This is a genomic window from Sorangium sp. So ce321, from assembly GCF_051530195.1.
Classification (GTDB): Bacteria; Myxococcota_A; Polyangia; order Polyangiales; family Polyangiaceae; genus Sorangium.
In genome coordinates this window covers 1324969-1555654 of record NZ_CP150329.1, presented here as the reverse complement: position 1 = coordinate 1555654, position 230686 = coordinate 1324969, and the positions used below count along the sequence as shown (strand labels likewise).

The 230686-nt window shown below is 69.5% G+C and carries 184 protein-coding genes and 6 pseudogenes (2 of these 190 running past the window's edge); 101 read left to right on the top strand and 89 right to left on the bottom strand.

Features of this window, described 5'->3' with window-relative positions; all coding sequences use genetic code 11:
• Positions 1–1053 carry the 3' portion of a RecQ family ATP-dependent DNA helicase gene (locus WME89_RS06075; protein WP_438008290.1) on the top strand. It extends 915 nt beyond the left edge of the window, so only the last 1053 of its 1968 coding nucleotides appear in the window; the start codon falls outside the window, past its left edge; its stop codon occupies positions 1051–1053.
• 118 nt (positions 1054–1171) lie between these two features.
• On the opposite strand, the gene WME89_RS06070 is transcribed toward WME89_RS06075, so the two are convergent.
• The 4 genes and pseudogenes from WME89_RS06070 to WME89_RS06055 all read right to left on the bottom strand — a co-directional run.
• Positions 1172–2389, bottom strand: coding sequence for a formylglycine-generating enzyme family protein (locus WME89_RS06070; RefSeq protein ID WP_438008289.1), 1218 nt, complete (start codon positions 2387–2389; stop codon positions 1172–1174).
• A gap of 287 nt (positions 2390–2676) precedes the next feature.
• Complete coding sequence (locus WME89_RS06065; RefSeq protein WP_438008288.1) at positions 2677–4305, bottom strand: glycoside hydrolase family 43 protein; 1629 nt, start codon at positions 4303–4305, stop codon at positions 2677–2679.
• Between the two features lie 823 nt (positions 4306–5128).
• Positions 5129–5479, bottom strand: coding sequence for a DUF705 domain-containing protein (locus tag WME89_RS06060; protein ID WP_438008287.1), 351 nt, complete (start codon positions 5477–5479; stop codon positions 5129–5131).
• A gap of 243 nt (positions 5480–5722) precedes the next feature.
• Positions 5723–6685 (bottom strand): annotated as a pseudogene (locus WME89_RS06055) (arabinofuranosidase catalytic domain-containing protein); the annotation flags it as partial.
• 784 nt (positions 6686–7469) lie between these two features.
• Between WME89_RS06055 and WME89_RS06050 the strand changes: the two are divergent.
• A complete protein-coding gene (locus tag WME89_RS06050) occupies positions 7470–8561 on the top strand; it encodes an alpha/beta hydrolase family esterase (protein ID WP_438008286.1) in 1092 nt (363 codons plus the stop codon).
• 318 nt (positions 8562–8879) lie between these two features.
• Here WME89_RS06050 and WME89_RS06045 read toward each other — a convergent pair whose 3' ends face one another.
• Together WME89_RS06045 and WME89_RS06040 are read right to left on the bottom strand one after the other, a co-directional pair.
• On the bottom strand, positions 8880–9689 hold the full coding sequence (locus tag WME89_RS06045) for an aminoglycoside phosphotransferase family protein (RefSeq protein WP_438011904.1): 810 nt from the start codon (positions 9687–9689) through the stop codon (positions 8880–8882).
• Between the two features lie 73 nt (positions 9690–9762).
• Complete coding sequence (locus WME89_RS06040; protein WP_438008285.1) at positions 9763–10479, bottom strand: alpha/beta hydrolase family protein; 717 nt, start codon at positions 10477–10479, stop codon at positions 9763–9765.
• Between the two features lie 390 nt (positions 10480–10869).
• On the opposite strand from WME89_RS06040, the gene WME89_RS06035 reads away from it, so the two are divergent.
• From WME89_RS06035 to WME89_RS06025, 3 genes are read left to right on the top strand one after another with little or no spacing between them, the layout of a single operon-like run.
• The gene (locus tag WME89_RS06035; protein WP_438008284.1) at positions 10870–11883 is read left to right on the top strand and encodes an ABC transporter substrate-binding protein; all 1014 of its coding nucleotides are present in this window, start codon (positions 10870–10872) and stop codon (positions 11881–11883) included.
• Positions 11884–11890: 7 nt separating this feature from the next.
• Complete coding sequence (locus WME89_RS06030) at positions 11891–13393, top strand: sugar ABC transporter ATP-binding protein (RefSeq protein WP_438008283.1); 1503 nt, start codon at positions 11891–11893, stop codon at positions 13391–13393.
• Complete coding sequence (locus WME89_RS06025) at positions 13390–14331, top strand: ABC transporter permease (protein WP_438008282.1); 942 nt, start codon at positions 13390–13392, stop codon at positions 14329–14331. The genes WME89_RS06030 and WME89_RS06025 overlap by 4 nt, the downstream gene beginning before the upstream one ends.
• A gap of 41 nt (positions 14332–14372) precedes the next feature.
• On the opposite strand, the gene WME89_RS06020 is transcribed toward WME89_RS06025, so the two are convergent.
• Positions 14373–15791 (bottom strand): ADP-ribosylglycohydrolase family protein, encoded by a 1419-nt coding sequence (locus tag WME89_RS06020; protein ID WP_438008281.1) that lies wholly within the window; start codon positions 15789–15791, stop codon positions 14373–14375.
• Positions 15792–15910: 119 nt separating this feature from the next.
• Between WME89_RS06020 and WME89_RS06015 the strand changes: the two genes are divergently transcribed.
• On the top strand, positions 15911–18673 hold the full coding sequence (locus WME89_RS06015) for a DUF2961 domain-containing protein (RefSeq protein ID WP_438008280.1): 2763 nt from the start codon (positions 15911–15913) through the stop codon (positions 18671–18673).
• A gap of 60 nt (positions 18674–18733) precedes the next feature.
• On the opposite strand, the gene WME89_RS06010 is transcribed toward WME89_RS06015, so the two are convergent.
• A complete protein-coding gene (locus WME89_RS06010; protein WP_438008279.1) occupies positions 18734–19192 on the bottom strand; it encodes a MarR family winged helix-turn-helix transcriptional regulator in 459 nt (152 codons plus the stop codon).
• 315 nt (positions 19193–19507) lie between these two features.
• Here WME89_RS06010 and WME89_RS06005 point away from each other — a divergent pair, with 315 nt between their 5' ends.
• The 3 genes from WME89_RS06005 (at position 19508) to WME89_RS05995 (ending at position 26232) form a co-directional block, all read left to right on the top strand.
• Entirely contained in the window at positions 19508–20458 is a 951-nt protein-coding gene (locus tag WME89_RS06005; protein WP_438008278.1) for a methyltransferase, read from the top strand.
• A 3-nt stretch (positions 20459–20461) separates the two neighbouring features.
• The gene (locus WME89_RS06000) at positions 20462–22954 is read left to right on the top strand and encodes a PEP/pyruvate-binding domain-containing protein (protein WP_438008277.1); all 2493 of its coding nucleotides are present in this window, start codon (positions 20462–20464) and stop codon (positions 22952–22954) included.
• A gap of 197 nt (positions 22955–23151) precedes the next feature.
• Entirely contained in the window at positions 23152–26232 is a 3081-nt protein-coding gene (locus tag WME89_RS05995) for a PEP/pyruvate-binding domain-containing protein (protein ID WP_438008276.1), read from the top strand.
• Here the strand turns inward: WME89_RS05995 and WME89_RS05990 are convergent.
• The 4 genes from WME89_RS05990 to WME89_RS05975 form a co-directional block, all read right to left on the bottom strand.
• On the bottom strand, positions 26168–26635 hold the full coding sequence (locus WME89_RS05990) for an aldo/keto reductase (protein ID WP_438011903.1): 468 nt from the start codon (positions 26633–26635) through the stop codon (positions 26168–26170). The two genes, WME89_RS05995 and WME89_RS05990, sit on opposite strands and share 65 nt — an antisense overlap.
• A 166-nt stretch (positions 26636–26801) precedes the next feature.
• Positions 26802–27026: a DUF2845 domain-containing protein gene (locus WME89_RS05985; protein WP_438008275.1), complete on the bottom strand. Its 225-nt coding sequence runs from the start codon at positions 27024–27026 to the stop codon at positions 26802–26804.
• Positions 27027–28385: 1359 nt separating this feature from the next.
• Positions 28386–29066, bottom strand: a complete 681-nt coding sequence (locus WME89_RS05980; RefSeq protein WP_437537058.1) for a dienelactone hydrolase family protein — start codon at positions 29064–29066, stop codon at positions 28386–28388.
• A gap of 32 nt (positions 29067–29098) precedes the next feature.
• Positions 29099–29827 carry an SDR family oxidoreductase gene (locus tag WME89_RS05975; RefSeq protein ID WP_437981147.1) on the bottom strand — a complete coding sequence of 243 codons (729 nt, stop codon included), beginning with the start codon at positions 29825–29827 and terminating at the stop codon, positions 29099–29101.
• A gap of 121 nt (positions 29828–29948) precedes the next feature.
• Between WME89_RS05975 and WME89_RS05970 the strand changes: the two genes are divergently transcribed.
• On the top strand, positions 29949–30782 hold the full coding sequence (locus tag WME89_RS05970; protein WP_438008274.1) for a helix-turn-helix transcriptional regulator: 834 nt from the start codon (positions 29949–29951) through the stop codon (positions 30780–30782).
• A 1394-nt stretch (positions 30783–32176) separates the two neighbouring features.
• Here the strand turns inward: WME89_RS05970 and WME89_RS05965 are convergent.
• A complete protein-coding gene (locus WME89_RS05965; protein ID WP_438011902.1) occupies positions 32177–32842 on the bottom strand; it encodes a transposase in 666 nt (221 codons plus the stop codon).
• Between the two features lie 182 nt (positions 32843–33024).
• A complete protein-coding gene (locus WME89_RS05960; protein ID WP_437624003.1) occupies positions 33025–33798 on the bottom strand; it encodes an SDR family oxidoreductase in 774 nt (257 codons plus the stop codon).
• Between the two features lie 173 nt (positions 33799–33971).
• On the opposite strand from WME89_RS05960, the gene WME89_RS05955 reads away from it, so the two are divergent.
• On the top strand, positions 33972–34862 hold the full coding sequence (locus tag WME89_RS05955) for an AraC family transcriptional regulator N-terminal domain-containing protein (protein ID WP_438008273.1): 891 nt from the start codon (positions 33972–33974) through the stop codon (positions 34860–34862).
• 396 nt (positions 34863–35258) lie between these two features.
• Here the strand turns inward: WME89_RS05955 and WME89_RS05950 are convergent, their stop codons facing one another.
• A complete protein-coding gene (locus WME89_RS05950; RefSeq protein ID WP_437822062.1) occupies positions 35259–35414 on the bottom strand; it encodes a hypothetical protein in 156 nt (51 codons plus the stop codon).
• Positions 35415–35764: 350 nt separating this feature from the next.
• A complete protein-coding gene (locus tag WME89_RS05945) occupies positions 35765–36355 on the bottom strand; it encodes a helix-turn-helix domain-containing protein (RefSeq protein WP_438008272.1) in 591 nt (196 codons plus the stop codon).
• Positions 36356–36431: 76 nt separating this feature from the next.
• Here WME89_RS05945 and bdcA point away from each other — a divergent pair, with 76 nt between their 5' ends.
• Together bdcA and WME89_RS05935 are read left to right on the top strand one after the other, a co-directional pair.
• Positions 36432–37145, top strand: coding sequence for an SDR family oxidoreductase (gene bdcA / locus WME89_RS05940; protein WP_438008271.1), 714 nt, complete (start codon positions 36432–36434; stop codon positions 37143–37145).
• 72 nt (positions 37146–37217) lie between these two features.
• The gene (locus tag WME89_RS05935) at positions 37218–37361 is read left to right on the top strand and encodes a hypothetical protein (protein ID WP_438008270.1); all 144 of its coding nucleotides are present in this window, start codon (positions 37218–37220) and stop codon (positions 37359–37361) included.
• A 430-nt stretch (positions 37362–37791) separates the two neighbouring features.
• Here WME89_RS05935 and WME89_RS05930 read toward each other — a convergent pair whose 3' ends face one another.
• A complete protein-coding gene (locus WME89_RS05930) occupies positions 37792–38052 on the bottom strand; it encodes a tetratricopeptide repeat protein (RefSeq protein ID WP_438008269.1) in 261 nt (86 codons plus the stop codon).
• Between the two features lie 409 nt (positions 38053–38461).
• Here WME89_RS05930 and WME89_RS05925 point away from each other — a divergent pair, with 409 nt between their 5' ends.
• From WME89_RS05925 to WME89_RS05915, 3 genes are all read left to right on the top strand, one after another.
• A complete protein-coding gene (locus WME89_RS05925; RefSeq protein ID WP_438003644.1) occupies positions 38462–39070 on the top strand; it encodes a hypothetical protein in 609 nt (202 codons plus the stop codon).
• Positions 39071–39196: 126 nt separating this feature from the next.
• Complete coding sequence (locus tag WME89_RS05920; RefSeq protein WP_438003645.1) at positions 39197–40546, top strand: helix-turn-helix domain-containing protein; 1350 nt, start codon at positions 39197–39199, stop codon at positions 40544–40546.
• Complete coding sequence (locus WME89_RS05915; RefSeq protein ID WP_438003646.1) at positions 40543–41358, top strand: ExeA family protein; 816 nt, start codon at positions 40543–40545, stop codon at positions 41356–41358. Before WME89_RS05920 ends, WME89_RS05915 begins: the two co-directional genes overlap by 4 nt.
• A gap of 2102 nt (positions 41359–43460) precedes the next feature.
• Here the strand turns inward: WME89_RS05915 and WME89_RS05910 are convergent.
• A pseudogene (locus tag WME89_RS05910) lies at positions 43461–44345 on the bottom strand (serine/threonine-protein kinase); the annotation flags it as partial.
• Positions 44346–44541: 196 nt separating this feature from the next.
• Positions 44542–45207, bottom strand: a complete 666-nt coding sequence (locus tag WME89_RS05905; protein ID WP_438008268.1) for a hypothetical protein — start codon at positions 45205–45207, stop codon at positions 44542–44544.
• 271 nt (positions 45208–45478) lie between these two features.
• Between WME89_RS05905 and WME89_RS05900 the strand changes: the two are divergent.
• The 7 genes and pseudogenes from WME89_RS05900 to WME89_RS05870 form a co-directional block, all read left to right on the top strand.
• Positions 45479–45742: pseudogene (locus WME89_RS05900) on the top strand (SDR family NAD(P)-dependent oxidoreductase); the annotation flags it as partial.
• A 287-nt stretch (positions 45743–46029) separates the two neighbouring features.
• The gene (locus tag WME89_RS05895; protein WP_438008267.1) at positions 46030–46308 is read left to right on the top strand and encodes a hypothetical protein; all 279 of its coding nucleotides are present in this window, start codon (positions 46030–46032) and stop codon (positions 46306–46308) included.
• Positions 46309–47248: 940 nt separating this feature from the next.
• On the top strand, positions 47249–47473 hold the full coding sequence (locus WME89_RS05890; protein ID WP_438008266.1) for a hypothetical protein: 225 nt from the start codon (positions 47249–47251) through the stop codon (positions 47471–47473).
• Between the two features lie 8 nt (positions 47474–47481).
• The gene (locus tag WME89_RS05885) at positions 47482–48669 is read left to right on the top strand and encodes a hypothetical protein (protein ID WP_438008265.1); all 1188 of its coding nucleotides are present in this window, start codon (positions 47482–47484) and stop codon (positions 48667–48669) included.
• Positions 48666–50366 (top strand): DUF1592 domain-containing protein, encoded by a 1701-nt coding sequence (locus tag WME89_RS05880; RefSeq protein ID WP_438008264.1) that lies wholly within the window; start codon positions 48666–48668, stop codon positions 50364–50366. Before WME89_RS05885 ends, WME89_RS05880 begins: the two co-directional genes overlap by 4 nt.
• A gap of 16 nt (positions 50367–50382) precedes the next feature.
• A complete protein-coding gene (locus tag WME89_RS05875) occupies positions 50383–51804 on the top strand; it encodes a DUF1552 domain-containing protein (RefSeq protein ID WP_438008263.1) in 1422 nt (473 codons plus the stop codon).
• Between the two features lie 37 nt (positions 51805–51841).
• Positions 51842–52387 (top strand): pectate lyase, encoded by a 546-nt coding sequence (locus tag WME89_RS05870; RefSeq protein WP_438011901.1) that lies wholly within the window; start codon positions 51842–51844, stop codon positions 52385–52387.
• 541 nt (positions 52388–52928) lie between these two features.
• Here the strand turns inward: WME89_RS05870 and WME89_RS05865 are convergent.
• On the bottom strand, positions 52929–53147 hold the full coding sequence (locus tag WME89_RS05865) for a hypothetical protein (RefSeq protein ID WP_438008262.1): 219 nt from the start codon (positions 53145–53147) through the stop codon (positions 52929–52931).
• Between the two features lie 186 nt (positions 53148–53333).
• Between WME89_RS05865 and WME89_RS05860 the strand changes: the two genes are divergently transcribed.
• Entirely contained in the window at positions 53334–53546 is a 213-nt protein-coding gene (locus tag WME89_RS05860) for a hypothetical protein (RefSeq protein WP_438008261.1), read from the top strand.
• Between the two features lie 22 nt (positions 53547–53568).
• Entirely contained in the window at positions 53569–53724 is a 156-nt protein-coding gene (locus tag WME89_RS05855; protein WP_438008260.1) for a hypothetical protein, read from the top strand.
• Positions 53725–54109: 385 nt separating this feature from the next.
• Here WME89_RS05855 and WME89_RS05850 read toward each other — a convergent pair whose 3' ends face one another.
• Positions 54110–55462 carry a hypothetical protein gene (locus WME89_RS05850; RefSeq protein ID WP_438008259.1) on the bottom strand — a complete coding sequence of 451 codons (1353 nt, stop codon included), beginning with the start codon at positions 55460–55462 and terminating at the stop codon, positions 54110–54112.
• Positions 55463–56005: 543 nt separating this feature from the next.
• On the opposite strand from WME89_RS05850, the gene WME89_RS05845 reads away from it, so the two are divergent.
• Positions 56006–58294, top strand: coding sequence for a serine hydrolase domain-containing protein (locus tag WME89_RS05845; RefSeq protein WP_438008258.1), 2289 nt, complete (start codon positions 56006–56008; stop codon positions 58292–58294).
• Positions 58295–58439: 145 nt separating this feature from the next.
• On the opposite strand, the gene WME89_RS05840 is transcribed toward WME89_RS05845, so the two are convergent.
• On the bottom strand, positions 58440–58796 hold the full coding sequence (locus WME89_RS05840; protein WP_438008257.1) for a winged helix-turn-helix transcriptional regulator: 357 nt from the start codon (positions 58794–58796) through the stop codon (positions 58440–58442).
• 163 nt (positions 58797–58959) lie between these two features.
• Between WME89_RS05840 and WME89_RS05835 the strand changes: the two genes are divergently transcribed.
• The 7 genes from WME89_RS05835 to WME89_RS05805 all read left to right on the top strand — a co-directional run bounded on the left by WME89_RS05835 (position 58960) and on the right by WME89_RS05805 (position 68585).
• Positions 58960–59838, top strand: coding sequence for an NAD(P)H-dependent oxidoreductase (locus tag WME89_RS05835; RefSeq protein WP_438008256.1), 879 nt, complete (start codon positions 58960–58962; stop codon positions 59836–59838).
• Between the two features lie 350 nt (positions 59839–60188).
• Complete coding sequence (locus WME89_RS05830) at positions 60189–61724, top strand: cellulose binding domain-containing protein (protein ID WP_438008255.1); 1536 nt, start codon at positions 60189–60191, stop codon at positions 61722–61724.
• Positions 61725–62408: 684 nt separating this feature from the next.
• A complete protein-coding gene (locus WME89_RS05825) occupies positions 62409–62957 on the top strand; it encodes a hypothetical protein (protein WP_438008254.1) in 549 nt (182 codons plus the stop codon).
• On the top strand, positions 62954–63304 hold the full coding sequence (locus WME89_RS05820; RefSeq protein WP_438008253.1) for a glycoside hydrolase family 30 beta sandwich domain-containing protein: 351 nt from the start codon (positions 62954–62956) through the stop codon (positions 63302–63304). The genes WME89_RS05825 and WME89_RS05820 overlap by 4 nt, the downstream gene beginning before the upstream one ends.
• 266 nt (positions 63305–63570) lie before the next feature.
• Positions 63571–64380, top strand: coding sequence for a YbhB/YbcL family Raf kinase inhibitor-like protein (locus WME89_RS05815; protein WP_438008252.1), 810 nt, complete (start codon positions 63571–63573; stop codon positions 64378–64380).
• An 867-nt stretch (positions 64381–65247) separates the two neighbouring features.
• Positions 65248–67911 (top strand): DNRLRE domain-containing protein, encoded by a 2664-nt coding sequence (locus WME89_RS05810; protein WP_438008251.1) that lies wholly within the window; start codon positions 65248–65250, stop codon positions 67909–67911.
• Between the two features lie 47 nt (positions 67912–67958).
• The gene (locus WME89_RS05805) at positions 67959–68585 is read left to right on the top strand and encodes a hypothetical protein (protein WP_438008250.1); all 627 of its coding nucleotides are present in this window, start codon (positions 67959–67961) and stop codon (positions 68583–68585) included.
• A 132-nt stretch (positions 68586–68717) separates the two neighbouring features.
• Here the strand turns inward: WME89_RS05805 and WME89_RS05800 are convergent, their stop codons facing one another.
• On the bottom strand, positions 68718–70346 hold the full coding sequence (locus tag WME89_RS05800; RefSeq protein ID WP_438011900.1) for a cell wall anchor protein: 1629 nt from the start codon (positions 70344–70346) through the stop codon (positions 68718–68720).
• A gap of 450 nt (positions 70347–70796) precedes the next feature.
• On the opposite strand from WME89_RS05800, the pseudogene WME89_RS05795 reads away from it, so the two are divergent.
• From WME89_RS05795 to WME89_RS05785, 3 genes and pseudogenes are all read left to right on the top strand, one after another.
• Positions 70797–71153: pseudogene (locus WME89_RS05795) on the top strand (YcaO-like family protein); the annotation flags it as partial.
• Between the two features lie 2 nt (positions 71154–71155).
• Positions 71156–71506 carry a YcaO-like family protein gene (locus WME89_RS05790; protein WP_438008249.1) on the top strand — a complete coding sequence of 117 codons (351 nt, stop codon included), beginning with the start codon at positions 71156–71158 and terminating at the stop codon, positions 71504–71506.
• Positions 71503–71913, top strand: coding sequence for a TfuA-like protein (locus WME89_RS05785; RefSeq protein ID WP_438008248.1), 411 nt, complete (start codon positions 71503–71505; stop codon positions 71911–71913). The genes WME89_RS05790 and WME89_RS05785 overlap by 4 nt, the downstream gene beginning before the upstream one ends.
• Before the next feature lie 196 nt (positions 71914–72109).
• Here the strand turns inward: WME89_RS05785 and WME89_RS05780 are convergent, their stop codons facing one another.
• Both WME89_RS05780 and WME89_RS05775 read right to left on the bottom strand, forming a co-directional pair.
• On the bottom strand, positions 72110–74341 hold the full coding sequence (locus WME89_RS05780; protein ID WP_438008247.1) for a DUF3160 domain-containing protein: 2232 nt from the start codon (positions 74339–74341) through the stop codon (positions 72110–72112).
• Positions 74342–74671: 330 nt separating this feature from the next.
• A complete protein-coding gene (locus WME89_RS05775; protein ID WP_438008246.1) occupies positions 74672–75847 on the bottom strand; it encodes an MFS transporter in 1176 nt (391 codons plus the stop codon).
• Between the two features lie 179 nt (positions 75848–76026).
• Here WME89_RS05775 and WME89_RS05770 point away from each other — a divergent pair, with 179 nt between their 5' ends.
• Positions 76027–77028, top strand: a complete 1002-nt coding sequence (locus WME89_RS05770; RefSeq protein ID WP_438011899.1) for a GlxA family transcriptional regulator — start codon at positions 76027–76029, stop codon at positions 77026–77028.
• Positions 77029–77079: 51 nt separating this feature from the next.
• Here WME89_RS05770 and WME89_RS05765 read toward each other — a convergent pair whose 3' ends face one another.
• The 7 genes from WME89_RS05765 to WME89_RS05735 all read right to left on the bottom strand — a co-directional run bounded on the left by WME89_RS05765 (position 77080) and on the right by WME89_RS05735 (position 84510).
• Positions 77080–78543, bottom strand: coding sequence for a glucose/sorbosone family PQQ-dependent dehydrogenase (locus WME89_RS05765; protein WP_438008245.1), 1464 nt, complete (start codon positions 78541–78543; stop codon positions 77080–77082).
• A gap of 669 nt (positions 78544–79212) precedes the next feature.
• Positions 79213–79608, bottom strand: coding sequence for a VOC family protein (locus WME89_RS05760; RefSeq protein ID WP_438008244.1), 396 nt, complete (start codon positions 79606–79608; stop codon positions 79213–79215).
• Between the two features lie 215 nt (positions 79609–79823).
• Entirely contained in the window at positions 79824–80618 is a 795-nt protein-coding gene (locus tag WME89_RS05755) for a hypothetical protein (RefSeq protein WP_438008243.1), read from the bottom strand.
• A 146-nt stretch (positions 80619–80764) separates the two neighbouring features.
• Positions 80765–81550, bottom strand: a complete 786-nt coding sequence (locus WME89_RS05750; RefSeq protein WP_438008242.1) for a DoxX family protein — start codon at positions 81548–81550, stop codon at positions 80765–80767.
• A 357-nt stretch (positions 81551–81907) separates the two neighbouring features.
• Positions 81908–82780 (bottom strand): SDR family oxidoreductase, encoded by an 873-nt coding sequence (locus WME89_RS05745; protein ID WP_438008241.1) that lies wholly within the window; start codon positions 82778–82780, stop codon positions 81908–81910.
• Between the two features lie 67 nt (positions 82781–82847).
• Positions 82848–83426: a superoxide dismutase gene (locus tag WME89_RS05740; RefSeq protein WP_438008240.1), complete on the bottom strand. Its 579-nt coding sequence runs from the start codon at positions 83424–83426 to the stop codon at positions 82848–82850.
• A gap of 451 nt (positions 83427–83877) precedes the next feature.
• Positions 83878–84510: a TetR/AcrR family transcriptional regulator gene (locus tag WME89_RS05735; RefSeq protein ID WP_438008239.1), complete on the bottom strand. Its 633-nt coding sequence runs from the start codon at positions 84508–84510 to the stop codon at positions 83878–83880.
• Between the two features lie 68 nt (positions 84511–84578).
• On the opposite strand from WME89_RS05735, the gene WME89_RS05730 reads away from it, so the two are divergent.
• A complete protein-coding gene (locus WME89_RS05730; RefSeq protein ID WP_438008238.1) occupies positions 84579–86024 on the top strand; it encodes an FAD-dependent monooxygenase in 1446 nt (481 codons plus the stop codon).
• A gap of 47 nt (positions 86025–86071) precedes the next feature.
• Here the strand turns inward: WME89_RS05730 and WME89_RS05725 are convergent, their stop codons facing one another.
• The 3 genes from WME89_RS05725 to WME89_RS05715 all read right to left on the bottom strand — a co-directional run bounded on the left by WME89_RS05725 (position 86072) and on the right by WME89_RS05715 (position 89168).
• Positions 86072–87052: an SDR family NAD(P)-dependent oxidoreductase gene (locus tag WME89_RS05725; RefSeq protein ID WP_438008237.1), complete on the bottom strand. Its 981-nt coding sequence runs from the start codon at positions 87050–87052 to the stop codon at positions 86072–86074.
• A gap of 146 nt (positions 87053–87198) precedes the next feature.
• A complete protein-coding gene (locus tag WME89_RS05720) occupies positions 87199–88626 on the bottom strand; it encodes an MFS transporter (RefSeq protein WP_438008236.1) in 1428 nt (475 codons plus the stop codon).
• Positions 88623–89168, bottom strand: coding sequence for a hypothetical protein (locus WME89_RS05715; protein ID WP_438008235.1), 546 nt, complete (start codon positions 89166–89168; stop codon positions 88623–88625). The genes WME89_RS05720 and WME89_RS05715 overlap by 4 nt, the downstream gene beginning before the upstream one ends.
• Before the next feature lie 420 nt (positions 89169–89588).
• Here WME89_RS05715 and WME89_RS05710 point away from each other — a divergent pair, with 420 nt between their 5' ends.
• A complete protein-coding gene (locus WME89_RS05710; RefSeq protein WP_438008234.1) occupies positions 89589–90491 on the top strand; it encodes a LysR family transcriptional regulator in 903 nt (300 codons plus the stop codon).
• A 40-nt stretch (positions 90492–90531) separates the two neighbouring features.
• Here WME89_RS05710 and WME89_RS05705 read toward each other — a convergent pair whose 3' ends face one another.
• Together WME89_RS05705 and WME89_RS05700 are read right to left on the bottom strand one after the other, a co-directional pair.
• On the bottom strand, positions 90532–91584 hold the full coding sequence (locus WME89_RS05705; protein ID WP_438008233.1) for a DUF2252 domain-containing protein: 1053 nt from the start codon (positions 91582–91584) through the stop codon (positions 90532–90534).
• 128 nt (positions 91585–91712) lie between these two features.
• Complete coding sequence (locus WME89_RS05700) at positions 91713–92159, bottom strand: hypothetical protein (RefSeq protein ID WP_438008232.1); 447 nt, start codon at positions 92157–92159, stop codon at positions 91713–91715.
• 1021 nt (positions 92160–93180) lie between these two features.
• On the opposite strand from WME89_RS05700, the gene WME89_RS05695 reads away from it, so the two are divergent.
• Complete coding sequence (locus WME89_RS05695; RefSeq protein WP_438008231.1) at positions 93181–93954, top strand: hypothetical protein; 774 nt, start codon at positions 93181–93183, stop codon at positions 93952–93954.
• A 135-nt stretch (positions 93955–94089) separates the two neighbouring features.
• Here WME89_RS05695 and WME89_RS05690 read toward each other — a convergent pair whose 3' ends face one another.
• Together WME89_RS05690 and WME89_RS05685 are read right to left on the bottom strand one after the other, a co-directional pair.
• Positions 94090–94605, bottom strand: a complete 516-nt coding sequence (locus WME89_RS05690) for a putative immunity protein (protein WP_438008230.1) — start codon at positions 94603–94605, stop codon at positions 94090–94092.
• 242 nt (positions 94606–94847) lie between these two features.
• Positions 94848–96017, bottom strand: coding sequence for a hypothetical protein (locus WME89_RS05685; protein WP_438008229.1), 1170 nt, complete (start codon positions 96015–96017; stop codon positions 94848–94850).
• A gap of 283 nt (positions 96018–96300) precedes the next feature.
• Here WME89_RS05685 and WME89_RS05680 point away from each other — a divergent pair, with 283 nt between their 5' ends.
• A complete protein-coding gene (locus tag WME89_RS05680; protein ID WP_438008228.1) occupies positions 96301–97089 on the top strand; it encodes a hypothetical protein in 789 nt (262 codons plus the stop codon).
• Positions 97090–97141: 52 nt separating this feature from the next.
• Here the strand turns inward: WME89_RS05680 and WME89_RS05675 are convergent, their stop codons facing one another.
• On the bottom strand, positions 97142–97588 hold the full coding sequence (locus tag WME89_RS05675; protein WP_438008227.1) for a DUF2147 domain-containing protein: 447 nt from the start codon (positions 97586–97588) through the stop codon (positions 97142–97144).
• A 792-nt stretch (positions 97589–98380) separates the two neighbouring features.
• On the opposite strand from WME89_RS05675, the gene WME89_RS05670 reads away from it, so the two are divergent.
• A complete protein-coding gene (locus WME89_RS05670) occupies positions 98381–98698 on the top strand; it encodes a hypothetical protein (RefSeq protein WP_438008226.1) in 318 nt (105 codons plus the stop codon).
• Between the two features lie 13 nt (positions 98699–98711).
• Here WME89_RS05670 and WME89_RS05665 read toward each other — a convergent pair whose 3' ends face one another.
• Positions 98712–98945, bottom strand: a complete 234-nt coding sequence (locus WME89_RS05665; protein WP_438008225.1) for a LysR substrate-binding domain-containing protein — start codon at positions 98943–98945, stop codon at positions 98712–98714.
• A 632-nt stretch (positions 98946–99577) separates the two neighbouring features.
• Here WME89_RS05665 and WME89_RS05660 point away from each other — a divergent pair.
• On the top strand, positions 99578–100909 hold the full coding sequence (locus WME89_RS05660; RefSeq protein WP_438008224.1) for a hypothetical protein: 1332 nt from the start codon (positions 99578–99580) through the stop codon (positions 100907–100909).
• A 300-nt stretch (positions 100910–101209) separates the two neighbouring features.
• On the opposite strand, the gene WME89_RS05655 is transcribed toward WME89_RS05660, so the two are convergent.
• The gene (locus WME89_RS05655) at positions 101210–102145 is read right to left on the bottom strand and encodes a LysR family transcriptional regulator (protein ID WP_438008223.1); all 936 of its coding nucleotides are present in this window, start codon (positions 102143–102145) and stop codon (positions 101210–101212) included.
• A 194-nt stretch (positions 102146–102339) separates the two neighbouring features.
• On the opposite strand from WME89_RS05655, the gene WME89_RS05650 reads away from it, so the two are divergent.
• Positions 102340–103104, top strand: a complete 765-nt coding sequence (locus tag WME89_RS05650) for an SDR family oxidoreductase (RefSeq protein WP_438008222.1) — start codon at positions 102340–102342, stop codon at positions 103102–103104.
• Between the two features lie 229 nt (positions 103105–103333).
• Entirely contained in the window at positions 103334–103837 is a 504-nt protein-coding gene (locus WME89_RS05645) for an SRPBCC family protein (protein ID WP_437573539.1), read from the top strand.
• Between the two features lie 134 nt (positions 103838–103971).
• On the opposite strand, the pseudogene WME89_RS05640 reads toward WME89_RS05645, so the two are convergent.
• Positions 103972–104100: pseudogene (locus WME89_RS05640) on the bottom strand (helix-turn-helix domain-containing protein); the annotation flags it as partial.
• A 137-nt stretch (positions 104101–104237) separates the two neighbouring features.
• Between WME89_RS05640 and WME89_RS05635 the strand changes: the two are divergent.
• The gene (locus tag WME89_RS05635) at positions 104238–105119 is read left to right on the top strand and encodes an alpha/beta hydrolase (RefSeq protein ID WP_438008221.1); all 882 of its coding nucleotides are present in this window, start codon (positions 104238–104240) and stop codon (positions 105117–105119) included.
• A gap of 270 nt (positions 105120–105389) precedes the next feature.
• Here WME89_RS05635 and WME89_RS05630 read toward each other — a convergent pair whose 3' ends face one another.
• From WME89_RS05630 to WME89_RS05615, 4 genes and pseudogenes are all read right to left on the bottom strand, one after another.
• Positions 105390–106574 (bottom strand): serine hydrolase domain-containing protein, encoded by a 1185-nt coding sequence (locus WME89_RS05630; protein WP_438008220.1) that lies wholly within the window; start codon positions 106572–106574, stop codon positions 105390–105392.
• A gap of 658 nt (positions 106575–107232) precedes the next feature.
• A complete protein-coding gene (locus WME89_RS05625; RefSeq protein WP_438008219.1) occupies positions 107233–108306 on the bottom strand; it encodes a cyclase family protein in 1074 nt (357 codons plus the stop codon).
• 202 nt (positions 108307–108508) lie between these two features.
• Positions 108509–108685: pseudogene (locus WME89_RS05620) on the bottom strand (PAS domain-containing protein); the annotation flags it as partial.
• Positions 108686–108869: 184 nt separating this feature from the next.
• On the bottom strand, positions 108870–109970 hold the full coding sequence (locus WME89_RS05615; protein ID WP_438008218.1) for an alpha/beta hydrolase family esterase: 1101 nt from the start codon (positions 109968–109970) through the stop codon (positions 108870–108872).
• A 1757-nt stretch (positions 109971–111727) separates the two neighbouring features.
• On the opposite strand from WME89_RS05615, the gene WME89_RS05610 reads away from it, so the two are divergent.
• The 7 genes from WME89_RS05610 (at position 111728) to WME89_RS05580 (ending at position 118651) form a co-directional block, all read left to right on the top strand.
• Positions 111728–112360 (top strand): glycoside hydrolase family 11 protein, encoded by a 633-nt coding sequence (locus WME89_RS05610; protein ID WP_438011898.1) that lies wholly within the window; start codon positions 111728–111730, stop codon positions 112358–112360.
• Positions 112361–112578: 218 nt separating this feature from the next.
• Positions 112579–112905, top strand: a complete 327-nt coding sequence (locus WME89_RS05605; RefSeq protein WP_438008217.1) for an FAD-dependent monooxygenase — start codon at positions 112579–112581, stop codon at positions 112903–112905.
• A 440-nt stretch (positions 112906–113345) separates the two neighbouring features.
• Entirely contained in the window at positions 113346–114344 is a 999-nt protein-coding gene (locus tag WME89_RS05600) for a fatty acid desaturase family protein (RefSeq protein WP_438008216.1), read from the top strand.
• Positions 114317–114976 (top strand): LysE/ArgO family amino acid transporter, encoded by a 660-nt coding sequence (locus tag WME89_RS05595; RefSeq protein WP_438008215.1) that lies wholly within the window; start codon positions 114317–114319, stop codon positions 114974–114976. Before WME89_RS05600 ends, WME89_RS05595 begins: the two co-directional genes overlap by 28 nt.
• Positions 114977–115065: 89 nt before the next feature.
• Positions 115066–115332, top strand: a complete 267-nt coding sequence (locus WME89_RS05590) for a hypothetical protein (RefSeq protein WP_438008214.1) — start codon at positions 115066–115068, stop codon at positions 115330–115332.
• Positions 115333–115379: 47 nt separating this feature from the next.
• Positions 115380–116576, top strand: coding sequence for an aromatic amino acid transaminase (locus tag WME89_RS05585; RefSeq protein ID WP_438011897.1), 1197 nt, complete (start codon positions 115380–115382; stop codon positions 116574–116576).
• Between the two features lie 608 nt (positions 116577–117184).
• The gene (locus tag WME89_RS05580; RefSeq protein WP_438008213.1) at positions 117185–118651 is read left to right on the top strand and encodes a basic secretory protein-like protein; all 1467 of its coding nucleotides are present in this window, start codon (positions 117185–117187) and stop codon (positions 118649–118651) included.
• 280 nt (positions 118652–118931) lie between these two features.
• Here the strand turns inward: WME89_RS05580 and WME89_RS05575 are convergent, their stop codons facing one another.
• From WME89_RS05575 to WME89_RS05565, 3 genes are all read right to left on the bottom strand, one after another.
• On the bottom strand, positions 118932–120059 hold the full coding sequence (locus WME89_RS05575; protein ID WP_438008212.1) for a hypothetical protein: 1128 nt from the start codon (positions 120057–120059) through the stop codon (positions 118932–118934).
• Between the two features lie 243 nt (positions 120060–120302).
• A complete protein-coding gene (locus WME89_RS05570) occupies positions 120303–120734 on the bottom strand; it encodes a nuclear transport factor 2 family protein (RefSeq protein WP_438008211.1) in 432 nt (143 codons plus the stop codon).
• 634 nt (positions 120735–121368) lie between these two features.
• Complete coding sequence (locus tag WME89_RS05565) at positions 121369–122169, bottom strand: hypothetical protein (RefSeq protein ID WP_438008210.1); 801 nt, start codon at positions 122167–122169, stop codon at positions 121369–121371.
• Positions 122170–122945: 776 nt separating this feature from the next.
• Between WME89_RS05565 and WME89_RS05560 the strand changes: the two genes are divergently transcribed.
• From WME89_RS05560 to WME89_RS05550, 3 genes are all read left to right on the top strand, one after another.
• On the top strand, positions 122946–123503 hold the full coding sequence (locus WME89_RS05560) for a dihydrofolate reductase family protein (RefSeq protein WP_438008209.1): 558 nt from the start codon (positions 122946–122948) through the stop codon (positions 123501–123503).
• Positions 123504–123934: 431 nt separating this feature from the next.
• The gene (locus WME89_RS05555; RefSeq protein WP_438008208.1) at positions 123935–124570 is read left to right on the top strand and encodes a hypothetical protein; all 636 of its coding nucleotides are present in this window, start codon (positions 123935–123937) and stop codon (positions 124568–124570) included.
• Positions 124567–125142, top strand: coding sequence for a hypothetical protein (locus tag WME89_RS05550; protein WP_436619887.1), 576 nt, complete (start codon positions 124567–124569; stop codon positions 125140–125142). The genes WME89_RS05555 and WME89_RS05550 overlap by 4 nt, the downstream gene beginning before the upstream one ends.
• A 137-nt stretch (positions 125143–125279) precedes the next feature.
• On the opposite strand, the gene WME89_RS05545 is transcribed toward WME89_RS05550, so the two are convergent.
• Both WME89_RS05545 and WME89_RS05540 read right to left on the bottom strand, forming a co-directional pair.
• A complete protein-coding gene (locus tag WME89_RS05545) occupies positions 125280–125912 on the bottom strand; it encodes a glutathione S-transferase family protein (protein ID WP_438008207.1) in 633 nt (210 codons plus the stop codon).
• A 209-nt stretch (positions 125913–126121) separates the two neighbouring features.
• Entirely contained in the window at positions 126122–126625 is a 504-nt protein-coding gene (locus WME89_RS05540; RefSeq protein ID WP_438011896.1) for a TetR-like C-terminal domain-containing protein, read from the bottom strand.
• 10 nt (positions 126626–126635) lie between these two features.
• On the opposite strand from WME89_RS05540, the gene WME89_RS05535 reads away from it, so the two are divergent.
• Both WME89_RS05535 and WME89_RS05530 read left to right on the top strand, forming a co-directional pair.
• Positions 126636–127562 carry a hypothetical protein gene (locus WME89_RS05535; protein ID WP_438008206.1) on the top strand — a complete coding sequence of 309 codons (927 nt, stop codon included), beginning with the start codon at positions 126636–126638 and terminating at the stop codon, positions 127560–127562.
• A 39-nt stretch (positions 127563–127601) separates the two neighbouring features.
• Positions 127602–129128, top strand: coding sequence for a GMC family oxidoreductase (locus tag WME89_RS05530; RefSeq protein ID WP_438008205.1), 1527 nt, complete (start codon positions 127602–127604; stop codon positions 129126–129128).
• Between the two features lie 40 nt (positions 129129–129168).
• Here WME89_RS05530 and WME89_RS05525 read toward each other — a convergent pair whose 3' ends face one another.
• Both WME89_RS05525 and WME89_RS05520 read right to left on the bottom strand, forming a co-directional pair.
• Positions 129169–132642, bottom strand: coding sequence for an AgmX/PglI C-terminal domain-containing protein (locus tag WME89_RS05525; protein WP_438008204.1), 3474 nt, complete (start codon positions 132640–132642; stop codon positions 129169–129171).
• Between the two features lie 179 nt (positions 132643–132821).
• Entirely contained in the window at positions 132822–134033 is a 1212-nt protein-coding gene (locus WME89_RS05520) for an alpha/beta fold hydrolase (protein WP_438008203.1), read from the bottom strand.
• Between the two features lie 67 nt (positions 134034–134100).
• Here WME89_RS05520 and WME89_RS05515 point away from each other — a divergent pair, with 67 nt between their 5' ends.
• Positions 134101–134709, top strand: coding sequence for a CGNR zinc finger domain-containing protein (locus WME89_RS05515; protein ID WP_438008202.1), 609 nt, complete (start codon positions 134101–134103; stop codon positions 134707–134709).
• A gap of 46 nt (positions 134710–134755) precedes the next feature.
• Here WME89_RS05515 and WME89_RS05510 read toward each other — a convergent pair whose 3' ends face one another.
• Positions 134756–135661 (bottom strand): LysR family transcriptional regulator, encoded by a 906-nt coding sequence (locus WME89_RS05510; RefSeq protein WP_438008201.1) that lies wholly within the window; start codon positions 135659–135661, stop codon positions 134756–134758.
• Positions 135662–135807: 146 nt separating this feature from the next.
• Here WME89_RS05510 and WME89_RS05505 point away from each other — a divergent pair, with 146 nt between their 5' ends.
• The 7 genes from WME89_RS05505 (at position 135808) to WME89_RS05475 (ending at position 142496) form a co-directional block, all read left to right on the top strand.
• A complete protein-coding gene (locus tag WME89_RS05505; RefSeq protein ID WP_438008200.1) occupies positions 135808–136797 on the top strand; it encodes an aldo/keto reductase in 990 nt (329 codons plus the stop codon).
• A 200-nt stretch (positions 136798–136997) separates the two neighbouring features.
• A complete protein-coding gene (locus tag WME89_RS05500; protein ID WP_438008199.1) occupies positions 136998–137558 on the top strand; it encodes a cupin domain-containing protein in 561 nt (186 codons plus the stop codon).
• A 160-nt stretch (positions 137559–137718) separates the two neighbouring features.
• Positions 137719–138408, top strand: a complete 690-nt coding sequence (locus tag WME89_RS05495) for a DUF4336 domain-containing protein (RefSeq protein WP_438008198.1) — start codon at positions 137719–137721, stop codon at positions 138406–138408.
• An 85-nt stretch (positions 138409–138493) separates the two neighbouring features.
• Positions 138494–139534 carry a methyltransferase gene (locus WME89_RS05490; protein WP_438008197.1) on the top strand — a complete coding sequence of 347 codons (1041 nt, stop codon included), beginning with the start codon at positions 138494–138496 and terminating at the stop codon, positions 139532–139534.
• Between the two features lie 103 nt (positions 139535–139637).
• A complete protein-coding gene (locus WME89_RS05485; protein WP_438008196.1) occupies positions 139638–140402 on the top strand; it encodes a zinc-dependent peptidase in 765 nt (254 codons plus the stop codon).
• Positions 140403–140488: 86 nt separating this feature from the next.
• Positions 140489–141220: a hypothetical protein gene (locus WME89_RS05480; RefSeq protein WP_438008195.1), complete on the top strand. Its 732-nt coding sequence runs from the start codon at positions 140489–140491 to the stop codon at positions 141218–141220.
• A 244-nt stretch (positions 141221–141464) separates the two neighbouring features.
• Positions 141465–142496 carry an SGNH/GDSL hydrolase family protein gene (locus tag WME89_RS05475; RefSeq protein WP_438008194.1) on the top strand — a complete coding sequence of 344 codons (1032 nt, stop codon included), beginning with the start codon at positions 141465–141467 and terminating at the stop codon, positions 142494–142496.
• 89 nt (positions 142497–142585) lie between these two features.
• Here WME89_RS05475 and WME89_RS05470 read toward each other — a convergent pair whose 3' ends face one another.
• From WME89_RS05470 to WME89_RS05455, 4 genes are all read right to left on the bottom strand, one after another.
• Positions 142586–145528 carry an SBBP repeat-containing protein gene (locus WME89_RS05470; protein ID WP_438008193.1) on the bottom strand — a complete coding sequence of 981 codons (2943 nt, stop codon included), beginning with the start codon at positions 145526–145528 and terminating at the stop codon, positions 142586–142588.
• A gap of 624 nt (positions 145529–146152) precedes the next feature.
• Complete coding sequence (locus tag WME89_RS05465; protein WP_438008192.1) at positions 146153–146995, bottom strand: carbohydrate ABC transporter permease; 843 nt, start codon at positions 146993–146995, stop codon at positions 146153–146155.
• The gene (locus WME89_RS05460) at positions 146988–148001 is read right to left on the bottom strand and encodes a carbohydrate ABC transporter permease (RefSeq protein WP_438008191.1); all 1014 of its coding nucleotides are present in this window, start codon (positions 147999–148001) and stop codon (positions 146988–146990) included. Before WME89_RS05460 ends, WME89_RS05465 begins: the two co-directional genes overlap by 8 nt.
• A complete protein-coding gene (locus WME89_RS05455; RefSeq protein WP_438008190.1) occupies positions 148001–149365 on the bottom strand; it encodes an ABC transporter substrate-binding protein in 1365 nt (454 codons plus the stop codon). Before WME89_RS05455 ends, WME89_RS05460 begins: the two co-directional genes overlap by 1 nt.
• 552 nt (positions 149366–149917) lie before the next feature.
• Here WME89_RS05455 and WME89_RS05450 point away from each other — a divergent pair.
• Positions 149918–152506 carry an RTX toxin gene (locus WME89_RS05450; RefSeq protein WP_438008189.1) on the top strand — a complete coding sequence of 863 codons (2589 nt, stop codon included), beginning with the start codon at positions 149918–149920 and terminating at the stop codon, positions 152504–152506.
• A gap of 427 nt (positions 152507–152933) precedes the next feature.
• On the top strand, positions 152934–154271 hold the full coding sequence (locus WME89_RS05445; RefSeq protein ID WP_438008188.1) for a trypsin-like serine protease: 1338 nt from the start codon (positions 152934–152936) through the stop codon (positions 154269–154271).
• Positions 154272–154371: 100 nt separating this feature from the next.
• Here the strand turns inward: WME89_RS05445 and WME89_RS05440 are convergent, their stop codons facing one another.
• Positions 154372–156729 carry a prolyl oligopeptidase family serine peptidase gene (locus tag WME89_RS05440; RefSeq protein WP_438008187.1) on the bottom strand — a complete coding sequence of 786 codons (2358 nt, stop codon included), beginning with the start codon at positions 156727–156729 and terminating at the stop codon, positions 154372–154374.
• 459 nt (positions 156730–157188) lie between these two features.
• Between WME89_RS05440 and WME89_RS05435 the strand changes: the two genes are divergently transcribed.
• Positions 157189–157452, top strand: a complete 264-nt coding sequence (locus WME89_RS05435; RefSeq protein ID WP_437623958.1) for a hypothetical protein — start codon at positions 157189–157191, stop codon at positions 157450–157452.
• A gap of 152 nt (positions 157453–157604) precedes the next feature.
• On the opposite strand, the gene WME89_RS05430 is transcribed toward WME89_RS05435, so the two are convergent.
• The gene (locus WME89_RS05430) at positions 157605–158807 is read right to left on the bottom strand and encodes a cytochrome P450 (protein WP_438011895.1); all 1203 of its coding nucleotides are present in this window, start codon (positions 158805–158807) and stop codon (positions 157605–157607) included.
• Between the two features lie 250 nt (positions 158808–159057).
• Between WME89_RS05430 and WME89_RS05425 the strand changes: the two genes are divergently transcribed.
• The 3 genes from WME89_RS05425 to WME89_RS05415 all read left to right on the top strand — a co-directional run bounded on the left by WME89_RS05425 (position 159058) and on the right by WME89_RS05415 (position 164965).
• A complete protein-coding gene (locus tag WME89_RS05425) occupies positions 159058–159798 on the top strand; it encodes a helix-turn-helix domain-containing protein (RefSeq protein ID WP_438008186.1) in 741 nt (246 codons plus the stop codon).
• A 236-nt stretch (positions 159799–160034) separates the two neighbouring features.
• Positions 160035–162206, top strand: coding sequence for a hypothetical protein (locus WME89_RS05420; protein ID WP_438008185.1), 2172 nt, complete (start codon positions 160035–160037; stop codon positions 162204–162206).
• Positions 162203–164965, top strand: coding sequence for a M23 family metallopeptidase (locus WME89_RS05415; RefSeq protein WP_438008184.1), 2763 nt, complete (start codon positions 162203–162205; stop codon positions 164963–164965). The genes WME89_RS05420 and WME89_RS05415 overlap by 4 nt, the downstream gene beginning before the upstream one ends.
• Before the next feature lie 34 nt (positions 164966–164999).
• Here the strand turns inward: WME89_RS05415 and WME89_RS05410 are convergent, their stop codons facing one another.
• The gene (locus WME89_RS05410; RefSeq protein ID WP_438008183.1) at positions 165000–165506 is read right to left on the bottom strand and encodes a DUF1993 domain-containing protein; all 507 of its coding nucleotides are present in this window, start codon (positions 165504–165506) and stop codon (positions 165000–165002) included.
• Positions 165507–165891: 385 nt separating this feature from the next.
• On the opposite strand from WME89_RS05410, the gene WME89_RS05405 reads away from it, so the two are divergent.
• Together WME89_RS05405 and WME89_RS05400 are read left to right on the top strand one after the other, a co-directional pair.
• On the top strand, positions 165892–167397 hold the full coding sequence (locus WME89_RS05405; RefSeq protein ID WP_438008182.1) for a carboxypeptidase regulatory-like domain-containing protein: 1506 nt from the start codon (positions 165892–165894) through the stop codon (positions 167395–167397).
• Positions 167398–167672: 275 nt separating this feature from the next.
• Positions 167673–168200 carry a hypothetical protein gene (locus WME89_RS05400; RefSeq protein WP_438008181.1) on the top strand — a complete coding sequence of 176 codons (528 nt, stop codon included), beginning with the start codon at positions 167673–167675 and terminating at the stop codon, positions 168198–168200.
• Positions 168201–168354: 154 nt separating this feature from the next.
• Here WME89_RS05400 and WME89_RS05395 read toward each other — a convergent pair whose 3' ends face one another.
• From WME89_RS05395 to WME89_RS05385, 3 genes are all read right to left on the bottom strand, one after another.
• On the bottom strand, positions 168355–169356 hold the full coding sequence (locus WME89_RS05395) for a hypothetical protein (protein WP_438008180.1): 1002 nt from the start codon (positions 169354–169356) through the stop codon (positions 168355–168357).
• Between the two features lie 308 nt (positions 169357–169664).
• Positions 169665–170120, bottom strand: a complete 456-nt coding sequence (locus WME89_RS05390; RefSeq protein ID WP_438008179.1) for a glycosyltransferase — start codon at positions 170118–170120, stop codon at positions 169665–169667.
• A 34-nt stretch (positions 170121–170154) separates the two neighbouring features.
• Positions 170155–170412: a hypothetical protein gene (locus WME89_RS05385; protein WP_437623946.1), complete on the bottom strand. Its 258-nt coding sequence runs from the start codon at positions 170410–170412 to the stop codon at positions 170155–170157.
• Between the two features lie 259 nt (positions 170413–170671).
• Between WME89_RS05385 and WME89_RS05380 the strand changes: the two genes are divergently transcribed.
• The gene (locus WME89_RS05380; protein ID WP_438008178.1) at positions 170672–174727 is read left to right on the top strand and encodes a chemotaxis protein CheB; all 4056 of its coding nucleotides are present in this window, start codon (positions 170672–170674) and stop codon (positions 174725–174727) included.
• A 197-nt stretch (positions 174728–174924) separates the two neighbouring features.
• Complete coding sequence (locus tag WME89_RS05375; protein ID WP_437653486.1) at positions 174925–175167, top strand: hypothetical protein; 243 nt, start codon at positions 174925–174927, stop codon at positions 175165–175167.
• 332 nt (positions 175168–175499) lie between these two features.
• On the opposite strand, the gene WME89_RS05370 is transcribed toward WME89_RS05375, so the two are convergent.
• Positions 175500–177404, bottom strand: coding sequence for a response regulator (locus tag WME89_RS05370; protein ID WP_438008177.1), 1905 nt, complete (start codon positions 177402–177404; stop codon positions 175500–175502).
• A 128-nt stretch (positions 177405–177532) separates the two neighbouring features.
• Positions 177533–177832, bottom strand: a complete 300-nt coding sequence (locus tag WME89_RS05365) for a hypothetical protein (protein WP_438008176.1) — start codon at positions 177830–177832, stop codon at positions 177533–177535.
• 161 nt (positions 177833–177993) lie between these two features.
• Here WME89_RS05365 and WME89_RS05360 point away from each other — a divergent pair, with 161 nt between their 5' ends.
• From WME89_RS05360 to WME89_RS05340, 5 genes are all read left to right on the top strand, one after another.
• On the top strand, positions 177994–178176 hold the full coding sequence (locus WME89_RS05360; RefSeq protein WP_438008175.1) for a hypothetical protein: 183 nt from the start codon (positions 177994–177996) through the stop codon (positions 178174–178176).
• 329 nt (positions 178177–178505) lie between these two features.
• On the top strand, positions 178506–179582 hold the full coding sequence (locus tag WME89_RS05355) for a hypothetical protein (protein WP_438008174.1): 1077 nt from the start codon (positions 178506–178508) through the stop codon (positions 179580–179582).
• Positions 179583–179619: 37 nt separating this feature from the next.
• The gene (locus tag WME89_RS05350; RefSeq protein ID WP_438008173.1) at positions 179620–180276 is read left to right on the top strand and encodes an RNA polymerase sigma factor; all 657 of its coding nucleotides are present in this window, start codon (positions 179620–179622) and stop codon (positions 180274–180276) included.
• Positions 180273–181112, top strand: a complete 840-nt coding sequence (locus tag WME89_RS05345) for a hypothetical protein (protein ID WP_438008172.1) — start codon at positions 180273–180275, stop codon at positions 181110–181112. The genes WME89_RS05350 and WME89_RS05345 overlap by 4 nt, the downstream gene beginning before the upstream one ends.
• Positions 181113–181326: 214 nt before the next feature.
• On the top strand, positions 181327–182256 hold the full coding sequence (locus WME89_RS05340; RefSeq protein ID WP_438008171.1) for a hypothetical protein: 930 nt from the start codon (positions 181327–181329) through the stop codon (positions 182254–182256).
• 37 nt (positions 182257–182293) lie between these two features.
• Here WME89_RS05340 and WME89_RS05335 read toward each other — a convergent pair whose 3' ends face one another.
• From WME89_RS05335 to WME89_RS05315, 5 genes are all read right to left on the bottom strand, one after another.
• Positions 182294–182680 (bottom strand): nuclear transport factor 2 family protein, encoded by a 387-nt coding sequence (locus WME89_RS05335; RefSeq protein WP_438008170.1) that lies wholly within the window; start codon positions 182678–182680, stop codon positions 182294–182296.
• A 36-nt stretch (positions 182681–182716) separates the two neighbouring features.
• Positions 182717–183106: a hypothetical protein gene (locus tag WME89_RS05330; protein ID WP_438008169.1), complete on the bottom strand. Its 390-nt coding sequence runs from the start codon at positions 183104–183106 to the stop codon at positions 182717–182719.
• 173 nt (positions 183107–183279) lie between these two features.
• The gene (locus tag WME89_RS05325) at positions 183280–186684 is read right to left on the bottom strand and encodes an alpha/beta fold hydrolase (protein ID WP_438008168.1); all 3405 of its coding nucleotides are present in this window, start codon (positions 186682–186684) and stop codon (positions 183280–183282) included.
• Positions 186685–186792: 108 nt separating this feature from the next.
• Positions 186793–188859 (bottom strand): alkaline phosphatase family protein, encoded by a 2067-nt coding sequence (locus WME89_RS05320; RefSeq protein WP_438011894.1) that lies wholly within the window; start codon positions 188857–188859, stop codon positions 186793–186795.
• A 349-nt stretch (positions 188860–189208) separates the two neighbouring features.
• Positions 189209–190117: a LysR family transcriptional regulator gene (locus WME89_RS05315; protein WP_438008167.1), complete on the bottom strand. Its 909-nt coding sequence runs from the start codon at positions 190115–190117 to the stop codon at positions 189209–189211.
• Positions 190118–190230: 113 nt separating this feature from the next.
• On the opposite strand from WME89_RS05315, the gene WME89_RS05310 reads away from it, so the two are divergent.
• Positions 190231–191085, top strand: a complete 855-nt coding sequence (locus WME89_RS05310; RefSeq protein ID WP_438008166.1) for an inositol monophosphatase family protein — start codon at positions 190231–190233, stop codon at positions 191083–191085.
• Positions 191086–191123: 38 nt separating this feature from the next.
• Positions 191124–191762: an NADPH-dependent F420 reductase gene (locus WME89_RS05305; RefSeq protein ID WP_438008165.1), complete on the top strand. Its 639-nt coding sequence runs from the start codon at positions 191124–191126 to the stop codon at positions 191760–191762.
• A gap of 96 nt (positions 191763–191858) precedes the next feature.
• Here WME89_RS05305 and WME89_RS05300 read toward each other — a convergent pair whose 3' ends face one another.
• Positions 191859–192602, bottom strand: a complete 744-nt coding sequence (locus WME89_RS05300) for an SDR family oxidoreductase (RefSeq protein WP_438008164.1) — start codon at positions 192600–192602, stop codon at positions 191859–191861.
• Between the two features lie 219 nt (positions 192603–192821).
• Between WME89_RS05300 and WME89_RS05295 the strand changes: the two genes are divergently transcribed.
• Entirely contained in the window at positions 192822–193718 is an 897-nt protein-coding gene (locus tag WME89_RS05295; protein WP_438008163.1) for an AraC family transcriptional regulator, read from the top strand.
• A 66-nt stretch (positions 193719–193784) separates the two neighbouring features.
• Here the strand turns inward: WME89_RS05295 and WME89_RS05290 are convergent, their stop codons facing one another.
• From WME89_RS05290 to WME89_RS05280, 3 genes are all read right to left on the bottom strand, one after another.
• On the bottom strand, positions 193785–194426 hold the full coding sequence (locus WME89_RS05290; protein WP_438011893.1) for a hypothetical protein: 642 nt from the start codon (positions 194424–194426) through the stop codon (positions 193785–193787).
• A gap of 167 nt (positions 194427–194593) precedes the next feature.
• Positions 194594–195817 carry an aldose epimerase family protein gene (locus WME89_RS05285; RefSeq protein WP_438008162.1) on the bottom strand — a complete coding sequence of 408 codons (1224 nt, stop codon included), beginning with the start codon at positions 195815–195817 and terminating at the stop codon, positions 194594–194596.
• Positions 195818–195994: 177 nt separating this feature from the next.
• Positions 195995–197671, bottom strand: a complete 1677-nt coding sequence (locus WME89_RS05280) for a pectate lyase family protein (RefSeq protein ID WP_438008161.1) — start codon at positions 197669–197671, stop codon at positions 195995–195997.
• A gap of 353 nt (positions 197672–198024) precedes the next feature.
• Here WME89_RS05280 and WME89_RS05275 point away from each other — a divergent pair, with 353 nt between their 5' ends.
• Positions 198025–198996: a hypothetical protein gene (locus WME89_RS05275; RefSeq protein WP_438008160.1), complete on the top strand. Its 972-nt coding sequence runs from the start codon at positions 198025–198027 to the stop codon at positions 198994–198996.
• A 112-nt stretch (positions 198997–199108) separates the two neighbouring features.
• On the opposite strand, the gene WME89_RS05270 is transcribed toward WME89_RS05275, so the two are convergent.
• A complete protein-coding gene (locus tag WME89_RS05270; protein ID WP_438008159.1) occupies positions 199109–199876 on the bottom strand; it encodes a thaumatin family protein in 768 nt (255 codons plus the stop codon).
• A gap of 444 nt (positions 199877–200320) precedes the next feature.
• Between WME89_RS05270 and WME89_RS05265 the strand changes: the two genes are divergently transcribed.
• The gene (locus WME89_RS05265; RefSeq protein ID WP_438008158.1) at positions 200321–201226 is read left to right on the top strand and encodes a LysR substrate-binding domain-containing protein; all 906 of its coding nucleotides are present in this window, start codon (positions 200321–200323) and stop codon (positions 201224–201226) included.
• 115 nt (positions 201227–201341) lie between these two features.
• On the opposite strand, the gene WME89_RS05260 is transcribed toward WME89_RS05265, so the two are convergent.
• Positions 201342–201743: a RidA family protein gene (locus WME89_RS05260; protein WP_437757007.1), complete on the bottom strand. Its 402-nt coding sequence runs from the start codon at positions 201741–201743 to the stop codon at positions 201342–201344.
• A gap of 215 nt (positions 201744–201958) precedes the next feature.
• A complete protein-coding gene (locus WME89_RS05255; protein ID WP_438011892.1) occupies positions 201959–202315 on the bottom strand; it encodes a methyltransferase in 357 nt (118 codons plus the stop codon).
• A gap of 117 nt (positions 202316–202432) precedes the next feature.
• Here WME89_RS05255 and WME89_RS05250 point away from each other — a divergent pair, with 117 nt between their 5' ends.
• The 3 genes from WME89_RS05250 (at position 202433) to WME89_RS05240 (ending at position 208019) form a co-directional block, all read left to right on the top strand.
• Entirely contained in the window at positions 202433–205621 is a 3189-nt protein-coding gene (locus tag WME89_RS05250; protein ID WP_438008157.1) for a glycoside hydrolase family 3 protein, read from the top strand.
• A 53-nt stretch (positions 205622–205674) separates the two neighbouring features.
• A complete protein-coding gene (locus tag WME89_RS05245) occupies positions 205675–205989 on the top strand; it encodes an aldo/keto reductase (protein WP_438008156.1) in 315 nt (104 codons plus the stop codon).
• Positions 205990–206423: 434 nt separating this feature from the next.
• Positions 206424–208019: a hypothetical protein gene (locus WME89_RS05240; protein WP_438008155.1), complete on the top strand. Its 1596-nt coding sequence runs from the start codon at positions 206424–206426 to the stop codon at positions 208017–208019.
• A 157-nt stretch (positions 208020–208176) separates the two neighbouring features.
• On the opposite strand, the gene WME89_RS05235 is transcribed toward WME89_RS05240, so the two are convergent.
• Positions 208177–208506, bottom strand: coding sequence for a hypothetical protein (locus WME89_RS05235; RefSeq protein WP_438008154.1), 330 nt, complete (start codon positions 208504–208506; stop codon positions 208177–208179).
• A 304-nt stretch (positions 208507–208810) separates the two neighbouring features.
• On the opposite strand from WME89_RS05235, the gene WME89_RS05230 reads away from it, so the two are divergent.
• The 5 genes from WME89_RS05230 (at position 208811) to WME89_RS05210 (ending at position 216418) form a co-directional block, all read left to right on the top strand.
• Positions 208811–209836, top strand: coding sequence for an aldo/keto reductase (locus tag WME89_RS05230; protein ID WP_438008153.1), 1026 nt, complete (start codon positions 208811–208813; stop codon positions 209834–209836).
• A gap of 1128 nt (positions 209837–210964) precedes the next feature.
• Entirely contained in the window at positions 210965–211567 is a 603-nt protein-coding gene (locus WME89_RS05225) for a hypothetical protein (RefSeq protein ID WP_438008152.1), read from the top strand.
• 128 nt (positions 211568–211695) lie between these two features.
• On the top strand, positions 211696–213852 hold the full coding sequence (locus WME89_RS05220) for a TonB-dependent receptor plug domain-containing protein (RefSeq protein WP_438008151.1): 2157 nt from the start codon (positions 211696–211698) through the stop codon (positions 213850–213852).
• 8 nt (positions 213853–213860) lie between these two features.
• Positions 213861–214874, top strand: a complete 1014-nt coding sequence (locus WME89_RS05215; protein ID WP_438008150.1) for a hypothetical protein — start codon at positions 213861–213863, stop codon at positions 214872–214874.
• Positions 214875–215008: 134 nt separating this feature from the next.
• Positions 215009–216418 (top strand): ABC transporter substrate-binding protein, encoded by a 1410-nt coding sequence (locus WME89_RS05210; RefSeq protein ID WP_438008149.1) that lies wholly within the window; start codon positions 215009–215011, stop codon positions 216416–216418.
• A 47-nt stretch (positions 216419–216465) separates the two neighbouring features.
• Here the strand turns inward: WME89_RS05210 and WME89_RS05205 are convergent, their stop codons facing one another.
• Together WME89_RS05205 and WME89_RS05200 are read right to left on the bottom strand one after the other, a co-directional pair.
• Complete coding sequence (locus WME89_RS05205) at positions 216466–217386, bottom strand: helix-turn-helix domain-containing protein (protein WP_438008148.1); 921 nt, start codon at positions 217384–217386, stop codon at positions 216466–216468.
• A gap of 209 nt (positions 217387–217595) precedes the next feature.
• Positions 217596–218201, bottom strand: coding sequence for a MarR family winged helix-turn-helix transcriptional regulator (locus WME89_RS05200; RefSeq protein WP_438008147.1), 606 nt, complete (start codon positions 218199–218201; stop codon positions 217596–217598).
• Positions 218202–218311: 110 nt separating this feature from the next.
• Between WME89_RS05200 and WME89_RS05195 the strand changes: the two genes are divergently transcribed.
• Both WME89_RS05195 and WME89_RS05190 read left to right on the top strand, forming a co-directional pair.
• Positions 218312–218812, top strand: a complete 501-nt coding sequence (locus WME89_RS05195) for an SgcJ/EcaC family oxidoreductase (protein ID WP_438008146.1) — start codon at positions 218312–218314, stop codon at positions 218810–218812.
• Between the two features lie 147 nt (positions 218813–218959).
• Positions 218960–219847 (top strand): LysR family transcriptional regulator, encoded by an 888-nt coding sequence (locus tag WME89_RS05190; protein WP_438008145.1) that lies wholly within the window; start codon positions 218960–218962, stop codon positions 219845–219847.
• 145 nt (positions 219848–219992) lie between these two features.
• Here WME89_RS05190 and WME89_RS05185 read toward each other — a convergent pair whose 3' ends face one another.
• Positions 219993–220445: a hypothetical protein gene (locus tag WME89_RS05185; protein ID WP_438008144.1), complete on the bottom strand. Its 453-nt coding sequence runs from the start codon at positions 220443–220445 to the stop codon at positions 219993–219995.
• Between the two features lie 265 nt (positions 220446–220710).
• Positions 220711–221043, bottom strand: coding sequence for a cupin domain-containing protein (locus WME89_RS05180; RefSeq protein WP_438008143.1), 333 nt, complete (start codon positions 221041–221043; stop codon positions 220711–220713).
• 69 nt (positions 221044–221112) lie between these two features.
• Here WME89_RS05180 and WME89_RS05175 point away from each other — a divergent pair, with 69 nt between their 5' ends.
• A complete protein-coding gene (locus WME89_RS05175) occupies positions 221113–222051 on the top strand; it encodes a LysR family transcriptional regulator (protein ID WP_438008142.1) in 939 nt (312 codons plus the stop codon).
• A gap of 27 nt (positions 222052–222078) precedes the next feature.
• Here WME89_RS05175 and WME89_RS05170 read toward each other — a convergent pair whose 3' ends face one another.
• Positions 222079–222921: a DUF6597 domain-containing transcriptional factor gene (locus WME89_RS05170; RefSeq protein WP_438008141.1), complete on the bottom strand. Its 843-nt coding sequence runs from the start codon at positions 222919–222921 to the stop codon at positions 222079–222081.
• Between the two features lie 72 nt (positions 222922–222993).
• Here WME89_RS05170 and WME89_RS05165 point away from each other — a divergent pair, with 72 nt between their 5' ends.
• Positions 222994–223668: a glutathione S-transferase family protein gene (locus WME89_RS05165; protein WP_438008140.1), complete on the top strand. Its 675-nt coding sequence runs from the start codon at positions 222994–222996 to the stop codon at positions 223666–223668.
• 303 nt (positions 223669–223971) lie between these two features.
• Positions 223972–224967 carry an alpha/beta hydrolase family esterase gene (locus WME89_RS05160; protein ID WP_438008139.1) on the top strand — a complete coding sequence of 332 codons (996 nt, stop codon included), beginning with the start codon at positions 223972–223974 and terminating at the stop codon, positions 224965–224967.
• Between the two features lie 160 nt (positions 224968–225127).
• Here WME89_RS05160 and WME89_RS05155 read toward each other — a convergent pair whose 3' ends face one another.
• The 3 genes from WME89_RS05155 to WME89_RS05145 form a co-directional block, all read right to left on the bottom strand.
• Entirely contained in the window at positions 225128–226330 is a 1203-nt protein-coding gene (locus WME89_RS05155; protein ID WP_438008138.1) for a non-reducing end alpha-L-arabinofuranosidase family hydrolase, read from the bottom strand.
• 647 nt (positions 226331–226977) lie between these two features.
• Positions 226978–227586: a nuclear transport factor 2 family protein gene (locus WME89_RS05150; RefSeq protein ID WP_438008137.1), complete on the bottom strand. Its 609-nt coding sequence runs from the start codon at positions 227584–227586 to the stop codon at positions 226978–226980.
• Between the two features lie 208 nt (positions 227587–227794).
• Positions 227795–228940: a PAS domain-containing protein gene (locus tag WME89_RS05145; RefSeq protein WP_438008136.1), complete on the bottom strand. Its 1146-nt coding sequence runs from the start codon at positions 228938–228940 to the stop codon at positions 227795–227797.
• A gap of 187 nt (positions 228941–229127) precedes the next feature.
• On the opposite strand from WME89_RS05145, the gene WME89_RS05140 reads away from it, so the two are divergent.
• Entirely contained in the window at positions 229128–229286 is a 159-nt protein-coding gene (locus WME89_RS05140; RefSeq protein ID WP_438008135.1) for a hypothetical protein, read from the top strand.
• A gap of 91 nt (positions 229287–229377) precedes the next feature.
• A complete protein-coding gene (locus WME89_RS05135) occupies positions 229378–230037 on the top strand; it encodes an aspartate/glutamate racemase family protein (RefSeq protein WP_438008134.1) in 660 nt (219 codons plus the stop codon).
• Between the two features lie 236 nt (positions 230038–230273).
• On the opposite strand, the gene WME89_RS05130 is transcribed toward WME89_RS05135, so the two are convergent.
• A protein-coding gene (locus tag WME89_RS05130; RefSeq protein WP_438008133.1) for a DoxX family protein crosses the window boundary here: on the bottom strand, positions 230274–230686 show its 3' portion. Its footprint extends 169 nt past the window's final position; 413 of the gene's 582 nt are visible here — the last part of the coding sequence; its start codon lies off the right edge, out of view; the stop codon is at positions 230274–230276.

Genomic DNA, 230686 nt, shown 5'->3' with positions numbered 1-230686 from the left:
CGTTATGTCGATCATTACAATCTCCCGAAGAGCCTCGAGAGTTACAGCCAGGAGATCGGCCGCGCCGGCAGGGATCAGGCGCACTCGGTGGTCGAGGTCTTCGTGTGCGGCGACGATCTGCCGGTCCTCGAGAACTTCGCCTACGGCGACACGCCGACCGAGGACGCGCTCCACGGGGTGGTCGGCGCCGTGCTGGCCGCGCCCCAGGTGGAGCTCGCCCTGCACGCGCTGGGGACGCGCCACGACGTCCGGCCGCTCGTGCTCCGCACCGCGCTGACCTACCTCGAGCTGATGGGCGCGGTCCGGCAGCTCACGCCGTACTACGCCGGCTACGAGGTGCGGCTCCACCGCAAGCTCGAGGAGGTCATCGCGTCGGTGAAGGGCGAGCCGGCGCAGTTCCTCGAGGCGCTCTTCGGCCATGCGAAGAAGGGGCGAGTCCTGTACGCGGTCGACCCGGCCGCCGCCGCCGCCGCGCTGGAGCAGCCGCGCGAGCGGGTGGTGCGCGCGCTCGAGTACCTCGAGCGGCAGGGGCTCGCGGAGCTCAAGGCGTCGGACATCCGGCACCGCTTCGTGCGCGTCGCCTCGACGGACGACGCGGGCGCCCTCGTCGGCGAGCTCCTGACGCGCTTCGCGAAGCGCGAGGACGCCGAGATCGCGCGCGTGCGGCAGGTGATCGAGCTGCTCACCTCGGAGCGCTGTCACGCCGCCGCGCTCGCCGCGTACTTCGGCGAACGCCTCGACGCCGCGTGCGGGCGCTGCACCTTCTGCCGCACCGGCGTCTCCGTGACGCTGCCGGAGCCGGCGCACGCGCCGCCGATGCCGGTGGGGCTCGACGTCGCCGCGTTCACGGCCCTGCGCGCGGCGCACGCGCGCGCCCTGGGCCATCCTCGCCAGGCGGCGCGTTTCCTCTGCGGCCTCTCGAGCCCGGCGACCACCCAGGCCAAGCTCGCGCGCGATCCGCTCTTCGGCGTCCTCATCACGCGCCGGTTCGCCGAGGTGCTCGACTGGTGCGCCGGACTTCCCCGCCTCGTCGGCGCCGCAGCGGCGACCTGATCAAGGCCGGCGCCGCCCCGCAGCGCCGCCCGGTCGGCTGCTCGAGCTCCGCGTGCCACCGGGGGGATGATCGACCTCGGGGCGCCACGTTCCCATGCTGCCTCCTCCCCGAGGTGGACTACGGCGTCCTCGCGCACCTCGCCCCGCCGTCAGCGTAGCGGCTCGAAGGGTCAAGGCCGCCGCGGCGGGACGAGAGCAGGGATGACGCACCATCGTGATAGCTCCCGCCCCGCGTGACCCTGAGCGAGGCAGCGGCTGTACCGGCACAATCATTACAGTCTGCCGGGTAGGCTGTGTGCCAGTCCAGGACCCACTCCCACACGTTCCCGGCCAGGTCCGCCTGCTCCCACCGCCCATCCCCCTTCGTCGACCGCGACCCGACCGGCTGGAGATCACTGAGCGCACACGAGCCGGATGCAGACCCGTCCCCGGCGCAGTCGTACACCGCGTAGCTTGTATCGATCCTGTCATCGCTCGCCAGGTCAGACCAAGGATACGGCCGCTGCTCGTCGCCACCTGCCGCCGCGTAATGCCACTCCGCTTCCGTGGGCAGCCGGCCTCCATCCCATGAGCAGAATGCGAACGCCACGTACCAGCTGAGGCAGTTCATCGGCAGGCGCTCATGGTCCCCGGCCTCATCCGTCCATGCCTGTCTGTCCGCGTTACAAATCACCGCAGCCTTCAGCGCCGCCGCGTCCACAGGCAATCTGTCGTTCCAGCCCGCATCCCACCCGCTTCCATCGATCTTTGGATGCGCCCCCGCCGTCGGCGCCGGCATGCTCCCGGGGTACGCCTCCACGAACCTACGGAATCGCCCCACCGTCACCTCGAACCGATCCAGCAAGAACCCGCTCACCGTCGCAGAATGTTCTGTTGCCTGGTCCCACCGGGTGAAGTTCCCTCCGGGCACCGCCGCGCTCGCGCAGCAGCTTTCCTTGCCAGCTGGCCCGCAGGTCGCCTGCAACCCGGCGCAGCTCCGGAACGTGCACGCCCCTCCGCTGCACGCTGGCGTCTCCGCGCGACACGGCGCCTCATCCTCCCATTGGCCGGCGTCATTGCAGCGCTGCGGCGTATTCCCGGAGCACTGCCTGTCGCGGCCTGGAACACAGACGATCGCCGGGCGGCCACCTTCACCTGCCGCGCTCTCGCCAGCCCCGCCGCCGGTCCTCGCAGCGCCTCCGCTTCCGAGGCTGCCGCCCGTGCCGCCCCCTCCCCCGGCGTCCGTGTAGCTGCCCCAGTCCACGTCGAGGATTTGCGCGCAGCCGCCGCATGCGGAAGCCGCAAGCCCGACCACGGCCGCCGTCGACCACCCGCCCGCGAACCTCTCGCCTGCCATGGCGCTCGAGGGTCGTTCGCCGGCACTGACGATGTCAACAAAACGCTTGCGTGTCCGCCATAGCCGCGCGCACTCCGCGACCGCCTTCGTGGTGGACGGGGCAGCTCCCGCAGCTGGGGCTCGACGTCTCCGAAACGTTAGCGCTTCCTTCGCCCCGGATGCGCACCTGCCAGCTCTCGAGGTCGGGCGTCAGGACGGCGGACGAGAAGAACAAGCGCCTTCTCGTCCGATCACGTTGCCTTACGATGCCGGCCGTTCGCAGCGATCAGCGACCGGATCGCGAGCGCCTACCGGCGCCGACGCCGAAGAACGAGCGCAGAAGCGACCAGCCAGAGAGCGGCGGCGCGTCCGCCGTTCCCAGTGCTCGCGCCCGCCCGGCAATCGCACGAGCCGTCTGCGTCGGCGCCGGCCGCGTCGTTCCCGCCGGAGGAAGCGGCGCTGCCGCCGCTGCCCGAGCCAGCGGTGCCGGTCGTTCCGCCGGTGCCTCCGGTGGCCGAGCCGCCGCTGCCCGAGGTCGTGGCCCCGGCGTCGGCGCTGCCACCGCTGCCGCCCGTTCCCTGGCCCGAGCCGCCGACCTCGCCGCCGCCGCCTCCGCCGTCCCCGCCATCCGGCATGGTGGGTCCGGTGAACCGCCACCAGTTGAACTTGAAGAGGTCGCCGTTGCCACCGACGAACTTCAGGAACAGGTCGTGTTTCCCGCTGCCCCCGCTGACCGCACAGGTCTTGGTGGTCCAGGACGACGCGCCCGAGACGTCACACGTCCCGAGCAGCGTGCCGGTCTCGCTGTCGAGGTGGAGCTCGATCTTCGCGTTGCTGGCTGCGGACGACACCCGAGCCTCGAAGGAGGTCACGCCGTCCAGGAAATCGACCTCCTTCACCTTGATGTAGTCGCCATTGCCGATGGACGTGACGTTCAGGCCGGCGCCGGTGTCGGTGCACACCTCGGTCTTGAGCCCGGACGAGAAGGCGATGGTCTCGGCCTCGACTTGCTTGAACGGATCCAGCGTGGCGACCGCGGACGGTCCCGTCGTGGTCATCGTGAGCCCGGGAATGCTGCCGTCGGCGCCGTAGGTGAACTCCTCCACGCACACCGAGCGCTTGAAGTCACCGCCGCCCGGCAATGCGCTGTTGTGATAGAAGAAATACGAGTGCCCCTTGTAGTCGACGATGCCGGCGTGATTGGTGAAGGTGCGGCCAGCGCCCATGATGTCGCCGCGGATGTTCCAGGGCCCGGTCGGACTGTTGCTGGTCGCGTAGCTGATCTTCTCGCTCCCGCCGCCCATGCCGGCGTAGACGAGGTAGTACAGCGACCCTCGCTTGTAGAACCACGGCCCCTCGGTGAAGCCACTCAACGGCGCGTTGGTGATGCTTCCCGAGGTGCTGGTCATGTCCGAGTTCAGCTTCACGTACCGGAGGGTGCCGTTCCCCCAGTACATGTAGGCCTGTCCATCGTCATCGACGAACACCGTCGGGTCGATGTTGCCGGATCCGGTCGCGGCCAGCTCCTTCCCCAGCGGGTCCATGAACGGGCCTGCCACATTGTCCGATACGCCCACGCCGATCCTCGCGCCGGTGGCGTTGTTCAGCGGCACGTAGAGATAGTACTTGCCGTTCCTGGCGACACCCTGCGGCGCCCACGCATCGCCGGTTCCCCAGCTGAAGGTCCTGTAGCTCGCGACCGAGCCGTGATCCGTCCAGTTGACCATGTCCGTGGTGGAGTACAGCCTCCAGTCGTTCATGGTGTAGAAGTTGTTTACCGAGACGTCCTCGTCGTGGGACGTGTAAAGGTACAACCTGCCTTCGTGCACCATGGGAGCGGGGTCGGCCGTGTAGGAGGTCTGCACGATCGGGTTGTCCGCCCGAGCGGCAGAGGGAATCGCGGCGACGATGGCCAGCGCCATCGCCGGCAGGGTCATTCTTCTTGCTCGGTACCACGTTGTGTTCAGGCGCACGTTGAAACCTCTCGCGAGCGGAATTGCTGGCGCCCCGCACCCTTGGTGCCGACTCGACGGAGGCGCCATCAGAGGAGAGGGTAGCCCGCGCAAAGACACGCAGGACGACCCACCCAGGGCAAAGCACAGGTATACCCCTTTCGAAATGTGAACGATCACATTCCTGGTGTCAAACGCAATCGACCGGCCCGAGCGGGATCCTCGAGGCCCGAAGGGAGGCCAACGCCGGCGGGCTCCTCCGGGGCGCCGCGTCACCGGGGGGGGCGCCAGACCGCGGTGATCGCCGGCACGATGCGCTCGATGCCTACCTGCGCACGGACGGCTGGCGCTCGATGCCGCAGGCGTCCGGCGCCCTGGGTATCGCCTCTCGTGCGCGGCGACCCGAGCGCGCCCTCCGGCCAGGAGCTCGCCCCACGATCGGACGATCTGGAGTGGCGTCGCCGATGTGAGCGGTCACATCTTCAGGCTGTGATGGCGTGGTTGAGCTTGCCCTTCACCGGATCAGGAGACGCCGGATGTCGCCAACGACCAGCAGTTGACATGACGAACAGGCGTTTGCGGGACTGCGCCGGCGCCTCGCCGCCGCTGCTGCTAAGGCGACTCGCTGCCGGAGCCTTGCGGCTCGCCAGTGCCCGCAGTCTCTACTGGGATCGCCCGCGCGCGGCGGTTGCGTGCCGAGGCGCCCCGGAGGCATCCGGAAAGTGATGCCGGCAAGCACGAGGCTGTGCCGGGAGGCGAGCGCCAGGCGCCAAGCGTCCGGCGAAGCCAGTCCGCCGTCATCGCCGTGTCAGACGCCTCTCCCCGCGGCAACCATGCCGGCGTAGTCGTGCGCGCTCTTCGATACTGCTTCGTTCGGATGCACGCACACGAGCCCGCGCCAGTCGGCGGGCGTCTGATCATCGATGAGGATGTCGGGCTTGGGCAGGAAGCCCGTGAAGCAACGCTCGATGCCAAGCTCGCGCGCGGCGTTTTCGGCGTAGTCGGCTCCACCCGTGCTCCGGCAATACAGCACGAACCCCTGTTCATGGAGCTGGCGGACGTGCTCGACGACCGCGGACATCGGGATCCGTTTCGAACCGAAGGAGCGGACGAGCGTATCGTCGACGTCGACGTAGACCACGAGGTGCTTCGCATCCATGACAACCTTCCGTCTAACCCGTGACGCAGGCGATTGTCAAGGTATTCCCTGGAATGGTCAGAGAGTGTGTGAGCTCTTCTGGCGGACTTGGCCTCTTGATCACCTTCAAGGTGGCCCTCCTCCGTACGGGCGTCAGGCGTGTAGCTCACTCCCTGTGAACTTGGCGTTCTTGGCGTTCTTGGCGGCCCCTCTCTTTCCGCGATGAACCTCCCGCAGCAGCGCTAGACACTCCATCGGTGCCCCTCACTCATAGCCAGCCGCAATGATGTTGTTTTGGAGCGCGTCCTCCGTAGCGTCGCTCGGGTAGCCGGCGGCGATCGCGCCCTCGTAAAACGTACCCGCGCTGTCGTTCGCGCCGCCGTCGGGCTTGCAGCAATCGCCACCACTGCCGAGCACGATGGCGCCTTGCTTCTTCATCGGGCTATAGTTGGGCGGCAGCGAGCCCTCGTAAAGCTTGGTCAGACCGCCCGACTGGGCGTCGCCGCCCTTCAGCGCGAAGCGCGTAGTCCCGTCGTTCTTCAGGATCGCAGTGACGAACTTGTGCGGAAACGCCTTTTGATTCGGGTTCCAGTTGCTGCTGCCGCCCGGAAACAGACCCCACTCCAGGTCGGCCTGCACCCACGGACCGGTGCCGGAGCAGCCTCCAAACCAACACTGCTTGCTGAAGTTGATGGCGTCCATGGCGCCAGCTCTGTCGGCCTTGCGGGTGGTCTCGCTGTTGCCATAGTCAAAGCAGCACCCGCCGTTGACGTGGATGCCGCTCGTCACCATATACAGGCCTTCCGGCGCGCTGCCCGTCGGAACGCCGGTGGTATGGCCGTCGCGCCAGTAGCTGTTGCCGGGGTTGATGTAAAGCGAGTAGACCTTGCTCCCGCTGACCTGCAGCGACTCCGTGGTGGCCTTCGCTGGGCTGCTCCTCGGTGAGCCGGGCACCACGTCCGAGCCCTGGTACCAGAGGTCATTCCCGTGCCCGGATTGGTCGTAGAGCACCGTGATCACGCACGAGGTCTCGGCGCAGAACGCGTCCTGTGGCGCGGAATCGGCGGGGCCCCCGGCTTTCAGCACGGAGATGTCCTTGGTCGCGTTGTCCGAGGCACGCCGGACTTGGTAGAGCTTTCCGGCGTAGGCTCCGAACAGGGCGCGCACTGTGCTATGGGCGGCAACACACGGCGTGCCGCCGCTCGCGTAAAGATCGCACGGCCCGGTCGATGCGTTCGCGTCACCGGAACCGCCAGTGCCCCCCACTCCGCCGCTCGCTGCGCCGCCGCCGCCCCCCGCTCCGCCGCTTGCTGCACCGCCGCCGCCCCCCGCTCCGCCGCTCCCCGCTCCGCCGCTTGCTGCGCTGCCGCCACCGCCTCCTCCAGTTGCCCCGCCAGCGTCTCCGGTCTCTGTGGGCTTCTCGGCTCCGGGGTTGTCAGCGGTGCAGCTCAAGCCTTGTGCGGCCAATACGAATGTGAGCAGTAGCGTCTTTTTCATCGCTTCTCCTGATCGGGCGCTATCGGCGAGTGAATGGAGCTCGCAGAGCCAAGTGGCCACCTGACTTGGCCACCGTGCTACGGGCCAGTGGCGCCCGTAGCGACGCCGGTTTGCCCCGAGCGAACGACGACAGTCGTCCCCATCGCGTCTCTCCGCGATTCGGGTCGCTGATCGAGCCGAGCGGGACCTGAGGTCGCTGAAGCAGAAGGAGGCCCCTCCAGAGCAATGTGAGCGCTCACATCCCGGATGTCAATTCCAATCGACCGGCCTGCCGCTGTCCTCGATCCGATGAAGGCGAACAACTCCGTTCCGGTCTCGGTCCGGATGTCGCGCTCAACGTTCCTCCTGCTGCGTGCATGGGGCAACGATACCGTCGCGGCCGGTATGGTGACGCACCAATTTTGAGCTGTTGCTTCACAACTGAACCGGAGCGCCTCAATCCATTGCTGGTCGGGAGGCCATGAGCTAGGGTCGAGTCCCAGTCGCGCCCTTCGCGCGCGCGGAGTTGTTACCGATGACAAGCGCCCGTTGCTCCTCCCTGGTCCTCGCCCTGCTCTCACTCTCGGGTGTTGCTTGTTCGTCGAGCAGCACCCCTCCATCGGAAGAACCGGGGGTCGCAGGCGCGGGCGGCCATGCGCAGGCGGGCGCCGGTGGTAACGCCGCGAGCACGGGCAGCACCCCGGGCGGTGGCCAGCCCGGCTCCGCGGGCGCGGGCGGAGCGGCCGCAGGCGGCGCCGACGCCGCGTCGGGTGGCTCCGATTCCGGCGGTGCTGGTGGCGGCGCGGACGGCAGCGGCGGCAGCGCAGGCGGCGCGACCGGGACGGACGCGGTCAAGAGCGCTGGCTGCGGCAAAGCGAAGACTCTGCAAAACGGCACGATCGACATCTCGTTCGGCGGCGCCTCTCGCAAGTACATCCTTCGCGTGCCGAGCGATTACGACAAGGACAAGCCGTATCGGCTCGTGTTCGCCTTCGCGGAGTCCGGCTCCTCCGCCATGTCGGTGGCGGACCGGAACTACTTCACGATGGCGACGCTCGACACTGGAGCTACCACCATCTTCGTCGCGCCGGACGCCGCGAACGGCGCCGGTTCCTGGAGCAAGTCGGACGTAGAGCTGACGGACGCGATCCTGGAGGAGCTCGAGGGAGATCTCTGCATCGACAAAACTCGGATCTTCGCCACCGGCTTCAGCTTCGGGGGAGCGATGTCGTTGGCTCTCGCCTGCACCCGCGCGGACGTGTTCCGAGGCGTCGCCTTCTTTTCGGGGGCAGATCTCACGGGCTCCTGCACGGCGACGTTGACCAAGCCGATCGCCTACTACGCGTCGCAAGCCAGCGGTGACAGCAGCGGCCCCCCCCTGCCGACCAGCGGTCGCGTCAAGCAAGCCGAATTCGCGAAGGTCAACGGCTGCATGGAGGAGCCGTCGGCGACCACCTTCCCGGCAGCTGGCCAGCCCCACACGTGTACCGAGTACAAGGGCTGCTCCGCAGGTCACCCCACCAAGTACTGCGTGTTCGACGGCCCGCACGGCTGGGAGCCGAAGGACCCGGGGCAATCGACGAGCTGGAACGCCCCCGAGGCGTGGAAATTCATCACGCAATTCTGATTTCGAGTCGAGGACTGCGTCGGGCGCAACGACGATGGGGAGGCGGTCGCCGGGCGACGCCGTCAAAGCTCGCAGTTGGCGGCGGAGTCGGCGGCCTCTACGAGGCACACGTCGCCGTCGGCGCCGTTGGTGAGTCGGTCGCCATCGAGGCGTGCCGCCGTTCAGCGTGTCGCCTCCCGCCCCGCGCTGGATGCTCCCGGAGTCGTAGGTATCGCCCACCCCGCTCTCAAATTGCGACTTTTTCCGGCGACCGCTCGTCATCAATCGGTTTTTCTGGCGGGATTTCTGACGCGCGAGACAAGCCCCTCCGACCCGCCCTCATCGGTCCAGCTCCGCGGCCGCCAGCGCCGCCACGCGCAGAGCGACGGCGGGCGAGCCGCCGTCCTTCAGGAACCAGGCCGCCGACAGGCCGGTCCACGCGAGCACCCAGCGCAGCAGGCGTGTCCGCTCGAGGCCGGCCGCCTCGGCCACGATCTCCAGCCGTCGTGAGAACCGCCCGGGCTCCGTCGCGACCGGGCGGCTTGGATCGGCCAGGTCCGGGTTGGTGAAGAGGTTGGCGAAGTCGAAGCTGCGCTCGCCCACGAGCCGCTTGGGGTCGATCGCCAGCCAGCCGCGACCGCCGAAGTCCAGCACATTGCCGTGGTGGAGATCGCCATGAAGCACGACGACCTCGCGAGGCGCCGCGAGCAGGGCGCAGGCGGCCTCGAGGCAGCGCACGAGGATGCCGCCGTGGGCCGCCGCCGCGGGCTCGAGGTCCCGGAACCAGCGCGTGAGCGGGATCAGCTCCGGAAGCGACCGCGCCCTCGGCGCATGGAGCCGAGCCGCCACGGCGCACAGGATGCGGCACGCCTCGTCGTCCTCTCCGTTGCGGGACATCTCGGCCAGGGATCTCGTCCCCTGCGCGCGCTCCAGCAGGAGGGCGTCACCCTCGCAGGCCAGCACGCGCGCAGCGCCGTCGCCGTCCCACCACTCCATCAGCAGGCCCCCGAAGCGCTCCTCCTCTTGCAAGGCCAGCTTGAGCATGGCGGGCTCGCCCGCGCGCCGGACCGGCAGCAGGCGTCCGCTCCAGGTGACGATGGGGTCGCCATCAGGGACGAGGTCCCATCGACGCAGGTACGTGTCGAACATCGGCCTCGGTGCGCGCAAGGAAGGTCCACTACCCCGGCGAGGGAGCCCGCCAGCGCGCGGCGGGCCGGCGCCGTCACTTCTTCTTCGGGCCGGGGGCGCAGACCCGGGCCTTCAGCCAGCCGTCGATCGCGAGGTCGACCTCCTCGAGCACGCTCTCCCTGGTCCGCCCCGCGGACTTGAGGAGATCGAGCGAGTGATCGCCGCCCTCGATCACGTGCAGGGTGGCCCGCTTCTTCAGACGCTTCAGGACGGGCCGGAGGAGCGCGAGATCGCAGAGAGCGTCGCGCGTGCCCTGGAGGAACAGGAGCGGCGCGGGGATCGCGGGGAGGTGCGCGTCCCGGAGCGGGGCGCGCTTGCCCGCGGGGTGGAGCGGATAGCCGAGGAACAGGAGCCCGTCCGCGCGGACGCCGCGCGCCGCGAGCAACGACGCGATCCGCCCGCCCATCGACTTGCCGCCGATCACCAGGCGCTCCGGCCTCTCCTCGAGCATCCGCTCGATCGCCGCCTCGTAGGCCTTCTCGAGCAGCGGCGGCCGGTCGGGCGCCTTCCGGCCGAGCTCCTTGTAGACGAAGTTGAAGCGCAGCACCGTGTGCCCGCGCGCCAGGAGCCGCCCGGCGACGTCGACCAGGAGGGGCGCGTGCATGTCGTTGCCGGCCCCGTGGCCGAGCACCACGGCCACACCGGAGCGCTTCGCCCGCGTCCTCGGGGCGTGGAGCACCCCCGAGACAGGGCTGCTGCCGGGGATCGGGATGGAGACGGAGCGCTCGGCCATGGGGACGGTCCATGCCATGGATCGCGGCCGCTCGTCGAGGCGCACCTCGGTCCGGTCGAGCGCTGGCCGCCAGCTGTCGGGAGACACAGCGAGCCTGCCAGAGAGCCTATCCGCTGGTGACGAACCGCTTGCAGCGCATCGAGCAGGGTGTCGCTGCCTGCAGAAGCAGGCCAGCTCCTCGCCCGACGGGCTCTCGCACGGGTGCTTCTTGCGCGGGCACACCGTCGAATGGATCGCCTCATCAACCACTCCGGCGCTTCCCTCACCAGAACATCGGATCCTCGAACCGCCGTCGCGCATCATCGGATCGTCGCGCAGCTCCTGACAATCGTCTCCGGCGGATCCGAACCGACGAACTGCTCGCCTGCGCGAGCGCGGCCGCGATCCATCGATTATCCTCTCGCGCCGATGAACATTCCTGTCCTCGCGTGCGCTCTCGCGGCCGCCCTCCTCGCCGCGTGCTCGAAGGCGCCCTCGGACGCGATGTCGACCGACGCCGGCGCGCAGCGCGGCGCTCGACTCCGCATCGCCGTCGTGCCGAAGGGGACAACCCATGAGTTCTGGAAGAGCGTTCACGCGGGCGCGGTGAAGGCGTCGCGCGAGCTCGATGTCGACATCGTGTGGAAAGGGCCGCTCAGGGAGGACGACCTCAAGGGGCAGATCGACGTCGTCTCGAGCTTCGTCGCGCAGGGCGTGTCCGGCATCGTCCTCGCGCCGCTCAACGACGCGGCGCTCAAGGCGCCGGTGCACGCCGCGGCGCAGGCGAAGATACCTGTCGTCGCGTTCGACTCCGACCTCGCCGGCGACGAGCACGTGAGCTTCGTCGCGACCGACAACCAGGCGGCCGGGAGGCTCGCGGGAGAGCACCTCGGGAGGGCGATCGGCGGGAAGGGCAATGTCGTCGTGCTCCGCTATCAGGAGGGCTCGGCGAGCACGCAGAACCGCGAGAAGGGCTTCCTCGACGCGGTGCGCGCGATGCCCGGGATCACGATCGCGAGCGACAACCAGTACGGCGGCGCGACGACGGAGACGGCGTTCAACAAGAGCGAGAGCCTGCTCCTCGCGCAGCGGGCGGCGGAGGGGACCATCGCCGGGGTGTTCACGCCGAACGAGTCGACGACCTTCGGCATGCTCCAGGCGCTCCGCAAGACGAACGTCGCGAGGAAGGTGAAATTCGTCGGCTTCGACGCGTCGGACAAGCTCCTCGGCGCGCTGCGCGACGGCGACATCGAGGCGCTCGTCGTGCAGGACCCGTTCACCATGGGATACCAGGCGGTGAAGACGATGGCGGCGCACCTCCGCGGCGAGCGGGTCGAGCGGCGCATCGACACGGGCGCGCGCGTCGTCACGCGGCAGGACCTCGACGATCCGGCGGTGAAGGAGATCGTGAAGCCCGACCTCGCCCGGTGGCTCGGGGAGTGAGCGGCCCGTGGCCGGAGCGCGCGCGCCCCTCCTGGAAGTGACGGGCCTCGCGAAGGCGTTCGGCCCGAACGCGGTGCTGCGCGACGTCTCGCTGCGGGTTCTGCCCGCGAGCATCCACGCGCTCCTCGGAGAGAACGGCGCGGGCAAGAGCACGCTGACGCGCATCCTGCTCGGCATGGAGCGCGCGGACGCAGGCACGGTCCTGCTCGGGGGGGCGCCGTATGCGCCGGCGTCGGCCGAACGCGCGCGCCGCGCGGGCGTCGTCCTCGTCCCGCAGGAGCGGACGCTCTGCGCCCACCTCACGGTCGCCGACAACGTGGTGCTCGGGATCGAGCCGGCCGCGCGCGTACGGCTCGGTATCCGGGACCGCGCCCGCGCACGCGCCGTCGCGCGGGAGGCGATCGCGCTCGTCGCCGCCGACCCGGCCCGCGTGCCGCTCGACGCGCCGGCCGGGGAGCTCGGCGTCGCCGATCAGCAGCTCGTCGAGATCGCGCGGGCGCTCGCGCAAGGCGGCGTCCGCGAGGGCGGACGGCCCGCGGCGCGGCTCCTCGTCCTCGACGAGCCGACCTCGAGCCTGGGCCACGAGGACGCCGCGCGCCTGTTCGAGCGCGTCCGCGCCCTGCGAGACGCCGGGCTCGCGGTGCTGCTCGTGACGCACTTCCTCTCGGACGTGGCCGCGCACGCGGACCGCTACACGGTGCTCCGCGACGGCCGCGTCTCGGGCGAAGGGGACCCGCGCGAGACGGCGCCGGCGCAGATCGTCCGCGAGATGCTGGGCCGCGCGTTCGAGGAGGCGCGCGAGGGCGCGGCGCCCGAGGCCGCGCCCGCGGGCAGCGGCGAGGTGGTGCTCGACGCGAAGGACGTCGCCGGCGTGAAGCGGCCGGAGCGCGCCTCGCTGACGCTGCGCCGGGGCGAGATCCTCGGCATCGCCGGCCTCGTCGGCTCGGGGCGCACGGAGCTCCTCCGCGTCCTCGCGGGGCTCGACCCGAAGCGCAGCGGCACGGTCACGCTGCGCGCGCCCCGCGGCGTCGGCCTCCTCAGCGAGGATCGCGGCGGCGAGGGCCTGATGCTCGGCCGCTCGATCGCCGAGAACATCTGGCTCTCGCCGCGCGCGCCGCGCTTCGCCGCGCCGGGGTCGCTCCTCGCGGAGGCGTCGCGCTGGATCGAGGAGCTCGCGATCCGCGCCGGAGGGCCGGAGCAGCGCGCCGGCGAGCTCTCGGGCGGCAACCAGCAGAAGGTCCAGCTCGCGCGCCTGCTCCGCGAGGACGTCGACGTGCTCCTCGTCGACGAGCCGACGCGCGGCATCGACGTCGCGAGCAAGGCGCAGGTGCTCTCGCTGCTCCGCGATCTCGCGGCCGCCGGCAAGGCCATCGTGCTCGTGTCGAGCCGGCTCGACGAGCTCGTGACGACGTGCGATCGCATCGCGGTCCTCCGTCGAGGGACGCTGGAGCCGCCGCGGCCAGCGTCGTCGTGGACCGAAGCGTCGCTGCTCCTGGAGGCCTCCTCATGAAGAAGCGCCCGCCGTGGGTCGGTCCGCTCGTCGCCCTGCTGCTCGTCTACGCGCTGTTCGCGGCGCTCACGCCCGACACGTTCCTGCGCAGCCAGAACCTGCTCACGATGGCGCGGCAGACCGTGGTGGTCGGCATCTGCTCCGTCGGCATGACCCTCGTCATCGCGACAGGCGGGATCGACCTCTCCACGGGCTCGCTCGTCGCGTTCACGACGGTCGTCCTCGCGCAGCTCCTGCGCGCGGGGGCGCCGCCGCTCCCGGCCGCGCTCGCCGCCGTGGCGGCGGCGGGCCTCGCGGGCGTCCTCACCGGGACGCTCGTGGGGCGGGCGCGGATGACGCCCTTCGTCGTGACGCTGGGCACGATGAGCGCGCTCCGCGGCGCCGCGAAGGGGCTCGCGTCCGAGCAGAAGATCGACGCCGATCCGCGCGGGCTCGACGCGCTGCTCTCGGCCGACCTCGCCGCGCCCGGGCTGTGGCTGACGGTGGCCCTCGCGCTCCTCGTCTTCGCCGTGCTCGCGTTCACGCGCTTCGGGCGCCACGTGTTCGCGGTCGGCAGCAACGAGGCCGCGGCGCGGCTGTGCGGCATCGACACGGGTCGCGTGAAGATCGCTGTGTACACGCTGTCGAGCCTCCTCGCCGGCGTCGCGGGCGTGATGGAGTTCTCGACGCTGACGGTGGGCGACCCGACGGACTCGATCGGCCTCGAGCTCGAGGTCATCGCGGCGGTCGTCATCGGCGGCGCCCCGCTCTCGGGCGGCGAGGGGAGCATCGCCGGGAGCGTGATCGGAGCGCTGCTCATCACGGTCATCCGGACCGGCGGCGTCCACCTCGGGCTGCCGAGCTGGGTGCAGGAGATCGCGACGGGCGCGATCATCGTGGTCGCCGTCGCCGTCGACAAGGTGCGGCGCGCGCGCCGCGCCCGCGCGGCGGCGCGCTGAGGCCCTGCGCCCACGCGCGCGGCCCGCGGCGCTGTCGCCGGTCACGGGCCCGGCGGCGGCCCTCGCCGCGGGGCGGCGGTGCCGGGCGAGGAGCGGCGGCGCGCGATCATCCACCCGGTCGGCTCGACCTGGCCGCCCTCCTCCCGCACGGCGAGATCGACCAGCGCGACCATGCGCCTCGAGACCTCCGCGAACGTATCCTCGGCCTCGCGGTCCTCCGGCAGCCGATCCGGCAGCGTGGGGCGCGTGCGGTGGATACGGTAGCGCTCGGACAGGCGCGCCCCCGGGAAGGCCCGGCGCAGCTCGTCCATCCCGCCGAGCAGCGCCACGAGCGAGCCCATGGTCGCGGTGCCGTTGTCCGAGTCCCACCCGGCGAGCGTGCCGATCTGCACGGTGCGCCGGAAGCTGCCGCCGCCGAGCAGGAGGGCCATCGTCCCGGTCGCCAGGTTGATCGCGGACTCCGTGAACCCTCGATAGACGAAGCCGTGCGCCGGGGCCCGCTCCTGGTAGCGGCGCGCGATCGCGTCGCGGACGCTCTCCCAACAGTCGTCGGGATCGTCGACCGACAGCGCCGCGGAGAGCACGAAGTCGATGACGTCGGCGGCCTTCGACGCGTCCGGCAGGTAGCTCCTGGCCTCGCGGACGATGCGCACGATCTCCTCGCGCCGCGGCTTCTCCGGGTCGACGGTGGCCGCGAGCGAGAAGAGGAGCACGTAGAACTGCGCGGCGTGCGCGGCGTGATCGCGGGCCGTGGTCCGGATGGGGAGGTCGGCCATCCGCAGCGCGAGCTCCGGCATGCCGGGCGCGAGGGCGCCGAAGATCTCGGTGGTGAGCTGCGCGTCGATCTGCAGCGACTCGGGGTTGAGCGCCGGATCGCTGGTGGCGGGGGGCAGCATGCCTCGCTCCATGAGGTCGCGCGCCCGCCGGTTCGATACCCAGATGAAATCGTTGATGTGCGCGCGCCACCCGTCCCGGATCTGCTCTGGAGAGAGGAAGAGCGTCCCCGCCTCGGTCATGAGGTGCAAGTAGACGTATTCGATGTCGGTGTCGTCGTCGGCCAGGCAGGGGTCGAGGAGCACGAAGTCGATCCGCGCCCCGTCGCGGCCAAGGGCCTTTCCCCAGTCTGCGTCGGTGAAGAAAGGGCGCTCGGTGCGGACGCCCTCGGTCCGCAGCCCCGTCCAGTTGGCAATGCAGGCGCCGATCCACATCGCGCGGAGCCGCTCGGCGTACGCCGCGCGATCGAGCTGCGTCCGCGTCCTTCTGGACATTCCCGGGGCGCCCCGTTGCTCTACAGGCGCGGCGAGCGCGCGGAGCGGCGCGGCGAGCGCGCGGCGCGGCGCGTCGCCTGCGCCCGCGAGCGGCGTCATCGCGAGGAACGCGAGCAGCAGGCCGCACGCGCGCGCAGGAGGCCCGACGCGGGGCGTTGCTTGAACAGGGCGCCTTTCGCCACGAGTGCGCATGAATTACCCCTCGGACGCGCGCCCGCAGGGTCGCGCCTTGCCTCGCTGCGCGGTAGTGCAAGCGAGATGCCGAGTCGGGCCCGCTCCCTCGGCGCCGCCCGCGACCTTAGATCAAGATCATGAATGCCACCGATCACGGCCGGCGCGCCGCGGGCGCGCGCCTGGACCTCCTCGTCTCCCGCGCGGTCCGCCATTGCCTCGGCGCGTCATTCGCCCTCATGCCGGGCGCCGCGTCGATCTCTCCGGTGCTGGAGCATCTCCTCTCCTTTCACCCTGGGTGGGTCACCCGCAACGTGACAACGCACGATCCCGCGGGCGGCAACAACGATGGATATCGCCCGGGGATCGCGGTCGAGGGGGAGCACCGGGTGCTGTTCCATGCCCGCGGCGAGGGGAGAATCACGCGGATCTGGATGACCGCGCCGCGCGCGGAGCTCGAGAAGCCGGGCCAGGAGATCTGGATCGAGATCGACGGGCGCACGGCCTTCCGGGGCTCGACGCGCGATTTCTTCGAGGGCCGGGGCCCCTGGAAGGCGCCCCTCACCCTCGGCGTCGACGCGAGCTCGGGCGCATTCACCAGCTACGTCCCTTTCGCCTGGTCCAGCGAGGCCAAGGTCCGTTTCCGGGGCGTTCCCATCTATTACCAGGTCACCTACCGCGAGGGCCCTGGCGCCGCGGCGGGCCCGACGTCCGAGGAGCTCGCGCGGTTCATGACCGAGGACTGGACCGCCGCCCTGCCCTCCCCGTCGCCCCTGCAGGCCCCGACCCCTGGCGCCCCGCTCGTCCTGGCGACGGGCCCCGCGACCGTATCGGGTCTCGACGTCCGGATCCCCGCCGCGAGCTTGAAGGACCTGGAGGTGAAGATCGGGAATCAGCCGCCCGTGCCCGCGTCCTTCTTCTTCGGCCTGGCCAGCGCGAGCGCCGAGGCCGACGGCGGGTGGACCACCTTCCGGAGCGCGCTGCACGCCGCCTGGGCGCCCGACGCCGCGGGGGCCGCCAGGCTCGCGACGCGCCTGCCCATCCCGCTGGCCGAGGGAGAGGCGCTCTCGCTCGAGGCCAGTCCCGGGGGGTCGATCGAGCGGGTCGAGGCGGCCGTCGATCTCGCGCCAGCCCGCCCCGGCGTGCGGCTCCTCGCGCAGTACCGCGATCAGGCGGCGCCCGGGCGCGAGACGACGATGCCCCTCTTCGAGAGCGACGAGCCGCTCCAGTTCGTCGCCCTCCTCGAGCACCTCAGCGGCGGCCGCCCGGGCAACCGCTTGTACCTCGAGGGCGACGAGATGATCCGGACCGACGGGATGTCCTATCCCCTGCAGATCGGGACCGGCACCGAGGACTATTTCAACGGCGGCTACTATTTCCTGGGCGCGCACAGCAACCCGTTCAGCGGCCTGCTGCGCTTCCTCATCATCGATCCCGAGAATGGGTGGAAGAAAGCCCGATTCATCCATTCCTTGTACCGTTTGCACGTGGCCGACCCGATCGTGAGCCGGTCCGGCATGCGCTTCGGCTTCGAGGCCGGGCCGACCGGCGCCTATACGCCGCTGCGGGTGCGCTCGCTGGGCCTCTCCTACGCCTTCTCGGATCACCCGGTGATCGGCGCGCAGGCGGTCCCCATCCGCGGGGCTCTGCCCCTCCCGCCCTCGGCCTTCGACGCCGAGCGCACCGAGCTCCAGCGGCCCTTCCAGCCCCGCGAGGGCCGCGGGATCACCCGGATCGAGGTCGATTGCCCGCCCGAGGCGCGCGGGATCTTGCTCCTCCGCGCGTACTCCGCGGCGAAGGCCCCGCAGACGGCGCGCGTGCGGCTCGACGGGCGGGACGTCGGCGCGCTCCACGAGATGCAGGCGAACCCTGTCCGGCCGCTCGCGGAGGACGCGCTCTGGCTCGACGTGCTCCCCGGCCAGTGCGGCGGCGGCGCAGGCAAGCGCCCGGTCCTCGAGATCGACGCGACGAGCTCCCCCGCGCCGTGGAGCGAGGGCGGTTACACGCTGCGGTTCTTCTCCGGACCTCCCGAGCCGCGGCTCACGCAGGGCCCCGCGGTGAAGATCTTCGACGCTGGTCGCCTCCCCGGGGGCCCGTTCTACGTGAACGACCATTCGGTGATGAAGCTCCCCGACGGCCGCTGGATCCTCACGGGCATCTTCCACACCGAGTCGTATCGGCCGGAGGACGAGCGGGCGTTCGTCCTGGCGACCGCGCCCGGGCCCGGGCCGGCGCGCTGGGTCGAGGCCACCTCGCCGAGCTTCGCGCTGGCGCCCGAGCGCTTCTCGACCCGCGCCCTCGCCGACGAGCGCTGGATCTGGGCCCCGCACGTGGTCCGCGACCGCGACGGCAGACTGAACATGATCTTTCATGTGGGCACGCCCGACCCCGATCGCTCCGGCTTCCGGCTGGCGCAGTCGAGCGACGGTCTCACCTGGACCCGCAAGGCAGGCACGCTCTTCGAGGATATCTGCGTCGCCCGCGATCCGATGCTGGTCCGGCTCGGCGACCTGTGGGTGGTCTATTACACGCGCTGCGCGTCGCTGGAGAGCCGCCGGAGCGGCGTCGCTTACCGCACGTCGCTGGATCTCGTCGACTGGAGCCCGCCGACGATGGCGCTCACGCTCGGGCCGGAGACCGCGATGCCGAACAGCGGCCACACCGAGTCTCCGTTCGTGTTCGAGCGGGACGGGTGGTTCTACCTGACCGTCACGAGCTACCCTGTCCACGACGAGGCCACGTTCGTCTACCGCTCGCGCTCGCCGTTCACGTTCCCGCCGCGCCCCGTCGCCCGGCTGCGCGCGCACGCGGCGGAGTGGGTCGAGGAGGCGGGGCGCCTGTTCTTCACGCACGCGGGGCCCGGGAAGGGCGGCGTGTTTCTCCAGGAGCTCTTCGGGCTCTGAGCCGCGGCGCCGGCCGCGCTCCACTGGCGGAGGATAGCCCCGCCCTGGCAGCCTCCAGCGTCACGGTTCGAGGCTGCCGAGGTTCTTCACCACGCGCTGCAAGAGCGTCAGCAGCAGCTCCTTCTCCGCCGCGCTGAATCCGGCCGTCGCCGCGCGCTCCACCTCGATGAGCTCTTCCTTCAGCTTCGGCAGCCGGAGGAGCGCCTTCCGTGTGAGCGACGTCAGGCTCGCGCGCCCGTCCTTCGGGTCGGGCCCGCGCTCGACCACGCCGTCGCGCTCCATCCGCGCGAGCATCTCCGCCATCGTCGGCTGCTCCACCCCGGCGAACCTGGCGAGCTCCTTCTGCGACATCGATCCGCCGTCCGAGAGCGCGTGCAAGACGGGCATCTGCCTCATCCCGAAGCCGAGCGGGCGAAGGCGCCCGTCCTGGAGCCGCATGAGCACCTTCGAGGCGTGGTTGATCCAGAACGAGGTCGACGCCGTCGGATCCCACGACTCCGACCGCTTTTCTCCTTGCATAGGTCCCTAATCTAATTTATATCGTACCCTATGTAAACAGAAAAAGCGCGGCCTTCGTCGGCCGAGGCCCGGGCGGACGTGCGCTCGCGCCCGGGGGCCGACGGCAGGGCCTCGCACGCGCGGGCGCGTGAGCTCGCGCCGGGGCGGCCTCTGGCCCGCCGTGAAGCGCGCGGTGAATCGACGTCGAGAGTCGATGAAGGGGCGATCTGCCCCTGACGTGATGTGTGCATCGCGCCGTCTTGCTTTGCCGGGCGAGAGCTTGCTTTACCGACATCAACTGCTCAACGAGCAGGGAGAACACCGATGGATGCCGAGATGATGGAACTGTTCACGACGGCCGGCGTGATCTGGACAGCCCAGGAGACAGGGCTGGTGGGCGCGCTCCGGTCGGGGCCGCGGCCGGCGGCGGCGTACGCCGAGGAGCTGGGCCTCGACCGCCGCGCCACGCAGCTGGTGCTCGAGACGCTCGTGGCGCTCGGCGTCGCCTGCCGCGAGGGGGACGCGTTCGAGGCGAGCCCGCGGGTGAAGTCGATGCGACGCCCTGAATGGCAGGGCAGCGTCCCCCTCGAGAACGTCTGGAGCCACGTGCCGGCCTTCGTCCGGACCGGCCAGCCCATCGCGCGCATGGACGGCGCGCCCGCCGAGCGCGAGGCGAGCTACCGCGGCGCCGTCTCCGGGCTGGCCGCGCTCGTCGCGCCGGTCGCGCGCGCTCTCGCCGCGAAGCTCCCGGCGGCGCCCCCGCGCGTGCTCGACGTGGGGTGCGGCGCGGGCGTCTGGGGCCTTTCGATCGCCGAGCGCTTCCCGGGCGCTCACGTGACCGGCCTTGATTTCCCTGCCGTCCTCGAGGCCTTCACGGCGCGGGCCGCGTCGCTGAACCTCACCGATCGCGTGGCGACGCTCCCTGGCGACATGCACGCTGTCCCGCTGCCCGCGTGCGGCTTCGATCTGGTGGTGATCGGCAACGTGCTCCGCCTGGAGCAGCCGGAGCGCGCCAGGGCGCTGCTCGCCCGGCTCGCGGCGGCGGTCGCCCCCGGCGGCGCGCTCCTGGTCGTGGACGCGCTCGCGGCCGGCACGCCCGAGCGCGAGCGCGCGCGGGCCCTCTATGCCCTCGGCCTCGCCTTGCGCACCGAGAGCGCGCGCGTGCACAGCCCCGCCGCGATCACGGCGTGGCTCGAGGAAGCGGGCCTCCGCGCGGTGACTCCCATCGATCCGGGCGATGGCGACGTGTCTCCGGGCCCCATCGGCGCCCTCCTGGCGAGGAGATGACCGATGTCGCCGGCGACGATCGTCCACCGCCTGAGCGAGCTGTCCCGGGCCGACCTGCCCACGGCCGGCGGCAAGGGCGCAAACCTCGGGGAAATGATCCGCCTCGGGCTCCCCGTCCCTCCCGGGTTCGTGGTGAGCACCCAGGCCTACGCGGAGCAAGCGCGCGCGTGGGGGCTCGCGGAGCGCCTGGGCGCGCAGCTCGCCGCCAGCGACGACAAGGCCGCGGCCTCGGCGGCGGAAGAGCTCTTCCGGAGCGGCGCCATGCTGGCCAGCGTCGAGGGCGCGATCCGCGCGGCCCACCGCGAGCTCGGCGCGGCCCGGGTGGCGGTCCGCTCCTCGGCGACCGCCGAAGATCTCGCCGACGCGTCGTTCGCCGGCCAGCAGGAGACGTTCCTCGACGTCGCCAGCGAGGACGAGGCGCTCGCCTCGGTCCGGAGGTGCTGGGCGTCGCTCTACAGCCCGAGAGCCCTGCACTACCGGCGCACGAGGGGCATCTCGCACCTCTCGGTCGAGATCGCCGTCGTCGTGCAGCAGATGGTGCCCGCGGAAGCCGCGGGGGTGCTCTTCACCGTCGATCCGGTGAAGCAGCGCTGGGACTGGATGCTCCTCTCCGCGGCGCCGGGCCTGGGAGAAGCCATCGTGTCGGGGCATCGTCGGGGCGACACGTACCGCATCCGCCGCGAGCCGCGCGGCGGGGGCGGCCCACAGGCAGGCTCGCCGGCGCAGCGAGGCGCCCTCGCGATCGTCGACAGGGACCTGGAGAGCCCCGGGCGTCCGGCGCTCGGGGACGCCGAGCTGCTCGAGCTGAGCCGCCTCGGCCTCTCGCTGGAAGCCCATTTCGGCTGCCCGCAAGACGTGGAGTTCGCCGTGGCCTCCGGGCGGGTCTTCCTCCTCCAGTCGCGGCCGATCACGACGCTGGGCGCCGCGGAGCTCGAGCCGATCGAGCCCGCCCCCACGGGCACGATGGACGAAGCCCTGGAGCGCTTCCCCATCGCCCCGAGGCCGCTCGATCGCTGGGCCATCAAGCACAACCTCAGGGCGTTCATCCATGCGCTCCGCCACATGGGCTTCGCCGTCTCCGACGCCGACGCGCAGGAGCCGCCGGCGCACGTGTGGCGAGAGACGCTCCTCCTGCCGAAGCTCCGGCCCACGGTCCGGCTCCTCGGCGCGCCGGCGAAGCTCGCGGCGTGCTTCAACCACGACCTGAGCGCCTGGTGGAACGGCGAGCCCCTGAGCCGGCTGCTCGCCGCGAGCCAGCCGGTCGACTGCACCCACCTGGGAGACGCCGAGCTCATCGAGCGCGCGGACCATGTCGCGGAGGTCTACGGCGACGTCATGGGCCAGCGGTTCGAGCGCGGCCCCAGCTTCATGCTGGGCACCGCCGCGCTCGGCCTCGCCGTGCGCCTCGCGGTGGGCAAAGCGCGCGCGCCCGCGTTGCTCGCGGATCTGCTCGGCGGGATCCACACCAGGACCTCGGCGGCGAATCGCGCGCTCTTCCGCGTGGCAAAGCAGGCGGAGAGCGCCGGACCCGACGTGGCCGACGCCATCCGGAGCGGGCGCACCGGGGATCTGCGGGCCACCGAGGCGGGGCGAGCTTGCCTCGCCGCGGTCGACGCCTTCCTCGACGAGTACGGACACCGCGAGGGCGTGGGCCCGTACCTCTCGACGCCGACCTGGAAGAACGATCCAGAGCCGGTCTGGTGCCTCCTCCGGAGCTTCATGGCCCTCTCCGAGCTTCCGGACGACGGCGGCGGCGCGCGTCGCGGGGCCGCCCTCCTGGAGATCGAGCGCCGGCTCCGCTGGGTGCCGGGCCTCGCCCGCGCCTTCCGCGCCCTGACCGAGCACGTCCGGGCCGCCACCGTCTTCCGGGAGGACAGCCATTTCGATTTGACCCGCCCGCTCTCTGCCATGCAAACCCTCGTCGCGGAGCTCGGCCGTCGCCTCCACGATCGCGGGCTCCTGCCGACCGCGACCGATGTCTTCCAGCTGAGCGAGCAGGAGGCCAAGGCATGGCTGCTGGGCCGAGCCCCCCCGAAGGAGGAGATCGAGGCGCTGCTCAAGCGGAGGCGGGCCACGTACCAGGTGGTCAACACCCGCTGGCAGAAGCAGCGCATGCAGGGGGGCGGCACGGGCGACGAGCTCCGGGGGACCGGCGCGTCGTCGGGCGTCGTCCGGGCCAGGGCGAGGCTCGTGCGTGGCGAGCACCAGTTCGATCGCCTGCGGCCGGGGGAGATCCTCGTCTGCTCCTACACCAACCCCTCGTGGACACCGCTCTTCGCGCTCGCGGCGGGCGTCGTGACCGACACCGGAGGCGCCGGCTCCCATGCGGCCATCGTCGCGCGCGAGTACGGGATCCCCGCGGTCATGGGCGCTTCCGGCGCGACGGAGCGCATCGCCGATGGCCAGCAGCTCCTGGTCGACGGCACAGAGGGCCTGGTGAGGCTCCTGCCAGGGAGCGATACGAGCGCGGCGACTGGCGTCCTGGCGCAGGCTTGAGCAGGCTTGAGCTGCATGTGAGCCGAGCCGGCGCCCGCGCCTCGCCGCGCGCGTCCCCCTGGCGGTGACGGCGCGGGCGCTGGCACAGCTCGGCGCACGCCACGTTGCGCCAGGAGTCGAGGCGACTGGGCTCCATGAGCTTTCTGCGCTGTCCAGGCGCCGGTCCGCGTGGCACGTCGCATGCTGACCGAGCCTGCATGACCGCTAGATCATCGTTCGACCGCCGCTCGCTTCGATCGCGCCGGGCGCGCGTGGGCGCAGGCCTGTTGTCGGTCGCCATGGGCGCCGGCTGCTCGGGCGAGCCGCCCGCCCCTCCGCCGGAGCCTTCGAGTTGCGACTTCGCGTCTTCGACGGCCGGCGCGGCCGGCGCGCCCGGCGCGAGCGACGCCAGCGGTGACCTGCGCATCAACGAGGTGATGACAGGCAACGACGGCGCCTGGGTCGATGAGAGCGGCGAGACGGACGATTTCGTCGAGCTGATCAACATGGGCCAGCGCCCGATCGATCTCGGGCAGTACTACCTGGGCGACAAGCTCGGCAAGGCGACGCGGCTGCCGACGCTGGCGCTCGGGCCGGGCCGCACGGTGCTGCTCTGGGCCGACGACACCCCGGACCAGGGCCCGCTGCACCTGCCGTTCAAGCTCTCGAACTCGGGCGCGCGCGTGCTGCTTTGGTCGGCGTCGTGCGAGCTCGCCGACGCGGTGGAGGTGCCGGAGCTGCCCCGCTCCGAGAGCTACGCGCGCCTGCCCGACGGCACGGGCGAGCTGTCGATCTGCCGCTACGCCACGCCCGAGCGCACGAACGGCGACAGCTGCGAGCCGCCGGAGCCGCCGAACCTCGACGACAGCATCCGCTTCGCGCCGTTCGCGTGGCCCGAGCCGTTCCCGGCCATCACCGGGCCGCTGGTCATCTCCGAGCTCGCCCTGCGGCCCGCGGGGTTCGTCGAGGTGGTGAACGCGAGCGGGGCGGCCGTGGCGCTCGACGACTTCGCGCTGCGCCTCTCGGCGCTGTCGCCCGGGCAAGGGCTGCCCGGCGCCGGCGCGGGCGTGCTGCTCGCGTGGCCGCAGCCCGGCATGACGCTCGCGCCCGGGGCGCGCGTGAGCGTCCCGGTGAGCGCGAGCGACACGGCCGCGATCGAGGCCTCGCCGGAGTTCGACGGCGTGGCCACGCTGTGGCGCGCGGGCCTGCCTGTGCCGAGCGATCGCATCGACTTCATGGCGTGGCCGGAGGGCGCGTCGCTGGCCCGCGTGCCCGACGCCACCGGGACGCCGCGCTTCTGCGACGCACCGAGCCCCGGCGCCCCGAACGCGGGCTGCGCCGCGCTGCCGGGGCGCCCGCTCGCGAGCGGGCGCGCGCACCGGCTGGACACGCCCGGCGACTTCGCCGAGCTGGCCAGGGGCGGCACCGAGGTCGGCGAGGCCGGCGTCAAGTTCGTTGTCGACATGGCGACGAACGACACGGTGCACCTGCTGAGCACGCGCGCGTGGGCGCTTCACTACACCTTCATCCGCGAGCAGATCGAGCGGCTGCCGCACCTCGATCGCTGCGACCCCGAGCAGGCCGCGGAGTTCAACGTCGGCTGGGGGCTGTTCAGCCAGAAGGAGTACTACCGCGCCGAGGGCCGCCGCTATCTCCTCGGCACGCTGGTGGAGCACACCAACGGCGCCAGGACGGTCGAGTTCGCGCCGGGCGACAAGATCGTCGGCGAGCAGATGCGGCGCGCTTTCTTCGCCGTGATGAAGGCGGTGCCCGACCCGCAGGCGTGGGCGATCCGAGCCACCGAGGGGCGCCAGATCGCCGAGCTGCGCGCGATCGAGGGGACCGCGCCCATGGTCGGGCCGAACGCGCCGTACAAGGGGCTCACCTACCAGCCGCTCAACCCGGCCGAGGGCTTCGGCACGCTGACGTTCGTCCCGGCGCGCGACCTGGAGACGGCCGAGCTCGGCCCGAACGTGATCGTCGTGACGGACGACGTGCCGAACGAGACGGCGTTCATGGGCGGCCTCATCACCGAGGCATTCCAGACGCCGCTGGCGCACGTGAACGTGCTGGCCCGCGGTCGGGGCACGCCGAACATGGCCCTGCGCGGCGCGCGCGGCGACGCGCGCCTCGAGGGCCTCTTCGGCAAGCTGGTGCGGCTCGAGGTGCGCGCCTCCGATTTCGACATCCGCGAGGCGACCGCGCAGGAGGCGGACGCTTACTGGGAGGCGCGCAAGCCCGAGGGCGAGCGGCTCGCGCCGGCGCTCGACCTCTCCGTGCGCGGGGTCGTCTCGCTCGACGCCGCGGACTACGCGTGGAGCGGCAGCATCGGCTCCAAGGCGGCGGGCATGGCCGAGCTGTACCGCGTGAGCGGCGTGGGGCCGTATTGCCCGCCCGACCTGCTGCCGCTGTACGTGCCGCCGGCGGCGTTCGCCGTCCCCTTCTCGCACTACATGGATCACTTCCAGGCGAGCGGCGCGGCGGAGCTCCTGGCCAAGCTCGAGCAGGACCCCGAGTTCCGCGCCGATCCGCGCGCGCACGCCGAGGGGCTCTCGCGGGTGCGCGAGCGGATGCTGAAGCACCCGGTGGACCGCGAGATCCTGCGCGAGATCACGGGCGCCATCGAGGAGCGCTTCGGCAAGGAGCGCGTGCGCCTGCGCAGCAGCAGCAACACCGAGGATCTGGCCACCTTCAACGGCGCGGGGCTGCACACGTCGACCAGCGGCGACCTGGAGGCCTCGTCGAGCTCGATCGAGGACGCGCTGCGCACGGTCTGGTCGAGCCTCTGGAACACGCGCGCTTACGACGAGCGCGAGTTCGGCCACGTGGAGCAGGCGCGCGCGGCCATGGCCGTGCTGGTGCACCAGGCGTGGCAATCGGAGCGCGCGCAGGGCGTGGCGATCAGCCGCAACGCGCTCGACGCGACCCGCGACAGCCAGTACTACATCAACGCGCAGATCGGGGAGGCGTCGGTCACCAACCCGGCGCCCGGCGTGACCAGCGACGAGCTCGTGTACACACCGCCGCCCCGCACGATCAAGGCGGACTACCATGCACGCTCGAGCCTGTCGCGCGGGCTCGACGTGCTGTCGTTCCCGGAGATCCAGCGGCTCGGCTGCGCGCTCGAGTCCATCCACGCGCACTACCGGCCGCTGGTGGACCCGGAGGGAGAGAACCGGCTCTATGCGATGCAGATCGAGTGGAAGCTGATCGGCCCGGAGCGCCGGCTGCTGGTCAAGCAGGCGCGCCCCTACAGCTTCGGCGCGCTCCAGGCGCCCGGCGACTGCCGCGAATACTAGCGTCTGCGGGTCTGTGCCGGCGCCGGCGCGGGCCGCCGACGGGGCGAGGGCTGCCGCCCCCGCGAGCCGATCGGAGCTCATCCGCCGGGGCGTCGGCCGCGTCCACTGAGACCTCGTCGCGGTCGTTCGCGATGAACTCACCGAGCAACCTCTCCGACTCGCCTGACTGGTAGTTGTTGGCGGTATCGATGAAGTTGCCGCCTGCAGCGCGATAGCCGTCGGCTGCTCGTCCATGATGACGCGGCGCACGTACGCGCTCCCGGCCGAACGCGAGCCGCCCGGCCGTTGGGTAGTCGGCCTTCGCAGAGGCTCCACCGCACGCCCGGCATCCACGGCGCGGACGGCTGACGACCCCAAGAAGGGGCCGATCGGCATCAGCCTGAGCGTGGCGACGCGCTACCACCACGTGCCCGTCGAGGTCCCGCACCTCGGCGTCCCGCCACCCACCCGGCAGCTTCCTCAATGCTTCCGCGGGAATAGCCCGCTCCCCGCCCACCTACCGGCGCAAGGCCCAGGGGCTCGTCTCGCTCGATCAACGTGATCGGTATTCTAGACGCTCAAAGACCACCTCACCCGGCCCGGAGCGACACGAGGCGGTTGTTGCGGAACTCGAGCAGGCGCGGAAACGTGCCGGGGCCGAGCAGATACGTCCACTCGTCGACGGTGACGAGCTCGCGACGGCCGTCCACGACGCGCTCTTCGTAGCGCATGGTCTGGTGCGAGGGCGCCCCGCACCGCGCCGCCACCTCGGATTTCGTCATGCCGAGCTCGACCAGACGGCCGCCGCAGCGCATGCCGTCGTGAGGCTGAGCTACCTCGTGGACCCGACCCGGCGCACGCGCGAGCGCACTCGTCGCTGCAGCAGCGACGAGCGGCGCGGCGAAGGCCGCGACCGCGAGGAGACCTACGAGAGGGGCACGACGACGCGGGGCTTCCATCGATGCGGTGTGTACGGCGCGAGGTCCCCGATCGCAATCCCGCTCGGGTGCGGGGCGAGCTGAGCCAGGGCCGCCGGAGCGCGAACGCGAGAGGGCGATCAGGAACTGAGCAGGCCGAGGGGCTCCAGCTCTCTTCGCATCAAGAACCACATGGCCTCCGCAGGGGCCGGCACCTTCGGCGTCACGATCCCCCGGCGCCTCACGGCGTCTCCTCGCGCCGCTTCTCGAGGACGACCTTGAGCGCGCGGGGGCCGTCGTCGCCCACGCGAGCACGTGGACGCAGCCGCCCGCTCCGCGGTCGCACTCGGCGCGGAGAGCCCCGGGCGCGAGGGTCAGCCGCGCCTCCGGCCTGACGAAGCCGGCGCCCGCGCGGTGCGACTCGAAGGGCCGCGGGTCGTCGAGGCGAAAAGCCGGGGAGCGCGGCGTCGAAGCGCAGCGCGGCGGCCCAGAGCGCCCGCTCGGGGCGCGGGGCCGCCGCGTCCGGCACACCCGCGCGCAGCTCGCAGAGCGGGTCTCGAAGGGCGCCGCCGGGGCTACGGGGGGACCGGCCTGGGTGTCACCGGGCATGACGGGCGGCGTGACGTCGTCGGTGCGAGGGCCCGGTTCAAGGGGTTCTGGAGGCACCAGCTCCATCAGGCGACGGACTTGGGTGGGACCGCGAGCGTCGTGATGGCTCGGTCCTGGTCGAAAGAGCGTGGTCCGGGCGGCGCCGCGCGCGCCAAGGGGCGCAGCGGCGTGCCGTGGGCACACGTGTCCGTCCGGGCGTTGGTCTGGCCCGGGAGGCGCGTCGCGAGACGCTCTACGGCGTCACCGAGCACCTTGCGGCGCACAACGGTGCTTTTCCAGTACGGTGGGCGCCGCGTTGACGCTGGGAGAGCGTGCTGGAACATCGGTCGGCTCGCCGAGCGCGCAGAGGAAGCGGACGATGTTCCGGGGCTCTGTGACCATGGCGACGAGCTTCATCCGCCCCTTGCAAGCTAGTCCCGTCAGCGAAGGCGCGCTTGAGCGACAGCCGCACCAGGCCGTCCTGCTGCGGCTCGACGCGCTCCTTTGCGATCGGGGATCGCAGCACGTAACGCAGCAGCGCCTCCCTCGCCGCGGCATGGTGCGCACCGGCGCGCGTCGCTGCGTGCAAGGTGAAGCCATCGAGCGCAGCGCACAGCGGCTTGTCGTACGCGAGCGCGGCGCAGCCCTGGCCCGGCACCGCCTGACGCGTCAGCCAATGTGCGTGTGGAGGAACTCGACCGTGCGCTGCCACGCGAGCGCGGCGCTCTTCGGCTCGAACTTGGACGAATCGGTCGAGCGCATGAACGCGTGGCCGGCGTCGTAGACGTAGAGATCCATCGCGCCTCCACCGGAGCGCGCCGCCTTCTGGATCTCTTCGGCTACGGAAGGGTTCGCCCAGTCGTCCACCTTGGCGTAGTGCCCGCAGATGGGCGTCTTCACCTCGGCGAACTCCTCCGGTGCGATCCGCGGAAGACCGTAGAACGGGACCGCCGCCTCCAGGGCCGGCCGCACGTAACGTGCCGCAGCGAGGGTGAGCGCGCCACCCAAGCAGAAGCCCGCGACCGCGACCCTCCCGTTGCACCGGGGATGCGAGCGCAGGTAGCCGACCGCGTGGCCGAGCTCACCTACGGCCTTCTGGAAGTCGAAGGCGCCGATCAGCTTCGCCGCCTCCTCGTCGTTCTCGGCGAGCTTGCCGTGATAGAGGTCGGGGGCGAGCGCGAGGAAGCCCGCCTGCGCGAACTGCTGGCAGTGCGCTCGCATCACCTCGTTGAGGCCGTGCCACTCGTGGACCACGACGAGCCCCCCGACCTTGCCCGAGCCAGGCGGCTCGGAGAGGGCGCCCTTCATCTGCCCCGCGTTCCCCAACGAAAACGTCACCATCGTCGTCATGTTGTCCTGCTCCTTTCGTCACTCACGTCTCTTCACCAGGGCACGGGGCCGCGCGCGTCGAAGAACCCGCCGGTCGGGCCGGCGTCGTCGAGGAGCGCGAGCCTCACGGACGCGCGGGCGCCTTCCTCGACGGTCTGCGTGCCGCGGTGGCCATTCAGGTCGGTCGCGGTGTAACCGGGGTCCGCGGCGTTGACCTTGATGCCCGTCGGGGCGAGCTCCTTCGCATACTGCACCGTCACCATGTTGAGCGCCGCCTTGGAGGCGGGGTACGCGATGGCGTTGAACGACGCGTACTCCCACGCTGGGTCGCCGTGGTTCGCGAGCCCGCCGAGCCCGCTCGACACCATGACGATGCGCGCCGCGGGCGACGCTCGTCGGAGCAGCGGGAGCATCGCATTCGTCACGGCGATGGCAGCGAAGACGTTGACCTCGAACACGTGGCGCACCTCGTCGAGTCGCGTCGCGCTCGGCGTGGAGCGGCCGAGGAGGATGCCCGCGTTGTTCACGAGGACATCCAGCCGCCCGAGGTCGCGCTCGATCGTGCGAGGCGCTTCGGCGACGCTCGCGGCGTCCGTCACGTCGAGCGCGATGAAGCGCGCGTCGATGCCTTCTCGGCGCAGCGCCGCAGCGGCTCGCGCGCCGCGCTCCTCGTCGCGTGCTCCGACGAGCACCGTCATGCCCGCGCGGCCGAGCTGGCGGGCGGTCTCGAGGCCGATCCCCTTGTTCGCGCCCGTGACGAGCGCTGTTCGCTGGACGTTCATGCCCTCCAGCTACGACCGAGCGTCCAGAGGAGATTGGGCGATCTTGGCTCGACGCGCGTCCTTGGGGAGCAGCCCGAGAGCGCCCTGGCGCCGAGAAGGGCCGCGCGGTATCGTCCTCGGCGTGGACCTCTCGGCGGCGCAGCGCGGGCGGAGCCGGATCGCATTCTCACGCCCGGCTGCGCTCCCCGGCCTCACCGTCGGGCAGTTCCGGAGCGACGGGCCCCTGTTCACCTGCGTGACGGACCGCTACGCCACCGCGCTCCACTTCAGTGGCCGCTCCGAGTGGTCGCTTCGAGGCGCGCGCTGGTCGAGCGGCCCGGGCACGATCGACGTGAAGGTCCCCGGAGAGGTCTTCGCAGAGCACGCCCGCCAAGGCCAGCGGCGGTTTCAAGTCGTGATCTTCGACGCGCGCATGGTCGACGAGGCGCGCGCGACGCTGGACTCTCCCGCGTCGCCCCCGACGGAGAACGCGCTCTGCGCGCACGACCCGCGCGCTGCACCGTTGGCGGCGTTGCATCGCTCGCTGCTTCGCGGCGACGCGACGCCTCTCGAGCTCGCGGGTGTGTCGTCCGAGGCGCTCGCCGCCCTGTGCGAGCTCACCACCATGCGCCGAGATCCGCCCCGTCCGCGCAGCGCGTGGACTCGCGCGGTGACGCGCGCGCGCGAGCTCCTCGATGCGCGGTTCACCGAATCGATCGCGCTCGACGAGCTCGCCGCCCACGCGCGACTCGACAAGTTCCGCCTCTGTCGTGCCTTCCGCGAGGAGGTCGGGCTTCCCCCGCACGCGTACGTGACCTACCGGCGCGTCGGCCTCGCAGGGGCGCTGCTCGCCCGGGGAGTCCCTCAGGCGGAGGTCGCTGCGCGCGTGGGGCTCTACGACCAGAGCCAGCTCCACCGGCATTTCAAGCGCATCGCCGGGGTGACGCCGGGGGCGTACGCCCGAGCCGCCCGCTGACTCTTTCTCCTCGACGCGCCTCGCCTACGCCTGCCGGATCAGCTTGTCGATCTCCGGCGGGATGCAGCCGTAGCCTTCGGCGGCGGCGAGCAAGGCGGCGTTGTGAGGCAGCCCGACGGCATCAAGGGGCGGCGACGTCGGCATCGAAGGGCGCCGCGAGGAGAGTGAAGAGGGCCTTCACGGAAAGCCGCGAGGCGGCCACTCACGGGAAAGGCTCGCACCGCGTGGCTTCGCTGCTCTCCTCGTCCTCGGCTGTCTCACCGTCGCCTGCGAAGACGCTGGCTCGAACGGCAACGGGCAACTGCGCGTTGCAGCACCTCATCCTCGAAAGTTGGAATACCGACCGGCCTCGTTTCCGAGCCAGACCCTTTCGGGATATGGACTCTGCGCACCGGCGGCGCACGGTACGTACCGGACTTCGTGCGTTCGAGAAGCGACCGGAGGTTGTCCTCCAGGTGTGCCGCATAGTCGTCCGCACTCCGTCCGTCCACGCCCATCGCGCCATCTTTGCGCGTCCTTCGGTGTGCCTCACGTAGCCATTCCAGGTCGATGTGATGAGCGAGCGTCGTGAGCGGCTGTTCGCGGAGTTGCCGCGCCAGCCCTGCTATCCGTTTGAGTCGCGTTGAGATGGGTACCAAGCCCGATGTCTCTTCCATCTTTCCCTCTTACGGTTCCGTGTCCCGGCGCGCCCTTCGCTCCACGGGGTCCCACGGCTCGGTTCCCCCGATTCGTCGCTACTATGGCGCGCTCCGACGTCCCGCTGCCCCGCTTCGGCTTCGCTCGCGCTCGCCTTCACGGTTCCGTCTCACGACGGAGCCACTGGGACCTCCCAAGTTCCTCGGCGACCCTCGCCACGCATGCCCCGGCTCTTCGACTCCGGCGGAATCTCAGGAGCAGGCCTCCGGGAACATGTCCCTACGCATCGCTCCCTCGATGTTGCCTTCCGGGCTTACGGTCCCGCCGGCTTCCACGACTTCTTTCTTTCGGAGCCCGATTCCGCGGCCCGCGTGCTCGCTGTCCACGCTTCGTAGTCCGGGTTGCCCTCGGTCACCACGCAAGACTCGCTTCCGACTGGCGGCCCTACCTTGGTCGGGCAGGAATTCAACCCGCTGGGTCGCTACATCAGGTTTCAGTTGGTGTGGACTTCACATGGCATCCTCCTGATCGAAGCTGTGCTTGGCGCACCGTAGGTTAAAGAAGCCGGAGCGCAGCGCGAGGAAGTGTAGCGCAGCAAACCGAAAGGGTGGGACCGCGAGCGTCGTGATGGCTCGGTCCTGGGTCGAAAGAGCGTGGTCCGGGCGGCGCCACGCGCGCCAAGGGGCGCATCGGCGCGCCGTGGGCACACGTGTCCGTCCGGGCGTTGGTCTGGCCCGGGAGGCGCGTCGCGAGACGCTCTACGGCGTCACCGGGCGCCTTGCGGCGCACAACGGTGCTTTTCCAGTACGGTGGCCGCCGCGTGGACGCTGGGAGAGCGTGCTGGAACATCGGTCGGCTCGCCGAGGCGATCGGGGGTCGCAGCACGTCACGCAGCAGCGCCTCCCTCGCCGCGGCATGGTGCGCACCGGCGCGCGTCGCTGCGTGCAAGGTGAAGCCATCGAGCCCAGCGCACAGCGGCTTGTCGTACGCGAGCGCGCTCGGAGAAGACGACGAGAGCCCGCGGAGCCATTGCGGGGCGACGACGTGTGGCGCGGCTCTCGTCCCGAGACGGCGGAGGCACAGAGCGCTGCCTCGGGCTCGCCGTCCTCCTCGACGTCGTGCTCGATCTCGAGATGCCCGGGCCGCCGGAGGTAACGGAGCATCCGCCCGACGGCGTGCTCTAGGACCTGACCGACCTCGCGCGTTCGCAGGTGACCGAGCTCGTTCCACACGAGCTCGGTGCCGTCTTCGTGATAAGCCCCGTCGAGGAAGACCACGTGCAGATGCGGATTGAGCCGCATGTCGCCGGACGCGCGTTGCACGGCGGTCACCGCGCCGCTCTTGACCGCGCCGAACGCGCCTCGGCGCGCGGCGCGCTCTTCGTAGAACCGCTCCACGCTCTCGACGAAGATGCGGGTCAGCACGCCGAACAACGCCCCGTCCTGGGCGAGCCTGCGCCGCCACGGGAGCTGGGTGACCGTCGGCCCGCACGTGGTGCGCGTCGCCTTCAAGACCGGCGACATCAACCTGACTGGCTCCGGTTCGTGGAGTAGCGCGGCGACGGGGCGTGCCCAGGGGCTCGTTGTGGGCGGGAGGGGCTAGCCAGCTAGGAGGGCTGGCCGGTCGGCATGATCGTGACCTGCTGGAGGTTGACCCGCTTCGGCAGGCTCACGGTGAACGCGATGGCCTCGGCCACGTCCTCGGGGGCGAGCCACTCCATCTGCGACTTCGACCCCTCGAGCCAGTCGCGCGCGCCCTTGAAGTCGACGTGACTCTGCAGCTCCGTGCCGACGATGCCTGGCTCGATGGATGCCACGCGCACACCCTTGGAGCCCAGCTCTGCACGGAGGTGGATCGACAGATGGGTCACGAACGCCTTCGTCCCGCTGTACACCGCGAAGGCCGGGAAGATGTTCTTGCCGGCGATCGACGAGATGTTCACGAGATCCGCCGGCCCCGGGCCGGAGCCAGCCTGCACGAGCGCCGACGTGAACGCGCCGATGACGTTCATGAGGCCAGTGACGTTGAGATCGATCTGCTGCTGCCACTGGTCGACGCGCCTGGCCTCGATCGGGTTCGGCAGCATGACGCCGGCGTTGTTCACGACGATGTCCACGCGCCCGAGCTTCTCGATGACCTCGGAGGCGACCCGCTCGACGGCCTCTCGATCGGTCACGTCGACCTGCCATACCGCGGACTGGCCACCGGCCTTCCGGATGGCGTCGCTGAGCGCATCGAGCCTCTCCTTCCGGCGAGCGAGCAACGCCACGCGCGCGCCGCGGGCGGCGAGCGCCTTCGCCGTCGCCTCGCCGATGCCGCTGGATGCGCCCGAGATGACGGCGACCCGCTCCGCGAGGGCGCCCTGGGCCTGCTGAACCATGTTTCACTCCTCCTGATGGGGCCGCGCTCACCTGCGCGGCTCGTTGACGCGACAATAAGTAGCCGCGGCGGCCGGAAACGGAAGGCACGGAACTATCGAAGGCATGCACGATCCTATGAGCGAGGCGACGAACCTCCTGGCGCCCTCTCGACCAGGGGGGTAGGATGACGCGCATGTCGAGAGCGGCTCGTTCGAGCAGTTCCTTGGCCGCTGGGATTGCCGCGCTGGCGCGCCATGAGGGTTGCAACAGCACGCGTTACCCGGGCGTCGTCGTCTACCGCGTGACCGTCGCGGAGCCGCCCACGCCCACCCTCTATCCTGCCAGCTTGATTCTCGTCGGCGCTGGCGAGAAGCACGCAATTCTGAGTGACGAGACGTTCGTGTACAACGCCGGCTACTACCTCGTGGTCACCTCACCGCTGCCGATGCTCTGCAGGACCATTGCGTCGGTCGATGAGCCCGTGCTCACCGTGGTGGTCGAGATCGAGCTCGCCCTCCTGCGCGAGCTGCTCATCGAGGAGGATGAGCCGCCCGCGCCCCAGCTGGCGCGTTCCTCTCGCAGCGTTCTTCGCGCGCCGCTTCCGCGCGACCTCGAGGACGCTGGAGCCCGTTTGCTCGCTTGCCTGACCGATGAACGGCGCACGAGGGCGCTCGCGCGGCAGACCATCCGCGAGATGCTCTTTCTCGTGCTCGACGGGCCCTATGGCGATTCGCTTCGGGCGCTCGCGGAAGGCCCGACGAGCCAGCTCGCGCACGTTCTCCGCCATATGAACGCGAGATTCGCGGAGCGAATGAGCATCGGCGACCTCGCGCAGATGGCGCACATGAGCGTCCCGACGTTCCATCAACACTTCAAGTCGATGACCGGAACCTCGCCGCTGCAGTACATGAAGGCGCTCCGCTTGACACGTGCACGCCAGATGCTCCATGCGGGAGGCACGGTGAAGACCGCCGCGCACGACGTCGGTTACGAGAGCGAGTCGCAGTTCAGCCGGGAGTACCGTCGGTTCTTCGGCTCGCCGCCGTCGGCGGACGCGCACGCGGCGCCGCGTGGACGTTCGTGACCAGTCGACCCAACGCCTGACCGATGTCCCGGGGTTCGAGGATCCGGTCGCCCACCGGCTGCTGTCGCGCGGGTGGTGGGCCAGCGACGCATCCCTGACGCCGGACGCGTCACTCAGCGGTCGCGGAGGTCGCGCCCCGTCTTGTCAGTTCTTGGCACGGCGCGACGGCGGTGTCAGCGCGGAGGTAAAAGAAGCCGGATCGCAGCGCGAAGAAGTGTAGCGCGGCAGAGCGAAAGGGTGGGACCGCGAGCGTCGTGATGGCTCGGTCCTGGGTCGAAAGCGCGTGGTCCGGGCGGCGCCGCGCGCGCTAAGAGGCGCATCGGCGTGCCGTGGGCACACGTGTCCGTCCGGGCGTTGGTCTGGCCCGGCAGGCGCGTCGCGAGACGCTCTACGGCGTCACCGGGCGCCTTGCGGCGCACAACGGTGCTTTTCCAGTACGGTGGCCGCCGCGTGGACGCTGGGAGAGCGTGCTGGAACATCGGTCGGCTCGCCGAGCGCGCAGAGGAAGCGGACGATGTTCCGGGGCTCGGTGACCATGGCGACGAGCTTCATCCGCCCCTTGCAAGTCGGGCACTCGAGGACATCGATCGCACATGTGCGGCGCAAGAGCTCGGCGCGGCTTGTCGACCGCCCGATAGCCGCCACGCTTGCGTTTCGGAGCGGCGTCATCGTCCGCCTTCGTGGGCTCTTCTGGCTTCGCAGGGCGCGGTCCGATGCGCTTGCGCGCCAACGTGGGCGACTCGCCGAGGCGAGCACGCCAGCGTCCTTGACGGTCTGAAAGCGCGGCGGCGGGACGCTGGCCGCGAGGCGGCACAGGCGCGAGAGCGGATCCATGTCCACCGCGACAGTCCCGTCAGCGAAGGCGCGCTCGAGCGACAGCCTTCGCGAGCCGGACCCGGCGGTCAGGCGGAGATAGACGCGGCGATGGCCCGGCCGGCGAGGCGGGCAGTGGCGAGGAGACGGTCCAGGCCGTCCCCTTCCCGCGCCCTGGCGGAGAGGCCCGCCATCACCGTGGCGACGTAATCCGTAAGGAGCCGGGCCTCCTCCGGGTGGCGGGCCGCGACGAAGCGGTGGATGAAATCCTCCGCGGCGACGCGGGCGGCGAGGGCGGCCTCCCGCGCCTCTGGATCGTTGCAGCGCGCGCCCTCCAGGACGAGGCAGCCGGCGGCGGCGGGATCGGCGGCATAGGCGCGGGCGGCGGCTTCCAGCAGGGCCGCGAGGGATTCGGCCACGGGGCGGTCCGGGCGCAGCGACTCGGACAGGGGGATTGCCCCGGCCTTGGCGTAGCGGCCGAGGGCGCGGAGGTAGAGGCCGGCCTTGCTGCCGAATGCGGCGTAGAAGCTGGGCGGGTTGATGCCGAGGGCCCGGGTGAGGTCCGCGACGCTCACCGCATCGTAGCCGCGGGCATGGAACAGGCGCTGGGCGGTGGCGACGGCCTCTTCCGGGTCGAAGCGGCGGGGGCGGCCGCGGGGCCGTGCTATTTTTGTAGTCATCTGTACAAAATTCCTTGACGGCTCCCTTCCGGAACTTAATGTAGCGGTCACTAAGTTAACTCTCAAGGAGGACCGCATGGCCGGTTTTCAGAATAAGTCCGTTCTCGTGCTCGGCGGCAGTCGTGGAATCGGGGCAGCGATCGTGCGGCGCCTGGCCGCGGAGGGCGCGGCGGTGACCTTCACCTATGCCGGCTCGCGCGAGGCCGCGGTGCAGCTCGCGGCGGAGACGGGCAGCACGGCGGTGGCGACCGACAGCGCGGACCGGGATGCGGTGATCGCCCGGGTGCGGGAGAGCGGGCCGCTGGACGTGCTGGTGGTGAATGCCGGGATCGCCCTCTTCGGCGACGCGCTGGAGCTGGACCCGGACGCGGTGGACCGGCTCATCCGGATCAACGTACAGGCCCCCTATCATGCCGCGGTGGAGGCGGCGCGACGCATGCCCGAGGGCGGGCGGATCATCGTGATCGGCTCGGTCAACGGGGACCGGATGCCCTTCGCCGGCCTGGCGGCCTACGCGCTGAGCAAGTCGGCCCTGCAGGGAATGGCGCGGGGGCTGGCGCGGGACTTCGGGCCGCGCGGGATCACGGTGAACATCGTGCAGCCCGGGCCGATCGACACCGACGCGAACCCGGCGGACGGGCCGATGAAGGACCTGATGCACAGCTTCCTGGCCATCAAGCGCCACGGGCGGCCGGAGGAGGTGGCGGGGATGGTCGCCTGGCTGGCGGGCCCGGAGGCGGGCTTCGTCACCGGTGCGATGCACACGATCGACGGCGCGTTCGGCGCCTGACCCGATGGGGCGCGGGGTCGGCATGCAGAACCTACGGATCTCGAGTCCATCCACGCGCACTACCGGCCGCTGGTGGCCCCGGAGGGAGAGAACCGGCTCTATGCGATGCAGTTCGAGTGGAAGCTGATCGGCCCGGAGCGCCGGCTGCTGGTCAAGCAGGCGCGCCCCTACAGCTTCGGCGCGCTCCAGGCGCCCGGCGACTGCGGCGAGTACTAGTCTCGGGTGTCAGAAATCCCGCCAGGGACTCCCGGGTGATGGCGAGCGGTCGTCGTAAACAGCAGCGATTTTCGTAGCTTTCGCCTGTTGCACCACCGAGGGCGGCTCCGGTGTGGCCCAACGGGGCGCCCTCCGCCGCCGCGTCGCCCGCGGTGAAGGGCCCGCGGCATCACCGATCCCACCTTACGGCCACGCTGCGCGCACTGGTTGACATAACGAACCTTGCACGATCCGCATCTCTCCTGGCAAAGTTACGCTGTATCAACAACTTGTCCTTGCATCAAAGAGGCCGCGTTAACTCCACAGCCTGCGGGGCACTTACGCCGACCTCGTCGGCGCTCCTTGTCAACCCGGCTGAGCCTCGCCCACGGCGCCCGTCAGTAGATGTGAGCGACGTGTCTTCCGTCGGACTGACATCTCGGCGTCGACCTCAATGCGATGGCGAAGACCGCTTGAGCAGCGCGCAGCCGATCGCCTTCATCCGCGCTCGCGCGCTGTCAGCGGTGACCGATTGCGGCTTGGCATCCCCCCAGCGATCGATCACGCTCTGGTACGCAGCGCATGCGCCAGGCGTGTCACCGGTCTGCTCGAGCGCCTGCCCGAGGAACCAGCCGATCCGGACATATTTTCTAGGCCAATAGAAGCCATCGCACGCACTCGTTGCCCGGCGCAGAGCGGTGTTACTGAGCACCGTTCTTGATGCCGATGGTTCGCTTGTCGATCTAGCTCTTTGATGGCGGGGTGGCCGGCCGACCGCAGCGGGCCATCGGCGAGGCGGATCATGCTCGATGGCGGCGTCGTCCGGGGGGCGGCAAGGTGCCAGGGCGTTCTCGGTCATGCGTTACGCCGGGTCCGAGAAAATTCTCAACGTAGCTCCTGCTGAAACGACAGCGGCGGCGAGCGGCGGCTCCCACGCCAGAGAGGGCGTGGTGCATTCCGTTCACGCATCGAAAATTACCAACACGACTCCTCACCCGTCCGCATAAGGACCGGGGTAGGTCAGCGGCTGGAGCGGAGCATCGGCGCGGCGCCGGCCACAAAATAGGCGACGGGAGGAGCTCGTTTGGCCGCGTGCCCCCTCCCGTCGTGCTCCGAATCGCTTGAAAGAGCGGAGCCCCCAACAAATCGTTCATCTGGACCTCGATGTCAAAGGCTGGCTCGCTTCACCGCCCACCGTAAACCGCGCGCGGCCAGCCCGCTGCCCGCGTTGCGGCGCGGCGGGCTGCCCGCTGGGGGGCGCGTTGGGGCTGTGGGGTCACGGAACGCGGTCGCGGCAGGTGCGCGGGCCGCTGGCTGCCGGCGAGCGCGGCGGGCTCGTCACGATCGAGGCGCGCCGCTATCGATGCCAGCGCTGCGGCGCCGCGATCACGGTCGTGCCGCGGGGCGTCGCACCGCGACGGCACTTCGCCGCGACGGCCATCGGTCTGGCTCTGCTGCTCGTCGGCACCACCGGTGCAGCGCTTATCGAGGTGCGGCGGCGTGTCAGCCCCTGGTCTGCCAGCTTCGATGCCGACAGCTGGGCGACCGTGCGGCGCTGGTTGCTCGCCATCGACCAAAAGCGCCTCTTTCCGTCGGTCCGCCCCAGTCCTCCCGCTTCTTCCCTGCGGCAGCGGGCCGAGCGGGCCGCGATGACGCTCGTCGCGATGGCGCCTTGTGCGGCCGAGGTCCCCGAGGCCGCCGTCATGGCCGGCGCCGCGCGGGCTGCGTGATGGCGAGCGGCGCGCTGGCCGGGCTCATGTCGGGCCCCACCCAGTTGGATCCTCGGTCGGCGGAGCGCCTTGCGCTTGGATGGGTGTGCGGCCGGTGCGGTGTCATCGGCGCGGAAAGGACACGACGTGCAAGACCCCCTCCAGCCGAAGGACCACGCCGAAGCGGTGGCGCTCTACCGCAGTGAGATCATCGGCTCGCTCATGCACCGCGAGCTCGACCGCGGAGAGCTCGCCGAAGCGCTCGCCGACCTGAGCCAGCAGCGGTTTCGCCCCCCGCGCGCCCATTCTCCGCGCTCCTACTCGGTCCCCACGCTCGAGCGCTGGTACTACGCGTACAAGACCGAAGGTCTCGAAGGCCTTCGCCCCAAGCCCCGCAAGGACAAGGGGCGGGCGCGAGAGCTGACGGCCGAGCAACGGCAGATGCTGCTCGACATTCGAGAAGAGCACCCGAGCGCCTCGGTCTCGCTCATCCTCGACACCTTGATCGCGGCAGGCCGGATCGACAAGGAGGCCATCTCCGCCACCACGGTGCGACGCCTGTACGCCGAGCACCACCTCGATCGCGTCGCGCTGCGCGATCGCACGGGCGGCAAGGTGCGGCTGCGCTGGCAGGCCGAGCACCCCGGCGCTCTGTGGCACGGCGACGTGTGTCACGCGTCACCGATCTTCGTTGGCGGCAGCCCGGCGCCGGTGCGGATCCACGCGCTGCTCGACGACGCCTCCCGTTACATCCTCGCGATCGAGGCGATGAGCGCCGAGCGGGAGGTCGACATGCTGGCGCTCTTCATCCGGGCGCTGCGCAAGCACGGCGCTCCCGACGCCCTCTACCTGGACAACGGCTCGACCTACCGCGGGCACACCTTGCACCTTGCGTGCGAGCGACTCGGCACCACCCTGATCCACGCTCGTCCGTACGACGCCCCCGCACGCGGCAAGATGGAGCGCTTCTGGAGGACATTGCGAGAGAGGTGTGTGGACTTCACCGGCGCGCTCGGCTCGCTGCACGACCTCAACGTCCGGCTCTACGCGTGGGTCGACGAGCACTACCACCGCACGCCGCACGCGGCGCTCTTCGGCAAATCCCCCGCGCAGGTCTACGAGGAATATCCCCACGTCACCGACGACCTCGACGAGCGAAAGCTGCGCGACGCGCTCACGACCCAGGCCCGCCGGCGCGTCCGGCGTGACAGCACGCTCTCGATGGATGGAGAGGACTGGGAGACCGACCTCGGCTTCCTCGCCGGCCAGCTCGTCACGGTGTCGCGGTGCCTCGTCGCGCCGAACGAGCCGCCCTGGATCGAACACGAGGGCAAACGCTTCGCCCTGCACCGGGTCGATCCGGTGAAGAACGCCCGTCGCCCGCGGTCCGCCTGCAACCTCGATGTCGCTCACGAGGCGCGCGTGCCCTTCGACCCGCCGAAGACGCTCCTGGACAAGGCGCTCGGCCGAACGCCCCGCGATGACGAGGAAGGATGACCATGGACTTCTGTAGCTATTTCAGCTTCACCGCAGAGCCGTTTTCCAAGGAGGTCGAAGACGGCGAGCTCTGGCTACCCCCGTCCAAGCAGATGGTACTCGAGACACTCATCGAGGCGGTGCACGCCAGAAAGAGCGTGCTCCTCGCCGGTGACCCAGGCGTCGGCAAGACGTGCCTCCTCCGCGCGCTCCGTCATGCCCTTTCGCCGCAGACGTTTCGCTTGACCTACTGCGCCAACGTGACGCTTGGACGTCGGGACTTCTATCGCCAGCTCTGTCTGGCGCTCGGCCTCGCTCGCTGCAGCACCGCTGGAGACGTCTTCTACGCGGTCAGCACGCACGTCGAGGAACTCGCGAAGGAGCGCGTATTCCCGGTCTTCGTCCTTGATGAGGCCCATCTACTTCATCAGGACACGCTCGATCATCTTCACATACTCCTTAATTACGCGTGGGATAGCCGCGCACTGCTTTCGCTCGTGTTGCTTGGCTTGCCCGAGCTCGGCGAGCGGCTCCGCGTGCGCCGCAATCGCTCCCTGTATTCGCGCCTCCACTACCGATTGACCATCGACCCGCTCACGCCGGACGATACGGCCGACTATCTGCGTGTACGTCTCAACCGAGTCGGCTGCACGAAAGAGCTCTTCACCTCGGACGCGATCGCGATGTTGCACGAGGCGGCCGCCGGCAGCCTGCGCGACACCGACCGACTCGCCACGGCCGCGCTCCGCGCCGCTGCGCGTAAAAAACGCAAGCTCGTCGAGCGCGATGTCCTGAGCCGCATCCTGCAACTGGACGCAGAGGAAGCCGGATGAACCCCATCCCCCTGGCCGAGGAGGACACGCGGCGGGCTGACGACGAGGGCAGCGCAGCCGCCGCCCTCGTCGTTGCCCTCGCGCTCGCCCGCGACGCGCTCACCGCGAACTACCCGGACGACCCCGACCCGCTGTGCCCTCGCCTCTACGCCGTCGACGTCGTGCTCCACCACATCGACGGGCTGAGCGACGCCCTCGCTCGCCACCGCGCCGCCCTCGACGGCGACGATCGCCTGCCCACTCACATCGACTGAGAACGTCGGCGCCCCGCGACCGCTGAAGTGCCCCGGCGCCTCGCCTCGCTGCCATCGCGGCAAGCGGAGATCCAGGTCGACGATGGCCATCACGGAGCCGGATCTTCCGGCCATCAAGCAGCCCGCTCGGTAACAAGCGGTCACCGCATTGCTCGGCTTGCCCGCGAGTTGATAGGCCATACCAAGCGTCGCCTGATAGAAAAAAGAATTGAAGCTATCATCCGGCTCTGGCGGCAGTGCAGCGAGAGCTGCATTTCCTTCCTCGAACGTCTCAATCCACGCTCCGTGTGCGCCTGTCCAATCTCCGAGTGTATCCGTATTTGACTCCGAGCCATCGAGATCTAAAGGGCGCGCGGAGTCTCTCGCGCTGGAGCCGTTCTGTGGTCCCGTTCCGGCGTGAAGAATTACTCTCCGCAGCGCTGGTGCATACTGCCTGATACCGGGATCATCGCGCTTTAACGCGTCGGCAGCGACGCGCGCCGCGTCCTGTTCGCGCCCGCTCTCTTCATAAACGTCGATAAGCACATCGTTGAACCCTATGTAATGGATAATCGCGATGTTGTCTGACGCGTTCGTGGTCAATAGTATTCCTTCCCGAGCACGCTCTTCAGCGCGCGCGAAATGGCCGAGTGCGACGTCGAGCGTTGCTAGATCAAGTAGCTCGGTCATGCGACGGGCAGGCTGGCGTATCAGCGCCCACCTCTGGCGAAAGATCTCGAGGATCGCATCTTCAGAGCGACCGAGCGCAAAGAGTCCCGCTGCTTGCATTGCGTACGTGCCAGGAGCCTGGTTCGCTGCACTCGACAGCGCCATCCGCAAACGCTCCACGCCCTCCTCACAATGACCGGCATCGAAGTTCAATGATGCCAGAAGCCAGTGGCAATCTGCAGCGTGCGGCGATATTGTGAGACATTTATCAATCGCCTTGCGCGACTCGCTGCGCCTATTCAATCTGTCGAGAGTCCAGGCCAACATCATCCATCCAGCAGCGTATTGTGGATCGAGATCGACCGAGCGCTGCGCGGCACGAAGGCTTTCCTCTTCGTCTCTTCCTTGAAGCATCGTGGCGAGGTGAAGGAAAAGCTCAGCGTCGTATGGATATTGTGACGTCGTTTCCCGTAGCCGCTCGGCACTCGTACGGAAATCGGGACGGTCGTTCTTCTGTGTAAGTACGGGTTCGTACGCCATTAACAACGCTTGATCACGGGCGCTGAGCATGGAACGACCTTCTACAGCGCGCGCGTAGTGCGCCCTCGCCTTGGTTTGGTCATTGTCTGCGCGGAGAGGGTTGTCTCCATAGGACATGGCTATAGCTAGGTGCATGTGCGCTGCGGCAAATGATGGATCAATGGATATGGACGTTCCCAGGTTTTCCTTTGCTTGTGAGTAGTTACCATCGCGAAAGGCATGAATCGCGGCGGTGTACATCGCCTGCGCTTGCGGGCTCACCGACACTGGTAGTGGTAAGTCCGTAATGGCGGTGGCACGAGGTGCAGGCGAGGCGGACTGCGCCGATGGCGGGGGAGCCCGCCACAATCGCAGTTTAATTATTGCGACGGTAAATATCGCTAATGCCAAGACGACGGCTATCGTCAAGGCCGCGGCGACTCTGCCGGTCCGCTTCCGAGGTCCACTCGGCGCCGGCCATCGCGTAGCGCCTTCCAGCCTTGCCGTCTCTGCGAAGGGATCTGGCTTATCGCCGTCACGGGTGAGGTGTCGCTCGATCGTCGCCCTGGCCGGTCGAGCCGCCGTTGTGACTGGCACTGTAGCCTGGCCGAAGCTCGGCGTTCCGGCGCCCGCGTATTGGGCGAGGAGCACCGCGACCTCCATCAAATCGCCGGGACGCTCCTCACGCGCTCGCGAGAGCATGCGGTTGACCAGGCTGGTTATGTCCTGTGGCACGCCGGGCGCCAGCTCCTGCAGCGGCGGGATCGCGCCCGTTAGCACGATCTTGAGGACCTGTCCGACATTCTCGGCCCGGGTAGGGAGCACTCCCGAGAGACACTCATAGAGGATGATGCCGAGCGCCCAGATGTCCGCGCGATGATCGACATCACGCTCGCCGAACGCCTGTTCAGGCGCCATGTAGCAGGGCGTGCCCAGGATGGCTCGGCTCTCGGTCACCCCTGTCGTCCGTGCTGCGTCGCCGTCCACAGCGGTCAGCTTTGCGATGCCGAAGTCCAGCACCTTGATGCAGTCTTTCGACCTGTCGACAAGGAAGATGTTTTCCGGCTTGAGGTCGCGATGAACAATGCCGAGCGCGTGCGCTGCGCCCACGGCGGAGGCGACCGGCAAGAGAAGTTGCGCCACCTCGCTGACTGGCATCGCGAGCTCGCGCCTCAGCCGGTTCGCCAGCGATTCACCAGCGAGTAACTCCATGACTATGACGGGCGCGCCATCCTCGAGATCGAGAATATCGTAGACCTCGATGACGTTGGGGTGGCGCACGGCGCTCGCCGCTCGCGCCTCGCGCAGCATGCGACGCCGAACCTCGGCCGACGCCGCTCCGCCCTTCACGAACTTCAAGGCGACAGGCTTTCGCGTCACCGTGTGCAGCGCAGCCCACACAACCCCCATTCCCCCCTCGCCGAGCACTCGATCGAGCCGGTAGCGACCCGCAATGACGTCCCCCGCTGTCCACCGGCTGTCTGCATCACTCGCCTGTTCTTCACGCGCCTGAGTTTCCGCCAGCTCGCTCGCGGCCGCCGCGGTGACCTCGTAGCCGTGCGCCATCGCCGCGCCGCAAGCGGCGCATCGCAGAGCGGTCTGGTGGTTTTTCTTCCCACATGTCGGACAAGCTAGCGCGATCATTGCGAGGCCTCCTCCAGCAGCACGCTGAGAATACATACGAGAGATTCCACGGGGAAGCCGCAGGGTGACGCCGTGCCGGCGCAGCCGGCGACCGAGTGGTGGTGAAACGCGCTCTATTCTACGGCCCATCGCCGGCGGACCATTGAGCGCGCGCTGCTCGAGCGGCGCGGCGAGAGCCCCCTCGCCCGGGGTGAAGCGCCACCCAGCGTGCGGCCTCTACATAGATTATGTCCGAGATGAAATTTAGCATCTCGAGGCACATTGGAATCATCTGTCTGGCGTTCTCGGCGGATGTCATCGCCTCGAAGGAATCCCTTCGGCAAGGGCTCAGCGACCGACCCCGGTCAGCTGCTCCGTTCGGAAGAGCTTCTGAATATCGGTGATCCTCGTGTCCCGCGTCGGGGCGCGCCGTCGACGCCGTGTCGGAGATGATCTCGTACGGATCGACCTTCCGGATCTTGGCCGCCATGCGCTCGCCGTCGCCGAGGACGTCGCGGTACCAGCGGAGCGCGCCGACGGCGGTGAGCGTCATCCCCATCAGGTAAAAAAGGCCCGGGACCGCGTGGCAGAAGCTGTGGAGCCGCATCTCGGGCTCCACGATCCAAGAATCGGTGTGCGCGAGGATCACGCCGCTCGTGCCGACCGAGGCCATCGCCCGGCCGCTGCGCACGGTGCCGAGTCCCACCGCGCCCGCCGCGTTGTCCGCCGCGTCCCGGACGACCGGCGTGCCCGCCGGCAGCCCCGTCGCGGACGCGGCCTCCGACGTGTCCGGTTGCGCGGCCACGGTCGGCAGGTGTGGGAACCAGCAGGATCGACGTTGCGGACGCCACGTTCCTATGATGCCTCATCCCATCTAAGGGGCCGCCTGCAGGATCAGGCAATCACCGAGCAGGGGCGTGCATTGCCCGGCGGGCGTGGGCGCAGCACGAATCTGGTGGAGCTGGAAGGGCGCTCTCGAGGAGCGTCGGGACCCCTGGCTTCGGGGGCTTGCGATCTCACTGGACGTCACCAGGAGAGACCGGGGAGCACACGCACAACGCTCCCGGGAGAAGAACCTGAGCAAGACTGAAGACCTGCAGCGTGGTCTCGAAGGCAGGGTCGCGATTGTCACCGGCGCAGCGAGCGGCATCGGTCTGGCCACGGCGCTCTTGCTGGAGGCGCGCGGCGCCGCGGTCGTGGCCAAGGACATCAACCCGGCAGTCAACGAGCTGGCCCGCGGTGACGGCCGCATCGTGCCGTTCGTCGGGGATGTCGCCCAGGAAGCGACGGCCACGCGCGTGGTCGCGCTTGCGGTCGAGCGCTTCGGAAAGCTTGAGCTGCCAGCCGGAGGACCGGAAGGGCGCGGCCGTGAACGCTCGCCGCACGAGGTGAGCGACGAGGTGGGGCGCTACGGGTAGCGACTGCTCAGGTCGCTGCCGGATCGCGCGCCGATTCACACGCTCGACACCTCCGCATGACGCCGCGATCGCGGCGTGCGGGCGCCTCGACTTCCTCCGGTGGGTGCTTCAGCCTACCCGCACGACGGCGGGCGCTCGGAGCGCCGGGCGCCCGTCGGGAAGCCGGAATGAACAGAGTGTCCCATCGGGACAGCCAAGGAGAAGCGCTCATGAGAGGCATTCGTGCGATCGTCGCGTGCTCGCTCTTCGGCTTCGCCGTCGTCGCCTGCGGCGTCACCACGGACGACGTGGACGAGGGACAGGCGCAGGAACTGGAGCAGGAAGAGCCGACGCTGGAGGCCGAGCAGGAGATCGGCAGTCAGCCGTGCGGCAGCAACACCTGTACAGGAGGGACGGTCTGCTGTAACGCGAGCTGCGGCTGGTGCGTGCCCAAGGGAATGATGTGCATCCAGATCGCGTGCAGCCAGAGCGACGGCGACGCCACCTGAGCTGCGCGACGCGGCCGCCGGTGAGCGGCGGAGAGGCGCCGGCCAGCTCCGCGCGCCAGAGATCCCGACAGGGAATTCCCGGTCGGAGCGGGGCGGTCGCCAGAAAGCTTAGTGCTTCCGGGAGCTTCCGGCCGTTTCGCCGCGGAGGGCGGCTCCGACGTGGCCCAACGCGGGCCCAACGGGCCGCCCTCCGCTGCCGCGTCGGCCGCTGTCGAGCGGCCCGCGGCATCATCGGTCGGGGTCGGCGCCTGACTCGACGGCGCGGCGCCGAAGAAGCCGCCTTCGCTCGTCGCCCCGGCATCCGGTCCCACCAACACGAGAGCTCCTCCGACCGATCCGCCCATACCTCGGAGTTCGGGGATCGCCTCATCCAGGGGGGCGAAGTCGCCCAAGCCGAGCTCAGCGACCTTGCGCGGCAATACCGAGGAGCGCGAGGGCATGCGAGCCGACTAGGGAGACGACAGATGAGCGGTGGCTCCCCGCGACCGCGCTGCCCAGCACGGACGCCAGCGCGAGCGCTGCGCCGAACCAGCGCGGGGCGGAGCGTCGCCCCGGGGGTGCGGTGTGAACGCGGAGGGGTCGACGGCACCGGCGGTGCCGGCAGCACCGGAGAACGCGGAGGCGTCCAGGACACCGGCGGGACCGGCAGCATCGGCTGAGCGCCGGCTGGGCAGCCCTGGAACAGCCCGGTCCGAAGAATCTGCCGTTCTGCTCGTGATACAGAAGTATATCCTGACGCGATCTTCGCCGCCCCTCGAGATTTCGTGATCGAATCGTGATTGGCCGCCGGCGGCCCGACACACCTTGTGATCGGACGTGACGCTCACGCGGCGGTTGGCGGTCGCCTCGCGTCCATTTCCTCCGCGCAGCTTCTTCTGTTCGAAATATTCCATGCGGCGCGCCCCGCGCTCCGCGCGCCACGAGAGGGCAGTATGACCAGTTGACGTCTTTCGCGTCGACGGTTCCTCGCCTCGGGGGGGGCAAACCACTCTTCCGGCGGAACGATTGGTTCAACAACACTTCTTTCAACAACGGCACCCAGTCCAACATGCTGGCGAGCCGCTGGGACGCGAACGACAATCGCACAAACGGCGTGACGTTGACCGGCGACAAGGTTCATCGAATGCACAACAACATCAGCTTTCCACTCAAGAACACCGACTAGGTATAGTTATGCAACGAATCATTGGTGCAAGGACAAGCGCCCACGCTCTCGCGTTCGGGGTGGCTTCCATGGTCCTGGTGATGGGGGTTACGCGGCGCGCCGCCGCTGGCTATGAGCCACACAAGTATACCGAGCCAGGGACGGGGCTGGTCTTGGAATACAACCTGTATGTTCCAAACGACTATGATCGGGGGCGAAAGTACCCGCTTCTCGTGTTTCTACACGCGGCCGGGCAAGACAGCGATCTTCCGCGGGACCTGCGCTCCAGCGGAAAGGGCTGGACAGGGTCGTTTCTTGATAATGGAGACGACAAGAAGTATCCCTCATTCTTCCTCATTCCGATCTCGCAAACCAATCGGTCCGGGTGGGGTGACGGTCGTTCCGACGCGGAGAAGTTCGAAGGGCGCTTGACGATCGTCGTCCTGAAGCAGTTGGTCGCGTCTGGCGAGTATAACATTGATCCCGACCGGCTCTACTTGACGGGCCCCTCGATGGGCGGACGTGGGACCTGGGACATGATCGAGAAGAACCCGGGGCTGTTCGCCGCAGCCGTACCGGCTGCGGCCCCCGGCCTCGACGAACCCGAGAAGGTCGTGGGCGAGAACATCTGGTCGATCAACGGGGAGCGAGATTCAACGGTCGGTGACAATCGCAAGACGATCGCTGCTATACGCGCCCTCGGCGGTAACCCAATCTACACTGAGCTCGCGGGGCACGGTCATGATACGTGGCGCGACATCTATCCCTCCGACGCGTTCATGGAATGGGTGTATGCGCAGCGTCGCGGTGTCCCTTGGTGGTACGTGAGCGAAGTACCCAAGGTTCCGCACCCACTGACGCCTGGCCAGCCTGCCGTCACGGGTCCAACTGGCCCGGCTGATGTACCCGACGGAACGGGTGGTGCCGCGGGAAGCGGGCAGGACGAAGGTGCTGGCGGCATGGCAGGTGCCACACAGGGCAGCGGCGGCTTCGCAGGTCACACGGACGCCGGCGCAGGACCTGTTAACGCGGTCGGCGGCGGCAACAGCATGGGAGGAGGCTTGCCCACGAACGCTCCCGAAGGCGACGATACTGGCACGCCACCCAAAAGTGAGGCGAGTTGCCGCTATGCGTCGCGTCCTAGTCCCGGTTCCGCATCGGCTGCGTGGCTTGCTGCGCTGGCGCTGGTCGTAACGTTACGGAGGAGAGGACGATGAAGGTACTACGTATATCACAGTGGCTACCGCCACTGCTTCTTGCCTGTGTGGGTTGCACCGGGCTGATTGGCTCATCCGAGGAAGAGACGCCACGCAACGGCGGCGCTGACTCGGAGCTCCCCAGCATACCACCAGGGGGCGAGCCAGGCGGCAGCTACGTCGTGCCCACGACTGTGCTGGACTCTGGCCGTGTCGTGCTGCGCCGCCTGAACCGGACGGAGTACGACAACACCATGCGCGACCTGCTCGGGAGCACGTTGAACCTGGCCAGAAAGACTCCCTTTGCAGCGGACGACGTGGTCGACTATTTCGACACCAACGGGGAGGCGCTCGTGATGTCGCTGCTGCTGACGGAGCAAATGGACCAGGCTGCCAGCACCTTGATTGAGGAGCTAATGGGGCGCACAGCTAGCGATCCATGGCGAAATCGGATCCTCACCTGCGAGCCCAGCGCGTCGACGTTCGACAGGTGCGCCACCGAAGTACTGAACGGCTTCATGAAGAACGCCTACCGGCGTCCTGTGACCGCGGACGAGGTGCAGGCCCGCGTCGACCTGGGTCGGAGCGTCCTACAGTCTAGCGGCGATCCGACCGCCGCCTTGAGCGCTGCTCTGAAAAGCGTGCTGCTCTCTCCGCACTTCTTGTATCGCGTGGAGCTCGGCGATCCTGAGTCACCCGTCGCTACCCCGCTCTCCGACTACGAGCTCGCCAGTCGGCTCTCGTACTTCCTGTGGGCGTCAATGCCTGACCAGGAGCTGTTCGACGCAGCGGCCGCCGGGCAGCTGAGCGCAGCGGGACCAGAGCTGACTGCGCAGGTCGAGCGCATGCTCGCCGACGACAAGGCGGAGGGGCTCATCGAGAGCTTTGCCGTCCAGTGGCTCTCGACTCGCGACGCCCCGTCGTTCGTAGCGGAGGCGGCTCTGTTTCCGGACTACGACGACGAGCTCCGACTGTCGCTGGCTCAAGAAACGAACCTGTTCTTCAAGGCGCTCATCGATGAGAGACAGCCGCTCACGACGCTCCTTCGCAGTGATTTTACGTTTGTCAACGACCGCTTGGCTCGCCACTATGGCCTCCCACCCGTGGGCGACGGCTTCCAGCGCGTAAGTCTAAGGGGGTCGCCACGCATTGGGATCCTGTCACACGCATCAGTGCTGGCCGTGACTTCCCACCCGAACCGAACCTCTGTGGTGAAGCGGGCCGAGTGGGTGCTCGAACGCTTGCTGTGCGATCCCCCGCCGCCGCCGCCAGCGATGATTCCTCCGATCAAGGAGGAGTTGCCGCCCGGCTTGACCTTGCGCCAGACGCTCGAAGCGCACCGCGCGAATCCCGCCTGCGCCGGCTGTCACAAGATCATGGACCCGATCGGTTTCGCTCTCGAGAATTTCGACGCGACAGGAGCGTTCCGGACGATGGACAACGGCGCTCCGGTCGACGCGAGTGGACAGCTAGCTGACGGCACACCTCTGGCCGGACATGAGGACCTCGCGGCGGCCATCGCGAATGACGCAGATTATGCGATTTGCGTTGCGAAGCATTTGCTCACGTTCGCCGTAGGGCGCTCCTTCAGCGCCGAGGAGGCCAAATCGTATGCGGCCGGCATCGGCGTCACCATGAAGGACGCCGCGTGGCCCGAATTCATTCACGCCATCGTCCAGAGTGAAGCGTTTCGAACCCGGCGCGGCGAAGCGCAGTAACAACTTGGAGTCCCCAATGAAGGTCAGCAAATCGCGCAGATTGTTCCTCACCGGCGCCGCGACATTCCTCGCGCTGCCATTCCTGCCTTCGGCTGTGTGGACGCGCCGCGCCGCGGCCGCGAACTGCACCGCGCCGCGGCGCTTCATGGCCTGGATGGTTCCGAACGGCATGGTCATGAATAACTGGACGCCAACGACGACCGGCAAGGACTGGAAGATGACGCCGATCCTGGCGCCGCTGGAGCCCGTACGAAAGAAGATCATGGTGCTTACCGGGCTGGACAACCAGAAAACGGCCGTTCCTGGCCGCCCTCCGGGGGACCACGGCGCGGGTACCGGCATGCTGCTCAATATGATCCCGGTGAATGGGCACACCAACGACCGCAACCGTACAAGCATCGATCAGGTGCTGCTGCCGGCCTTGAACAGCAGTGAATGCGGCACACCGCGCCTACCCAGCCTGAACATCGGCCTGCAAGGTGACAATGGGCTCTGCGACAGCGTCTCATGCGATTTCTCTCGCGCGATATCGTGGATCCAGGGGCGGCCGCAGCCGAATATTTACGATCCCCGTGCGCTATTCGATCGCATGTTCACGGGCATTGGGGCTGACGACGGGATGAGCCGCGACGAATCAGCACGGCGTAGTGAGGAACACAAGAGCGTGCTGGACGCGGTGCTCAGTGACATCAACTCGCTGAACGTCAAGCTCAGCGCTGGGGATCGCCTCAAGCTCGATGAGTACGCCACGAGTTTGCGTGAACTCGAGCAGCGCATCGACAACACAGGCACGGGTGTCGAGTGCACGGTGCCGGCGAGACCCGCAGCATCACCGCCGCTCAATCAGGAGCGCGGCATTACGCCTTCCACCATCGTCGAACGTCATACCGCGATCTTCGTTGATCTCATGGCCCTGGCGTTCACGTGCGACATAACGCGATCCATCACCTTCATGCTCGGCAATGGCACGAGCAACAATGACTATGAGTTCTTGATCGGCAGATCCACGCCTCATCACGGCACATCGCACCACCAGAACAATAGGGGGAAGCTCGAGGCGCTCACGAAGATCGACACATGGGAAATCGAGCAGGTGGCCAAGCTTCTTGGCAAGCTCGATGCTGCCAGGGAAGCTGACGGGAGGACGGTGCTCGACAACACTACGTTCTACATGAGCAGCGACATTGCTGATGGCGACAGTCACAACCACTGGGACATGCCCATTCTGGTTGCCGGCGGCGCCGGCGGCGCGCTAAAGATCGATGGCCGTCACGTCAACTACACTCCGGATCTGACGTTTCCTCGCGGGCTGATCGGTAAGCGCAGTGACGTGCATACTGGCCGAGTCTTGATATCGATCCTGCAAGCACACGGCATCATGGTGGATAAGTTCGGCGAGGCTAAGGGCGGCCCGTTGCCTGAACTTATGCAGGGGTAGTGCGTAGGGATATCGCGGCCAACAACCGGGACCTCTCATTCATCCCGGACGTGGCGAAGCGTGGCGGCGACGGGGGAGGTCACTCGGTCTCGCACCACAGCGGCCGGGACGACCTGGAAAACAAGTTCCGGGCCATGGTGCGCCGTTTTTTCTGATCGCGCCGGGCGCCAGCGTCAAGAACGTGACCATCACCTACCCCGGCTGTGAGGGGATCCACATGATGGGCGACAACGCGCTCGAGAACATCACCTCGGATCACCTCGGAGAGGACGCGGCCTCGGTCCGTAGCTACTTCCCCGGCGGGGCGATCTTGATCAAGGACAGCAAGGGGTTCAAGGCCGCCGACAAGATGACCAAATTCCGTTCTGCGGAACCGCCGGGGGCGTCACCAAAAAAAGACGAGCGGACGCCTCAGAGTCGTGCCGAAAGCCAGCGCCTCAGGACACATACCAGTCGATTCTTGGAAATGGTGATCTCGGACGTTCCGTGCGGCGGCTCAGTGGTCGCTCGGTCCTGGAATGATTCGACCAGCTCACGCACGCAAGGCTCCGGCGACCTCGAGGTCAGCTTTCAGGTTTTCTAACCTCGCTTGAAAGGAGAGTGTCATCGTGAGGTGCATTGCGTACGGGACGATGGCCTTGGTCATGGTGGGAGCGCCGAGTGCGCACCGCAGCCGCCTCTTGGCCCGTGCGTTGCATCGCGTCTCTGGCGAACGCGCGGTGGAGCGCTTTCCCATAGCTCCCGATGATGGCCGCACGCCTGACTCCCTATCAACCATCGCGGAAATCGTTGGACTGGGCCGGCCTGAGCCGCTGCGCGCAGCAGAGCGCGGCCTGAGCCACGGTGCCAGGCGAAGCACGTCTGAGCTTCGCGAGCTGCCGGCCGACCGGGATCCAAGGTTTGGACTCTGGTATCGGCGGCACCGCTTCAACCCGTCACGACCGAACTCGCGCTGGAGCTCGCTAGGACGCCTTGCAGCAGGTGGAACTCCTCAGAATCTGCGTATGCCCACAACGAAATGTTGCAGGAGCCGCTCATCGGGAAAAGGGTCGCAGGGGGCCCACAGTCCTCCCTGCCGGAGGCAGCGGCACCGGAGGCACGACCGCGCTGGTAGGACTTGCGTGCTACCGGCGCGAGCTGGCTCGCCCCGCCGCTGCTGGATCAACGCCGAGCAGCTGACCGATCGCCTCGTGGACGACCCGGGCTGCCACCTCATCCCTGAGGGCGACGGCGCGGCTCAGCGTGCTGCCGAGCGAGGCGATCACCGCAGCCCGACGCGACGGGTCGGTCACGGCGAGCTCCACGGGCCCAGGGCTCGGCGGCTGGGCCCGGGTTGGGTCCATGCCCTCCGAAGGGCTGCGATCCGTCGTTATGCCCTCCCAGAATCCCGAAGGATCCGACGGATCGCAACGGTTCGCCCCCGCGGAAGAGTCCCGCCAGGATTCCGCCGCGGTGTCGAACCGTCGCGATCCGTCGTTTTCCCCGGAGATTCAGGGGGCGTGACGACGGATCGCACCCGTTCGGAAGGCATGGACCCAACCCCGGCCCGACCGGCGAGCCTCGATCTCGGCGAGCTCACGGTGGTCGATCCCTCGCCTCGGGCCGCCGTGGTCGCCTCGCTCGCCGGGACCCTGAGCCGCGCCGTCGCGCTCGGGGATGGAGAGGCAGCCCGGGTGGTTCACGAGGCCATCGGCCGGCTGCTCGGCCTGGAACCGGAGGGGCGAGCAAGCTCGCGCCGATAGCAGGACTCACGGCCGCCGCGAGGTGGCCTTCGCGGACCCGCACCGCGTCGCCCACGAGCCGGCGCCGTCCCCCCATGGGCCCGTCGAAGCGCGCGAGCTCCTGGCCCAGCTCCGGCTGCTCAGGCCCCACAAGCGCATCGTCCTCCTCCTGGTCGGCTCGGGCGAGCAGGTCTCCTAGGTCGCCAGGGCCCTGAAGCTGCCCGTCGAGACCGCGTTCTCGCGGCTCCGCCTCGGGCGCAAGCACCTCGCGCACGTGCTCAAGCGCTGGCGCCGCCTGCGGCAGACCCTACCTTCCCAGCCAAATCGGGACGGGAAGCAGGCCACCCAGAGTGCGTCGCGCTGCTGTGGAGCGCGTCAAGCGAGCGCATGCGGAGCGCGGCAGATGGAGGGAGCGCTAGCAACTGGTCGGGCACCTGGACGCGAGTTGGCGTACGGAGGAACGTAGCGCCGTGCGGTCCGCTACCTGCAGCGGCACCATGGGTTCACTTGTGTTGACGCTCAGGCTGGCTGATCGCTCTCCGAGCAGGCTCTTTGATGGCCTTCGCGGGCGTGCTCGGTTGGGGTCATGGAGGGCGATGGCCATTCCTGAGGCGTGCGCCGCTGGCGGCCTCGTGATGGCCATCATCGCTTGACCGTCGGCGTCGGCGCCGGCGCCGGCGAGGAGCTGCTGTGCCGGCGCCGAGGACGCACGGGAAGACGACCTCGCCCGTGTCGCTGACGAGATCGTGGCCGGCAATCCAGTGCGCCTCGTCCATCAGCGAGGAGCCCGCCATGCTGACCTGATGCTCCTCTCCGGCAGGCGTCCGCACCCAGACCTGATAATCGTCGAGCACCTTTCGAGTGAACGCCGTGTACCCCGCGCGGAGCTGGTAAGGCTCCGGCGAGCGTAAAGTATACTCCGGGGCCGAGACGCCGAGCGGCACGTCGCCGTCCGGCGTGATCAGCCGGGTCGCGCATTGGCCGATCGAGCATGACGCATAGGCGAGGTTGACCCCATCCGTCACCGGGCGGGCGTGAGGCAGGTCCGCGAGCAAGGTGGTCGTCCCGGACTGGTACCGGTAAAAACCGCCTGCTGCCGCGTAGACGACGGCGCCGTCCTCCGTGAACCCAGGATCCCGGATGTCCAGCAGCTCGACCAGCTCCCCCGTCGCGAGGTCCATCACGCGGTGGCTCAGTTGATAGCCGCCGGGGGAGCCCTCGCGGTATACCCGGCCGCCGAACCAGAGCACGTGATCATCAACCACCCCGACAGGAGGCCCGCCGGGTACGGGCGCCTGGATCGTTCTGATAACCTCGTCGTGCGACTCGTACAATACCATCCCCCCCGACCAGGGATCGTTCGTGGAGAGTGTGTGGACGACCGCCCCGAAGCTGGTGAGGTACCCGCGCGGCAGGCCCCATTGATCGGGATCCGGGGCCCCCGCGATGATCCTGCTCGCGTTCGTGGACCGATCGACGATGCTTATCGCGCCACGGAGGTCAATACACAGGAGCCGTGTCTCGTCGAAATCGAGGATCTGCCCGGAACATTTCGCGAGCGGGGTGAGACGAGGGCTGTCCTCGGCGAAGACAGGGTAGATTTCTCCTCCGGCGCTGCCCGACCGGATGAAGACGAACATCGGCTGCCCCGCTCGGCTCAGCGGGCTGACGTCGACGTCCATGTCGATACGATTCGGGCCACCAGCAATGACGATCTCCTCGCCGGTCACGGCGCTGTGGATGACGACCCACATGTCGGCGCAGCTTGCAGGTGCGACCTCGGTGCACGTGGCGTCGATGTGCAGGAGCGGGTGGGCGACGTCACCCCACTGAGGGGATGCGATCTCGACGCGGGCCGCGGACGCGAGGCGGGCCGGCAGCAGGGCGAGCGCGGCGCTCAGAACGCGCAGCGGCAGACGAACGTGTGACATGGTCACCTTCCCTCCTCCGACCTCAGGTGCGCACCGCGCCGCGATCATTCACCCGGACCGAGCACGATTGCGGCAGGGTCGTGCGCTGGCGGGGCTCGAAAGATTGGATGGCTGCCACCCCGGCCCCGGCCTCGCGGCGCAATGCCCTACGATCTCGGATCGAGCGCAAATGCACAACAAGTAGGTCACCTCGTCGAGGTAACGTGTCATTTCAGTGGCACACAGCAATCCTCTGTGCCTGCTGTGCCAGCATCTCGTGCCACATGGGTGCCGCTGCGCCACGTTCGCTGGCCGCCTCGATGGGCCGTCGCCCGATGAAAACGCCGAGCTGCGCGCCCTCGGACCGGCCACGTGGACGTCGAGCGGCCCAGGAGACAGTGTTCCGCCGACCGTGACATGTCGGGCATGAGAGGTGCAAAAGCGCTCCGAGACCGCGCACCCTGGCGCGCAGGTCAGTCGCCCCCGCATCGAGGGACATCGCCCAGCGAGCTCCGCGCTGGCCGGCCGCCCGCGGCAGCGACCATCCATCCGGCCAGCAAGAGAATCACCATGAGACAACTCAGCTATCTGTCTTCCGCGCTCATCTTGGCTGCCCTCTCCGCCGAGGCCCGGGCCGTGGAGGTCGAACCGACGACGAAGTTCTCCCGCATCGAAGCGGGCAGCGCGCACGCTTTCTTCGCACAGACGCCGGCGGCCCTCAGCACGCTCCTCACGAACAACAATGAAAAGATCGTCGACGTGCACGTCGCCCAGGCGAGCCCGCTGCTCCTGACGGGCTCGACGGTCAAGGCAACCCACCCGTACTCGGCGGCCTCGTGGTGGTACTCCGGCCAGACCGCCGCCAACGTGGGTACCGAGCTGACGAACCACAACGCGCGGCTCACGAACCTGCAGGGCTACGTGGTCGACGGTCAGACGCGCTATGTCGCTGCCATGGTCGACAACACGGGGAGCAACAACCGCGTGTGGGGGTGGTTTCCGGACACGACGCTCGCGAGCCTCACCACGCACGTGAACAACACCGGCGACCGCGTGATCGACATGTCGACCTGGGTCGACGGGAGCAGCACCCGCCACTTCTCGGCGGTCACCATCGCCAACGTCGGCTCCGACGAGATCGAGATCCCGGCCGGCGCTCCCCAGTGGCAGAGCAACGTCACGGCGGCGGAAATCCAGGACTTCCTCAGCACCTGGCCGGGCTCGCGCGTCATCGATCTCGAGAGCCGGGGGAGCGGCCGGTTCCTCGTGGTCTACGCGTTCGACGCCAACGAGCCGAACCTCGCGACCAACAACACGGCCATCGCGCCCGACAGCTGGTTCTACAAGGGGCTGACCTCGGGGACGACGCCGATGTACGAGCGCTCGATCTCCCATGTAACGAGGACCGATGGGTCCCGCATCATCGCCATCCAGCCCGACACGCTCAACAACCAGGGCACGCAGACCGGGTACGGCGTCTCCCTCCTCAGGTCGCAGGCGTTGCCGATGATGAGCGCCCTGCCGGCGAACAACAACAACGGCTTGGGCCAGTTCAGCTACCTCGACAGCCGCATCCGGACGTTCATGCGGCAGTACGGGGTCGCGGGGGCCGCCATCGCCATCGCCAAGGGCGACCGGCTCGTGCACGCGCGCGCGTACGGCTACTCCGACACGGAGCTCGGCGCCGACGGGACGTTCGCCAAGCCGACCACGCTCTTCCGCGTAGGCAGCATCTCGAAGCTCATCACGACGACCGCCATCCTCCAGCTCATCGAGAATAACGAGCTCACGCCCGTCAACACGCCGCTGACGCTGAACACACGCGTGTTCCGCGACATCATCCGGCCCTACCTCAGCTTGACCGTCGCCGACGAAGGCACCGCGGCGTTCACGCCCGGCGGCGGCCTCGAGGCGATCACGGTCGAGCAGGTGCTGAACCACTCGGCCGGATGGAGCGACGGTTCGATCGGCAGCGGAACTCCCTGCGTGGGGAACCCTCTCGTCGAGACGGTCTGCATCGCCAGCGAGACCGGCATGCTCACCACGCCGAGCTGCGAGGACCTCATCGCGAACTGGGCGATCAGCGACCAGCTCGCCCGCTCTCCCGGCTCGCTCGGGGAGTACTCGAACTTCGGGTTCTGCGTCGCGCAGACCATCGTCGACGCCATCGCGCCGCAGGGATACCGGGAGTACATCGAGGACAACATCATCGATGACGTGACCGGAGCGGACCTCATCGACAACTCCAACCGGCCGCAGCTCAAGCCGTCTTCGGACACCTATGTCGCGGCGTCATGGGAGGCGCACGACTACGTGTTCCCTCAGGAGGCGCTGGTGCCGAGCAAGCTCGTCCCTCAGGGCGCGACGCTCGTGGAGCCGCCCTACGGAGGGGTCCCGATGTTCCCGGGCCTGGGCACGGGCGGATGGAAGGCGTCCGCCGTCGGGTTGCTGAAGCTCGCCACCTCGATCAACCAGTCGTCGGCGAGCGGACAGATCCTGAGCGCGGCGAGCTTCAGCTCGATCTTCGACCCCGGGAACAGGAGCGTGACCGCGAGCGGCGGCACGTTCGGGCTCGGCACCGAGATGAACGTCGGCAGCGGGGATGTCTACAAGACAGGCGGCGTCGCCGGCGGCGGCGGCATCGTGGTGTTCAAGAATCTGCTGAACACCTACGCGGCAGCGAGCTGCTCGAACTGCATCACCTGGGTGGCGCTCGTCAATACGGCGGCCGGATCCGGCGGGCTGCCCGATCCGCCGGGTGGCATCAACCAGGCCATGATCGACGCGCTGAACAACCCGACCGTCCTGGCCGGCATCAACAACGCGACTGTGGACATGTTCCCTGGCTACGGCCTGTGAGCCACCTTCGCTGCCCACGAGGGCCGCGAACGGTTGCCCGCCGTTCCCCCGGCCTGTGCCCACCGCCGGGAGCCTGAAGTAGCCAGAGCCGATGGCCTTCGCCCCCGGCGGGGCGATGCAGAGCCCTCAGCCGCGCGGCGCGCCGCTAGGGTGGCAGGCGGCGGCGATAGCGTTCGCCCCAGTCGCGCAGGCCGATGAGGATGGGCTCGAGGCTCTTGCCGAAGGGCGTGAGCTCGTACTCGACGCGCGGCGGGACCTCGGCGAACACCGTGCGCTTGACGAGGCCGTCCTCCTCCAGCTCGCGCAGCTGCAGCGTCAGCATGCGCTGCGTGCAGTTGGGCAAGAGCCGGCGCAGCTCGCCGAAGCGAAGCGGCCGCGCCCGCGCCGACAGCCAGTACAGCACGACGCCCTTCCAGCGCCCGCCGATCACCGCCAGCGCCGACTCCACGGCGCACCCGCTCTTCCCTTCGACCCGCTGCCTCGCCGACGACGTCGTACCCATGACTCCCGGCTCCCCTTTCCTCTCGCGCTTCCGCGTCGGGCCGCGCGTCCATTGGTTCTCTTTTTGATACTACGTACCAATCCTGTGCGTACTTGCGACGTTAGCATGAAGGGCGCACGTTCGCCTCGGGCCTGGCTCCACGACGGCCAGGGAATGGAGAACCATGAACGTCCTCATCGTCTACGCGCACCCCGAGCCGCGATCCCTCAACGGCTCGCTCAAGTCCTTCACCGTCGACCGGCTCACCCGGCGCGGGCACGAGATCCGCGTCTCCGATCTCTACGCGATGGGCTGGAAGCCCGCCCTCGATGCGGGCGATTTCCCGGCGCGCGATGGCGGCCGTCCGCTCGACCTCGAGGCCGACTCGAAGCAGGCCTATACCACCGGCACGCAGCCGCCGGAAGTCGCCGCGCAGCAGGCCGACCTCCGCTGGGCCGACGCCGTGATCTTCCAGTTCCCCCTGTGGTGGTACTCGATGCCCGCGATCCTCAAGGGATGGGTGGAGCGTGTCTATGCGTACGGCTTCGCGTACGGCGTCGGCGAGCACTCCGATCGCCACTGGGGCGATCGCTTCGGCGAAGGCGTCTTCCAGGGCAAGCGCGCCCTGCTCATCGTGACCACCGGAGGCTGGGAGTCGCACTACAGCGAGCGCGGCGTCAACGGGCCGATAGACGACCTGCTCTTCCCCATCACGCGCGGCATCCTGCACTACCCGGGGTTCGACGTGCTGCCGCCGTTCGTCGTCTACAGGGCCAAGAAGATGGATGACGCGCGGTTCGCGCGCATACGGCAGGAGCTGGGCAGGCGGCTCGACGACCTGTGGACCGACGAGCCGATCGCCTATCGCAAGCAGAACGGCGGGGACTACGACATCCCCGCGCTCACGCTGAAGCCGGGCCTCGAATGGGCCGGCGCGAGCGATGGCGACGCGACCGGCCCGCGGGCGGACGGCGGCGATCGCAGCGCCAGCGCGGCGCGCGCGGACGACGCTGGCGCCGCCCGCGCGAGCGGGTTCAAGCTCCACATCCGGCCCCGCGTCTGAGCCCGCGGCGCCCGGCACGCGACGCGCGCGGACGAGCTCCTCCGTGCCGTTCGAGGTGCCGGCGCCCTGACGCGACGAGCCCCGGAGGGGTCAGCGCTGCCTGTTTCGTTTCGTAACATCGAGCTGCCTGTGTCGTTTCGTAACATCAAGAGACCACAGCAGCTGCGGTGCGCACCTTGGATACATGGTGGCTTGAATCATCGCAGCTCTTGATCAAAGATCCGTTTCCCGGGCATACCCCCTGGACGCGCCGGGCTACACGCTCCGCGCGTGAAGCGCTGACGTAAGATTCTTACTTGATCATCTTCCCAATTACCTTGCGGCTCACCTGCCGCTCCAAGGAGAAATTTATGCGTTTCACCAGCTTGCTGAGCTACGGCTCGGTCGCGATCGCATGCTCCCTCGCCGCCTGCATCGGCGGCCCCTACGGCGAGGACGACGAGATCGAAGCGCTGGAGGGCGAGCTCAGCAGCGCGGACTCCACGATGTCGGCGGAGCTCACGTTACAGTCGCAGTGGGGAAGTGGCTACTGCGCGAACGTGACCGTGAAGAACGCGAGCACCGCCCAGACCACCGCCTGGGGCATGACCGTCGCGCTCAACGGTTCCACGACGAGCAACGCGTGGGGCGCGCGCATCACGTCGTCGGGCGGGAACCTCGTCGCCACGAACGAGGGCTACAACGGCACGCTGAACGCCGGAGCGTCGACGAGCTGGGGCTTCTGCGCGAACGGCACCGGGAGGCCGGCGCTCGTGTCCGTCAACGGCAGCGGCGGCTCGGGCTCGGCGAGCTCCAGCAGCAGCGCCAGCAGCAGCAGCAGCGCTTCGAGCAGCAGCTCCTCGGCCAGCTCCGGCGCGGGCGGCGCCGGGGGTGGCGGCGGCGCCGGGGGTGGCGGCGGCGCTGGCGGCAGCGGCGGCGCTGGCGGCAGCGGCGGCGCAGGTGGCGGCGGTGGCGGTACCCCGGCCGGAAACTCGGGGCTCCCGGTCCCGCCTGGCGGCGGCGTGGCCAGGCCGTCCGGCACGCCCGGGAACCTTGTCGTGCTCAACTGGGCGGGGTTCCGGGGCGCCGTCTCGTACACCTTCGACGACTCGAACTCGAGCCAGATCCAGAACTACGACGCGCTGAACGCGCTCGACGTGCCGTTCACCTTCTATCTCCAGACCGGCAAGAGCGACTCGACCAACGCGGTGTGGCAGAGGGCGGTGGCGGACGGGCACGAGCTCGGCAACCACACGAAGAGCCACTCGAGCAACGACAGCGGCTCCGATACGGACGCCGCGACGCAGTTCATCGAGAGCAGGTTCGGCGTCAAGGTGTGGACGATGGCGGCCCCGAACGGCTCGTCGGTGTACACGAACATCGCCCGGACGCGCTTCCTCATCAACCGCGGCGTGTCCAACGCCCTGATCGGCCCGAACGACTCGACCGACCCGTTCACGCTGCCCTGCTTCATCCCCCCGACCGGCGCCTCCACGGCGGCGTTCGACGACCAGATCACGAGCGCGCGGTCCCAGGGGAAGTGGCGCACCGTCCTGGTGCACGGCTTCACCGGCGGCAGCGACGGCGCCTATCAGCCCGTACAGCTCCGGGCCTTCCTCGATCACGTCCAGCACACCAAGAACCTCGGCGACATGTGGATCGACAGCGTGGTCAACGTCGGCGCCTACTGGCGCGCCCAGAAGGCGCTCTCGACGGTCTCGCCCACGACGTCCGGCAGCGACAAGACGTGGCGGTGGACGCTGCCGGCCCACTTCCCGCCGGGCAAGTACCTGCGCGTCAAGGTGGACGGCGGGACGCTCAAGCAGGGGGGCCGCACGCTCCAGTGGAACGACCACGGCTACTACGAGATCGCGCTCGACGAGGGCTCGGTCACCCTGTCGCCGTAACGCTCGCTCCCTCTCGGCACCTCTGACGGACCGCGCGCGGTCCTGTCCAGGCCCGGCCGGGCAGCAGACCCGGCCGGAAGCCTCCCCCCTCCTCGCAACCGCTGACCAGCCCTCCGCCCCGGACTCCGCGGCGACGGAAGGCCCCCTGCGCGATCCGCCGTTCCTGAAAAGCAACGCGACACCGACAGCTCATCCATGCAGCGAGGCAGGCCGCCGTCACCCCGCAGCCCGCCTGCGGGTGCAGCGGCTCGAGGGACCGCGATAAAATTGCAGCGTCAGTGACGCCGCACGGGTCGCGAACGGCTGGCTCGCTGCGCCTGGCGATGATCAGAACCGACCGCTTCGGGAATGTTGACGGCGCGTGAAGAGCGCGCCGATTGCTCGCGGACCGGACAGTGAAGAATTGTGGCGATGAATGCTGCACGGGGATCCACCCTCACCCTCGGGCTCGGGCTCTTCGTCGCGGCTTGCGGTTCGGAGTCCGGCTCGCCCTCACAAGCTGGCTCCGGGGGCAGCGGTGATCCAGGTACAGGCGGGAGCACGACGACGGGTGGGAGTACCACGGGCACGGGCACGGGCACGGGCGGGGCGGGCGCGGGCGGCTCGGCGAACACAGGCGGCGCTCCGACGGAAGGGGCAGGCGGCTCGCAGTCCACGGGCGGAGCGCCACCAGAGGACGAACCTGTGTTGATCACCTCGAGCAAGGACGCCTACTGGCAAGAGGGGGCCGTGACCGAAGTGACGAGCGGGACGGCCGACGTGACCGTCGACGACGGCGCCACGGCGCAGACCTGGGCCGGCTTCGGTGGGACCTTCAATGAGAAGGGCTGGGAGGCCCTCTCCGCCCTCAGCCCGGACGACAGAGACAGAGCGATCAAGCTCCTGTTCGACGCGACCGACGGCGCCAGGTTCACCTATGGCAGGATCCCGATCGGGGCGAGCGACTACGCCACGAGCCGCTACACGCTCGACGACACGGCCGGCGACACAGCGATGGCGAGCTTCTCCATCGCGCGGGACAGGGAGAAGCTGATCCCCTACATCAAGGCGGCGATGGCCGTCAATCCTGAACTCCACTTCTGGGGCAGCCCCTGGACACCTCCCCCGTGGATGAAGGACAACAACGCTTACGACCGCGGGAACATGAAGGACGACGCCGCGATGCACCGAATGACCACGCGTATGCGGTGGAGAGCTGGGGCCTCCTCAGGGACTGGATCAAGAAAGGCGTGAACGCGTACTCCGCCTGGAACATGGTGCTCGACACGGCGGGCAGGAGCATGGACACGGTGCGGCCGTGGGCGCAGAACGCGCTCCTCGCGGTGGACACCGCGGAGAAGAAGCTGAACATCACGCCGGCCTATTACGTCTTCCGCCACCTCTCCCAGTACGTCGACGCAGGGGCCAAGGTCGTCGCGACGAGCGGCGGTGACGCGCTCGCCTTCAAGAACCCTGACGGCACCCTCGTCGCGGTCATGTACAACGCCGGGCCAGCGAAGCAGGCGGTCGTCGCGCTAGGCGGCAAGATGCTGCAGTTCGACATGCCTGCCAGCGGATGGGCCACGATCGACTGGAAGTGAAGCCCGCCTGGATCAGGGGGATCCACCCTCCCGGACAGGCTTGTCATGTAACGCTCGTCCGCGCATGACGGGCCGTCCTCACTCCGCAGCCTGCATTTCCAGCGCTGCTGCAGAGGGGGCGTGTGCCCATTGAAGAACGTCTCCAAAATATCATCGACACAGGTCGCGCGCTGCTCCAGTAAATGTACCGCAGAGGTGCGGATATTTATCGTTGAATTGCAGCGACTGCCATCTCGACAGGAGCGCGGACGTGGCATAATCACGCAATGCATACCATCACGTACAGGCTCATCCGTAGCATTCGAGTTCTCGCCCTCCTCGGCGTGCCGCTCGCCGTGCTGAACTGCTCCGGCGACGACTCCGACTCGTCGGGGACCGGCGGCGGCGCCGCGACGAGCAGCGGAACCCAGAGCACCACCACCGGCAGCGGCGCCGGCAGCACGAGCTCGACCGGCGACGCTGCGAGCACCTCGACGGCGACGACAGGGAGCGGCGGCGCGGGCGGCTCGACGGGCGACGCCGGCAGCGGCGGCGCGGGCGGCTCGACGGGCGACGCCGGCAGCGGCGGCGCGCCCTCCGGTGAGTTCACCCTCACGAGCCCCAACCACGCCGAGGGCGCCGAGTTCGCCGACAAGTACACCTGCGCGCTCGCGGGCTTCAGCGGCAGCGTCCTGCCGGAGCTGCACTGGACCGCAGGGCCTCCGGGCACGACCAGCTACGCCATCACCTTCATCGACACCACCCTGACGACCAAGACGCCGCCCAACATGAACGGCTATCACTGGGTCCTCTACAACATCCCCGCCGACGTCACCTCGCTGCCCGAGGCGTTCAAGGACGCGGCGTCGATCGGCGCCCAGCAGAACAGCAACTTCCTCGGGCCTTGCCCCAACTTCGGCGGCGGGAACGCCAACACCGACAACTACGAGTTCACGATCTACGCGCTCTCCGCGGAGTCGCTCACGATCACACCGACCACCGGCACGGCCGCGGTGAAGGACGCGGAGACCAAGCTCGAGGCGGACAACCTCGCGAAGGCGAAGCTCAGCGGCACGTCGGATGCCGCCCCGCCCTGATGAGCGGCAGCGACCAAGGACCCGCGTAGAGCGCGCGCTCGAGCGCCTCATCGCGCAGCTCGCCGCCCGGGCCCCTCCGCCCGGGTGCTGCGGGAGCGCGTCTTTCGGCTCCGCGCGGGAGGCTCGAGATCACTGTCGCTTGAAGCCCGTCAGGAGGAGAAGCGTGACGCCGACCGAACAGGCGATCGCGACGCCGGGAGCTCCCCACAAGATCCGCACGTAATCGACCGGTGCGCATCGAGCGCGCCGGACCTCCATCGTGACCAGCCAGCCGACGGCGACGGGGAGCGCGAGCGCGATGAACCCCCGGGCCGCGTCACGCAGCCGCTCACGCCATCGGAACGGTCTCGGTACACGAGGAGGCTGGGCGGGGGCACGGTACGGGTGCATGCGGCGATGATGGCACCAGCGGTTCTGCTCGCCAACGGCCAACGCGCGCGATGTCCGCTGCGCCGAGCGCTTCTCCGTCCAGCGGGCGCCGCGCGACGGTGGAGCGGACACGCACCCGGCACCCCCGCCGGCCCAGGCGACGCGCGTGGACGAGGGCCCGCCGGAGCCGGGAGCGCGCACCCCTCGCATCTTGCACAAACCGCAACACAAACGTTGTGAAGATGTTTCCTCCTGGCGAGGGCGCCTGCTCCTATAGTGCCCGGCTTGAGGCTCATGAAGTGAGCTGCTCAGCCACGAGCCCCGTCGCATAGAGAAGCCGTTCCGAGGAGCTCTCGCGCACCCCGTCGCTGGTTCGCCCGAGGTCGTCCGCGCGCCGAGCAGCCCCCGGCCGTGGCGATCCCGCGTCGGTTCCGGTCCTTTGGCGTTCGCAGCGCGCCCCGAGCGGCCCTGCCAGATCGACCAACAAGGAGCGCGTTCATGCAAATGCCCGACACGCACGCCGCCGCGAGCACCGAAGACCGAGACGCCAGGCCGAAAGCCCGGCACGAGACCCGGAGTCCCGTCGGCACTCTCGGGCTCACCATCGCAGCGCTCGTCTTCGTGGGGGCCTGCACCTTCGAGTCGGAGACGGACGAGGACATCGACGCGTCGTCTCTGGAGCTCGACACCGTCACAGTGTCTTTCCAGAACGGGGCGCTCCCCTCAGGAGCCTACGCGGGCACCACCGACGCGACGATCAACCAGGCAAACCCTGCCACGAACTACGGTGCTGCCGCGACGTGCGAGATCGACGGTGATGAGAGCGGGGGGCTCGACGAGTCCTGCCTGCTCCAGTGGGCTGTGACGGGCATCCCCGCAGGCAGCATCGTCAGGTCGGCGAGCATGACCTTCCAGGTGGTCAACGGCAGCCCGCAGACCTTCAACGTCTACGAGGCCAAACGGACCTGGAACGAGGCCCAGGCCACCTGGAACAACGCGACCTCCACCGCGGCCTGGGGCACTCCGGGAGCGATGGCCTCGACCGATCGCGGACGCCTCGTGGGCACGATCACGGGCGGCACGGGCTTCCGCACGGTCACGCTGAACGCGGCCGGCATCGCGCTCGTCCAGTCCTGGGTCAACGGGGCAACGAACCGCGGCGTCATCGTCGCGCATCCGACGAACGGCGACGCGATCCATTTCGCCTCGTCGGAGCACGCGACCGTCGCGAACCGGCCAAAGCTCACGATCAACTATCTTCCGCCGTCCAGCCCGACCTGCCCCCTCGTGAGCGGCACGGCGCTCGACCTCGACGGCGTCGACGACCACGTGACGATGGGGGTCGCGCCAGGCCTCGGCCTCCAGCAGTTCACGCTGGAAGCCTGGGTCAAGCGCACCGGAGCGGGCCAGTCGGCCGGCTCGGGCTCCGGGGGCGTCAGCGGGATCCCTCTCATCGCCAAGGGACGGGGAGAGTCGGACGGGAGCACCGTCGACTGCAATTACTTCTTCGCGATCCGGAGCGAAGACAGCGTGCTCACCGCCGATTTCGAGGACCTCGCCACCGGCGCGAACCACCCGGTGGCCGGCGTGACGCCCATCCCGAACAACGTCTGGGTGCACGCCGCCGTCACCTACAACGGCACGAGCTGGGCGATCTACCGGAACGGGGTGCTCGAGGCGACCGCCGCCGCCGGGCAGACCCCCCGTCACGACAGCATCCAGCATTTCGCGATCGGGACGGCGATGAACTCCACCGGCACGCCGGCAGGCTCCTTCGATGGCGTGATGGACGAGGTGCGCGTGTGGAACCATGCCCGGACACAGGCGCAGATCCAGAGCGGAATGGGGGTCGAGATCGCTTCGGCCACAGGGCTCGTGGGCCGATGGGCTCTGGATGAAGGCGTGGGCACCACCGCGGCCGACAGCGCTGGCACGAACGAGGCCGGCACGCTCGTCGGCGGAACGTGGGTGAGCCCCGGTACGCCCTTCGCCCCCGCCGCGCCCCCGCAGCCGAGCCTCACGAGCCCAGCGGACGACGCGACGAACGTCTCCACGACGGCCACCCTGAGCGCCAAGGTCACCGATCCCGACTCGACGTCGCACGACGTCACGTTCTACGGCCGACAGTCCTCTGCGTCCCCCGACTTCACGGTGGTGCTCCTGCCAGACACCCAGTATTACTCCGCCAGCTACCCGGCCACGTTCCTGGAGCAAACGCAGTGGATCGTGGACAACCGGGACGCGCTCAACATCCGCTATGTCGTCCACCTCGGCGATATGGTCGACTCGTCGACCGTCGCCCAGTGGACGAACGCCGACGCGGCGATGAGCACGCTGGAGGACGTGTTCCCCGGATACCCCGACGGCATCCCGTACTGCCCGGCGGTCGGCAACCACGACCAGTCCCCTAACGGCAGCACGAGCGGAACGTCGCTGTACAACACCTACTTCGGCGTCTCGCGCTTCCAGGGCAGGGAGTATTATGGAGGGCACTACGGGTCGGACAACGACAACAACTACGGGTTCTTCACGGGCGGCGGCATGGACTTCATCGTGATCTCGCTCGAGTACGACACGACCCCCGACACGGCCGTGCTCGACTGGGCCGACAGCCTGCTGAAGGCGTACCCGGATCACCGGGCCATCGTGGAGAGCCACTACATCGTGGGCACCGGCAACCCCGCCGCGTTCGGCGCCCAGGGGCAGGCCATCTACGACGCGCTGAAGGACAACCCCAACCTGTTCATGCTGGTATGCGGGCATATCGCCGGCGAGGGCCGGAGGGTGGACACGTTCGGCGGCAACACCATCCATACCATGCTGTCGGACTACCAGGGACGCGCGAACGGCGGTGACGGCTGGCTGCGCTACATGGTGTTCTCGCCGGCGAACGACACCATCAGCGTGTACACGTATTCGACCAAGTTCGGCACCTTCGAGACCGATGCGGACAGCCAGTTCACGCTCTCCTACGACATGGCGGGCACGCCCGCCGGGCCCTGGGTCAACCTCGGCACCGCCAACGACGTCGCCACCGGCAGCACGGCGTCCATCCAGTGGCCGGGGCTCCTGAGCAGCACGACGTACGAGTGGTACGCGGCCGCGCAGGACTGCCAGGCCGTGAGCGCGACGAGCCCGCGGGCGTTCACCACGGCGCCTTGAGCGCCCCTGGCCCTCGCTCGACTCACCGACAGCCCCCTCTGCGAATCATGACTCGCCACATCCTGCTCTTCCTGTCCGCGTGCGCCGTCATCCTCCTTTCTCCGCGCGCGCACGGCCATTTCGCGACCATGACCCGTTCGCGCGTGACGATCGAGCCGTCCGGCGACGTCGCGTACACGCTCCAGGTGTCCGCCTCGGATCTCTCCGAGGCGCTGGCGCTCCCGGGCCACCGGGCCGCGACGGTCGAGGAGATCAGAGCCGGCGAGGATCGCCTGTTCGAGTACTTCCTGGCTCGCTTGCGCATCGAAGCGGACGGGGCCCCCTGTCCGCTCGAGCGGCGCGGCGCCGGCAACGTCGAGGACATCGAGATCAAGGCGGAGCTCCGCTTCGTCGGGCGCTGCCCGGCGAAGGCGCGCGCCGTCGACATCGTTTACGACCTGCTCTTCGACCACGATCCGCAGCACCTGGGGCTCCTGGAGCTCACCCATGCGGGCGGGACGGCGCGTTTCGAGTTCACGCGCACCGCCCGGCGCTACCGGGTCGACCTCCTCGCGGCCGCGCCCCGGCGGCCGCTGGCGGTCGCCGGGCTCGCGGCCTTGCTCCTCGCGACGGCGGCCATCACGACGAAGGGCTGGCTCGCGCGGCGCCGCGGCGGACCGCGAGGAAGCGGCTGATCTGCTTCGCAGCGCCGTGCCTCGACAGGCCGGCTGCGCTCCCGCCTGTCGTCTGCCGCGCGGCCGCCATCTCGACCTGTCGCTCGTGCGACGTCGCAGGCCCGCCTTCGTCGTGTGTCGCGCCAGCTCGCGCTACTGGCGAGCGACGCGCTTGAGCGGGTACGGCGCAGCCTCTTTCTCGGTCATCGTGAAGTACCCGGAGCCGTCGGCGTCGTACTCGATGGACTCGCCCTGCCCCTCGTTCGTGTCCGTGAGCGCGACGGGCGACGCCGCGAAGGCCGTCTCGAAGCTCCCTCCAGCCGGCGCTCGGTATTCGTAGACGGCCCCGTACGTGCGCAGCAGGAACCGGTTGGCGCACGGGTGGATGGTCCCGGCCGTGACCGACCGGAATTCCGCGTCCGGCCCCAGGGGCATCTGGAGGTTCGCCACGTGAATCAGCGTGGACATCGTGTTGGGCGCAGGGAGCGGCTTCGGGAACCTGTACACCTTGCTGAGCCCCGCGGCGCCGTCCTTCGTGACGACGTAGATGTCCCCGGTCGTCGGGTGCACCATCAGCGCCTCGGCGTTCTGCGGCGTATCGGGGTACTGGAAAGGGAACCTCTCGCCGGGCACCGTGCCGCTCGTCTCCCCCGCGGCGATGTTCGGCTCCCTCATGCGGTAAACGGCGAAGGTCGTCGGGGCGGGCTCCGGGTGTCCGCTGGCGCGGCCGATGTCCCCCATGAAGATGCAGCTGCCCGCGGGGCACGGGCCGGTCGCGACGTCCTCCCAGTCCCAGGGGAACACCCCGGCGACGTAGCTCCCGACGACCGCCGCGCTGGTCTTGTTGATCGCGACGAAGTTCGCGTTGTTCTCGCTGTGCGCGTACAGGATGCCCGGGTTGACGCGGCTCGCGGCGAGCCCGGAGATCTCCACGATGTCGGTCGAGGTCAGGTTCCCCAGCGTCGAGTAGGTGCTGGCGAACGTGTCGCCCGCGGAGCAGCTCGGACCGCCGGCGGGCCTCAGGGTGACGACCTGCGCAGTGTTCGTGTTGGCGAAGGGAGAGGTGCCGCTCCACGCCGGCTGCGAGCCCGCGGCCCCGAGCTGCGCGTACGCCGCGTCGAACAGGAGACCCGTCGACGACGAGAGGAGGCACGTGTCGAAGGGCTCGGTGAAGCCAGAGGGCGGCACGATCGGGCTCGCGGGGCAGGCCGAGCCGGTCCAGACCTGCGTGCCGAACCAGACCGCGACTCCATTGGCCGCCGTGGTGGTGACCGGCGGCGCGGCCAGGCTCGCGGAGTTCCCGTTCTTCTGGCCGCTCACCGCGTCGATCGGGTTCGCCGTATCGACGCCGCTGAACGCCACGATGCTCCCCGCCAGGTAGGCAGAGACGTCGAAGCCAAAGGAGTAGCTCGCGGGCTCCGCGCCGGAAGCCACCTTCCAGAGGACCCATGACCTGATGGCGGAGGAGCTCTGATCCGAGCGGAGCAGCGTCCATCCCGCCGGCGGAGCGATCACCGCCTCCACGTGGTCTCGATTCGCGATGCGCGCGAGCAGGACATCGCCTTGCGCGACGCCCGCGGGCCTCGCGACGGCCAGCGAGGTCACGTTCTTCCCGGTCGCCGTCGAGCTGGAACGGAAGGTTACAGTCGAGAGAGGCTGAACGGCCGCGCCCACCTCATCGGCGCCGTCGCCCTCGTCGTCCATGCCTTGGTAATCGAGGGAGACGCAGCCAGCCCATCCGAGCAGCGCAATCGTGCCAACCGCGCGGGCCTTGAAGTTCATCGATCTCAAGTTCGTCGTCCTTTCGGGTAAGCATCTGATTCCGGAGGGGAACTAAACCACAGGGGCCGCATGGTGCAACCCAGGTGACGACGATCGCGCTCGCCCGAGGCTCAGTATCGCAAGAGAACATCGATCACCCTGGATCCCTGTGAAGTAGTGTAAATCCTCTCGACTGAGACGAGCCCGCGCCCGGCCACCGTCGGACACGGTGACGGGAATCTCGCACCTCCGATCGCGAGCGCGATCGGAGGTGCGAACCGGGTTGCGCGAGGGGGCGAGCGCCAGGATCAACCTGGCTCGCCCGCGCCGCCAGCCGAGCACGACGGCGGCCTGATGTCGAGAACCTACCTACATCCGATCGTGCGGCGGAGATAGCGCGCCACGGGACTCGCGCCTCGGGTACCGTGGTGCCCCGAGGCGCCCGCCGCCGGACAGGGGGTCAGAGACAACATGCATCTCCGGTTCGACCCGATCGCGATCGACACCCAGGTCCCCAAAGGCTTTCGTGCCGGCACCCACCGCCAGGTGGAGCCCGAGGAGACGCTGCGCCGGGTGCGTCGCTTGATGCCCGTCATGGGCATCACCCGCATCGCCAACGTCACCGGTCTCGACAACATCGGTATTCCGGTCGTGATGGTCTGCCGGCCGAACTCCCGCTCGCTGTCCGTGTCGCAGGGCAAGGGGCTGGATCTCCAGACGGCCCAGGCGTCCGGCCTCATGGAGTCGGTCGAGTCCTACCATGCGGAGCGGATCGACCTGCCGCTCAAGATGGCCTCCTACGAGGAGCTCCGCTACACCCACCGCGTCGATTGACCCAGATCGCCGGCTCGCGCGACGACCGCTACCCCGGCCGGTACGTGCGGCAGCGCGACCCGAACATCACGGCTGCGGCGCGCGAAGAGCTGGAGCGGCCCGGCCCGCGGCGCGCCTTCGCCGAGGCACCGACCTTCCACGCCGACACCTTCAACGCCGATGTCGCCTGGGAGCTCGAGCAGCTGCGCGCCGCGGGCGTGACGCGGGCGATCGCGATCGAGCTGACGAGACCCGAGCTGGGGATCCCGGTGGTGCGCGTGGTGGTGCCCGGCCTGGAGCCGCTGTCCGGCGACCGCAGCTATGTGCCCGGCGCACGCGCCCGGAAGCAGCAGCGACAGGCACGATGACGGTCCACCTCTTCCTGGGACCGACCCTGGCCGCCGCGGTGCTGGACGCGGTGATCCTGCCGCCGGCGGCGCACGGCGACGTGTACCGCGCGGCGCAGCGGGGCGCGACGGTGATCGGCATCGTCGACGGTTACTTCGAGGTCGTGCCGGCGGTCTGGCACAAGGAGATCCTGTGGGCGATGCGCGAGGGTGTCCACGTGCTCGGCAGCGCCAGCATGGGCGCGCTGCGCGCGGTGGAGCTGGCGCCGTTCGGGATGGAGGGCGTCGGCGCCGTGTTCGAGGCGTACCAGCGGGCCGAGCTCGAGGACGACGACGAGGTCGCCGTCGCGCACGCGCCGGCCGCCTATGGATACCGCCCGCTCTGCGAGTACCACTATACCCGGCTGTGCGAGCCCAGCGAGCGCTAGAGCGACAAACGGGTTGAAACCCCGAGAAAAAGCAGGAATATCACAGGGAGGCGCGGAGGCGGGGAGCGAGAGACGGCGAGAGGGAGAGATTCTTTTTTTCTTCCTCCCCGCCTCCCCGCCTCCCTGTGAAAATTCTCCGGGTTTCAACATGATTGGTGTTCTAGCTCCGCCCGGCCAGTCGAGCGGGTCCCCGCGCTTACTCGCTCAGCAACGGAGCGAGCCAGGGCACAGCCGGCAGGTCGCCGTAGATCCGGGTCTTCCATTCCTCGTCGGTGAGGCGCACCAGGCCGTCCTGGAGGACTTCGTGGTAGGCGGAGACGACGCCTGCGTACGCGCGGGGCCCCTGGCAGGAGTCGACGGTCATCACCATCAGGCGCGGCGCGCCGGTGCCCACGTGAAGCACGCTGGGCTGGCGAGGAACCGGCAAATCGCCGCCGATGTCGGTGTGCACGTCGGTGATGGTGGGATCCATCTCCACGGCCTGCAGCGGGTCGAAGTGGAGCTCGCTGTACCAGCCCGTGTGGCCGAGCACGGTGCCGTCGCAACCCACGTCGGTCGTGACGGCCTGGTTGATGAACGCCAGGTGCTCCTTGCTGTGCGGCTGGCCGCTGCGCTGGGCGCGAGCCATCTCGCCCAACGTGAGGTTGACGCGCGCGACGCGCGCAAAGTAGTCCTCGACCTGGCTGCGGAAGCTCGGCTCGAGGTAGAGCGTGGCGATGAGCTCCTGCGCGCGCTCGGCGAAGCCGACCACGGCGTCGAAGAACTCGGGGTAGGGATCGACGTAGGCGTCGGGATACTCGCACGAAGCGTTCGACGTGTACGACTGCTTCACGTAAAGCACGTTGTTGTGGCGGAGCTGCGCCCACGAGCTGAGCTGGGTATTGAGCAGACGGCGGCCCCAGGCGTCGCTGCGGGCCACCGCGGGCAGGTCCGCCGGCGGGGTGCCTGCTCCGGGCGACAGCGCGCGGAGCGCGCCGAGCCAGCTGGTGTACAGGCTGCCCTCCCAGTACTGCTCGGGGTGTTCGTCGACCAGCACGCGCAGCGCGGAGAGCTCACCGGGATAGCCGACCTCGACGTCGAGCTCGTCGCCGAGCAGGCCGAGCGCCTGGTCGTTGCCCAGCGCGGCGAAGGCCACGTCGAGCGGGTCGGGCACGACGCGGGTGGGCAGGCGGTCGTAGACCAGGTTCGAGAAGACGTGGCTGTCGACCGTGTAGCGCTGACCGAACAACGCGAAGCTCAGGTTCAAGGGGAAGGTGCTCTCGCCGCCGGCCTGCCGCCTCATCACGTGGCTGGCGATCCGCTGCTGGCCGAACTGACCTTTGACGATCGCGCCGGCGAGGGTCGCGTCGTCGACGGCGCCGATCCCGCTCGGGGCGTTCAACGCGGTGAGCAGCTCGTCCACCTCCTGCAGCGTCATGTAGTCGTGCTCGCCCACGAACGCGCTGATGATCGCGTCGATCGCCAGGTATTCCTCGAGCGCGCTGGAGTCGAGGAGCCGGCGCAGCGCGATGGCGCTCTCGACCTGCCTGCGCCGCAAGATCTGGCTGCCGTCGTCTTGCGTCTCGATCAGGCGAAGGTCGATGCGGCCGAGCCACATCATGCTGCGGAAGTAGCTCTCCAGCTCCGGATCGCCGGCGTAGTGCCCGCGCGGCTTGAACTGGGAGAAGTCGATGTTCCGGGGGACGCCGAACAGCACGCGCTCCTGTATTCCCTTGGCCTGCATGGCGGCGCTGACGAAGCCCTGCACCTCGGAAGGCTCGCGGGGGTCGACCTTGCCGCCGTTCATGAGCGACACGGCCACGCCGAGGTAGAAGTTCAGATCGGACGCCACCTCCGGCTCCAGCGTGTCGGCCGTCTCGATCAGCGAGCTGCGAATCGCCGTCAGCAGGTGCGCGAGTCGAGGTCGCAGCGCCTGCTGCTCCAGCTGCTGGAGGATCTTGTCGTGCGAGCGGTAGATGGCCTCCAGCACCATGTCGCTGCTGATGAACACCGGCAGATCCGCCATGTAAATCGAGGAATAGCCGGCGGCGAAAGACGGGAATCGGTTTGCCGCGCCGATGGTGAAGCCCGTTTGCGACAGGTGCTCTTTCTGAGCGTCGGGAGCAGGGAAGAACGCGGTCAGGATCTGGTCGAGGCTCGCCGCGGCGAGCGGGTCGTAACCGAGGTCCGGCTCGAACTCGACGGCGTGGCTCGCTCGCAGCTCGTCCGCCGTCGCCAGCCGTGCCTCGTCGAGCTTCTGTAGCAGGGTTTCGACACCGGCCGGCGCCGAGACCGTGACTTCCGTGCCAGGGTCGATCTCGCCTGGCACACTGGGGATGGCACCGGGATCGGGGCCGCCGGGTCCACTTGAACAAGCGCAGAGCAGCGCCAGCAGCGGCAGGGTCGCTCTCGTCCCGCGCCCGAGCCAGGTCATCGTCGTTCTCATCATGTCATGCCTCCCGCTCCCCCCGGGTCGACGTGCGCCGCTGGAACGGGGAGAGCCGAGCCCCGCGATGAGCAACGGACATGCCAGGCGGAGCGAAGCCCCCTCGGAACGAACGGCCCGCGGCCGGACGGCGAGCGCGTGAGTGAAACAAGCCTGATTGCGGCGCGGCGAGGTGTGGTGTTGCGGATGGCTCCGGCGGCCTCTTCGATGCGTGGATGAGCTGTTGATACAGCGCCGCGTTTCCAGGAGAGCGGCGCATCGCGCGAGGAACCTCGTGTATCCCCTCCGGACCGCGGGGTCCTCTGGCCGCGGCCTGTGGCGCTCGCGCAGCGCCTACGCGCCGTCGCTCGTGCCCTGAGGGCGCGTCGACCGGACCAGCAGCTCGTGCAGCAGCCACAGGCCCGCGGCCGTGACCACCGCGAGCGTCCCGATCGACGGGAGCCCCACACGCGCGGCGAGCACGCCGCCGATGCTCGGCAGGACCGCGCCGCCGACCATGGCCGCGCTCGCCTGGAGCCCGATCGCGTGCGCGGTGTAGGGGCCGAGCCGAGCCGGGGTGCGGGACATCAGCGTCGGGTAGATCGGCGCGAGGCCGAGCCCCGCCAGCATGAGCCCCGCGGCCCCTGGCCAGGCCGGGCCGACCGCGAACAGCACGCTCCCGAGCAGCGCCGTCAGCGTGGCCATGCGGAGGAGCCGGTCCGCGCCCACCCGATCGACCGCCAGGCCGAGCACGACGCGCCCGACGCCGATGCTGCCCCAGTAGGCGCCCGCCCACACCCCGGCCGTCTCCGCCGCGACGCCGCGCGCCTCGGTGTTGAGCGTGAAGCTCCACTGCCCGAGCAGCAGCTCGAGGCCCGTGTAGAGGAAGAACACCGCGATCTGCAGCCACACGCGGCGCTGCCGCAGCGCCTCGGCGAGCGGGACGGGGACGCCCGGCGCCTCCTGCGGGCCGTCGGCGGCCGCCGCCCGCGCGCGGAACGATCCCTTGACCACGGCAAAGGCCGTGCTCAGGAGCAACATGATCGCGCCGATGATCGCGTAGCCCGAGCGCCATGAGCCGGTGGTCGCGAGCGCCGCCGTCGCGATGAGCGGCCCCAGCGCCGCGCCGGCGCAGTAGCAGGCATGCAGCCAGTTCACGTGGCGCGCGGAGAAGTTGCTCGCCGCGTAGGCGTTGAGCCCTGCGTCGATCGCGCCCGAGCCGAGCCCCGCGATCAGCCCGCAGAGGAGCAGCAGCGGCCAGACCGGCGTCATCGCGTAACCGAGCAAGGCGACCGTGATGAGCCCGCTGCTCAGCGTGAGCAGCTTGCCGACGCCGAGCCGATCCACGAGCTTCCCCGCCGCGATGCTGGACGAGAAGTACCCCACGCCCGTCGCGACGAGGAGCGCGCCGAGCGCGCTCTGCGGGAGCGCGAACGCGGCGCGCAGCGAGGGCCACGCGACGCCGAGCACCGCGTCGGGCAGGCCGAGGCTCACGAAGCCCACGTAGGTGAGGATCAGGAGCGGCGGCACGCGGGCGTCCTCTCCGCAGGCGCCGCGCAGGCCCTGGATCGCTGTGTCTTCCTCGATGGATGCATGCGCCGGCGAGATTACATCATGGGTCCGCGAGGCGGACGACGGCCGTGCAGAACGATGTTCGCAGGCGGCGCTGGCGGGCCCCGGGCGGCGCTGCGAGGGTGCTCGTCATGGCCATGACCTTCGCGGAGACCCGCCTCGTCGTCCTGCTCGCCTTCGATGGCGTCTCGCTGCTCGATCTGGCCGGGCCTCTCGAGGCCCTCACCGTCGCGGCCACCTTGGGCGCGCCGGGCGCGACCGCGCCCTACCGCATGGTCGTCGCCTCGATGGCCGGCGGGCACGTGCGCACCACGACCGGGCTCGGCGTCGCTGCCGAGCCGCTCGCGACGCTCGACGACGCCGCCATCGATACGCTGATCGTGCCGGGCAGCGGTCCGCCGGAGGACCCGGCCACGCCGCCGGATCTCGTGGCCTGGCTGGCCCGCCGCGCGCCGCGCGCGCGCCGCACCTGCGCCGTGTGCACGGGCGCCTTCCTCCTCGCCGCCGCGGGCCTGCTCGACGGCCGCCGCGCGGCGACCCACTGGCGCACCGCGCCGCTCCTCGCGGAGCGCCACCCGGGCGTGCGCGTCGACGCGGACTCGATCTACCTGCGCGACGGGCCGATCTGGAGCTCGGCCGGCATCTCTGCGGGCATCGATCTCACCCTCGCGCTCGTCGAGGAGGACCTCGGGCACCGCGCGGCCATGGCCGTCGCCCAGCAGCTCGTCGTGTTCCTCAAGCGGCCCGGCGGGCAGTCGCAGTTCAGCGCGCCGCTCGCGGCGCAGGCGGCCGAGGGCGGCTCGTTCGCCGACCTGCATGCCTGGATGGCCGACCGCCTCGCAGGCGATCTGCGCGTCGAGCGCCTGGCCGCGCAGGTGGGGATGAGCCCGCGCACCTTCGCGCGCGCCTACACGGCCGCGGTGGGGCAGACCCCGGCGAAGACGGTCGCAGCCATGCGCCTCGAAGCCGCCTGCCAGGCCGTCGCGGGCACGGATCTCCCGCTCAAGCGGATCGCCCACCGGTGCGGCTTCGGCGACGAGCAGAACCTGCGCCGCGCCTTCCAGCGACGGCTCGGCGTGGGACCCCTCGAGTACCGGGAGCGCTTCGCCGCGAGCGCCCGCGCGCCTGCCAGGAAGTGACGGGGGCACCTTGCGCCGGTACGGCGCAGGCCCGGCGCCTCGGGCGCTGGCTCAGTGCGATCCCGTGTACTTGAACTCGAGGATCGCTCCCGGGTTGTCCAGGACCGTCGTACCCAGACCGGTCGGCCCGCTCGTGCTCCCCGACGGGTCCGTGATCACGTAAAATGTCCGGCGGTCCGGGCCGATCGCGAGATCGCGGTAGCGGTTGCTGGTGGCGAGCAGGCGGACAGGCTCGCCGACCACGGACTTCCCGTTCGCGCTCAGCTTCACCCGGAACACCGCGCCCCGCTTGAGGCTGGTGATCAGGAGCGAGTTCCCCCACCCCGGGACGCCGCGCCCGGCGGGGTAGTAGTGGAGCGAGGAGGGCGCGATCGTGGGCCAGCAGATCCAGTTGAACTCCTCTCCGCACACCGAAGTGCGGAAGTCGTGGTCGTCGTCGACGGTGTAGAAGGTGAGGAGCGGCTCCCGGAAGTCGGGGTGGCTGAAGGCGCTCTCCTCCTGCTGCGGGACGGAGGGAGGCGCCTCGTAGTCGTTCCACTCGAGCGCCTCGCAGGGCGTCGGGCTCGAGGCCGACCAGTTGTCGTACGTGTACGCCTGGTCGTCCTGATAGCCGGCGACGTGCGGCCAGCCGTAGTTCTCGCCGGGCAGGATGCGGTTCAGCTCGTCATCGCTCTTCGGCCCATGCTCGTTCGCGTAGAGCTTGTCACCCCGGCCGAACGTGAGGCCCTGCGGGTTGCGGTGCCCGTACGAATAGATATGGCTGCGGGTGCCGTCGATCCGCGGGTTGTCGTGCGGGATCGAGCCGTCGAGGTTCAAGCGCAGGACCTTGCCCTGGTACTTCGACCAGTCCTGCGCCGCGACCTCGGCCGCCGTGGGCAGCTCCTGCGCGCGGATCGAGAGGCACTTCCTGCCGAACTGGTTGTTCCCCTGATCCCCGATGGTGTAATAGAGCTTCCGATCCGGGCCGAAGAGGATCCGGGCGGAGTTGTGATCGTCGCTCCCTGGCAGGCCCGTGATGATATCGAGAGGGCTCCCCAGGGTCTCGGTCGCCGGGTCGTACGTGTAGCGGCGGATCTTCGTCCTGCGGTCCACCGCCGGTCCTGGGTCGACGTCGTAGGTGAAGGAGACATACACGTAGTCTCTGCCCTTGCCCTGGAGCAGATCCGGGTGCAGGGCCAGGCCCAGCACCCCGTCCTGTCCCCCCGACTGGAACGCTTCCCCGATGGTGACCGCGGTCGTCAGCTGGCCGTCGTCCGGCCGCACGCGCACGACCCGCTTCGCCACGCGCTCGGTCAACCACAGGAAGCCGTCCGGACCCAGGACGAGCCGCGCCGGAGACTGCAGGCCTCGGGTGATCTCGCGCGAAGCGAAGGAGGCTTCCCCGCCGGCGCTGCGCTCATCGCCGTCGTCGCCGGCCTCGCCGTCGACGACGGCGTCCCCGTGAGCTCCGACCGGACCGTCCAGGCGCTCCGCCGGGCCGCACCCGGCGAAGCCCCAGGAAGCGGTGGCGAGCAAACCAACCTGAGCCAGGAAAACAGCTGGGCTGCGTGAGATGGAGAGGGACATAGAACTACCTCGCTGCTTCTTTCGATTGAGGAAGAGTATCGGGGTCCACCGCTCCAGGGCGCGGCGGATGTGCTGAGAGAGCTTCCAGCGTCGCGGACGCGTACGGCGTCCGACGAGCTGTGTACCGATCAAAGTGATCGGTCCTTACAATAAAGAGACACAAAGGCCCCTCCCACTGTCAAGTTGATTCTGTGTCGCAGCATGGTTGACACGTCGCATGAACGCGGCGCCGAACACAGTGGCACGGACGTTGCGGCAACCGCGGTGATGGACACGGCGACAGACGCGGCGCACCTCGCCGCCGGCCGTCGGCGCGAGCGCCGGGTCACGCGCGGTTCACTCCGGTGCTCGTCGAGCCGGACGACCGCGCTGTCGCCGCCCGCTTTTACGCGCGAGCCTCTTCTTCACCGGAGGGCAGCTCGGGTCGCGCACCAGCGGTCACGAGCTCCACCGGGACGCCGGCGAGGGTGTCCCACCGGGTTCTGCCCCTCGTTCTTGCCGCCAAGCTCGGGCGGCTCGTCGACGATCAACCGGTGGTTGCGCAGACGTCCGCGCTCAGTGACACCGGGATGCGTAGGCTCGGCAGGCGGTCCAACTGGCCGTTGGATCCGACGAGCCCTATCCCGCTCCTACGTCGGAGCGCACCGCGGGGAGCGGGCGGCGCCGGCAGCTCACCTCGATGAGGATGTCGCCGGGCGCCTTGAAATAGAACATCACGCCGCGGCCGTTCTCGCTCACGGGGCCGCTGTCGACGCCCGCCGCGACGATCGCGGCGTGCTTGTCGTACACCGTGGCCACGTCGCCGACGAGAAAGCCGATGTGGAAGCCCTCGGGATAAGGACCGTCCGCCTCGCGCCGGCGCTGGAGGACGAGCGTGAAGTCGCCGGGCCCCGTGAGGATGGCGATCGCCGGCGAGTGCCGGTTGCCGTGGACCTCGAACTGGAAGTGCCGCTCGAAGAACGCGGCCGTTTCGATGACGTCGGGGACCTGGAGATCGATGTGATTGAGCTGCATGAGAGCCTCCACGGAGGACGCACGTGCGTCCAGGTGCCGTGGGACCTCACTCCGTGGTGGAGGGGACATGGGCTCCCGTCATGGGAGTGGCCGGGGCTCGCCTGAACCGACCTACCTCTTTCGGCGAGCGAGAGCATAACGAAGCGATGGCGACCTGGCAACCTCCCGAGAGACATCGACGCGCCAGCGTATCGGTCGAGGAGAGCGCCGCGCGCTCAGCCCTCGCGCGCCACGCGGATCGCCTCCTCGAGCTTCTCTGGCGTGACCTCCGGGTCCTGCAGCACCGCCGCCACCCAGGCCGCGGCCTCGGCCGTCGTCCGAAAGATGTTCGGCGCGAGCCCCTGCGTCCCGCGGGCCTGCAGCCGCATCATCAGGGCGCGGACCGAGGCGGCGATGAACCCCTCGGCCTCGATGAGCGTGGCCATGCCCTTCAAGTACCCCCCGGGAGCGCTCGCCGCCCGCTGCATCGCCGCCCGGGTCGCCTCGTCGGGCGGCCCGGTGCGCTGGGGGGGGACCACGACCAGGAACGCTGCCCCTCCCAGCTGGCGCGCCGCCCAGGGCTGGAAGAGCGCCCGGGAGCGCTCGACGCCGGCGACGCTGGCCTGCCGGCGCCAGACGAGCAGCATGAGCCGCCGCCAGGTCGCCACCACATACACGTCCGTCTGCTCCAGCAGCTCGACCTTCACCGACGCGGAGGAGGTCACCATCGTCCCCGATTGTCGTCCCTGCGGGGTGGCCACCGCAAGGCCCCGGCGTGTCAGGTCAGCAGCCCGGCGTCGCGGCCGCGGCGACGCAGCTCCTCCCAGAGCGCCTGCGCCGCCAGGCCGCGCGGGGCCATGGCGCATCGCGACAGCCTGCACCCCCGGGAAGATGCCCACGATCGGCCCGAGCGGCGTCACCGCGCCGATGGCAAGCCGCACGATCGGCTCCACCTTGCCCGAAAGGCGCATCCCGAAGCTCCACAGCGCCTCGGTGCTCTCGATGACGGCCGCGGCGCGCTCGTGGAACAAGCCGAGCTGGGCGCGTGAGGCACGGACCGGGGCGTGCGCTTCCCTCCCCGGGTTTGCCGGCGTATCTCCAACCGGCACGTCATCCGCCAGCGGTCCCACGCTCGGAAGGCGCAAGGCGCGTAAGGCGCCAGGGTGGATGAAAATCCTCAGGCGGACACGGGGCGTCCGAGCAGGCGCTGCCGAAGTTCGGGGTTGCGGACCCAGCCGGTGATCGCGAGCAAACCGAGCACGATGATGAGCGGCAGATATTCCGGAAGCGTGAAGCCGCGGGTCATGTTCGTGGCCAAAGCGCCGGAGAAGTAGCCGACCATGAGCACGAGGCCGATCGCGGAACAGCGCGGGATGAGGAAGAGGATCGCGAGGCAGATCTTCGTGATGCCGAGCGGCACGGTGATGTCCGTGATCCCCAGCCGTGCCATGAACGCCGCGCCTTCCTCATTCGTGGGAGGCATGAGCTGGAGGATGCCGCTCGCCAAGGTGGCGAGGGACAGGAGGCCGGTCAAAATCCACGAGACGATCTTTCCGGCCTTGCCCGGGTTCGGGACGGACTTCGGATTCCTCGCGCGGGCGAGAAGCTCCGGCGTGCGGAAGTACGCGCCGATCATCATCACGAGGATGAGGACGAACGGGAACCACGGCCAGTTGCCTTCGACGTCATGCGTGAGACCGGTGGCCGTCGCGCCGCCGAGCACGGCGACCATCATCACGAAGCCGAGCGTAGCGGTGCGGGGAATGAGAAGGAGAACGGCGGCGATGATCTCGAGCGCGCCGACCAGGTAGCGATGGTCCCAGACGCCGAGCGCTTTCATGAAGTTGGCGGTGGGGGTGCCATCCTGGATGAGGAATTTCGCCAAACCGGAGGCGAAGATCATGAAAAGGGCCAGCAGGACGGTGGGCGTCCAGCCGAGGATTTTTTCGGATCGGGCAGTCATATGGCCCCGATGATATCAAATGGAGCGTTCAACAGAAGAACTAGTTCCACCGCCTCCGAATGGGTGTGGTCCATGATGGGGGACTGAATCCCCTGCGCTCCATCGATTGGCAACCGCTCGCGGTGATACAGGTCAGGTCCCAATCATCGTCGCCGTGGCGGGCGCGCGCGGAACGCTCTTGGGCTACTGGATCAGCCATCGGTTTCCCTGAAGAACGTCCAATCCGGGAACCTGAAGTCGCAAGAATGTCCCTGTATCCGCAGCTGCCCGCAATGATTGGAAGCGCGTCGGAGCGATCGGATTGCCGGCGTCATGCGGTCCGACTCACCGGACCAGCTGCGCCGCCGCCGCTGCGATCTACTGGAACGCCCGCCCGTGGCGCTCCAGCCACTCATCGAACGTCCGCGCCTTGCGCCCGAGCAGCTGCTCGACCGTCGGGGCGGGCCGCTCGCCGTGCCCGGCCTTGACCAGCGCCTGGATCTCGGTGATGGCCCGGATGAACACCTCGGGGAGGCCCGCCTTCTCCAGTCCATCGCGCAAGGCCTCCTCGGTCACGTCGACGAACCTGAGCGGCGTCCCGATCGCGGCGCTGATCTTCGCCACCTGCTCTGCCGCGCTCAGCGCCTCCGGCCCGGTGAGCACGTACGACTTGCCCTCGTGCCCCGGCGACGTCAGCGCCTTCACGGCTACCGCCGCGATGTCGCGCTGGTCGATCGGCGCCGTCTTGCCGTCGCCCGTGGCCTGGTACACGGCGCCCTGCGCCTTGATCGAGCCGACCCACATGAGCGCGTTCGTCGCGAAGGCCCCCGGCTGCAGCATCGTCCAGGCGAGCCCCGACGCCTTGACCTCCGCCTCGGCCTCGCGGTGCCAGCGGGCGATCGTGTAGTCGTGCTCGTCCACGGCGCTCGCCGACGACAGCAGCACGAGGTGCCGGACGCCCGCCCTCTTCGCCGCGGCGGCCGCGTTGCCGGCGAGCGCCGGGAGGTCGCCGCCCGCGCAGACGACGAACGCCCTGTCCACGCCCGCGAACGCGGCGTCGAGCGTCTCGGGCTTCGCGAGATCGCCCTTCACGACCTCGACCAGGCTGCCGCGCTCGCCAAGCCTCGCCGGGTCGCGCACGAGGGCGCGGACCCTCTGTCCCGCCTCGACGAGCTGCTCGAGCACGGCGCCGCCAACATTCCCTGTCGCTCCGGTCACGAGGATCATCTGCCGCTCCCTTTCGTCGCTCATGGTGACCCGCCTTCGCCGCGCCGTCGAAGGCGTGGGGAGAGCCGCCGCCTTCGCGCGCTCGCGCGGGTCACAGCTTCGAGGCGGCGTGGTCCCAGTTCACCAGGTTCCACCATGCCTCGACGTACTTCACCCGGGCATTTCGGTAGTCGATGTAATATGCGTGCTCCCACACGTCGCACGTGAGCAGCGGCGTCTTGCCCTCCGTGAGCGGGGACCCGGCGTTGCCCGTCTGCACGATCTCCAGCTTGCCGGAGCTATCCTTCACCAGCCAGGCCCAGCCCGAGCCGAACTGACCGACGGCCGCGGCGCTGAACTTCTCCTTGAACGACGACACGCTTCCGAACGCCCCCTCGATCGCCGCACGGAGCGCGGCGGTGGGCTCACCGCCGCCCTGCGGCTTCATGCTGTGCCAGTAGAACGTGTGATTCCACACCTGAGCTGCCTGGTTGAAGACAGCGCCGGACGTCGTGCGGACGAGATCCTCGAGGCTCTTGCCCGCGAGCGCCGCGTCCGCTGCCACGAGCTCGTTCAGCTTCGTGACGTAGGCGTTGTGATGCTTGCCGTGGTGGAAATCGAGCGTCTCGGCCGAGATGTGGGGAGCCAGCGCGTCTCTGGAGTAGGGGAGCTCGGGAAGAGTGAAGGTCATGGTTCTGTTCCTCGTGTTGCGTGTCGACGGCCACGCGCTCGTCGCAGCCCTCGTGAGTAGCTCGGCGAAGAGCTCCGGGTGGCGCTCCAGCCTGGGATCGAACGCCCGCGCTTCGCGGCCAGACAGCCGCTCCACGTCGCCGGGTCCGGCGGCAACGTAGCAACCCCGGTGGGTGCGCGTGGCGCCTTGCCAACGAGTTGGCAGCTTTCCATCCATTTGGAGAGACGGCCTCCCGGCCAGCGGCTCAGTGGCTCCGCCAACCTGCCGCGTCGCGCTGAGCGCACGGAGATTTGCCGCCGATTCCTTTCGCCAGCGCGCCCGTCGGGCCGCCCTCGCCGCGCTGCAGGTCCCGGAGATGAGCGAGCCGAACATCCTCCGCGTGCTCCTCCGCTCGACGAGCCTCTCGCGGGCGGGCGCTCATCGCTGTCGCGAGCCCGCGCGCGGCGAGCCCTCAGCCGCGCACGGAAGGCTGCTGGCTCGAGCTCGCCGCCATTCCGTGAACGGCCGCGAAGCCGCGATCGATCAACGCGAGGAACGCGGCGTTCGCCTTCTTCGCCGAGCCCCCGCGCTCGAACACGCGGAGCGCTTCGGCGTAAGCCGTGCGCCACGTCAGCACGATCATGCCGGCGACGAGCCGCGCGAGGCCATCGGGCTCCGGACCGGCGAGCTCGACCGCGAGCCCGTCGACCGCCTCGTCCCCGATCTCGCGGAGGCGCGCCTTGAGCGACGGGCTCGCCGCAACGACGCGCCAGAAGCCGGCCGTCTGGCTGTCGATGCGAGCGAACGGATGCTTCTGCTCGCACAGCCTGTCGACGAGGCGGCGGAGCGCGTCGACCGGCGACTGCCCCTTCGGCCTCTCGCCGAGCGCCTCGCGCAAGAGCAGCTTCACCTCGTCCTCGCGATCCAGGAGGAGGTCCTCCTTGCGCGCGAAGTAGTTGAACACCGTCATCCTGGAGACATTTGCGGCGGCGGCGATCTCCTCGACCGTCACCGCGTCGAAGCCGCGCGCGTGGAACAGCCCCGTCGCGATGTCGGAGATCCGCTGCCTGGTCTCGCGCTTCTTGCTTTCGCGGAGCTCGCCCATGGACCAGATCTTATACCAAGATTAAAATTTTACTAGCACAAAGTTTTATCGAGTCTACGATTCACGTCATGACTCACGATGTCGTCATCGTCGGCGCGGGCCCGGTCGGGCTCTTCCTTGCGATCGAGCTCGCGACAGCGGGCGTGAAGCCGCTCGTGCTGGAGCGGCTCGTGGAGCCCGACCGCACGATCAAGGCCGCCTCGGTCGGCGCGGTGGCAGCCGAGGCGCTGGAGCGACGCGGGCTCGCGGGTGCGCTCGACGACGAACGCCGCGCCACCATGGCCCTGATGCTGCCGGCGCTGAAGGCGCGCTTCGGATCCGGACCGATGAAGAAGCCGGGAGGCCACTTTTCTGGAATGTTCTTGATCGACCAGCGCCTCCAGCGCGACCCGGAGCGCCACATGCGTCCCGTGCCGCAAGAGGCGCTCGAGAAGATCCTGACCGCGCGCGCGAGCGAGCTCGGGATCGAGATCCGCCGCGGCATCACGGTGGAAGGTCTCGAGCGGGACAACGACGCCGTGACCGTGCAGACGAGCGCGGGCCCGCTGAGCGCGAAGTACCTCGTCGGCTGCGACGGCGGCCGGAGCCGCGTCCGCAAGCTCGCCGGCTTCGAGTTCCCCGGCACGGATCCGACCATCACCGGCTATCAGGCTGTCGCCGAGCTCGATACGCCCGAGAAGCTCGCGACGGGCTGGCACCGAACGCCGCGCGGCCTCGTCGTGTCCGGACCGATGCCGGGGCGCGTCTTCACGGCGGAGTTCAACGGACCGCCGCCCCACCGGGATGCGCCGATCACGCAAGCCGAGGTCGAAGCGGCGATCCAGCGCGTGAGCGGCACCGACGTCAAGATCCTGTCGATGACGATGGCGACGCGCTGGACCGATAACGCGCGACAAGCGACGACCTACCGGATGGGCCGCGTCTTGCTCGCCGGTGACGCCGCGCACGTCCACTCGCCCTTCGGCGGCCAGGGCTTGAACCTCGGCCTCGTCGACGCCGCGAACCTTGGTTGGAAGCTCGCCGCGGCGGTGAAGGGGCGCGATCATCTCCTCGACTCGTACACCGCCGAGCGCCACCCCGTCGCTGCGCGCGTCCTCGAGAATACCCGCGCGCAAATCGCGCTGATGCGCCCTGACCCGCTCACGAGCGCGCTCCGCACCATCGTGGGCGACCTGATGAAGCTGCCCGAAGGCAATCGCTACTTCGGCGAGATGCTCACGGGCGTCGGCATTCGTTACGACCTCGGCGACGACGACCCGCTCGTCGGCACGCTCGCGAAGGACCAGCTCCTCACGCTCACCGACGGCAGCGAAGAGCGGATCTACGTGCTGATGGAGAAGGGCGGCGGCCTCTTCATCTCGCCTTCGGAACGGTCACTCCCGCAAGCTGTGCAACATGCACGCACCAAGGACGGCAAAGACGGCCCGTCGATGCTCGTCCGTCCCGACGGCTGCATCGCGTGGACCGACGCGTCGTCGACGTCGCTCGACGACGCGCTCGCGCGCTGGTTCTGAATCGGAGCGACGTGCCCGCCGCCGCGCCGCCGCCGCGCGGGAGATGATCACCCTCGCAAGAGCCGCTCGCTCAGCTCCCAGAGCCGCTTCGCGGCCTCCGGATCGACCGAGCTCGACGTCGCGTCCGACGGGACGCTATCCGCAGTGAGCGGCCTCGCCTCGTCGTCCAGCGGCGCGACGTCGTTGTCCTTCAGGTAGACGCCGCCGATCTCGGCGAGGAGCGGGCTCGTGGCCGCGAACGCGATGGTGCTCGCGCCTTGCGCCGGCGTCTTCTTCCCGCGGACCGGATCGATGATCGGCTTGCCGGCCTCGTCGATGAGGCCCATCGCCCGCAGCGCCTCCGGCCCGGCCGCGCTGTTCAGCGTCGTCCCGACGACGACGCCCGGGTGGACGGCGTAGCCGCGGATCTTCTCGCTCGCCCACCGCCGATCGAGCTCCACGGCGAAGAGCACGTTGGCCTTCTTCGACTGCGCGTAGGCCGCCGTCGACCGGTATCCCGTCGCGAAGTTCGGATCGTCCCACCGGATCTCGCCGAATCGGTGCGCGCCCGACGACACGTTGACGACGCGCGCTCCGCCCGCCGCCCGCAGCGCGGGCAAGAGCCGCAGCGTGAGCTGGAAGTGTCCAAGGTGACTGGTCGCGAACTGGAGCTCGTAGCCGCGCGCGTCGCGCGCGACCTCCTTGGACGCCGGCGGCGCGGCGGAGTTGACGAGGACGTGGAGCGGCCGACCCGACGCGCGCCAGCGCTCCGCGAACCCGTCGATCGACGTCGGATCGATCAGATCGAGCTGGCTCACCTCGACGCGCTCGATCCCGGCGACCGCGCTGGCAGCGCGGCCCGGATCGCGCGCGCCCACGGTCACGGACGCGCCGGCCTTCGCGAGCGCGCGCGTCGTCTCGAGGCCGAGGCCGGCGTGACCGCCGGTGACGATGACGTTCTTGCCGCTGAGGTCGATGCCCCGGAGGACATCGTCGGCGGTGGATGCTGCGCTGAAGCCGCTGCCGATCGGGTGTTGCTTGTTCGTCATGCGGCTGATCTACCGCCTGTCGCGAGAGATCGATTGGAAGGACCGGACATTTCGCGCACGGCTGCGGTTCGGCTTGCCTGGGGGGACGAACGGCCAGGATGCGAAGGTGCTCGAGACGACGGTGGCTTGGAACGGCGGGCGTCAGGTCAGGCACGAACGGACGCTCCCCGTGCCGGACCTCGCGTGGCGCTCACGATGCCGGCGGTCAGGGCCAATACGGCTCCGATCCCAAGTCCGACCCGAGGCGCCAGGTCGAGGGAGGTGGTGGTGAAGAGCAGGGTCATGAGGACCGCCCCTGCCGTCTGACCGGTCAGACGAGCGGTGCTTTGCGTGCCGCCAGCCGCGCCGCTCCGTTCCGGCGGCGCGGAAAGGAACATGTTGCGGTTGTTCGGCACCTGAAAGAGGCCGAACCCCAGGCCGCAGACGATGGCGAACGCAATGAGCAGCCGAGGGTCGCCCTGCAGCGGCCACAGGGCGGTCGCCGCCAGGCCGAGGGCGAGGCAGGCGCCGCCGACAGCACAGAGCCACGCCGTCGGTATGCGGTCCGCGAGGCGACCGGCGACGACGGCTGTCGCGGCGACGGTCAGCGGCCAGGGCGTCATATAGATCCCGGCCTCGAGCGGTGTCTGCCCAAGTTGGTGTTGCAGGTAGAAGGGAAGCGCCACCAGGCCCGCCGTTTGGCCCGTGAAGCAACACACCGACGCGATCACCGAGACCCGGAACGATCTGCCGCGCAGCAGGTCGAGCGGGATCATCGGGGCGGCCTTCGGCATCTCCCGACGAACCAGCCACATCAGGGCAACCGCCGCCATCGCAAGCAGCAGGCCGGCCGCGAGCGGCCGTGTCGGCAAGAGCTCCGCTCCGATGACGAGCAGCGCAAAGACGACGCCGTTCAGCGCCACACTGCGCCCGTCGATCCGCTGCGCCGTTCCGGCGACCGGCGGGAGCGCGCGCGCGGCCAACAGCGCCGTCGCGCCCACGGGGAGGTTCACCAGGAAGAGCCAAGGCCAGCCCATCCCCGCCAGGATCAGGGCGCCGATGGCGGGGCTTGCGGCCGACGAGAGCGCGACCGTCAGCGCGTTCCAGCCGATGGCCGCGCCGAGCTGCTTCGGAGGAACGGACAACCGTAAGAGGGCCACCCCCAGCGCCATCACGGCAGCGCCGCCAAGGCCTTGGACGAACCGGGCGGCGACGAGCCAGGGCAGCGAGGGCGGCAGGGCGCAGAGCGCGGACGCCACCGTGAAGAGAGCGACACCCCCGACGAACACCCGGCCGTAGCCGAGCCGTTCGCCGAGGGCGGCGCAGGGCAGAAGCGCCATGACGAGCGCGGTCTGGTACGCGGTGATGACGAGGACCGCCAGGGACGGTGTGGCGTCCAGCGCGCGGGCCATCGTCGGCAAGGCGACGTTGGCCATGCCCGCGTCGAGCACCACGAGGCTCATGGCGCTCAACACAGCGGCGATCGCGAAGGCGCGTCGCGGCGATGGCAGCCCGGCGTCGGCGTGGGCCTGCTGCGGCGTGGATCGGTCGAGGGGGGCCGTCGCGATCCGCCCTTCAGCCAGAAGACTGGTCATGCCGCCGCCGTGGTCCAAACGCCGTTGCGTTCGACATACCGGATGACCCGGTGCTCTTGCCGGTCCTCGACCCTCAGGTCTCGCTCCGTGAAGCGGAAGAGCAGCGCCGAGCTCGTCATGCACCGCGTGTCGTGAATGTCGCCGGGGAGGTACACTTGCACCTGGCCGGCCCGCACCAGGGTCGAGTCCCTCTTCACCAGCCGGAGCCGGCCGTCCGGGTCCTCTACCCGCGCGTAGGTCCCCATCTCGATTTCGCCCTGCTGCACCGCGTACATCACCCACCCTCTGCCGTGGTCGTGGGGTGGCCGGTAGAGCCCGGCGTGTTCGGTGTGCGCGAGGAGCACAAACCCATGGGTGAGGTCGTGATACAGCTCCTCATTTGTGGGCGCGCTCCGGTGGAGCGCCGCGAGCCACGCCTCTGATGGCGAAGCCTTGACAAGAGTCTCCAGGTGTTGGCGGCACGCAGCGACGAGCTCGCTCGTCAGCGGCCCCCAGGCCGCCTTCGTGCCGTCGATGAATGTCTGCAGAGCGCTGTTGGCCATCGTCGTCCCCTTCGTTGAAGCGTCCCGGAAGAGTAGAGGGCCGCATGACATGGCGGAACGCGCAGCGTGTGCATGTTATCCGTGCGCTGGGCGCCATGTGATCCGCGATCTTGCCGCCGTCCTCGCTGATCTCGCGCGGGCTGAGCCTCGGCGAGGCCATCGCGCGGCTGCTTCAGCGCCATCGCGGCGCCATCGAGCGAGCCGCGACGCTGGGGCGGAGCGGGCGCATTGCTGGGCCGGCATCCACAGGGCGAAGACCAGCGCGGGCCGAGCGAGCGCGCGTCCTGCCCGCGCCCTGCGAACAGCGGCACCGGCCGAGCCTGTTCCTCTCCGTCAGCGAGGTCGCGGGAGAGCCCGAGTGGTTGACGTCGATCACCATGTCAATTTCAAGTTTCTCGAGCTTCATGCTATCTTCGGAGCATGTCGTCTCCCGATCTGAACCTGCTCATCACGCTCGACGTGCTCCTGGCAGAAGGAAGCGTGGCGCGCGCCGCTCAACGGTTGCGGCTGAGCCCCTCGGCGATGAGCCGCGCATTGGCTCGCCTACGAGAGACGACCGGCGATCCGCTCCTCGTCAGGGCGGGCCGCGGCCTGGTTCTGACGCCTCGAGCGCTGGCCTTGCGTGAGCGGGTTCACCGGCTCGTCGAGGACGCCGAGGCCGTCTTGCGGCCAGATCAGGCGATTGACCTGACCGGGCTCGTTCGGACCTTCACGCTGCGGACCAGCGATGGCTTCGTGGAGAACTTCGGCCCTGACCTCCTGGCTCGAATCGGCGAGGAGGCCCCGGGGGTGCGCCTCCATTTCCTTCAGAAGCCTGACAAGGACAGCGCGCCCCTCCGCGACGGTCGGGTCGACCTGGAGACCGGCGTCATTGAAGCGTCCCTTGGTCCGGAGGTGCGCAGCCAAGCCTTGTTCCATGATCGGCTGGTCGGCGTCGTGCGAGCCGGGCATCCTCTGAGCGACGGCAAGTTGACCGCCAAAGCCTATGCCCAAGCGCACCACGTCATCGTGTCGCGCAGCGGCTATGACAACGGCGCCGTCGAGCGCCCTTTCCTGCCCCCCGGCCTCATCCGGAAGGTCGGGGCCATCGTCGGTGGCTTTTCAGCCGCGCTGTCGCTGGCGCGGGCTTCAGAGCTGGTGGCCACGGTTCCGGATCGCCATACGGCAAGTCTGCGCGAGGGGATGTTCAGCTTCCGCCTTCCAGTGCCTGCGATCGAGTTCACCGTGTCCATGCTGTGGCACCCCCGAATGGACGCCGATCCGGCGCACCGCTGGTTGCGAGCATGCCTTCGCGCTGTCTGCGCGTCGGAAAGCGCTGGTTAGAGCCCGTTTGGCCCCTCGATCACGACCCTCGCAACCTCCGTCAGGCCCTGGTCCGGCGCATGAGGGTCCAACCGCAGAGACGGCCGTACGTCGCCAATACGACCTGATCCAGCGCGGCGATGTCCACCGAGAGCTTCCAGTCGCGCAGCTGGCGCACGTAGAAGTCGCGCTCGATCCCGTCGGCGCCCTCCACCCGCTGCCAGCCGAGGAAGATATCGCTCGCGGCCTGCATCAACCGCTGCCCCGCCACCACCCGCTCGCCGCTGTTGCGGTACTCGCTCTTTCCGAGGAACGGCTCGAGGACCGACGCTTGCGCCTCCTTCGCCTGCAGGAAGAGCGGGTCCTGGTCGTCACGGCCGACGAGCAGAATGATCCAGGCGCGCGAGCCGACGCTCCCGACCCCGACTACCTTGTGGGCCATATCCGTGAAGTTGTACCCCTCCAGCAGGTGCCGCCGATCGGTCTGGAGGGTGAGGCGATAGCCGCGCAGGATCTCGCGTACCTGCTGCTCGAGCTGCTCGCGGGCCACGCCTGTCAAGAACTCATCCATCGGGACGATCAGGGGAGGATCGCTGATGGTCCGCCGCCGGCCGCCGACCTCGTAGGTCAGCATCTCGTAGGCCTGAATGCTGTCCTTCGTCCGAGCCTTCGCGAGGTTGCGCTCGGTGACGCGCAGACGTTTGCGACCCACCGACGAGCGGAATCGGTCGAAAATCTGCTCGATGTCGAGCCTCGCGTACCAGACGTCGAGGTTGCGGAGCGCCGCGAAGCTCCGCATCGCCTCGCGGTACTCGCGGACGGTCTCCAGGACGATGTCGGAGCGCGCCGACCTCGAGAAGCCGTTGTCGCGCCCGGCCAACTCCATGCTGGCGGCCAGCCGCTTCACGTCCCAGTCCCATGGTCCTGGGAGCGTCTCGTCGAAGTCGTTGATGTCGAACATCAGGCGCCGCTCGGCGGATCCGAACACCCCGAAGTTCGAGAGGTGTGCGTCGCCGCAGAGCTGCACCCTCAGGCCCGAGCGCGTCGTGGCGGCCAGATCGGAGGCCATCGCGCACGCGGCGCCCCGGTAGAACGTGAACGGGGAGACGAGCATCCGGCAGCGCGCCGCTCGGCAGGAAAGCGCGATAGACGCCGCGGCTGCGCGGCGACATCGTGGAGGTGGTCGACGCGAGCGGCGCGGCGCGCGTCCACATGGCCGGCATGGGCTCCGGTCGATGTCCGTCAGCGGACGATCTTGGCGACGCTGGCTGGTTTGCCGTTCCAGCTGGCGGTGCCGGTCACGCCATCGCTGTTGCAGTCGCCCGAGATGACGACTGTCCTGTTGCCGCACGACGCGCTCTCGAGGGTCAGCGTCATCGTGTAGTCGTCGGTGCGCGGGAAATAGCTCGTCACGTACGCGCCCTTCACGTCGGAGCGGCCGCAATCCTCGAAGAAGCCATCCTCGGTATCGAGGCTCAGGATGGTGTTCGTGGACAACCCGATGAGGATCCCGCCGGTCAGCCGCGCGGACCAGCCGGCTCCGGTGATCTGGAACCGATCGTTGAACAGGATGCTGCAGGAGGCGGCGCTGAGCCCCCTCGAAGAATCGCCGGGGTCCTCCTCGATCTCCGCGTCACCGCAGGCGGAGAGCGTCAAGAGCGCCACTGAGACGAATGCTTGCTTGAACATGGTTCCATCCTCTTCTCTGTGGGACCTGAAGGGTCGCCCTTCCCTGGCGCCGCCGGCACGTCCACACGCCATCCACGCTCGAGGGCCGACCGAGCGCCGGGACGTCCTCTGCTTGGCCAGCGCGAGCGGAGCCCGAGCTGCACGCACATGTCGATCTCCAGGCCATCGATCCTGGGCGTGAGGTACGTCTCGTCCGCCGAGGCTGCTGCGGAGCACAAGAGAATGCTAGAAAACGCCGAAGCCATGACCAGCGGCGATGTCTTCATCGTCCCCCCATCGTCAGAGTGGAGAATAGCGCTCGGCGGCGCCCAGCGCTGCCCGATCAATCCTATGGACAGCGATGGATCGGAGCAAGCCTGCGCGCGCGGAGGTGGTTTGGTGGCAAGGCGTCGTTCTCTGAGATAGGCGCACGATCGTGAAATGCACCCGCAGCCTTTGTCGTCCAGAGCGCTGCACGGCGGAGCGCTGGCGCTCCCCGGCCCGGAGGCCGGAGAACCTCTATTTTCTTGACATCCGCAAAAGCGCTTGGCCGGCTCCCCGACCGAGGTCATCGTCACGCGCCGGTCGCCCGCCGCGATCCGCGCCTTGAACAGCCCGAGCGCGGCCCCGTGCGCCTCCGCGGCCGTCACGTCGGCCTCGTAGGCGAGCATCGCGCCGCGCTTCACCGCCCCGATGGAGTGGGGCATCGACGCCCGGTGCTCCCGGGGCTGACGCCGGCTTGCTTCGCTCCCTGTTGCACCCGATGCACCGTGTTGCACCCGGCGCGATCGAGATCGTTCAGTCTCCTGGCCGTTCGCCTGCAACGCCGACCCGCGGCGGAGTGTTGCACCACCGCTGTCGTCCGGTCGTCGCGGATCGCAGAACGAGGCTGAAGCGGCGCCAGGGAGTCGCGAGCGAGGTCGCCGACCTCACCTCGTGCGCGGCACAGCGATTGCTCAACCTGCTGCTGTCGCGGTCGCGCCAGGGAGAAGCTCAGGAGTGATACGGCGACGAGTTCATCAAGGAAGAGGGAAGAGGGAACATGAGCGATCGACTGGAGCACACGATGCAGAACCTCGGTTCGAGCAACTCACGGCATGACGGCTCGCTGAAGCTCGCCGCCCTGGTGCTCGCCTCGCTCGTCGGGGGTTGCGCGGCCGAGGCTGCGAGCCCGGACGACGAGACCGAGCTGGCCGCCGACGTCTCGCCCGAGGACATCAGCGAGACGGAGCAGGCGCTCGCCGAGTCGACGTGCGGTCACTCGATCTGCGAGACCGGCGCGGCGGTCCCCGCCACCTGCGATTCGTGCGTGACGAGCATCTGCGACGTGGATCCGTTCTGCTGCACGAACGCCTGGGACAGCGTCTGCGTGAACGAGGTCGCCACCGTCTGCGGTCGCGGGCCGCAGGCGGTCACGAGCAGCACCGTCGTCTCGTCGATCAAGGTCCGGATCCGGACCGGCGGCGACGATCTCCGCGGGGGCTCACAGGCGTACGGGTCTTTCCAGCTGGCGAATGGAACTTCTCTGCCGAAGACGAGCTTGAACGGCGGGGCGGGGTTCCCGAACAACTCCGTGAAAGTTGCCACCATGAGCTTCTCCCCGTCTCGCACGCTGGGGAGCCTCGCGGGCTTCACGCTCGAGTGGGACGGCGCGCCGAGGAATGTCTTCGACTCGTACGACAACTGGAACGCGGACGAGCTCCGCTTCTTCATCGAGCCCGCGGGCCGTTGCCCCACGTTCCTCGGAGCTCCCTTCACGCCGGGCCGCATGACCGGCGCGCGGACGATCGCGAGCACATCGGTCCGCCTCCCGTAGGCCCCCTCGCTCGCCCTCCCGTCGGCGCGTGGTGGTCCCTCGACTCACGGTGCCAGACCACTTCGACGGAGGTGCGGAGAGGTCCTCGTCATGCGCCAGGACCTGCGCGCCGTTCCGCGTGGCCGTGCCGTCGGCTCAGTCGACGAACACGTTCCAGCAGAGCGCGTTTCGCAGTTTCTGGTCGTCGAGGACGAGGTCTCGTATCTCGTCGGGCAGTTGCTCCCACTGCCACTGGCGTTCGGCTCGCGCAGCCGCGTCCCCTTGGCCCGATGGCGCGGCTTCCCTGGCAGCCCTGATGGCGTACGCCGCGGCCCCTAGCTCATGGGCGGCTACATGCGCCACGGCCACCGCCTGGCCCGCCGACAGGGCAGCTAGCCGGGCGGCGGGGGGCGCATCGCGGCCTGCGGCGTTGGAAGCGAACGCCGCCTTGTGACACTCTCTCATGGTGGCCTCGCCCCGGGTCCACGCCCGCACCAGCGCGAGCGCTCTGCGCGGCCGGTCATCGTCTGGCCTGTATTCATCGAAAAACCCCATGACGTGCTGCGCGCAATCTGCGGCCCAGATCGCCAACGCGTGATGGGTGCCTTCATCCAGGAGCCCTCCACGGCGGATGGTGATGAACCGTGGGTCGCGTTTCTTGGGAAGAATCATGGCGCTCCTCCTTGCACTGTCGATGGATATACCCGATCAGCGCGAGCGCCGCTCGCCAGGGTGTGGGCCGAGGAGAAGTCGTTCGACCGAGCGCGACCGGCCGGGCACGCCTCGGCGAGCTGAGCGCGAAGGTCTCCGGCCGTCGGCGAGCGCGATCGCAGCGAGGCCTCGAGCACGATCGGGGCCTCCCGCGAGGGCAGCTCGGGCTCCATGACTCGACGCGCGAGCTCGGTCGATCGCGCTCAGAAAGATCCCTCATCGGGATCGACATCGGGAGCATAGCAGTCCGAGAAACCGTCTCTGCTCGTCTTGCACACCTCGCTTGGCAAGCACGTGTAGTAGGTCACGCCGGACGTCGTGTCGCAGTACCGGACCTTGTGTGCCCCGTCCTCGACGACGCACGCTTGCTCACCGAGCTCGGAGCAGTCGGTGGCTACGCTGTCCGGCTGGAACCAGCACCGCGGTCGAGCCCCGGGGCCGGTCTGGCACGCGAACGGGCGCGCTGCTTCCTCGCTCGCATCGCTATACTCTCCGTACGGCGGCACGAACCCCGGGATCCCGGTCCCCGTTGCCTTCACGCTGCACACAGCTCCCGCCACCAGCGTGTCGAGGCGGCACTGGGACGGAGCATGACCCTCCTTCGTCACCTCGGCCTCGGTCGTATCTGGTGTGTCGAATTGCGGGTAGACGATCTCCCTGGGAGCCTGCAGCACGGCCTGCTCCTCGAAGAACCGCCCCGTCTGCAGGCTGGCGAGCAGGATCCGGCCGCAGAGCTGCTGGCTCGCCAGGTCGCTGTAGGCCGTCGTGCAGCGCTCGCGCGCGGAAGGGTCGAGCTCGGCGAACGCCGCGGCGTTGGCCTCGGTCTCATTCGCCCACAGCCGCGGCAAGCAATCCTTGGTGGCAAAGTAGTCGGCCTGTGACTCGGCCGCGATCGACGTGCCCAGCGCGCCGGTGCTGTTCCCGCTGCGGGAGGTCTTGAACGGGAACCCGCCGATGAAGTGCCCCATCTCGTGGCACATCGTGAGCGCGAACACCTCCGTCGTCATGCTCGAGACAGTGAGCCATCCCTTGCTCACCTCGACTATCCAGTCCTCCCCGGGTCTGAGCAGCACATGGGCGCTGACCGCGTCGCTGTCCCAGTCGATTCTCCACGAGATCTTGTGGGTACCTGCCGGGTTCGCTGCCGCGGCGTGGTCCTGGTAGAGCGCGACCACGCGATCGAGGATCGCCTCCGCCTCCTCGCGCGTCGGCGGGCGCTCCCCCGAGAGCGGCGCGCTATCGGCAGGTGCAGCGACGGCGCCTCCGATGGTGGCGACGGAATCGTCGTCCCTCCCATCGGTGGAGACGTGGCCCACCTCTCCCATGCACGCCGACAGGAGAACTGACGAAGCAAGAATAGTGTAAAATTTCATATCAATCTCCGTCGAATCATATCGCCGAACAAGATTGGACCGAGCCAGGCGGCCGGCGTCGGGTGCAGCGCCAGGCGCGCCGAGGAGCCCTGCTGACCCTCGGGCGACGAGGAGCAACGACGCGATACGACCGACATCGGCTGCTTGACGGCGGGAGCTTCTGTTCGGTGCTCTTGATGCCGTCACGGCGATCGATCCTTCAAATTATTTTGTTGTGCCCAGCCCAGCCCGCCCGCTCGACCGCCTCATGCCACATGACGGTGGTGTATGGTAGAACGCCGGGATGCCCAGAATCTCCGCAGCTACGCTCGAGCTCGCCGAGAACCTCAACCTCAACTGCCCACAGCGCGCGGGCGAAGAGCGCGTCGTGCGCCCCGGCTACGCCGCGATCGTCGGCGCCGAGGCCGACCCGCACCACAACGTGGTCCAGCGTCTACGCCTCGCCGGGGACGAGGTCGCCGCGACGGTGGCCGAGGTCCGGGCGATCTTCGCGGCGAGAGGGCGACGCCAGGTCACCTGGGAAGTGGGCGATCACGCCGAGCCGAAGGACCTGGCCGAGCGCCTGATCGCCCTGGGAATGAGGCCGTTCGCGCCCGAGGATCTCGCGGTCGGCATGGTGCTCACCCGGCCGCTCGTGTCGATGGACACCTCGATCACCGTCCGCCGCGTCCAGACCTTCGAAGAGTTCGCGCGAGGCGCGTGGATCTTCCGGCGCGGCTTTGGCAGCGACGACGCCCCCGAGGACGATCCGGAGCTCGTCCTGCGCTGGACCGAGCACCGCTCCGTCTCCGCCTTCGAGCGCTACCTGGCCTTCGACGGCGACGAGGCCGTCGCCGTCGCCGACGCGCTCTTTCTCGACGCTGGCGTGGTCATGTGCGGCGGGGCAACGATCGCCTCCGCGCGCAGCCGGGGCGCCTACCGCGCGCTCATCACCGCGCGCTGGGAGGAGGGTCGGCGCCGCGGGACGCCGACGCTGATCACCCAGGCCGGGGCGATGTCGCGGCCGATCCTCAAGCGCCTCGGCTTCGAAGAGGTCGTCCAGATCCGCATCTTCCTGGACGAATTCGGCTGACGTCAGCGCCCAGCGTCAACCGCGGATCCCACCGTCGTCCGTGCTCTCTCGCCTACTTCTTCAGCCAGGTCTGGGTCCTGCCGAGGAGGGAGATGCCCAGAAAGCCGCGCACCTTCAGCTTCTTCCCGCCCTCGATCGCCTCGAGCTTGCAGCTATAGGTCTCGCCGTTGTTCGGATCCAGGACCGTACCGTCATCGTACTCGTCGTCATCGCGGACCATGTTCCTGATGATGACGAGCCCCAAAAGGGGCTTGTTCTTGTCGGCACCCTCACATGCGGTGCAGAGCTTCGGCTTCCCCTTCTCGTCGAGCGGCTGCTTCAGGCTCACGATCTTGCCGAAGATCTTCCCGCCCTTCTCGTAAATCTCTACCACCGACGTCTCGACCCCCTGCTCATCGATCGTCCGCCACTGGCCGGTCACAGGGAGAGGATCCGCGAGCACGATCGACGTGGCGAGCGAGCAACCCAAGGCGGCCAAAAGAGCCAAGAACCTCTTCATGTCGTCAGAACTCCTTTCATCGGTCTGCGAAGCCACGGCGTTCGGCCCTGGCGTGGTGCTTGATTCGCATGTCGGTGTGCGCCGCTGTGTGCAACATGCCTTGGAGGGGGGACGGGGCGCCGCGCCGTTGGTTCATCGGGCCGGAGAGAGCGGCGGCGGGAGGCAGGGCGCTGGTCAGAGGGACAGCCGAACGGTGGACATGGCTCCTCTCGCAGCAGCCCTGCGGCGCGGTGGACGTCATTTTTCCCCCGAGGGTACCGAGCGGGCTGATGGAGCGCAACGGCGCCGTGCAGCGGGGCGCCGGTTCGTTTGGTGGCCAGCGAACGGTTGATTCCACGGGGCTGGATCCCGCCGTGGCCAAGCTGCCCATGGCCCGCGCCTCGGCCGCGCGCGTCCGTCCTGCGCCGGTGCGATCCCGCCGACTGAGGCGCTCATGTAAGGTTCTCTATGGCAACCAGCGCGTGCAGCGCGTGCAGCGGGCCGTACAGTGGGACCGGTGATGCCACGAGCCCTGAACCGCGGGCGACGCGGCGGCGCAGGGCGCCCCGCTCGGCCACACCGGAGCCACCCTCGGCGGCGAAACAGGCGAAAACTATCAAGATTGCTGCTGTTTCCGGCAAACGCTCGCCATCGACCGGTTTTTCCGGCGGGACTGTTCCGCGGGGGTGAACCGGTGCGATCCGTCGGAACTGTTCTGCGGCACCGAAACGTCGCGATCCGTCGCTTCCCCACACGAACAACGAGTGGCTCTACTTCGCCCCGCTCAACGCTTACACGATGTACCGGATCCGGATGAGCGACCTTCTGGACGCGTCGCTCACCGCCGCGCAGCTCGGGGCGAAGGTGGAGACCTACGCGGACAAGCCCTTCAACGGCGGCCTCTCCATCGACCAGGACGACAACCTGTACCTCACCGAGGTCGGCGAGCGCGCCGTGGGCGTCATCCCGTCCGACACCCGCAAATACGAGCGCCTGGTCAGCGACCCGGACATGGTCTGGCCGGACGGCGTCACCTACAACAGCGACGGCGCCATGTACACCGGCGCGGCGCAACTGCCCCTCACCAGCGCGCTCCAGGCCGACGGAGTGGCCAAGAACGAGCCGCCCTAACTGATCTATCGCTTCAAGCCCCTGGCGCCGGGCACGCCGGGCTTCTGAGGCGAAAGGTCGCGGAGCTAGCGCAGAGCACGCGGCGCGTCGTGGAGAGCGCCCGGGCCACCAGCCGGGAATCGCTGAGCTCGCCGTAACGTAAGGCCAGGTCCACCACGTCGCGCATCACGTCCTGCACGCGGTCGGTCACGGACAGGGCCAAGCGCACGCCCGGATGGGCCGCCACGAACTCGTCGAGCGCGCGCACCCGCTTGGTGCTACGTCGCGGTAATCCCAGGCGTTTCAGGCATGGAAGACCTGCCTGATCGCATAAGGCCCGTTCTGTCAATGAGCTCGGACAGTCGGACTGCACGAGTCAGGAACGGCTCCGAGAATCTTGACTTTGCGGAACGCGTTTGCTTGTCCTATCCGCCGGGCGCACGTTCACTCGGAACGGCATCATGGCGGCAATGTGACAAGGAGATGTAGCGAATGAAGGCGTTGGCGAGCATAGCCTGGGTGTGGTGTTGTATGGGACTTCTAGGCTGCGCTACAGAGGAAGACAGCAAGATAGCTGAATTCGACTACCCTGATCCTGGTGTCGAATGCTTCGGCGGTACGTGTCGCGGTCTGGATCCCGTACCCGAAGGCTGCGCTGTGGACCCGGTCGACGGGCCGACCAGCGCCATCTGGGGCGTTGGAACGGTAAAGATACGAAAGTCCACCGCATGTGGAGGAGTGAAGTGGCCTTGGGCCAGCCGCGACGGGTCCAGCTATCCGGGTAATTTCAGGACGTGGCTCGAATTTCCGCTGGGGAACGAGCTCCCTGGCACGGAGTATGGAGATCAGCTTTCGACACAAATTTATGGCGATATGTGGACTGGTCCGGCGCATGCTTGTATGCAGATAGATTCTTATAATGGAGGGCAGAAGGTCTGCACCGACCTGGATCCTGATCCAGAGCTCTGCGACCCCGACTTGGTGACCGGGCAGACGGTTGCGCCTGGGGTGCAATATTACGACTGCACCTCCACGACGACCAAGGTTCATATCGTCACCATCGACCGGGACCGTCCGGAATACGAGATGTGGATCCTCGACGACCCTACGATCAGGAACCCGCCGTCAACCGTGTTCAACCTGCAGACAGTCCCCGACTTCGCGGCGAGCTACGATGCCCTGGCGGCGGTCAATGGTTACGTGTGGAGCGGTGACGAGGGGACCAGCTCTGGCCAGACGGGCACTCCGCAGACGACGCTCTACGAGACAGGTATTCATTATACTTCGAATACCTCGACGTGCTCCGGGTTTCCCGGTTCGTGCCCCGAGGTGCTGATGGGTTTCACGCCGCAAAGCGGCAACGGCCTGGACGTGAGCCGGATCCCACAGGACGACCTGTCAGAACCTGCAAACCAGAAATACACATATACGCTCTATGGATCCAATTCGACAGTGATGAACTCCGACGGATGCACGAGCGACACCACGAACAACCGGTGGAGCGTGATAGGGTACTCGCCGACCCAGATCGTCTTGCTCTCGACTGCGACGGACGTCGGCCTCACGCACGCCGAGATCTGCCCGGTGCTGAGCGCCTTCGGCGTGGAGGAGGCCGTGCGGCAGGACGGTTCATCCGCCGCGGGGATGTTCGTCGGTGGCAGTATCAACGAGCACGTCAACCCGCTCGTCAACTTCGACTACTGGTACTATGGCGGACCGGCGCGGCACGTCGCGTACGCTGTCGGGCTCGTACAACTCTATCCACGGCAGGTCCAGAACAGCGGCTTTGAAGCGCCCGTACTGTCCCCGGGGGAGGCCTGGCGTCGGATGACTGGAGCGTCCCAGGAGACGACGCTGACTGGCTGGAACGGGCCAGTCGATCTCCATGGCGCCACAGATCTGGTCGCGCACGGTCAGCAGATCATCGACCTGAATCAGAGCGGCAGTGGCTATGCGGAGACCACGCTGGCGACGCCCGCCGATACACACTGTCTACTACGCTTCTACCACGGCGTGAACCACCATTGCAACCAGCAGGCGACCTTCACGGTCGATATCGACGGGACGTCCGTGGCCTCGTTCACGAGCACGCATGACCCGAATTCGCTTCAGGAAGCGCGGGTGCGGTTCAAGACCACCGGGACGACGGCCACGCTGCGATTCACCAGCACGACCGGCGGGTGTGGCGCTGCGACGATCGACGACGTGAGCGTCGCCTGTACGAAACAGTAAACCGCAGCGACGCGCGCCGGTGCGCACCATGCCGCGCCGAGCTCTTGCGCCGCACATTGGCGATCGATGTCCTCGAGTGCCCAACTTGCAAGGGGCGATCCGGCTTGATTTGCCTACGCGCACCCCCCCTTCCCCTCCCGGGGAAGGTGGCTTGACGTCCACCCCCCCATCGCCCCTCGCCCGTCCGGGCGGGGGGCTGGGGTATGCTGTCTTTTGGTCCGCCTTCGGCGGGGCGGGGTTGGGGGCTGGGGTTCCCAGCCAGCTCCAGGGGAGGGCGGAAGAGCCGTCAGCCTTCCGGGTTCATTTCGGCTTCGCGGAGGGGCCCTTCTTCCCTCCCACGTCTTCATCCCAGTACGGCGGCTTCCCGAAGGCGGTGACGAGATGGTCGGCGAGCGCGCGGAGCTTGGCCGAGGGGCGCCGCCCCTCCGTGTGCGCCATGAAGATGAACTCGCGCTCGGGCTGGACGCCGACGTCGATGACGCGCAGCTCACCTGCCCTGAGCGCCGCGCCCACGATGAACATCGGCAGAAGAGCGACGCCGAGGCCGGCGACGGCGGCGTCCCGCATCATGTCGCCGTTGTTGACGCGGAGGCCGACGCGCGCCCGCACGAGCACGGCGCCGTCCGGCCCCGGGAAGCGCCAGTCGGCGACGCCGCGGTTCGTGTAGAAGATGCCCCGATGCTTCTCCAGCTCGGCGATGGACGCCGGCGCGCCGTGGCGCGCCAGGTAATCCGGCGAAGCCACGAGGACGCGCTGGCTCGGCGCAAGGCGCCAGACCACGAGGCGCGAGTCGACGATGGGCCCGTGCCGCACCACCGCGTCGTGGCCGGCGGCGGCAGCGTCCACGCGGCGGTCATCCAGATCGAGCGTCAGCTCGATCCTCGGGTGCTGCAAAAGAAAGGGGTAGAGCGCCGGGCCGAGGTGCATGCGCCCGAAGGTCACCGGCGCCGACAGCCGGAGGGGCCCCGCCAGGGTGCCGCGCCGCGCGGCGAGGTCGGCGGTCGCGTCCTCGACCTCGCGGACGATCCGGACCGCCCGCTCCAGGAACGCCGCCCCATCTTCCGTGAGCGACAGCTTGCGCGTCGTGCGGTGGATGAGGCTCGCGCCCACGCTCTTCTCGAGCTCGGCCAGGCGCTCGCTGACGACGGACTTCGACAGGCGCAGGCGCCGCGCCGCCTCGCTGAGCGATCCCGCCTCGGCGACGGCCACGAACGTCGCGATGCCCTCGAGCTTCATCGTTCGGCGTTTCCGAAATCCAGTTCCACCGACGGGAGCCTACTGCGAACGCGCGCCGGGCTCCACACTCTCGCCTGTCAGAGGGGCTGACGCGCTGGCTGGTGGCGGCGCCCTCTCCCCTCTTTCGAGCAGCAACGCTGACCGTCCGTCACTCGGCCCCTGGGACGCCGCGCGCCGGACAGGAGAGAAGGATCATGGGACGTTTGCAAGACAAGGTGGCCATCATCACGGGCGCAAGCGCTGGTATCGGCGAGGCCACCGCCAAGCTCTTCGCCGCCGAGGGGGCGAAGGTCATCCTCGGGGCGCGGCGCGAGAGCGAGCTCGCGCGCCTGGTGAACGAGATCGAGAAGAGCGGCGGGCGCGCCGCCGCGCTGGCCGGCGACGTGCGCTCGGAAGACTACGCCAGGGCCCTCGTGGCGCTGGCGACAGAGAAGTTCGGCAAGCTCGATATCGCCTTCAACAACGCGGGCACCCTGGGCGAGGGTGGCCCCAGCACCGGGGTCTCCGAGGCCGGCTTTCGCGACACCCTCGCCGTGAACCTCACCGGCGCGTTCCTCGGCGCCAAGCACCAGATCCCCGCGATGCTGAAGCACGGCGGAGGGTCGGTCATCTTCACCTCGACCTTCGTCGGCTACACCGTCGCGTTCCCGGGCACCGCCGCGTACGCCGCGAGCAAGTCCGGCCTGATCGGCTTGACGCAGGCCCTCGCCGCCGAGTTCGGGCCGCGAGGCGTGCGGGTCAACGCCATCCTACCGGGCGCCGTCGACACAGCGATGTACCACGAGGCGAACAGCACGAAGGAGTCGCAGGCGTTCATCACGAGCCTCCACGCCCTCAAGCGCGTCGCGACCCCGGAGGAGGTGGCCCGCACCGTGCTCTACTTCGCCTCGGACGACGCCTCCTTCGTCACCGGGACGGCCGCGCTGGTCGACGGCGGCCTCTCCATCACGCGCACCTGACCCGAGGAGGAGGCCAGGAGGAGTCGAGGCAAGGAGGAGAGTCGAGGCGAGCCCCGCCGGGCCGAAACCGATTGGAGAAGAAAGGCCGCACGCCCAGGCCGCGGCGGTGACGACGCGGAACCCGGGCGCGGTCTCGTCAGCCGACGGCGAGATCGCGTCCGGAACCCGCGGATCGTGATGGCCGTCTACAGGCCTTCCCTCGCAGCGCGGGGGGCCCTATGACGGCGGCATGATCGAGGGGATCAGCGAGGCGGTCATCCAGCGACCGCCGGAAGCCATCATCGACTTCGTGACGGACCTCCATCGGTACAAGCTTGCCGACTGGAAGATCGGCCGCGTCCTCGGCATGCGCCGCGAGGGCGACCGCATCTGGATGCGCCACGACGGCAAGCTGCGCGGCCTCCCGGGGCCGCCGGTGACGCTCGAGATGACGATCCTTGGCCGCCACGCGGTGCGCTATCGCAGCCTGCGCTCGTTCCCCGCTTGCCTGTTCCTCACCTTCGAGGGCGGCTTCGATCTCGACGAGACCGCCGTGGGCACCCGCGTGGTGCATACCGAGCGCTTCCGCTTCTTCGCGCCGTGGCGCTGGGTGATGGATCCGTTCCTGCGTGAATGGCTGGCGAGGGACGTGCGCGAGGAGATGGGGCGGCTGAAGACGCTGATCGAGGCAGAGCACCTCGCGCGCCCGGCGCAGCGCGCTTTCCCGATGAACAATGCGAAACCGGCTCCCTGACCGCAGCTTTCTGTACGATCCACGCGCCCTTACCCCGACGCGCCTCCCCGGACGGCTTTCCACCCGGGAGGCAGCGCATGGCAGACATCGTCGGCGAGCCTTCGCCGAGGACGTGGACTGACGCGCCTCGCCGATCAAACAGCGCGCCGGGCCTCGTCTGGCGTGGCTCCAGTCCATGCTCGGAAGGCGCGGTAGAACGAGTTCGGCTCCGAGAAGCCGAGCAGGAAGGAGATCTCTGCGACAGGCAGCGAAGTCTTCTCCAGGCTCGAGTGCCCGGCCTGCAAGGGCAGGATGAAGCGCGTCGCCATGATCACCGAGCCGAGCAACATCGCCCGCTTCCTCACCGCGCTCGGTGGCTTGCGCGCGGCATCGCTCCCGCGATCGGAGTAATGTTGTACCGATGCGCCACCCGTCGGCCGATCCCCTTCGCTTGCGCCTGCTCCTCTCCATCGGCGTGGTCCTCCTGGCGGGGCCTGGGTGCAGCCGCGAGCCGGCGCCGGCGCCCCCAGCGGGGTCGGCGGCCGCGCGTCCGTCGTCGGAGACGCCGTCAGCGGGGCCGGTCGCGCCTCCGCCGCCGGCGGGAGCGCCGGGGAGCACCACCCGGGGCGAGATCGCGGGCGTGCGCTACCTCGAGCACATGACGGGCGGGGCGCGACCCGACGAGCGGGTGCCGATCATCGTCGCGCTGCACCCCATGGGCGGGGATCCCGCGGACTTCCTGCAGCTGCTCCGGCGCTACCGCCGCCGCGCCCGGCTCATCCTCCCGTACGGCCACCCGAGCGGCGGGATGTACATCTGGTACGACTCCGTCAGCGACGACGTCGCCGCCCCCCTGGTCACGCGGGAAGCAGATCGGATCGCCGCCGCGCTCGCCGCCCTGGTAGCCGCCCGCCCCACCGTCGGCAAGCCCCTCGTCACCGGCTTCTCGCAGGGCGGCATCATGGCCTTCGCCCTGGCGGTCACCCACCCCGAGGCGCTGGCGGCCGCCTTCCCCATCAGCGGCCTGCTCCCGCCGTCGCTCTACCCGTCGGCGGCGCTGAGCTCGGGGCCGCGCCCGGCGACGCTTCCGCCGGTCACGGCCTTCCACGGCGCCTCCGACCTGGCGGTGCCGACCCAAGGCGCGCGCGCCTCGATCGCCGAGCTGCAGCGCGCCGGGTACACCGCGGAGCTGCGCGAGTACGTCGGGGTCGAGCACGACACCTCCGACGAGGAACTGGGCGAGATCTTGGAGCGGATCGGGCGGGCCGCCGACGGCCTCGCGGACGCGGCGCCGGCGCCTTGAAGCGGGCGCGCTCGTCGACTTCTGCGCGGGGCGCGGAAGGGGGTAGCTCAGAGCAGGACGCTCGCCCCCTCGCCGAGCGCCGGGAGGCCCCATGTCCGCAGCGGCCCCGCGCTGACGGGACTGGCGCGGTGGACATCCTTCGACCCAGGACCGAGCCATCACGACGCTCGCGGTCCCACCCTTTCGCTCTGCCGCGCTACACTTCCTCGCGCTGCGATCCGGCTTGATTTGCCGCTCCGGGGCGGCCGCGCCCGGCGCGCCGAGCCACGTTCAATCAGTGCACATGAGCTGATCCATGGTCTTGAAGGTCTCGACGACCGTGGCGTACGCGGCCTCGCCATCCTCGGTCGACGTCGACAGCGACATCACGACGACGCGAGAGCCGTCGTCGCTCGCGGCGTTCCGGGTCGCGTACCCGAGCGTGTCTCCGGCGTGGCTCCAGTACCCTCCACCGCAGCTGGTCGGGATCCACATGATCCCAAGGCCATAACCGGTGCCTGGCGCGATCGGGTCGAAGCTGGGCGCCGGGACCGTGGCGTGGAGCTCCGCCATCTGCTCCGGCTCGAGCAGCGAGCCTTCGCTCAGCGCCCGCCAGAACTTCGCGAGGTCCGCGGTGGTCGTGACGAGGGAGCCGGCGGCGTCGGCGATGCTCTGGTGCGCGATCGTGACGTCGACCAGCGGCCCGCCGACCTCGTACTGCTGGTATGCCACGGCGTGCGGGGCAGGGAGATCCGTCTCGTCGCCGGGCTCGAACGTGCGGTCGAGGCCGAGCGGCTCGAGGATGCGCGCCTCGACCTCCTCGCGCCAGTGATTTCCGGTCGCGCGCTCGATGATCATGCCAGCGAGCACGTAGTTCGTGTTGGAGTAGGCCCACTCCGTCCCCGGATCGAAATTCGGCTTGTGTTCCATGGCGATCGCCACAAGCTCTTCCGGTTCTATGTGGTCGAGCCGGTGCTGGCGGTACTCGTCGGCGGAGTCCAGCGCGGGCAGGTTCGGCGACGGATCCCCGGCCTGACCGGTGTAGTTGTAGATTCCGCTCGTGTGCTGCAGCAGCTGGCGGATCGAGATCAGCGAGCCGTCATTGCCGTTGCCCGACACGACGCCGGGCAGCCACCGCTCGACCGTGTCGTCCAGCGACAGCGCGCCTTCACCGGCGAGCTGCAGCATGACGACGGCGACGAACGTCTTGGTGTTGCTGCCCATCCGGAAGTGGCTGTCGAAGTCGATCTGCTGTTCGCTGTCGAGCTGCGCCACGCCGCTGCGAGCACGGATCCGTCGGTCGCCTTCGAGCATTTCCGCATGCACGGCGACAATGCCGCCCGCTTGAATCCTGTCCACCCCCTCCTGGAGCAGCTCGTCATAGGTCGTGTCGACCTCCTCGGGAGAGCTGCTCGGGCAACCCAGGATGAGCGACGCCATGCAGAAGAGCGGAATCGAGAATTTGTCGAGTGCCATGACCGTGTGTTCCCTCTCGCCCTGGTTCCGTTCAACGGTTCTTCCGGTTTCCTCGATGTCGCACCATCACGCAGATTCACAGCGCCCTTTGGACCGCTGCAGAGGCCTGCGGCGACCTGCGATCCAAGCCGGCCAACCTGCGGGGCTCCCGCTGCCACACCGGCCGCCCTGGAGGCCTCGCGCGGCGCTCTCCGAGCAGCTCGCGCGTCGATGGCAGACGCGCGCAGCGCCGCCTCGCCTGGACGAGCCGGCGCGATACGACCCCGCGCGACCACGGAGGAGGCCCGTCGCCCTGGCGCCCGTCCTCCCGCCGCACGCGCTGCCCGTCGCGCCGCCCTCCAGCATGGCCCCCGCGGGCACCGCGCCTGTCGCGGGCACCGCGCCTGTCGCGGGCACCGCGCCTGTCGCGGGCACCGCGCCCTCGGTCGGACGTTCGCCTTCACGCGGACGGGCGGCGTGTGGTCGCTTCGCGCGGAGCTCGTACCGGAGGACAGCCCTGGCGGCCTCGGCTGGTCGGTCGCGGTCTCGGGCGACACCGCGATCGTGGGCGCGGCGCAGGACGTCTATGCGCGCGAAGGCGGCGCGTGGACACGGCGAGCGAAGCTCGTCCCGGCGCTGACGAAGCGGGTGCGCGCCGGCCACCGGCGCGCCGATCCGCTCACCGGATCGCGAGCGGGATCCCGGGCGATCCGGACGCGCCCCGGAGGGGCAGCGGGCTGTAGACGTAGAAGAACTCGTACGGGCTCTTGTGGCCGTGCCGCCGCTCCTCGAGCTCGGCGGCCAGATCCGCGGCCAGCTCCGAGAGCACCATCGCCTCGTGCATGAAGATTCCGCTCTTCACCAGCAGGTGATGGTGCACCGGGAAGACCACGCCCGGCGCGACCGGAGGCTTCGGCGGGCTGACCTCGATGCCGAAGTTGTCCGAGCCGACGCAGGCGATTCCCTTCGAGGAGAGCCACTTCGCGACCTCGAGCCCGATCCCCGGCTGGGCCAGCCCCACGCCCGGCTGCGTGTAATACCCCTCGGTGCCGAGCTCCCAGTTCTCCTCCCAGCCCGTGAAGATCAGCACGACGTCGCCGGCGCCGATGTCGCCCGCGTCCATCTTCTGCGCGCGCAGCGTCTTCATCACCATGGACAGCGTGATCTCCTGGCCCCACGCGAGCGTCTCCCCGCCGTTCGCGTGGCGCTTGACGTCGAGGAGCACGCCGCGCGTGACGAGGGGCTTCACGTGCTCGACGCCGAGGTGCGCGAGCCCGTCTTCCGTGATGACCTCGGCGCCCGTGAACTGGTTGTAGAACAGCGCGTCGGCTGGGTCCGAGCTCCCGGGCGGGATGTAACCGAAATGGCCGAGCGCGTCGAACTGCGTCCCCATCTGGCCGAACTCCCCGTGCATCACCTCGGAGTTCGTGACCTGCTGCTGGATCAGCGAGATCGGCCCGGGCTCCACGGAGAGCCCCTGGTTGCCGGGAAACGTCGCCATATCCGGCTCGTAGACGTGGCCCAGGCGATAGACCTTGCCCTTCTTGATCAGGCCCCTGCCCTCGAGGACCTTGGCGGGCGTCTGCGTGTTGGAGGCGCCCGCCTCGTCGTCAAGCCCCCACGGCGAGGGACCAGGCAATGGATCGTACCCCTCCAGCATCGGCACGCCGCGGGCCAGCGCCGCGCCTCCGATCAGGCTGACGGCCATGGTCACCACGATCGCGCCCCGAAACGGCATCACTCCAGGCTTCATCGATAACCTCCTGGGCTACATCGCACGTTGTACCGACAGCGCCCCGCACGCCCGTCATGGGCGCGGACGCATGTCATCAACATCGTACACCGTCAGGGGCGCCAGAGAACCGCTCACCCGCGGCGTTCGCGTGCTCCGCCGACGCCGTGGGGGACTTGTGCACACGCGCGACCACCCGGCCTCCCGGTGGGAGCGCGCTCGGTCAAAAGTGGCTCCGGCGTCCGAGCGCGTAGGCGATGCCGCTCTCCAGGGTCGCTCTGGTCACAACGCCGCTCAGATCGGCGCCCATCGTCGTGAGCGTCTGCGCAATCTGCGGCCTGATCCCGGTGAGCACGACCCGCGTGCCGAGCAGCCCCGCGGCCCGGGCCGCGTCGACGAGGGGATGCGAGCGGCGATGGCCCGCATGGGCCGAGCGTGTCGGCGGCGGACCATCACGGCGAACGACGGGCGCAGCGCCGCGTTTGCCCACGCGCTTACAGGCGGCCCCTATTCCCCTGCAGGCGAGACGCCCCGAGCGCGGCGCTACGCTCGGGCGAGGGTCCCGTCCGCGGCGAGGACGTCGGTCAGAACTGCTTGAAGAACTTCCACGACTCGATGGGAATCCAGTTCGGATTGCCGTCGATGTTCGTGTGCCCGCCGCCGAAGGTGCACACCCGCGTCGGATGTTCCGGATCGCAATCCTGGAAATCGTAGCAGCTGTACGCGCCGTTTGACGTCGGGATCTGGTCCGGGATCGTGCAGCCGTTGTCTTCGGCTTTTTCGAGGGCAATGAACTTGGCCCCCCTCTTTTGAGCTTCGTTGTTCACCCAGGGGCAGGTCCCGTCGCTCATGCCCGTCGTGTGCATCCAAGCGATGGGCTTACGTGTCTTTTCAGGCAACCAGATGTTGTAGTTGGCCGGGGCGATGCCCACGGCCGCACGGATCTCCGCTTGATGGTTCGTCGACAGCGAATAGGTGATCATCCCTCCGAAGCTGAAGCCGGTCGCGAACACCCGGGTCGTGTCGTAGCAGACATTTTCATTCATGAGCGCCATGATGTCGTCGAACAGCGCGTGGTCCTTCTCTTGCCACGTTGCACCGTCCGAGGAGGGGGCCACGAAAATGGCTTGCTCTCCGTCGGCCTCCATCTGCGGCTTGAGAAAGTAGAAGTCTTGCCCCTCGACGTCTTGCCAGCGGCTGCCGATCCAATGTGAGGTGTAGAACAGCCGGTAGGGCTTGTTCATGTCGTAGTTTCTGGGCATATCGACGTAGTACACGCGATTCTGGCCCGAGCTCGAGATCGTATACTCCTTGGTCGTCAACGTGGTTGCCTTGCCGCACCCCGCGCTCGGCACAGGCGCGTTCCCCATGGGAATGGCTCCTTCGGGCCAGCCACCCGTGCCATCACCGCCGCTGCCGGTCGGCTCAGCCCCGCCGCTCCCGCCGCTGTTGTCACCGCCGGTCCCAGCCACGGTGGTGCTGCTAGAGGTCGCACCGCCGCTGCCGCTCGCGCTGCCGCTAGAGGTCGCAACGCCGCTGCCGCTCGCGCTACTGACGGAGCTGGTCGACGTCGCTCCGCCCCCTCCGTCGTTGTTCGAGTCGGACTCGGCGGGGGCGCACGAGATCGCGACCCAACTCGCAAGGGTGGCACAAAAGGCGAGTCGGCTGAACGTTTGATCTTGCATCACGGGTCTCCTACGTACCGGAATCAGGTGAAAAGAAAACAAGACGATTCGAGCGTATCAAGGGCGACTCGCCACACTCACCTCAGGTGACAGAGCGTTCCTTACGGGATCCACCTCCCTGGCAAAGTGCCTCCCACCCGGCTCGGACGAGCTCCCGGACGGGGCCGATGTGACGACACCGGTGCGCCCGAGGACAAGCGAGGGTCGTCGCGTCCTCTACTGGATCGCTCTTGGCGAAACGCCGATCACCATCGATCGGCGATCGCTTCCGTGACGGCCGAGCGAACAGGAACGGTGTAAAAATCGATCGAATGGATCAGATTGACGAAGAGCTCGGTACTCAGGAGGACCCGAGCAAACCGAAACAAAGGGATGGCCCTCGACTGGAATGTGAACGCTCACATTGTCGGTGTCAATTCCAATCGACCGGCCCGCGGGTATCTTCGGGCCCGAGGTGGCACATGGTTGGCAAGGCTCCTTCGGAGCGCCGCGTCAAGAGGGGTGGGCGCCGGACCGCGGCCATCGCCGGACTGCCCGACCACAATTGTACTGCCACAGCACGCTCTCCCAGCGTCCACGCGGCGACCACCGTACTGGAAAAGCACCGTTGTGCGCCGCAAGGCGCTCGGTGGCGCCGTAGAGCGTCTCTCGACGCGCCTCCCGGACCAGACCAACGCCCGGACGGACACGTGTGCCCACGGCACGCCGATGCGCCCCCGTAGCGCGCGCGGCGCCGCCCGGACCACGCTCTTTCGACCCAGGACCGAGCCATCACGACGCTCGCGGTCCCACCCTTTCGCTCTGCCGCGCTACACTTCCTCGCGCTGCGCTCCGGCTTGACTTGCCTATGCGCCCACGCTTCGAAAGCGGCCTCGTCAGGGAAGCTCTCGATCCTGCTCTTGTCGGGAACGATGGGCGCCATCCGGTCGGTCTCGCAACGCACCCACCCTGCGCGGAGCCAGCAGAGACACCAGCGTGGAGGTCGTCGAACGCCGACTCGCCCGACCCGCCGCCCCGGTCACGCCGAGCATCCGCCGACGCCCGGCGACGAGCGCCCGCGCCACGGAGCTCGGGGGTGGTCGAGCTGGCGGATCGCCGCGGGCGGCGGATCGGCGTTGACATCCCCAATGTGAAGGTTCACAGTGAGACCTCATCCTTACGCTTTACCCTGAGTGGGCCGTCATGAGCACCGGGACCTCCGTCATCGGGATCGGGATCGATCTCTTCACCGGCTCCCATTGTTCGGTCGTCGCGGACACATGCGACGGCGCGTTCGCGGGCGCCGCGCACAGGCCTCCACGACAGGGCCGCTGTGCATTTCTCGCGTGGCCGCTCAGCGTCGAGCAGATCGAGTCGCTTCACGCCGAGAGGGGACTTGTGCAGCCCTGCCGTCGCGCGGCGCGTGGTCCATTTCGCTCCAGCGCTTCGAGCGCGCTCGCCTGCCGAGCGCGGCCGGCGCGGCCCGCTTGTCGCAGGCGATCTTCGGCGAGATTCGCGCGCCTGGCGCGCCGGGCGATCGCGCCCGTCGAGGCCTCGGCCGCCCCGTCGGCGTCAAGCCACCATCGTCACTCTGCATCTGACGATATCGCACCTTCTTGATGATCAGGCCCGGTTGCGATGCACAATCGGCTTGACGCAATTGCCAGTCTCGAACAATAAGGCCAAGAAAGGCGATCGCCATGAACAACATCACCCGGCTCGGCATGTGCTCCGCCCTTGGGCTCCTACTGACCAACTGCGTCGTGAACGGCGCAGATATGGACATGGACGAGACCGATCTGACCACCGATCAAAGCGCTCTCACGATATCCGCGAATGGAACCGGCACGGACGGCCAATGGTACACGTTCTGGAAAGATGGCGGGTCGGTCAGCATGAATTTGAACGGCGGCGGTAACTACGCTGTCAATTGGGCGAACGGCAACTATAATTTTGTTGGCGGCAAGGGCTGGAGCACCGGGTCGTCGAGCAGGAACATCGGCTACAATGCCGGTGTCTGGTCGACGGGCAGCAGCAATGCATATCTGACTCTCTATGGGTGGACGAAAAACCCACTCGTGGAATACTACGTCGTTGACAGCTGGGGCAGCTGGAGACCGCCGGGCGGAGCGGCGGCGGGCTCAGTCACCACGGACGGGGGCACCTACGACCTGTACAGGATGCAGCGAGTCAACGCGCCCTCCATCATAGGCAATGCGACGTTCTATCAGTACTGGAGTGTCCGAAGGTCGAAGAGGCCCACCGGGGCCAACAACGCCATCACGTTTTCCAATCACGTAAATGCTTGGGCGTCGAAGGGGTGGAACCTTGGCACTCACAGTTACCAGGTGATGGCAACAGAGGTGTTCAACCCCTCGAGCAGCGGCAGCTCCAACTTGACGGTGTGGTAGAATCAACAGGCCACATGCGCCGAGAAGTGGAGGACTTTCGCTGATCGCGCGCCCTCCTGCGTGCGGACATGGACGATCAGAGCCCGCCGCGCGCCGAGGCGCGCGGCGGGCCGACCGATGTTCCAGCACGCTCTCCCAGCGTCAACGCGCGGCCACCGTACTGGAAAAGCACCATTGTGCGCCGCAAGGCGCTCGGTGACGCCGTAGAGCGTCTCGCGATGCGCCTCCCGGGCCAGACCGACCTGCGCGAGGCGCTCGTCGCCTCCTGCGAGACCGACTTCAGGGTGCACGGCGTCACGTGGCTCTCGCGGTTCAGCGATGCGACCCGGCAGGCGGCGTCATACCCGGGGGCGGCGGGGGTGCTGCTGGCCGGCGATGCGGCGCACGTGCACTCCGGGTCCGGCGCCCGCAGGCCGCCGACCGCCCAGGAGGTCCAGGAGGCGCTCTCCCGGCTGCCCAGCGTCACCAGCATCACCGAGCACGCGCTGAAGCAGGTCCGCGCGAGCGGCGCGAGCGACCTGGTCAAGCACCCGTACGGGATGTGATCCACGGGCCCCCGGCGCTCGCGCTCGCGCGCCGGTCCCCTGAGGGCGCTCGCCCGCGCCTGTTCTCCCGTCAAACGCCGCCGTGAATGCGTGGCCCGGCGGTGCGCCGGACGCCACGAGATTGGAACGTAGCGCCGTGCCGCTTGCGTGATCACGCAATCGCTCCCGGGCTCGCACAGTCCGGGGCTCGGGGCCGGGCTCCTCCGCCTGCGCTCTCGCGCCCGGCTCCGACGCGGTTTTCGAGGAGCGCCGCCGCCGACCTGCCCCCTGGCACAACGCATGCTCCAGGCGATCGGCGACGGAGGGCGGCGACCGTGACCCGAACGGGCACCACTGGGCGCCGTGCGGGCACGATCGCACGTGGCAGTCCAGGCGACCCACGAAGCCGTGGCGCGACACACCTCCGAGACGATCTCAAACCGTTCGCAGGGCATCAGCACATGATGAATCCGGAGGCCCAGGTGTCATCCACGGCCGGCATGGCAGAGCGCGCGGTGGCGCTTCACGATCTGAAGAGCCGCTCCAGCGAGGTGACGTTCGCGCTCAAGCTCTCGATCTACTTCATCCTGCTCGCGCACGGCGCCCAGCTTGCATTATCAAGCCTGCTCGTGCTCAAGATCGTCGGGGTCGTCGTCCTGGGGCTGATGTTCGCGCACGGCGTCGAGCTACAGCATCAGGTGCTGCACCGACAGGGGTTCAGGAACAAGCAGCTGAACGAGCTTGCCGGCGTCCTCCTCGGCCTGCCCATGCTGGTCTCGTTCGCGGGCTACCAGGCGAGCCACCTGCGCCACCACAAGCACCTGGGGACCCCGGAGAACAAGGAGTTTTTCGACTACGGGGACCAGTACGGCAGCTCCCGGGTCGCATCCCTGCGGCTATGGTTCAATCGCCTCATGATGCCGAGCCATTACGCGAGCTTCGCGAAGAACCTGTGGCTTTCGCTCGTCGGGCGGCGGTTCTCTGCGGAGCGGCCCGACGTCTCGGCCCGGATGTGCCGGGACTACGTCGTGATGCTGGTCGCCATCGTCGCGCTGGGCGCGGCGTCCTGCGCGACGCACGCCTCGCTGATCTTCCTGGTCTGGCTGCTGCCGCTCGTCCTGATCGCGACGCCCGTGCACGCGCTGATCGAGATGCCGGAGCACTACCGGTGCGACGTCTCCAGCACGGACGTCTTCCGCAATACGCGCACGATCAGGACGAACGCGCTCATGACCTGGTACACGAACGGCAACAATTACCATGTCGAGCACCACCTGATGCCCAGCCTGCCGATCGACCGGCTGCACGACCTCCACGGAGCGATCCACCAGAACATCGAGTTCTTCCACCCGAGCTACCGGGACTTCTACGTCGCGCTGCTCCGCGGTCGGCTCGCGCGTCCGGCGAGCGCCCCTGAGCGGCGAGGAGCCGCATGGAATCGCGAGCAGCCGTCGCCCTGATCGAGGGGCTCGCCCTCGGCGCGAGCCTCATCATCGCCATCGGCCCGCAGAACGCCTTCGTGCTGCGCCAGGGGCTCGCGCGGCGGCACGTGGGCCCGATCGTCGCCATCTGCGCCTTCAGCGATGCTGCCCTGATCCTGGCCGGCGCGGCGGGCGTCGGCTCGCTCGTCAACGCCTCGTCGGGCCTCTTCACCGCGCTCGCCCTCGGCGGAGCGGCCTTCCTCGGGTGGTACGGGCTCTCGGCGGTGCGCCGGGCGCTCTCGCCGTCGAGCCTCGGAGCGGACGGCGGCGCGGGCGGCTCGCTGCGCCAGGCGCTCACGACGGTCCTGGCGCTCACGTGGCTCAACCCCCATGTCTACCTCGACACGGTGGTCCTGCTCGGCGGCATCTCCGGCCGTTACCCGCTCGAGACCCGCGCCTTCTTCGCGGGCGGCGCGATGCTCGCGTCCCTCGTCTGGTTCACGGCGCTGGGGTACGGCGCGCGGCTGCTCTCGCCCGTCTTCCGGCGGCCGCTCGCCTGGAGGGTCCTCGACAGCGGGATCGCCCTCGTCATGTTCGCCATCGCCGCTCGCCTGCTCGTCGAGGGCGTCGACGCGCTCGGCGCGCGCCTGGGCCCCTGGAGCCGCTCGTGAGGCTCAGCGGAGCCGCCACACCGGGTGCTCGTCCCCGACCGCCGGACCGCCTCCGATATCAAGACGTCACCCTCGAGCGAAGTGCCACGGTGCTCGCCGCGCTCGTGCTCGCGGGCGCGCCGCGCGCCGTGCAGCAGCTGGCCGCCGCGCTGGGCTGGCCGCCGGACCGTGTCACGAGCGCCCTGCGCGACGCGGAGCGGCCCCCGGACGTCGCCGCCCCGGTCGCCCTCAGGCGCATCGCGCCCGGCACCTACGCCATCGCCGCCTGGCTCGACCGGCCTCACCACGGCGCAGCGCGAGGCCCTCGGCCACCTCGGGTAGAGCTCCCGCTCGCGCGCCGCCGCGAGCTGGGGTAAGGAGCGTCCCCAACCGTCCGTGCGGCGTGATGATGAGGTAAGCCATGATATCCCCCTTCTCCGACATTCCGCTCGCCCCCGCCGACCCGATCCTCGGGTTGACCGACGCCTTCCAGAAGGATCAGAACCCGCGCAAGGTCAACCTGGGCGTGGGCGTATACCAGAACGCGCAGGGCAAGGTGCCCGTGCTCAAGGTGATCCGGGAGGCCGAGAAGCGCTGGTACGAGAAGGAAGACTCCAAGTCTTACCTGCCGATCGACGGCGCCCAGGCGTACACGCGGGCGGTCCAGGAGCTGCTCTTCGGCGACGGCTCGGCGCTGGTCAAGGACGGGCGCGTGGTCACCGCGCAGGCGCTCGGCGGCACGGGCGCGCTCAAGCTCGGCGCCGACTTCCTGCGCCGGTTCCTGCCGGACTCGGCGCTCTGGATCAGCGCGCCGAGCTGGGAGAACCACCGCGCGCTGTTCGAGTCCGCCGGCTTCAAGGTGAGCGAGTACCCGTACTACGACCCGAGCACGCATGGGCTCGACTTCGCGGGCATGCGCCGCGCGCTGCTCGAGGCGCCGGCACGCTCGGTCATCCTGCTCCACGCCTGCTGCCACAACCCGACCGGGGTGGACCTCGACGCGCAGCAGTGGGATGAGGTGGTGCGCATCGTGCGCGAGCGCGATCTCGTGCCGTTCATCGATTTCGCCTACCAGGGCTTCGGCGACGGCATCGAGCAGGACGCGGTTGCCGTGCGCGCCTTCGCCCGCGCGGAGCTGCCCTGCGTCATCGCGAGCTCGTTCTCCAAGTCGTTCTCGCTCTACCGCGAGCGCGTGGGCGCGGTCAGCCTGGTCACGACCAGCAGCGATGAGGCGAAGCGCGTCGCCTCCCAGCTCAAGCGCGTGATCCGGACCAACTACTCGAACCCCTCCTCCCACGGCGCGCAGGTGGTTGCCCTGGTGCTGGGCGACCCGGAGCTGCGCCGGCAGTGGGAGGGCGAGCTCGGCGAGATGCGCGATCGCATCCGCGCGATGCGCGGCCGCTTCGTGGAGCTCCTCGCGAAGAAGGGCGCGGGGCGCGATTTCTCGTTCATCACGCGGCAGAAGGGCATGTTCTCGTACTCCGGCATCGAGCTCGAGCGCGTGCGCCGGCTGCGCTCGGAGTTCGGGCTGTACATCGTCGACAGCGGGCGGATCTGCGTCGCGGCGATGAACGAGAACAACCTCGAGTACATCGCCGAGAGCATCGCCGCGGTGCTCTAGCCCTACTTTCGCAGAATGCACCCGCCGATGCTCAGGAAGGTGCAGGTTTTCTGGGCGCTGCATTACGTGCTGCGACCCCCGATCGCAAAGGAGCGCGTCGAGCCGCAGCAGGACGGCCTGGTGCGGCTGTCGCTCGAGCGCGCCTTCGCTGATGGGACTGTCCGCGGAACCGGGGGAGGACCAACCGTGCGCTCCTCGAACGGGTGGCCGTTCATGAACACGAACCCCACCACGACGAGCAGCACGACGGGGAAGAGCAGCACGAAGCTCGAGTCGGCACTCGATGGCAAACCTTGCCGCGCCTCCCCCGCAGCGCATGGCAATCCTTGCCACAATGGCAACGCTTGCCATGCGCACGCCGGTTCGGAACGCGAGGGCGGCCGCTCACCGCGGCTGGATCGGTGCGCCGCGCGGCCCGCTTTTCATCGGAAGGCCATTCACGTGCAGGGGCGGCACGCCTGTTGCGATGACGCTCTGGCAGCCGGGCTCGCAAGCGGACGCGGGGAAGTTGCCTCTCGCTCGCCGTGAGATCGTGCTGCCAAAGGGAGCAGTTTACAATGTCAGGCAGGAAAAATACTAGACGCGCCGAGCCTGTGCTCGGATGCTGGATGCTGATCGGTACGCTGGCTGCGGGCTGCGCCGACGTCGGTAGCGAAGATCAGGCGCCGGGGGAGCTGGGCGCGGCGAGCGAAGCCGGGCAAACGCGCGCGGTGCAGCAAAACATCGAATTTGCCAACGAGCCGTCGATGCGGCAGCAGAAGGTGGTGTTCGGCTTCGAGGACGCCTCTCACTGGCACGTCTCCGGCGGCGTCCCGTCGGTCTCGAGCGATCACACCGAGGGGCAGCTCGCGCTGGCCGTCGGCGGCGCAGGGCGAGCAGAGATCAGCTCGACGCCGCTCGATCGTCTGACCGGCGTGACCGGCCGCTTGCTGCTGGACGTCCGGTTGCCCGTCGCGTTCGCCTGGGGGAACGTGCAGCTCTTCGTGAATAGCCCGAGCAGCAATGTCTTGAACCGCCCGGTGGGCTGGGCTTCTTTGCAAGGCCTCACGCCAGGCGCCGCACACGAGCTCACCTTCCCGCTCGCGGCCGATCTACAGGCCGCGCTTGCCCAGGCGCGTGACGTGGTGGTGACGATCGAGCTGAATCAGCCCGCCACGGCTGTACCGACGGTGTTCGACCACCTGCGGTTCGCTCCGCTGCCCGGCGTCCCGGCGTGCGGGGAGAACGCGGGCTTCACCTTGAACGTGATCCGCACGCACGAGTTCGATGAAGGCGTACTGGAGAACATTCAGTGCCGCCTCTACGAGATGTACCCGGTGCTGTCGGATCGCTTCAACCCCGACGCCCCCCGCGCGCTCAACCTCGAGCTCGTCGACACGGGCGTAGCCGGGGCAAGCGGCGACACGATCTCCTTCAACGTGCATGAATTTCCGGACTCGAGCGACCTCGACGCGTTCGTGCACGAAGCCATGCACATCATGCAAAGCGGATATCCCAAGGGCGTCCCCGGATGGTTCGTCGAGGGCGGCGCCGACTACATCCGAGACCAGTACAGGACGCCGGGGACGAGCTGGTCCGCCTCGCAAAGCTGGGAGCAAGATCAGCACTACCAGCACGGCGAGATCACCGGTTTCTTGAAATGGATCGACACCCACTACCGCGTCGGACAGGAATCCATGTTCGATGCGCTCGACCGCGTCGTCCGCGAGCGGGAGTACTCACCCGAGCTGTGGGGAGAGCTGACGGGCGTGGACATCAACACCATGTGGTACGAGTACTCGGGAGGCCGAACGCCCATGCCCGCACCCGAGGGCCAGGGCGTGACGTTCTTTGCCAGCGTCGACTACTACGAGACGCTGGGCACGTTCGCCCCCGGCGAGTACGACGCGGCGGCGCTCTTTCCGCGCGGCATCGATCGGAACTGGATCTCCTCGATCAAGGTCCCCGCCGGCTACTCCGTCACCGCCTACGCCAACGGCAACTTCACCGGCACCAAACGGACCTACACCGTCAACCGCCGCGCCCTCGACATCATGGAGGACGAGATCGAGTCGTTCATCGTTACCAAGCTGTAAGCGACGGACGAGCGTCCGGCTAGACTGCGGCGCTTCGCGCCGCAGGTCTCCACCCAGGCTGTAGATGTCGCCCGGATGGGAACCGAGGAGCAGGAACGCCGGGAGCTCCGCGTTGTTCCTGGATTCCCGCGCCGCATGGGGGGGGCCGAGCCTACTTCGCAGAAGCGACTTCATGGAACCTTCCGCTCCTGGAGTCCGAAATTCTGCTCTCTTCTGGCGGTTTCAACCCGTTTTTCGCTCCAGAGCACCGATGGGCCGGGCGGCAGTCCATGCCGCGGCGTCAGGGGCAGGTCGTGATCGGCGCGTCGCTGCACGAAACGAACCAGTTCTCGGGCCTGGAGCAGGCCGGATCGCCGCTGGTCAAGCAGCTCTCGAAGTACGATGGCGGCCGGAGCACGCACTCCACCGGCGGCGCCGGGATCGTGGGCGGATGGTCGCCGTCGCTCTCGTAAAAGCGCTGCCAGAGCGCCGCTCCCGGCGCCTGCACATAGATGTACTCGCCGCGGGAGTAGTCGCCCGAGTCCTCGGCTTCGACATAACCGGCCGCGCCCGACGCCAGGAACTCCAGGATGCACAGGTTCCACGGCGCATCGCCGCCGCCGATCTCGAAGCTGGATTCGCAAGGGCTGGTGAGCCCGCAGCGGCGCAGGTGAACCAGGTCGGGGCTGTCGGGCGCGCACCATGACGACGGCACGACCTGCGCGGGATCGCACGCCGCGGGCCGGGACAGGGCGAGCTGGATGCCGCGACGGCAGCACACCGAGCAGGACTCCTGCGGCAGCACGGAGCCGGGCTCGCAGCCGCACACGGGCTGGAACGTGGGGCCGCCGGCCGTATCACAGCACACCCCGGGTTGGCCTTCGCAGAGCTGCCAGTTGACCGCTTCTCCGGGACAGTACGCGGGGTATGTATGCGCGAACCCGGCGCCGTTCCAGCAACATTCTCGGTTCGGGCAGCACTCGAGTCCATCGAGGCGAACACCCTGGCTGGGATCGTCGCAGGACGGACCGGGGATGATCCCTTCGACGTATCCACCGACCGGATACTGGGCGTTGCAGAACTCCTCTGCCTGGCGCGACCAGTAATCATGGCCCCCACAAACCTCGAGGAGCGCTCCGAGATCGGTGAACAGGGCACACCCGAGCGGCGCAGGCGTCCCGACGACCGGGGGCGGATCCTCGCATCCTCCTGTCGCCGCGCCGCTGCTGCCACCGGAGCCCGCGCTACCCCCGCCGCCTGCGCTGCCTCCGCCGGAGCTCGCCGTCTCCGAGCCGCCTGCGCTGCCTCCGCCGGAGCTCGCCGTCTCCGAGCCGCCGCCGCCTCCGGATGCCGGACCGGGCTCGTCGCCGCCCTGGCATCGAGCTCCCTTCGCGCCTGTGAGGAAGAAGAGCGCAGAGAGCGCCAACAAACGATGGGTGGCTCGCATACCGTACCTCGTGGATCCAGGAGGTCCGAACAGGATCCGAAAGTCAAGCTTCCCATCATGGATCGCGTGACCGCCAGGCTCCGTGCGGGAGGCGCGCGGTCGCGGCGAGGGGGCCTGCGGAGCGCCGCGGACAACTACGCCGCTGGGGCACGCCTGGCGCGACCGCAACGACAAGCGTCACGCGCGGGAGGCGCCGTTCAAGCTCAGACCGTCGGAGCCTGGCTATCAGTTCATGAGCCGCGAGCCAGCCGGAGCCCGCCGCTCCGGCTTTGGCGTGGAGAGCGGACCAGCGTGGTGGTGGACCATCTTCCACTGGCTGTCTTCGAGGATGAAAATGTTCGTCGCGCACAGGTGTGCAGGCTCGTCGCCGTCGGCCTCGAGGCACGTGACGAAGGCGAATTCGCCGAACAGGTGCGCCACGGCGCCCTGGCAGCGCAGGCGTAAGGGCGAGCTTTGGTGCAAGATCTGGCGCCAGCTCTCGAGCACGCTGGCGCGCCCCGAGAGCGCCTGCATACCGGGATGGGCGCAGGCCACGGGCGCCCGCTCGGACCACACCTTGCGCATCGCCTGGTGATCCCCGGAGCGGAACGCCTCGTAAAAGTCCTCGTTTGCGGCCAGAACGAGCCGTTTCGCTTCGACGCTCTCCTCGATGCTCATGCAGAAACAATGCTCCCCGGCCGGCTCTGATGCAAGAGCTTCGAAAACGACCCGCGGGACGGCGCAGCGGCCGGCCTCCGGAGAGCTCGGCGGCGGTCGGCGCCAGCGGGTCCTCCCGCGAAGCCCACGAATGGATCGGGCGGCGTGCAGGCGCCGAACTCGCACCCTCCCGCGTGGAGTGCGGCGCGGAGCCAGGGCCGTCGGGATGGCCAGGGCGGTAGTCGCACGCGTCACGAGCCGCTCTCCCAGCGTCCACGCGGCGGCCGCCGTACTGGAAGAGCACCGTTCTGCGCCGGTGTCGCGGCCGACCACGTCGGCGCCGACCGCTCGCGGAGCACGAGCACGCGTCGCCGTGGTCGTCGGGCGCCACGTACACGCTCGCCGGGGCGCGCGGGCCGCCGACGTCGTTGCCGCCGCCGCTGGCCACGGTTGCCGCCGCCCTCGTTGCCGGCGCCGCCGTTGCCCGCACTGCCGCCGCTGCCCCATCATCCGATGCGAGACGGCACATCGATGCCTCGACAGCGCTGCATGCAACTGCACCATACCCCTGCGTCCTGGCACGGCGCGCTACTGGCCACAGCCGGAGTGCGTCCATGCATGCACGCAAGAATCTCAGATCATGTCAAGGTCTCGGTCATGACCGCAACGTAAAGAACGTGTTTCCAGCCAACGTACGAAACCTCGCGAACCTGGACCCTGGACTTCCAGTCCCTGCGGCTCTCCACCCGAACAAGCCTGTTCTACTTGGGTCCCGGATGGCGACCCGCAACCGAGCCACATCGACGGCATTCTGTATAAATTTTCGAAAATCCGACTGCATTCGATCATTGTCATTATTCGCGATATTAACTATCTGCTGCAGCCGACGACGAATCCCCTGATCGTAGTTCGGATAATCGGAGAACCCATCAAACTGATTGGCGGCGCGAATGATGTCGATCAAATTCTTCGCCCCGCGTGCCCCAAATTCAGAAGGATCTTTCGCCAATCGATTCTCCAGAGCCCGTTGCATCCACCCCATACTCTCCAATGTGTCTGCTGCCAGGTAGTCCGCGTGGGAAGGACCGCGGGCCTCCGACATCAACAGTCTGGCGACAGCTCCAGCTTCAGTAGCAGGATCCGGCAACTCTATCGCAGCGTCAACCACGACCCTTAGTGTCGCCTGGATTCCGGACCGTGTCGCCACAGTCACCGTTACAGCGTCACTACCTGATGTTGTAGCAAGCGCGCTGAGGTAAAACGAAAAATTGCCAACGGCGCGCATACGAGGCATGCCATCGACGCTAACCACATCAGGATCACTGCTCGTTATTTTGGGAACACAATCCGAGCGTGGAACATCGGCGAGCTCGATGCCGGCCGAAGAGTTCCCTTCGGTGCTCGATATGTGAATAGTCACAGCCGTAACATCTGTTCCATGTCGCCGAAAACGCATATATCACCTTCATATAGCGCAAGGCCCAAATCGACGCTTTACTCCTGCATCACTCTCCATTGAATAAAATCAATACCGAAGTCAGGAGGGATCCGGGTCGACAAGCATGTCAGGCATGCGATCGGATTTGTTGCCTCACTTCGATGCGGACTATCCTCCAACGAGGAGCTGCGCCCCTCCTCGACCGCCGGATTGCCCCCTGGCAGCATCTCCCTGCAGCGCTGCGATCGCGCCTCTCCGGGGAGACGTCGCCGGCTTCGCAGCCTCATGTTCCCGACCGAGCTCGACGTCTCCCCAGTATTCCCCGCCGCCATCCAACGCCCCCTGTCGCGAACGGATACGCGAGCCTATCGTAGGACAGCGGCAGGGAGAAGGCAGGAGCTCCGACGGTCTCGATGCTGGCGGACAGTTGGAAGCATGACCGTCCGTAGCGCAAGCGCCCGACCAGCGCCAGCGTGAACGTCGGCGCAGCGCCGGTTACCTGTCCCCCTTCGCGAGGAAGGAGGAAGCGATGGCAACGAGGGTGGAGGGGGTCGAGCGATGGGAGCGCAGCGGGCCAATCGCCGAGAAGCTCGCGCGGCACGAGGGGTACAAGCTTGGCCAGCTGTACTGGCGCCGCTGGAAGCTTCGGGCCTACGGACCTTCGCAGCCCCTGCCGTGGTCGTCGTGGCGCTCGCGGTGCGCGGCGGCGGCTCGACGGGCTCGCCAGCCCCCGACGAGCGCGCGGCGAGCTCGGGTCCGCTGGGGTCGGCGGCGCGCTGTGGTAGACTCGCCGCATGGGACTCTTGACCTTCAGCATCAACGTCACCCTGGACGGCTGCGTCGACCACCAGGAGGGAATCGCCGACGACGAGACACACGCCTTCTTCACCCGCCTCATGGACGAGGGCGGGGCGATGCTGTGGGGCCGCGTCACCTACGAGATGATGGAGAGCTACTGGCCGGCGGTCGCCCGCGGCGACGAGGAGGCGCCGCCGGCGATACGCGAGTGGGCGGTCAAGCTGGACGCCAAGCCGAAGTACGTGGTGTCGTCGACGCGGAAGGACTTCCCGTGGACCAACAGCCACCACATCGCCGGCGACCTGCGCACGGGCGTGCAGAAGCTCAAGGACGCGACCCCGGCCGGCGTGCTCCTCGGTAGCGGCAAGCTCGCGACCGAGCTGGACCGGCTGGATCTGATCGACGAGTACAAGCTCCTCGTCCACCCCAGGATCGCCGGCCACGGCCCGACCCTGTACCAGAGCGGGCTGCCCAGCACGCGACGGCTCGAGCTGGTCTCGGCGAAGCCGCTCCGCAGCGGCGCGGTCGCCATGCACTACCGGCGCGCGCGCTGACTCGGAGCAGCCCCATCGCGCCCAGCTCGCGGGCCAGCGCGTCGTCGGGAGCCTTCTCGCCGCGCAACACGGCGTACCCGCTGCACGAGCCCCGTCTTGAGCATGACCGGCTGAGCGGAGCAGGGTGCAGGGGATGGCGGATGCAGCTACGTGTGAAGAAGCATGTGGCGGCCTGGCGTGCGAGCGAAGCGACGCCGGCGTTGTTCACGAGGATGTCGAGCTTGCTCACGAGCTGCACCTGGGGCTCGTGCCTCGACAACTCCCGCTGGGTCCGCGGTGACGCGGCCGCCGTTCGCCGGGCTCCCGCGCGTGCTCCGCGGCTCTTCCGTCAACACCTCGCGCGCCAGAGCCGGGATTGGGGAGAGCGTGGCCGCGCGGCGCAAGGAGGTTCAGAATCCCTTGCGTCGCGCGTGGCTCGCCTCTACGCAGGCGTGACTTTGGGTGCTCTCCGCGGCAAGCTCACCTTCTCCCGGTTCTTCGTGCTCGGCGCTCCGCCCGACAATCTCGCCGGCACGTCGATGAAGCGCATCCGCGCCGCCGCCTCGCAGCCGCTCGTCCCGGAGGACGACGAGAACGAGCGCCACGGGTGGTGCTCGATCGAGGACCCGATGGATGTGGACCTCGACCACGAGAAGGTCTTCTTCAACGAGTACGTCTGCCTCGGCCTGCGCGTCGACCGCTGGGTCGTGCCCAAGCCGCTGCTGCAGGCCCACCTCCGGGACGCGGAGGCGGCGCTGCTCGAGAGAAAGGGCCTGGAGCGGCTCGGGAAGAAGGCGCGCGCCGATCTCAAGCTCTTCGTGCTGAAGAAGCTCCGGCGGCAGCTCATCCCGGCCACCAGGAGCACCGACCTCGTCTGGAACACGGTGACCGGCATGGCGCGCTTCTTCAGCCAGTCGCCGCGCGTGCACCTCCTCGTCCAGGATCTCTTCGAGAAGACGTTCCGCCTCAAGCTGGTCCCGGAGAGCCCCGGCACCGCGGCGGAACGGCGCCAGCTGGGCGCGCGCGCGGAGAAGCTCTGGGAGGCGCTCGAGCCGACCTCGCTCGCGCGGCCCGGAGGTGCGGAGTGACGGATCTCGTTGAGCGCATCGAGCGCAATCGCTTCGTCGGGCGCGAGTTTCTGCTCTGGCTCTGGTTCGAGAGCATGCTCTTCGAGACGAACCTCGCCCCGACGGGCGAGCCTGCGTGCGCGCTCTGGCTGGAGGCGCGCCTCACGCTCGCCTTCGAGAAGGACGAGAGCGTGCTCAAGACCGCGGCGCCGGGCGCGGCGCCCGAGGCGAAGGAGGCGCTGCGCCAGGGCAAGCTCCCGCGCGAGGCGCGCCTGCGGCTGGTGTCCGGCGAGCGCGAGTATGCGTGGCTCTTCAAGGGGGACACGCTCGGCCTCGCGAACCTGTCGATCCCGGCGGAGCTCACGAAGAAGGACGACGAGGTCCACGAGGTGCTCTACGAGCGGATGCGCCTGGTCGAGGCGCTCGAGGCGACGCTCGACGCGCTCTTCAGCGACTTCCTCGCGCTCCGCCTCGGGGAGGTGTGGGAGGCCGCGGTCGTGCCCGCGCTGGTCCGCTTCGCGCACGACGAGGCGGTCGACGAGGCGTCGTACCTGAAGGCGAAGCAGCGCGCGCTCGGGAAGCGCTCGCGGTGATGTGGATACGTCGTCGGCTGAGCTCGCGCAGCCTCTTGTACCGGCGCACGTCCTTGAAGACGCGTGCAGCGCAGGAAGAGGACGCGGCGCTCCTGCGGCGCTCGCCGCGGCGCTCCGCTTCAATCCTTCAGGGCGCTCTAAGCCCCAGGCATCTTGAGGCCGCGCTCGTCCATCACGGCTTTGTTGCGCGCCTCGCTCTTCGCGTACGCCGGGCGGGCTCTGACCCGCTCGGCATATCCGGTGAAGCTCGGGCGCGGCTCGAGCATCTTGAAGTCGAGCATGTACGCGATGGTGCCGCCGAAGATGACGTCGGCCATCGAGAACTCCTTGCCGAGGACGAAGTCACGGCCAGAGATGGCCGATTCCATCGTCGCGATCATGTCGTCGTAGCTGCCCCAACCGGCGGAGCCGGCGCGGAACTCCCAGTTGCTGGCCTTGGCCATCGAGCCGGGCTCGATGACCGAGGGGGCGAAGAGCGACCAGCGAAAATAAGTGCCGCGCGCCGCGTCGTCGAGCTTCGGCGCGAGGCGGCCCGGGGCATAACGATCCGCGAGATAGAGGCCGATCGCCGCGGATTCGGTGACGACGGTGTCGCCGTCGACGAGCACGGGCAGCTTGCCCATCGGATTGAGCTTCGTGACGTCCGCCTTCTTCTGGTCGCCGGCCATGATGTCGACGAACTTGAGCTGGTACTCGACGCCGACTTCCTCGAGCATCCACACAGTGTTGGCGGCGCGCGAAAACGGGTGGTGGTAAAGAACGATGGCCATGGTGGTGTCTCTTTCTCCGTTCGTTTCCGCCGGTCGGTCGGCGGCGCGGCGGAGGCTACCAGAGGCCGGCCCCGTTGGGCGCGGCGCCAGGTGCGGCAGCTTTGAATTCCTCTGCCCGCCGCGTTCATGGCTCCCGCCTCGGCGCGTGGCGACCTCGGCGACCGCTCGTCATCGACCGGTCGTCCTGGCGGGATCTCTGACGCGCGAGATTAGCCCGACGGGGCGCCGCGGCCGCGGATCAGCGGGAGGTAGACCTCGTCGACGATCTCGACGAGCACGCTGTCGGGCACGCTCGGCGCGCCGCGGGTGATGAACTCGTTGCGCAGCAGGACGACGGCCACCGTCGCGACGCGGGGGTGCAGGGCCTCGGGCGCCGCCTCGCCGCGCGCGACGGCGCGGCCGAGGACCGCGAGCCACAGCGCGCTGCCGCCGTCGTTCGACGCTTCCTGCAGCTGCTTCAGCAGCTCGGGCTCGCCGCCGAGCCCCGCCAGCAGGCCGCGGAGCACGTCGCCCAGCGGTGAGGACCACTGCCGGTTCGCCCCCCGCAGCAGCTCGAGCACATCGGCGCGCAGCGAGCCGGTGTCGGGCAGCTCCACGCTGCTGGCCGCGAACTCCCGGTACGCAGCGACGGCGAGCAACGCCCGGCTCGGCCACCGACGGTAGATCGCGTTCTTCATCCGCGACGAGCTGCGCTGCACCGCGGTCCGCGTCACGGGCGGCGACGTGGGCCGGCTGAAGATCGCCGCCACCCACGCCGCCGCGGCGGGCCTGGAGACGTGGATCTGCCCGTTCACCACCGACCTGACCGGCGACGAGCTGCTCGCGCTGCTCGCGGAGTGCGCCGACCACGGCGAGCGGCTCCGCCGCGAGGGGGCCGAGGTCGTGATCGTCACCGGCTCGGAGCTCAGCCTGATGAACAAGGGCTTCGTGCCCGGCGAGACGTTCCTCGACAGGAGCAAGGTGCTCGCCGAGCAGGGGCCCCGGCTCCGCGAGCTGCTCGCCGCGCTCCCGGCCCGCATGAACGAGCTCCTCGCCAGGGCCGTCGCCGTGGTCCGCGCGCGGTTCGGCGGCAAGGTCAGCTACGCCTCGCTCCCGTTCGAGGGCGTCGACTGGACGCCGTTCGACTGCATCAGCACCGACGCCGGCTACCGGTACGCGCACGTCGCCGAGCGGTTCCCCGAGCTCATCCGCGCCTTCGTCGCTCGGGGCAGAGCGCTGGGCAAGCCCGTCGCGATCACCGAGTTCGGCTGCGCGACCTACAGGGGCGCGGCCGACGCCGGCCCGCGCGGCGGCGACGTCGTCGTGTGGGACGAGGCGACCGCGACGCCGCTCGGGCTGAAGGGCGAGCTCGTACGCGACGAGGCCGAGCAGGCGAGCTACCTGCGCGAGCTGCTCGAGATCTTCGACGCCGAGGGCGTCGACGCCGCGTTCGTGCACGTCTTCGCCGTCTACGTCCTGCCGCACGACCCGGACGAGCCGCGCAAGGACCTCGACCTGGCCAGCACCGGCGTCGTGAGGGCGCGCAAGGACGGCACCTGGGAGCCCAAGGAGGCGTTCTCGATGCTCGCCGGCCACTGCGGACGGTGGAGCTCGCCAAGCGCCAGCTCCTCGATCACCGGCGCTGCCAACAAGGCCGCAAGGCCAGCTTGACGGGCTGGCGCCTGAAGCAGCCCCGACTCAAGAACACTCATGAACGAGCTGGGAGGGGTGTTCGACTACATCATCCTTGGCGCTGGGTCCGCGGGCTGCATCCTTGCCGCCATGCTCGCGGAGCATCTCCCGGAAGACCGGATCCTCTTGCTGGAAGCCGGCGAGGACATTCCTCTGGACCACGAGACAGTCTGGGATCCCACCAGGTGGGCGCTGGTCTCGCGAGACCGAAACCTGGAATGGGGCTACCGCTCGGTCGCCCAGCCGGAGCTCGATGGCCGCGAGATTCGGCTCGGTCGGGCGAAGGCGCTGGGCGGCTGCAGCGTACACAACGCCATGGTGTACGTCCGCGGCGGCAGGTACGGCTTCGATCGCTGGGCCGACGAGGGGTGCGTGGGCTGGGACCACGAGAGCCTCTTGCCCTACTTCAAGCGGGTTGAGGAGCGGATACACGTCACCCAGGCGGAGATGGATCCGTTCATCAAGGATCTGGTCGTCGCCTGCAACCATATGGATATCCCCTACACCCCCGACTACAACACCTCCCCCCATCAGTTCGGTGTCTCCCCATTCCAGTTCCTCATCAGCCACGGGGGGCGGCGGGAGACCACCTTCAGCAGCTTCCTGGGCTCCAGGATGCACGCCAACCTGCACATCGCGAGCGGGGTCCGCTTCGATCGCATCCTCTTCGACCGCGATCGGCGTGCGATCGCCGTGGCGGTCACCGACCTGCGTACCGAGCGCCAGGTGGAGGTCCACGCCAGCCGAGAGATCCTGGCCTCGGCGGGCGCCATCGGCAGCGCGCAGCTCCTGCTGCTCTCCGGAGTGGGACCGGAGAGTCAGCTGCAGGACCTCGGGATCCCCGTCGTCTCCGCGCTCCCCGGAGTCGGCGAGAACTTCCAGGACGACCTCTTCGTCACGGCCATGTTCCTGAGCAAGAAGCCCATGCCACCGCAGCCTTACGGCCTCATGGGCGCGGTGATCTTCACCTCCACCGATCCCTCCACCCTGCCATACCGCACCGATGTGGAATGCTCCCTCGCCAGCGGCACCATGGATGGATTGGAGCTGCCCGCGGACAGACAGCAGAGCTACTTGATCTACCCGAACCTCCAGCTCCTCGGGAGCCGCGGCACGATCGCGTTGGCGAGCACCGACCCTGCAGCGCACCCCATCATCGATCCTCGCTATCTCATGGCATCCGAGGATATCCAGCGTTGCATCTGCTGTGTCAAGCTCGCCCGCGCCATCGGCCACGACAGCGGCCTCGCCGACTGGTCCGCCGAGGAGATCGTACCGGGGCCCCAGGTGGAAACGGACGCCGAGATCGAAGGCTATGTTCGCCGGACCGCCAACACTTGCTACCACTATGCGGGCACCTGCAAGATGGGGGTGGATGACATGGCCGTGGTGACGCCGGACCTCGAGGTCAGAGGCACGCATCGCCTGCGCGTCATCGACGCCTCTGTCATCCCCACCACGGTCTCCGGAAACACGGCCGCCGCCACCATGATGATCGCGGCCAGGGGCGCTGACCTGGTGCTCGCCAGCCGTCGAGGGGCCTGACCGTCGCGCGTCCGTTCGGCGGCGTGGTTTCCTCGCCGCGTCAGCGCGTGACCGCGCCGAGATCCACGAAGGCCTGGTCGGTCATGACCACGAAGGGCCGCTCCTCGAAGCTCAGGCCGCCCTTGCCGTCGTGATCGACGATCTGCAGCTTGCCCATGCCGTAGCCCATCGGCCCGCGGGCATAGTAATGCGCCTGCAGCGTGTACCGGCTGGCCCGCTGCCCCCGCGGGGCGCGGATGGTGAAGCACTCGGGCCCGTAGCCGGTGGTGACGTCGGCATAGAGGCGCCCGCCGCCCGGCAGCGTCGGCTGTGAGTAATAGGCGTGGCCGCCGCGGTCGTCCCGGATGTGGAAGTCGACGTCGTTGGCGTCGGTCTCCCAGCTCAGCACGAAGCGGAGCGAGGGAGCGCCTTCGAGCCTGGCGCCGGCCTTCGCGAGCCGCGCCAGGACGTGCGCCCGGCGCGCCGGCTCCGCCTTGATCCACGCCGCGGCGACGAGGCCGAGGTCCTCGCGCAGGATGCTCTCCACGCCGGCGAAGCGCCCCGACGGGTAGCGGCGCTCGAGGCCCGCCGCGAGAGAATCGAAGGCGGCGGCGTGCTCGCCCCGCTTGAGGCGGGCGAACGCGAGCAGGCGGTGGCTCGACGGGTGGTCGGGGCGCTGCTCGCGCGCCTTCTCGTAGGTGTCGATCGCCAGATCGAGCCCCGCGCCGCCCGCGAGGTGCTCGAGGCGCCCGCCGGCGTAGCGGCGGAGGTCCGCGCGCGCCGGGAACAGGTCGAGGAGCGAGCCGTACGCGCGGGCGGCGCCCGGCACGTCGCCGGCGGACTCGAGCGCCTCGCCGAGCGCGACGAGCGCGAGCACGTCCCCCGGGTCCTCGGCGCGCCAGGCCCAGGCGTCGCGCACGGCGGCCGGCGCGTCCCCCTGGGCGAGGAGGTCGTGGCCCCGCTTGAAGCGGCCGGTATACGGCTCCGGCGGCGACTCTGGCGGGGGCTCCGGCGGCGGCGGCGCGGCGGCGTCGCCCGCGGCCGGCGCGGCCGCGGCGCCCGGCGGCGCGAACTGGAGCGGGTACACAACGTGGATGCTGCCGCCCTCGGGCGCGGGGAAGCTCAGCGCGGGGAAGGCGCGAACCACGCAGGAGACCACGGCCGCGTCGGGCAGATCGGAGCCGCCGTCGCGCGCGTTCGCGACAGCGCCGCTCGGGTCGATGGTGAAGTGCACGGCGACACGGCCCTGCAAGCGGGCGTCCCGCCGGAGCCCCTCCTCGTAGCAGAGGCGGAAGCGGCCGAAGCTCTGGCGGACGATGCGCTGGACGACCTCCGGCGGAAAGCGGCCGCTCACCTGGGTGGCGCCCATGCGGACCGAGGGCGCCGCGGCCCCGCTGTGGTTGCCGCCGAGGCGGCCGTGGCCGCCGCCGAAGCCCTGGCCGCTGCCCGCGCCCGGCGCGGCGCTCGGCGCGGGCGCGGCGGCCGCGCCGCCGTGGCCGACCGTCCCGATCGAGCCGAGGCCGATGCCCTCGGCGCGACCGCCGCCGCCCTCGCCGACGCCCGAGAGCCCGAGACCGCCCGCGCCGAAGGAGTCTTCGAAGGAGTCTTCGGTGAGCGCGCCGGCAGCAGGCGCCGGCGGCGCGGGGGGCGAGCGCAGGGCCGCGCCCTCGCCAGCCGCGCTCGCGGCGGGGGAGACATCGGCCCTCGAGCCGGCGACGCCGGCGGGCGGCGCGGCGCCCCACGGCTTCTCGGCCGGCGGCCACGACCGCTTCCGCACCGCGACGCGGCCGCCCTCCACGGCGAGGATGTCGGAGAGGCCGCGCCGGGGGATGTCGAAGCGCGCGTAATCGCGCTCGGTCTCCAGCACGAGCAGCGCGGTGTACGGGCTCAGCACCCGGTGCGCGACAGAGAGGTCGATGATCTGCTTGCGGACGGCGTCCCTGTCGCCGCCCGTGGCCTCCCGGGCGAGGAGGTCGTCGATCTTCGCCCGCGCAGCGGCGCGCTCGAGCAGCGGGCGCTCCACGCCGCGGAGATCGGGCACGGTGGTGCGGCCGTCGACCGTGATCCGGACCGGCAGCTCGGCCGGCAGCTCGGCGTAGACGAGCGCCTCGTCACCGGGCTGCACGCCGTCCAGCGCGCGGGGCCAGACCCAGCGCGCGCCCTCGACGTCCACCGCGATCCCCGAGCGGGTGGCCGAGGCGAGGCGCCGCTCGACGTCGGCGAGGTCGCGCGCGCCGTCGATGACGGCGCCGTCGCGCGGCAGGCCCGCCGTGACGAGCTGCCGGAGCGCGGCCTCGTCGCGGATGCCGCCGAGCGCGACGGCGTCGAGCCGCTCGACCCCCGCGTCCCGCAGCGCCGCCGCGGCGCCGCGCAGCGCGCCCGGCGCGACCTCGCCCGCGGTGGCGATGCCGTCGGAGAGCAGCACCACGCGCCGCTGCCCGCGGGCGCGCGCGCGCTCGCCGGCCCAGCGGAGCGCGCGCCCGAGGTCCGAGGCGCCGAGCGCCCGCCGCGCGCGGATGCGCTGGATCTCCGCCTCGCCGAACGCCGAGGCCGCGCCGTCGAAGACGGGGGTGACGGCCTGGTCGTAGCAGGCGACGGTGAGCGGCGCGCCCGGGCCGCCTGCCCGCGCGACAGCCTGCGCGACCGCCGCGAGCAGCCCGAGCTGGTCCTCGAGCCCGAGCGCGCGCGAGGCGCTTGTGTCCACGAGGATCACCGCGGAGGCGAGCGGGTCGGGCCGCGCGTCCACCGGCGCGCTCACGCGGGCGAGCACGAGCTCGCCGCTGCGCAGGCCGCCCCGCGCCTCCGTCGACCCGAGCCGCGCGGGATCGACGACGAAGTCGGCGTCGGGCGCCGCGTCCCGCCGGTGCAGCGCGTGGACCGGCGCGGCGGCGCCAGCGACGGTGGCCTCGAGGTCGAGGCGGCTCACCGCGGGCAGGCCGCGCAGGGGGACGGTGAAGGGCGCGTCCGGGCCGAGCTCCTGCGAGTACGAGAGGACGATCTCCTTCACGCCGCGCGCCGGGATGGGGAAGACCCGCGCGCTCACCTCGTTGCCCGCCGCTTGCTCGAGCAGCGCCGGGTCCTGCTTGCGATGGAGGAAGTCCTCGTACGCCGCGCGCGCGGCGCGAGCCTCGACCACCTCGCCTTCCTGCCAGCGCTGGCCGATCTTCATGGCGAGGCGGCCGAGGCTCGCGCCGCGCGGCAGGGTCACCCTGAAGGTGCCCTCGAGCACGCGATCTTCGGGGTTCTCGAAGGTGAGGTGCAGCTCGGTGAGCGCGAGCGGCGCCTCGATCACCGCGCGGCCGGTGAGCGCGACGAGGCGCAGCCCCGTGCCATCCGCGGCGGTGAGCCGGATCGGCGCGACCTCGGGGCCGGGATGGCGCGCCGCGAGGGCGCGGGCCTGCGCGGCGGGCTCGGGCCTGCGCGGGAGCGAGCTGGGGGTGTCGGGCGGGGGGCTGTCGGCGCAGCTCGAGAACGCGGGGACGAGGGCGACGATCGCGGCGAGCGCAGCGCGGCCGCGAAGGAGAGCTCTTCGCACGGGGGCCTCCGGTCAGGGCACAGCGGGCCCCGCCGGCATGGCGCGGGCCCGCCGGCGGTGGGCAGGACGATCGACACGCGTGCGGGCCCGAGGTTCCCGCCTCGGATCGCGCGGCCCGGGTCCTCGCCTCGCGCGCAGCGCGCCGCGCCGGGACGAGGGAGGCGCGACGTCGCTGTCGCTCAGGGAGGGAGCCTCTCCAGGAAGCGCGTGACGTGCTGAGCGATCGCGACGGCCTGCTCCTCCACGGCGAAGTGCCCGGCGTCGAGCAGGTGGAGCTCTGCCCCGGGGAGATCGCGGAGGTACGCGCGCGCGCCCGCGCTGATGAAGTCCGCGTCGCTGCGCCCCCAGACGACGAGGGTCGGCGGCTTCCGGGCGCGCAAGAACGCCTGCCATGCCGGATAGGCGTCGATGTTCGTCTGGTAGTCCTGGAGCAGCTGGACCTGGATCGCGCGGTCCTCGGGCGTGGCGAGGAAGGCGAGGTCGTGGGTCCAGGCGTCCGGGCTCATGCGCTCCCGCCGCTCGCCCGGCACGTGCCGGAGGTACTGCTGGTCGCGGATCGCCGCGCCGCTGACGACCTCGGCGACGGCGGCGGCGCCAGCCTGGGATCTGTCCTCGTGGGCGCGCCGGATGAACGCCCGCAGCTCCTCGGGCAGACCGTCGAGGTACGCGTTGCCGTTCTGCACGACGAGCCCCCGCAGCCGCTCGGGGTGGGCCATGGCGACGCGGAACCCGACCGGCGCGCCGAAGTCCTGCATGTAGAGCACGTACCGCGCGAGCCCGAGCGCCTCGGTGAAGCCGGTGACGTGGTCCGCGAGCAGGTCGAACGTGTAGGTGACCTCGTCGGGGCCGGGGTGCTCGCTGAAGCCCGACCCCAGGTAGTCCGGCGCCACGACGCGGTACCGGCCTGACAGGAGCGGGATCAGCTCTCTGTAGCTGTGGGACGACGAGGGAAAGCCGTGGAGCAAGAGCAGCACGGGGCGGTCGGCGCGCCCCGCTTCGCGGTAGAAGATCCGGCGCCCGCGCACCGCGACCGTGCGGTAGTAGGTCTTCTCCGGCCAGGCCGCATCGGGCGCAGCCGGCGCTCGGCCACCTGCCGGCGCGTCGGGGTCGCCGCGCCGCGCGGGCAGCCCACCGGCGCAGCCCGCGAGCGCGGTGACGAGGGGGACGAGGGGGACGAGGGCGACGGAGGCGAACCGCTGCAGCGCCCGGCCGAGACCCGTCCGATGTACGCGCCTGCCAGCCGCGGCCCCCGTGAGGCCGGCCCGTTCCACCTCGGAGCGCGCGTCCCCGCCCGTGCCTGAGCGACCTCGCGCGCTCGCGCCGCCGGTCGTGCGTGCCCCGATGGCCAGCGTCGTCCCCTTCCCTTCCCCGCGCTCCGTCCCGCGCTTCATACTAACCTCCGTAATGCTGTTTTGACGGTTATACAGTGTTCATGCTAACCGGTCAACACCGGCATCGATGGTTACAACCGCCTCGCCCTTCCTCTGGCTCGGCAATCACCGGGCGCTCGATTTCCTCAACACCGAGCAGGTGCAGCGCGGCGCCCGCGTGGACTTGCTCCCCGATCTGCGCAGCCTCGTCGCCTGGTGCGAGGAGGCGGGCTTTCTCGATGCGACGGCGGCCGGCTGCGTCCTCGAGCGCTGGGAGGGGTCGCCGGAGGCCGAGTGCGCCCTCGACCAGGCGCGGCAGCTCCGGAGCGCGCTGCGCGCCCTCATCGAACTGCCGCGCGCGCAGAAGGCGCCGGCCGAGGGCGCCATCGGCGTGATCAACAGGGGCCTCCGCCTCGACGCGGGGTACACCGAGGTCGTGCGCGCGCGCGGCGGGTTCGCGCGCCGGGTCCACGTGCAGATCGACGCGCCGGACCAGCTCCTCCGCCCCATCGCCGAGGCGGCCGCGAGCCTGCTCTGCGACGTGGACCCGGAGCTCGTGAAGCGCTGCGGGAACCCCGACTGCGTCCTCTACTTCCACGACGTGTCGAGGAACCACGCGCGCCGCTGGTGCAGCATGGAGCTGTGCGGCAACCGGATGAAGGTGGCCGCGCACTACCTCCGCAACCGGAACGGCTAGGACAGGGGTAAAGGCGCCCGGAGGCCGCGAGCGGCCCCCATCGTGGTCACTTCGCGTGCGCGAGCAGCTCCTTGGCCACGTCCACGAAGAGGCGCAGCGCCGGGGAGCTCTGCGCCCGGCTGGGGTAGTAGAGGAAGTAGCCAGGGACCCTGGGCGCGTAGGGCTCGAGGACCCGCTGCAGCCGCCCGGTGCGCAGCTGCTCCATCACCATCGGCTCGAAGGCGTACGCCAGCCCCATGCCTTCCTCCGCCATCAACACGCTCAGCTGGGTGTCATTGGTGACCACGCCCCCGCGCACCGGCACGCGCCAGGTCCTGCGGCCCCGCTCCAGCTCCCACGCGTAGAGCGCCCCGGTGGAGTGCATGCGGAAGGCGAGGCACTCGTGGCGCAGCAGATCCTCGGGGCGCTGAGGCGCGCCGTGCCGCGCGAGGTAGGCGGGCGCGCCCACCACCACGAAGCGGAACGCGTCGGTGAGCCGCACCTGCACCATGTCGCGCTCGATGGCCTCGGTCAGCCGCACGCCCGCGTCGTAGCCCTCTGCCACGAGGTCCACGAAGCGCTCCTCGACGACGACCTCGACCTCGACCCGGGGGTGACGCGCGCGAAAGGTGGGGACCACCGGGGCGATGACCAGGGGAACCGCCGCCCGCGGCACCGACAGCCGGACCCGGCCCACCACCTCTCCCGGCTCCGCGGAGACCTCGGTGAGGGCCGCGAGCGCCTGACTCATCGCCGGGCCGGCGCTCTCCACGAGCCGCCTCCCTGCATCCGTGAGCGACACGCTGCGCGTCGTGCGGGCCAGCAGCACCACGCGCAGCTGCTCCTCGAGCTGCCGCACGGCCTGGCTCACCGCCGACCGGGAGACGCCGAGCTCGCGCGCCGCGCTGCTGAAGCTGCGCAGGCGCGCCACGACGAGGAACGCCTGGAGCTGCGGGAACGGCGCCGAGTTCATGCGCTGGATCCGCCCTCGATCGCCCTGGATTGTCAAGCACGGCTTAACAGCCCGTTGGCTCCATCGTGCCTACTCGCTTCCGGGACCGAGGCGTAGGTTCTCCGTGCTCGGGGCCCGACGGCCCGAGCCCACGAGGAGAAGAGGCAATGCAGACGCGCAAGCTCGGTAACAGCAATCTGGAAGTCTCGGCCATCGGCCTCGGCTGCATGGGGCTGAGCTTCGGCTACGGCCCGCCCACGGACAAGCAGGAGGCGGTCTCGCTGATCCGCGCGGCCGTCGAGCGGGGCGTCACCTTCTTCGACACCGCCGAGGTCTACGGCCCGTTCACGAATGAAGAGCTCGTGGGCGAAGCCCTCGCGCCCTTCCGCGGGCGCGTGGTGATCGCCACCAAGTTCGGGTTCCGGTTCGACTCCAACGGAAAGCAGGCTGGCATGAACAGCCGGCCCGAGCACATCAAGCAGGTGGCCGAGGCCTCGCTGAAGCGACTTCGGATCGACGCCATCGACCTGTTCTATCAGCACCGTGTCGACACCGACGTGCCGATCGAGGACGTCGCGGGCGCGGTGAAGGGGCTGATCCAGGAGGGCAAGGTCAAGCACTTCGGCCTCTCCGAGGCTGGCGTGAAGACGATCCGCCGCGCCCACGCGGTCCAGCCGGTCACGGCGCTCCAGAGCGAATACTCGCTGTGGACGAGGGGGCCCGAAGCGGAAGTGCTGCCGGCGCTCGAGGAGCTCGGCATCGGGTTCGTTCCGTTCAGCCCTCTGGGCAAGGGCTTCCTGACGGGCAAGATCAGCGAAGACACCACCTTCGCCAGCTCCGACATCCGCAGCATCATCCCTCGATTCACGCCGGAGGCAATGAAAGCGAACCAGGCCCTGGTCGAGCTGCTAGGCGAGCTCGCAGAACGGAAGAAGGCGACCCCTGCGCAGATCGCTCTCGCATGGATCCTCGCGCAGAAGCCGTGGATGGTGCCGATCCCCGGGACCACGAAGCTGCACCGCCTGGAGGAGAACATCGGAGCTGCCAGCGTCGAGCTGACGACCGGCGATCTGCGTGAGATCGAGAGCGCCGCCTCGCGGATCACCGTGCATGGGGCTCGCTACCCCGAGCACCTGGAGAAGAGGACCGGCCTCTGAGCGAGGCGGGGCGTCAGCGCCGACCACGGCGATGCCCCACATCACCTCCTCCGCCCGACCGCCGCTCGGGAGGGAGGAGGAAGAGGGAGACGCTCCGAGGATGCCAGGCGCGAATCGCCTCGCCCGCGGGCTCGCGCCGACGTACGATGAGCCCATAAAGGCTCGCTCCGTGGACGCGCACAAGGGCAAGGAGACCCGTTATGTCAAGCAAGGATCCCAAGGCCGACCCGCCGATCCGCAAGCCGGTCGCCGTCGAGAGCGTCGCCTGGGAGGAGTGGTCGGAGGGCTCGCGCTTCGGCAGCCGCTTTCGCCACCTGACCAGGGCGGCCGTGGGCGACGGCTACCACGTCGGCGTGCTGATCGAGGAGCTCCCGCCGGGGAAGCAGTCGTCGCCCGCGCACTATCACGTGCTGGAGGAAGAGCACATCCTCGTCCTGGAGGGGCGCGCCACGCTGCGGCTCGCCGAGGAGACGATCGAGGTGTCGGCCGGGGACTACGTCTGCTTCCCGGCGCGCCAGAAGGCCGGCCATTGCCTCGTCAACACGAGCGACGCGCCGTGCCGCTTCCTCGTGATCGGCGAGCGCAAGCCCGATGAGGTCTGCGTCTACACCGACTCGAACAAGATCCTCGTGCGCTCGGTCGACGAGATCTACGACAAGTCGCAGGTAAGGCCCTACTGGGACGGCGAAGCGACGGGCGGCGATCAAGCGCCTTCTCCTCCATCGCCTTCATCGCCCTCCTCCTCGTCGTCTTCTTCATGACGCCCGTCGCTCTTTGTCACGGCGCGCGCGGCGCGCCCGGCCCCCTCGGCCCCGGGCTCGTCCTCGAGCGCTCCGGCGCCGACGCGGCGACAGGGGCGCACGCCGGCGAGGAGCGTCGAGATGGCTTGACGAGATGGTCAGATGCGCCTCGTATGGCGGCATGCTCCGAGCGATCGCAGAAGACGTGTGGGCGTACGAAAAGGACCTCCGGATGCCGTTCGGCTATCTGCCGTCGCGCACGACCCTCGTGCGCCGGGCCGATGGCGGGCTCGTCATCCACTCGCCGCTCGCCTTCGATGACGACGCCGCCCGGGCGATCGACGCGCTCGGCGAGGTGCGCGCGCTGGTCGCGCCGAGCTGCCTCCACCACCTCTCCCTGAGGGCCGCGACCGAGCGCTGGCCGCGCGCGAGCGTGCTCGGGGCGCCCGGGCTCGAGCGGAAGCTCGCCGGCCTCCCCTTCACCCCGCTGCCGCCGTCCGGCGTGGCGCCGGAGATCGGCGACGAGCTCGGCGTACGTCTCGTCGAGGGCGTGCCGTACATCACGGAGCACGTGTTCCTGCACGCGCGCTCGCGGACGCTCATCGTGACCGACCTCCTCTTCAACGTGCACGAGGTCCGCAGCTTCGGCATGAAGGTCTTCCTCTGGCTCGGCGGCGCGTGGAAGAAGACCGCGCAGGACCACGTGTGGCGCCTGCTCATGAGGGACCGCGCCGCGGCCGCGCGGAGCGTCGCCGACGTCCTCGCGTGGGACTTCGAGCGCGTCGTCGTCGCCCACGGCGACATCGTCGAGGACGACGCGAAAGCGCGGCTGAAGAAGGCGCTCGCGTGGATCGGCCCGAGGGCGACCTGACTCCCGGACGAGCTCGTGACGATGTGGTCAATGGCTTCTTCCGATCAACGTTGATCTGATATGAGAGGCGCAGAGGAGCGCATCGATGCCCGTCGATCTCGAGACACCCACCTGTGACGACTCCCTGATCCGGCAGCTCTGGGCATCGGCCTACCAGCTGCCCATCCTCAGCGCCGCGGACGAGCTCGGCGTGTTCACGCTGCTCGAGCGGGAGCCCGCGAGCGTCGCGGAGCTCGGCGAGAAGCTCTCCCTCAGCGCCCGCGCGGCCGAGGCCCTCCTGGCCTCGCTGGCGGCGATGGGGCTCCTGGCGCGGCTCCAGGGCAAGTTCCACCTCACCGAGGTTTCCCGCGACTTCTTGCTCCCGACGAAGCCGTTCTACTGGGGCCCCATCCTGCGGATGCTCTGCCAGCTTCCCCTCTCGGATCGCGCCCTGGTGGACACCTTGCGGCGGGACGGGGCCGTGGCGTGGGGCAACGGCAACGTCATCACGGACGAGTGGGCGCAGGCGGAGCTGCCGGACGAGCGGGCGCAGGCCTTCACCCGGGCGATGCACAGCCACTCCTTCGCTACCGCGGTCGGGCTCGCGCAGCGGGTGGAGCTCTCGGGCGTGGAGCGCCTGCTCGACGTCGCCGGCGGCTCTGGCTGCTTCAGCATCGCCCTGGCGCGGCGCCACGAGGGGGTCCAGTTCACCGTCGCCGAGCTGCCGCCCGTGTGCAAGGTGACGAGGCAGTATGTCGCGGAGCACGGCCTCGAGGGTCGCATCCACGTGGTGGAGCTCGACATGTTCCGCGACGCGTGGCCTCCCGGTCACGACGCGATCTTCTTCGCCAACATCCTCCACGACTGGGACGGCGCGCGCCGGCAGCGCCTGATCCAGCGCAGCTTCGAGGCGCTGCCGCCGGGCGGCCGCGTCCTCGTCTACGAGCTCCTGCTCTCGGACGCGCAGGACGGCCCGCTCACGGCGGCGCTGATGTCCATGAACATGGTCTTCATGACCCCCGGCAAGCAGCTCACCGCCAGCGAGCTCGACGAGCTCCTCCGCGGGTGCGGGTTCACCGACGTGTCCTTCACGCCGGCGTACGCGGGATACTCGCTCATCAGCGCCAGGAAGCCCGCCGCTCGCTGAGACCGGCCCCGATCCACAGGCATCCTCGCAGAGAGCGCGCCCCGCGCGGCGCGCTGACGCGCGGCCTGGGACAGGGCCGCGCGATCGCGTACCCTCGGCGTCGATGCTGGCCTTTCTCAGGAAGCGGCGGCGCGCCGCCGTCCGCCGCGCGCCCTTTCCGGCGGCGTGGCGCGCGGTCCTCGACCGCAACGTGCCCTCGTTCGGCCGCCTTCCGGCCGAGGACCAGGAGGAGCTCCTCGGGCATATCCAGGTCTTCCTGGCCGAGAAGCCGTTCGAGGGGTGCGGCGGCCTGGAGATCACCGACGAGATCCGGGTCACGGTGGCGGCGCAGGCGTGCATCCTCCTGCTCCACCGCGAGACCGACTACTACCCCGAGCTCGAGGTCGTCCTCGTCTATCCGAGCACCTACGTGGCCCCCGGCCGGGAGGTCCGCGAGGGGGGCGTCGTGGTCGAGGGCGGCCGCGCGCGGCTCGGGGAGTCGTGGTCGCGCGGCGCGGTCGTGCTCGCGTGGGACGGCGTGCTCGCGGGCGCCGCGGACGTGAGCGACGGGCACAACCTCGTGCTCCACGAGTTCGCGCACCAGCTCGACCAGGAAGACGGCCCCGCCGACGGCGCGCCCGAGCTGCCCGAGCGCTCGATGTACGCGGCGTGGGCGCGCATCCTCGGCCGCGAGTACGAGCGCCTCCTGCGCGACGAGGCGAGCCTCAAGCGCACGGTCATCGACCCCTACGGCGCGACGAACCCGGCGGAGTTCTTCGCGGTCGTCACCGAGGCCTTCTTCGAGAAGCCGCGCAAGCTCAGGGCGAAGCACCCGGAGCTCTACGATCAGCTCAAGGCGTTCTACCGCCAGGACCCGGCCGCCCGGTAGCGGCCCCGCCGGCCGCCGTCGCGGCGCGCGGACGCGGGGTCGATCGCCCGGCCGCCGCCAGTCATGGTATCTCCCTGGCAGCCTCGATGTCCCGAAAGCGCAAAGCCAGGTCCCGCAAGGGCGACGCGTCCGCCGCGGCGCGCTCTGCTTCGTCTGCTCCCTCCGCGCCGGCCGCGCGGCGCGTGCGCGCCTTCCGCCTTCGCCTCAACCTCACCGCCCTCGAGCTCGCCTCCGGCCACGACGGCCTCCTCCGCGGCGCGCCCGAGCCCGTCCTCCTCATCGCCGCATACCTCCTCTTCCCCGCGGCTCCGGGCGCACCGGCCGGCCTCACGCCCCCTCGCCCCCTCGGCCGCACCCTCGTCCGTTTCAGCCAGCCCCAGGGCCGCTTCCCCGCCGTGCTCGCCCTCCGCGCGCCGGTCGCGTTCAGCGCCCGCGCCCGCGCCCGCGAGGACGACCGGATCCTCCTGCTCGCCCTCGCCGTCGAGGAGGACACCGGCAAGGAGGTCGAGCGGCTCTACGCCCACCTCGCCGACGCAAAGCACCTTCGCCTCTGGGACCTCGACGCGCCCGTCCCCTCCCCGTCCACCCCGGCCGAGCTCGTCGCCGCCCCGTACCTGCGAGAGCACGCGACGCCCGCCCGCGTCGGCGTGCTCGACGAGCGCGGCGACCTCCGCGACACGTGCCGCGAAGACGACTTCGTCGGCGCCTCGGCGGCCGTTGTCTCGATCGCCCGCCACGAGGACGCGCTCCGCTTCCACTTCGTCTCCGCCGACGGCCGCAACGACTGGACCGCCGTGACGACCGTCAGCGTCGACTGACGCCCTGCCGCCGGCCCCCTGAGGCATCCCCTCATTCTGCGGCCCTTTTCAGGGGGGAGATTGAACGGGGAGGCGGGGAGACATGGAGTATTTGAAGATTTCCCTCCCCGGTCGAGTAGCCCCCGGACCCGTCGGTCCGGGGGCCCTCGCCGGATCCGGACAAGGAGGTTTCCACCATCCGGCTCTTCCGTCGAGAGGGGGGCTCAGGTAGACGTCCAGATCTGGACGCGGATCTGCGGCTCATTTGACAACGCCGGAGCCTTCGGCGTTACCATCCTCCGATATGAAGCCGATCACATCTTGGCCGGTCTTGGCCGGGCTCGTCGTCATCGCTCTCGGGTGCAGCGGCGGCGGCGCGGGCGCTGGTGGAGCGGGCGCTGGCGGAGCTGGCGAAGCGGGCGCAGGCGGAACGAGCGACGGCGTCACGGACGGCGCTGCCGCGGGCACCGGCGGAACGACCTCTGCGACCGGCACAGGTGGATCGCTCGCGGGAACGGGCGGTGGCGGGGATGGCGGCGGCGCGGCGGCCGGCGGTAGCGGCGGCGATTCGGGCGCGCAGGGTGGCGCCGGCGGCAGCGCGGGCTCGACCTATCGGCCCTGCCCGACCGACGGCACGGCGTGCAAGATCATGCCGTTCGGCGACTCCATCACCGACGGATACAACGGGGACACGCCGGGCGGCTATCGCGTCGAGCTGTTCCGGCTCGCGCACGCGGCGGGCAAGAACATCACGTTCGTCGGTTCGGGCTCGAACGGACCGAGCACCGTTGGCGGCGTGCCGTTCCCGCACAACCACGAGGGCCACAGCGGCTGGACGATCGCCCCCGCCGGCGGGAGGAGCGGCATCTCGACGCTGGTGTCGACCGTCATGCCGCAATACGAGCCCGACATCGTGCTCTTGATGATTGGAACCAACGACGCAATCGACAATTACGACATGCCCGACGCCCCCGAACGTCTGGGCGCGTTGATTGACAGCATCTACGCGCAGCTCCCCGATGTTCTCATCGTGGTGGCCGCGCCCATCCCGTCGCGCGGCGACGCGAGCAAGGGCGACGACACCGCGCTCAGCGCGCGCATCAAGACGTTCGACGACGCCATTCCGGCGGTGGTGAAGGCCCGCGCGGACGCAGGCCGACACATCATCTCCGTCGACATGTACACGCCGTTCAATCCGAACAAGACCGCGTTACTCGAAGATCAGTGGCACCCCAACCTCCAGGGCTACGTGCTGCTGGGCGGGCAGTGGTACGCGGCGTTGCAGCCTCTGCTCTGACGGCGCGGTCGCTCAAGAGAGGCGCGCGGAGCCTGACGGAGCAGAGAGGCCCGCCCGTCGAGGTTATTCCACGGCGATTTCGGGGGACGTCAGCGCCCCTGGACCTCGAAGTTGGTCACGCCCCAGCCCTCATCGAAGAGGCCGGTCAGCCCGGTCGAGGACAGGTCGAGCGCGAGGTCGGGCGCGGAGTGCGGGAAGACCAGCTTCATGCGGTACACGGAGTCGCCGTACGGATAGGCGAGGGTGTTCACCTCGAGCGCTCCCGACCCGGCCAGGCTCCCGTCCAGCGGATAGCTCTGGGGGCTCATGGTGTTGGAGAAGGACTCGCTGAGCAGCTCGACGCCGTCCGCGGAGGCGGCCCAGACGCTGGGGCCAAAGGGGCCATCGCCGTCCCAGGCGTTGATGAGGTAGAGGTCGAAGCTGACGGTCAGCTCGGTGTGGGGGGCGAGATCGTCGAGCGTCAGGTGCGCCGTCTCGTTGCCGAACTGCCCCAGGAAGGTGCGGTCTCCGAGCGGCGTGACGCTGGTGACGATGGACGCCCACTCCTGGCCGATGGATCCGGTGAAGTTGTTGAAGTAGACGCTGCGGGCGCTGTTGATGACCGACCCGCCCTGCCCGTGGCTCGCGAGATCCGCGGCGGCCTCCTCGGCCGAGTCCGCGAAGCTCGAGTCGCCGGTGAGGCCCACGTCGAGGATGCACGTCTGCTTGATGACCTCGTCGGTGATGCCGGCGCAGGCCAGCTCGCCCGCGGCCCTCTGCGCGGGGGTCAGGTCGTTGAGCCACACCGGCTGCCCGGGACCGGCCGGGCCGCCGCACGGCGTGCCCTGCTGGATGAGCGCGACGTCGCCCGGGGCGGCGCCCACCCGCCAGACGTCTGCGTAGCTGTTCGTGTCCTGGTACATCTCGAGGAACGTCAGCCCGCTGCTCAGCACGCTGCCGTTCCGGGCCATCATGAACTCGTTGGTCGGGTCGTTGTCGGCGTTCCCGAAGAGGCCGGCCATCCTGCCCACGCTGGCCGGCGGGACGAGGAAGAGCGTGTCAAGGTACAAGCCGAGGGCATAGCTCCTCGGATGCAGCGCCAGCCGCTCTCCCGTCGGCCAGGCCAGCACGGTCCTGCCGCTCGCGGACTGGTAGACGCTCCCGCCGCCGGCGAGCGCGAGCGCGCCGCTCGACGGCACCGTCGTCGGTTGCCCGTTCAAGTAGAGCGCGCCGTTCGCGTGGAACTCCACGAGATCACCCGCGATGCGCGCGCCCACGGCCCGGCCGGTCGAGATGCCCGGCGACACGGGGCACTGCCGGATCTGGATCTCCAGATCGGGAGTGGCCGTGCTGGTCGCCATCACGAAGTCGCCCTCCCCCTGGAAGTCGAAGGCGACATTATCGAAGCTGACGTAATGGGGGTCTCCCGAGCACACGGCGGGCTTGCAGGACGAATCAGCGGTGTCCACGCGGCACCCCCTCATGACCTTGACGAGGAGGGCGTCGCTACCACCGCCGCCGAAGGAATGACCGCAGAACGGCGCGTCCGTCCTGCCCGTCAGGAAGACGTTGCCCCTCGGATCGACGGCGACGCCATGTCCCGCCTCCGTCGCGTTCGTGCCGATGTACTCGGTGCGCAGGTGTGCCCCCGCCGTGCTGTACTCGCGCAGGTACATGTCCGCGCTCCCGAGGGACGCGTCGGAGTCGAGGTCGCGGGAGGTCTGGCCGGTCAGCACGACAGATCCACCGATGACGGCCACCGACGTGGCGGAGACGTTCTCGCTCGCCGTTGTCTGCCGGATCCATTGCGTCGTGAGGCTCGCGTCCAGCTTGGCGAGGAAGGCGTCATACACCGTCGAAGAGGCATAAGAGGGGAAGTTCCCGTTCGTCGTGCCGGAGACGTAGACGACGGTCTGACCCGACTCCACCGCGGTGGTCAGGCTGAACGCCTGGTCCTGGAGGTTCGTGCCGAGGAGCGCCACCCCGCCCAGAGCACCGCTGTCGCTGTAGCGGGCGACGAAGGCGTCGGCGCTGCCGCCCGCGTACGGTTGGCCTGCGAGCGCGCCGGTGGTGTAACCGGCGACGTAGACCTGCCCATCGGCTCCGACGGACACGCTGCGCGCGATGGTCGTCTTGTTGTTCACTCCGAGCTGCCTGGTCCAGACAGGAGCGCCGCTCGCCGAATACTTCGCCACGAACAGCGACGTGGTGCCGCTCGTCGGCGGCGGGCTCACCCCGGCGAGATTCCCGCCTGTGGAGCCCACCACGTAGACGCTGCCGTCAGGCGCGTGGGCCACAGACCACGCTTGATCCACCACAGCCGTACCGAACTGGCGCCGCCACGCCTCGGTCCCGTTTGCGTTCAGCTTGACGAGGAAGGCGTCCGAAGCTCCCTCGTGCTGGCCGGCTTCGATCGCGCCGCTCGTGTGGCCGACCACGTAGAGCGACTCGTTACCGCTCGTGGGGCACTGGGCCGAGGAGACGGCGACGCTCGTCGCCTGGTCGTTCGCCGACGTGCCGATCTGCGTGCCCCACAGTAGCTTCCCGTCCTGCCCGACCTTGCGTACGAAGGCGTCGCTCCCGCCGCTGTTCACCTCGCCCGAGATGGCCCCGGTGGTGGACCCGACCTGGTAGACGGCGTCGCAGGACGCGGCGACCGCGTTCCCGAGGTCCGCGCCGGTCGTGGGGGTCTCGTCATGCCACGTGAATCCCTCGAAGCTGGGGCAGGTCACGTTCTGCAAGGGGAGCGTGACGCCCTTCGGGCCATCCCCCCCCGTGGGGTCGAACGGGAGGGTGGACAGGGGGGAGTCGTCCTCCTTGGGCCTCAGCTCCTCCTCGGTCGCGCTGGTATCGTCGTTCAGCTCTCCGGCGGGGGCGAGATCATCCCCCTCCGCTCCGGAGCCGTCGTCCCCGGAGGAGATCGGCGCAGCCTGGTCGGGCTGGGCGCCTCTCGTCGAGCCCACCGGCAGAGGATCGCCGGTCGAGCCGCTGCAAGCGGCGACGCCTGCCGCCAGGATGCACACGGAGAGCGTCTCACAATGAAATCGTTTCATGCTTGAACCTCGCAGTAAATGATGCCGATTCGACGTGGTCCCGAGTTCGGGAGGAACCGATGTTTCACTCTCTTCGTTGGTCGCCCCCGGACTACCCAGCCTGCGTGAGGCCGCGAGCCCGCGCCTCGACGCCGCCGGTCCTCGACGAGCGCGCGTTCCTCGTCGCCGAAAGCTCAGAGCTTCCGGAGAGCCCTCATCGCGCTCCGATTCTCGCGGGAGTCGCGGTGGCCATGAGCAACGAGCGTGCCTGACCTTTCAAGCTTCAGATCTGCACCACCTGGCCGGAGGCTCGTGGACCGTCCGGTAAGTTTTTCAACATCGTCGTGGAGCAGAGCCGCGCGCTCGCGGCTCGCCGCCCGTGCGCAGGTTCGACTGGCCACTGCGGGTTATCTTGAAAGACTCGTCGAGCAGTCCACGAGCGCCTCGACTGAGCCCGTACCGCGCGCAGGGGAGCGCCGCCCCGAGGACGGGGTGGTTCCGCCTCCGTGCAGGGGACGCACGCGGCGGCGTGTCCGTCACCCGGGGACGCGGCGCTTCATCCAGGGACGCGGGCTCTATCGCGGGCCCCCTCCCCGGCCGGACGCCCATGGGGCGCCCTTGCCTCAGGCCGGCACCTTCAGCCGGTCAGGTCTTCACCGCGCCCGCGGTGAGCCCCTGGACGAGGTAGCGCTGGAGCAGGAGGAACCCGGCGACGACGGGCACGCTGACGACCACCGAGGCGGCCATCACCTGGTTCCAGTAGATGTTGGACTGGGTCGCATACCCCTGCAGCCCCACGGCCAGCGTGCGCCCCTCGTCGCTGGTCAGCACGGAGGCGAAGAGGACCTCTCCCCACGCGGTCATGAAGGCGTAGATCGCCACCGCGACGACCCCCGGCTTGGCCGCCGGGAGCACGACGCGGAGGAGCGCGGTGAGCGGGCCGGCGCCGTCCACCAGCGCGGCCTCGTCGAGCTCGCGCGGGATGGTGTCGAAATACCCGGCGATGAGCCAGATGGAGAAAGGCAACGAGAACGTCAGGTACGTGAGGATGAGGCCGAGCCGCGTGCCGTGCAGCTCTAGCCCGGTGGCCCGCTCGATCGAGACGAAGAGGAGGAAGAGCGGGAGCAGGAACAGGATCCCGGGGAACATCTGCGTCGACAGGACGGTCGTGAGGAACACGCGCCGGCCCCGGAAGCGGTAACGGCTCACCGCGTACCCGGCGAGGATCGCCAGCGCCACCGAGAGCACCGTCGAGGCGGCCGCGACGACGGCGCTGTTCACGAAGTACCGCGCGAGCGGCACGGTCCGCCACATGTCGACGAACGGCTGGAGCGTGACCTCCGTCGGCAGCCAGGTGAAGGGGCCCTGGACGTCGCGCAGCGGCTTGAGCGCCGAGATCAGCATCACGTAGAGCGGGATGACGGTGAAGAGCGACAGCGCCGCGAGCACGGCGCGCCGCAGCCAGACGACCCACGCGGCCTCACGCATCGCGCGCGCTCCGGCTCGTGATCAGCAGGTAACCCGTCGTGACGACGAGCAGGAAGCCGACCAGGATCACGGACATCGCCGAGCCAAGCCCGAAGTTCCAGGTGATGAAGGACGCCTGGTAGATGTGGATCGCGATCACGTCGGCCTCCGGCGGCGCCGCGCGCCCGAAGAGCGTGTAGGGCGTCGTGAAGTCGTTGAAGCTCCACAGGAAGAGCACGAGCAGCAGCACCTGATTGACCGGCCGGAGCATCGGGAGCGTGATCGACCGGAGGCGCGTCCACGGGCCCGCGCCGTCGACGCTGGCCGCCTCGTAGAGGTCCGAGGGGATGGCCTGGAGGCCCGCCGTGATCGTGAGGAAGGCGAACGGCCATGTCCGCCAGATCGCCACGACCACCAGGCTGAAGAAGCTGTTCCCGCCCAGCAGCCAGAACGGCCGCTCCTGGAAGAGGCGGAGCTGGTCGACGAGGACCGTGTTCACGATGCCCGTGTCGCGCTGGAGCATGAAGCTCCAGGTGATGACGCCGGTGAAGATCGGCATCGCGAACGGGATGAGGAACAGCGTCCGCAGCGCCGCGCGGCCGCGGAACGGCTTCTGCAGCGCGACGGCGGCGGCCGTGCCGAGGAGCCACGAGCCGCTGACGACGAGGACGCTGACGGCGACCGTGACGAAGAAGGAGCGGAGGAGCTCGGCGCCCACCGGCGCGGAGAAGTCGACCGCCAGGCGGTAGTTGGAGAGCCCCGCGGACGGGGCCTTGATCCAGTTGCGGATGAACCGCTGCGTGAGCTGGAGGAAGCTCATCCACGTCCCGACGAGCATCGGGACGATGTGAACGGCGAGCTCGGCGACGAGCGCCGGCAGCAGGAGGACGTACGGGAACGCCCGCGGCCAGCGCCCCGGCGTGGCCGCGCGGGGCCTCGCCACGCCGTGCGCCGTCGCCGTCACCGCCGCCGCCCCGGCGACCTGCGGCGCGTCCCCCCGGGCGCCCTCCGCGCTGCCCTCGCCCATTACTTGCCGCTCGCCATCTGCTGGTTGGCCTTCGTCAGCTTGGCGCGGATCGCGGCGTCGTCCACCGCCTTGCCGGAGGCCGCCTCGGCCAGGAGATCTTTCATGGCCGTGCCCACGAGCGTCTCGAACTGCGCCGTCTCCTCGAGCATCGGCATCGACTCCGCCGTCTCGGCGAGCACCTTCTGGAAGATCTGGATGTTCGCGGTCTTGAAGCGCTCGTCCGAGTAGGCGGACGTCACGACCGGCAGGGAGTTGAACGCGGCGTTCAGGATCCGCTGCTCCTCGGGGCTGGTCATGAACTCGACGAACTTGAGCGCGGCGTCCCGGTTCTTGGTGTCCTCGAAGACAGCGATGTTGATGCCGGCCACGTGGCTGTTCACCCGCTTGCCGTTCGCGGGCAGCGGGTCGGGCAGCGGGACGGGCGCCACGCCGTAGGCGTCGCGGGACAGGCCGTTCTGCTCGATCGCCGTGGCGGCGTAGCTCTGGATCATGAGCATCGCCGCCTTGCCGGCGGAGAAGTCCTTGAGGATCTGCGTGTCGTTGACGTACTCGGCGTTGCTCGGGTTCACGACCTTGTGGACGGCGAGCAGGTCGATGTACTGCTTGATGCCGGCGACCATCTCCGGGTCGTCGAACCGCGGCTGCTTGCCGTCGAAGATCCTGGCGCCGTGCTGCCGGCCGAACATGAACGCGAAGTGCGCGTTCTCGCTGTAGCTCGCGCCCATGATGGCGAGGCCGTAACGGCCGCTCTGCGCGTCGGTGAGCTTCTTGGCGACCGTGATGAGCTCCGCCCACGTCGCCGGCGGCTTCTCGATGCCCGCGTCGGCGAACATCTTCTTGTGGTAGAAGAGCCCGTAAGCGAGCCCGTAGAGCGGCACCGCGGCGGGCGGCTGCCCCGGCGCGCCGGTGGCGGACATGCTCGCCGGGATGAACCGGTCCTTGCCGCCGATCCTGGCGAGCGTGGCGTCGTCGAACGGCAGGAACGCGCCTGTCGCCTGGAGCGACGCAGACCACGAGTTGCCGATGTTGAGGACGTCGGGGCCCTTGCCGCTGGTCGTGGCGCCGAGGATCCGGTTGAGCAGGTCGGACCAGGGGATGACCTCGAGCTTGACCTTGATCCCGGTCTGCTTCTCGAACTTGTCGAGCTCCGGCTGGAGGACCTTCTTGTCGTCCTCGACGCTGGGCGCCTGGTTGCTGGCCCAGTACGAGAGCGTCGCCGGAGCGGAAGCCGGCGCGGCCGACGCCAAAGGCCCCGAGGGCGAGGGCGACGAGGACGGCGCGTCGCCGCCGCTCTTGCCGCACGCGGCGGTCCCGAGGGCGAGCAGGGCAAAGGCGGCTACGGCCTCGATCGTGCGTGACTTCACGGTGACTCCTTCTCTGTCTCTGTCTGCCGGTTCACAGGAGAATCGCGCGAAACCGCGCAACGGCGCGCAGACTACCCGGTACGCAGCCAGGCCCGCAAGCACAGCAGGGCGAGCAGAGCGCGGGCGCCGATCGCTGGTTCACGGCCTACCGCGCGCGCGTCGCGCAACCATCCGCCGCACCGGCGAACCACCCCAGGCGACATTTCCAGACGTGTCAGCAAGGCGCAGGGAGCGAACCACTTAATCGGTTCAGAGTCAACGGGCATGCGCGGCATGCGCTGGGCTGCTCCGACGGCGCGGCTCAGGTGGCACGTGCCACGCGTGCCGGTGGCACGTGCCGCTCCCCCCGGGCGTCGCCGGCCCGCTGCCGGGCGGGGAGCGCCACCCGACCGCGGTCACGTCCAGCGTGATGAACGCGCGGCACGCCGGCCGCATACATGCGTCCGCGCGGTCGTGAGCACGGCGCCCGGTCCGTCGAGGCGCGCCGGGCGCTCGGTCCGCTGCCGCGCTCCCCGCGAGCTCACATAGCTCCCACCACCCTATCGAGGATCCATGTCCATTCATTTGCACGAAAGACCGGCGGCCACGCGCTCACGCGAGCGGCGGAGCCGGCGGCTCGGCGCCTGGCTCGCGCTGGAGGCCGTCGCGGTCTCCCTGCTCGGGTGCCTCGGCGACACGTCGAAGGCGCCCGAGCCGACGGCCGGCGAGCTGGCCACGGTCGCGCAAGCCCTGCGCGACGACGACACGCCGTTCAACGCCGCCTCCGAGGAGCCGATCGTGAGCGTCGGCGGTGGTCATGCCTGCGCGGTGAAGTCGGACGGCACCGTGCTCTGCTGGGGCAGCAACGACGAGGGTCAGGCCAACGATCCCGCGAACGTCGACCGCTACGTCCAGGTCAGCGCGGGCGGCAGCCACAGCTGCGGATTGAGGCCATACGGCACGATCAACTGCTGGGGCAGCAACAGCGACGGTCAGGCCACCCCTCCCTTCACGTCATCGCCGAATCCCAACTTCAGATACGTCCAGGTCAGCGCAGGAGGATTCCATAGCTGCGCGGTGAGGACGACCGGTTCGATCGCCTGCTGGGGATACGACAACCACGGACAGGGCACCGGTCGCGCGGGCACCTTCACGCAGGTCAGCTCGGGCGATTACCACAACTGCGCGATCAGGACGGACGGAACGGTCGACTGCTGGGGGAGCAACAACCGAGGACAGAGCATGGCCCCCGCGGGCACCTACGTGCAGGTCAGCGCGGGCGACTACCACAGCTGCGGGTTGAAAACGGACGGGGCGATTCAGTGCTGGGGACGCAACGACGAGGGCCAGGCCGCGACTCCGACAGGCACCTTCGTCCAGGTCAGCGCGGGCTACTTCCAGAGCTGCGGGCTGAAGACGAACGGAGAGGTCGACTGCTGGGGGGACAACACGTATGGCGGGGCCGCCGATCCCCCGGGGACCTTCACCCAGATCAGCACGAAGCGTGGGCTCACCTGCGGGGTGCGGCTGAACGGCACGGTGGACTGCTGGGGAACCCAGGAAGCGGATCCGCCCGTCGCGAGCAGCTTCGGTCGCCTCGCGGTCGTGTCGGGCGATCATCACAGCTGCGCGCTGAGGGCGAACGGTACGGCGCTCTGCTGGGGGGACAACGCCCTGGGTCAGAGCACGGCGCCGGCCGATGTCTTCAAGCAGCTCAGCGCAGGCGCCTCGCACACGTGCGGCCTGCGCGCCAACGGCACGGTGAAATGCTGGGGGGACAACAGCGCCGGCCAGATCGCGAATGCTCCCGGCACGTACATCCAGGTCAGCTCGGGCCATGACCACAACTGCGGGGTCAAGACGGATGGCACGATGTACTGCTGGGGAAACAACGCCGGTGACAAGGCCACGGCTCCCCCGGGCACGTACGCGCAGGTCAGCGCGGGGGAGTCCCACACGTGCGCGGTCAGGACCGACGGCACCATCGACTGCTGGGGGGGCAACCTCGAGGGCCAGGGAACGGATTTCCCGGGCACGTACACCCAGGTCAGCGCGGGCACCAACCACAACTGCGCAGTGCGGACGGACGGCACCATCCAATGCTGGGGGAAGAACACCTACGACAAGTCCACAGCCCCGTCCGGCACGTTCACCCAGGTCAGCGTGGGCCACGAGCACAGCTGCGGGCTGCAGACCGATGGCCTCGTGCACTGCTGGGGCGACCCGTATGCCGTGTGGTCGACGCCCTACGCCGGGTTTGTCCAGATCAACGCGGGGAGGCTCCACACATGCGGTGTGGCGGAGAACGGCGCCGTCAGCTGCTGGGGGGACCGCGAGCACGGGAGGACCTCGGTGCCGACGCAGGCGTTCTCTCGTGTCAGCGCCGGTGGAGACAGCAGCTGCGGTGTCACGGCGAATGGATCCGGACGCTGCTGGGGGGACGACTCGCAGGGCCAAGGCACGTTGTCGCTCGGAACCCATACCCAGGTAAGCACCGGCTACCTCCACACCTGCTGGTTGCGGACGGACGGCACGTTGCGCTGCCGGGGATACGACGGCCACGGGGAGGTCTCCGGGACGCCCGGCGGTAGCTTCCTCCAGGTCGACGCGGGTACCTTTCACACCTGCGCCGTGAACGTGGATCACAAGGCGATCTGCTGGGGGGACAACAGCTTCGGCGAGGCCATGGCTCCGACGGGCGACTTCCTCCAGGTCAGCGCCGGCGCCCACCACAGCTGCGGGGTGAAGATGAACAACAAGGTGGATTGCTGGGGGGACAACAACAGCGGTGAGGCCGCGGAGCCGACGGGCGACTTCCTCCAGGTCAGCGCTGGCGCCCACCACAGCTGCGGGGTGAAGATGAACGGCGACGTCCACTGCTGGGGGCGCAACGTCGAAGGCCAGGCCACGGCTCCCTCGGGGATCTACGAGGGCCCCTACACGCAGGTCGGCGCGGGCAGCTACCACAGCTGCGGGTTGAGGGCGAACGGCACCGTCCACTGCTGGGGGAAGAACGTGGATCGCCAAGCCGATAATCCGGCGGGCACCTTCGTCGAGCTCAGCGTGGGCGGCGCTCACAACTGCGGGGTGAAGACCGACGGCACGGTCCACTGCTGGGGACGCGCCCTCCAGGGCCAGCTCTGGCCCCCGCTGCCGAACTGACGCCGATCCCCTCGTCCTGCGCCGCCGTCCGGTGGACCGGGAGGGCTCCCTGTCACATGCTCGCCATGGCTGAAAACGGGCATCCACCATGCATCACGTGCATGATGTCCATGTTGGAAACGAATTGGATGTAGGCCAGCAGACGGGCTAGACAGTGGCGTCGGACCGATCACGACGTGATCCCGCGCGGGCTGTCCCACCGGACAACCGCGCTTCCTGGCGCTCGACGTGGACCCCGGAGAGGCACGCGACCCGCTGGCATCCGCGCCTCGGCGCCGCGCTTAGAGCGCGGTCGGCTCGCCGAGCGCGGACGCCACTGGCGGGCTCGCGGGGCCCCGGGCCCGCGCGAGGCAGGCGGCGGCGCGCCGGGCCATCGCGCGCATCGGGACGACAGGAGAATCAACCAGTGCGCGCATCAGTTTATGCTTTGCTGTCTCTGTTTTCGGTCGCCTGCACCGTGCCGGGCTATGGCGACGCCTCCGAGGAGATCAGCGCCGCGGAAGACGAGCTGATCGGAGGCACGCCGGCCCTCGAATCGCAGTACCCCTCCACCGTCCTCGCCGCGGGGTGCACCGCGGCGAAGGTCGGGCCGCGTCACTTCCTGACCGCCGCTCATTGCGTGGACAACCAGTACACCGCCACGGTGGACTCGGGCTACGGGCCGGGCGGCTTCTACTCGGTCAGCGCCGCCAACGCGCCCCCGATCTGGCCCTACGTCGACCTGACCATCGAACAGACGTACATCCACCCGAAGTGGATCGAGGATTGCACCGCCGCGCGGGCGGGGGGAGCGCCCGACTGCGGGGTCAACGTCCTGAACCCGGGATACACGCCCGACCTCGCGCTGGTCGTCGTCAACGAGCTCTCGCCGACGATCCCGGCGGCGGTGGTGGACGGGGCGCCCGTCGCGGTGGGTGATCCCGTCGTGGCGACCGGCTACGGGTGCGAGACGCCCGGCGGGTCGCCCACCTATACCTTCAAGCTCCAGAACCTCAACGCGGCGGCTTCCTCGATCCTGAATCACCCGGGCTCCTACGTCTCCGGCACGGCCATCACCGACGTAGCGGCGTCGTACGTGCTCACGCCGGGCTACGCCGCCAGCACCAGCTACGCCAGCCTGTGCCCCGGCGACTCGGGCGGCCCGCTCTACCGCCAGAGCGCGACCGACCTCATCGTCGTGGGCGTCAATGCCTACTACACGTTCCCGTCCGCGCCCGGCTCGAACCCGTCGCAGACCAACTGGCACACGCGGCTCGACACCTCGGCGCGCTACTCGGTGACCTCGTGGCTTCAGGCGCTGGGGGCGAGCGTGATCAACGGCGGTACGGCGCCGACCTGCACCGACGCCGTGAAGAACGGCACCGAGACCGACGTCGACTGCGGCGGCACCTGCACGGCCGACTGCGCCAACGGGAAGACGTGCGCCGCCAACTCGGACTGCACCAGCGCGAACTGCGTGGCCGGCGTCTGCCAGGCCAGCGGCGGGACGTCGCCGTGCAGCACCCTGTGCACGAGCCCGACGGTGTTCACGAGCGCGAGCTACAACTCGGGCAACCTCGGCACCGGCGCGCGCTGCTTCGAGACCACGGCGAACCTGACCGCCGCCAACTGCGGCAACTTCGCGAGCGGCCGCACGTTCGAGGTCAACAACACGGTCGTGAGCTGCACCGGCGGCAACATCACGCTGCCCGCCAAGCGCAACGGCGGCTACTGCTTCGAGGCGTCCGCCGGCAACCAGGCGTGGGCCTACTTCAGCACCTGGTAGACCGTATCGGGTAGACCGAATCGGCCGCGGCCGCGCGGCTGACCGGGAGCACCGCCCGCGGCCGCGCTCCTGACCGGGAGCGCGGCCCGCGGCGGCTCCTTCACCGGGGCGCCCCCTCCCCCTTCGCCGGCGCGACTTCCCCCTTCGCCGGCGCGACTTCCCCCTTCGCCGGCGCGACTTCCCCCTTCGCCGGCGCGACTTCCCCCTTCGCCGGCGCGACTTCCCCCTTTCCCGGCGGGAACCCGAGCCCGAGCTCCTTGAACAGAAACGTGAGCACGTCGGCCTGCTCCTCGATCTGCGCGGAGAGCGGCGTCCCGAGCCCGTGACCCGTCGAGCCGCTCGCCCTGAGCAGGATGGGCCCCGAGCCCGACGTGGCCGCCTGCAGCCGGGCCGCCATCTTCCGCGAATGGAAAGGGTCCACCCGCGCGTCGTTCGCCCCCGTCAGGAACAGGGTCGCCGGGTACGCGGTCCCCTCCTGGACATGATGGTACGGCGAGTAGGCGCGAAGGGCCTTGAACTGCTCGGGGTCCTTCACCGTGCCGAACTCGGTCACGTTGAACGCCCCGTTCGGCGTGAGCTCCACCCGGAGCATGTCGTAGATGCCGACATGCGAGATCACCACCTTGTACATCTCCGGGTGCTGCGTGAGCTGCGCTCCCATCAGCAGGCCGCCGTTCGAGCCGCCGAGGATGGCGAGCCGCTCCGGGCTCGTGAAGCGCCCGTCCACGAGGTGCCTCGCGCACGCGGCGAAGTCGTCGAAGACGTTCTGCTTCCTCGTCAGGTTGCCGCCGTGGTGCCACGCCTCGCCAAACTCGCCGCCGCCGCGCAGGTTGGCGACCGCGATCACCCCGCCCTGGTCGAACCACAGCCGCCAGACCGGGGTGAACCCGGGAGCCACGCTGGTCCCGTAGCCCCCGTATCCCGTGAGCAGCGCCGGCGCGGTGCCGTCGACGGACGTGCCCTTGCGGCGCAGGATGCTGACCGGCACCCTGGTGCCGTCCTTCGACGCGCACGCGTCGCGGGTGACCTCCACGTCGGCAAAGGAGACGGGGGCGGTCATCGCGAGCGGCGTCTTCGTCACCTTGCCGTCCCGCGCCGAGTACGCGTACCAGGCCGTCGGCTCGGTGTAGCTCACGCCGCGAAAGAGCATGTCGTCGCCGGCCGCGCGCACGAGCTGCCGCACCGAGGAGATCGGCGGGATCGGCGCCGTCCCGAGCGCCTTGCCCTTCAGGTCGAAGACGCGGATCTGCGACGGGCCGCCGATCAGGTCCTCGACGTAGAGCCGCGCTTTCGTGGGCAGCAGGTCCTGGATCACCGCCTCTCCCTCGGGCACCACGAGCTCCGCCTGCGCCAGATCGAGCTTGCCCGGCGCGAGGCGCACCACCTTGCCGCGCGGGGCGTCCTTCCGCGAGAGCAGGTAGAGCCGATCGTCGCTGCCGAAGGCGGCGTGGATGATCTTGTCCGGCAGGTCGGCGAAGCGGGTCCACTTGCCCGTGGCGTCGAGCAGGTAGTGCCAGTACTCGCCGCCGTCGCCGTTCTGCACGCTGGCGAGCACGAGCCTGCCGCTCTCGCTGGCCTTGAGCTCGACCTCGGCGATGCGCGGGAACTCCTTGCCGAGCGAGTACGTGTCTTCCTTCTCCGGCGTGCCGAGCTTGTGGAAGTAGATCTGCTGGAAGAAGCCCATGTCCTCCTTCGGGCGCTCGCCGGCGTGCGGGTGCCGCGTGAAGTAGAACCCTTTGCCGTCGCCGCTCCACGCCAGGCTGCCGCCCGCGGTGCCGCTGCTCGCGTAAGGGACCGTGTCGCCCGTCTCCTTGCCCGTCGCGACGTCGTAGACGCGCACGGTGCCTTCCTCGCTGCCGCCCTCGGAGAGCGAGACGGCGACCTTCTTGCCGTCGCGCGAGGGGACGAACCAGTCGATGGTCGTGTGCCCTTTCGGGTCGATGACCTCCGGATCGACGAGGGTCCGCTCGGTGGCAGGCTCGCTCGCGGACCTCAGGACGACGAGGGAAGGCTGCTGCTTCGGCGGCTGCGCCTTGAGGGCGAAGAGCTGCCCGCCGGCGTCGTCGAGCGCCGTGTAGCTGGCGGAGGTCGCCGACAGGATCTCCTCGACGCGCGCCCGGACGGCGCCGCGCATGGGCAGCGCGTCGAGGACGCCGCGCGTGAGCTGGTTCTGCGCCGCGACCCAGCGCTGGACCTCGGGGGAGCTCCCGTCCTCGAGCCACTGGTAGTCGTCGACGACCCGGGTGCCATGGTACTCGTTCGAGACCGGCCGCTTCGCGGCCTCGGGATACGGCAGGCGCGCTCCCTTGCCGGGCGCGGCAGGCGCGGCAGGCGGCGGCGGGGCCGCGTCGGGCGAGGCCGCTGCCGGTTGCTCCGGCGGCCTCGGCGAGGGCGCGCTGCACGCCGCGAGCAGCGGCAGCGCCAGGGTGACGGCTTTGGTCGTGTACGGGCGGCTCATGCCCGCGAAGCTAGCCGCCACCGCGGCCGCCGCGGAGGAGAATCGGCCCGGCCAGCGCGCGCCGCGATCCTGCAACGGTGCAAGCCCGTTTCTCGCAGAACCGAAAGCCGCCGAGCACCGCCCTGGACGAATGCGCCGAAAAGCGAGGGATCTCGACCTGGTACGGAGACTGCTTAGTCACCGGCCAGCACCGCCGGCGGCCTCCGCTACCCCCCGAGGCGCCCGGCGGCGCTGCTATTTTGTACCGCCCCTACCTCGCCTCGGGCGGTCGCCCACCCCTCCCCGTCGCCGCGGGCGGCGAGAGGGTGACGGCGGTGGCGGCCGTGGCTCGCGCCTGCTCCGCGCGGGTGAGCTCGGGCGAGCGGCCGGACGCCGACGAGCCTGCTCCGATACGAGAGGTCGCCGAGGCGCCGTGGTCGGCGCGCGGGGGGCGGCGCTCTTCGTGCTAGCGTGCGCCGCATGTCGACCTACGAGAAGGAAGAAGCGCTCCGGACCGGCGATGTCGAGGTCCGCGAGGTGGATGAGAGCGTCCTCAGGGATCTCGAGTCGAAGTACGCCGACGTGGCCTGCCCGATGCACGGCGGGCCGCCGACGTTCGAGCTCGCGTCCGACGGCTCCGTCGTCGAGCGCTTCTGCTGTCCAGCCCTGCTCTCGATCGTCCGCGAGCTCCAGGTCGCCGCGGGCGAGCGGCCTCCGCCGCCGGATGAGGGCGAGATCGACTGATTCCGCGCGTCAGAGATCCTGCCAGGATAGCCGATCGATAACGAGCCGTCGCCGGAAACGGCAGCCATTTTCACGGTTTCCGCCTGTTTCGCCGCCGAGGACGGCCTGGCCGCCGCCGGTGACGGGGCATGTGGCCCAGTGACTCTCATGGGTCACGCGTTCCAGGTGACCGGGAGGCTCTTCACTCCGAAGATGTCCGCGGTTTCGGGGCGCAGGTCGACGTCCTCGGCCGCCACGTCCAGGCGGAGGGTCGGGAAGCGCTTCACCAGCGCGGGCAAGGCGACCCGCATCTCGATACGGGCCAGTTGCTGGCCGAGGCACACGTGGATGCCGTGGCCGAAGGCCAGGTGCCCGATGGCCTGCCGCTGGATGTCGAGCGTGTCGGGATCGTCGAAGCGCTCCGGGTCGCGGTTGGCGGTGTTGTACGACAGGATGACCGTCGTGCCGGCCTTGATGGTCTGGCCGCCCAGCTCGACGTCCTCCAGCGCCGTCCGCTGGAAGGTCTTGGCGACAGACAGGTACCGCAGCAGCTCCTCCACGGCCAGGTCGGCGATCTCGGGTCGGGCACGCAGCGTGGCCCACTGCGCGGGATTGCTCAGCAGGGCGAAGGTGCCCAGTGCCAGCATGTTCGCTGTGGTGTCGAGCCCGGCTGCCAGCAGCAGGAGGCCGACACCCATCACTTCTTCGTCGGTCAGGTCGGTGTCGGTGAGGTCGCTGAGCACGTCGTCGGTGGGATTGGCGCGCTTGGCCGCCACCAGCCGTGCGATGTACTGCTGGGTCGCGATGTAGCCGGCCACCTGGTCCTGCTTGCTCACCCCGGAGACGATCGCGTCGACATGCTCCTGGAAAGAGTCCCGGGTCTCGTACGGCACCCCGAGCAGGTCGCAGATCATGATCGTGGGGATGGGCTTGGCGAACGCGGTCACGAGGTCCACCGGCGGACCGGCCTTTTCCATGGCATCCAGGTGTTCGGTGGTGACCTGCTCGACGCGCTCGGTGAGCAGCTGCATCCGCCGGACAGTGAACTTGCCCGTCAGCAGCTTCCGGTAGCGGCCGTGCTCCGGCTCGTCCATCAGGAGGAACTCGCCGGGCGGCGCCGGAGGGATTTTCATGTCCCCCAGGTCGATCGACGGGTGGCGCATGAGCTCCTTGCGGGAGCTGAATCGTGAGTCGGCCAGCACCGACCGGACCAGGTCGTAGCCGGTGATCAGCCAACCCTCGTATCCGCCGGGGAAGGGGTACCGGCTGATGGGGCCGTGCTCACGCGCCTGACGCAGCTCCTTCGGCGGGGCGAAGGGACAACCAGGCTCACGCGCCGTCGGCAGCAGGCCGACGGTGTGTACGGATTCCCTCATGTTCATTCTCTCTCCTTCGCCGAATTGCGTCGTGTTGAAACCGCGAAGCGTTCGCGAGGAATCAAAGGCTACGTTGCATTCGTAATATCGTCAATATCTTCAGGGCTGAGATTCAACAATGTTTTGCGACAACGGGGACATTGTTGCAATGAGCATGGAGACGAATGCAACGCCGGCCATCCGACAGTTGCAATGAGATGGCAACGAATGCATACTGCTCGACGCTCGCTACACAGTGGAGGCGCCCGCCGTGCCAGGAGACCGACTCACCCAGGAGGACCGTCGGCGCATCGCCGCGTGGCTCACCGAGGGCCTGACGTATACCGAGATCGCCCGGCGGCTGAACCGTCCCAAGTCGACGATCACCCGAGAGGTGGCCCGTAACGGCGGGCCCGAGGACTACCGCGCCGACCATGCGCACCAGCTGACCCGGCTGCGTGCCCGCCGCCGCAAGCCGACACCGCTGCCCGCGACTCCGGCCACCGCCGCCGCCTACGGACGCGACCCCAAGGCGGTGTTCGCATTCGAGCAGCGGCTCGCCGAGCTGATGATCGCCACCGGATGCCCGCGCATGGTGGCGAGGATCCTGTCGTGCCTGTTCACCACCGACTCCGGTGATCTCACGTCCGCCGAGCTGGTGCGGCGGCTCCATGTCAGCCCGGCCGCCGTCTCCACCGCCACCCGATGGGCCGAGAAGCAGGGCCTGATCGTCCGCGAACACGGAGCCCGGGGCAAGCAGAGGTACAGCGTAGAGAGAAAGGTCGGGCACCGTTCCATTCTCGCCAGCGTCCGCGCCAATGAGCTGCTGGCCGAGCTCAGCCGCCAGGGGGCCGGAATCCTCGGTCGCACCACGCCCGCGGGCGCCCGACTGGACAAAGCGGGCACCTTCCTGCACCTGATCTCGCAAGACCTGGCCGACTCGGCCGAACGCCGGGTGCGCGAAGTCTTCGGCGCCTGTGTCGTGCCTCAAGACCGGAAGGAGCGGGGCTAGGAGCGGCGCTGCTTCGCGCCTTGGCGTTGAAATCTCTCTTCGGCCATCCCTGGCGAGCTCACGAAGAGCGCTGAATCGCGGCGAACCGATCACGAACAGCCACGCGGCGAGCCGCCGCGTTCACCTCACCGCACATCGAGCAGATGGGCTCGCGGGACGCCTGGCCCCGGGCGTCGAGCCGAGACCGTCGTCGTTGACATGGCGAGCGCGCGCACGCGAGCATCGTGCGATTCAACATGCGCCGACCTTCCCTCGCTCTGTGCCTCGTGGCGGTGTCGGCGCTCGCGTATGGCGGCCCCGGCTGCGGTGATGACCGCCTCTGCGCCCCGGGCGCGCGCTCCGTCTGCTTCCTCCCCGACGGGGCGCTCGGCGCCCAGCAGTGCAACCAGGATGGCACCGCGCTCGGCGCCTGCGGCAGCGCGCCGGGTGCGCCCGGCAGCGGGTGCGGCCACCTGGGCGAGGCCTGCTGTCCGTCGCTGCCCGCCGAGCTCCGGGCGAGCTGCGAGGCGGCGGCGGCGCAGGCGGACGACGCCGCGTGCGACGACTACGCCGGCAGCGCCAGCGCGGCCGGGTTCTGCGGCGGCGGCGCCGCGCCGGACGGCGTCCCCTACGGCCCGGGCTGCGCCGGCCTCCTCGACGACTGCTGCGCGTCGCTGCCCGCGAGCCTCGCGTCCGCCTGTCATGCCACCGGGTTCCGGGGCAATGAAGGGCTCTGCCGCAGCTTCCTCGAGCGGGACGCGCAGGCGAACGGCTTCTGCGAGGGCGCCGATCACGCCGCCGAGAGCTGCGGCTACCTCGCCGAGCAGTGCTGCCCCGCGCTGCCCGGAGGGCCGCGCGAGCGCTGCGAGAGCCTCGCCGCCGAGGCGGACACGGACCTCTGCCTGGACTACCTGAGCGGCGCCGCGGACGCGGGCCGCTGCCCGACGCTCGGCGGCGGTGAGCCGCCCTCCGCGGCCGCGTGCGACGCGCTGCTCGAGACGTGCTGCGGCGCGCTCGAGCCCACGCTCGCCTACGAGTGCGATCTGAGCGCGCTCTCCGGCAGCCGCGCGCGCTGCGAGGCGTTCGAGAGCGCCGCCCGGGCCGCCGGCCTGTGCCTCGGCGACGGCGGCGGCGGCGGGGGCGGCGGCTGCGGCGATACGTCGGCCGACGTGGACAACTGCGGCTTCTGCGGGAACGTGTGCGGCGACCAGCACGCCGTCCCTTCCTGCGCGGCCGGGGCCTGCTCGCTCGCCTGCGACCTCGGCCACGGCGACTGCGATCGCGACGCCGCGAACGGCTGCGAGGTCGATCTCGCGAGCGACGCCCGCAACTGCGGCGGCTGCGGCGAGGTCTGCAGCGGCACCAACGCCTCGTCCACCTGCGAGGGAGGCGCGTGCGTCGTCGCCTGCGACGCGGGCTTCGCCGACTGCGACGGGGCGCCGTCGACGGGCTGCGAGGTCGAGCTCGCCTCCGACCCGTTCCACTGCGGCGCCTGCGGCACCAGCTGCTCCGGCGGCGCCTGCGAGGACGGGGTGTGCGGCCCCGGCGCGCTCCAGCTCGCCGCGGGCCTCGCGGTCCCCTCCGCGCTCGCGGTCGACGCCGCGGCCGTCTACGTCGTCGGCTTCCGGCCCGCCGGCGGCGTCGCCGTCCGCGTCGACAAGGCGTCCGGCGCGGTGACCTGCCTCGCCACCGGCGCAGCGCCGGACGCCGCCGCCTGCGGGAGCGGGCGCTTCGAGGGCGTCGCCCTGACGGACGCCGGCGTGCTCGTCACCGGCTCCACCGGCGTGCTCCGGTTCCCGCCGTCCGGCGGCGCCGCCGCCAACGTCACCGCGAGCGTCCCCGACCCGTGGGCCGTCGTCAGCGACGGCGCCGCGGTCTGGTTCACGTCGCTCTCCCAGGGCGGCCTGTACCGGACCGAGGCGCTCTTCGCCGGACAGCTCGCCACCGAGATCAGCGGCGCCACCGCCGAGGCGGGCGGCGCGCTCGCGGCCGACGCCGATCACCTCTACTGGACCTGGGCGGACGGCAGGGTCATGAAGCTCCGCAAGGACGGCTCCGAGCCGCGCCAGCTCGCGTCCGCGCAGGACTTCGAGCGCACCAACCTGACGCCGCAGTACCTCGCGGCCGACGCGACCCACCTCTTCTGGAGCACGCCGAGCGGCTACCTGCTCCGGCTCGGCAAGGACGGCTCCGGGCTCGTGGCGCTCGCCGACGGACAGCCCGGTCCGGCGGGGATCGCGGTGGATCCGGGGGAAGGCGGGGCCCTCTACTGGGTCAACCGGGTCGGCTCGGTGCGCAAGGTGCCCAAGGCGGGCGGCGACGTCACCACCCTCGCCGTGGGGCAGGTCGGCGCGATCGCGATCGCCGCGGACGACGCGTTCGTCTACTGGGCGACGCAGGCGGGCGACCTGCGGAGGATCGCCAAGTGAGCCCCCGTCGCCGACCCGGCCGCCGCGCGCTCTCGCGCCTGTGCGGCGCGGCCGCCGTCCTGCTCGGGGGCGGGGGGCTGCTCGGCATGGGCTGCAGCCAGGAGCCGCCGGTGGGCGCCGTCGCGCCGCCGCCGCTCGGGCCGCAGAACGGCACCGACGCGTGCGAGTGCGCCGCGGGTTTCTATTACAACAACCAGCCGATCCCGCTCGCGGAGACCAGCTGCGATGCCTTCACGTGCGGGCGCGACCTCATCGCGTACCAGTGCCTCGACGGCGACGGCGCCCCCGACACATGGCGGAGCTATCCGGAGAACCGGTGCGGCGATCTCGCGTGTACGGCCAAGGGGACGTTCTGCGGCGAGGACGTCGTCAACGGCGAGCCGGCCGCGCTCTACGAGTGCCCCGGCACGGGGCAGATCCCGCTCGCCTGGCGGATCTGCCCGGGCGGCTGCGAGGCCGGCGCGTGCACCGGCGAGGCGAGCAGCGAGTGCCCGTGCGCGGTGCCGCCGATCCCGGGGGGCGATCACATCCCGCTTCACTGCGGGATGACCCTGTGCTTTCCGACGGGCGCCGGCAGCGCCGGCGTCAGGCAGGTGTGCACGGCCGAGGGGTGGCGCAGCCTCGGGCTCGCGTGCAACCAGCCGCGGGGCGACTGCCCGGCGTGCCGCGGCGTGCAGGACAGCTCCGGCCGCGAGGTCGCGACGACGACCTGCGGCGAGGAGGTGTGCGGCCTCGGCGTCGGGAACCGCAGCCGCTGGGTGTGCGGGGAGGAGGGCTGGCTCGACCTGAACCTCCCCTGCGATCCCGGCGCCTCGATGGATGAGGGGGCGCTCGGCCGATGTCCGGTGGAGTTCCGCGACAACGACGGCCAGTGGAAGGGCGTCGAGCCGGGCCAGACCTTCTGCGGAGATCAGGTGTTCGGCGGCCGCGCCAACAAGGACCTCGCGATCAACTCGGGCGAGCTCGACATCCGCATCCGGGGCCGGGCGGATCACCTCTACGCCTGCCCGGGCCCCGGCGCGCGCCCCGTGCCTTACCGCAGCTGCGACGCGGGGAACGGGCTCGGCGCGTGCATGCGCGTGCGGGAGATCCCGCCCGTGCACAGACACGAGGTCACCGGCGCCCGGCCCGGCGCGAGCGACGCGAAGATCCGCGACTGGGACCGCTGCGAGGAGTCGTGCCCGCCGCTCAGCAGCGCCATCCGTTACTTCCCTATCCCCGGCGGGAACAACGGGGACGACGATTGCCGGCACGTCTTCTGCGGCCAGCACGAGGTCACCGGTCGCGTCGGAACCCTGTATCACTGTGCCTACGAGCTGGATTCCTCGAACCGAGCGTGCCCGCCCCTGCACCCTGAAACGGCGGTCCCGGGGCGCCCCGTCCCTTACGAGGAGTGCTCGAGCGGCTGCAGGTTCATCGGCCTCGCGAGCAACAGCGACGTGTGCGACGCCAGCGTGGAGCAGCAGCCGTTCGGCATGCCGGATCCGACGCCCGCTCCGAGCATCACGCTGGAGTGCGACGCGATCCTCGACTACCAGGGGCACCCGGTGCCCGCTCGGTCGCTCCGCCTGGGCTCGCAGATCTGCGGCCCCGGCGGGCAGGTGCTCGCGTGCGACGAGCGCCAGCTGAGCCGCCCTGACGGCTGGCGCGCCACGGGGATCTCCTGCGGCACCTCCTGCGGCGTGTGCGGCCCCGACCCGTACGGCGCGCAGACCCCGGTCTGCGCGCACTTCGCCACCGCGGAGGGCCTCACGTGCGACGACGGGAGCTTCGAGCAGCGCTGGGACCCGTGCTTGAACAACAACCGGAACGTCACCCTCAACGAGCCGGCGTACTGCGGGTACAACGTCGCCGGCGACGCCGAGGGCGACCCCAACATGCTGTATATCTGCAAGGCGTACTGCGATCGCGACGGGCGCGGGGGGACCTTCGAGGTGCCGTGCGAGGGCGTCGAGGGCGATGGCCAGAACGGGCGTCCCTGGAAGCGCGAATACCGCCTCGACCGCTCGGTCTATTGCCCTCTCGGCTGCCAGCAGAACGAGCAGGAGAACGACGAGTGCAAGCGGCCCAGGGGCGGGAAGCGCATGGCCCCCCTCCGTGACAGCCGCGTGATCCGGGAGTTCGGCGCCGTGGCCTCGGACTACGGCGGCCGCCACCTCGGCGAGGATCTCGCCAGCGACCGGGGCACCACGGCGGGCGCGGAGGTGCACCCCGTCGCCGACGGCAAGCTCCTCTGGAAGGGCATCAACGACTCGCAGTACCTCGGCGTGGCGCTCGTCGAGCACCCGCCCAAGGGCGGGACGGGACAGCGCTACTGCTCCTTCTATGGCCACCTCGACGTCGACGGGCTGGGGCGAGACCTGGTGGCGGGGCAGGCGGTGACGACCGACGACGTGCTCGGGAAGGTGGTGCGCTGGAGCGACATCCCGCGCCAGCACAACCTCCACTTCGCCGCGAAGTGGGCGGAGTGCCCCACGTCCTCGGACGACTTCTACTGCGGCCCCGCCGAGCCGCTGGATAACTCGCACCTGCACTACGCGGTGCTCTCCGACGAGGAGTGCGAGCGCTTCGACGGCAGCCGGAGCACCACGGTTGTGCTGAGCACGCCGTACGGTTACGACAGGTGCGAGACGCCCGTCGAGGCCCCCGTCGCCCTCACCGCGATGACGGCCGAGGATGCGTGCACGGTGCCGATGGGGGGAGCGACGACGGAGGGGTACGTCTCACCGACGTGGTTCATCGAAGCGCCGCCGCAGTGAGCGGCGCTCTCCACAGTGGGCGGCCGGCGCTCCCTCAGCGCGCGCCGAGGTAGTCCATCTTGCCGACGTCGAGCCCGTTGTGGCGCAAGATCGCGTAGGCGGTCGTCACGTGGAAATAGAAGTTGGGCAGCACGAAATACTGCAGGTAAGGCAGGCCCTGGAACTTCAGCGGCTGGTCGCGCGTCGGGATCGTGACCTCGCGCTCCTCGGAGCCGTCGATCTGCTCGGCCTTCAGGCCGTTCAGGAACTCGATCGTCTTGGCGATGCGGGCCTGCAGATCGTCGAAGCTCGACTCGTTGTCCTCGTACTTCGGCACGTCGACGGCTGCCAGCCGCGCCCCACAGCCCTTGACCGTATCGCTGGCGATCTGCACCTGGCGCGTGAGCGAGAGCATGTCCGGGGCGAGGCGCGCGTCGAGCAGGACGCGGGGCTCGATCTTCTTCGCCTCGGCGTAAGCGGCGGCCTTCTTGAGGATCGCCGAGAGGTTGCCGAGCATCTTCACGAACAGGGGCACGGAGGCCTGATACATCGAGATCGCCATCTTCATCTCCTTGCTGTCGCACACTGCGGACGGCGCGGCCCCCGTACGGCACGGCAGCGCGGCGCGGGAGCACCGCGCCTCCGGGGAAGCGCGCCGGCGCGAACATAGTGGCCGCCACGCACCTCGCGCAAGTGCGCTGTCACACCGGCGGCGCTCGTCGCCGCCGTCGCCGCCGTCGCGTCGCGCCCGCCCCCTGCACCGCTTGATCGCCGGGAGCCGCGACTCCGATACTGAGGAGATGCCATGTGGACGCTCGGCCTCATGGCGCGCTTGTGAATTAATGTAAAGCACCTCGACAGGGCGCGCGCCCGGCCTACCTGCACAGCGCAGGATCGGCCGCGCTCACGCCGCGCCGGCTTCACCTGTCTTGAAAGGATCCTTGTCGATGAAAATCGCCCCGCGCCGCTCGGCCTCTCACCTGGTCGCTCTCACCGCCCTCGCGCTTTCGTCCTGCGGGGTCGAGCCGCTCGAGGAGCAGCCTCTCCTCGGCAGCGCCGAGGCGGCGCTGAACGGCGCTGTCGCCATCGCGGGGCACGTCGGCAACGGGTCGTCCAACGCAGGGATGAGCGGCGTCACCGTGCAGCTCAGCGGCGCCGTGAGCGCGCAGGCCATCACCGACAGCCACGGCAACTTCCTCTTCACCAACCTGCCCGCGGGCGCTTACACGCTCACGCCGGTGAAGCCGGGCGCGACGATCACGCCGGCCGCGGTCAACCTCGGCAGCATCACGGCCGATCAAATCCAGAGCTTCACCTGCGCCGGCGCCTGCGGCGCGGGACCGTCGGTCGACCCGTACAAGGAGATCGCGATCGTCGACCCCTCGGTCACGCAGGACGCGCGCGCCTCGAACGCGACGGGCGGCCCCTGGAGCTTCCGGTACCTGATCGAGCAGATGACCCCGAGCGGCGTCGATCCTGCGGATTTCGTCGCGGAGTGGCTGGAGGGCTTCCAGCCGCTGACGATCAACGGGTATCCCACGACGACCCGGGGGATGTCGTCGCTGACGAACCTCTGGCCGACGCGGCCGGACGGCAAGCTCGATCTCGCGCAGGCGCCGTTCCAGCTCCTCGGCATCTTCAACCGGACCGACCTGCACGCGAGCGGCAGCGGCGAGGCGCGCTTCGTCTTCGGCATCATCCCGCCGAACCACTTCATCGCCGGGATGACCGTGATCTTCGAGTACCGCCTGCCGAACAACTCGGCCGTGCCGGACCGGTACAGCTGGATCACCCGCTTTCACGCGCTGGGGCAGGTCGCGTTCGGCGCCCAGTACAACGAGGAGCTCCAGGAGATCACGGATCTCTTCACGCAGCGCGGCTCCGAGCGCAGCACCATGGGCAACCCCAACGCCAGCGCGCTCGGCCAGCTGCGCACGAGCGAGAGCCTGATGGGCGCCCCCTGGTCGTGGCGGGAGTTCCACCTCGTGCCGGAGCCGACCGGCTACCAGGCCTTCCTGAGGCTCGTGGAGGCCGCCCAGACCCCGGATCAGCAGCTCAACGGGGACGCAGGCCTCGAGGCGTTCCTGCTCGCGAACCGGACCGGGATCATCGCCGGCGTGACGCCGCTCGACGCCTCGTTCCTCGGCGGCGAGGCGGAGGGCAGCATCGTCCCTTCGGCCACGAAGTGGGCCTTTCCGGGCACGGACGAGCCGCTGCGCCACGCGTTCGCCGGCCAGACCTGCAACGGGTGCCACAACGCCGAGACCGACCAGCTCGCCACCTTCTACCACGTGGCGCCGTTCGCGACCCCCGGCCCCGACGGCACCGGGGTCCTCTCGAATTTCGTCAAGCAGGTCGAGATCCCGCGGCGGGTGAGCTTCATGCAGAACCGGCTCACCTGCAGCACCCTCGCGGGGAACTGCTCGCCAGGGTCCGAGTCGGTCGTGCCCTGAGCGCCCGCCGGGCCCCGGGGCCGCCTGCGGAGCCCGTGAGCCCTGTTCAGGGCGGGCAGGGCTCCGCAGCGGGGCGGCGCTCGGCGAGCGCGGGCGCGCTCTTGGAGAGGGTCAGAACGCGACCCTGGCGACGAAGGCGTCCGGCGCTGTCTCGCTGACGAGCGTGCTGGCCCCGAGGGTCCAGGCGTCGCCCTCGCTCAGGAGCTCGAAGATATTTCATTTCATGATCCAGCGGATCTCGACGGCCGCGCCGGCGGCGCGGTATAGGGGTGATCATGCGAAATATCCTTGCTCTCTGCTTGTTCACGGCTGCGCTCGCGGCCGCATGCGGCTCCGCGACGACCGACCCGGAGCCGTCCGGGAGCGGCGGGTCGACCGCCACCGCGACGGTCACCAGCTCGGCCACCGGGACCTCGTGCGCTCCGGGCGAGACCATGTCGTGCACCTGTCACGCGATCAGCGGCCCGGGCGTCGCGACCTGCCTCGACGACGGCAGCGGCTACGGGCCGTGCATGGATCAGGACGGCAGCGAGTGCAGCTGTCCCCTGGGGCGCAGCGACGGGTGCTGTCAGGGCGACGGTCTCTGCTGCTCGTGCGTGCGCGGCTGCGATCCGAGCGCGGACCATGTGCAGAACCCCGAGACGGACGCGCTCATCGCCTGCGTCTGCGCGTCGGGCGTGTGCGCCGACGAGTGCGCGTCGGAGTGCGCCGGCGAGGGGATCGCCGCGGACTGCGCGCCTTGCGTGCAGCAGGCGGGGATGGACGCCTGCAAGGCGCAGTACGAGGCCTGCGGCGGGACGTGAGCCCGCGGCGCGGCGCTCGCCTCGCGCCGGCGAGCGCGTCGGCGGCCCGCGCGTAGCGCGCGGGCGCTTCTCCCTGGCCGCGCGTCACCTCGTCGACGCGATGCTCCGGGTGAGCGTCTCCAGCGGGGACGCGCTCGGCGCGCCGTGATCGCGGTCAGTTGCACGGCCCGAGATCAGCCCACTCGGCGGGGCACCACGAGACCGGGTTGCTCGGCGGGCACACCGGCTGAGACCACCAGATCTGCTGGGTCGAGACCCAGAGGTGGCCGCCCTCGGTGACCTGGGTGGACGGCGTGTACACCCGCTCCGACTGCCACGCGGGCACGCCGCTGCAGTCGTTCCCGCCGCTGTCGGGCGCGGTGCAGGCCTCCCAGGTCGCCGGCGACGCGGTGAGGTTCTGGTTCTGGTAGACGTAGGGCGCGGCGTCGTGGAACGACCAGGTGCTCGAGCCCGTCATCGTCTGCCACGCGCCCGAGGTCGTCTTCACCTCCTGGCGAACCATCTTGATGGGCGCCTCGCAGGAGACCAGCGGCTCGGGGTACGCCGGGCCCTCGTCGCGGAAATGCTCGATGTCGTGCGCGTACATCTCGACGGTGGAGCGGGCGTCCTGCGCGAGGAACTGCCAGCCCGACCCGTCCTTCATGTCGACATAGAGGCAGATCTGCGCGCCGTTCACGTCGGCGACGCGCGCGGGCGTGCACCACTCGTACTTGAAGGCGACCCGCTGTCCGGGCTGGAGCGAGCTGAGCGCGCCTTCGCAGAGGCTCCCTCCGGCCCAGGTGCCGAGGGCGCAGCTCGGATGGTTCCCCGTGACGCCGTTGTCGTCTCCAAAGTAGTAAACGTGCCAGCCGCTCGGGTTGTGGTAGATGCCCGATTCGAGGTTGAAGTACCACTGCCCCACGGCCGTCCAGGCCTGGCTCGCGTTCAGGAGCACGGGGACCTCCCACTCGATGATCCAGCCGCGCGTCTGCTGGACGTCGCCCGTGTAGCTGCTCGTGAGATCGTAAGTCCCGAGCAGGCTGGCCACGCCGAGGCTCTCCGCCTCGTCCTGCGCTCCGGCGGTGCAGGCGGCGGCCCCGAGCGCTCCCAGGAGCAAGAGCGCGGCGCCGGCGCACGACCGGGCGGTCCGCGACGAACGACGAGGATTCGAATGCATCGACAAGGCGCTCTTCTTGATCATGAGGTCTCGCTCTCCTGACAAAGCACGTCCGTTCGCGCTCGCGCAGAAGGCGCGCGAGCGTGGCTGGACCTGCGGTTGACGACCATCCGCGAGCGCGCCCCGGCGGCCTCCGCGAGGAGGCCCCCTCGAACGACGCTCCGATGACCTCTCGTGCGCTCGGCGTGGCGCGGCGCAGACAGACGCCTGCGACGTCACACACCGCTGCCCCCTGAATGCCGGGAGCCCCGGCCGCCTTCACGGAAATCGTCCGCGGCCGTGGCGATTCTTCGTCCGGGGTGCCGGCCCTACGCGGAGGCCGGTCCTCCTCGGCGCTCCAGCTCGACCCGCGTCAGGCGCTCGCCGCCGCCTCGCGCCCGCACGCGCTCCCGGACCGACGGCGAGCCGTCCAGCTCCTCCAGCAGGGCGCGCGCCCGCGCCCTCGTCGCTTCCTCGGGCCGCAGCACCCGGCCGATCCCGTGGAACGCGACCCGCGCGCCGTTGCCCGGCTGATCGTACGCCTGCGGCACGCACAGCATCGGGACGCCCGGGAGGAGCCCCTCCTTCACGCTCTGGAGGCCGCCGTGGTTCACCATCAGGTGCGCGCGCCGGAGCAGCGCGAGCTGCGGCGCGTGCTCCACGACGACGACGCTGCCCGGGATCTGGCCGATCTCCTTCGGCGGACGAGGGCGAGCTGGCCTTCCGCTCGCGGCCGCGGACAGGGGATGGTGATCTACGCCGCCACGACGTGTGCAGGCCGCCACGGCGCAGGCCGTGCCGGCGGCGCGGCGCGCTGCATCAAGGCTCGTCCAGGCGAGAGGCTCGGCGCCGAAGCGGGCTCGCGGCGGCGGGCTCGAGGAGCCCCTTCTTCCGCGCCTCGTGCCGGATGAGCCCCCGCACGTAGCTCGCGGCCGTCACCTCCACGCCCGTGTCGGACATCTCCGCGGCTTGCAACGCCACGAGCGCCTGCAAGAGCTCGCGGTCGTGCTGGGTGAGTCGTAGCGTCAGCGTCGCATTGACGACCTGCCGGCCCTTCTCCTGCGTGGGTCTTGTCATGGTCCTGTGCGCCTCGACGTCGGGGTAGCCTCCATGATGTGTGCAACGCGCGTGCCGCCGCTCGCCTTCGCTTGTAACACAGCCGGTGTCGCACCGGAGCCGCGCCGGCCCCGCAAGACCACCACATGTGGCGCGCGACGTGGCACTTTGCCACGGCCCTGACGGCCACCTGCTGCCCGAGATCCGAGGGATCTCGGCCCCGCGAGCGCGCTGACCAGCGGACACAGCCTGGGCACGCTTGCTGCCGTTGAGCTCGGGAATGTCGACCGAACGCGAGCTGCGCGACGCAGCCGACGCAAGGACCCGCGCGGCCCGGCCAGCCGTCGTGCCTTATGTGGTGGGGATCGGCGCCTCGGCGGGGGGGCTCGAGGCGCTCGAGCACTTCTTCGATAACATCCCGAAGGAGAGCGGGATGGCCTTCGTCGTCGTCCAGCACCTGTCGCCGGACTTCAGGAGCCTGATGGACGAGATCCTCGGGCGCCGCACCGAGCTGCCCATTCACCTCGTCGAGAATGGCATGCTGGTCGAGCCCGACCACATCTACCTGATCCCGCCGAAGAAGGAGATGATCATCTCCGGCGGCCGCCTGCTCCTCAGCGAGAGGGATCGCGACCAGGAGCTCACGCTGCCCATCGACGTGTTCTTTCGATCCCTCGCGCAGGACTGCGGTCCGCGGGCGATCGCCGTGGTCCTCTCCGGGGGCGGGAGCGACGGCTCGCGCGGGATCCGCGCGGTCCACGAGGCGGGCGGCCTGGTCGTCGTGCAGGACGTCGACAGCGCGCAGTTCGACGGAATGCCGAAGACCGCGCGTGACGCCGGCGTCGCCGACTGCGTCATGCCCCCCCAGGACATGCCGCGCGTCCTCCTCGAGCACGTGAGGTCCGAGGGGCGCCGGCCGGAGCGGGAGGCGGCCGGCGTCGATCAGGCGATGACCGCGGTCTACAGGATGCTCGAGGAGCAGTTCGGCATCGACTTCACGCACTACAAACCGAGCACCGTCACCCGGCGCATCGAGCGACGGATCCAGCTCGCGCACACGGACGACATCGATCAGTACGTCAAGCGCTTGAAGAGCGAGTCGAGAGAGCTCGACGTGCTCTACCGTGACCTCCTCATCGGCGTGACGCGCTTCTTCCGGAACGAGGAGGCGTTCGACATCCTCGAGCAGGAGGTGCTCCCCGAGCTCCTGCGAGGGGGACCGCGCGACACGCCGTTCCGCGTGTGGGTCGCGGGCTGCGCGACGGGCGAAGAGGTCTATTCGCTCGCCATCCTCCTCCACGAGCTCACGTCCCGGAGCGACCACCGCCCGTTCAAGATCTTCGCGACCGACGTGCACCACGGGTCGCTCGAGCTCGCGACGCGCGGGATCTACGAGGAAGAGGCGGTGGTGAACGTCTCGCCCGGGCGCCTCGAGCGGCATTTCATCCGGCGCGGGCGCAGCTACCAGGTCGTCCCCGATCTCCGGCAGACCGTCGTCTTCGCGCACCACAACGTGATCAAGGACGCGCCGTTCACGCGCGTCGACTTCATCAGCTGCCGCAACATGCTCATCTACCTCCAGCCGGCGGCGCAGCAGAAGGTGTTGAGCCTCTTTCACTTCGCGCTCAACCGCGGGGGCGTGGTCCTCCTCGGGCCCAGCGAGACCCCGGGGCACCTCGCGCACGACTTCGAGGTCGTCAACAAGCAATGGCGGATCTACCGGAAGTACAGCGATCGGCGGATGCAGGTCGATCCCCGCTTCCAGCCGGCGTCGCCCAAGGGCCAGAGCGCCCCGCGCTCCGGGATCACCGCGCCTGTCGCGCGCCACCCGGTGTCGCATCTGCTCGGCACCTACGACGCGCTGCTCGACGAGTTCATGCCTCCGAGCCTCCTCGTCAACGAGGCCGGCGAGCTCGTCCACGCCTTCGGCGGGGCGAGCCGCTTCCTGAAGGTCAAGGATGGCCGGCAGGGGCTCAACGCGTTCGAGATGCTGGATAGCGATCTCAAGATGATGCTGACGGCGGGCCTGCAGCGCGCCCTCAAGGAGCCCTCGGCGATCGTGTTCACGGGGGTGAAGGTGGAGGGCGGCGTGTACAAGGTCACGATCCGCCGGGTCGAGAGCCGGCGAGGCACGTTGCCCCACGTGCTGATCACCTTCGACGCGATCGAGGGGGCGCCGCAGCGGGCGGCGATGCCGGAGAAGGAGATCAACCTCGACGACGTCTCGCGCGAGCAGCTCAGCGCGCTCGAGGCGGAGCTCGGTTACACGAAGCAGAGCCTGCAGGCGACGACCGAGCAGCTCGAGGCGAGCAACGAGGAGCTGCAGGCGGCGAACGAGGAGCTCCTCGCCTCCAACGAGGAGCTGCAGAGCACGAACGAGGAGCTCCAGAGCGTCAACGAGGAGCTCTACTCGGTGAACGCGGAGTACCAGCGGAAGATCGCGGATCTCACCGAGCTCGGGAATGACATGGAGAACCTCCTGTCGAGCACGGACATCGGCACGATCTTCCTCGACAAGGAGCTCAAGATCAGGAAATTCACGCCGCAGATCGCGGAGAGCTTCAACCTGCTCTTGCAGGACGTCGGCAGGCCGATCGAGACGTTCACGTACGCGGTCGACCACCCGGAGCTCACCGAGGATCTCAGGCGCGTGCTCGCGACGGGGGAGCGCGTGGAGCGCGAGCTGCGCGATCGGCATAACCGCTCGTTCTTCCTGCGCATCCTCCCCTACCGCGCCAAGGGCACCGTCGCGGGGGTCGTGCTCACGCTGATCGACGTGAGCGGCCTCAAGGCGGCGGAGGACGCGCTCTTCCACGAGCGCTATCTCCTGAACAGCCTGCTCCGCAGCGTGCCTGACGCGATCTACTTCAAGGACGCGCGCGGCCGGTTCATCCGCACGAACCACGCCATGGCGCAGCGCCTCGGCCTCTCCGATCCGCGCGAGGCCGCGGGCAAGACCGGCTTCGAGCTCCCGGGGCACGAGGCGGCGCTCGCCGTTCACCAGCAGGACGAGGTGGTGCTGCGGACCGGCGAGGCGCAGCACTACAAGCTGGAGAAGCGCCTGCGGCAGGATGGGGTCGTGGAGTGGGACCTCGTCACGCGGCTCCCGCTCATGGATGCCGCGGGCCACATCGTGGGCATCATCGGGATCTTCCGGAGCGTCACCGAGCAAAAGCGGTCGGAGGAGCAGATCAAGGACGCCGTACGGAGGCGCGACGAGTTCCTCGCCATGCTGTCGCACGAGCTCCGCAACCCGCTCGGCGCGATCGTCCACGCCACGGCGCTGCTCAGGGAAGACAGCGCCGCGTCGGGCGGCGCTCCCGGGTTCGACGACAAGGTCCTCCAGATCCTCGAGCGTCAGTCCGCGCAGATGGCGCGCTTGCTCGACGATCTGCTGGAGGCGAGCCGCGTCACGCAGAGCAAGATCGAGCTTCGAAAGCGCGTGCTCGACCTCGGCTCCGTGGTGAAGGACGCCACCGACGCGGTGAAGAACCTCATGGACAGCCGCGGCGTCAACTTCTCGACCATCGTCGATCCCGAGCCCATCTGGGTCGAGGGCGACCCTGCGCGGCTCCAGCAGGTCCAGGTGAACCTGCTCAACAACGCTGCGAAGTACACCCCGCGGGGCGGTCATGTCACCCTCGAGGCCCGGCGCGTGGACGGACACGCGGTGGTCCGCGTGAAGGACGACGGCCTCGGGATCCCGAAGGACATGCTCGACACGGTGTTCGAGCTCTTCGTGCAATCGAGCCGCACGCTGGACCGGTCGGCGGGAGGGCTCGGCGTGGGGCTCACGCTCGTCCGGGGCCTCGTCGAGAAGCACGGCGGCACCGTGAGCGCGCGGAGCGACGGGGAGGGCAAAGGCAGCGAGTTCGAGGTGCGGTTGCCGGTCACCGAGCGGCCGCGCGAGAAGGAGGCGGCACGCGGGACGCCCCTCAGGAAGTTCCCCAAGGGGTCGCGGGTGGTCGTCGTGGAGGACAACGCCGACGGCCGCGAGGCGCTCTGCGCGCTCCTGAAGCGCGCCGGGTTCGATTGCCATTCGACGGACCACGGGATCGCGGGGATCGAGCTCATGGACGCGGTGCTCCCGCACATCGCCATCGTGGACATCGGGCTGCCGGGGATCGACGGCCTGGAGTTCGCGCGCCGCGTTCGCGAGAAGCGCCAGCACAAGGACGTCTATCTGATCGCGCTCACCGGCTACGGGCAGCAGAACGACCGCGAGAAGGCGTGCGGAGCCGGGTTCGACGAGCACCTCGTGAAGCCCCTCGACCTCGCCACGCTCAAGCGGCTGCTCGCCGACGGCGAGCCGGCGGTCGGCGAGAGCTGCGCCTGACGCGCTCGCCCCTCGCGCAGGAGGCGAGCTCGCGCACGACCCGCGCCCGGCGCTTCATCTGCGAGTGAAGACAGCATCGCTGTAGGACCCCCGGGGCTGCTGGCCGACCGCGATCTCAGATCTGCGGCGCGATTCGCGCCGTGGACGCTGGGCGGTACCTCGTGGACACCCCTGGGTCGGGGCGCTACGGTCCTTGCATGACGATGCTGACTGTGCGCGGTAAGGTCCGAGGTGGGCGGCTCGTCGTCGATGAGCCCGTCGAGCTCCCGGAAAACACGGAGGTCGAGCTCGCCATCGCGGACGCCGGCGACGACTTGGACGCCGCGGACCGCGAGCGCCTCCACGCCGCCATCCTTCGAGGAGCGGAGCAAGTCGAGCGCGGCGAGGTCGTGTCCGCGGAGCAGGTCCTGGCCGAGCTGTCCGCGGACAGCGCGGAATGACCAGGTACGCGGTTGTCTTCTCCGCGGATGCGCGCACGCAGATCCTTGCCGTCGGACGGTGGTGGAGGGAGAACCGGCCAAGCAACCCCGGGTTGTTCCTCTACGAGCTTCTGGCTGCCGTGGGTCGGCTCGGCGATGTTCCGAGAGGAGGTGCAGTTTACGAAGTTCCGCAAGTACCTGGACTTCGTCGGTTGCTCCTGCCTCGGACTGCCCATCATGTCTACTACACGCTCGACGAGACGGCTTCGGTCGTCCGGATCGTGGCAGTGTGGCATACGGCTCGCGGCGCCAGGCCTCCGTTGTAAGACGACCCCTGCCCTCGGCCTCCCCCGCTACACCGCTCCCACCGCCTCCGCCGCCTTCCCCGCCAGCATCCCCTCCACCCTCCGCACCAGCTCCCCTGGATCGATTGGCTTCGGCAGCACCCGCCCCCCGTGCGCCGAAAGGAACCTCCGGCTCACCTCGCTGGTCCCGCCGCCCGTCATGAACAGCACCCGGTCCGCGAGCGCCGGCAGCTCCGCCTCCATCCACTCGTGGAGCTCTATCCCCGTGCCCTCCTGCATCACGATGTCGCAGAGCACCACGTCGAAGTCCGCGTCCAGCCGCAGCGTCCTCTGCGCCTGCGTCCCCGACCGCACGCACACGACCTCGTGCGACGTCCCGAGGATCCCCCGCAGCGCGCGCAAGATCAGCGGCTCGTCGTCCACGATCAAGATCCGCCCGCGCCGCGCCGCCCCCTCGCCGCGCTCCGGCGCCGGCAGCGCCGAGAGCTCCGCGCGCGCCCAGACGGGCAGCCGGATGCGGACGCACGTGCCCACGCCGACCTTGCTGCTGATTCCGATGCTCCCGCCGCACGACTCGACGATGCTCCGGCAGATCGCGAGGCCGAGCCCCGTCCCCTCCCCCGCGCGCTTCGTGGTGAAGAACGGCTCGAACAGCCGGTGCAGGTGCTCCTCCGGCACCCCGCAGCCCGAGTCCACGACCTCCGCGATGACCTCCTGATCCTGCTCGCGCGTGCGCACCTCGACGATGTTGTCGGCCACGCGCCCCTCCTGGAGCGACTGCGCCGCGTTGATGAGCAGGTTGACGAACACCTGCGTCAGGCGCCCCTCGGCCCCGCCCACGCGCGAGACCGGGGCGAGCTCGCGCACGACCCGCGCGCGGTGCTTCATCTGCGTGTGAACGATGTTGAGCGCGCTCTCGATCACCGCGTTGACGTCCGTCGGCCCGATCGCCTCGTTCGCCTCGGCGCGCGCGAACACCCCGAGGTCCCGGACGATGTGCATCACCCGCGCCGCGCCGTGGCGGGCCTCCAGGAGCGGCTGAGCGAGCTGCTCCGTCGCCACCCCCGCGCCGGCCAGGCGCCGTATCTCGCGGGCGAGCAGCTCCAGGTTCGCCACCACGTACGCGAGCGGGTTGTTGATCTCGTGGGCCACCCCCGCCGCCAGCTGGCCGACCGCGGCGAGCCGCTCGCTGCGCTCGAGCCGGAGCCGCAGCTCCTCCGCCCGGCGGCGCCCGGTCACGTCGCGCAGGAGCGCCATCCGCGCCGGCCGCCCCTGCCAGTCCACGTCGACCCAGCGGACGTCGAGGACGACCGCGTGCCCGCCGACCTCGAGGCTCGTCTCCCCCGCGCTCAGCGCCACCGGACAGCCCCGCCCCGCCACGAGCCGCCCGTCGCCCAGCAGCGCCTCCGCGGCCGGGTTCGCGAAGAGCACGGTCCCGGTGGCGTCCAGCACGACCACCCCGTCGGCGCTGCGAGCGATGAGCTGGTGCAGGTTGGCCTCGTTCTCCCTGGCCGCCGCCATCGTCCGCGCGAGCTGCGTCACGAGCTGCTGGCGGCTGACCGCGTAGCGGATCGATCGCCACAGCGCGTCGGCGTCGATGCTGCGCTTCACGAGGTAGTCCTGCACCGAGGCGCCGAGCGCGCGCTCCGCGAGGCGGACGTCGTCATGGCCCGTCAGCACCACGATCGGGACATGGGGGTCCACCTCCCGCACGCGCTCGACCACCTCGAGGCCCTCGCCGTCGGGCAAACAGAGGTCGAGGAGAACGACGTCCCACCCCTCCTTCACGCGGGCGAGCCCCGCCGCGAGCGTCTCCGCGTGCGCGAGCTCGGCGCGCTGCCACGGCACGGCGTCGAGGTGGCTCTGCACGATCGAGGCCGCGATGGCGCTGTCCTCGATCAGCAGGAGGCGAAAGCACGGCGCGGGCGGAGCCCGGCTGGGTTCGACAGACATGGTTGACCCCCCTGAGGTACAAGGAACCCAAAGGCTTTCCCGGAAGTCAAGCGCCTCGCACTCCCGCTCTCGCAGCCGCTCGCGGCTCGCGGCTCGCCGCCGCGATCGTGGCGCTCAGCGTTATGTCCTCACCCGGACGTGCCCGCGGGCGGGATGACCCCCGTGCAGACCGGCGTCTGGTACGCGCCCGACCTGCGGTGGGCGTCCTTCGAGCTCCGCGCGCTCGGCGGCGGCGAGGACGCCTTCCTTTCCTGGAGCGAGGCGGCCGCCGTCGCCGCCGCCGCGGGGCTCATGACGCCCCCGCTCCTCGCCCGCGGGCGCAAGGCGGAGATCGCCGCGCTGTCCGAGCGCTTCCCGTCGCGGGTCGCGTCCGCCCTCGGGCTGCCGCCGCTCGGCCCGGAGAACCTCGCGGAGGGGCTCGTCGCCAAGCCGGATGTCCGCATGCCCGCCGCCGCCTACATGGCCTTGAAGCGGAAGATCGCCGAGATGCGCGAGGACCGCTTCGACGAGAGCGCGCCCTGGGACCCGGAGCGCCCGGTCGACCTCCCGGCGCTGATCGGCTGGGGCGAGCGGCTCGCGAACGGCCCGCGTGGCCTCCGCCGCCTCGAAGGTCGGGCGCCACGACCGGGCGGCCGTGATCGAGGAGGCGGCCCTCGACGTGCTCGTGGACCTCGAAGCGGCCTTCCCTGGCGCGATGCGCGCCCTCTCGCCCGAGAAAGGCGAGGCGCTCGAGCGCGCCATCAGGGCGGCCGTCGCGCGCCAGCCGCTCTGAAGAATTCGAGGGGATGGCTCAGGCCATCCTCCCCTGGGAGTCCCGAGCTCGCCTGAGGGCCATTCTCAGTAAACGGTGCTTACGAACGGGAGGTCCCGGGCTCGCCCGAGGGCCATCCTCAGTAAACGGTGTTTACCAACATCGTGCCACGGGCGCGCTCCGGCTCCGCGAGCTCCATGGCCCCACGAAGAAGCCCGAGGCGCGCTCTGGCCCGGAGCGCGGCGAACCGGGCTGAGCTCACCGGTGGATCGCGCCATGGGAATCGAGGGCTCTCCGATCCCTGCGATGGGGTGGCGCTCCGGGCGCTGCGGCGCGACAGTGGCATCAAGGTGAGGTCACGCTCCGCCGCGGCGCGGCTCTTCATGGTCTCCACGGTGCTCGCCGGCGGCGCTGTCGCGCGCGCTCAGACGACCGCTGCGCCCTTGCGCATCGAGTATCGCGCCGAGGCAGGGTGCCCGACGGAGGCGGAGTTTCGCGCGCGGGTCGGCGCCCGCCTCCGACGGCAGCTCGGGGAAGCGGACGCCGGGAGCGCGTACGTCGTGACCATCGATGAGCGCGACGGCCGCTTCACCGGGCGCCTCGGCGTCCGGGCGGCGGACGGGGCGGCGTCCGACCGCGATGTAGCGGGCGCCACTTGCGACGATGTCGTCGCCGCGCTCGCGGTGGTGACCGCGCTCGCCATCGACAGCCAGGCCGCGGAAGCCGCCGCCGCAGCCGCCGCGCCCGCGCCCTCCGCCCCCGCGAGCGCCGCCGCCGGAGCGGAAGCCACGGGCGCGACGACCGTGGCCTCCCCGTCGACGCCTTCCGCATCCGCGCGCGCCGCCCCCGCGCCGCCCCCGCCGGCCGACAGCGGGCGGGCGCGACCGCCTGGACCCGCGACCGACGCCGCGACGCACCTGACGCTCGGCGCGCAGCTCCTCGCTGGCGAGATGATCGGCGCGCCATCCCTCGGCGCGCGCCTCTTCGCGGAGCCCCCCCTCGCCGCGATGGACAACGGCGTCGGCCCGCTGCGCTTCGGCGCGCACGTCGAGACGTCCTCCGACGTCCCCTCGGCGGGCGGCTCGGCGTCGTTCCTGCTCGCGGCCGTCGCCGCCGACGCGTGTCCTGTCGGCGCGGCGCTCGGCGCCCTGCGCCTGGCCCCCTGCGCGCGCGTCGAGGGCGGACTCGTCGCGGCGAGCCTTCGTGGCGTCGCCCCGGCGCGCGGCGCGACGCGCGGGTGGCTCGCGCTCGCCCTGCCGCTGCGCGCCAGGCTGCCGGTCTGGGGCCCGTTCTTGCTCGACGCCGAGGCCGGGGTGCGCATGCCGCTGCTGCGCGACGGCCTCCTCGTCGACGGCGCCGGCTCCCCCGTCCGCCCGCCGCCGATCGAGGCCGTCTTCGCGCTCGGGCTGGGGTTGACGATTCCGTGATCCAGGCGCTCGCCTCCGAACATAGCGGCGGGAGACCATGATCAGCGCGACCCGCTCCGGCCCCTCTCCACGCGCGGAGGTCGCGCGCGACCCGGCCGTGACGGCGCGCGCCGACCGCGCCGGGCCGGGCGCGCCGCCACCGCCACCGCCGCCGTCGCCGTCGCCTTCTGCCGAGCGCTACCGCGCGCTGGTCGACGCGCATTTCGACTTCATCTGGCGCTCGCTGCGCGGGCTCGGCGTGCCCTCCGGTTCGGCCGACGACGCCGCGCAGCACGTCTTCCTGATCGCGTACCAGAAGCTCGAGGAGATCGCGCCCGGCCGCGAGCGCTCCTTCCTCTTCGGGACGGCGCTCGGGGTCGCGGCGAACGCGCGCCGCGCCGGGGCGCGCCGGCGCGAGCTCTGCGACGACGACGCGATGGCGGCGGCGGCCGACGGCGCGCCGGACCCGGAGCAGCTCATGGAGATGAAGCAGGCGCGCGAGCTGCTCGACGAGGTGCTCGACGCGATGGAGGACGACCTCCGCGTCGCCTTCGTCCTCTTCGAGCTCGAGGGCGTCCCGACGGAGGAGATCTCCGCGATGCTCGGGCTCCCGAAGGGCACCGTCGCGTCCCGCCTCCGGCGCGCGCGCGAGGAGTTCCGCGCGATCGCGAGGCGCGTCCAGGCGAGGGCGCAGCACGGGGGAGGCAAGCGATGAGCGATCCGAAGCCGCTCGGAGAGCTCCGAGAAGAGGAGACGACCGAGTTCGAGCGCACGCTGCTCCGCTCCTGGAAGCACGAGGCGCCGTCGTCGGCGGCGCGCGCGCGCGCGCTCGCGATCGCCGGGCTCGCCGCCGGAACGAGCGCAGCGCCGCCCACACCCGCGCCCGCGCCGCCCGCGCCCGCGCCGCAAGCGGCCCCGGGCAAGCTGCTGGCGATCGCGAAGTGGAGCCTCGGGACGGCGATCGGCGTCGGCCTCCTCGGCGCGGGCGTCGCGCTCCTCCGTCCCCCGGCGCCTCCCTCCGCGGCGGCGCCGTCGGGCGAGCCGCCGGCTGCGCTCGCGCCGCCCACCGCCGGCGAGCCACCGGCTGCGAGCACGCCGCCCGTCGCGCCCGCACCCATCGCGCCCGCGCCGACGCCCTCCGGGCCCGTGACGAGCGCCCCGCTCCCGCCCCAGACGAGCGCCCTGCCGGGCCCGGCGCCCGCCACCGTCGCGAGCCCGCCGCGCTCGACGAGCGCCGCGCCGCGCGCGCGGTCCGCGACTGTCGCGCCGGCCGACGCGCTCCGCGAGCAGGTCGCCATCATCGATCGCGCGCGCGACGCCCTCGGCGCCGGCGACGCGGCGGGGTGCCTCTCGGAGCTCGACGCCTACGACAGGAGGTTCCCCCGGAGCGCGATGGGCGAGGAGGCCACCGTGCTCCGCATCGAGGCGCTGATCCGCCTCGGCGATCGGGCCCGCGCGGCCGACCTGGGCCAGCGCTTCCTCGCCTCGCGCCCGACGAGCCCGCACGCCGCGGGCGTGCGCGCGCTCCTCGGCGCGACGACGAATCCGTGATCGAGCGGCGCGCGCGCGGACATCACGACAGGCGAGAGGGGCACTCCTCACCAAGAGCGGATGGCCATGAATCGAGTCTCGACGTTCAACCCTCTCTTCCAGCGCGCCGGCGCGAACGTGCTCTCAAGCACGCTCCACAGATGACATGACGTGTTCGGCTCGTCGAACGTGTCGAGTGCGTTCTATACGAGACATTTCAACAGAGAGGCTTGTTATGGGTTGGTTGTCACGGTCCACGCGCCACGTGCGGCGCGCGTTGATGGTGGGAGCGGCGGTGGCGCGCCTCTCCCTGCCGGGGAGCGCCGCGGCGCAGGAGGCGCGCGCTCCGGGGTCGGGAGAGGACCAGAGTCGCGAGGACGTCGCCCAGCGGCGCGAGCGCGCCGCGCTCCTGGCGACGCACTATCACGACGCGGTCAGGCTGCACTCCATGGGAAGAGGGCTGCCCATCCTCTTCAGCGGTCTCGGCGGGGTGAGCCTCGCGCTGAGCCTGGCCGGGGAGGGCATCGACGCTCCGACGCGCATCGCCTTCGCCTCCGGCTCCGCGACGATGCTCGCCGGCGGGCTGGGCGCGCTCGCGGTGCCGGAGACCTACAGGCCAAACACCCTGGCGACCGCCGGGATGCTCTCGCAAGGGAGCCTCTGGCTCGGGTTCGCGCTCCTCGACAGCGAACCGATCCCGAGGATGACGCTCGTCTCGCTCTCGGCGGGACATTATGCGACCGGCTTGCTCTCCGGCCTCAACCTGGCGCTCTCCGACTACACGCCTGTCTCGCGGCTTCGCGCCGACCACGCGCTGGTGGCGACGCCCGGGTGGCGCGCCCGGCTGTCAGACGCGCAGCTCGCGAGCATCGAGCGGGATCTGCTCGGCACCGAGCCTGCGATCCCGAGGTGGGCCATCTTCCTCCCGGTCGCGCTCGGCGGGGTCGCCGCCGCCGCGCCCGTGCTGGATCCCGAGCTGCCGGCGGAGAAGCGGATGATGAGCGCTATCTTCGGTTTGCTCAACTTCACGTGGTCGCTCGCCGCCATGCTCGAGCAGGAGCACCCGGTGCAGGCCTACCAGCGCGACCTGCGCCGGGCCGGCCTGCGCGTCGCGCCGTCGGGCCCCGACGGCACCGCGGGCCTCACGGTCTCTGGCAAGTTCTGACGGGGGGTCGGCGGGCGGCGCCGGGCGGCGCGCCTGCTCAGGAGAAGACGGCGAGCAGCTTCGTCACGTCATAGAACTCCCTGACGTGGCGGAGCTTCTGCTGCTCGTCGAACATGAAGATCCCGATGCCCTCGAGGGTGATGCGCTCCCCTCGCCTGGTCAGGATGTCACCCGACCAGCGCACCGCGCTCTCGCTGCCGCACGTCATGATCTCGCGAACGACCATCTCGACGCGCTCGATCTTCGACTTGCCTGCGTCCACGAACCGGCGGATCGCCTCGCGCCCCTGGATCGGCGGCGTACCCACCGGATCCTCGAGGATGCCGTCCGGGGAGAAGAACTCCACGAAGGCGCCGGTATCCGGCTCGTTCGCCACCACGTTGAAATAGGCCTCGATGATCTGCCTCGCATCCGCTTCCTTCACGGCACTAACCTCCTCTTGCATGGCTCATTCATTGTCTCATCCATCCCCGCCGGTCGCCTCGGCGGGCCGGCCGACCCCGCTCGCCCACGCCAGCGCGACCACCAGCAGCCCCAGCGCGATCACGATCCCCTGGCGCGACCACGCTCCGACCCACATCACGGCCTGCCCGGTCGCGCGCTGCGCCACCACGGCGCCGCTCATGTTCCGGCGCACGTACCGGCCGAAGGCGCTGTCCTTGCGCGGCTCGAGGTCGGCGAAGCGGAGGAGCAGCGCTGTCACGGCGATCGACGGCAGGAAGCCGATCGCCATCGCGAGCGCGAGCTCGTGTCGCCAGAGCGCGATCGAGGACGCGGCGCTCGACGCGAAGTCGGTCGCCAGCTTGAGCGGATGGATCTGGTGATAGAGGAACTTCTCTCCACGGGTCATCGCTGGCTCCGTCACGTCCAGGCGGCGAGCGCGCGCGCCGTGGCACCGTACCACGGAGCGCACCGCCCCGGGTCGCCTCGCCCTTTCGGCGCTGCGACTTCCTCCCGGTCACGTCGTGTCCAGCGACTCCCGCCGCGCGACCGACCGTCGGCGCCCTCGCGACGTCGGCGCCCTCAGGTCCGGTCGAGGTGCTTGACCACCGACGGGTAAACGTCGGTGGACGCGCTCTTGCCGAAGATGCAGTCGATGTGGCCGTACCCGGGGATGACGTCGCGCGAGTAGAGGGCCGCGCCGTTCCGCGCCGCGAGCGCCTCGACCGTCTTCTCGGTGCTCGCCGGCAGGAAGCACTGGTTCTCCGCGCCGTGGATGAAGTGGATCGGGATCGCCATCCGGTCGAGGTGCGGCAGGTAGACGTCCTTCCCTTCGGCGTCGACCACGTAGCCCTTGCGGGTCATCAGCGCGAGCCCCTCGAACGCGCGCATCGTGGCCTCGCCGAAGAGCTCGTAGAGCCGATCGTGCGTGGCGTAATTCAGCTGCGCGTGCTCGTAGAGCGGGGCGTACATGAACGAGATCCGGTGGCACACGGCGCTGTCGCAGTGCTCACCGGACCCGACGGGATAGAGCGCGAGCGCGCGATCGTAGAGGTGCGAGAAGAACCCCTCGTGCGACGAGGCGTTCGTCGTGAGCGACCTGACGCCGAGCGCGTCGAGCACGTCGGGCGTATGCAGGCCTGCCTTCAGGTGCACCATGGCGGGCGTGACGACGTGCGTGGAGATCTGCGAGAGCACCGCGGAGCGGACGCCCTCGAGTCCGGCGAGCATTGCCATCGTGAACGTCGTCGCGCCGTAGCAGTGGGCGACGACCTGGATGCTCGCCGCGCCCGTGACCTCGCGCACCTTCGCCACGGCAGCGGGGTAGTCGTGGAGCGCGATCTGATCGGCCGTGTATTGCGTCTTCGACGCGGGGAGCAGCACGCTCGACCGGAAGTCGAGCAGCCAGACGTCGTAGCCGTGGGCCACGAGGTGCTCGAGCAGGTTCGTCTCGATGGTGTCGGTCGTGAAGATCCGGCTCGAGACGCCGAGCCCATGCGCGAGCATCACCGGCCCCTTCGACGCGCCCTCGGCCTTGTACCGCGTCAGGAGGAGATCGACGCCGTCGCTGGTCTTGAACGGGAAGAGGCGCGGGCCGGGCGCGCGCAGCGGCCTGCGCTTCCGGGGCGCGGGGTTCGAGTCGGCGTACTGGAGCGGCGCTGCCACGCCGCCGTAATAATCGTAGACCACGCCCGCGAAGAAGCGCCCGAACTTCACCGTCGTGGCGAGGCGCTCCTCGGCGTTCTTCGCGTTCGTGACGTCGAGCGTCCCGAGCTGGCGGATGAAATCCTCCGGCTCGATCACGAGGATCCCCTTGCCGATCACCGGTCCCTTGTCGTCCTCGCCCTCATGAATGGTGATGTAGAGCGTGGTGGTGTCGTGCCACACGTCCCAGATCGGGCGCTCGGTGACCACCTTGAAGCCGTAGAAATAGAAAGAGCGCCCCTCCTCCGAGGCGAGCCGCATCGAGTACTTCATGTTCCGCGTGTCGGCGGCGTTCGGGTCCTGCACGAAGAGGTTGAACGTCCCGTGCGTCACCGTGAGCGGGCGCCCCGAGAGCGTGGGCGCGTTCACGGTGCCGAGCAGGGGCGCGGCGTGCTCCGGGCTCGCGATCATCGTGTCGACGTCCTCGGACACGATCGTGAGGATGAACTTGAAGCTCGAGTCCTCTTGCTTGCCCAGCTCGGCGGCGGTCTCATAATCGCTGTCGACCGCCTTCGAGAAGTACCCCTTCATCGTCTCGGTGAAGCGGATCCCGGGCTTGCGCGTCACGGGCTCGGGGGGGATCGGGCCCTTGTCGGAGTAATCGATGTGGAGCCCGCGGTCGCGGGCGAGGTGGATCGCGCAGCGCTCTGCGAGCGCCGAGATCGTGAGCAGCGGATTGACGCCGAGCGAGACGGGGATGATCGAGCCGTCGCAGACGTAGAGCCCCTCGTGGACCGCGGCGCCGGTGCTCGACGCGAAGACCGTGCCCCTGTCGTTGACGACGCCTGCCTCGGCCGAGTCGGCCATCATGCAGCCGCCGAGCGGGTGCACGGTGATGAGCTTGTCGCCGATCTTCGGGGACCAGATCGGGTCCTTGACCGAGATCCCCTCGTGCGGCGCCGTCGTCTCGAAGAGGCGCGCGTTCATCTTCTCGAAGATCGGTTCGGTGCCCACGTCGGGCCACTCGATCCGCAGCTGGTCGCTCTCCAGCTTCATCGTGCCGCTGTTCGACTCGTGCCCCATCACCAGGTACGTCTGCGTGTGCATCGTGGCGCCGTGGTAAGCCCCCAGGAGGAGCGACTCTGTCTCGCGCAGCCCCTGGGCCAGGGCGCTCTGCGGGGCGGTGTTCGAGCCGCCGATCGCGGAGGCCGCCTTGAACATGAGCGGCAAGATCGGCGCGAGCGCGCCAGGGATCGACCCCTCCTCGATGATGATGTCGTCCCTCATGTCCGCCTGGTTGCGCATGTCGATCACGCTGGTGATGCATGGCCCGACGGGCGCCATCGTCCCGACCGCGCGGTGCCCGAAGCCGAGCCCGTCGAGCGTCGGCGTGCAGTTGTAGCCGAAGCCGAGCATGTCGCCGTTGCCGCTGAACCCCTGGCCGATCGTGTCGGACATCGGCAGCCCGAGCTCCTTCGACCGGAGCAGGATCTCGGTCGAGCCGAGCGCCCCGGCGGAGAGGACGACGATCTTGGCGGTGACGACCAGCGTCGGCGCGTCGAACGCCTCGCGGCCGACGTCGAGCACCTGATAGTGAACGTTCCACTTCCCGTCGCTCCGGCGCTCGACGTGGCGCACGCTCGCCTCGACGAAGATGGAGGCGCCGTTGCGCCTGGCGTCGGGCAGGTAGTTCATCAAGACGGTGTTCTTCGCCCCGAAGTTACAGCCCGAGACGCAGTCGCCGCAGTTCGTGCAGGCCTTCTGCTCGACGCCAGCGGCGTTGATGCCGTCCTCGAAGGTCACGTTGATGTTCAGGCGCCGGAACGGCTGCCCCATCACCTCCGCTGAGCGCTCGAGCGCCGTCAGCTTGGGCAGCGGGGGGTAGCTCTGGGGATAGGGCTTCGGCGAGAGCATCCGCTCGGCGAGCATGTACCCCGTGTTGAGGTGCTCCATGCCCTCGCCGCGGAGCCTGGCCGGCCAGCGCGGGTCGTCGAAGACGCGCGCCTCGGCGCGGATCGACACGTTGGCGTTGATGAGGGAGGTGCCGCCGAGGCCGCAGCCGACGAGCACGCCGATGTCCTTGTTGATGTGCAGATCGAACAGGCCTGTGCGCGAGCCTTCATGACCCAGGACCGGGAGGTTCATCTGCACCTCCTCCGCGGCCTCCAGCGCTGTGTTCGGATACTCGCCCGGCTGCCGCTCCCGCCCGCGCTCGAGCACGCAGACCTTCAGGCCGGCGCGCGCGAGCCGGGACGCCATGATCGCGCCACCGTAGCCCGAGCCCACGATGACGGCGTCGTACTCCGCGTCAATCTCCTCGATGTCCGACGAAAGACGATTCATTCTCTGCTCCCTCCATCCTTGAAATCCGTCGAGCTCGGCCGCGCGCATGGACGCCCGGCCGCCGCGCTGTATGTTCGGTCGATCGTGGTCACGCTCACCGGCCCGGCGTCACCGGCTCTGCGCCGCGGCCGGGGAGGCGATCGGCTCGATGATCCAGAAGTACGCGTCCCTCCGGGTCGTCACGCCGTTCTCGCTCCGGGTCAGGTACGCCCCGGAGTGCTTGTTCCTGAAGGCCACCGCGTCGCCGAACCGCACGGGCCGGCCCTTGACGGCGCTCTCGATGGTCCACGTCTGCTTCGTGTACCTGGTCCTGTCCAGGACCGGGTCGTAGTCGTTGAAGTAGTAGCAATTCCGCGCGTCGCTCCATGCGCCCAGCATGTTGAAGGCCCCGATACTCGCCTCGGTCGAGGCGAGCGCGACCTCGTCGCCGTCGCGGACCTCTCCCGGTCTCGCGTCCCGCGAGCTCTTCTCCAGAAAGAGCTCGACGGCCTCTCCGCCGAGGGTCGGGAAGTACTCCGCCACCTCCGGGTCCGACGCCGAGAGCAGGCCCAGGATCGTCCGTTCCTTGACGGCGCTCGAGAGGCGCTCGCCGCGGTCGCTCCTCAGGTGGAACCGATCGAAATAGTTGAACGCCTCCCCCGGCTCGCGCGCCACCTGGAGGAACCGGACGTCGCGTTCATCGCGGCGAGGCTCCTCCAGGGTGACCACCCCCTCGAACGTGGGCGCGCCCATCGCGCGCTCCATGAACATGGGCAAGAGCCGCTCTTCCCCGTACCACTTCAGGATCGTGGCGATGAGCGAGGTATGGTCGAAGGGCTGCTCGCGCGTCGACCGGAACACGGTCCCCTTCTGGATGCGCGGCGAGACGAGGATCGCGGGCACGCGGACGCCGTAACGATCAAAATTGAAGCCGTGCTGGGTCTCGAACCCAGGGCGGCCGCTCCCCCAGGGGGGCACGGCGGCGGGCGGCGGGACGTGGTCGAAGGTGCCGACGCCCTCGTCGAACGTCACGATGAGCAGCGTCTTCTCCCAGGCCGCGCGGTTCGCGATGAGGCTCATGTAGACGCTCTGAAGGAACGCCTCCCCTGCGCTCAGGTTCCCCGGAGGGTGATAGTCGTTCCCCAGCGCCGTGGCGAGGCTCTGGAGCCTGCTCACGTCGGTGGACTCCTGCGACATGCTCCAGGACGGCTCCAGGAGGCTGAAGCGCGGGAGCGTCCCTGCCCGCGCCTGCTCGTGGAACTCGTCGATGCGGGCGAAGCGGCGCTCGACCTCCGGGATGGCACGCAGGCCGTTGAACAGGCGGTACGTGTAGCAGGACGAGAGCTCGCCGGACGAGAGCTCGATCAGGTATCTCTGGTGATCGGCGTCGAGGTGCTCCGTCAGGTTGACGGCGAGCTCGACCAGGTGACCGACCCAGGTCTTTCCGCCGGTGAGGGCGAACGATATCTTCTCGGGCAGGGTGCTCGTCTGCCAGAAGATCTTCCAGTCGTCGTGGCCGGCGTCGTGGAGCGCGTTCCAGAGGGTCTTCGTGTCGAACTGGTCGTCGCCGAGGCCGAACCCTACCTTCTCCTCGATCAGCTTGGCCCTCGGGTCCTTCTCGAGCCAGCCATTGTCGGTCAACCCCAGCGACGTGCCGCAGAAGGTGAAGGCCCGGTTGGGGTTCGTCTGGGAGGGCACCGACGAGAACCACATGTCGCAGACGGCGTAATGCTCTGCGAGCCCATTGAGGACCGGGAGCTGCTCCGGGGTGTAGCTCTCCAGGACCTCCCCCGCGAGCGCGCGGAGCGCGTCCGGGTTGTCCTTGGCGATGCCCGATCTCCTGATGGCCGCCACGTAATCCTGGAGAAATCCCTTCATGGTGGGGATATCGCCGGGCGCGACGTCCTCTTTCCCGAAGAGCTGCACGTTGACGCTCTTGAACTCCTCGTTCGGCGCGACGCAGGGCACGTTCAGGGCAGAGGCGCCCTTCACGGGGGCGCCGCCGAGCCCCTCCGCCGAGCTGGTGAACGCCGTCAGATCGAGGCCGTCCAGGCCCTCGAAGCGGCGCGCGCCAGGGGCGGGCTCCGGGATGTTCAGCGCCGGCCCCTGGCCTTTATCTGCATAGAGCCACCCGAGGACGCTGTCGAAAGAGCGATTCTCGAGAATGACGAGCACGACGTGCTCGATGGATTCCATTGTCACGTTCCATCCCCTTGCAAGGCTCCACCGGCTGCAACCGATTGATGGAGCACCTCGTGAGCCCACATGGCGCAATGCAGCACGAGCTCGCCAGCGCGCGCTCATCGGAGCCCGCTCCTCGAGCGAGCCCGCCGCAAATCAGCTCTGCGTGATCCCCCTGCGTACCCCGCGTCACGGCTGCATGCGCGGAGCGGAGCACGAGGCTAGAACGAACCTTCCTTGATGACAAGACGTAAGCGAAGCGCTGTAGCAAGGCGCGACCGAGGTGACCTCGCCACACATTTGCATGCGAACGACGAGATGTGCCTCGACGTCCTTCACGTGACGAGGCACCGCCCCTCCTGGGCTACGTCTCTCCACGACAGATGCCCTGAAGGATCTCGCGGGTTTGCCCTCGCAGCCACGCGTGCGCCTTGTCGCTCTCGTGGCGCTGGTGCCACAGCTGAACGATCCGGAGCTCCGGCACCTCGAGCGGCAGCGGAAGGGAGCTGAGGCCGAGCGCCCGCAGGGCCGGACCGCAGACGCGCGCCGGCAGCACGACGACGAGGTCGCTCTCGTGGACGAAGTGAATGGCGGCCGCGCTCGTGGGGGCCGCCGCGACGACGCGCCGCCGCAGCCCCAGGGCCTCGAGCGCGTCGTCGATGGGATCGCGCAGGCGGCCGCGGCGTGACACCGTGACGTGGAGCGCCTGGGCGTAGCGCCTGGCGGTGAGCCGGCCGCGCGCGAGCGGGTGTTCCCTGCGAACGGCGACGACGAGGCGATCCTGGCCGATCAGGTCCCCGCGGATCTCGGGGAGCGGGGGCTCCGCCGAGCCGATCTCGAGATCCACGCGCCCGTGGCGCAGATCATCGCTGTCTCCCGTGGGCTCTCCGAGGAGCCGGAGCTGCGCCCGAGGGGCCTGCTCCTGCACCGCGAGCAACAGCCGCATGCCGAGCGCCGTCGTGAGCGCGTCGTGACAGCGGACGGTGAAGATCCGCTCGAGCTTCGCCAGGTCGAGCTCCCCCTCGGGCGCGAACACCGTGTGCGCCCGCTGGACGATGGCCTGGACCTCCTGGCGCAGGGCCAGCGCGCGCGGCGTCAGCGTCATCGTCCGGCCGGTGCGCACCAGGATCGGGTCCCCGGTGGCGTCGCGGATGCGCCCCAGGGTCCGGCTCATCGCCGGCTGGGAGAGGTGCAAGCGGGCCGCGGCAGCGCTGACGCTCTTCTCCTCGAGCAGCGCGTCGAGGGCCGTGAGCAGGTTCAAATCCACATGCATGTGGGTAATCCTTCGTATACCAACTATGCATTGGACGACATAGGTCGTCCAGGGTTTACTCCTCCCAGCGACGGGTCGCGACGAAGCGCGGGCCGCTCGCCTCAGGAGGAATCATGTCGACACATTCCGAGCCATCGAGCAGCCATGCGACGCCGGGGGACCGGAGCCCGGCCAGCGCCGAGGACGAGTCCCTGCTGCCCACGGTCGTCGCGGCGCTCTCCGCGGCAGGCGAGCGGCTCGTCGGTCGGTTCTCGACGGCGCCGCGCCTCGCGAGCCGGGAGGACGTCTTCGCCGCGCTCGCCGCCAACGACGCTGTCTCTCTCGACGTCATCCGTGAGCCGCTGTCGCGCGCTCGCCCGGGTGCGCGGTGGGTCGAGGACGAGCTCGAGCGCGGGCCCCTCCCGCCAGGGGAGTGGTGGGTGACCGACGCCGTCGAGGGGAACATCAACCACGTTCACGGGATGACCGACTGGTGCGTCACGGCGACCCTCGTCCGCGACAACGAGCCGGTCCTGACCGTGGTGCACCTGCCGCTGAGCGGCGAGACGTACACCGCCCGGAAGGGCGCCGGCGCGTACCTGGGGACCAGGAGAATCCAGGCGTCGACGAAGACGCAGCTCGACGCGGCCTTCGTCGGGACCAGCCAGGCGATGCCGGGCGAGGACCAGGAGACGTACCGGCGGATCGGCCAGTCCGTCACCGCGATGCTCGGAAGTGCGCTCGTCCTGCGCGTATCGGTCCCGGCCACACTCCAGCTCGTTCAGGTCGCGGCCGGCCGGATGGACGTCTTCTGGCAATACAGCCAGATCCTCTCCGGGCTCCTCGCGGGCGCGCTGCTCGTCGCGGAGGCCGGGGGCGCGGTCACGGACACACGCGGCAACCGCTGGAGCCTGGCCAGCGAGGACTTCCTGGCTGCCGCGCCGCAGCTCCACGCGGGCGCGGTCGGCGTCCTGTCCACCGTCCGCTGAAGCAGCCAGAGAGAGGGATCTGAATCATGGAGCGCATCGTGGAAAATATCGGAATCCTCGGCTCGGGGCGCGTCGCCACGGTCCTGGCCAACAAGCTCGCGGGCGCCGGCCACGCCGTCGCGATCGGCACCAGAGACCCCGCGCAGGCGGCGGCGAAATTGTCGGGAGCGCGGGTCGAGCTCAGGGATCAAGCGGAGACCGCGCGCCGGGCCGCGATCGTCATCAACGCCACCCCCGGAGATACGAGCGTCGAGCGGCTCGGCGCCCTCCGGGAGGAGCTGAAGGGAAAGATCTTGATCGACATCTCCAACGCGACAGTGCGCGACCAGAACGGCTTGCCCGGCAGCCCGCTCTACCCGGGCGGCAGCGTCGCCGAGCGCCTGCAGGACGCGCTGCCGGAGACGGCCGTGGTCAAGACGCTGAACACCATGCTGTTCACCGTCATGGCGGATCCCAGGAGCCTGCGCATCCCCCCGACCGCGTTCCTCTCCGGCAACGACGAGAACGCGAAGGCCGTCGTCGCGAGGCTGCTCGGCGATCTGGGGTGGCCGGCTGACTGGATCGAGGATCTCGGAGATGTCACGACCGCTCGCGGGACCGAGGCGTTCGTCACGCTCGTCCCCTTCGTGCTGCGCAAGCGAGGGCTCGCGCCGTTCGCCCTCACGATCGCCCGGTGAGGGTCGCGCGCCCCCGGCCGCGCGAGGGCGCTGGGCCCCTGGCCGACGCCGATCACGAGAAGCGCGACAGGCGAGCCCAGCGCCCCATCGCGCTGCTCATCTCGCCCGAGCCAGCGCCACCGCGTCGGGACCTGCCGGGAAGCGGAGCTGCCCCGATGCGTCGTTCGCGGCGCGCCACACCGCCTCGGCCACGTCGGACTCGGTCGTCACCAGCGCCGGCTGCCCGAGGGAAGCGAAGATACGCTGCGCGAAAGGCGCGTAGGCGTCGGGGATCAGCCCTTGCATGCGAGGCCCCCCGTTGCTCGTGAAGCGCGTCGTCGGGGCGTAGCCTGGCTCGACCAGCTTCACGCGCACGTCGAAGGCCTCGAGCTCGAAAGCAAGCGACGCGCTGAACCCTTCGATGGCTGTCTTGCTCGCTGTGTACACGGCGACCAGCGGCATCGGCGCGAGCGTCGCGCTCGAGGTCACGTTCACCACCACGCCCGATCTCCGCGCGCGGAGCTGGGGCAGCACGGCCTGCGTCATCGCCATCACGCCGAAGGTGTTGGTCTCGAACACCTCGCGCACCGTGGTCATCGGCGTTGCCTCGAAGGCGCCCATGAGCCCGATGCCGGCGTTGTTGACGAGGACGTCGATAGGCCCGCTCGCCTCGAGCGCAGCCGCGATGCTGGCGGGCCTCGTCACGTCGAGCCCCACCACGCGCAGCCGGTCCGACCGAGGCAGCACGTCCTCGCGCGGCGTCCGCATGGTGGCGACCACGTTCCAGCCCTGCGCGTGAAAGTGGCGCGCCGTCTCGAGGCCATAGCCCGAGGAGCAACCGGTGATCAGAACGGTCTTCATGTCGTCCCTCCATGGCGAAGCTCGCCGGAAACGGGCGCGTCGCCCTGCTGCCGAGCGCAGCCAGCGACGAGCGGGGCGCTCCTCGCGTGAAACACAACCACTGCCTTCATGTCGACTCCTTCGCCGCGGTGCGCGCGTCGTTCATGGGGAGGAACATAGCTGTGGCGCGCTGGACTATCTATCGTTGAGAGTCCGCATTTCGTTTGCTACAGTCCAGGCGTGAGCGACCCTCTCTCGGAAGTGATCGCGCTGCTCCAGCCGCGCACCGTGTTCTCGAAGGTCATCAGCGGCGCCGGCCGCTGGGGTGTTCGCTACTCGAGCTTCGGCCAGCCGAGCTTCTGCGCCGTGCTGGAGGGCAGCTGCCGGCTCGCGGTCGACGGCGAGCGTGCCCTGACGCTCGAGGCGAGCGACTTCGTGCTCCTGCCGGCGACGCCTGGCTTCACCCTCTCGGGCTTCGAGCCGGTGAAGCCAGCGCGCGTCGACCCGAAGGTGACGCCCGCGCCGACGGGCGAGGTCCGCCATGGCACGCGCGGTGGACGCCCCGACGCGCGGCTGCTCGGCGGCTACTTCATCTTCGACTCGCCTGACGCGGCGCTGCTCGTGTCGCTGCTGCCGGCGGTGTTGCACGTGCGCGGCGTCGAGCGGCTCTCGGTGCTCGTGCGGCTCGTGGGCGACGAGTCGAACGAGCAGAGATCGGGGCGCGACCTCGTGCTCACGCGGCTCGTGGAGGTGCTGCTCATCGAAGCGCTGCGGTCGACCTCGGCTGAGGACGCGCCGCCAGGGCTCCTGCGCGGGTTGGCCGATCCGCGGCTCGCGCCGGCGATACGGGAGATGCACGGTCAGCTCGCGCGCTCATGGACGGTGGCCGAGCTCGCGAAGACGGCGGCCCTCTCGCGCTCGGCGTTCTTCGAGCGCTTCAGCCGCACCGTGGGCCTGCCGCCGATGGAATACCTGCTCGCCTGGCGCATGGCCGTCGCGAGGGACCTGCTCCGCCGGCATGATCTGGGGATCGCCGAGGTCGCCGAGCGCGTCGGCTACGGCTCGGCGAGCACCTTCAGCACCGCGTTCAGCCGCCACGTGGGCCAGCCTCCGAGCCGCTTCGCCCGCGCGGGCTAGCTCCGCGCGTCGTCCTCGACGACAAGCGCGAAGCGCACGCCCCGATCTGACCGACGAGAAAGCGCGTCAGCGCCTGGCGTTTCGCGGCCGGCGACGGAACGTCAACAGCGCGAGGCCCACGGCGACGGCCGCCGCGTGCGAGCTCTTCGGCTTCGCGCCGCCGACGGCATAGGCGCATCCGCCTGAGTCAGACGCGGTATCTGACCCGTCGCCGGGATCGCCGCTGCCAGCAGTGACGCCCGTGGCGCTGCCGCCCGTCGCGCCGCCGCCGGCGCTCCCGCCGTCCCCCGCGGCGCCGCCGCTCCCCGCAGCGGGTCCGGCGCTGCCGACGCTCTGGTCACCCCCGGCGCCGCCGCCGCCCGAGCCGCCCATGCCGCCGCTGCCGCCAGGACCCGAACAGTCCGTCTCTGGATCGGCACCACCGGCCCTGTCGAGGCCGAAGAACGCGAGGATGGCGTCGTGCTCGTAAGGCATGGAGTGCGCGCCGTCTTTCCCTGACCAGGCCTCGAACACCGTGTGGCCACACTGGGTCATCATCGCTCCGGAGGAGCCACCCATCACGTAGACGCGCTCCGGGTCGCCGCTGTACTGGGCGAGCGTGTACTTCACCATCTGAACGATGGCCTGCGTGTCGCCGCCACCGTCGTGGGTCAGCGACTTCGTCGTGCCCACGTCCCAGCAGTTCCGACCGGTGGCTTCGGGGAGGATGATGATGAAGCCGTTCTGGTCGGCCCCCGCGCGGATACCAGAGATGCCGTCCCTTCGACCCTGTGTCGTTCACGCGTCACGCGGCCGGCGGCCGCCTGGCCCGGATCACCTCTCGCTGATCGAGGAGCCACGCGCGCGCCTCGGCTCCCGCGGCGGCGCGGGGCGAGCTAGCGCGTGGAGAACGCAAAGACGATCTCGCCCTCGTAGGTCGCGCCGGCGGCGAGCTCCGTCGAGGGAAAGCTCGGTTGATTGGGCGAGTCGGGGAAGTGCATCGGCTCCAGGCAGAGCGCCGAGCGGCTCGGATACGGGACATTGCCTTTGCCCACGTCGCGCGGAGCCTCGCCGTTCAGGCCGTTGGCGGTGAACAGGTGCAGCCCTGGCTCGGTCGACCACACGTCCAGCGCTCGCCCGGACCCCGGCTCATGGACTGTCGCATGCAGCGTCAGCGTGCCCGGCGCGGGCTGCACGACCGCGAACGTGTGGTCGTAACCGCCCCTCGTCGGGTCGATCCGCGCCAGCATGTCGTAGCTGACATCCCCGATGTGAGCGCCCACAGGCTTTCCCGAACGGAAGTCCATCGGCGTGCCATCGACGCTGCGCAAGACGCCTGTGGGAACGAGCAGCTCGTCGAGCTCGAGGAACTGCTCGGCGTTGATGGTGAGCTCGTGCTCGGCGACGGGGCTGCCCGGGGTGTTGCTCAGGTTGAAGAACGGGTGGCTGGTGAAGTTGACGACGGTCGCTTCATCGAGGGCGGTCGCGCGGTAGCGGACGCTCAGCGCGTCCTGCTCTGTCAGCGTGTACACGACCTCGAGGGAGACGGTGCCAGGGAAGCCCGTGAAGCCCGGGGCTGCTTCCTCGCTGTCGGCGAACGTGAGGGACATCTGCACGCTGGAGCGCGAGAGCTGGACGGCGTCGAAGACGCGGAAGCGCGAGCCCAGCGGTCCGCCGTGCGAGGTGTTGGGCCGCGCGCCGTCGTTGGCGGGCAGGGTGAACGACCTCCCCGCCAGGACGAAAGACCCGCCGGTGTACTCGGCGCCGTTCACCGTGAAGGTGCCCCCGGCGATGCGGCTCGCGTAGCGCCCGATGAAGGCGCCCATCGATGCCTGCCCGGCCTTGACCGCGTCCAGGCTCGGGTAGCCGAGCACGACGTCGCCGAGGCGCCCGGCCTTGTCGGCGACCACGAGCTGCTCGATCTTGGCTCCCAGGCTCGTGATCTTCGCAAATGCGCCCTTCGAGTTCTCGATCGTGTAGAGATCCACGGCCTTGCCGTCGACGACCCCCTGGAAATCCTCGCGAGAGAGCTCGAAGTACGACGCCGAGAACTCGCGAGGAGCGATCGGGGACAGCTCCTCGCTCGCGCCACAGCCGCAGAGCACGGCATTGCTCGCCACGATCCATGTTTGCGCTCGCATCGACTCGCCTCTTGCTCGGGGGCGTTCGCGCGCCGCGGCGCCCTCGCGACCGCGGCGCGGGATACGCCCACTTCCGGAAAATCGCTGACAGGTCAGCAGGGTCGGAACGGCCTGACGTGCGTTATCCCCCCGACGTCTCGGCCGGGGGACGCCGGATCACAGCCCGCCCGCTCCCGCCTTCGACGTGACCTCGGCTTTCACCTCGGCCGCGGGCTGCTTCGTGTATTCATAGCTGCTCGCGGGCGTCCACAGGGTGTCGGTCGCGGTGAGCTCCGGCTTCTTCGCCGCCAGGGCGGACGCTTGCGCCGCGGCGAAGAGGTCCACCGCTTCGCCGTTCAGCGTGCTCTCGGCGTCGAAGAAGTACGTCTTTTCACTGGCGAAGTCGCCGCTGCCGGCCTTGTGGTAGACCGAGATGACGTTCGTCGCCGCGGCCGGCGGGCCGGCCGGATCGGCTGCGATCTCGAAGACGTTCGCCTCCGAGTAGAGCTTCGCGAACTGGCCGATGCCCAGCGCGTAGAGGAACGGGTAGTCCGGCGCGGGCTTCGCGCCGTCCGGGGGCGCGAGCGTCCCCTTGTAGTAGTTGTTGTAGACGTGGACCTTGCCGAAGCGCACGCGCGGCAGGCGCTGCGTCGCGTTCTCGTAGAGGTTGTGGTGGAGCGTCACGCTCAGGAGCCCCCAGCCGTTCTGCGGGGTCGCGGTGTCCGTGCCGCCCAGGAGGTTCGTCTTGTCGTGGTCGTGGAACCTGTTGTACGAGATGGTCACGAGGTCGGACTGCAGCGTGACGTCCACGGCGCCGTCGTGGTGCTGCACCGAGTAGTCGTGCCCTGTCCGCGGCGCCTCGAACACGGAGGGAAACAGCTTGTCCGGTCGGTCCCCGTCGCTGAACGTGTTGTGATCGATCCACACGTGGGTGGCGCCGATGACCTGGATCAGATCGTACTCCGAGTTCCAGCGGCCGCCTGGGCAGGTGAGCGGGCTCTCGGCCGTGCACCCGGGCACGTTGGTGTCGAGCCGGAACGAGTCGCCCGGATCCCAGGCCGGGAAGAAATCGAACGCGTCCTCGAAGGCGATGTTGCGTATCACCACATTGTCGATGCCGGCGCCGACGTACAGCGTGCCGTGGATGATCTTCGCGTCCGCGCCGAGCCCGAGGATCGACGTGTTGGAGCCGACCTGGATCAACGTCGTCGCCTTCTGCTTGTCCGCGGAGCGCGCCCTCGCTTCCTCGAGGGGGCCGGTGAGCGGCGGCGGCTTGCCGTTGACGAGCGTGGTGTTCCAGACGCTCGGCTTGTAGGCGTCGACGTAGGCCTGGAAGTCGTACGCCGGGTCGGCGTAATCCTCCTCCGTCAGGGGTCTGTTGTCGTCGTCCGTGCTGAGGTCGATCGTCCCCTTGATGTAGATGATCTTCGGCGTGCTGCTCGGCGCGGCCGGCGTGCCGTCAGGGCCCGTGGCTCCGTTCGGGAACAGCGCGGCGACGAGCTCTCTGCGGGTCGTGACGGTGAAGATGTTGTCCTCGGTCGCGCCGTCTCCGCCGGTGGTGCCGGTGGTCGTCGCCGCCCAGCCGTCTGCGCCGAGGGATGAGGGCCCGTCCGGCGGTTGCTGAATGTCGCCGCCGGTGCCGCCGGTGCCGCCGATGCCGCCGGAACCGCCAGAGCCGCCGCTGCCGCCGGTGCCGCCGGAGCCACCGCTGCCGCCGGTGCCGCCGCTGCCGCCGCTGCCGCCGCTGCCTACTTCGGGCGTTGGGTCACCCGGTCTGGAGGAGTCTCCGCCGCAACCAGAAAGCGCAGTGAGTATCGCCCATCCGAGCGTGATGGGGAGAACGGAACGTTTCATGGACCGGGGATGGTGCAAGCGGCGAGCCATCAGCGGTTGGCCCGAGGAGTCGCGGCGATCCAGGGGGGCATGCGGCGCATGTGTTAACCGGTTGCGTCAACCGGCGGTTTACAGAGGATGGCTCCCGGACGTCCACGCCACGCAGGCTATATCGAAAAATTATCCATGCATTGAAGGGCGCCCGCCGCGACGATATTTTTCTGTTCTCAGGCCGAGTATTCGCAGGACGCGCGGGGCCACCGTGAGCAAGATCGCATTGACGTGCCGACGCCGGAGATGTAGCCGAGGACATGGCTGACCACCGCGTGAGATCCCCTGTCCCTGCGCGTCGCTCCCTGGCATGCTGCCTGCCGTTGCTGGCGCTCATCGCCTGCGGCGGAGACGGCGACGGCACGCCGCCTCCGCCGGCAACGAGCGGCAGCGGCGGCACGGGCACAGGTGCGACCGGCGGGAGCGTAGCCACGACGGGCAGCGGCGGCGCCGGTGCGTCGTCGGCCAGCGGGGGAGGAATGTCCGCCGAAGCGGCTGTCAGCAGCGCGACCAGCGGGACAGGGGGAGGCGGGGACGCCACCGGCTGCACACGCGATCTTCTGAAGACCACGATCGACGCCTATTTCGAGGCGCTCGCGGCGCACGATCCGGCGACGTTGCCCCTCGCCGACAGCGTGAAATTCACCGAGAACGGCGAAGCCCTCGAGCTCGGTCAGGAAGGGCTCTGGAAGACCGCCGGCGCGCTCAAGTACGCTCACAGCGCGCTCGACACAGAGACCTGCAGCTCCGCGAGCCAGGCGGTGGTGCCGGACGGCAGCATGGACATCCCGCTCGCCCTTCGCCTCAAGCTCGAGAACCAGAAGATCATCGAGATCGAGACCATCGCCGTGCGGCCAGGGGACTACAAGGTCTCCGGGCAAGACTTCGCCTCGAACACCGCCGCCCTCATCGCGAGCGGGGATACCGTCGAGTGGGAGGAGCCCGTTGCGGCGGGAGAGCGCAACTCGCGGGACGAGCTCATGGGCTGGATGGAGAAGTACTTCTGGCTGTTCCCGCGCGGCGTCTGCGACACGGTCAGCGGCTGCAAGCGCATCGAGAACGGCGGCGGCTCGTTCAATTGCAGCGCCGGCGCGAGCTGCGATCCTGGCCAGCCGGGCTCAGGGACACCGGCGTTGACGCCTCGTCTCATCTTCGCCGACGTCGAGACGGGCATCGGGGTCGGGTTCACCATGTTCATGGGGAACACCGACATGCACATGTTCAAGATGCACGGCGGCCAGGTCTACGGCGTGAGCGCGATCCTGGGCGCGGCCAGCAGCTCCGGCTGGGAGTGAGCCAGCGTCGCTCGCGGGCCTTCACGCGACCCCGGCCAGGGATCTCGCGGAAGGGCGCGCCCGATCTCCGGCTGAACCTCGCCCCGTCGCCCCCGACATGGGAGGGAGCATGTCACGGGCAAAACACGATGTCGTAGTCCTCGCCAGCGCAGGCTGCCATCGACTCCTGGTCGTCCCCTGACCAGGAATACGCGTCCTTGCATTGCTCCTCGAAGTACACGGCCACGGGGTTCGCTGGATCGTCGCGGTCGGGGCTCACGCAGGAGACCGTCGCGCCGCTCGCGTCCTTGTAGCGACCCACCTCCGGGCACCGCGCGAGCAGGCTCTCGGGACACGAGAGCGTCCGGCAGTCCGGCAGGTCGATGGGTACGATCGCCATGGGGAGGTTGTGCGCGTCCACGTGGCTGATGTTGTACCAGTCGAAGTCGTTGAAATCGGTGTTGAGGGTCATCTCGGCCAGCGTGTGTCGGCCCCCGCCAGGGTCCGACCCGGCGTACGCCCAGTAGCGCAGCGACGACAGCGGCTCCTCGCTGGTGCCCACGTCGCGGCACGCGAACTGCCCCGGGCCGAGCTCCCCGCCGTCGATGAGGCTCCCCAGGAACTGGAGCGGCCTGTCGCACCTGTTGACGAAGGCCAGGGTGGACTTGCCGTCGCCGGCGGTGCGGCAGTCGACCTCGACCGGACCGCCGGGCGGCTGGCCTGTCGACGAGCTGCTGGCCTCGCCCGACGAGGCTCCGCCGGTCGAGCTGGATGCGGCGCTCACCGCGGTGGATCCGCCGCTCGCCGCGCCGGGGGAGGCGTCCTGCTCGGGGTCGGCGCAGGCGGCGTCGAGCAGCGCGAAGGCGAGCAGCGCGGCCGCGATCGTCCAATGTTGCGACATGGCGTTCTTCCTTGCTGCCTCGGTGACGGCAGGAGATCGACGATACCGAAAGCATGGTCCGCCGAGAAGCGACGAATCGTGGTCTGCGTGTAGGTGTGGCTGGGCTCCAGCTGACCTTGGACCAGGTGCTCGACCGGTCCTTCGCGCTCGACGCGGCGCGGGCCGCGGAGGAGGAGCGACGGCGCGCGGCGGCCGAGCAGCCCTGCACGCGAGGGTCGCGGATCCGGCCATCGCGGCGCTGCCTGGCGGGCCACACCACGAAGCGGATCCCGGCGGGGCTCCTGGACGCGCGGCGCGTGGACAGGACGCCCCCGTGGTGCTGCTCCCGCTCCTGGAAAAAAGACGCTATATCAACGGCTCATCCATGCATCCAAGGATACCGCCTTCACCCCGCGGCCTGTGGTGGAGAACCAGGCCGCGCGTCCATGAAAAGCGCAGGCGACAGTGAACCAACTTCTGGCAATGCGCGCGTTTGTCCGCCTCGTGGAGACAGGCTCTTTCAGCCGAACCGCCGACCATCTGGCCCTCCCGCGCTCGACGGTCAGCAAGCTGATCATCGATCTGGAAAAGCACCTCGGCACCAGGCTGTTGAATCGAACGACCCGTACGGTCGCCGCCACATCGGACGGGCTCGAGTACTACGGCCACGCGGTGCGCCTGATCGCCGAGGTGGACTCGGTCGATCGGGCGCTGCGAGGCAAGAAGGTCAAGCCCAGCGGGCACCTGCGGGTCGACGCGCCGGCGTCGTTCGCCACGTGTCTGCTGATCCCCGCCCTGGCCGACTTCCACCGCGAGTACCCCCACATCACCATCGCTCTGGGGATCAGCGACCGAACGGTGAATATCGTGGGCGAAGGCGTGGACTGCGCCATTCGCGCCGGCAGCCTCAACGAGATGACGATGATCGGGCGCAGGGTCGCCGAGCTTCACTACGTCACCTGTGCGGCGCCCGGATACCTCGAACGCATGGGGACCCCTTCCTCTCCCGCGGATCTGGAGAAGAGCCACGCCCACGCCGGCTACTTCTTTGCTGCCACGGGCAAGCTGGATCCGATGATCTTCGAGATGGGGAACCATCGTCACGAGGTTGCGGATTGCGCCTTTTCGACCAACGACGGCAATGGGCTCCTCGAGATGATGTTATCGGGCCTGGGCATCGGCCAGCACCTCAGACGTTGCGTTCAGCCTCATCTGGACTCGGGCGAGCTGGTCGCGATACTGGAAGACTGGACGCGCCCTCCCCTGCCCCTGCATATCGTCTACCCGCCCAACCGGCACCCCAGCGCGCGGTTGAGCGCGTTCATCGACTGGGCGATCCAGAGCTTCGGCGAAGGGGCGCCTGCCAGGTAGGAAATGCGCGGGTCCCCTCCACCTGTGAGCTTCAGTGCGAGGGTCGACTGAGTACCACCCCCTCGAGGCTCATCGCCAGCTCGCGATGGCCCCCTGGAAGCTCGAGCGACGGAGCTCAAGCGAGGATGGCGGTGACCCGGATCTCGATACGCATCTCTGGAAGCCCCAGCGCGGCGACGCCAACCTGCGTCCAGATGGGCGCATGGTTCGGCATGTACTGGCGAAAGAGCTTGACCATCGACTCGTTGACCTCGGGAGGAAACCCGCCGACATGGTAGGAGTTGACGTGGACGACATTCTCCCAGCTGGCGCCCGCTGTGGCCAAGGTACGCTCCACGTTCCGGAACGCCTGGGCAACCTCGTCTTCGAGCGATTCGGGGAACTGGAGCTCGTCATTGCAGCCGGCCTGGCCCGAGGTCTCCACCCGGTTCCCGATCTTCAGCGCCTGCGAGTAATGCAAGGCCTTCAGCATGCGCTCCCCGTAGCCGGGGGTGACGAAAAACTCTGGCTTATCCATCGAGGTCCTCGGTTCGGTACTGGTCGTTCTTCGCAGCTCGCCGAGCTGGCGCGAGCGCACCGCTCGCGACACACTCGCTCAGAAGCTCATCCGTGCCGCGCGGGATGGCACGCTAGTCGACTGTACGCATGGACGACAGCGATTGTTTTTGCCATGACTGTCCATGGGCATGGACAATCATCCGGGGCCCGCATGACGAGGACGACGGCGCCGGCTCAGCAGGGCACGCCCTCGATGACGCAGGCGCCCATCGAGGCCGGGACGATCCGCGTGAGCTGGAACGATGCGGCCGCCAGCAGCTCTCGAAATTCGGCCTCGGAGCGCTGGCGACCTCCGGTACAGACCAGCATGTTGACGTCATTGGCCGTGGCGCCCTGCGCTTCGAGCGACGGCTCGACGCGCCGCGGGTAAATCCCTTCCACGAGCAAGAGCTTCGCGTGCGCCGGCATGGCGCGGCGACACACCTTCAAGATCGCGCGAGCGTCGGCGTCGCTCCAGTCGTGGATGACGTGCTTGAGCAGGTGCGCATCCAGGCCCGCAGGGACGGCCTGCCGGAGCCCGGAGGCACGCAGGCAAACGTCACCTCACGGTGGCTGATCAGGGATGGCCGACAGAGGTCCTGATAAAAGCAGCCTGCGGGACTATAAATTTGACGCCCCACTGCGCCGGGACCATGCTCCGGCGCTGGCATGAATCTTTATAACCGATACTCCAGATGGCTGCTGGTCGCAGCCCTGACCATCCCTGTTCCCGCCTGTGGGGACGACTCAACAGATCCCCCAGATGACCCGACAGGGTCGGGCGGCTCCGGCACGGGCACCACCACCGGCACCGGCGGCAGCGGCGGCGACGGCGGCGACGGCGCGGGCACCACCACCGGCACCGGCGGCAGCGGCGGCGACGGCGCGGGCACCACCACCGGCACCGGCGGCAGCGGCGGCGACGGCGGCTCCGGCGCGGGCACCACCACCGGCACCGGCGGCAGCGGCGGCGACGGCGGCGCGGGCGGCTCCGGCGCGGGCACCACCACCGGCACCGGCGGCGGCGGCGGCGCGGGCGGCTCCGGCGCGGGCACCACCACCGGCACCGGCGGCGGCGGCGGCGCGGGCGGCTCCGGCGCGGGCACCACCACCGGCACCGGCGGCGGCGGCGGCGAGGGCGGCTCCGGCGCGGGCACCACCACCGGCACCGGCGGCAGCGGCGGCGACGGCGGCTCCGGCGCGGGCACCACCACCGGCACCGGCGGCAGCGGCGGCGAAGGCGGCTCCGGCGCGGGCACGACTGCCGGCTCCGGCGGTAGCGGCGGCGAGGGCGGCTCCGGCGCGGGCACCACCACCGGCACCGGTGGTGGCGGCGGCGCGGGCGGCGAGACAGCGGCGGTCGAGTGGCCGACGGTGACGAGCGAGATCCCGCTCGACCCGGAGATCGAGGACGCCATCACCGAGCTGCTCGCGCAGATGAGCGTGGCGCAGAAGGTCGGCCAGATGGTCCAGCCCGAGATCCTGGCGATCACGCCGGACCAGGTCCGGGAGTACCATATCGGCTCGGTGCTGAACGGCGGCGGCTCCTGGCCGGGCCGCTCCAAGCACGCGACCGCGGCCGACTGGGTCGCCCTCGCGGACGCCTATTACACGGCCTCCACCGACACGAGCGGCGCGCCCGGCGAGCACCTCGGCATCCCCGTCATCTGGGGCGTGGACGCGGTGCACGGCCACAACAACGTGATCGGCGCGACGCTGTTCCCGCAGAACATCGGGCTCGGCGCCATGAACGATCCCGGTCTCATCGAGGAGATCGGCGCCATCACCGCCACCGAGGTCGCCGTCACCGGGCTCGACTGGGCCTTCGCCCCCACGCTCGCCGTGGTGCGGGACGACCGGTGGGGCCGCTCGTACGAGGGCTACTCCGAGGATCCGGAGATCGTGAGGAGCTACGCGGGCCGGATGATCCGGGGCTTGCAGGGCCGGCCGGCCGACAGCGCGGACCTGTTCAGCGGCGCGCACGTCGTCGCGACCGCCAAGCACTTCATGGGCGACGGCGGGACCGAGCAGGGCAAGGACCAGGGCAACACCGTCTGCTCCGAGGAGGATCTGCGCGACATCCACGCCCAGGGCTACTTCTCCGCGCTCGCGGCGGGCGCGCAGACCGTGATGGCGTCGTTCAGCAGCTGGAACGGCGACAAGATGCACGGCAATCAGTACCTGCTCACCGACATCCTCAAGGGCCAGCTCGGCTTCACCGGCTTCGTCGTCGGCGACTGGAACGGGCACGGCCAGCTCCCGGGTTGTAACAACTCGCGGTGCGCCGCGGCGATCAACGCCGGGGTGGACATGATCATGGTGCCCAACGACTGGATGGCGTTCATCGAGAACACCATCGCCCAGGTGGAGAGCGGCGAAGTCCCGATGGCCCGCATCGACGACGCGGTGACCCGGATCCTGCGCGTGAAGATGCGGGCCGGCCTCCTCGGCCCCAGGGCGAGCAAGGGCGCCCCCTCGTCGCGGTCGGTCGCCGGCGACGCCGCGCTCCTCGCCGCGCCGGAGCACCGGGCCGTGGCGCGCGAGGCCGTGCGCAAGTCGCTCGTCCTGCTCAAGAACAAGGGCAGCGTCCTGCCGCTCAGCAAGTCGATGAACGTCCTCGTGGCCGGCAAGACCGCGGACAACATCCAGAACCAGTCCGGCGGCTGGACGCTGACCTGGCAGGGCACCGGCAACACCAACGCCGATTTCCCGAACGCGCAGTCCATCTACGCCGGTATCAACGAGACGATCACGGGCGCCGGGATGAGCGGCACCGCGACCCTGAGCCCCGACGGCACCGCCGCGGCCGACACCTTCGACGCCGCGATCGTGGTCATCGGCGAGACGCCCTACGCCGAGGGCCAGGGCGACATAGGCAAGTTCGAGACGCTCGAGCACGCGAACCTCTACCCCGAGGACCTCGCCGTCATCGACACCATCCGCGCCCGGGCGCCGAGTGTGCCCATCGTCACGGTGTTCGTGTCGGGCCGCCCGCTCCACACCAACAAGGAGATCAACCGGTCGGACGCGTTCGTGGCGGCCTGGCTGCCGGGCAGCGAGGGCGGCGGCGTCGCCGACGTGCTCTTCGGTGATCACGAGTTCCAGGGCAAGCTGTCGTTCTCGTGGCCCTCGGCCGACTGCCAGACGCCCATCAACAAGGGAGACGGCGAGGAGCCGCTCTTCCCGTATGGCTATGGCCTCGTGACCACCGACGCCGACGCGCTCGGCGACGATCTGCCCGAGGTCTCCACGGGCCACGGCTGCGCGGCCCCGGACCCGGGGACGGCCGGCACCACGAGCGAGCCGCTCGAGATCTTCGTGGATGGCGAGGAGAAGGGCGACTACGTGCTGCGCATCGGAGGCCCCTCGAACTGGGGCGGCACGGACGTGGGCATGGGGGCCACCCTGCCCGGCGGCGAGGTGAGCGTGAGCACCGTCGACGGCCAGATCCAGGGCAGCGCCAAGCAGGTGACCTGGAGCGCGACGGGCCAGCTCTACGCGCAGGTCTCGGCGGGCTCGCCCGGGGTCGATCTGTCGCCCTACTACAACTCGGAGACCTCGATCGTCTTCCGGGCGCGCGTCGATGCTCCGCCCGCGAGCACGCTGGTCACGCTGTCGGCCCACTGCGTGTATCCCTGCCTCGGCGACATCAACATCGCCAGCACGCTGACCTCCATCGCGGACGGGGAGTGGCACGAGGTCTCCGTCCCGCTGAAGTGCCTGACGAACAACGGGCTCGACATCACCAACGTCAACACGCCCTTCCTCATCTACTCGGATTCGCCGATGGACGTGGCGATCGAGGACGTCCGCTGGGAGCCCTTCACCGCCGGCCCCACGCCGACCTGCACGTTCTGAGCCTCCACAGCCCGCCAGGGTAAACGCTTGAACTTCCCGCCCGTCGACCGCGCGTGCTCGCCGCGCTGCGGGACGTCGCGGGCGCCACGGGCCTCTCGGTCGCGCGCGTCGCGCTCGCGTGGCACTCGACCCGCCCCTTCGTGACCAGCGTCATCATCGGCGCGAAGACGCGGGAGCAGCTCGACGACAACCTCGCTGCCGCGGACGTCACGCTCTCGCCCGAACACGTCGAGCAGCTCGACGAGGCGAGCGCGCTCTCGCCCGAATACCCTGGCTGGATGCTGGAGTGGCAAAACCGCGACGTGCGGGGCGTCGCCGGCGGGCAGATGGTCATGGACCGCGCCCGCCAGCACCTGACGAAGAAGTAGCGGCCCACGGGCATCGGCCCGCCAGCGCAGGCATGCAGTTGCGGAACTGGGACGAGCACGATTCCAGCAGGGATGCGGATCGCGTGAGGTTCTCGCGACGGCAATCGTTGCCATCCCACCTGCCTTCAGGGATGGCAATCATTGCCAGGACGGCAAAGCTTGCCATCCGCTGCTGGACCCGCGGGCGAGATCGAGTGCGCGGCAGCTGCTCCTGCGCCGCGCTCGGTTCGTCGCGCCGCACCATTTCGACGGCAGTGCGCTCACGCCACGGGTCGGCATGCCGGTTGCGATAGCGCGCTGCTAGCCGGGCTGCGCGGCCGGGGGTCGCCCCGACGAGGCGCGCCGAGCAGGTACAGCGCGAAGCGGAGCAGGCGCAGGGGCGAGCCGCTTTGCCTCGGGGCGACTCCAATCCGCCCTACGCCACAGGAGCGATCATGCATCTCCGTCATGTCTCCAAGTTCCCCTTCATCGCCGGTGTCATGTGCGTCGCGGCGTCGGCCTCTCTGGCCGCGTGCGGCGACGCGAGCGCGCCCGGCGCGCTCTCCGGCGTCGGCGCCGAGGAGCTCGTCGCGGTGGGCGAGCAGGCGCTGTCGGCCCCGCTCGACATCGACCCGCAGCGCTCCCTCATCCTCACGAAGGTCACGGACCCGATGGCCATGACCCGGTTCCCGCTCGATTTCGTCCTCAATCAGCTCATCATGCGGGCGGGGACCGGGGGTCAGCAGGACGCCCTCAGCCTCTACCGGCGCTGGTGGGACTTCTTCAACACCCGGAACCCGAACGACGACGCCCCAGCCCAGTTCCTCGACGCCCAGCACTGCGACGACAACGTGAACAGCGCCGGTGAGGCCCTCGTCGGCGGCTTCCCGATCCAGTGCCCCCGGCGGGAGGGCCGCCTCGCCGCGAGCGATCCGTTCGATCCGAGCTCGCCGGACTTCATGGAGCCGCTCGCGGTCGTGAACCGCTTCGATCTCGCGCCGCTGGACGGCTCGCATTGCGGCGAGTACCGGATCATCTACGGCAAGAAGACGGCCGGCTTCGCCGACCGCAACCTGATCATCGTCGAGGCCCAGCTCCCGAACCCGCACCCCGAGTGCGGCCTGGACGCCTGCCTCCCGGTCGCCGAGTTCTGGGCCAACCTCTCGACCTTGAACGGCGCCGATCGCGCCAACGCGCTCGAGACGTTCTTCACCGTGGGCCTCGTCGACGCGGGCTTCGGTCCGGTGCTCCACCCGGACAACTTCGCCGACGCGGTCCACGGCCCCGCCGGACACCGCGGCACGGGCCAGATCCGCACCAACCAGTTCATGGGCGCTCCCGGCGCCCCCAGGACCATCCAGGACGATCAGGTCTGGCAGCTCCACGACTTCAAGCTCGTCAAGGTCTTCGACGGGTTCGCGGGCGAGCCGCGGCTCGTCTTCAAGCCGGTCGCGGTGAAGGAGAACCCCTTCGGCAAGCTGTTCAGCCCGAACCTCGACAACGATCCCGTCAAGAATTGGTTCATGAACGACTTCATCGAGTCGGTGGACAAGCTCACGCCCCTCAGCTCCGACATCAATGATATCCAGCTCAAGGGCTCGACGCAGGACGTCTACAACGCGGGCCAGAGCAGCGCGGACGACAGCAACAACTACCAGGTCCAGCTGACGAACAACTTCGATCTCCGCGCGCGGATCGGCGCCGAGCTCGTGCGCCTCGGGAAGAACGGCATCTTCTCGGCCGACGACGTGGCCAACCGCGCGACCACCCAGTCGTGCGCCGGGTGCCACCGGCTGAGCTCCGGCGTCTCGCTCGGCAACGGCGTGACGTGGCCCGCCCAGGGCACCACGTTCACGCATGTCGACGAGAGCGGGACGCTCTCGACGACGCTCACCGGCCACTTCCTCAAGCACCGCGAGACCGTCCTCGAGGCATACCTCGCGGAGCACGCGGACGGGAGCACGTGCGCGCCCGCGGCGGCCCTGGCGGCGCCGCCCTCGGCCGACAGCGACGAGCCGGTCCCCACGCTCGGCGGGTCGACGACGCACTGATCGCGCGAGGGGCGCCTCGGTCCCGCGAGGCGCCCTCCCCTCGCCGCCGCGCGCGGCGGAGCGCCGCCCGGCGCACGGGGCGGCGAGCGCCAGGGTCGGCGCGCGGGGCCGGCGGCGTCCACGCCGCGAGCGGCGGCGGGGAGACGGCGCCTGCGCCTCAAGGCATCGAGAGCACCTCGAGGCGCGGCGGCTGCGCCCCGTTCTGATCGAGATTGTAGCGGTCGGATGTCGCCGTCGAGATGCGGATACCGAGGCACCCGCCCCCCGGACGCAAGGTCGACACGAGGGGGCTCACGTCCACGGAGACGGTCTGGAAAGCCGCGCTGGCCGGGACTCGTGCGTAGAACTCGCCAGCATCGAAGTCGCTCGGGTTGACCACGCTGTCTCCGGAGTACCAGTAGACGTCGGCTCGGTCCTGGGTCGAAAGAGCGTGGTCCGGGCGGCGCCGAGCGCGCTGCGGGGGCGCGTCGGCGTGCCGTGGGCACACGTGTCCGTCCGGGCGTTGGTCTGGCCCGGGAGGCGCGTCGCGAGACGCTATACGGCGTCACCGGGCGCCTTGCGGCGCAGAACGGTGCTTTTCCAGTACGGTGGCCCCCGGCTCGGCGGGGCTGCACTGGACCTCCTTGCCGCGCGGGGGAGGGCCGGCGGCGCTTCGGCACCCGTCACGGTAAAAGCTCGAGCGCGCTCGAAGTCAAGGGGCGCACCTGGCCACGTTTTGTTTTGCCGGCCAGCCCTTGACTTCGAGCGCGCTCGAAGACCTACCCCTCCGGACACACAAGGGAGAAAGCACGATGCGATACAAGCTCCTCGGGAAGACAGGCCTCTACGTGTCCGAGCTCTGCCTCGGCGCCATGACGTTCGGCGGGAAGGGCTTCTACGAAGTGATCGGCGCGCTCGGCACGAGCGAGGTCGAGGCCATCGTCGGCACGTCGCTCGACAGCGGCGTCAATTTCATCGACACGGCGGACGTCTACTCCGAAGGCGAGTCGGAGAAGCTCGTCGGCGCGGCGCTCAAGGCCCTCGACCGCCCGCGCGAGCAGGTCGTCGTGGCCACCAAGGTGCGCGGGCGCGTGGGCCCGGGCGTGAACCAGGTGGGCCTCTCGCGGGCGCACATCCTCGCGAGCATCGACGCGAGCCTCCAGCGGCTCGGGCTCGATCACGTCGACCTCTACCAGATCCACGGCGTCGATCCCGTGACGCCCATCGAGGAGACCGTGCGCGCCCTCGACCACGTGGTGCGCTCGGGCAAGGCCCGCTACGTCGGCTTCAGCAACCTGCCCGCGTGGCTGGCCATGAAGGCGATCGGCTTCGCGCAGGCGAACGGCCTCGCGCGGTTCGAGAGCGCACAGGTCTACTACTCGCTCGCGGGGCGCGACATCGAGCGCGAGATCGTACCCATGGCGCAGTCGGAGGGCATCGCGATCCTCCCCTGGAGCCCGCTCGCGGGCGGCATGCTGTCGGGCAAGTTCGATCCGGAGAAGCCGGGCGGCCCCGAGGGCGCGCGGCGCTCGAGCTTCGACTTCCCGCCCGTCGACCGCGCCCGCCTGCCGCGCGTGCTCGCCGCGCTGCGGGACGTCGCGGGCGCCACGGGCCTCTCGGTCGCGCGCGTCGCGCTCGCGTGGCACTTGACTCGCCCCTTCGTCACCAGCGTCATCATCGGCGCGAAGACGCGGGAGCAGCTCGACGACAACCTCGCCGCCGCGGACGTCACGCTCTCGCCCGAGCACATCCAGCAGCTCGACGAGGCGAGCGCGCTCTCGCCCGAGTACCCTGGCTGGATGGTGGCGTGGCAGAACCAGTATCTGACGCAGAAGTAGCGGCCCACGGGCATCGGTCCGCCAGCGCAGGCATGCAATTGCGGAACTCGAACGAGGACGACGGGTACCCGCGGGCACCACCACGTCCACCTCGGCGGGCGGCGCCGGAGGCGGCACCCCCGGGCATTCTGGGAGGGCCTGACGACGGATCGCACCCCCTCGGACGGCATGCACCCAACCCGGGCCCAGCTCTCAAGCCCCGGACCTGGGGAGCTCGCCGCAGACGAGGTGCCAGAGTGCGATGAACGCCGAGATCCGCGTAGGCCGAACCGCTTCGTCACGATCCGCTCAGCCATGGATTTGGCGCGCCCGGGGACCGCCATCCCCTGGGAGCGCAGCAGGCCGATGACGCGCCGCGCTCTGGTCAACGACCTGGCGAGTCCGAGAAGGCCCGCGACCCGGCGAAGGTCGCCCCGACATCGCCGTCGCGGAGAGGCACGATGTGATCTTGATTAGTACGCTGGGCTCGGGTTGAACCGAAGGGCCCAGGCCCATCCGGTTGTGTCTTCCGCTACTGTCCATGAATCATGCCGCGCGTCAGAGATCCTGTCAGCTTGCTGACCACCGCTTCGCGGCGCGCGCGCGCGGCGCACGAGGCTTGTTTCCGCGGGGCGCCTCCCCGCGACGCACCGCGCGTCCGCTTCACGGCCGCCTCGCCCTAACCGCGCTTCGTGCGGCCATGACCAGGGGGCGCTTGACAAGGAGGGTTGATCCTCGGATACGCTGGCTGCTCACGATCACCGGGAGGGCATGAGGGGGGTGGATAGGTGTCGCGCGCGCTCCACGCGGGGACGACGGTCAGCGGCCGTGGTTGCCCTGGAGCACCTCGCGAAGCGAGCGCAGGCCACGCACCGCTGGATACGGTCATGGACGCGGCGCGACGACGAGCGTACGCGGCGAGGCGACGACTTGATCTCTCCATTTCGACCCGGAGCTTCTCACCGTATTGTCGAGGCTCTGGCCGCGTGTGTTCGGAGCGGGACGGCCGGGTTCTGGCCCTGGCGACCTCTGCGGTCCTCGCGCGCGTCGGCGGTCCTGCTCGCGACGGCTCTGCTGCTCGGGTGCTGCCTCCTGCTGCTCAGCCCCCCGAGCACTGCCGGCCCCGAGGCCACGCTCTATGTCTACGCGGTGACACCGCTCCGCGCTCGAGCGCTGGAGCAGAAGATCGAGGAGTCGATGCCCGGCGTCGATGTCACGGTCTTCGGAAAGCTGACCGATTTCAGGACGGCGCTCGAGGCCAACCCGCCGAGCGCGGCGCTCTCGCCGAGACCGGTCCTGGCCTCGCTCAACCGGACAGCCGACCTCCAGGGCCTGAAGGCGGGGAGCGACGCGGAGCAATACCTCCTGGTCTCGACGAAGGCGCTGAGCAAGGACATGCTCTCATCGCTCAGGTACGGGATCATCGACCTGGTCGACCGAAAAGCGCTCCCGAAGTTCGTCGCCGGGCTCCTGGGCGTGAGCGACGCGCCGGAGGTCCAGCGCGTCACGAAGATCGAGGCTCTGCTGCCGCTGCTCCAGTTCCAGACGGCCGACGCCGTGCTCCTCCCGGAGCGGTTTCGCTACGATTTCGAGTCCGAGAGCAAGATGCGCCTCACGACCCTCAGCCTCTCGACGGCCAAGGTCGGGCTGGTGGCAGTCACGTTTTTGAGCAATCGTCAATTCATCGAGATCGCGATCCGGAAGCTCCCCAAACACGTGTTGGCGGATCTGGGGGTCGACGAATGGAGATGAGGTCGACGTGCCCCCGCTTCCGGCGTCTGCTCTTTCGGGAGCAGTCCGACCACGCCGGCTGCAATGGAATTATGACGACCAGGACACACAGCCACCTACCCCAGAAGCGCTTGCGCAGCAGGGCGACCGTGACCGCCGGTCTCCTGTGGCTGATGGCGCCGAGGGTGGCCCATTCGCAGTCGGCCGTTCCCGCGGAGAATTTCGACGAAACCGCGCTCAACCAGCTCTCGCTGACCAATTTGCTGGACATTCGCGAGGTGACGACCGCGAGCGGCGGCAAGGCAGAATCGCAGGACCTGTCCTCGGCGAACGTCTTCGTCTATACGCGTGAAGACATCAAGCGACATGGCTGGAGCTCGCTCGCGGAAGTGCTGGCGCACGTCCCCGGTCTCTACGTGATCGACGATCTCGTCACGCCTACCATCAGCGTGCGCGGCACCACGGGTGGACTCGAGTCCGCCACCCGCATCGTCAAGGTCATGATCAACGGGATCGAGGTTTCATTTCGCCCCAACATGACGGCGTTTCTCGGACCCGAGTACGTACCGATCGACGCGGTCGAGCAAATAGACATCGCTCGTGGTGCGCTGTCGGCGGTGTATGGCACGAACGCTTTCATCGCGACGATCAACGTGATCACCCGCGAACCCACCGAGGGGGGCCACGGCGCTGCTGGTCTGGGCTACTCGACGTCCGGGGCGAGCGGGCTCAGTCGGTGGGCCACCGTCACCTACGGCTCGGAACACCTGAGCTTGCTTATGTCCGTATCGGATTCGAACCTCGATCGCTCGGGCCTGGCCGTGCAACAAACGTTTCCGAAGCAAGACCCAACAAGCGTCCAGTACAAAGATTTCTTCGAAACGAGCTCCAAGGGTGACTTGGCACGTCCGGCGAGCTTCTACGCGAATCTTCGACTGTCGCGCGAGGGACTCGGCGAGCTGACGGTTCAGGGCGGAGCGCAGCACCACGATGCCTATGGAGAGTTCCAGTCCTTCTCAGCGCTCACGCACAACTCGAAGTACGTCATCGACAACTACTGGGCCTCCGCCAGGGGCGAGCGCAAATGGTCGAACAAGCTCTCGACATGGGCGTCGCTGGGGTGGTCGCAGGGGGCGCCAGCGGCGGACGACCTGCAGTATCTGTCCGGAAGTCAGCAATATGCCTACCATCGCAACTTCTCTTACCACGCTTTCGACGGACGTCTGGGGCTCGCGTTCGATCCTGTGAAGTGGCTCAGCACCGCGCTCGGCTTCGATGCGGCGATCGAACGACATCGCGTTCCGTTCTATACTCAAATTTATCGCCAACCAGCGGCAGGGCACTCGCCAGGCTACGAAGAACCTCTCCTTCCCGATGGCACGGCCGAGTTTCAGCACATCACCAACATGGCGGTGCACGGCCAGGTCGCCATTCAGAACCTCAAGATCGCGCCGGACCTCGTTATCCTCGGCGATCTCCGGCTAGACAAGTCGAACCTTTACCCCGCCGCGACGAGCTGGCGGACAGCTGTCGGATATCGACTGTTCGACGACGTCACGGTGCGAGTGGTGGGTGGTCGCGCCTTCCAAGCTCCGTCGGCGTTGCTCCTGTTTGCTAACCCCGGCTTCGGAACGACAGGGAATATTATTGGCAATCGTTCCGCCGTGGGCCAGCTACCGCTCTTGCCACAGCTGGTCGAAAGCGGCGAGTTCATCCTCAACGTCCGGGCGTTCGAGGCCATCGAGATCAGCTCATCGGCCTTCTACCAGCGACTCGAGCGCAGCATCGATCTCGCGACGAACGGGCTCGGTTTCATCGCGAAAAACGGGCCTACTCGCAACTTCGTCGGCACCGAGCTGACCATGAGACTGGCTCACGGAAGGTACCATGGGGAGGTTGGGCTTGCGTATCAAGAGCAGTTCAACTCGGATGAAACGGACCCGAGCAAGGACCTCGCGTCGCCACCGCTCTTTCCCAATGTGTGGGGGATGTCGTCGTTCGGGCTTGATATTCCGGAGGCGTACCTTCAGACGACGGCCACGGCGCGTTGGGTGGGCGAGCGCGGACCGACCGAACAGAACCTCCGCCTCAATGACGGAAAGCCATATACGCTACCCGCCTACACGCGAGTCGACTTGATGGTCTCCAGCCACGGCCTCAAGCCGCTTCCGCTCGGCGAAACCCGGGTCTCGCTGGCAATCCGTAACCTCACCGGCGCCCGTTATTCGGAGCCCGGCCCCGTCGGCATGGACCTGCCCACACTGGGACGAACATTCACCATACAATTGGCACAGGAGTTGTGGTGAGGTCGCGGATGAAGCTCGCCGCCCTGCTGTTGGTAGGCTGTGGCATTTCTTGTGCCGCGAAGGCCTTCCTTCCGCTGATCCCACCAGCTCCGCCCGATCACGGTCGGGGGATGCACCGGCCCGCGAGCGCTCCCACCATCCTCGTCGTCATGCCAGCCAGCGAGCACGTCGAAGGCGTTTGGAAGGGCTTGAGGGATGAGCTCTCGCGCGACTTCGAGGTCTTCGAGCAACGCATCAATGAAGAGTCGGGCCCGGAGATCTTGGCAAAAGATATTCAGGCGATCAAGCCCGCGAGCGTGGTCTTGATGGACAACGCGACGGTGCAGCTCTACCGCGCCTATCAAAACGCTCAGCCCGCCGGGACGCAGTTTCCCCCTACGGTCATCACGATGACGTCGTTCCTGGAAGACAGCTACCACAGGGTGCAGAACGCCACCGGCATTGCGTACGAGATCCCCGGCGTCACTCAGTTTGTGAAGCTTCGGTCCATCATCAAACGCCCGGTGCGACGTGTAGGAGTCGTCTACCGGGCTCCGTTCGCGAGATTCATGGCCCGACAGCAGAAGCTGGCAGAAGTAGAGCAGATCGAGATCGTCGGCCAGGAAGTCGGTCGGGACCCTCGCCGCACCGAGGTCGCGACAGCGTTAGAGTCGCTGGTGGAAGACGAAAAGATCGATGCTCTCTGGGTGCTCAATGACAACATCCTACTGAAGCCGCGATGGTTGGCATCCATCTGGTTGCCAAAGGTGGGCAAGAACTCCCGCATTCCGGTCATCGTCGGCGTCGCATCGCTCCTGACGCCGGTCCAGCTGGGCACGTTTGCGATGGTGCCTGACCATGCCGCGTTGGCGGTCCAGACGGCGGACATGGTGTTCGATCTGGCCGACGGCGGCTGGCAGATCCGTCGCCCCGCCATTCAGCTACCGTTGGAGATCAACACGATCGTCGCGCTCGAAAGAGCTCGCAAGCACTTCGGCTTGAAGGAGTCTGCGCTCCGGTCGATCGACCAGACGGTCGAGTAAACGGAACCTACAAACAAGAACAGCGCCGCCTCGGTTCGGCTCAGCCGCTGGCCGCCCATGGTCTATGTGGTGCAAGGTCGGGCCTTCTGTTCAGACCTTGGTTTATACATTCAACCCACATCAAAAGGTGCCCTGTGCGAAGATACATCATCCTGGGAACGTGTCTTGCGATGTCTGGCTGTGCCAGCAATGGCGGATCTGGCAGTGATGACGCCACCAAGGAGTCTACCGTCGTCATCGGGGCGATCCTCCCGGACACGGGCCTGAATGCGAACCCCTACATGATCCAGGCTGCAGAGATGGCGTTCGAACAGTTCAATGAGGCCCTCGCGGGGACGTCCGCGAGTCGAGGTCTTCGCTTCAAGCTCGAGAAGCGCGACGACCAGAGCGAAGCCACGAAGGTGAAACCGCTCGCCACCGAGCTGCTCGGCCTGGGGAGCCCCGTGCTCGTGACGGCCACGAGCGTCACCAGCATGACCGTCAACAACATGAACTATGTCGCCGATTCCCCGGCAAAGGTCCCCGTCGTGTGCGGCTCTTGCACCAACATGAATCTGAACAATCCCAGCGCCGCCCCCACGCCCGCGACGGATGCGCCCGGCTATCAAGACCTGGATAACTGGCTGAGAAGGACCACCATCACGGCCACCAGGCACGCCGAAATCATGTTCAGAGACATGTTCTCCCGGGGCTCCGAGGGCGATGGAGATCTCGATGGAGATGGGGCGGTCAATGTGTCTATCATTGCCGGCGATGACCGTGTTGCGTACACGGGTGAACTGAGGTCTGCTCAGCATCCTCCGAACCCGGACATCGTCGATTACGAGCTCCTCGGGGTGGATCCTAATATAGATCCCAACACTATCGATTTTGCTGGACTGCTCGCAGGGGCGTTCGACAAGGTCAACGCGGATGATCCCAGCAAGGCGAAGGGGCCGCCCGATTTCATCATCAACTGGGTGCTGCCCACGCTCGCCGTGGGTGTCGCCAAAGCCTACAAGCAGGCAGGCTATACCGTGCCGATGTTGAACAGCTCGTCGTTCCGCCGCGCCGCCATTCTGCAAACCATGGGGACGGCGGCCGAGGGCCAGGAGGGCGTCTCGAACCTTTGCTGGACCGCCGACGCGTCCGGAGAAAACTTCGCCAAGGCCTTCGCCGAAGAGACCGGCGCCGATCCTGCAGGTTATGACTCGTCCGTGTATGATTCGATGGTGGTGGCGCTTCTGGGTACCGTGAAGGCAGCCCTGGCTCTGGACGATCCGTCGAAGGTGACGGGACCCGACGTCAACGTGGCGCTGGACCAGATCAATGACCCTGCCGGGACGATCGTGCGAACCGGAACGGAGGAGTTCAAGAAAGCGATCGAAGCCATCGCCGCCGGCAAGGCCATCAACTATGAAGGGCCATCAGGCCCGTGCGACTTCGATTCGGTTGGCGATGTCAAGGGGGACATCGCCGTCTACAAGGTGCAGAACGGCCAATTCGTAGAATTGCGAACGTACGCCTGCACAGAGGATGATACCTGTCCACTCGCGACAAAGTGAGAGACGATCTCGGCGTACAAGACTGGCGGGATTCCTGAAGCGCGAGGCTAGGGCGCCGGCCGGCCCGCCGCCGCGCGTGCCGGGCGCCTCCCGCGGCCGCCGTCGCTGCCGCGCGCCGCCGCCGCTCGGGTGGAGTGCCGGACGCTGCGCGCGTACTGGCCCGGGGTGAGCCCGACGATGCGCTTGAAGTGCCGGTTGAGCTGGCTCTGATCGCAGAGCCCGACGCGCGCTGCGACCTCGGACGGCGGTATCCCCTGGGCGAGCAGGCCCTGCGCGCGCGCGACGCGGAGGTGGGTGACGTAGGCGTACGGCGGCAGGCCGACGTGATCGCTGAACGCGCGGCACAGGTGGAACTTGTCGAGGCGCGCGTGCGCGGCGAGATCGTCGAGGGACAGGGGCTCGGTGAAGCGGGCCCGGACGAGCTCGAGCGCGCGGCGCACAGGGGCCCCCCAGGCCCGCTGGCTGTCCGGCTCGGCGGGGCCGCCGGTGAGCTCGACCAGCGCGCGCAGCGCCTCGGCGAGGGCGGTCTGCAGCGCGAGCGGGTCGGCGCCCGGCTCCCGCAGGAGCGCGTGCAGGCGCGCGAGCGGCGCGCCGGCCGGCTCGCGCTCGTCCAGCGCGAGCCGCGGCGGCGGCGCGAAAGGGCGGCGACCGAGCGCGAGGCGCGCCTCGTCGAGCAGCGCGTCGTCGAAGAGCACGATCTGGAAGCGCGAAGGGCCGTCGCGGCGCACGTCGCGGTGGACCTCCCCCTGGAGCTTGACCTGCAAGGTGCCCGGCCGGCTCGTCCACGTCTTGCCGCGCGCCCACCACTCGCAGCTCCCTGACTCGCTGGAGACGGTGGCGAGGCGATCCTTCACCGACCGGTGGAGCCGCGCGTCGCTGCGGAAGCGGGCCACGCAGAGGCCGGGGAGCGCCTCGGGGGAGGAGATCTCGACACGGAAGGGATCGTCGGGCTCGAGGGCGGGCAGCACGCCTCAAGGATAGCGGGTCCGGGCGCGGCGCGGCTTGGGCGTTCTTGGCGCGGCGCATTCCGCCAAGCTCGCCCAAGCCGGGCGGGAGGCGCGGGCGCATCGTCGGGGTGGAGCTTCGCGGAAGGGCTCCGCCGGGCCGACGGGCGGGTATTTCGATCGGCGGGGGCGGGTGCCGTGGTGAGCGCTCGCGCGCCCCTGCCGCGGGCCCTTCAGGGGGCCCGGCGCGGGCGCGCCTTCGTGCGCTTCACGTCGCTGGCGTCGCTCGCGGCGCGCGGCGCGGCGCTCGCCGGGGCGGCTCCGGGCCCTGCCGGGCCCTGCGGCCCTGCCGGGCCCTGCATGCGGGCGATCTCCTCGGCCATCAGCGCGATCGCCTGCTCGAAGAAACCGCAGATGAGCTGCAGCTCGGCGAGCGAGTAGCGCCCGCAGAGCACCGCCCACCGCTCGCGGAACGGCGCGAAGAGCGCGCCGATCTCGGCGTAGCGCTCGACCACCGGCTCGACCACCAGCTGCCGCCGATCGCTCGGGTGCTTCACGCGGCGCACGAACCCCGCCGTCTCGAGCCGGTCGAGCACCCCCGTCACGCCCCCGGAGGTCAGCCCCGTGAGCTGCACCAGGTCGCCCGGCGTGACCGGCCCCGCCTCCGCCGCCCGCCGGATGACGTCGAGGTACTTGTGGTCGGTGCCCTTCAATCCCAGCCGCTCGGCGATCGCCTGATGAAAGAGCACCGACTGGGTGCTCAGCTCGCGGCCCAGCCGGTCGCCCAGGCTGTCGACCAGCTCGCTCACCGCCTTCGCGCTCGTCCGTCTCGCGGCCATCGATCCCCTGTCGCCTCGACCCGCCCGCACTCTACCCGAGCCGCAGCTCGCTTGACAAGTCTTGGTAATTATCTTACTTACTAACAGACTTACCTGACAGGAGGTTTTCGATGGATCGTTCGACCGACGAGGCGGCCATCCGGCGCATGTTCGAGGCCCTGAGCGAGGCGTGGGCGCGCGAGGGCGCGAGCGCCGTCGAGAGGTTCTACACGCCCGACTCCGACTACGTGACGTTCGACGGCTCGTGGCTGCGCGGCCGCGAGGCGAACCGCAGGGTGCACGAGGAGCTCTTCGCCGGCGTGCTCGCCGGCACCCGGCTGGTCGGCGAGATCGAGGGCGTGCGCTTCCTCGGCCCCGACACGGCGTTGGTCGTCAGCACCGGCGCGGTGCTGTGGCCCTGGCAGAGGGTGGCGCCAGCGAGCCGGCGGTCGCGCCAGACGCTGGTGGTCGTGCGCGGCGACGACGGGCGCTGGCGGATAGCGTCGTTCCAGAACACCCGGGTTCAGCGGCTGCCCCCGTCCGACAGCCTGTTCATGCGCCTCTTCGTGGCCGTGCTGCGCTTCCGCCTCGCCCTGTGGCGACGGCGCCACCCCGAGGCCCTCGCGTCCTGAGCGCCCGGGCGGCCGACGCCCGTCGTCGACAAGCGCGCCCGCGACCCGCGCCGCCTTGCACCGTGAAACCAGGTGCCTTCATGGCTGAAGGACGGTCTCTGGCGCGCTTGTCGACGACGGGCACCGATGGTAGGCCGGTTTCCACGGATGCAAAGCGCAGTCTCTCCGCTCTGGGACGATCTCCGCGTGCTCCTCGCGCTGCACCGCCATCGCAGCTTCCTCGCCGCGGGCAAGGCGCTCGGGGTCTCGACCTCCACGGCGGCGCGGCGCATCGACGCGCTGGAGGCGTCGCTCGGGAGGCCGCTCGTGCACCGGAGCAACGGCGGGACGTCCGTCGAGCCCGACGCGCTCGACCTCGTGGCGCTCGCCGAGCAGATCGAGAGCGGGCTCCACGCGATCCGCCGTGATGAAGGCGAAGAAGCGCTCTCCGGGACGGTGCGCGTGTCGCTGGCCGACACCATCGTACAGCCCGTGACGCAGCTCCTCTGCGAGCTCCGGCGGCTGCACCCGGGGCTCCTGCTCGAGATCCTCTCGGAGACGCGGCTCGTCGATCTCGCGCGGCGCGAGGCGGACATCGCGATGCGCTCGATCAAGTCGTCGTCGCCCGCGGTCGTGCATCGCGCGGTCGGGCGGGCCTCGTTCGGGCTCTACGCCGCGCCGAGCTACGTCGAGCGGCGGCTCCGGGGCGGGCGCCTGAAGACGGCGGATTTCGGGCGCCACGATTTCGTCGGCTACGAGGGGACGCTGGCGCAAGGGCCGAAGATGACGTGGCTCATGACCCACGGGGCGAAGCGCTTCGTCGTGCGGTCGAACTCGCACTTCGCGCTCCTCGAGGCGGCGCTGCAGGGGCAGGGCATCGTGCTCATGTCCGACCCCTCGGCGCGCTCGACGGCGGGGCTCGTGCGGCTCGAGGTCGACGCGGAGCTGCCGTCGGTGCCCATCTTCCTCGCGTACCATCGCGAGCTGCGGAACGTGCCGCGCGTGCGCCTGGTGCTCGACGCGCTCGACGCGGCGGTGCGCAGCGCCCTCCGGTAGCACCTCGTCCAAGGACGACCTTGCGGTGGCGAGCCGTTGCGATCCGTCGCATCCGCCGGGACTCCGGGCCGGCGTGGCGTGCTCGCCCGGGTCCGCCTTCGTTCCCGATCATGACCGTCTGGGCGCTTTCCCGATCGGCGACTCTCTAATCCAGGTGCATGACCATGCTCTTCTGCGCAGCAGCGCCCTCAGGGATCAGAAAAGCATTACTCGTCATGTATATCACATTCATGGCAGACGGTATTACTTCGGGATCCTGCCGCAAGATCCCGCGAACCTCTTCGCATGCCGCCCTGTTATTACTGTTCGTATCGTAATTATGACAAAACACGACCTTAAATCGCCGATAATCCGCTATTTCTGATATGAGACTCAGCTGCTCTCTTATCTGGTCATTCAAATAACTACCACCCAGATGGGCGAACAGCACTCGAACGAGGTTGGCCCGTTCCTCCACGTATCTCACCACCAAGACAGCACAACTCACCAAAGTGCCACTGCTACAGGCTTGCGGGGCATACTCTTCTACCTCAGCATAGTGGACAAACTGATCTTCCGCGATAAGACCAATGAACGCCATGCGATTGCTAAAATACACTTGTTCTCTCCTTCTGGAACACTGTCATTTTAGCATGGATTGCGCGTAGGATGCCGGACCGGGGCGTCACGGATCCGGCGCGGCAGGCGGAGCACCTTGAAAGGAAGGCGCGGCGGTCCGTCCTGATTGCGTATTCCGAGGGACGTGACGGCTCGGTCCGGAGCGACGCGACGGCTCGGTCCGGCGTGACGTACGCGCCACCGCGAGCTTGGCGCCCGACGACGTCGAGCGCGGCGCTGGCGGCCCCGAGCTCCCCGGCGGGAGCTCAGCGCGCGTCGGCGAGGTCGAGGCCCCCCGGCAGGACGACGAAGAAGACGCTCTCCTCCTCCGCGTACCCTTCGTGGCTCTCGCCCGGCGCGGTCCAGAGGTAGTCGCCTGGCAAGAGCACCCGCTCGCCGATCCGGAGCTTCCCCGAGACGAGGTACGTCTCTTCGCCGCCGGGGTGATTGTGGTGCCGCGCGTGCGCGCCCTTGTCCATGCGGACGAGCGCCGTCAGCCCCTGCCCGCCGCCGTGGCGGCGCAGGAAGCTGAACTGGATACCGGGCGCGACGGGCTCCAGAACCTGATGTTGCTTGGGGCAGAAGGTCGTCGTGTTCATGGAGCTACTATGGTCGCCGCCTCGACATGTGAGAAACGCATGTTTCGCATGACTTCATGAGGTAGTTTCATGTACCCGATGCTCGAGATCCGCCACCTCCGCCTCGTCCGCGCGATCGCCGAAGAGGGCGGGCCCACGCGCGCGGCGGCGCGTCTTCACCTGACGCAGTCGGCCGTGAGCCATCAGCTCGCCGAGCTCGAAGGCCGCCTCGGCGTCGCGCTCTTCACGCGCGTCCGGCGCCAGCTCAAGCTCACCCCGGCCGGCGCGCGGCTGCTCGACGCTGCGCGCACGATGCTCGTCGATCTGGCGCGCGTCGAGCGGGATCTACAGTACGCCGGATCGCGCAGGAGCGAGGTCTTCCGCATCACCGTCGAGTGCTTCACCACCTACCACTGGCTCCCGCCGGTGCTCTCGGCGCTCGCGACGGACCATCCGCACGTCGACGTGCGCATCGTGCTCGAGGCGCGGCGCGAGCCGGTCGCCGCGCTCCTCCGCGGCGACCTCGAGCTCGCGATCGTGAGCTCGCCGGTGCGCGATCGCGCGCTCGTGGTCGAGCCGCTCTTCGACGACGAATGGACGGTCATCGTCCCGCCGTCGCACCCGCTCGCCGCGCGTCCGTACGTCACCGCGGTCGAGCTCGGTCAGGAGAAGCTCCTCGCCCACGACGCCCCGCGGAGCGACGTCGAGCGCCTTCGCGAGCTCATCGCCAGCGAGCGCGCGCCCATGCCGCTCGCCGCGCGCGTGCCGCTCACCGACACGCTCGTGGAGCTGGTCAAGGCCGGCCTCGGCGTCGGGCTCGTCTCCCGCTGGGCCGTGGCGCCGGCCATCGCGCGCGGCGAGGTCGTCGCGCGCCGCCTCACCCGCGAAGGCCTCCCGGAGCGGTGGGCGGCCGTCTACCGGCGCGACGCGGCCGCGCGCTTTCCGCTCGCGCGCTTCGTCGAGCTGCTTCGCGCGCCGTCATCCCTCCTCGCCCCCTCACGCGCGCGAAAGCGACGGTCCCGTTCCTGACGCGCGGCCCTCGCGCCCGGGGGATCGTCAACGCTTCACGCCGGGGGCTCCCCCTTTCGACAGCGCTGCCGCGCACCGCTCTGCGTAGGCAGCCGGCGTGAAGCCGACCTGAGCCTTGAAGTCGCGGATCAGGTGCGCCTGATCGTGATACCCGAGCTCCTGCGCGAGCGCCGCCCACGCGACGGGCGCGCCCGAGGCCACGCGCTCCGCGGCCTCCTGCACGCGTGACCGCCGGATGATCCACTTGGGCCCGACGCCGATGTACCGCTCGAACGCGCGGTGCAGCGTGCGCACCGAGACGCCCGCGACCCGGGCGAGCTCCTCGGCGCGGTGGATGTCGCGATCGCCCTGCGCGCGGAGGGCGAGCGCCATGGCCTCGTCGAGCCCGGCGTCCTCCGGGCCCTTGCGCGCGCGCAGGAGCTCCTCGACGGCGCGGATCGCGATGGCGTCGTCCGGCTGGTCGAGCACGGCGCGCTCGAGCGGCTCGGCCACACCGCCGAAGATCTCGACGAGGGGGACGACGCTGTCGACCAGCCGGCGCATGGGGAGCGGCGCGAAGGGGAAGAAGCCGCCCGGCTTGAACTTCGTCGCGACGACGCGCCCCGTCCCCTCGAGCCGGGCGACCTCGCGCCGGGTCCCGATGCCGTGCACCGCCGAGCCCGGCGCCTCGATGGCCAGGTTGACGCAGGGGTGCGGCAGGATCTCCTGCTCGAAAGGCGCCGCGAGCGACCAGCGGACGACCCAGTGCCAGTCGACGAGCCTGGCCAGGTCGGGCGCGGGCGCGTGGCGGCGCAGCTCGAAGCGCTGGAGACCCGCGGCGGGGTTCAGGATGCCGTGGGTAAGGTCCGCCGGGGTGACGCTCGGGCTCATGATCGCGCGTGGCGCTCTTTTACAATACCACGCCTGGCCGTGGCGTTAGCGTCCGTCCCCGGAGGCAGCAACATGGCTGATTCGACCACGACCCCGCGGGGCAACCTCGTCTTGTTCCATTCACCGAACTCGCGCTCGATGGGCACGCGCGTCCTGCTCGAGGAGCTGGGCGCGCCGTACGAGCTGCGCGTCCTCAACATGAAGGCCGGCGAGCAACGGAAGGCCCCTTACCTCGCCGTGAACCCGCTCGGGAAGGTGCCCGCGATTCTGCACGACGGCGCGCTCATCACCGAGCAGGTCGCGATCGTCATCTACCTCGCCGATCTGTTCCCGGAGGCGGGCCTGGCCCCTACCCTCGGGGATCCGCTGCGCGGGCCGTATCTCCGGTGGATCGCGTACTACGGGTCGTGCTTCGAGCCGGCCGTGGTGGATCGGGCGATGAAGCGCGATCCGGCGCCGCCCGGGGTGTCTCCGTACGGAGACTTCGATACGATGTTCGGGGTGGTGGCGGAGGCGCTCCGGAAGGGGCCGTATCTGCTCGGCGACCGGCTCTCCGCGGCCGACGTCCTCTGGGGCGGGGCGCTGGACTGGATGCTGAAGTTCAAGCTCGTGCCCGAGCTGCCGGAGGTCAAGGGCTACGTCGCCCGGGTGTGCGGCCGGCCGGCGTTCGCGCGGATCGCGGCGAAGGACGCAGAGCTCGCCGCGACGCACGAGGCCGCGCTCGCGGCGGGGGCACAGGCGAGCTGACCCTGCTCCACCCCGCTGACGCGGCGCTCCGAAGGAGCCTCGTCAGCCCTGTCCTCTCCCCCGGGTGCGAGGGCACCTGCGAGCCGGCCAATTGGAATTGACGCTCGCCGTGTGATCGTTCACATTGCGCCTGGGGGTATCCTTTTGCCTTGCTCTGGACGGGGCGTCACGCGCTCCGAGACCATCCCCTGAGCTCATCGCGGCGTCGCCACGGGGCGATTGCCGGAAGACCAACCTCGCAATCACCAAAGGGTCCACACCATGCCCAGCCCAGGTGCTCGTTCCGCTTTACCCGCCGTCGCCTTGATGGTTCTCGCTTGCTCGTCCGAGGCAGGCTCGCCCGACACGGGAGCCGGCGGAGGCGGTCAGGTCACGGGCGGCGGCGCCCCCTCCACGGGCGGGACAGACGCTCCTGGGAGCGGCGGGGGTGCCACGACAGGTGGTTCGACCGGGAGCGAATCGTCGACCGGGGGCGGCTCGTCGACCGGGAGCGCGTCGTCGACCGGGGGCGGCGGCACGGGGACCGGCGGCGCTGAACCGCCCGTGGGCAACCCGAGCCCGGGCTGTGGCAAGGCGGGGCGGCCCGCAAACGGAAAGGTGACGGTCGACAACGATCACATCTACACGTTCCCGGAAAGCTACGACGGCAGCACCCCTCTCCCCCTCTTGATGGGCTTCCACGCCTGCGGCAACCCGATCGACCAGTTCATCAACCTCACGCGGGGGTCGGCGTTCGAGACAGAGTACGTGCGCGCCGTGGGGAGGTCGTCGGACGCGGGTGGCTGCTGGAACTACAACAACGACATCGCCAAGGTCCTTCGGATTCACGAGGACCTCATGGACAACTACTGCATCGACATGGACCGTGTGTTCGCCACCGGCCACAGCTCCGGCGCCCAGATGATCGTGCAGATCTTGACGCACAAGTCCGACGCCGATCAGCTGAACTTCAGGGCGGTCGCCCCCGTCGCCGCCTCCGATTACGGCGCGCTCCAGGTGCCCATGCCCGCGATGTACATCCAGGGCCAGAACGACACCGTTCGCGGCGGGGACGGGGCGAGCACGGTCGCCAGGTTCCGCGCCGCCAACATGTGCCAGACGGAGTCGACGCCGTACTCCGAGGTCATGGGCTGCCAGAGCAGCGGCAAGACGGTGAACCCCGGCTGCATCTCCTACAGCGGCTGTTCGGAGCCGACGATCTGGTGCTCACACGACGATCCCGCGTACAGCAACACGAGCCACGGCGTGCCGTGCTTTGCCATCCAGGCGATGTACGACTTCTTCGCGGACGTGCCGTAAGGCCGCTCCGGGCCCGCTCCCTCGTCGTCTTCCATCACCCAGAGACGCGCGAGCCCGCGGTGACTCTGAGTCGCCGCGGGCTCGCCGGGTGGGCTCCGACCGGGGTGTCGCCGCTCCTGCCCGAGAGGTCCCTTCCGGGAGCTCGAGGAGGGGAGCGGAGCTACTCCTGGAGCGTCAGCAGGCCGAGCTTGTAGGGCAAGCGGCCGTACTCCCCGCCAACGCTGGGATCCCTCCCCTGGTAGAGGAACCGCATGTTGCACGCGCTGATGGTCATTTTCTCGTCGTGCCCGGAGCGGATCAGCTCGCCGTGGCTGATGTCGTCGGACCAGTCCCCGCCCTCGTAGGTCACGTTCGCGGGGCCGGCGAAGGGGTTGTTCTTGGTGTCGGCCAGGGGAGCCCAGGGGCCATCGAGGCTCTCGGAGGTCCACGACCTGAAGAAGCGAGGGCTGTTGTCGAACGCCTCCACCAGGAGCAGGTACTTGTTCGAGCCATCCACCTTGTAGACGTTGCTGGCCTCGAACAGGAGCCCCTGGCTGGGAGCCGTCATGACGACCTCGTAGCCATCGAAGTTCGGGAAGTCTTCGATGCTGACCTTCGAGCGGTAGAGCTTGCCGTCGTCCCGCGAGAAGAAGAGGTAGCAATTGTCGTCGTCGCAGATGTTCCAGAAGTCCAGCGCGCCGAGGGTGCTCCCCATGGCACCTGGCTCGCCTCGGAGCAGCGGCTGGGGCCGGCTCCAGCCGTTCATGTTGTTGATGTCGTCGTTGGTCGAGTACCTGCCGTTCCACTGGTAGATGAGGTACCACTTGTTGTGCGGCTGGAAATAGAAGACCTGGGGCGCGACGGTGCTGCCGGTCGGCCAGCTCTGCATGTAGTGCTGCTCGGCGGCAGGCGCCTGAGGGAAGTCCGTGAAGTTCAAGTACACCGACTGCCACCCGCCGTTGCCCGACGTGGTGTCGAACACGGTGGCAAAGACGTGGTACTTGTCCTCGAAGAACACGATCGTCGGGTCCTTGACGGAGGCGAAGGTACGGCCAGCAGGCGGCTTGGGGCTGATCACCGGAGGCCCCGACTTCCACTTGAACGTGGTGGGCAGGTCGCAGAACGTCTCGGAGCCGCCTGTGCCGGCACCCCCGGTCCCCGGAGCGCCACCGCTCCCCACCGTCGCGTCGCCCGTGCTCGTCGTGCTCCCCACGCTCGTGCCGGGGGTCGATCCCCCTGTGCCCGCCCCCCCTACGCCCGTCGTGCTGCTGGCGCCCGTCGTACCGCTGGCGCCCGTCGTCGGACTCGCCGAGCCACCCGTCCCGGCAGAGGACTGGTCCCCGTCCACCGGGTCGCTGCCGCAAGCGGCGATCGCCGCGAGCATACAACCGAGGGCAGAGAAGCGAAGGATGGAACGGTACGGAGTCAGAGCTTGGCGGGGCAAATCGAAGTGAGTGATCATGCTAGTCTCCAGAGGGGTGCCCGATCGGGCCAGCGAGCTCCTCAGAGCCCGGCGTCGAGGTTGATGCGTATGAGGACGGAGGCCCTGGTGCACATGAGGTGCCTGCACAGGCCAAAATAGAAGAACTCCTGGAGCACCAATTGTGAGCGTTCACATGACCGGCGTCAATCAAAACCCGCCGCGCGACCCTCCTCGGTCCCGGCCGTTGCGCAGCGGCGGCCGGCGGCGGTACCCGCGTGAGCTACCCTACGAGGGAGAAGGCTTCCTGGGAACGTGGCGGCCGCGACGTCGACCCTGCCGACTGCCGCGGCTGCCGCACGGTGGCTGTGCGGCCGGACACGTCGAGGGAGCTCCGCGATCGCCTGGCGAGGGGGCGCGCGAGCGCAACAAGCCGATCGCGGCGGAGGAGCCCGCCAGCGTGTCCTCCCTCGGGCTGGAGGGTACGCGCGGGCTGATCGATCGTGGCGGATACAATGAATGTGAACGTTCACAACCTATGTGAACGGCATCTTTTTCGCGCTCACCACGGAAGCGGAGGGACGACGCCTGGGCGGCGCGGGCGGCCCGACTCAGGGCTCCGGCGAGTCGATGCGCATGAACGCCGAGGTGCGGAAGGTGCGCTTGCTGAGCTTCCAGCCGGAGGGCGTCCAGACCGCCTCGTTCTCGTACGTGCCGTGCGCCACCTGGACGCTGCTCAGCGGGTCATAGATGTGCGTCGCGATCAGGTACGAGGTGATCTTCGCCCGGTGGCCGCCAGGGAGGATGTCGACACGAACGTTGCTGATCAGGTGCTGCGTGGCGACGTAGCCGGACGCCGCGAACAGCTCGTCGATGAAGTCGGCCCAGGCCTCGGCGCTCGGCACCGAGACGACCGGCGGAGCGTCCGGCGCGGCCCCGGCTTCCCAGATGATGACCGGCGCGTCCGGCGTGAAGCACCTCGAATAGAGCTGCTTGCCCTTCTCCAGATCACCGCGGCCGATCGCGTCGGTCCCGGCCGCATAGCAGTACTCGAGCTGCTCGATCTCGTGCAGCGCCTTGAGCTCCATCACGCCGCTCGGAGGCGTGCCCTCCGCGGGCGTCGCGACGAGGACGGTGACAGCGCCCGCCAGCGCCATGGCGGAGACAACCGGCAGGACACGACGCAGAAAGCTGCTGACACGACCGCTGTTCGTGCTCATGGACCTCACCCCTTTCGCTGGGTGCTCACGAATTGAAAGGAATCAAAGGAACAATATAAATATCCTTTCAAATCGCGTCAAGCGATCTCCGCGGACGGAACCCGAGATCTGTAGCCTGCACCTGTCTGATGGCAGCTGTCGGATGGCGCCTGGCTTGATGTCACCTGTTTGATGACACCTGGCTTGATGGCCCGCGAAGGGCGACCCGTCAGCGCGAGGCGCGCCGCCTCGTCTCGCCGCCCATCCTTCGAATGCAGTGCTCGAGCCCCTGCCGCAGCGTCGAGCGTGTCTCGATCGACGTGAGGTCCACGCCGAGCCCGACGATGGTCTGCGCGATCGCCGGGTGGATCCCCGTGATGATCCCCTCGGCGCCGAGGAGCTTGATGGCTCCGGAGAGGCGCATGAGGTGGTCCGCCGTCTCGGTGTCCATCGCGTCGATCCCGGTGAGATCGAGGATGGCATAGCGCGCCTGCGTCCGGACGACCTCGCGGAGGACCCCATCCATCACGTCGGCGGCGCGCGTGCTGTCGAAGATGCCCACCAGGGGCAGCGTGAGCACGCGGTCCCACACCTGGATGATCGGCGTCGACAGCGAGCGGATGACCTGCTGCTGCCGCTGGATGAGCTCCAGCTTCGCGCGGAGCTCCTGCTCGGTGCGCTTCGCGGCCGTGACGTCGAGGGTGACCCCCGCGACGTGGGTGACCTCGCCGCCCTCGTTCTGGATGGGCAGGTACCAGGCCTCCCAGTGGACGCCTTCCAGCTCGTTCACGAAGTAAGACATCTGGCCCGCGAGCGCCTTGCGCAGCTCTGCCGTGCCCTCCTCCGGGTAGATGTCGAAGATGTTGAGCCCGAGGAACTGCCCCGGCTCGAGCCCGGCGGCCGCGAGCCCCTTTCCGTCATGAAGGACGAAGACCCCTCGATCGTCGATCGCCCACAGACAGATGGGGAGGTGGTCGTTGATCGCCCTGAGGAGCTTGAGCTGTATCTCCTGCTCGACCCGCTCCTCCGCTTCGCGGAGCGACCCATAGACCTCTTCCCGCTCGGGCACCCACCGCGCGGTGCACTGGAAGAACTTGAACGATCCATCCGCGGCCTTCAGCCGCAGATCGAGGACGATGGGCTCCGCCGCGGCGCGTAGGCGCGCCCACGCCTCGTCGAACGAGCGCCGATCGTCAGGGTGAACCAGCGGGGCGAGCCCAGCTCGCGAGGCGGCGTGGAGCTCCGGGCTCATCGCCTGCGTGAGCGCGCGGCTCGTGCGGAGGAGCGTGCCGCCCTCGCTGGCGATGAAGACCAGCTCCATACAGTGCAGCAAGTAGTCGTCGATCGTGCTGGTCGTGCGGTCAGGCTGGGCCATCCAACCCGGCAGAGTACATCGGTCAAGCAGCCAGTGTCGAGGCGTGGAGCGCCTCGCATCCCGAAGATCCCCTCCCGGTCTGCCCGCTCACAATGGCGGCGAATCGTATCGAGCGCTTCCGCCTCGCGCCCACGTGCGCGTCTGTAGGTGACCACGCAAAACATCGCGGATGAGTGCGCGTCTGTAGGTGGTCACGCGAGCCATCGCCGAGGCGATGAACGCGGCCCCCGAGGGCGTCTTCGTCGGCGAATCGGCGTCGACCTGGACGACGCTCTCCCCGGCCGGCGCGGCGGCGGCGGGCGGCGGGGACCCCTCGTGCGATCTGCGCGCTATCCTGGAGAGGTGATGAACTATCCTCGTCGAGTCATCGACGCATCGGGAAGGCGGCCTCCGCGCCGCTGCCCGCAGGATGCGCGTCGTGCAGAGAGAGCTCGGTCATGATGAAGACGCTCACCTTCTTGCATACCTCGCCAGTGCATATCGCCACCTTCGATCGGCTCCTTGCCGAGATGGCCCCGACCATCCCCGCGAAGCACGCGGTGGACGAGAGCCTCCTGAGCGACGCCCGCGCCTCGGGCCTCACCCCCGACGTGGCCCGCCGGGTCGAGCAGGCGATCCTCGGCGCTGTGGCGGGCGGCGCCGCGGTGGTCCTGTGCACCTGCTCGACGATCGGCGGGTGCGCGGAGCGCGCCGGCGAGACCGCCGGACATCCCGTCCTCCGCGTCGATCGCGCGATGGCGGAGCGCGCTGTCGCTGCCGGCGGGCGCATCGTCGTCGCCGCGACGCTGGCGAGCACCATCGCTCCCACCCGCGAGCTCGTGCTCGAGGTGGCCGGTCGGGCCGGGAGGGCGGTCTCGGTGGTCGACGCGCTCTTCGAGGACGCGTGGGTGCATTTCGAGCGCGGCGATCAGGCGGGGTATCTCCAGGCGATCGCGGCGAAGCTGCGCGACGTGGCGCCGTCGGCCGACGCGATCGTCCTCGCGCAGGCATCCATGGCCGACGCCGTGGGCCTGTGCCCCGACGTGCCTGTCCCGGTCTTCAGCAGTCCACGTCCAGGGCTCGAAGCGGCCATCCGAGCGTACCGTTCCGTGGTCTAGCTCCGCCCACCATCCGTCCGGCCAGGGATGGCCGAAGAGAAATCTCAACGCAAAGGCGCAAAGGCGCAAAGGCGCAAAGGCGCAAAGGCGCAAAGGCGCAAAGGCGCAAAACAGATTTCATGCATCCATGAATTCATGCCTTTTTGCTTCGAGGCAGATCCCTGGCAGGATTTCTGACGCGCGGAACCAACCTTCATGCCCTCGAGCGCGGGCCCGCGGCCGCGTGAGCCCGCAGCTCAGCGGACGAGCGCCGCTTTGCCTGTGCGCTCGGCGTCGCGCTCGGCCGACGAACGACGCGCGAAGCGGCGCGCGAGCAGCGCGTCCAGCGAGAGCTGTCCCGGTCCCGCGCCGAGGAGGAGGACCGCAATCGCCGTGAACAGCGATGCGAGCTCCGAAGAGCCGGAGCCGCCGGGACTCCGGCCGCCCGCGCGCACGAACCACGCGGGCAGTCCGCCGAACGGGGCACCGGGCCCCGTGTCGACGCCCTGCACGGTCAAGCGGATGAACGGGTCGCCCATCGGTATGTGAACGATCACGACGCCCACGATCATGGTCGCGGCGATCCCGACAGAGGCGAGCGGCGTGGCCAGGCCCAGGATCCAGGCGATGCCGCCGCCGAACTCGGCGAAGGCGGCGAGCGCCTGGAGCC

Bases quoted from the DNA above. Each gene is read 5' to 3' on its own strand.
- WME89_RS06070 (WP_438008289.1), bottom strand. From the start codon at position 2,389: ATGGCAGGCGAGAGGTTCGCGGGCGGGTGGTCGACGGCGGCCGTGGTC.
- WME89_RS06065 (WP_438008288.1), bottom strand. From the start codon at position 4,305: ATGACCCTGCCGGCGATGGCGCTGGCCATCGTCGCCGCGATTCCCTCT.
- WME89_RS06060 (WP_438008287.1), bottom strand. From the start codon at position 5,479: ATGGATGCGAAGCACCTCGTGGTCTACGTCGACGTCGACGATACGCTC.
- WME89_RS06050 (WP_438008286.1), top strand. From the start codon at position 7,470: ATGACAAGCGCCCGTTGCTCCTCCCTGGTCCTCGCCCTGCTCTCACTC.
- WME89_RS06045 (WP_438011904.1), bottom strand. From the start codon at position 9,689: ATGTTCGACACGTACCTGCGTCGATGGGACCTCGTCCCTGATGGCGAC.
- WME89_RS06040 (WP_438008285.1), bottom strand. From the start codon at position 10,479: ATGGCATGGACCGTCCCCATGGCCGAGCGCTCCGTCTCCATCCCGATC.
- WME89_RS06035 (WP_438008284.1), top strand. From the start codon at position 10,870: ATGAACATTCCTGTCCTCGCGTGCGCTCTCGCGGCCGCCCTCCTCGCC.
- WME89_RS06025 (WP_438008282.1), top strand. From the start codon at position 13,390: ATGAAGAAGCGCCCGCCGTGGGTCGGTCCGCTCGTCGCCCTGCTGCTC.
- WME89_RS06020 (WP_438008281.1), bottom strand. From the start codon at position 15,791: ATGCGCACTCGTGGCGAAAGGCGCCCTGTTCAAGCAACGCCCCGCGTC.
- WME89_RS06015 (WP_438008280.1), top strand. From the start codon at position 15,911: ATGAATGCCACCGATCACGGCCGGCGCGCCGCGGGCGCGCGCCTGGAC.
- WME89_RS06010 (WP_438008279.1), bottom strand. From the start codon at position 19,192: ATGCAAGGAGAAAAGCGGTCGGAGTCGTGGGATCCGACGGCGTCGACC.
- WME89_RS06005 (WP_438008278.1), top strand. From the start codon at position 19,508: ATGATGGAACTGTTCACGACGGCCGGCGTGATCTGGACAGCCCAGGAG.
- WME89_RS06000 (WP_438008277.1), top strand. From the start codon at position 20,462: ATGTCGCCGGCGACGATCGTCCACCGCCTGAGCGAGCTGTCCCGGGCC.
- WME89_RS05995 (WP_438008276.1), top strand. From the start codon at position 23,152: ATGACCGCTAGATCATCGTTCGACCGCCGCTCGCTTCGATCGCGCCGG.
- WME89_RS05985 (WP_438008275.1), bottom strand. From the start codon at position 27,026: ATGCGCTGCGGCGGCCGTCTGGTCGAGCTCGGCATGACGAAATCCGAG.
- WME89_RS05980 (WP_437537058.1), bottom strand. From the start codon at position 29,066: ATGACGACGATGGTGACGTTTTCGTTGGGGAACGCGGGGCAGATGAAG.
- WME89_RS05975 (WP_437981147.1), bottom strand. From the start codon at position 29,827: ATGAACGTCCAGCGAACAGCGCTCGTCACGGGCGCGAACAAGGGGATC.
- WME89_RS05960 (WP_437624003.1), bottom strand. From the start codon at position 33,798: ATGGTTCAGCAGGCCCAGGGCGCCCTCGCGGAGCGGGTCGCCGTCATC.
- WME89_RS05955 (WP_438008273.1), top strand. From the start codon at position 33,972: ATGTCGAGAGCGGCTCGTTCGAGCAGTTCCTTGGCCGCTGGGATTGCC.
- WME89_RS05950 (WP_437822062.1), bottom strand. From the start codon at position 35,414: ATGAAGCTCGTCGCCATGGTCACCGAGCCCCGGAACATCGTCCGCTTC.
- WME89_RS05945 (WP_438008272.1), bottom strand. From the start codon at position 36,355: ATGACTACAAAAATAGCACGGCCCCGCGGCCGCCCCCGCCGCTTCGAC.
- bdcA (WP_438008271.1), top strand. From the start codon at position 36,432: ATGGCCGGTTTTCAGAATAAGTCCGTTCTCGTGCTCGGCGGCAGTCGT.
- WME89_RS05915 (WP_438003646.1), top strand. From the start codon at position 40,543: ATGACCATGGACTTCTGTAGCTATTTCAGCTTCACCGCAGAGCCGTTT.
- WME89_RS05895 (WP_438008267.1), top strand. From the start codon at position 46,030: ATGAGAGGCATTCGTGCGATCGTCGCGTGCTCGCTCTTCGGCTTCGCC.
- WME89_RS05885 (WP_438008265.1), top strand. From the start codon at position 47,482: ATGCAACGAATCATTGGTGCAAGGACAAGCGCCCACGCTCTCGCGTTC.
- WME89_RS05880 (WP_438008264.1), top strand. From the start codon at position 48,666: ATGAAGGTACTACGTATATCACAGTGGCTACCGCCACTGCTTCTTGCC.
- WME89_RS05875 (WP_438008263.1), top strand. From the start codon at position 50,383: ATGAAGGTCAGCAAATCGCGCAGATTGTTCCTCACCGGCGCCGCGACA.
- WME89_RS05865 (WP_438008262.1), bottom strand. From the start codon at position 53,147: ATGGACCCAACCCGGGCCCAGCCGCCGAGCCCTGGGCCCGTGGAGCTC.
- WME89_RS05860 (WP_438008261.1), top strand. From the start codon at position 53,334: ATGGACCCAACCCCGGCCCGACCGGCGAGCCTCGATCTCGGCGAGCTC.
- WME89_RS05845 (WP_438008258.1), top strand. From the start codon at position 56,006: ATGAGACAACTCAGCTATCTGTCTTCCGCGCTCATCTTGGCTGCCCTC.
- WME89_RS05840 (WP_438008257.1), bottom strand. From the start codon at position 58,796: ATGGGTACGACGTCGTCGGCGAGGCAGCGGGTCGAAGGGAAGAGCGGG.
- WME89_RS05835 (WP_438008256.1), top strand. From the start codon at position 58,960: ATGAACGTCCTCATCGTCTACGCGCACCCCGAGCCGCGATCCCTCAAC.
- WME89_RS05830 (WP_438008255.1), top strand. From the start codon at position 60,189: ATGCGTTTCACCAGCTTGCTGAGCTACGGCTCGGTCGCGATCGCATGC.
- WME89_RS05815 (WP_438008252.1), top strand. From the start codon at position 63,571: ATGCATACCATCACGTACAGGCTCATCCGTAGCATTCGAGTTCTCGCC.
- WME89_RS05810 (WP_438008251.1), top strand. From the start codon at position 65,248: ATGCAAATGCCCGACACGCACGCCGCCGCGAGCACCGAAGACCGAGAC.
- WME89_RS05805 (WP_438008250.1), top strand. From the start codon at position 67,959: ATGACTCGCCACATCCTGCTCTTCCTGTCCGCGTGCGCCGTCATCCTC.
- WME89_RS05800 (WP_438011900.1), bottom strand. From the start codon at position 70,346: ATGAACTTCAAGGCCCGCGCGGTTGGCACGATTGCGCTGCTCGGATGG.
- WME89_RS05785 (WP_438008248.1), top strand. From the start codon at position 71,503: ATGACGGTCCACCTCTTCCTGGGACCGACCCTGGCCGCCGCGGTGCTG.
- WME89_RS05780 (WP_438008247.1), bottom strand. From the start codon at position 74,341: ATGATGAGAACGACGATGACCTGGCTCGGGCGCGGGACGAGAGCGACC.
- WME89_RS05770 (WP_438011899.1), top strand. From the start codon at position 76,027: ATGACCTTCGCGGAGACCCGCCTCGTCGTCCTGCTCGCCTTCGATGGC.
- WME89_RS05760 (WP_438008244.1), bottom strand. From the start codon at position 79,608: ATGCAGCTCAATCACATCGATCTCCAGGTCCCCGACGTCATCGAAACG.
- WME89_RS05750 (WP_438008242.1), bottom strand. From the start codon at position 81,550: ATGACTGCCCGATCCGAAAAAATCCTCGGCTGGACGCCCACCGTCCTG.
- WME89_RS05745 (WP_438008241.1), bottom strand. From the start codon at position 82,780: ATGAGCGACGAAAGGGAGCGGCAGATGATCCTCGTGACCGGAGCGACA.
- WME89_RS05740 (WP_438008240.1), bottom strand. From the start codon at position 83,426: ATGACCTTCACTCTTCCCGAGCTCCCCTACTCCAGAGACGCGCTGGCT.
- WME89_RS05735 (WP_438008239.1), bottom strand. From the start codon at position 84,510: ATGGGCGAGCTCCGCGAAAGCAAGAAGCGCGAGACCAGGCAGCGGATC.
- WME89_RS05730 (WP_438008238.1), top strand. From the start codon at position 84,579: ATGACTCACGATGTCGTCATCGTCGGCGCGGGCCCGGTCGGGCTCTTC.
- WME89_RS05725 (WP_438008237.1), bottom strand. From the start codon at position 87,052: ATGACGAACAAGCAACACCCGATCGGCAGCGGCTTCAGCGCAGCATCC.
- WME89_RS05720 (WP_438008236.1), bottom strand. From the start codon at position 88,626: ATGACCAGTCTTCTGGCTGAAGGGCGGATCGCGACGGCCCCCCTCGAC.
- WME89_RS05715 (WP_438008235.1), bottom strand. From the start codon at position 89,168: ATGGCCAACAGCGCTCTGCAGACATTCATCGACGGCACGAAGGCGGCC.
- WME89_RS05710 (WP_438008234.1), top strand. From the start codon at position 89,589: ATGTCGTCTCCCGATCTGAACCTGCTCATCACGCTCGACGTGCTCCTG.
- WME89_RS05705 (WP_438008233.1), bottom strand. From the start codon at position 91,584: ATGCTCGTCTCCCCGTTCACGTTCTACCGGGGCGCCGCGTGCGCGATG.
- WME89_RS05700 (WP_438008232.1), bottom strand. From the start codon at position 92,159: ATGTTCAAGCAAGCATTCGTCTCAGTGGCGCTCTTGACGCTCTCCGCC.
- WME89_RS05695 (WP_438008231.1), top strand. From the start codon at position 93,181: ATGAGCGATCGACTGGAGCACACGATGCAGAACCTCGGTTCGAGCAAC.
- WME89_RS05690 (WP_438008230.1), bottom strand. From the start codon at position 94,605: ATGATTCTTCCCAAGAAACGCGACCCACGGTTCATCACCATCCGCCGT.
- WME89_RS05685 (WP_438008229.1), bottom strand. From the start codon at position 96,017: ATGAAATTTTACACTATTCTTGCTTCGTCAGTTCTCCTGTCGGCGTGC.
- WME89_RS05680 (WP_438008228.1), top strand. From the start codon at position 96,301: ATGCCCAGAATCTCCGCAGCTACGCTCGAGCTCGCCGAGAACCTCAAC.
- WME89_RS05675 (WP_438008227.1), bottom strand. From the start codon at position 97,588: ATGAAGAGGTTCTTGGCTCTTTTGGCCGCCTTGGGTTGCTCGCTCGCC.
- WME89_RS05670 (WP_438008226.1), top strand. From the start codon at position 98,381: ATGAGCGACCTTCTGGACGCGTCGCTCACCGCCGCGCAGCTCGGGGCG.
- WME89_RS05660 (WP_438008224.1), top strand. From the start codon at position 99,578: ATGCAGATAGATTCTTATAATGGAGGGCAGAAGGTCTGCACCGACCTG.
- WME89_RS05655 (WP_438008223.1), bottom strand. From the start codon at position 102,145: ATGAAGCTCGAGGGCATCGCGACGTTCGTGGCCGTCGCCGAGGCGGGA.
- WME89_RS05650 (WP_438008222.1), top strand. From the start codon at position 102,340: ATGGGACGTTTGCAAGACAAGGTGGCCATCATCACGGGCGCAAGCGCT.
- WME89_RS05645 (WP_437573539.1), top strand. From the start codon at position 103,334: ATGATCGAGGGGATCAGCGAGGCGGTCATCCAGCGACCGCCGGAAGCC.
- WME89_RS05635 (WP_438008221.1), top strand. From the start codon at position 104,238: ATGCGCCACCCGTCGGCCGATCCCCTTCGCTTGCGCCTGCTCCTCTCC.
- WME89_RS05630 (WP_438008220.1), bottom strand. From the start codon at position 106,574: ATGGCACTCGACAAATTCTCGATTCCGCTCTTCTGCATGGCGTCGCTC.
- WME89_RS05625 (WP_438008219.1), bottom strand. From the start codon at position 108,306: ATGAAGCCTGGAGTGATGCCGTTTCGGGGCGCGATCGTGGTGACCATG.
- WME89_RS05615 (WP_438008218.1), bottom strand. From the start codon at position 109,970: ATGCAAGATCAAACGTTCAGCCGACTCGCCTTTTGTGCCACCCTTGCG.
- WME89_RS05610 (WP_438011898.1), top strand. From the start codon at position 111,728: ATGGACATGGACGAGACCGATCTGACCACCGATCAAAGCGCTCTCACG.
- WME89_RS05605 (WP_438008217.1), top strand. From the start codon at position 112,579: ATGCGCCTCCCGGGCCAGACCGACCTGCGCGAGGCGCTCGTCGCCTCC.
- WME89_RS05600 (WP_438008216.1), top strand. From the start codon at position 113,346: ATGATGAATCCGGAGGCCCAGGTGTCATCCACGGCCGGCATGGCAGAG.
- WME89_RS05595 (WP_438008215.1), top strand. From the start codon at position 114,317: ATGGAATCGCGAGCAGCCGTCGCCCTGATCGAGGGGCTCGCCCTCGGC.
- WME89_RS05580 (WP_438008213.1), top strand. From the start codon at position 117,185: ATGCTGATCGGTACGCTGGCTGCGGGCTGCGCCGACGTCGGTAGCGAA.
- WME89_RS05570 (WP_438008211.1), bottom strand. From the start codon at position 120,734: ATGAGCATCGAGGAGAGCGTCGAAGCGAAACGGCTCGTTCTGGCCGCA.
- WME89_RS05565 (WP_438008210.1), bottom strand. From the start codon at position 122,169: ATGCGTTTTCGGCGACATGGAACAGATGTTACGGCTGTGACTATTCAC.
- WME89_RS05560 (WP_438008209.1), top strand. From the start codon at position 122,946: ATGGGACTCTTGACCTTCAGCATCAACGTCACCCTGGACGGCTGCGTC.
- WME89_RS05545 (WP_438008207.1), bottom strand. From the start codon at position 125,912: ATGGCCATCGTTCTTTACCACCACCCGTTTTCGCGCGCCGCCAACACT.
- WME89_RS05530 (WP_438008205.1), top strand. From the start codon at position 127,602: ATGAACGAGCTGGGAGGGGTGTTCGACTACATCATCCTTGGCGCTGGG.
- WME89_RS05520 (WP_438008203.1), bottom strand. From the start codon at position 134,033: ATGAAGCGCGGGACGGAGCGCGGGGAAGGGAAGGGGACGACGCTGGCC.
- WME89_RS05515 (WP_438008202.1), top strand. From the start codon at position 134,101: ATGGTTACAACCGCCTCGCCCTTCCTCTGGCTCGGCAATCACCGGGCG.
- WME89_RS05510 (WP_438008201.1), bottom strand. From the start codon at position 135,661: ATGAACTCGGCGCCGTTCCCGCAGCTCCAGGCGTTCCTCGTCGTGGCG.
- WME89_RS05505 (WP_438008200.1), top strand. From the start codon at position 135,808: ATGCAGACGCGCAAGCTCGGTAACAGCAATCTGGAAGTCTCGGCCATC.
- WME89_RS05500 (WP_438008199.1), top strand. From the start codon at position 136,998: ATGTCAAGCAAGGATCCCAAGGCCGACCCGCCGATCCGCAAGCCGGTC.
- WME89_RS05495 (WP_438008198.1), top strand. From the start codon at position 137,719: ATGCTCCGAGCGATCGCAGAAGACGTGTGGGCGTACGAAAAGGACCTC.
- WME89_RS05490 (WP_438008197.1), top strand. From the start codon at position 138,494: ATGCCCGTCGATCTCGAGACACCCACCTGTGACGACTCCCTGATCCGG.
- WME89_RS05485 (WP_438008196.1), top strand. From the start codon at position 139,638: ATGCTGGCCTTTCTCAGGAAGCGGCGGCGCGCCGCCGTCCGCCGCGCG.
- WME89_RS05480 (WP_438008195.1), top strand. From the start codon at position 140,489: ATGTCCCGAAAGCGCAAAGCCAGGTCCCGCAAGGGCGACGCGTCCGCC.
- WME89_RS05470 (WP_438008193.1), bottom strand. From the start codon at position 145,528: ATGAAACGATTTCATTGTGAGACGCTCTCCGTGTGCATCCTGGCGGCA.
- WME89_RS05465 (WP_438008192.1), bottom strand. From the start codon at position 146,995: ATGCGTGAGGCCGCGTGGGTCGTCTGGCTGCGGCGCGCCGTGCTCGCG.
- WME89_RS05460 (WP_438008191.1), bottom strand. From the start codon at position 148,001: ATGGGCGAGGGCAGCGCGGAGGGCGCCCGGGGGGACGCGCCGCAGGTC.
- WME89_RS05450 (WP_438008189.1), top strand. From the start codon at position 149,918: ATGTCCATTCATTTGCACGAAAGACCGGCGGCCACGCGCTCACGCGAG.
- WME89_RS05440 (WP_438008187.1), bottom strand. From the start codon at position 156,729: ATGAGCCGCCCGTACACGACCAAAGCCGTCACCCTGGCGCTGCCGCTG.
- WME89_RS05435 (WP_437623958.1), top strand. From the start codon at position 157,189: ATGTCGACCTACGAGAAGGAAGAAGCGCTCCGGACCGGCGATGTCGAG.
- WME89_RS05430 (WP_438011895.1), bottom strand. From the start codon at position 158,807: ATGAGGGAATCCGTACACACCGTCGGCCTGCTGCCGACGGCGCGTGAG.
- WME89_RS05420 (WP_438008185.1), top strand. From the start codon at position 160,035: ATGCGCCGACCTTCCCTCGCTCTGTGCCTCGTGGCGGTGTCGGCGCTC.
- WME89_RS05410 (WP_438008183.1), bottom strand. From the start codon at position 165,506: ATGGCGATCTCGATGTATCAGGCCTCCGTGCCCCTGTTCGTGAAGATG.
- WME89_RS05405 (WP_438008182.1), top strand. From the start codon at position 165,892: ATGAAAATCGCCCCGCGCCGCTCGGCCTCTCACCTGGTCGCTCTCACC.
- WME89_RS05400 (WP_438008181.1), top strand. From the start codon at position 167,673: ATGCGAAATATCCTTGCTCTCTGCTTGTTCACGGCTGCGCTCGCGGCC.
- WME89_RS05395 (WP_438008180.1), bottom strand. From the start codon at position 169,356: ATGCATTCGAATCCTCGTCGTTCGTCGCGGACCGCCCGGTCGTGCGCC.
- WME89_RS05385 (WP_437623946.1), bottom strand. From the start codon at position 170,412: ATGACAAGACCCACGCAGGAGAAGGGCCGGCAGGTCGTCAATGCGACG.
- WME89_RS05380 (WP_438008178.1), top strand. From the start codon at position 170,672: ATGTCGACCGAACGCGAGCTGCGCGACGCAGCCGACGCAAGGACCCGC.
- WME89_RS05375 (WP_437653486.1), top strand. From the start codon at position 174,925: ATGACGATGCTGACTGTGCGCGGTAAGGTCCGAGGTGGGCGGCTCGTC.
- WME89_RS05370 (WP_438008177.1), bottom strand. From the start codon at position 177,404: ATGTCTGTCGAACCCAGCCGGGCTCCGCCCGCGCCGTGCTTTCGCCTC.
- WME89_RS05350 (WP_438008173.1), top strand. From the start codon at position 179,620: ATGATCAGCGCGACCCGCTCCGGCCCCTCTCCACGCGCGGAGGTCGCG.
- WME89_RS05345 (WP_438008172.1), top strand. From the start codon at position 180,273: ATGAGCGATCCGAAGCCGCTCGGAGAGCTCCGAGAAGAGGAGACGACC.
- WME89_RS05340 (WP_438008171.1), top strand. From the start codon at position 181,327: ATGGGTTGGTTGTCACGGTCCACGCGCCACGTGCGGCGCGCGTTGATG.
- WME89_RS05330 (WP_438008169.1), bottom strand. From the start codon at position 183,106: ATGACCCGTGGAGAGAAGTTCCTCTATCACCAGATCCATCCGCTCAAG.
- WME89_RS05325 (WP_438008168.1), bottom strand. From the start codon at position 186,684: ATGAATCGTCTTTCGTCGGACATCGAGGAGATTGACGCGGAGTACGAC.
- WME89_RS05320 (WP_438011894.1), bottom strand. From the start codon at position 188,859: ATGGAATCCATCGAGCACGTCGTGCTCGTCATTCTCGAGAATCGCTCT.
- WME89_RS05315 (WP_438008167.1), bottom strand. From the start codon at position 190,117: ATGCATGTGGATTTGAACCTGCTCACGGCCCTCGACGCGCTGCTCGAG.
- WME89_RS05310 (WP_438008166.1), top strand. From the start codon at position 190,231: ATGTCGACACATTCCGAGCCATCGAGCAGCCATGCGACGCCGGGGGAC.
- WME89_RS05300 (WP_438008164.1), bottom strand. From the start codon at position 192,602: ATGAAGACCGTTCTGATCACCGGTTGCTCCTCGGGCTATGGCCTCGAG.
- WME89_RS05280 (WP_438008161.1), bottom strand. From the start codon at position 197,671: ATGAAACGTTCCGTTCTCCCCATCACGCTCGGATGGGCGATACTCACT.
- WME89_RS05270 (WP_438008159.1), bottom strand. From the start codon at position 199,876: ATGTCGCAACATTGGACGATCGCGGCCGCGCTGCTCGCCTTCGCGCTG.
- WME89_RS05260 (WP_437757007.1), bottom strand. From the start codon at position 201,743: ATGGATAAGCCAGAGTTTTTCGTCACCCCCGGCTACGGGGAGCGCATG.
- WME89_RS05250 (WP_438008157.1), top strand. From the start codon at position 202,433: ATGAATCTTTATAACCGATACTCCAGATGGCTGCTGGTCGCAGCCCTG.
- WME89_RS05240 (WP_438008155.1), top strand. From the start codon at position 206,424: ATGCATCTCCGTCATGTCTCCAAGTTCCCCTTCATCGCCGGTGTCATG.
- WME89_RS05230 (WP_438008153.1), top strand. From the start codon at position 208,811: ATGCGATACAAGCTCCTCGGGAAGACAGGCCTCTACGTGTCCGAGCTC.
- WME89_RS05215 (WP_438008150.1), top strand. From the start codon at position 213,861: ATGAAGCTCGCCGCCCTGCTGTTGGTAGGCTGTGGCATTTCTTGTGCC.
- WME89_RS05200 (WP_438008147.1), bottom strand. From the start codon at position 218,201: ATGGCCGCGAGACGGACGAGCGCGAAGGCGGTGAGCGAGCTGGTCGAC.
- WME89_RS05195 (WP_438008146.1), top strand. From the start codon at position 218,312: ATGGATCGTTCGACCGACGAGGCGGCCATCCGGCGCATGTTCGAGGCC.
- WME89_RS05190 (WP_438008145.1), top strand. From the start codon at position 218,960: ATGCAAAGCGCAGTCTCTCCGCTCTGGGACGATCTCCGCGTGCTCCTC.
- WME89_RS05180 (WP_438008143.1), bottom strand. From the start codon at position 221,043: ATGAACACGACGACCTTCTGCCCCAAGCAACATCAGGTTCTGGAGCCC.
- WME89_RS05175 (WP_438008142.1), top strand. From the start codon at position 221,113: ATGTACCCGATGCTCGAGATCCGCCACCTCCGCCTCGTCCGCGCGATC.
- WME89_RS05170 (WP_438008141.1), bottom strand. From the start codon at position 222,921: ATGAGCCCGAGCGTCACCCCGGCGGACCTTACCCACGGCATCCTGAAC.
- WME89_RS05165 (WP_438008140.1), top strand. From the start codon at position 222,994: ATGGCTGATTCGACCACGACCCCGCGGGGCAACCTCGTCTTGTTCCAT.
- WME89_RS05155 (WP_438008138.1), bottom strand. From the start codon at position 226,330: ATGCTCGCGGCGATCGCCGCTTGCGGCAGCGACCCGGTGGACGGGGAC.
- WME89_RS05150 (WP_438008137.1), bottom strand. From the start codon at position 227,586: ATGAGCACGAACAGCGGTCGTGTCAGCAGCTTTCTGCGTCGTGTCCTG.
- WME89_RS05145 (WP_438008136.1), bottom strand. From the start codon at position 228,940: ATGGCCCAGCCTGACCGCACGACCAGCACGATCGACGACTACTTGCTG.
- WME89_RS05135 (WP_438008134.1), top strand. From the start codon at position 229,378: ATGATGAAGACGCTCACCTTCTTGCATACCTCGCCAGTGCATATCGCC.